Origin of the sequence: Streptomyces sp. NPDC002490 (assembly GCF_040296045.1) — a bacterium.
GTDB lineage: Bacteria > Actinomycetota > Actinomycetes > Streptomycetales > Streptomycetaceae > Streptomyces.
This window is the reverse complement of record NZ_JBEOWM010000011.1, coordinates 1-163,499: the sequence shown is the minus strand read 5'-3', so window position 1 is coordinate 163,499 and position 163,499 is coordinate 1. Positions and strand designations below refer to the sequence as shown.

Sequence of the window (163,499 nt, the reverse complement as noted above, 5' to 3'; positions counted from 1 at the left end):
AACCGCCCCGCAAACACCTCCGACTCACCCAACAACCCCGCAGCCATCCCCACCCACTGCGACCCCTGACCCGGAAACACCAACACCGTACGACCCGACACCACACCACCACCCGACACCAACTGAGGCACCACACCCCCCTCCGCCAACACCCGCAAGCCGTGCACCAGTTCACCCCGATCGGCACCCACCACCACCGCACGCTCCGCGAAACGCGAACGCCCCACCGCCAGCGAGTAACCGACATCCACCACGTCCAACGCCGGCTCCGCCGCCACCCGCCCCACCAACGCAGCCGCCTGACCCCGCAACCCCGCACCATCCCGAGCCGACAACGGCCACACCACCGACCGCGGAGGAACGACCCCGGCCGAAGCGACCAACTCGCCCGAAGCCACGACCGGCGCCGACTCCAGAACGACATGGGCATTGGTACCGCTCACCCCGAACGACGACACGCCCACCCGACGCGGCCGACCGGCGTCCTCCCACTCCCGGGCCTCCGTCAACAGGGCACCGGCCCCCGCCGACCAGTCCACCTCCGGCGTGGGACCGTCGACGTGCAGGGTCTTCGGCATGACCCCGTGCCGCATCGCCAGCACCGACTTGATCACACCGCCCACGCCCGCCGCGGCCTGGGTGTGCCCGATGTTGGACTTCAACGAGCCGATCCACAGCGGGCGTTCCGCCGGGCGGTCCTGACCGTAGGTCGCCAACAGCGCCTGCGCCTCGATCGGATCGCCCAATCGGGTGCCGGTGCCGTGCGCCTCCACCACGTCCACCTCGAACCCCGCAAGACCGGCATCCGCCAACGCCGCCCGGATCACCCGCTGCTGCGACGGACCGTTCGGCGCCGTCAACCCGTTCGACGCACCATCCTGATTCACCGCCGAACCCCGCACCACCGCCAACACCGGATGCCCCCTACGCACCGCATCCGACAACCGCTCCACCAACACCAGCCCCACGCCCTCGGCGAGGCCGAACCCGTCGGCCGCCGCCGCGAACGCCTTGCAGCGGCCGTCCGGAGCCAGGCCCCCCTGCCGGCTGAACTCCACGAGCATGCCGAGCGTGGGCATCACCGTGACCCCACCGGCGAGCGCCAGCGAGCACTCCCCCGACCGCAGTGCCCGCACCGCCAGGTGCAGGGCCACCAGCGAGGACGAGCACGCCGTGTCCACGGTGATCGCGGCGCCCTCCAACCCGAGGGTGTAGGCGAGCCGGCCGGACACGACGCTTCCGGTGTTGCCGGTCAGCAGGTGGCCGCCGAGGTCGGTGCCCTGTTCCAGGCGGGGCCCGTAGTCCATGGTCATCGCCCCGACGAAGACGCCCGTGCGGCTCCGCCGCAGGGTCGACGGATCGATCCCGGCCCGCTCCAGCACCTCCCAAGCGGTCTCCAGCAGCAGCCGCTGCTGGGGGTCCATCGCCAGCGCCTCGCGCGGCGAGATCCCGAAGAACTCCGCGTCGAACTCGGCGGCCCCGTCGAGGGTTCCGGCCTCGCGCTGGTAGTACCGCCCCGGCGTGCCCGGTGCGGGGTCGTACCGGCCTGCGGTGTCCCAGCCCCGGTTGGTGGGGAGCGCGGAGACGGCGTCGGCGCCCGCCGACACCAAGGTCCAGAGCTCCTCCGGACTGTTGACGCCGCCGGGGTAGCGGCATCCCATGCTGACGATCACCACGGGGTCCTCGTCCGCGGCCCTCGCCGACGCCACGGCCGGGTCCGCACCGCTGTCGGGCCGGTCACCGACGAGTTCGGTGCGGAGGCGTTCGGCCAGTTCCTCCGGGGTGGGGCAGTCGAACACCACCGTCGACGGAATCCGCAGCCCCGTGGCCGCGCTCAGCCGGTTGCGCAGTTCCACCGCCGTGACGGAGTCGAATCCCAGGTCGAGGAAGGTCAGGTTCCCCGGCACCACCGGATCGGTGCGCCCGGTCAGGGCCACGACCTCCCGTGCCACCAGACGCAGCAGGACGGCGCGTTGTCCGGGCTCGTCCGTCTCCGCCAGTTCCGCGCGGAGCGCCAGGCCGTCCCCTTCGCTGCCGGTGGCGTCGTCGGGCAGGGTCATGTCGGCCGGGGCGGGCTCCACGAAGGCCGCCAGCGGCAGGTCCAGCGGGCGGGGCTCCCGTCCGGCGGACGCCGTCCCCGCATCGGGCGTCACCCCCTGCACGTACAGCTCGCCGAGCGAGGCGAGGAAGCGGGCGGGGCCGCCCTGGTCGCGGCGGAGCGTCCCGAGGACGGCGGCCCGCGCGCCGCGTTCCTCCGCGCAGTGGGTGAGGGCGGAGGTCAGCACGGTGTGCGGGCTGACCTCCAACAGCACGTCGTGGCCGGCGTCCAGCAGGGACTCCGCCGCCTGCTGGAACCGGACGGTGCTGCGCAGGTTGCGGCACCAGTAGTCGGCGTCCAGCACGGGGGCGTCCAGGAGTCCCCCGGTTAGCCCGGAGTAGTACGGCAGGTGCGTGGTGAGCGGCTGGAGCGGGGCCAGGTCGGCACGGAGCCGGGGGACGATCTCGTCGATGTGCGGGGAGTGCGCGGCCAGCCCGACCGCGACCTTCCGTGCGTGCACTCCGGCCGCGGCCAGTTCGGCGAGGAGTTCGGCCGCGGCGTCGGAGTCTCCCGAGACGATCACGGACCGGGGCCCGTTCAGGGCGGCGACGACGAGGCGGCCTTCCCAGCGCCGCAGCCGTGGCTCCACCTCGCCGACCGGGGCCATGACGGAGACCATGTCCCCCCGGCCGGCGAGGGTCGCCTGGGCGCGGCTCCACAGGGCCACCACCCGCGCGGAGTCGTCCAGGGAGAGTGCGCCGCAGACCGCGGCGGCGGTGACCTCGCCGACGCTGTGCCCGAGCACCGCCTCGGGTTCGACCCCGTGGGAGCGCCACAGCGCTGCCAGGGACACCGTCACGGCGAAGAGCAGGGGTTGCACCACGTCGGCCCGGTCCGCCGCCGGCCCGTGCGGCGCTCCCGGGTCCCGCAGCGCGTCCGGCAACGACCAGTCGACGAACGGTTCCAGCGCCTGGACGCACTCGTCCATCCGGTTGCGGAACACCGTGGAGGCGTCCCACAGGTCCACCGCCATCCGGGGCCACTGGGCGCCCTGGCCGGGGAACACGAAGGCGACCCGGCGGTGCGAGCCGCCGGTGTTCCCCTCCAGCAGACCGGGGGCGCCCCGACCCGCGGCGAGTGCGTCCAGCCGGTCCAGGAAGCCTTCGCGGTCCTGCGCCACCAGCGCGGCACGTCGGCTCCCGTCGGCGGCGGTGCGTGCCAGGGCGAGTGCGATGTCCTCGGGGTTCCAGTCGTCACGACCGGCCAGGTGCGCGCGCAGGGCGCGCGCACCGGCCGCCAAGGATTCCCTGCCGCTGCCGGCCATGGTCCAGAGCAGCGGCGATCCCGTACCCGTTGAGTGCGCCATCGTGTTTCCGGACTCCTTCACGGCGAGCAGGACGCATCAGTCACCGGACCACCGGGGTGGGCCCGATTTCCCGGGTCGACCCCTGCCCGTTCGCTTGTCTTGACGTCCGGCGCGAACGACTGCCGGACCCGCGTGCCAGATCCTGCCGGAGCGGAATAGCGGCCTGATAGCGCGGGCCGCGACACCGGCGCGGATCCCGTTCCTTCGGGAAACGGCCGGGTCAGCCGGCCGTCGTCGTGGGGCGCTGTGCGCGCGGTAGGCCCAGTTCCCGCCAGATCCCGTCCAGTGCAGTGACCAACTTCCGCACCTCGGAGGGGTGGTGCACGGCGCCGGGTGCGGTCCGGAGGATCTCCTGCCCCGGACGCACGCTCGGCGAGTTGATGGCCTGGACGTAGGCGCCGTGGTGCTCCAGGAGGAGCGCGGAGACGCGTTTGGAGAGGGCGTCGTCCCCCACGAAGACGGAGACGATGTGGGATTCGTCGGAGACGAAGGGGATCTCGTGCTCCCGGAGCAGTCGGTGCATCAGCCGTGCGTTCTCGCTGAGCCTCTCGCGTTCCTCGTCCGAGGTGCGCAGGTGCCGGACCGCGGCGAGTGCGCCGGCCACGACCGCGGGGGGAAGCGCGGTGGTAAAGATGAAGGAGCGGGACAGGCCGCGCACCGCGTCGACCAGTTCGGCCGGGCCCGCGATGTACCCACCGGTGGTGCCGAACCCCTTGGCCAGGGTCCCCATGATGACGGTGAACTCGTCCGCGAGTCCCAGGCCGGCCGCGATGCCGGCTCCCTGGGGCCCGTACATCCCGACCGCGTGCACTTCGTCGAGGAAGGTCATGGCGCCGTGCTCCCGGGCGAGCCGGGCGATCTCGGCGAGCGGGGCGACGTCGCCGGCCATGGAGTAGACCGATTCCATGACGATCATCTTCGGGCGGGCGGGATCGGTGGCGGAGAGCAACTCCTCCAGGTGTGCGGTGTCGTTGTGGCGGAAGATCCGCTTCTCCGCGCCGCTGTGCCGGAGTCCGTCGATGATCGAGGCGTGGTTCATCTCGTCGGAGAAGACGACGCAGTCGCCCAGCACTCCGGCGAGCACCGAGAGGGCGCCGTCGTTGGCGGTGTACCCGGAGGTGAAGAGGAGGGCGTCGGCCTTGCCGTGCAGTTCGGCCAGTTCCTTCTCCAACAGCACGTGGTAGCGGTGGGTTCCGCCGATGTTCCGGGAGCCGCCCGCCCCGGCGCCGTACTCGTCGAGCGCTTCCCGGGTCGCGGCCAGCACGCTCGGGTGCTGACCCATTCCCAGGTAGTCGTTGCTGCACCAGACGGTGATCTCGGAGACGGTTCCGTCACGGTGGTTCTGCGCCGCCGGAAACTTTCCGGCGAGCCGCCCGATCTGGAGGAATTCCCGTTTTCCTTGCGGGGACGAGGATTCCTGCATGCGTCGCGAAAAGATCTCCAGGTAATGGTCCATGACGTCAACTCGTTTCTCTGAGAACTTCGTCGATGCGGGACTCGGACTGGCTGAGGGGATTGTCCCAGAGCGGCATATCATTTCGATGGCGCGGCCTGTTGCATTCCTACGGCCTGGCACATTCGTTCAAGAATCCCGACTCCTGACACATCCACCTACCGTGTTGTATGCTCCCGAAAATTCCTCGTAACGGCACAACGGGAGTTCTGCATGTCGCCGAACGAAACGTATGTCAGCACGATTCTCGAGGTGATCTCCGCCGAACCGGAGAAGGTGGTGCTGTCGTGGCACGGGAAGACCCTGACCGCAGCTGAATTGACGGCTCGGGTCCGGTCCGCGGCTCAGGCCCTGCGACGGCGCACCGAGGGGACGACCACCGGCAGCGTGGTCGCGATCCTCACCGTCACCAACACCGCCCCGACCCTGATCCTGCGGTACGCCGCGAACCTGATCGGGGCCACGGTGGTCCACCTGCACACCACCAACGCGGTGGATCCCGGCGACCACATCGCCGCCGAGGCCAGACTCAGGATCCTCCGGCAGACCGGCGCGACGCACCTGGCCGTCGACGCGGAGAACCTCGCCGCCGGCAGGGAACTCCGCGACCGGCTGTCGGCTCCCCCCGCCCTCGTCGGCCTCGGCGACCTCGGCCCCGACGTCCTCGACCTGACGACCGGCGACGCCGATGCGTTCGACCCCGCCGGCGTCGAGATCGACCTCGACCGTCCGGCGGTGGTGACGTACACCAGCGGTACGACCGGTCAGCCCAAGGGCATCGCCGTCGACTTCCGCGCCCGCAACGGCTTCATCTCCGCCGGGCTCCAGATGCGGTGGCGGTCGGTCTACCTGGCCACCCTGCCGCTGAGCCACTCCAGCGGCGCCACCACCGACGACTCGCTCGCCTCCGGCGGTTCGGTGGTGCTCCAGGACGGCTTCGACCCCGGTGACGTGCTGCGGGCCGTGCAACGGCAGCGGATCACCCGGCTGTTGGTCTCCCCTCCCCAGCTGTACATGCTCATGGACCATCCCGACGTGGGCTCGACCGACCTGTCGTCCCTCCAGATGGTCACCTACGTGGGGTCCCCCGCCTCCCCGGAGCGGTTGGCCGATGCCGTCAAGCTCTTCGGCCAGGTGCTCACCCAGGTCTATGCCACCAGCGAGGCCGGTCTGGTCAGCATGCTCGCGCCGGCCGAGCACCTCGATCCCCCGCTGCGGATCACGGTCGGACGGCCGATGCCCGGCTGGGTCCGGATCCGCGACCAGGACGACCACCACGACCTGCCGGACGGCGAGATCGGCGAGGTCTGCGTGCAGTCGCCGTTCACGATGCGCGCGTACGTGGGGGAACCCGAACTCACCGCCCGGACCGTGCGGGACGGCTGGGTGCACACCGGCGACCTCGGCTTCATCGACGGTGACGGGTACCTCCACCTGCGCGGCCGGATCGGCGAGGTGATGAAGACCAACGGCATCAAGATCCACGCGGTGACGGTCGAGAACGCCTTCCTGGCCCACCCCGAGGTCGCCCAGGCGTGCGTGTTCTGCGTTCGGGACGCGGACCGGATCGAGTACCTGCACGCCGCCGTGGTGCTGCACCGGGGAGGCACCGTCACCGTCGCCGAACTCGCGGACCACGTCCGCACGGCCATCTCCCCCAAGCACGTCCCGGCCGAGATCCGCATCCGCACCTCGCTGCCCCTCACCGGCGTCGGCAAGCCGGACAAGACCCGGCTGGCCGCGGAAGCGGGCGGGTGAGCGCCGCGTGCTCTCGGTGGCGGCCGTGCTCGCCGAGTCGGCACTGCGACGACCCGACCACCCGGCGGTCGTGTTCGCCGCGCGCCGGATCACCTACCGCGAACTGTGGGACGGAGCACGCCGCTACGCCGCGGCACTGCGCGAGCGGGGCATCGGTCCGGACGACAAGGTGGCGCTGCTCCTGCCCAACACCCCGCACTTCCCCCTGGCCTACTTCGGCGTGCTCGCCCTCGGCGCGGTCGCGGTCCCCGTCCACGCCCTGCTCCGGGCCGACGAGATCGCCTACGTCCTCGACGACTCCGGCGCCACGGCGCTGATCTGCGCCGCCCCCCTGCTCACCGAGGGCGGCGCAGCCGCAGCGGCGACCCGGACCCCCCTGCTCACCGTCATGGCGGACGAGGAGGACCCCCGGGCGCCGCGCCTGGACGCGCTCGCCGCCCGGAGCACCCCGATCGACCGCCACGTGCTGCGCGCCCCGGACGACATCGCCGTCGTCCTCTACACCTCCGGCACCACCGGCCGCCCCAAGGGCGCACTGCTCACCCACCTCAACGTGGTGATGAACGTCGACACCACCATGCTCTCCCCGTTCGAGGTCACGGCGGACGACGTCCTGCTCGGCTGTCTGCCGCTGTTCCACACCTTCGGCCAGATCTGCGGGATGAACACCTGCTTCCGGGCGGGAGCGACCCTGGTGCTCATGCCCAGGTTCGACGGACCGGGAGCGTTGGACCACATGGTGCGGGAGGACTGCACCCTGTTCATGGGAGTTCCCACGATGTACGTGGCCCTCCTCGACGCGGCCCGCACCGACCCGCGCCGGCCCCCGCTCACCCGGGCGTTCTCCGGCGGCTCCGCACTGCCGGTGGCGCTCCTCGACGCGTTCCGGGAGACCTTCGGCTGCCCGGTCTACGAGGGCTACGGACTGACCGAGACCTCTCCGGTGGTGGCCTACAACCAGAAGGCGTGGCCGCTCAAGCCGGGCACCGTGGGCAAACCGGTGTGGGGCGTCGAGGTCGAGATCGCCAGGGCCGAGGTGGCGGACCGCATCGAGTTGTTGGCCGCCGGCGAGGTGGGCGAGGTCGTCGTCCGGGGGCACAACGTCATGGCCGGCTACCTGAACCGGCCGGAGGCGACCGCCGAGGCGATCGTGGACGGCTGGTTCCGCTCCGGCGACCTCGGCGTCAAGGACGACGAGGGCTACCTGTCCATCGTCGACCGCAAGAAGGACGTGGTGCTGCGCGCCGGGTACAACGTCTACCCGCGCGAGGTGGAGGACGTGTTGGCCCGCCATCCGGCGATCGCCCAGGTGGCCGTCGTAGGACTGCCGCACGCCGTCCACGGCGAGGAGGTGTGCGCGGTGGTGCGGACCTCGCCCGGCGCCACGCCCGGCCCGGGCCTCGGCGCCGAGATCGTGGCGTGGAGCCGGGCACGGATGGCCCCGTACAAGTACCCGCGGCTGGTGGAGTTCGTCGACGCCTTCCCCCTCGGCCCCAGCGGCAAGGTCCTCAAACGCGAGCTGGTCTCCCGGTTGGGCGGTGCCCGGGGCGGGGAGGCGGAGGAGGGAGCGCCGCCGGGGTGAGCCCGCCCCCGACTCCCGCGGGGCCGACGTGCCGGTACGTCACGCTCACCCGGTGCCCGCGCCCCCGGAGGGATGCGGGCACCACCGTGCGGGGCCGTCGATCGGGTCGGCAACGCCTACTTCTTGCGGGCGAGGGTGAGTCCGTCCGCGATGTGGATCATGGTGGCTTCGACGCGGTCGTCGGTGCGGACGCGTTCGTTGAGCTGCCGGACGGCCCGGGTGGTCCCGGCGGTGTCGTCCGGGTCGATGACGCGTCCGTGGTAAAGGACGTTGTCGACCAGGATCACGCCGCCGGACCGCACCCGCGGCACCACCTGCTCCCAGTAGGCGGGGTAGTTCTCGTAGTCGGCGTCGATGAAGGCCAGATCGTAGGTCGGCTGGTCGGGCAGGGCCCCGAGGGTGTCCAGGGCCGGCCCCAGACGGAGGTCGATGCGGTCCTGGACACCGGCGGCCTCCCAGTGGCGGCGGGCGATCCGGGTCCACTCCTCGCTGATGTCCAGACAGGTCAGACGGCCCCCTTCACCGAGTCCGCGGGCGATGGCCAAGGCGGAGTACCCGGTGAAGGTCCCGATCTCCAGGGCGGTGCGGGCTCCGGCCAATTCGGTCAGGAGGGTCAGGAAGGTGCCCTCGTCGGGAGAGACCTGCAGTCGGGCCTCGTGCCCGAGGGCGGCGGTCTCGGCGATCAGTCGCGACTGCACGGGGTCGGGCGGGGTCCCGTGGGCGCACAGGTAGTCGAACAACTCGTCCGACAGGGGCGTGGGGGTTCGCGTCATGCCAACGACCCTATCCACGGGGCCGGTCGGGCCCCGCGGATACGGCCGCCCAGGCCGTACGCGCTACTCCGGCGCCTGGAAGCCGCCGATCCTCTGCTCCAGCAGCTCGGCCAGCCTCAACGGCGTGCGATCCTCGAACATCGGACCGATGAGCTGCACTCCCACCGGCAGGCCCTCGGGCGACCGGCCCGCCGGGACGGCGGTGGCGGGCAGACCGGGCAAGGTGGCCAGACCGGCCCAGACGAGTTGGTCGAAGTAGGGGTACTCGACGCCGTCGATGTCGATCCGACGCTTCAGCAGGTCGGGGTCGTGGTCGTGCGGGTACGCGGGAGTGGGCGTGACGGGGCACACCACGACGTCGAACTCGGCGAAGACCTGCCGCCAGCCATGGCGGTGGAGCTCGCGAAGGCCGTTCGCCCCGATCCAGTCGCGGTGTCCGAGCACCATGCCGCGCAGCCGCGCCGCGTCGAGGCTCTCGTCGTCCCGGCTCAGTGCTGCGGCCCGGGCCTGTAGTCGCTCGTACGCTTCGACGGGAAAACGGGCAACGGAGCCCGAGAACAGGAACGTCATGTAGAGCACCGCGGCTTCGGCCAGATCGGGCAGCAGCGGGCTGTCCCGTTCGACGCGGGCCCCGCCGTCGACGAGTGCGTCGGCCACCCGGCCCACGCCCGCCCGCACCGCGGACCCGGTGGCGATGAGCGGATGCTCGTCGAGGACCAGGACCCGGAAGTCGCGGAGCCGTTCGTGGCGCGCGGCCGGCAGCCTCACCTCGTGCGCCACGCCGAGCGTCAGCGGGTCCGGTCCGGCCATGACGTCGAGCAGGAGCGTCAGGTCGCGAGCGGTGCGCGCCATCGGTCCGACGACGGCGAGGTCGTACTCGACCGGCAGGGCCGGCCCCGGCGGCGGGACCATGCCGCGGCTCGCCGCCAGCCCGAGCGTGGGCTTGTGCGCGTAGACGCCGCAGAAGTGCGCGGGGGTGCGCAAGGACCCGGCGAGGTCGGAGCCGATGGACAGGGCACCGAATCCGGACGCCAGCGCCGCCGCCGAGCCGCCGGAGGAGCCGCCCGGCGTACGACGGTGGTCCCACGGATTGTTGGTGGTGCCGTAGATCTCGTTGAAGCTCTGCAAGTCCTGTAGTCCCAGGGGCACGTTGGTCTTCCCGAGCACCACCGCGCCCGCGGCCTTGAGCCGCGACACCTGCACCGCGTCCTGGGCCGGCAGGTAGTCCCGGTGCAGCGGCATGCCCCAGGTCGTGGGCAGCCCGGCGACGTCGTAGGACTCCTTGACCGTCACCGGAACGCCCAGCAGCGGCCGGTCCTCGCCGCGGGCACGTGCCCGGTCGGCACGGCGCGCGGCGGCCCGCGCCCGGTCGAAGTCCGGCACGCAGATCGCGTTGATCGCCGCGTCGTCCCGCTCGATCCGGGCGATCGCCCCGTCGGTCAGTTCCGCCGAGGTCACTTCACCGGCGCGTATGGCGGTCACGAGCCGTTCCGCCGTCGAAAGGTTCCATTCCATGGATCCGACGGTACGGACCCGCGGAAGAGGCCACGGAATGCCCCTTCGCGCAACGGAGGGAACCCTCCCTTGCCTGGACGACTTCCTCCGTCGGCAATCCCAGCCGTCCGCCGGCCAGGCAGAGGGACGCCCCGGTCTGCCTCTTCAGCGATCGCCCCGTCACGGACACCGCTCCACGGCACCGCGTCGGCACCGACGAGGCCACCTTGCTCACCTCATCCCTCCTGACCCTCACCCGCGGATTCCTCCCGCGCGGCATTCCGGATCACCACGAGCGCTCGGATGCCTTCGTCCGTGCGTGCTCCGCCGCCGGCGAGCCGCCCACCGGGCGCTGACCGACACGGGAACGGTCTTCGAAGAAGTCGACGACCCGGGGCAGGGCCTCCCGCACCGAGGCGTTGTGGTCATGGGCGCCCACATCGACGACCGCGTGCCGCGCCCCGTTCTCCGTCAACTGGTCGGAACAGTGGTGGGCGTGGCTCGGCGGAACGTCCTCGTCCCGGTTGCCGTGGAAGATCCGCACGGGCACCCCGGGGCGCCAGTCGCAGGTGGTGTCCAGCGGGCGCAGCCTGGCCTTCAGCACACCGGTGGGCCTGCGGACCCGGTCGAGGAATTCCGCGGTGAACAGTTCCTTCGAGCTCGCGGGGAGTTCACGCAGGATGTCGGAGGCGGTGTGGTGGCCGTCGAAGAGCCTCTCGACCTTCTGGTCGTAGGGGGCGCGGAACGCCTCGGCGGGCGAGCCGTAGAGCCCGTACATCCTGTTCCAGGCCGTGGCGAAGTACGCGAGGTAGATCGCGGACCTGTTGATCCCGTCGTTCGCCGCGGCGGCTTCGAAGGTGCTCAAGTCGAAGGGCCCGCCGACCGGTGCGAGCGCGCCCGGCCGGAAGTACCGGTCGGCTCGCTCCTCGGCGAGGGCCCGGCCGACCATCATCGTCGCGGGCCCGCCCTGGGAGAAGCCGCTGATTCCGACCTCCGGCCGCAGTTTCCGTCCGCGTTCGCGGGCGAGCGTCCGGGCGGCGCGCAGCCCGTCGACCGCGGCGGCCACGGTGGCCGTCGGATCGCCGTAGGGATGGAGGCCGTCGCCCTTGCCGAGGCCCACGTAGTCGGGGGCGGAGACCGCCCTCCCGGCAGCGGCGAAGAGGAGGGCGGCGCGGCGGTCGGAGGAGTTCGGATTCACCGACGCCGCCTCGGCCTTGTGGACCGAGGTGCCGTGCAGCCAGGAGACGGCGGACAGGGAGTCTGCGCCGTTGTGCGGCAGCACCACGAGTTGGCTGGCGGTGGTGGGAGCGCCCGTGCTGTCGGTGGTGCGGTAGAGGACGCGGTACCGGGTCACGTCGTAACGGGCCCGGGAGGCGTCGATTCCCCCCTGTCGCAGGCTCTCGGCCACCTCGTCGGCGCTCATCCGGGTCTCGTCCTCGACCGCCACCACGGCACCGCCCCGCGCGGGCCGGTGCGGGGAGCGGGCGTCGGCGTCCGGGACGGGGCCGGCCAGGGGCACGACGGCACCGAGGACGACGGTTCCGAGGACCAGAGCGGTGGAACGCTTGTACCGGAGAGGGCTGTTCATGTGTTGATCATGCTTCGGCCGGGTCGGGGCAGGACATGGAGCGGACCCCCGCATGCGATGGGGGGGGGGACAGCACCCGGAACCCTCGGTGCGGTGCTCGCCCGTGGTCACGCGCCCGGCTGCCGAACACCGGGGAACGGCCCGCGGGGGTGGTCGGCCACCCCCGCGGGCCCCCTGTCACACCCGCCGACCCAGGAAGTTCAACAACCTGGTCTGGGCGTCCGCATCGACGGCCGAGGGAACCTTGGCGCCGAACGCCCTCGGCATCCGGATGTCCCCGTCCTCCGGCAACAGGATCTCCGTCGCCACGGCCACCGCTTCGGCGTCCAGCACCTCGTCCTGACCCGTCGCCCGGGCCAGGTCCCACCCGTGGATCAAGGTGTCGGCGCACGCCATCCGTCTCACGAATTCCTCGAACGGGATGGAGCCGAACTCCTCTCCGAGGCGGGCGTGCGCCTTCGCCGGGTCCCGCAGAGCGGCCTTGACCTCCACGGATGCCGCTTCCCATGCCCGAGACAGGTCCTCGCCCCGGCCGGGCCCGGAGTAGTCCGACCCCTCCAGTCCGGCGACGGCCCGCCGGTGATTCGTGACCACGTGGGCCACCACGTCCCACGCCGTCCATCCAGGGCACGGAGACGCGGCCTCCCATCCATCTCGTGGGCAATCACGGATCAACTCCCCGAATCGCTCCGCGATCCGCCCGTAGAGTTCTGGTACTGACGATGCCACTCGGCCCCTCCGCTCCGTCCGGGTGCCGGCCTTCCCGCGCCGGCCCCTCCATTGTCGATCAAGCCGGGCGAACAGTGAGCCGTACGCGGATCGCCCCCGGCCGTCACCGTTGCCGCGCCGTGGTGAGGGCTGGGATCTCAGGGCAGTTGTCGGGGTCCGCGGGGGGAGACGGCGGCTGCGCCGCGTCCGTTCCGGTGCCTTCGGCACGCGGGAACACGAGGCAAGGCCCCCGCCGGCTTCACACCGTCTGGACGCAGGTGCACTGGCAGACGGCGAGCGTGCCCTGTGCCGCCTCGGTCTCCTCCCGGACGGCGGGGTCACCGATGGTTCCGGCGGCCTCGGCCAGTTCCTCGCGCGGCCAGAGCGCCAGTGCGGCGACGGCTCCCAGCGCGGCGAGGACGGCGAGGATCGTCCAGGTGAACGTGAACCCCGATTCCGTGGCGATCCAGCCGGCGACGGGGTAGGTGACCAGCCACGCCAGATGGGACAGCGAGAACTGGGCGGCGAAGACCCCGGGCAGTCTGTTCGGCTCGGCCGAACGGCGCAGCACCCGCCCGGTCGGTGTGACGATCAGCGCCATTCCGCCCCCGATGACGGCCCAGACGGCCGCCGTCCCCGCCCACGTGGTGAAGCCGGACGCGCTCATCGTGACGGCGGCGGCGACGCCTGTCAGCAGGACCGCGGCGCCGGTCGTCATCACCGTGCGTTCACGGACACGGTCGAGGACGCGGGGCAGCAGGAGCGCGACCAGCAGGGTGCCGCCCCCGGAGGCGGCGAGCATCCAGGCGACGTCGGTCTGGGTTCCGTCGAGTTCGTCGCGGACGTAGTTCACGGTGTTGACCACGACGATCGAGCCCGCGGCGGCGACCACCAGGTTCAGCGCGATGATGCCGCGCAGCCTCGGAGTGGTGACGAAGGTCCGGATCCCCGAAGCGACGCGGTCCCACGCCCGGGTGTGCTCGCTGGGCCGGGCGTCGGGGATGCGTGTGGAGAGCACGAACAGGGCGGAGACGGCGAACCCGATGGACGTGCCGACGAAGAGCCAGTTGAAGCTCATGAAGGACAGCGCCACCGCCGCGAGGACCGGGCTCAGCAGGCTCTCCATGGTGTAGGCGACCTGAGAGGCCGACAGCGCCCGGGTGAAGTCCGCCTCATCGGTGACGATGTCGGGAATCACCGCCTGGAACGTGGGGGTGAACGCGGCGGACGCCGCCTGGAGGACACCGATCAGCACGTAGATCTGCCAGACCTCCGTGACGAACGGCAGCGCGATCACCACCACGGCCCGGACCACGTCGAGAGCGGTGAGGAGCTTCCTCCTCGGTAGACGATCCACATAGGCCGCAGCCAGCGGCGCGATGACGACGTACATGACCATCTTGATCGTCAAAGCGGTGGCGAGGACCGCGCCGGCGCTCGGGCCCGCGAGCTCGTAGGCGAGCAGCCCCAGTGCGACGGTGGCCAGCCCCGTGCCGAACAACGCGATGATCTGCGCACTGAACAGACGGCGGAAATCTCGCAGCGCGAACAATCCCATGGCTACCTTCCTCCCAGGCCATATACCCCGACAGGGTATTGCACGGCCTCCGCATGCATCGGTCGGGGGATCCTCGTGGCCTGCCTCAGGGCCGGCCTTCCGCGGGAGGACGACGCGCGCTCGGCCATGCGGAAGGCGGTGACGGCCCGTCAGGACCGGTGAGGTTCGGTTCTCCGAAGACTTCGACCAGCAGGGCCGCCACCTGCGCAGCGCTCCGGACGGTCCGGCGTCGGTCCACGCCGGTGCGGACGCTCGCCCTCGGGGCGTGGAAGATCCCGCGCACGTGTGGCGTCGGCAGGAGAGCCGCGAACCGGCCCCACAGGCACGGGTCCTCCGTGTGATCACTGAGCGTGGAGAACGCCGCGATCACGCGGAGCCCGCGCCTGTTCCCGCTTGCCGGGACCCCTCGCCCGCTCCCGGCCTCACCGTCCGCGGGCCGGTCAGCGTCCCGCGGTTGCAGGCGCCTTCCGTGGTGAGGCCGTGCAGCGCGCCCGACCCACCCGGGTCCGCCGGTCCCTCACCAGGCCGCACGGCTCACGACCCGCTCGCACCACGCTCCACACGTCGACGCGCGTCCCCGCCGACGTCGCCGGCCTCGCGTGGCACACCATCAGGCCGGGCGACGCGCCCGGACGGAGATCATGACCAGACTGACGTCGATCAAGGCCGGATCGTCGAAGCAGTTTCGATGCCCGTCTGGGTTTCTGCAGCTGCTGGCAGGTCATCGTTCGGTGCTCCTTGCGTGTCGTGGCAGTCGGGTACGGCCGTGGGGGCGTCTGACGTGGTGAGTCCGCGGTGGTGGATGAAGGTGCGGGCGCTGCTGGTGAAGGCGAGGAAGCGCTCGGTCTCGCGTCAGCTCCTGAGCGCGGAGAAGGCGAGCGCCGGCAAGCGCCTGGCCTGCGGTGCGGCGACGAAGTGGGTGAGTCGTTCCAGGGTCGCGCGCCCGGTGCGACTCGTGGCGAAGTGAGAGCGACGGAGAACCGACGAAGAAGCCCCCTGGCGCCGGTGCGACGGGTGCGCCGAGCACGGTCTTCTCGACCTCTCCCAGCATGAAGGCGTTGTGCACGAATCCGGTTGCCACTGCCGACTGCCCGGCGGGTGTGGCCGGGGTAGGCGTCCCAGGGCGTGTAGCCGAGGAGGAACCCCACCCCTGGCCAGGAGTTGACGCCCACGGTCCCGTAGCGCAGTGCGGCGATGGCGTCCCGAACGGTGGAGGGTGCCGCCTTCTCCGTCCGTGGGTGGACGAGGACCGTGGCGCTCAGCGTCCCGGGCAGGACGTCGTTGGCGAAGTCGACCGCGCGGCGGAGGAACTCGTGCGGACCGTCGCTGCGAAGCCTGACCATGCCGAGGGCGCCGGCGAAGACCTCGGTCGTGATGAGCGGATCGTCGTGGTCGTGCAGTTCCGGTACCAGGACGAGGCCCGTGGTGCCGAGGATCTCGGCCTCCGGGTGGCGGGCCAGGACTTCGGCCGGCCGATTCTCGGTGCCGGGGTAGTAGCCGGCGCGTGGCGGAAGCGCACGCGCGAGAAGGCGGATCTCGTCCAGCAGTCGCCGGGATCCGGTCCAGCCGGCCGGCAGAACGAGCACCTGACTGGCGACACAGTTGTGGCCCGAGTTGTTCAGCTTGCTGGTCACGATGTGCTCGGCCTGGAAACGGAAGCCCCTGTCGCTCCAGTCCCCGGGGAGGACGATGGCGGGGCTGACTCCGCCCAGTTCGCTGGTGAAAGGCTTGGTGACCAGGGGAGCGTCTTCGCGGCGCCGCCGCTCGGCCAGAGCGTCGGTGCCCCACGCTATGGCGTCGTGAGTGCGGTCGCTCCCCGTCGCGTCCAGGGAGTCCAAGCTCGGGTGTGCGGTGAGGTACGCGCCCTCCGCCTCGCCCCCGTCGACGAACCGCAGCCAGTCGCGCCTGACGAACTCGCCGAACACCCAGTCGAGGTGGGGACGAAGGTAGGCGTTGACCGGGTGGGTCTTCGCCACGACGACCTGACCGTCGGCGTAGAGCTTGTGGAGGACGTCGAGCGGGGTGACAGAGGCGACGTTGCCGCCCCCGAGCACCAGTGCGACGCCAGGTGGGCTCGCACCGCCACGGTATTCCTCCGCCGCACCGGCCAGGACGCTCTCGGGCGTGGCGCCCTCCTGCATCCGCACCTCGGCACGGTGTCCGTTGAGGACCACGCGGTCCCACCCCGTGACGGGGAAGACGTCGACCGCGAGGCGTCCGTCACGGATGCGCACCGCGTGGGATTCCACCGGGTCCCTTCCCGTTGCCACACGACGCAGCACCTCAAGACGGGGCCCAGGGGCCGCCGGCCCACCCAGTCCTCGGCCGCCCACGGGGAGTCCGGAGCGTAGCCCTTCGCGCGGGCGGCCGCGGTGACCATATCCGAGGCCACGTCGAGGATCCTCGGTACGACTCGTTCGAGCAGGGCGATGCGTTCCGTGATCGGAGTGGCAGCCCAGGAAGGGGCGTTTCGCTGCAGTGCGTGCACGGCCTCGTCCATCGCTACCGTGCAGGAAACGATCCTATCCACGACAGGTCGCCTCCCGGTCACGCACCCGTTTTCCCAAGCGCCCGTTCCCCGACTGATTCCACACCGGGAGCCGTATCATTTCCTCTCCTCGTGAAACGTGTAGAGCGCCAGAGCCCGAGGAATTACCCTCCGCGGAGTGAACCGGACCGGCAACGTCCGTAGCCCGACGGAATCACCCGCCCACAGACCCGCCGTCCACCGGCACCAAAACCAGCCCCGCCGCGATCCACCCAGCAGAGCACGGGCATCACCCGCGCCTGCGCGCTACTCCGCGATCCGCACTCCAGTGCCAGCGTTCATCTGTGATCTTGCGATCACTCAACTCAGGAGAAATCATGGAAGACGATCCAGTACTCACTATCTTCTTCCGTAACAGCACACAGAGACTGCCCGTCGAATGACATTGCCATGAAATCTACGTTTTCCTTTTGATGGCTCAACCGGGATGAAATCCCGACTCCATCCACCCATTTAACGCAAATCCAGCCGGCGCCGACCGCCCCCGGTCCGGGAAGAGCGATGAGGAACTTCCCGTCCTCAGTGAAAAGTGAATGACTCCTTGCCGTGGCAAGCCACTGGCGATCAGCTTCATCCAGTGCACCAGGGGAATCGGAGGGGATGACCTTGGCGGGCCGGACCTCCACGTTCGTCACGCTCAGCAGTGCCTGACTCACACTGGGGACGCCTTCCGGAGCGGACTCATCCAGGGTTGCGAGCCCCATATCGATCGCTCTGCCCAACCAGAACTCTCTGCTCGTCGGATCGTTCATCGCGCCTACTCCTCGTAGAAGAAGTGATGGTCCCCGCCCTCTTTGTTCATTTTGGCGTATCTTTCCATACCGCGATAGCCTCCGCTGTGATCCCATCCAAAGTTGACGAATGTTCTGGATTCATCGATCTTCGGCTTTCCGGCATGGAAGTGCGGACCTGCTGGATCGTGCGTGTGCTCGACGACAACTCTTGATCCCTGAGGGGTTTCGTACTGTCGAAAATTCCCCCAATGCGATGCCTCAGAAGAGTAGACGTAGCCGTCCATGTTACTCATTCTCACATCGCCGACCACCTGCCACTCAGCCCAGAATTCTGCCTCGCCGAGGCGGATTCCCGCCAGTTCATAGGCCGCCTCCTTCGCTTCAGCGCGCGAACCGAACGGGTTTGACTTCTCCCCCTTGGGGTAGGAAGGCGCAAGGCCCAGGGGGTCGGTCCAGCTGTAGGGGTTGTGGACGTAGGTGTGTGGGTTGGGCGCAGGGACCAGGCCGAGGGGGTCAGGGGTCGTGTAGCGGGCGGTTTCGGGGTCGTAGTAGCGGAAGTAGTTGTAGTGGAGGCCGGTTTCGGGATCGTGGTACTGGCCTGGGAAGCGGAGTGGGGTGTAGGCGGTGGCGGTGGTGTTCCAGGTGGTGGTTCCCCAGAGGGTGGTGCGGGTGTGCCAGGCGATCTCGCCGTCCTCTGCCACGAGTTCGCGTGGGGTGCCGACGAGGTCGGTGACGATGGCGAAGAAGCGGGAGTCGATCTCCGTCTGGGGGGCGGCGTCGGCGGCAGTGATGCGTTCGGTCTGGGTGATCGGTTGCAGGCCGCGGTGTTCCCAGGTGAGGGTGACCGGGTTCGGGGCATCGGGTGTCGATGTGGTCTGTTCGCAGAGGGCGGTGCCGTCCCAGGTGAACGTGATCCGTTCTGTCACCGTCGTGTCGTCTGCCGATAAGCGTTGTTTTGATGTGCGGCGGCCGAGTGGGTCGTAGGTGTAGCGCCATACGGTGCCGTCGGGGGTGGTGACCTGGGTGAGGCGGTCCTCCGGGTCCCACTGGTAGTGCCAAGTGTCCGGTTTGCGGGAGAGGCGGGTTTTCTGGCGGAGGGTGACGCGGCCGAGGGCGTCGTGTTCGTAGCGGACTCCGCCGGCTCGGGTGATGCGGGTGCCGGTGTAGGTGCGGGCGCCGGTGGCTTCGTAGCCCGGGTGGGTGGCCGGCCAGGAGGCTGCTGCCTGATTGCCTGCCGCGTCGTAAGCGTAGGTCTCGGTCCAGTTGGTGGCGTGGACGGCGGTGACGCGGCCTACGGGGTCGAGGGTGAAGGTGCGGGGGCCGTCGAGGTGGTCGTCGAGGGCGGTGAGGTTGCCGTCGGCCCGGTAGGCGTAGGACCGTCGTTGCAGGGTCTCGCCGTCCGTGGTAGCGGTCTGGGTGGCCAGGCGGCCCATCGGGTCGTAGGTGTTGGCGAGGGTGAGGAAGCCGCCAACTCCGCGGGTGAGTTCGCGGCCCGCAGCGTCGTAGGTGATGTCGACGGGGCGGCCGGAGACGATCAGGTTCGTTCGGCGGCCTGCGGCATCGTACGACCAGGTGGTGCGGGCTCCGGTGGGGGTGGTGCGGCCGGTGCGGCGGCCTAGTTCGTCGTGGTCGTACGTGAGGGTGCGCCCGTCGACGGTTTCCGTGCGGACACGGCCGTACCGGTCACGCAGGATGCTCAGCCGGGTGCCGTTGGGGCTTGTCGCCTCGGCGAGCCGGTCCGAGAGGTCGTAAGCGAAGGTACTCACTCGGCCTGCCGCGTCCTTGCGGATGGTGCGCCCCAGCGCGTCGCGCTCGAACGCCGTCGTCTCGTCGAGTGCGTTCGTCCGGGAGACGAGATGGCCCGCCGGGTCGAAGACGTACGCGAGGGTGCGGTCGTCGAAGTCGGTCTCGGATACGAGGCGTCCGGCCGGGTCGTAGGCATAGTCCCAGGTCAGGCCCTGGGGGTTGGTGACGCGGGTGAGGCGGAGTTCGGCGTCGTGGGTGAACTCGTAGCGGGTGCCGTCGGGGGTGGTGCGGGCGGTGAGGAGGTCGAAGTGGGTGTATTCGAAGTGGGTGGTGCCGCCGAGGGGGTCGGTGTGGGTGGTGCAGTTGCCCTCGCCGTCATAGGTCCAGGTCTCGCTGGTTCCGTCGGGTGTGGTGCGGCGGGCCAGTTGGCCTTCGACGGTCCATGCGAGGCGGGTGGTGAGGCCGGTGGGGTCGGTCATGGTGATCGGGCGGCCGAACGTGTCGCGCGCGTAGCGGGTGACGGCGCCGAGGGGGTCGGTGATCTCGACCGGGAGGCCGGCGCGGTCGCAGTGGACGGTCGTGACATGGCCGAGGGGGTCGGTGACGGAGGTGAGGCGGCCTGCGTCGTCGTGGGTGAAGCGGGTGGTGTGGCCTGCCGGGGTGGTGCTGGTGAGGCGGTTGCCGCGGACGTCGTAGGTGTGGCGGGTGGTGTTGCCGTCTGTGCCGCGGATACGGGTGAGGCGGTTGAAGTCGCCGTACTCGGCTGTGACCTTGCGGCCGTCTGCGCGGGTCACCGAGACGACGTTGCCCGTGGCGTCGTACCCGCACGTGGTGATGTGCCCCAGCGGATCGGTTCGCGTGAGCACCCGTCCGAACCGGTCCCGTGTGAACCGTGTGACGTGTCCCAGCGGGTCCGTCTCGGCGACCACATGCCGGTGCTCGTCGATGTAGTAGCGGCGGGTGTGACCCTCGCCCGTGGTCGCCGTCGTGATGCGGTGGCCAGTCGCCGGGTCCCGTTCGTCGTAGGTGAGGCGGAGCTTCATGTGGCCGGCTTCGCCGCCTTCGGCGGTGCAGCGGTCCTGGTCGTCGTACTCGTAGGTGTACGAGCGGTCGTTGCTGTCGGTCCAGGAGGTGACCCGGCCTCGGTCGTCGTAGGTGAACGTCAGCGGTAGGCCGGAGGAGTTGAAGACCTGGGTCAGGTCACCGGACACGGAGTAGGCGTAGCGCTTGAGCTGTTGGTCGGTGCCATCGGGGGCCGCGCCGGCCAGGGACAGGGTCGTAACGCGGTCGTCTTCGACGGTGAGGGTGAGGCGGTAGCCGCCGGAGGAGGTGACGGCGAGGGGGGTTCCTTCGGAGGTGTGCTCGAAGGTGATCCAGTTGCCGTTGCGGTCGTCGATCTGTTCCAGGACGGACCGGTCGGCGGTCTGGTCGGTGAAGTGCCAGGTGCGGCCCGTGTGCGGGTCGTTGATCGTGTAGCCCTGGTCGGTCCGGTCCAAGGGCCAGCGGTGGGGGCTGGTGGTGGGGAGAGTGGGGGCGCCGGGGGCGGGGTGGGGGTAGGTGAGGAGGAGGCCGTCTTCGGTGACGAAGATGACGCCTTCGGCGTCGATTTCCAGGCGTTGGTCGAGGGTCGAGGTCCAGGAGGGGCCGAACCAGTGGCCGAGGCGTGAGCCGGATTCCAGGCGGCGGGTGAAGATGAGGGGGAGTGTGCCGGGCAGGGTGACGTCGGTCTGTGGCAGGTACATCGTGCCGGTGACCAGGTCGACCGGGTCGCTGGGATCGTTCTCGACCTTCTTGCGTGGGTTCTCCGGGCGCGGTTCCTTCGTCGCCGTCTCGCGTGCGGCGTTCCCGCCCTTTGCAGTCGCCGCCCGCATCCCGCCTCGCGCGAGCCCCGCGCCCTTCGTCCCGATCAGCTCGGGGATGAGGCGCCCGGTGAACTCGGAAGGGTCCTTCTTGAAGCCGTCGGCGACAGCGGTGGCGATGCGTTCGGGGTGGGCAGCGGTGGAGACGAGGCCGGAGAGCGTCATGGAGACGTTCTGCATGTAGGCGGCGGGGTGGGTGAGGTTGTAGGGGTCGGTGGGGTTGAGGCCGCGGGCGAAGTTCACCAAGCCCGCGGTGCCCTTCAGCGCGCCGCCGACCACATGGGTGAGTTCGGTGTTGTACGCCTGGTAGCCGTCGAGGATGTTGCTGCCGAGGCGGTCGAGCGGCGGGGGCTCGGCGGGGGCGTGCGCGAGGGCGGCCTTCACCTTGGCCCGGGCGTCACCGGCCGCGGTGTTGCGCTGCCCACGGGCCTCGGCGAGCGTTTCGTGGGCCTTCTCGATGTCGGCCTTGCCGGGGTCTTGGAAGGGCTCGGGCCGGGGGCCGGGGTCCTCGGCCGCCTTGATCTTCGCGTTGTAGGCGTCGACCCTCTTGTTGTACGCGTCGACCGCCTCCTCCGAGGCCTTCCTGCCCTTCTTGTAGAGCTCGACCGCCTCCTTCGCCTTGCCCTGCGCCCACGTCACCGTGTCGGCGTACGCCTCCAGGGCGCCGCTCGCCTTCTCACAAGCAGCAGCAGCCTGCGCCCACTTGGTGGGATGCACACCGAACTTCTTGCGGAACGCATCACCCCCCTCACCGGCCCAACCCGAGGAGTCGACCTTGCGCATGCCGACACTGACCTGGTCGAACGCCGTGTGGAAGTCCTTGAGGTGCTTCGCGGACGCACGGATCTTGTCGGGCTTGCCGTGGACGAGCTCGTTCGCCTCCTCGGTCTGGCCGAGCTGCTGTTCACCGGGCGTGGCACCGAGGTCGGAGGCGACGCTGTCGCCCCAGTCCTCGACCGCGTCGGCGGCGCCGTGCGCACCGACGTAGTCGAGGCCGTCACCGACCCTGTCCGTGGTCCAGTCGACTCCCTCGCCGACCAGCTTCTTGCCCGCGTCGACGCCGTCCTCAAGCTTGCCGAGCCCGTCGTTGACCAGATCACCGAAGCCCATCAGCCCGCGCCCCCGCCCTGCTGCTGTTCGGCGGCCTTCGCCCGCTCCTCGGGGGAAGGGCCGAAGGTGGAGTCGAGCCACCGCTCGTACTCGGCGTCGGACATACCGGCGGCGCCGTGCAGGTTCTGCGGGTTCAGCCCCATCGGGCCGACGGTGGAGGAGGTCATCACGTCCCGGCCCGCGTCCTTCCACCCCTGCCCGCTGTTGGCCAGCGCCTGGTCGAAGGACTCCCTGCTGTAGTCCACACCGCCTAGGGCACCGGACGTGGCGATGTCACCCCAACCCTGCCGGACGACCTCGTCCTCGGACGCGTACGGATTGCCGATCAGCGAGTTCGTCACCACCTTCAAACTGCCCTCGACGTACCGCTCGGTCTCGTAGTACGTGCCCGCCGACAGGCCCGTCTTCGACGCGAAGGCGTTCCCCTCGTTCACCAGCGAGCGCACCCCCCACTCCCAGCGCTCACAGAACGACGTGAAGTCGTCCGTCAGCCCCTGATGGCCCAACTCCAAACCCGACAACGCAATGTCCCCGAAACCCCGCCCCGCACCGGCCTCCCCCACCATGCCCAGCTCCTTCAGCTCGGCCAGCGCCTCGGTCAGCCCCTTGGCGATCAACGCGAGACCATCGGCCTTCAGGTCCTTGCCACCGCCGCTCATCGCCCCGCCCCCTCACCGTCGGCCACATCACGATCGACCGCCACCTCGTCCGACACAATGCCCCTCACCGGCGGGAACACCGTCCCGTCCGTCCCGTCCGCACAGTCCAACGCCACCCCGCAGGGCACACCCGCCGCAGGCACCGCGACATCAAGCAACCGCGCGCCCAGAATCGTGCGGTACACCCACTCACGAGCGAACTCACCGCGAGCCCGGGCGTACCGGGCCAGGGCCTGTTCGTCGGAGAACGCCAGGATGAACCTGATGCCGTTGAAGTCCGCCGTCAGCAGCCCCCGTTCCTCCTCCGGGCCCGGCTCATCACCCAACGGCACCAGCACCGCCGTCCGCCGGAACTCACCAAGAAGCCGGGCGAACTCCCGCTTCCGAGCCAGCACCTCGGGGGCGTCGAGTAAGGCGCCGGGATCATCCGCCGCCGCACCGAATCCTCCAGACACGGGCAACGCCGGTTGACTGACTCCGCCCTCGACCTCCCCCACCACGTCGGAGGACGACGCCGACCGAACCGGACCACTCATCTCCACGTAGTCGGCGAGGCGAGACCTCGGCGATTCCCGCGGCTGATCCGCCGCACCCCCGTGCTCAGTCATGCCAGACATCATGGCGCACACAGCCTCGCGAACCACAACGCGCCTACGCCACAACCCTGTCACTCCCCTTCGATCCCGGTGCGCCGGCACGCGGTTGGCTGCACGGATCACCGCTGTGCCGGTCGACGGTGAGGTGGCGCCGCAACCGGAGGTGGGGTGGGCCAAGAGTCGGGTGTCCCGGCCGCGAGTGCGAGATCAGTGATCCCCTGAACCGCCCCGACGTCGCCGCCGCAGGGGGTGGAACCCCGGTCCGGTCTCGTCGGTTTGGACGGCTGCCAGACGGTCAGGGCGGTGGTGAGACCGGACCCCGGCGGGAATCAGCGAATGGTCGCGAGCCGGTATCACCTCGACGGTTTGGGGACATGTCGCTCGGTCGGCGCATGCCACGAACCCGACCTTCCGCCGTACGGCAGCGCTACTGACGGGAGCGTGCAGCAGGACTCCACCCCCGTCAAGAACCCTGACGCCCGTCCGGCAGACCATCGTTCCGCGAGGGACGTCGCACGGCCCGCACCGCAGCCGGGCCTGAGCGCCGGCCGGCACATGCGAGAACACATCGGCGCCCCGTTGAGCAGCTGGGTGCCGCTACCCCCATGTGCCTAGGCGAACCCGGGGAAGCCGGCCGTCACGGCGCGGCCCGGCCTGCTGCCGCCACCTGCTTCTCCGCCAGGGACGGAGCATCGAACGCCGTGCGGGCGAGCCGAGGGCACCGCCACCAAGCGCCATTGACCTTTGCGTCGATGTTTTGACGTATATGTTGACACGATGAGGTCCCGGGCTCATCGTGGACGCGTTGCTCATGGGTGGTCGAGGTTGGACTCGCTCATCCAGTGCACCCACCACGGCCCTGAGCCGCACGGCACCCGGCCCGGCGCATCCACGCCGTGACGACGGCGCGTGCGGGGAACCGACGGCGACCCGCAGCTCACGCAGCTCAGAGAAGGGCACACACCGATGACCAGGTCGGCACCGAGCCACACCTCGGAGAGCACCGCGCCAGCGCCGAAGGATCGCGTGGAGCCCAGCAGAATCGCTTCGTCCCGATCTCCTCCGAGACCAGTCTTCGGACGAACGAGTCGCCCGGTCCGACAGCAGAGACGAGGACGCCTTCGCCGAGGTCCGCCCAGTACTCGACGTTCTCGGATCCGTCGCCGCCTGGGCGGGTTCGACTCGGGCGAGCAGATGAAGTCCGTCGCCGCGCATATCCCGATCGCCGACGACGCGCCCATGCCGGTCGGCATCGCGGCGGCCATCCATGTCCTGGACTCCGGGGCGTTCAAGGTCACCGCCAACAGCTCCGGCCGCACTGATACGTCCGGCTGCGACCTACCGCCCCCGAAGGCGGGCGGTCGACGCGGGGCGACCTGCCACCCGGCGGGCCGCTCGTCGTGACCGCCCACGAGGTCACCGCCGCGGAGAACCCGAAGATCGCCACCGCCCCCTCGACGGCAAGGCCGTGCAGAAGGGACACGCCTCACGCCTCGTCACCAACGCCCCTAACCCGTCGAGCAGTTGTCGAAGCGTGCCGGCTTCGAACCCCGCGTAGGCACCGGCCGCAAGCACCCGGTGCTCATCCGCGCGGGCGACGAGGTCCGGTGCAGCGTCGAGGGCATCGGTGACCTCGTGGCACACCTGACCGGACCCCGACATCGACACCCCACGCACGAGCCGCCATGCCGCCGGATTGGCCCTGGCATCAAGGAAGAAGAGAGATCGTCATGAAATTCACGTCAACGAGCCGCGCTCCTCTCGCGCTTGCCCTGAGTATCGGAGTGTGTCTAGCGCTCACCGCCTGTTCCTCCGGGGACGGGTCCGCGGGAGCGGGTGCGGAGTCGGCCGGGTCAACGTCGGAGGCGGCCGCCTTCTACCGCGACTTCACCGGCGCCGGCGAGGGCAAGGCGCAAGGCGAACCGATCACCGTCGGTTGGGTGAACCTGGAGGGTGGGGACGTCAGCTTTCCCGAGGTGACCGAGTCCGCTGAGGCTGCAGTGGCTCTCGTCAACGAAGAACTCGGAGGTGTTGGCGGCCGGCCGATCGAGTTGAGGAAGTGCGCCATCGTCACCTCGGAGGAGCAGGGTCAGGCATGCGCCCAGGAGATGCTCAACGATGACGAGATCGACCTGGTCATCGAGGGTGTGGCCCCGATAGGCACCGGTGCCTTCCATCAGACGATGGCCGGCAGGAAGCCCGTCATCGTGACCAATCCGACCACGGTCGCCGACACCGTGGCCGCCAACAGCTACGGGATCTCCGCCGGGGCCTTCACGAGTGAGACCTACTCCTCCTACGTCACCGAGACCGTGCGGGCCAAGACCGTGGGACTCCTGAACAGGAACGACGACCCGGCAGCCGTGGCTCAGGGCAAGCGAATCCGGGGACTGCTGGAGACAGCCGGCGTGAAGGTCAACCAGTCCACCTACTCGGGTACGACGAGTGACTTCACCGCGCCGCTCACCGCCACTGGGGGAAACAGCAACGACGCGCTCATCGTCGTGGCCGTGTCCCCTCCGGCCTGCATCGGGGTGGCCAAGGCGGTGAAGCAGATGGCCATCAGCAAGCCGGTCATCGGCGGCTTCACGTGCGTGTCGGAGGCAGTACGTGACGGCCTGGGCGACTTCGCGCCGTGGACCTACATCTACACCTACGAGAACACCGCGCTCCCCGAGGCGAGTCCCGCGGTCTCGGCGTATCGCACCACCATGGAGAAGCATGACAAGGAGCAGCTGGGCGGCCTTGCGCCTGCCGGATTCGCCGGCGTGATGACGGCGGTGCGCACTCTGGTCGAGGCCGGTTCCGATCGGACGCCGGAGAAGCTCTCGGAGCTGTTGACCGCTACCAAGTCCGGCGCGCCCATGTTCTCCCCGGTCCTGGCGTTCGGTGCGTTCCCTGAGGAAGGCGCGTTGGGCACCAAGTCCGCGCGCGCCTACACCTACGAGGGCAACGGCACGTGGGAGGACGCCACAGACGGCAAGTGGATCAACGAGGTGAAGAGCTCTTGAGCCGGAGCGAGGTGCAGCGATGAGCGAAGTACTTCTGTTCGCCGTTCTCGGACTCGGGCCAGGGGCGTTGATCGCGAGCCTGGCCGTCGGGATCGTGCTCAACTACCGCGGAGCGGGGGCGGTCAACCTCGGCATGGGAGCCGTAGCGATGTTCGCGGCCTTCGTCTTCTTCGGCCTGCGAACCGGCGGCTTCTTCGTACTTGAGGAACTCGACATGGGCGGACCCATGCCGACGCTACCGGCGTTCGCCGTGACGATGCTGTTCTGCGTTCTCCTCGGAGTGCTGTGGGACGCCGGGGTGCTCCGGGCGCTCAGGAAGTCGCCCCCACTGGCGAAGCTGGTGGCCTCGGTAGGGCTCCTGCTGGTACTCCAGGCGGTCATCAAACTGGAGTACGGCAGCGCGGGACAGTCGGCGGTGCCCGTCTTCGACGACCTCGGGTTCGTCAGCGTCTTCGGCCAGCAGGTCCCGAAGGACCCGTTCGTCCTGACGGGCATCATCCTGACTGTCACGGCACTGTTGGCGGCGGGATACCGCTGGACGCGTCTCGGGCTGGCCACGCAGGCGGCGGCGGAGAACGAGAACGCGGCAGAGCTGTACGGTCTGTCACCGAGCCGGCTCTCGATGGCCAACACGGTTCTGGCCTTCGCTCTGGCGGGCGGTCTCGGGGTCCTGGTCGCGCCCTTGACGCTGCTGAATCCGGTCTCGATCACCATCACAGTGATCCCCGCGCTAGGAGCGGCGCTGATCGCACGGTTCTCCTCGCTCTTCGTCGGGGCGGTCGCCGGTCTCGCCTTGGGAGTCATCGGATCGTTGATCACCTTGGCGCAGGCGCAGACCTGGTTCCCGACGGTGGACGGCACGCCCCTGCCGGGAGTCACCGAGTTGACCTACTTCCTGATCGTCGTGATTGCCATGTTCCTTCGGGGCGGCTCTCTTCCGCAACGCGGTGTCATCGTCGAGCCGAGGCTCCCGCAGGCGCCTGCAGCACGAAGGACACTCGTGCCCACAGCGGGGTTCGTCGCGGTGGTGGCAGTTCTCCTGGTGATCCTGCCGTTCGATGTTCGCCAGGCAACGATCACGTCCCTGATCGGCATGATCGTTTGCCTCTCGCTCGTGGTGATCACGGGTTTCGTGGGCCAGGTGTCACTCGCTCAGGTGGCACTCGCCGGGGCATCGGGGTTCGTCGTGTCCAAGCTGTCGCTCCACGTAGGGATCGGCTTCCCGTTCGCTCCCGTTCTGGGCGCTCTGGTCGCCATGCTGCTCGGCACGTTGGTCGCCTCGTCAGCGCTGCGCGTGCGAGGCGTGAACCTGGCCATCGTCACCCTCGCCGGAGCGGTGGCCATCGAGGCGTTCGGGTTCGCCAACTCGACGTGGGGTGCGGGCGGCGGTGGGTCGCAAGTGGGCACCCCGACTCTCGGCGGTGTCGACTTGGGACCGGGAGGCAGCTTCTTCCTCGGCGATGACACGCTGCCGAGCCCGCTGTTCGGCATGGTCTGCCTCGTGGTGGCGGCTGCTACCGGTCTGCTGGTGGCGCAAACCCGGCGCACCCTGCTCGGGCAACGAATGCTCGCGGTACGTTCCAACGAACGTGCGGCGGCGTCGGTCGGGATCGGTGTGCGGAACGTGAAGTTGGCCGCCTTTGCCCTCTCGTCGGGGATCGCGGGCGTCGCCGGCTCGTTGTACGCGTACTCGTTCGGGTCGGTCACCGCCGGACGGTTCGGCGTCATGACGGCCCTGGCGTTCGTTGCGTTCGCCTACATGGGCGGCATCACCACCGTGAGCGGCGCCGCGGTCGGCGGCCTGCTGGTCTCCGGCGGCCTCGTGATCACCTTGGTGCAGAACCTCACCGGACTGCCGACGGCGTGGGAGCTGCTCTTCGGAGGCGTCGCCCTGATCCTCACCGTGACCACATCACCCGCAGGCATCGTCGGTACGCGACTGCCCGGATTGAAGGCGCGGAAACAGCCCGGCGACGAGGTGGTCGCCACGCACGAAAGGACTCACGCGCCATGAACGCCCTCAGGGCAACGGGCATGACGGTCCGGTACGGCGGCGTCCAGGCCGTGGCCGATGTCGATCTCGAACTGCACCCGCACAAGCTCGTCGGGCTCATCGGACCCAACGGCGCCGGCAAGACCTCGTTGATCGACGCCATCACCGGCTTCACCTCGGCGTCGGGACGGGTGTTCCTCGGGGACCGGGACATCACCCGGTCCAGACCGGACCAGCGGGCGAGGGCCGGCCTGATGCGCACCTGGCAGTCGGCCGATCTGTTCGAAGACCTCACCGTCAGAGAGAACCTGTTGGTCAGTGCCCATCACCCGTCCGTGTGGCAGGCGCTCGTCGAGTTCGCCAGTGGCCGGCCACCACGACACTCCGGCATCGACCGGGCTCTTGAGTTGATGGACCTGCGCGATCTCGCCGAGCGCCGTGCCGATGAACTCACCGAAGGTCAACGGAAGCTGGTCGCCGTGGCCCGATCGCTGGCGCCGGTGCCGTCGGTACTGTGTCTGGACGAGCCGGCGGCAGGTCTGGACGCGGTGGAGAGCCGGGAACTGGGGAAGCGCCTGCGTCGCGTGCTCGACACCGGGATCGCGCTTCTGCTGATCGACCATGACATGGATCTCGTCATGTCCGTCTGCGACGAACTCGTGGTCCTGGACTTCGGCCGGGTGATCGCACGGGGCACGCCGGAGGCGATCCGGAACGATCCCGACGTGCTGAGCGCCTACCTCGGCGCCTCCTCGGCCGCCGCCACCGCAACGCCGCAGGACGGGGTCGAGGACGACGGAGGGCTGAACGGATGAGCAAGCCCGTGCTGAGCGTCCGGCGGATGTCCGTGGGATACGGCGGCGCTCCCGTCGTACGTGCCCTCGATCTGGAGGTCCGCGCCGGTCAGGTGGTCGCCCTGCTCGGCCCCAACGGCGCCGGCAAGTCGACGACCCTGCGTGCGGTGTCCCGTGTGCTCAAGACGGTCGCGGGATCGGTCCGCTTCAACGGCGAGGACGTCGCCGGACTGAGCGCGAGTGCCCTGGCCCGACGGGGCACCGCGCATGTGCCGGAGGGAGGGGGGACCTTCGCCGGACTGACCGTCGGAGAGCACTTCAAGCTGTCGCACCGCGGTGAACGGCTGGACGTCCCTACGGCATTCACGTATTTTCCGGCCCTTGAGGCCCTGCGGGATCGTCGCGCGGGTCTGCTCAGCGGGGGCGAGCGCCAGATGCTCGCCGTCGCCCGCGCACTCGCCCGACGCCCGAAGCTGCTACTCGTCGACGAGTTGAGTCTCGGGCTCGCGCCTCTGATCATCAAACAACTGCTGCCCATCGTGCGACGGTTCGCCGACGACACGGGTGCGGGAGTCCTGCTGGTCGAACAGCACGTGCACCTGGCTCTTGAGGTTGCCGACCACGGCTACGTGCTCTCCCACGGCGAGCTCGTCACCCACGCAGGAGCGGCGGCCCTTCTGGAGGACCGGCAGCTTCTCGTGGCCGGCTACCTTGGAGGGTCGGCCACGACCTCGCCATCGTGACAAACACCCTTTCGACCTGCCGGGTACGCGGGAGGAGCATGGAGGTGAGTGACCGGGGCGGGTCCTGAACCGGTACCCGGTCCGGTGCGTGCGCAGGTGGGCGACCTTGTGCACACGGCCGGACCGGCCGGGGACGTGGCATGAACAACATCCGGCTGTTCCTCCCGGAAGACGTCACGGCCCTGATCCGTCCGGCCGCGGGTCGTGCGGGCTGTCTCCGCGAAGGCCCCCGAGCAGCCCTCGGCGTCAAGACTGCCTCGTCCTCCAAGCGGTCGTCCACGGATGCTCCCCGAGGGGTCCACGGAGGACGGCGATCCGAACGAGGACGGGGTACGGGCGAGAACTCGTCCAGGGCGTCCGGGTCGTGTGCCAGGTAGGCGATGAGGCCGTCATGGCCGTAGGTCAGCAGCAGTTTGCCGGTGTCCCGCATCATGTAGCCGGTGTTCAGGCAGTCCACGAGGTTACGGCCCAGCCGGTCCACGACCGCGCCGGCGATGCCGTCGTACGGCCCCCGCTCGTCCCGGAGCCACGGGCCGAGCTTCGGGCGGGTCATCGGGTCGGTGGCTCCCGAGACCTCCCAGTCGTCGGCCCAGGCCATGACGGGCCCGTCGACGGACTCGACCGCGGCGAGCACGTCGTCACGCTGGCGCTCCGGGGAGCTGGTGGCTGCGGACATCTGGGAGAGGTGGGGGAATCCGACGAGGCATCGACCACAACCGTCAAAGGGACGTTCGATCATGTTTCGAGCCATGCCATGCATACCGCAGCCTCCGCCGGTGTGCGCTCAACCCCGGTACGCCTCCAGCAGCCGCAGCCACACCTCGCTGATCGTCGGGTACGAGGGGACGGCGTGCCACAGGCGTTCCAGCGGGACCTCGCCGGCGACGGCGATGGTGGCCGAGTGGATCAGTTCGCCCACTCCGGGGCCGACGAAGGTGACGCCGAGGAGGACCTCCCGGTCCAGGTCCACGACCATCCGGGCGCGTCCGCGGTAGTCGTCTGCGTAGAGGTAGGCGCCGGCGACGGAGGAGAGGTCGTAGTCCACCGCGCGGACGCGGTGACCGGCGGCTTCGGCTTCGGCGAGGCTCAGGCCGACCGCGGCGACCTCCGGGTCGGTGAAGACGACCTGGGGGACGGCGGTGTGGTCGGCGGTGGCGGCGTGGGCGCCCCAGCGGTCGGTTTCCAGGAGCGGTACGCCCTGGGCCCGTGCGGTGATCGCCGCGCCCGCGATCCGCGCCTGGTACTTGCCCTGGTGGGTGAGGAGCGCGCGGTGGTTGACGTCGCCGACGGCGTAGAGCCAGGGGTGGTCCGGCACCCGGAGGGTGTCGTCCACGGTGAGCCAGTCGCCCGGTGTCAGGCCGATGGTGTCCAGGCCGATGTCGTCGGTGCGGGGGGCGCGACCGGTGGCGACGAGGACCTCGTCCGCGGTGACCCGCTCGCCGTCGCCGAGTTCCACCGTGACGGCGTCCGCCTCCCGGGTCACCGACCGCACCGAGGTGCCCGTGCGGACCTCGGCGCCGGCTCCGCGCAGCGCTTCGGCGACGAGGTCTCCGGCGAAGGGCTCCATCCGGGGCAGCACCCGGTCACCGCGCACCAGGAGCGTCACCCGGGAGCCCAGGCGCTGCCAGGCGGTCGCCATCTCCACGCCGACCACTCCCCCGCCGATGACGACGAGCCGTCGGGGGGCCCGTTCGGCGCTGGTGGCCTCGCGGCTGGTCCACGGGTGGGCTTCGGCCAGGCCGGGCAGGTCCGGGAGCCGGGCGCGGCTGCCGGTGCAGACGGCCACGGCGTGCCGCGCGGTGAGGTGGTGGGTCCGCCCGTCGGGTGCGGTGACGGTGACCCGGCGGGGGCCGTCCAGACGGCCGTGGCCGCGGTGGAGCCGGGCACCCGTCGACTCCAACCAGGTGACCTGTCCGTCGTCGCGGTGGTGGGCGGTGACCTCGTCCCGGTGGGCGAGTACCGCCGCGGTGTCGAGGGGCCCCTGGACGGCGTCGGCCAGTCCGGGGGTCCGGCGGGCGTCGGCGCGGGTGATCACGGGGCGCAGCAGGGCCTTGCTGGGCATGCACGCCCAGTAGGAACACTCGCCGCCGACGAGTTCGGCCTCGACCACCGCCGTGCTCAGGCCGGCCGCGCGGGTGCGGTCGGCCACGTTCTCCCCCACCGGTCCGGCGCCCAGCACCACCACGTCGTACTCGGTCGTCTCCGTCATGGGCACCAGTCTGGAGGCAGGTGTGTCGCCGGGCCACACGGGTACGCGTTCGACGGGCGCGCCCGCCCGTGGGCTCGGGTGGAATATCCCCCGGGCCGTGATCGTTGTGCGGAACGGTGCCGGCCGTTCGGCCGAAGGCCCGCCGGTGCCGCCGGGATCCCGGGGCCCGAGGTCGCGGGCCCGGAGCAGGGTCACCCGTCACGACCAGGAAGCAGGCAGCGGACATGAGCAAGACCGTGGAACTGACCAAGGAGAACTTCGACCAGACGGTCACGGACAACGAGTTCGTCCTGATCGACTTCTGGGCGGCCTGGTGCGGGCCGTGTCGTCAGTTCGCCCCGGTCTACGAGCAGGCCGCGGAGGCCAATCCGGACCTGGTGTTCGCGAAGGTCGACACGGAGGCGCAGCCGGAGTTGGCGCAGGCGTTCGAGATCCAGTCGATTCCGACGTTGATGATCGTGCGGGACCAGGTGGCGGTGTTCTCGCAGCCGGGCGCCCTGCCGCAGGCGGTGCTCGACGACGTGATCAGCCAGGCGCGGGGCCTGGACATGGACGAGGTGCGCAAGTCGATCGCCGCGGAGCAGCAGGGCGGGAGCTGATCGAGCGTTTCCTCGCGCGCTGCGCCCGGTGGCCCTCGACGGCCACCGGGCGTTGTCGTGGACGGGGATGGACGGGGTGTTCGCTGAGGTCAGAAGGGGTGTGCGGGGACGTCCGCGTCGACGGTGATCCAGCGCAGTTCGGTGAAGGCGTCGGCGTTGGCGTCGCCGCCGAACCGGGTGCCGGTGCCGGACACGCCCGTTCCGCCGAAGGGGGCGAGGGCCTCGTCCCCGACCGTCTGGTCGTTGATGTGGGCGATGCCGGTGGGTATGCGTTCGGCGAGCTCCCGGCCCCGGGCGGCGTCCCGGGTGATGATGCCGAGGGAAAGCCCGTACGGACCGGCGGCGGCCAGGGCGGCGGCTTCGTCGAGGGTGGTGAAGGGGCGTACGGGGGCGACCGGCCCGAAGACCTCCTGGGCGTAGGCGGGGGTGTCGTCGTCGACGCCGGTCAGTACGGTGGGCCGGTAGTAGGGGCCGTCGTGGGTGCCGCCCGCGCGGATCACGGCGCCGGCGGCGACGCTGGCCTTGACCAGGTCGTGCACGGTGCGCGTCTGTTCCCGGTCGATGAGCGGCCCGAGGTGGACCTTGTCCCGGTGGGGGTCCCCGACGATCAGGGCGTCGGCCTTGGCGGCGAGCCGTTCGACGTACTCCTCGTAGTGCGAGGCGTGGACGAGGTGGCGGCCGGTGGTCATGCAGATCTGGCCCTGGTGGAAGAAGGCCCCCCAGGCTCCGGCGGACAGTGCGGCCTCCAGGTCGGCGTCCTCCAGGACGATCAGGGCGGAGTTCCCGCCGAGTTCCAGGTGGGTCCGCTTCAGGTGCCGTCCGGCGGTTTCGGCGACCGAGCGGCCCGTTCGGGTGGAGCCGGTGAAGGAGATGACGGGGACGTGGGGGTCGGCGAGGAGTTGCCGTCCGGGGTCGGGGCCGCCGGGAAGCACGTGCAGGAGGTCCGCGGGCAAGCCCGCGGCGTGGAAGAGGGCGCCGAGGGCGAGCCCGCCGGAGACCGCCGTGCGGGGGTCCGGCTTGAGGACGACGGCGTTGCCGAGCGCCAGCGCCGGGGCGACCGAGCGCAGGGACAGCACGAGCGGGGCGTTGAACGGCGCGATGACCCCCACCACGCCCACGGGCACCCGCTGGGTGTACGCGAGGCGGGGGGCCGTGCTGCTGAGCACCTGGCCGGTGGGGCGGGTGGCGAGGGCGGCGGCCTCGTAGCACTCCTGGGTGGCCACCGAGAGTTCGAAGTGGGCCTTGCCCGGCACCGAGCCGGATTCGCGCACCAGCCACTCCCGCAGTTCGTCGCCGTGGGCGACGAGCAGGTCCCCCGCGCGGCGCAGCACGGCCGCGCGTTCGGCGGCGGGGCGCCCGGCCCAGGACCGCTGGGCGACGGCGGCCCGGGCGACGGAGGCCGTGACGTCGCTGGGCCCGGCGCTGCGCACCCGGGTGAGCACGGCGTCCGTGGCCGGTTCGACCACGTCGTACCACGGGCCCGTCACGACGGGCGACTGCCAGGTCATGGGGTGGAGCGGGGTCATCGCGGGTTTCCCTTCGCCGAGGTCGGGCCGGGTCGGTCGTGGTGGGCCCGGGGCCGCCGCCTCCGGCGGGCCACCGGGTGGTGCGAGGGGTACGCGGTCGCCGGGATCGCCGCGCGGACGTACGGGGCCGGGCGGCCGGCGGGCTGTGGCACCGCGCGGGCCGCCCGGCCGGTGCCGGACGTTCCCGGTCGAACCGCGGTGCGCGGTCCGACCGGGCGGGGTCAACCGCTTTCGCGCTCCACGAGGACCGCGCCGAGGAGTTGCCGGGTGAGGGGCTCCACCGCCGGCTCGTGGACGACCCGGTCGACCAGTGCGGCGAGTTCCTGACCGGAGGGCAGTTCGGTGCGCACCGTGGTGAGCCGGGGGCGCAGCAACCGGCCGAGCATGAGGTCGTCGGCGCCGACGAGCCCGGTGTCGTCGGGTACCCGGATGCCTTCGTCCTGGAGGGCGCGCATCAGGAGCATCGCGTACTCGTCGTTGTGGGCGAAGACCCCGTCGAGTCCGAGGTCGCGCCAGCGGGCGGCGAGTCGGGCGGCGGAGGTCTCGTCGTAGCGGAGGGGGACCTCGACCACTTCGGCCCCGGATTCGTCGGCGCTCTCCCGGACGCCGTCGGTGCGCGGCCGGGAGAGGGCTTCGAATCCCTTCTCCTCGGGGACGATCACTCCGATGCGCCGTCGCCCGCGGTCGACCAGGTGGGCACCGGCCGTGCGCCCGACCGCGTGCTGGTCCATCAGCAGGGCGTGGGCTCCGGTGACCTGTCGGGGGCCGAAGGTGATGACCGCTCGGGCCCCGGACCGTTTGAGCAGGGACACGCTGCGCGGTCCGAGGTCGTGCACCCCGGGGGCGAGGACGGCGACGGGCCGTAGTTCCGCCCAGGCCCGGGCGGCTTCCTCCCCGCTCAGGCCCACCCGCCCGTACTGGACGACCGTGTAGTCCAAACGGCCGAGGGCCCATTGGAGTTCGCCGAGGAACCGGCTGTAGAGCGGGCTGACCGGTACGGCCGGGGTGGGCATGAGGACCATGCGGCTGTGCCCTGCCCTCAGGCTGCGGGCGGCGGCGTGCGGGACGTAGCCGAGTTCCTTGGCGGCTTCGTGCACCCGGCGCCGGGTGGGTTCGCTGATCCGCACGGCGCTGGTGTTGTTGAGGACGTAGGAGACGGTCGCTCGGGAGACTCCGGCGAGCCGGGCGACGTCGGCGCTGGTGGGCACCGCGCGGGTGAGGGGTCTGGGGGAGGAACGGGACGGAGTGGGACTGGCGTTGTGTGCGGGCTTGGTGGACGGGGAGTCCGTCAGGCGTGGGGCACGCCGCGGTACGGGCTCCCGCTCGGCTGACTGATCGGATACGCGCACGACGGGCTGCTCGGGTATCTGCACCATGACGCTCCGCATCCTTCCATGGGACCGAGCGGTATTTTCAGCCTACCTGGAATCGGCCAACTTCCTTTCAGACAGCCTTTGTTGACTATTGTTCAGACCAGAGGGAGGCCGTCCGACGTCACGGACGAACCCCGGCCCCCTCACCCGCCTGCGGTTCCCCACCCGGCGAAGGCGGCGGGGTGCTCCTACCGTGGCGCCCATGACCGACTTCCCCGAAGGCCCCGACGCCCCCGGTCGCTCCGGCCCGCACGCCACCCGGCAGGTCGCGGCGCACACCGCCGTACGGGTCCGCACCGAGTACGCCCCCGATCCGGACGGGGACCCCGATCCGGGCGAGATCGTCTGGACCTGGGTGCCCTTCGAGGAGGGCGACGGCCGCGGCAAGGACCGGCCGGTGCTGGTCGTGGCCCGCGAGGCGACCGGCACCCTGCTGGCCGTGCCGTTGTCGAGCAAGCCGCACGAGGACCGCACCTGGGTGCCGATCGGCAGCGGCCCCTGGGACCGCGAGGGCCGTGACTCCTGGGTGGACCTGGGCCGGCTCCTGCGCGTCCACGAGGACGGCATGCGCCGGGAGGCGTGTGCGCTGGACCGGCCCCGGTTCGAGGCCGTGGTCGCACGGTTGCGCACGCTCCACGGCTGGCCCTGAGCCGCCGCGGGGGTCGGCCCCCTCCCTCCGCGGCGAGCACGATGGGTACCCGAATCAGCTCAGTGCGGGAGGCGGACGTCGGGCGTTGTCCGTAGGGGCGGCGCGACGGAGGTAGACGCCGTACGGCGTGGGGTACCACCCTGTGGGCCGCAGGGTGGTAGGGCAGGGTGCCGCACCCCGTCGCACCCGGGCCCGACGGGACACGCCGGTCCGACGACCGGAAGGGGCCCGGGGCGGGCGTACGGGCGGACGGTGGCGCGGGCACGCCCCCGGGGCGTCGACCCGGGTCGCGCGCGCACTCCCGCTGTCCCATGCTGTGCTCAGGGCCGAGCACCGCGTGCGCCCCGGGGCACCTCCGCCGGGGCGCGCCGTCGAAGCATCCGGCCGCATCGTCCGATCGAGGGTCGCGGGCACCCTTGTGCGGACGGTGCCGACCGTCTTGGGTGGACGAGTACCACCGAACCGGGCCATCCCGGCCCGGTCGGTTCCAGGAACTCCACCTGAGGATTTGGAGGGTCCCGGCCATGTCAGAGAGTGACTGTACTCACTCCACCACCCTGCTCTCGGACGCGGACACGGAAGCGCTGGTCCGCGGCATCTGCTTCAAGACCGGCCCGCCCCGCACCCTCGGCGTCGAACTCGAATGGCTGGTCCGCGCCGTCGACCGGCCCCACGAGCAGGTGTCCCGAGCCCGTCTGGACGAGTTGTACGCCCTGCTGCGCACGCTGCCGCTGCACTCGGCGCTCACCGTGGAACCCGGGGGGCAGTTGGAGCTCAGCTCCGCGCCCGCGCCCGCGCTCACCGCGTGCGTCACGGACGTGGCGAGCGACCTGGCGACCGTACGGGCGGCCCTGCGTCCGCTGGGGCTCGCCCTCGTGGGGGTCGGCACGGACCCGTGGTGCGGTCCGGTGCGCTGGCTCCGGGCGCCCCGGTACGCGGCCATGGAGACCTACCTCGACCGCGCCGGGCCCGCCGGACGCATGATGATGTGCTCGTCCGCCTCGGTCCAGGTGTGCGTGGACGCGGGGTACGAGGAGCCCGGGCCGCTGGGCCTGGGGCGCCGCTGGCGACTGGCCCACCTGTTGGGGCCGGTGCTGGTGGCCGCGTTCGCCAACTCTCCGCTGGCCCGGGGCCGCCTGACGGGATGGCGCTCCACCCGGCAGGCGCTGTGGGCGGACATCGAGCCCGGCCGCTCCGCCGCCCCGCCGCTGGGGGCCGAGCCCCGCGCCGGGTGGGCCCGCCGGGTGCTGGACGCCCCGGTGATGTGCGTGCGCACCGAGGAAGGGCCCTGGCTGGTGCCGGACGGACTGACCTTCCGCTCCTGGATACGCGGCGGGCTGCCCCGCCCGCCGACCCGCTCCGACCTCGACTACCACATCAGCACCCTGTTCCCGCCGGTCCGTCCGCGCGGACACCTGGAGCTGCGGATGATCGACGCCCAGCCCGGGGAGGACGGATGGATCGTGCCGCTGGCCGTGACGGCCGCCCTCTTCGACGACACGGAGGCCGCCGAGACCGCCTACCGGTGCGTGAAGTCGCTCTCCGAACGGGACGACGCACCGGCTCCCGGTAGCGAGCTGTGGCTGACGGCCGCCCGGGAGGCGCTCGGCGACCCGGAACTGCGGGAGGCCGCCGGGGTCTGCTTCGACGCCGCCCTGTCCGCGCTGCCCCGCCTCGGTGCGTCCGCCGGCGTCACCTCCGCCGTGGCGGCCTACGCGGACCGCTTCGTGCACCGCGGACGCTGCCCGGCCGACGAGTCGATCGAGGGCTTCGCCCCCCGTGGGAAGGACCCCAGCTCATGACCGAGTCCGCCGACACCACGCCGAGGGACCCCGATGCGGTGCGGGAACGGGCCCGGGAGGCCCTGCTCGGCGCCCGTGAACGCACCGCCCTGTTGACGGAGTGCGTCACGGACGGGGAGTTGACCTCGCAGGTCTCGCCGTTGATGTCACCGCTGGTGTGGGACCTCGCGCACATCGGCAACCAGGAGGAGCAGTGGCTGCTGCGGGCGGTGGCCGGGCAGGGGGCGATGCGCCCGGAGATCGACCCGCTGTACGACGCGTTCGAGCACCCGCGCGCCGAGCGGCCCTCGCTGCCGCTGCTGGCCCCCGCCGAGGCCCGCGCCTACGCGGCGGAGGTGCGCGGTCGGGCCCTGGACGTCCTGGACGCCGCCCCCGTGCACGGCTCACCGCTGCACGACGCCGGCTTCGCCTTCGGGATGATCGCCCAGCACGAGCAGCAGCACGACGAGACGATGCTCATCACCCACCAGTTGCGCACCGGGCCGACCGTGCTGACCGCGCCGGCCCCCCGGCCGGCGACCGCGTTCACCGGCCCCCACGAGGTCCTGGTGCCCGGTGGAGCGTTCACCATGGGCACCTCGGCGGAGCCGTGGGCACTGGACAACGAACGTCCCGCGCACCGGCGCACGGTGCCCCCGTTCTTCCTGGACACCGTCCCCGTGACCAACGCGGCGTACCAGCGGTTCGTCGAGGACGGCGGCTACGACGAACCGCGCTGGTGGGAGCCGCGCGGTTGGGAGCACATCCGCGCGCACGGGATCCACGCCCCCCTGTACTGGCGCCGCGAGGGCGGGGTGTGGCTGCGGCGCTCCTTCGGGGTCACCGAACCGGTGGTGCCCGACGAGCCGGTGCTGCACGTGGGCTGGTTCGAGGCGGACGCCTACGCCCGGTGGGCGGGGCGCCGGCTGCCGACCGAGGCGGAGTGGGAGAAGGCGGCCCGCTTCGACCCGGCGACCGGCAGGTCCGCCCGCTACCCCTGGGGGGACGCCGACCCCGGCCCCGACCACGCCAACCTGGGGCAGCGGCACCTACGGCCCGCGCCGGCGGGCAGTTACCCGGCCGGGGAATCGTTCCTGGGTGTCCGACAGTTGATCGGTGACGTGTGGGAGTGGACGGCGAGCGGCTTCGAGCCGTACCCCGGTTTCACCGCCTTCCCGTACCGGGAGTACTCGGAGGTCTTCTTCGGGGGCGACTACAAGGTGCTGCGGGGCGGTTCGTTCGCCGTGGGCCCGGTGGCCTGTCGGGGCACCTTCCGCAACTGGGACCACCCCGTGCGGCGGCAGATCTTCTCGGGCTTCCGCACCGCCCGTGACGCCGCCCCGGACCGAGGCGGTGCCCGGGAGGTGGTGCGCTGATGTGCCGCCACCTGGCCTACGTGGGCGCGGAGACGACGCTCGGGGCGCTGCTGACCGCACCGCCGCACGCCCTGCACCGCCAGGCGTGGGCGCCCCGCCGCCAACGGCACGGCACGGTCAACGCGGACGGCTTCGGGGTCGGTTGGTACGCCGACGGGGACCCGGTACCGGCCCGGTACCGGCGCGCCGGGCCGATCTGGGCCGACCTGTCCTTCGCCGACCTCGCCCGGGTGGTGCGCACCCGGGCCCTGCTGGGCGCGGTGCGGGACGCCACCGTGGCGGACGCCGACGGGGAGGCCGCGGCGGCCCCCTTCGCCTTCGGCCCGTGGCTGTTCAGCCACAACGGGGCGGTGCGGGGCTGGCCGCACACGGTGGTGTCGCTCGCCGCGGAGCTGCCGCCCGTCGACCTGCTGTCGCTCGCGGCCCGTTGCGACGCGGCGCTGGTGTGGGCCCTGGTGCTGCGGCGGCTCACCGACGGGGTCGCGCCGGGGCGGGCCCTCGCGGACACCGTCGCGCAGGTGGCCGAGGCGGCTCCGGACTCCCGGCTGAACCTCCTGCTCGCCGACGGGTCCGCCGTCGCCGCGACCGCGTGGGGCGATTCCCTGTTCGTGCTCTCCGATCCGTCCGGGCGGCCCGGCACCGGCACGGTGGTCGCCTCGGAGCCCTACGACGACGACCCCCGGTGGCGACAGGTGCCCGACCGGACCCTGTTGACCGCCACCGCCACCGAAGTCCATCTGACCCCGCTCGAGGAGCCCGTCCCGTGAGCCCGTTCCGCCTCACCCGCACCCTGCCCGAGGACGCCGCGGGCGCGGCGCTGCGCGCCGATGTGCGCGCGGGTCTGATCCGCACCCCGAAGACCCTGCCGCCCAAGTGGTTCTACGACGCGCGGGGCAGCGCCCTGTTCGACCGGATCACGACCCTGCCGGAGTACTACCCGACGCGGGCCGAACGGGAGATCCTGCTCGCCCGCTCGCCCGAGATCGCCGCGGCGACCGGGGCCCGGACCCTGGTCGAACTGGGGTCGGGGTCCTCCGACAAGACCCGCCACCTGCTGGACGCCCTGGTCGGACTGCGGACCTACGTTCCGGTGGACGTCAGCGCGAGCGCGCTGGAGCAGGCCGGGGCGGCGCTGCTCGCCCAGCGGCCCGCGCTGGACGTCCACGCCCTGATCGCGGACTTCACCACGGCCGTCGAGCTGCCCGTCGACGCCCCCGGTCCGCGGCTGGTCGCGTTCCTCGGCGGCACGATCGGCAATCTGCTGCCCGCGGAGCGGGCCGCGTTCCTGCGCTCGGTGCGCTCCCTGGCGGCTCCCGGGGACGCGCTGCTGTTGGGGACCGACCTGGTGAAGGACGAGGCGACGCTGGTCGCGGCGTACGACGATGCCGCCGGGGTCACGGCCGCGTTCAACAAGAACGTCCTCACCGTGATCAACCGCGAGCTGGGGGCCGACTTCGACCTCGACGACTTCGCGCACGTCGCCCGGTGGGACGCCGAGCGGGAGTGGATCGAGATGCGGCTGCGCGCCCGCACCGCGGTGACCGTGAAGGTGCCTGCGGTGAACCTGGCCGTCGACTTCGAGGCCGGGGAGGAATTGCGCACGGAGGTGTCGGCAAAGTTCCGCGAGGCGGGCGTCCGCGCCGAGTTGGCCGCGGCCCGGTGGGAGGTCACCCGCTGGTGGACGGACCGGGCGGGGCGGTTCGCGCTCTCGCTGAGCACGGCCCGCTGAGCGGACCGGCGCCGGTGCCCGAGGGGGCACCGGCGCACGGGGTCAGCCCAGGGCCCGTGTGATCAGCATCGACGCCTTCTTGGCCTCGCTCGCGGGGTCGCTGCCGGTGAGCACCGCCGTCATGTACTTCTTGATGGGGTTGTCCAGCTCGACCTTGCCCCAGTTCGGGGAGTTGGGGGTGGCCCGGCCGCGCACGGACCCCTCGGCCATCGCGGCGACGCCGGGCTCGCCGGCGACGACCCGGGCGAGGGTGGTCTTGTTGGGCACGTAGCCCATGGTCCGGGCCAGCTCGGTCTGCCACTTCTCGCCCGTCAACGCCTGGATCAGGGCGACCGCCCCCCGGCGGTCCGTGGTGTTCTCGGGGACGACGAGGACGGAGCCGCCGATGAAGACGGAGCCCTTGCGGTTCGCCGTCTTCCCCGGGATGGGGAAGTAGCCCAGCTTCTCCGCCACCTCCGCGTTGGTTTCCTTGATCTTGGCGGCGGCGCTCGGCAGGCTGACGATCTGGGCGATGTTGCCGCGGGCGAACTCCACGGCCTGGTCGGGGTTCTTCTCGTCCGACCGCTTCGGCCCCTTGCCCAGGGCCTGCAACTCGGCGTAGAAGTCCATGGCCCGTCGGGCTTCCTCGGTGTCGAGGGCGCCCTCCCAGTTGCCGGAGCGGTCGGACGCCAGGTCCCCGCCCTCGTCCCAGATGAAACCGGCCAGCGTGTACCACTCCTGGCCGGGCAGGTAGATGCCCTGGACGTTGCCGCTGTTGAGGGTCTTGGTGATGGCCAGCCACTCGTCACGGGTCTGCGGCACCTTCTTGATGCCGGCCCGCTCCCACAGCTCCTTGTTGTAGATCACCACGCGGTTGGCGGCGAACCAGGGGATGCCGTACTGGCGGTTGTTGAACTGTCCCGGCTCCGAGAGGCCGGTGACCCAGTCCTCCATGCCGAAGTCACGCGCCGACTCCAGCGTGAGTTCCAGCAGCCCGCCCTCGTCGACGTACTGGGCGACCTGGGTGTTCCCGACCTCGATCACGTCCGGGCCGCCGCTCTTGGAGTCGAGCGCCTCCCTGATCTTCTGACCGATGCCTTCCCACTCGAAGATCTCGACCTTCAACTCGACGTCGCCGTGTTCCTTGCCGAACCAGTCCTTGAACTCGTCGAGGAACGCATCGGAAGCGCTGTCCTTCATCAGCCACATGGTGATCGTGCGGCCTCCCGAACCCCCACCCGGCAGGATGCTGCACCCGGTGGCGAGGGCTGCGGTGGCGCCCAGGGCTAGCGAGAGGACGGTCCGGCGGCGGGGCATCACATGGGTCGCTTTCTTCCAACAGCAAGGGGAACGTCAACCCGATGTGGGGGAAGAGCGTCGGCTCCATACGGGTGGGCTCGAAGTCTGGTACGCGTCAAGGACGCAGGTCAAGAGGCTGAGTGAGCTCTGTGAGTTTACCGTGAAGGGGGACGCCAACATGAGGCGGAGAGGAGAGCGCTCATGTCCGACCACACCTACCGGGTGACCGAGATCGTCGGCACCTCCACCGAGGGCCTGGACCAGGCCGTACGGAACGGAATCGCCCGGGCCTCACGCACCCTCCGCAACCTCGATTGGTTCGAGGTCACGCAGGTCCGGGGCCAGATCGAGAACGGCGAGGTGCAGCACTTCCAAGTCGGTCTGAAAGTCGGTTTCCGCATCGAGGACTGACCGCGCGGCCCCGCAGCAGGGGCCGCGCCCCTCTTCCGGCGCCGCCGTGACGGGCCCCCACCGGGTCGGACGATGGCCGAAAATGAGGGAAGTCTCACGTCCGCACAACCCCATGCGCCCCTTGGATTCCCTCGTTCCCCGGGCGAAGCACGGATGGCGGGAATCATCCCCGGGCCCCCGCCCGGGAACGACGACTCGGCCTCCGCCAGGGGCCGCTCGACGCCAGGGGCACCGGCCCGGGCCGCTCAGGCGCGGCACCCCACGGCCCTCGCGGCCTCCTCGGTCCGTCTCGGGAGTCCCGCCCGGACCGTGGTCGAGGCGGCGGAGGGAGCCGTACTCCTGGTGGTCGGGCGACGGGCCCTCCCCGCCGGTACGGCCCGGGCGGGCCTCCACCACGCCCTCTGCCCGGTGACCGTCGTTCCCCGCGCAGGAGACGGGTCCACCGTGCACCGGCAGTTGCACCCCCGGGGACGACGGCTCAGCGGGTGCGCAGATCGCGTCCGGTGACCTCTCTCGGCACCACTCTGATCCAGCGGGTCCGCCTTCCTTCGGCCCAGGGCCGCGAGCCCGTGCGACGGGTGAGTGCGGACAAGGTCTCGACGTCGGTCACGGACTCGGCCACTCCCGTCACCAGGATGCTCCAGCCACGGCTCCTCGCGTCGTCCAGGTGGTCGGCTTCGAAGGAGAGCGGGGCGCCCGACTCGACCGCCGCGGGACTCCCCGGCTCCGTGCGGTAGACGATGCTCCTGCCGTCGACGAGGAAGTTGACCGGCAGGATCACGGGCGTCTGGTCTCCCCGCAGCCCCAGGCGCCCCACGCCGTGGGTGCCGAGCCGTTCCCAGCACTCCCGTTCCGAGAGCCGTGCGAGGTAGGTGTGTCCTGTGGCCTCCCCCAGCCCCGGCGGAGGGTCGGCACGACCGTGGAGCAGCTCGTCGTACGTCGTGCCCAGGGCGGCGGCGACCCGGGCCAGTCCGTCCGGGTCGAAGCTTCCGTCCTCGACGAGACGGCGCAGGTAGGGCGGGGACATCCGCGCATGGTGCGCGAGCTCGGCCGTGGAGAGTCCCTGTTGCACCCGACGCAACTCGACCCGTTCGGCCACGGTTGGCGTCGGGGGCCCGCCCTCCGCGTCACGGTCCGGCCTGCCTGGGGTGCCCATGCCCCGCCTCCCTCACTCGTGGCGCCCGCGCTTCCGCGAGCGCCACCGTGGACCCGGAACGACATCTCCAGCATCCCGCCTCGGGCGGCCGTAGGCACGCCCGGGCGGGCGGGATCGGCGGAGTGGAGCGACCCCGACCACCGTCTGCCATGGGCCTCTCACTCGCGGAGCACCACGGCCACGGGTGCCGCGGCCAGGTGCAGGACGGTCCGGGTCACCGAACCGATGCCCTGGCGCGGACCGGCCCTGCGTCCCGCCCGGCTGGCCAACCTCTGCGCCCCTTCCCCACGATCGGCCACGACGGCTACCTGCGCTCACCGGGGGTCAGGAGCCGGTCCGTCGGCCCGGGGGTGTGCCGCCGAGGCTCCCGGTGGGGGCACTCGCCGGAGAGCGTGAGGGTGCGGGTCTCCCCCGGTGCCACCGAGACCGTGCGGTCGGGGAGCTCGATGCGGACGGGCGCCAGGTCGGAGTCGGGTACCGACACCTGTAGTCGGCCGGCGCTCAGCCGGAGCCGGATTCCCCAGTGCCCCCGGTAGCGGATCGCGAAGCCGTACGCGTCGGATCCGGCGTACAGGACGGACAGGGGGTCGAGCCGTAGGGCTTCCGGGCGGGGTTCGAGGCCGGTGAGGCAGCGCTGGACGAGGTCGAGGGTGCCGGCCATGGCCCCGAGGTGGATGCCCTCGCCGGTGGTGCCGCCCTGGAGGTCGGCGATGTCGCCCATCAGGGCCTCCCGGGCGAACGCCCATGCCTCGGTGCGCCGCGCACGGGCCAGTGTCCAGGCGTGGACGAGGCTGCTGAGGGTGGAGCCGTGGCTGGTGCGGCGTAGGTAGTAGTCCACGGTGCGTTGCCAGGAGGCGTCGTCGAGGTCGTACCCCAAGTGGTGGAGGACTTCCCGCAGTCCGGACGGGGTGAACAGGTATCCGAGCATCAGGACGTCCGCCTGTTTGGACGCCTGGTAGCGATTGGCGGTGTCCCCTTCGGCCTCCAGGATGCGGTCGAGCCTTCGGATGTCCCCGTAGCGGTGGCGGTAGTCGTCCCAGTCGAGTTCGGCCAGGTCGCCGTAGCCTTCGAACTGACTGATGACCCCCTGGTGGTGGGGGACGTACAGCTTCCGTGAGACGTCCTCCCAGTGCTCGGTCCCGCCGGTGTCGAGGCCGGTGCGCCCGAGGAGTTCGTCCTTCAGCGGCGCCGGAAGGGTGCGCAGCACGTCGAGGGCGCGGGTGAGCACCCAGGACGCGGTGACGTTGGTGTAGGCGTTGTCATCGATGCCCGGCGCGTCGCTGTCGGGATAGGCGTCGTGGTACTCGTCGGGGCCGACCACGCCCCGGATGCGGTATCGGCCCAGCCCGGTGTCGTACACCGCGGTGTCCGCCCAGAAGCGGGCGATCTGGAGGATCGTCTCCGCTCCCCGTGCGTGGAGGAAGTCGGTGTCCTGCGTGGCCTGCCAGTACGTCCACACGTTGTACGCGACGGCCGAACCGACGTGGTGTTGGAGACGGGAGTGGTCGGGCAGCCAGCGGCCGGAGCGTGGATTGAGGTGGATCTGCTGCGTCTCCTCCCGGCCGTCGCTACCGCTCTGCCAGGGGTAGCGGGCGCCCGTGCGGCCGGTGTCGCGGGCGGCGTCGCACGCCCGTTCCAGCCGTCGGTGGCGGTAGGTGAGCAGGGCGCGGGACACCTCGGGGAAGTGGAGGTTGAGGTAGGGCAGGACGAACAGTTCGTCCCAGAAGACGTGCCCCCGGTACGCCTCTCCGTGCAGCCCCCGGGCGGGGACGCCGGCGTCCAGGTCGACCGTGTGCGGGGAGAGGGTCTGTAGGACGTGGAAGAGGTGGAGCCGCAGGATCGAGCCCGCTTCGCCCGGCACGTCGAACTCGGCGTTGCGCCACAGTCGGTCCCAGGCGGCCCGGTGGGATTCCAGGAGCGCGTCCGCGTCCGGAGCCCGCGCCACCCGGTCGAGCGCTGCGTGCAGGGGATCGCTGATGGCCCGGTCGCACGAGGTGTGCAGGGCGACGGTCTTGTCCACGGTGATCCGCCGCCCGTCGGTCAGCGGCACGCGGAAGGCGAGCACGGCCCGTCCGTCCGTGGACGCTCCGGCGTTCGGAACGGCGCTGCCCTCCACGGTGGTCCGCGCGGCCAGTGCGACGCGGATGCCGGAGGTGGCCGTGCGGCAACTCAGCCACACCGTGCCCGGCGCCGGGGCGCCGGCCCGGACGTCCGCGAGGTGGTGTCCGGCGAGTTGCCGGTAGCGTTCGACACCGCTGTTGGTGACCGTCCCGTCGATCGCGGATTCCACCTCGATCTCGCCGGACCAGCCTTCGGCGGTGAGTTCGGTGCGCAACAGGGCGAGGTGGGGGTGGGCCATGTGCACGAGCCGTACTTGCCGCACGGCGAGTCGACGGCCGTCGACCTCGTAGCACAGGGTGCGTTCCAGGATGCCGGAACGCAGGTCGAGCCTCAGGCGCTGGCCGTGGACGGGATGCGTGTCCGGTGTGAGCCAGGAGGTGTCCGCACCGTTCGGGAGGCGGAAGCGCAGGGGAAGCCAGTTGGGCAGGTTCACCATGTCCTCGTTCTCCACCCGCTGTCCTGCCACGTTCGAGACCAGCCGGTCGTAGCAGCCCGCGGCGTAGGTGCCCGGGTAGTGGACGGCGTCCGCGGCGCACTCGGGGGCCGCGCCGCGGGTGGCGAAGACGCCGTTGCCGAGCGCGCACAAGGATTCCCGGACCCTCTCGTGATCCGGCTCGTACCCCTCGTACTCCCAGATCCACGCGGCCACGGGTCAGCCCCTCGTCAGCGGGGGCGTCGGGCGGGGGCCGGCAGCGGGCGGGGCGTCCCTCGTCGCGTCGTCGGAGGCCGCTGCGATCACGGTGCTCATGCGGGTGGGGGAACCACGGCCGCGGGGCACCGGGCGTGGTGGAGGGGGGTGGGGGCGACGGGACCGCGTTGCAGCCCGAACCGGCCGCCCCGGCGCAGTGCACCGAGCACCAGCAGACCGGCGGTTGCCGAGGCGTCCCGCAGGACGTTCCGGGCGGATCCCTCGGCCGTGCCGGTGCACCGGCACGGGCAACCTCATCGCTCTGGTCCTTCCGTCTCGCACGGAACAGTCTGGTCACAGCAGGGCCCCGGTCGCGACTTTGGAGGGGGTGAACCGGGCGGACGAGGAGACCCCGGCGCCGCCCCCTCCGCAGTCGCGACCGGGCGATGCCGGTGCGAACACCGGAACCGACGACCGCGGGGCGCTCCTCGACTCCTACCGGAGACCGGCCCGGGTGGCGGGACCGCACCGCACCGGAGAAGGTGGGGGTGTGCCGTCCCGGTGGCCCTCGGGCACCGCCCGGGGCGGACGTCCCGCCCGCACCGGAGTGGAGCCGTGTCCCCAGCGTTCCCCGAACCCGACCCCTACGTCCGGGTCCGAGGTGCGCGCGAGCACAACCTGCGGGGCGTCGACGTGGACGTCCCCCGCGACGCGCTGGTGGCGTTCACCGGGGTGTCCGGCTCGGGCAAGTCCTCGCTGGCGTTCGGCACCGTCTACGCGGAGGCGCAGCGGCGGTACTTCGAGTCGGTCGCCCCCTACGCACGGCGGTTGATCCACCAGGTCGGGGCGCCTCAGGTGGCGCGGATCACGGGGCTGCCGCCGGCGGTCAGCCTCCAGCAGCAGCGTTCGACGCCGACCGCGCGCTCCTCGGTGGGCACGGTGACGACCTTGTCCAACTCGTTGCGCATGCTGTTCTCCCGGGCCGGCACGTACCCTCCGGGGGCGCCCCGGCTGGACTCGGACTCCTTCTCCCCCAACACCGCGGCCGGGGCGTGTCCCGGATGCCACGGACTGGGCCGGGTGCACCGGACCACCGAGGAGCTCATGGTGCCCGACCCGTCGCTGTCGATCCGGGAGGGCGCCATCGCCGCCTGGCCGGGCGCGTGGCAGGGCAAGAACCTGCGGGACGTGCTCGACGCCCTCGGCCACGACGTCGACCGCCCGTGGCGGGAGCTCCCGCCGGCCGAGCGCGAGTGGATCCTCTTCACCGACGAGCAGCCCGTGGTGACCGTGCACCCGGTGCGGGAGGCGGACCGGATCCAACGGCCGTACCAGGGCACGTACACCAGCGCCCGGCGGTACGTGCTGAAGACGTTCGCCGACTCGAAGAGCCCCGCCCTGCGGGCCCGGGCGGAGCGGTTCCTGGACAGCGCCCCGTGCCCGGTGTGCGACGGTCGACGGCTGCGGGCCGAGGCGTTGGCGGTGCGGTTCGCCGGCCGGGACGTCGCCGGGCTCGCGGCACTGCCGCTCGACGCGTTGGCGCGGGTGCTGCGGGAGCACCGGGACGTTTCGCCGACCGCCCGGGTCCTCGTCGACGACCTGCTGTCCCGGATCGAACCCGTGCAGGAGCTGGGCCTCGGCTATCTGAGCCTGGACCGGTCGGCGCCGGGGCTGTCGGCGGGGGAACTCCAGCGGCTGCGGTTGGCGACCCAGTTGCGGTCCGGACTGTTCGGCGTGGTGTACGTCCTCGACGAGCCGTCCGCCGGGCTCCACCCGGCGGACGTCCGAGCGCTGCTCGCGGTCCTCGATCGGCTGCGCCGGGCCGGGAACTCGGTGTTCGTGGTGGAGCACCACCTCGACGTGATCCGGCACGCGGACTGGGTGGTGGAGGTGGGGCCCGGTGCGGGCGAGCACGGCGGGCGGGTGCTGCACAGCGGGCCGGTGGCGGACCTGGCGGGGGTGCCGGACTCGGCGACCGCCCGTTTCCTGTTCGGGCAGCGCCCCGCCGCGCCGCCGGGGACGGGGGACCGACCGGGCGGTGCGGACCGGGGTCGGCTGCGCATCGGGCCGGTCACCCGGCACAACCTGCGCGGGGTGAGCGCCGAGGTGCCGTGGGGCGCCCTGACCGCGGTGACCGGCGTGTCGGGGTCGGGGAAGTCGACGTTCGTGGGCGCGATCACCGAGGAACTCGACGGGGTGGGACGGTTGGTGAGCGTCGACCAGCGGCCGATCGGCCGGACCCCGCGCTCCAACCTGGCCACGTACACGGGGTTGTTCGACGCGGTCCGCAAGGCGTTCGCGGGCACGGACGCGGCCCGGGAACGGGGATACGGGGTGGGCCGGTTCTCGTTCAACGTCGCGGGCGGGCGGTGCGCGACCTGCCAGGGCGAGGGGTTCGTCTCGGTGGAGCTGCTGTTCCTGCCGAGCACCTACGCACCCTGCCCGGAGTGCGGGGGCGCGCGCTACAACGCCGAGACCCTCCGGGTGCGGTACCGCGGTCGTAGCGTCGCCGAGGTGCTGGACCTCACCGTGGAGTCCGCGGCGGCGTTCTTCGCCGACGTGCCGGCCGCGGCCCGCAGCCTCGACGCGCTGCTCGACGTGGGGCTCGGGTACCTGCGGCTCGGGCAGCCCGCGACGGAGTTGTCCGGGGGCGAGGCGCAGCGGATCAAGCTCGCCACGGAGCTCCAGCGGGCGCGGCGCGGGCCGGCGGTGTACGTGCTGGACGAGCCGACGACCGGGCTGCATCCCGCGGACGTGGCGGTGTTGATGCGGCAGTTGCGGAAGTTGGTCGGGGCGGGGCACACGGTGGTCGTGGTGGAGCACGACATGTCGGTGGTGGCGGACGCGGACTGGGTGGTGGACCTGGGGCCGGGCGGCGGGGACGAGGGCGGTCGGGTGGTGGCCGCCGGGCCGCCGCGGGAGGTGGCCCGGGCTGCGGGGAGCCGCACCGCCCCCTACCTCGCGCGGGAGGTGGCGGGCCGTTGAGAAGGTGGGGCTGACGGGGCCGGGGATGAGCACCACCTCCCGGCCCCGTCCGTTCGCGGTGGGTGGCGAACGGTCCCGGGGCCGGCGGTTACCGCTCGCCGGCGGAGCGGGTGGCGCGCAGCCACTCGCGGTTCATGCGGGTGATGGAGACCAGCGGGATGCCCTTGGGGCAGGCGGTGGCGCACTCCCCGGCGAGGGTGCAGCCGCCGAAGCCCTCCGCGTCCATCTGGGTGACCATGTCGAGGACCCGGGTCTCCCGTTCCGGTGCGCCCTGGGGCAGCACGCCGAGGTGGTTGACCTTGGCGGAGGTGAACAGCATCGCCGCGCCGTTGGGGCAGGCGGCCACGCAGGCGCCGCAGCCGATGCACTCCGCGTGTTCGAAGGCGAAGTCGGCGTCGGGCTTGGGCACCGGGGTGGCGTGGGCCTCGGGCGCGGAGCCGGTGGGCACGCTGATGTAGCCGCCGGCCTGGATGATCCGGTCGAAGGCGGAGCGGTCGACGACGAGGTCCTTGACCACCGGGAAGGCGGCGGCGCGCCAGGGCTCGATGTCGATGGTGTCGCCGTCCCGGAAGGACCGCATGTGCAGTTGGCAGGTGGTGGTGCGCTCGGGGCCGTGGGCGTCGCCGTTGATGACGAGGCTGCACGCGCCGCAGATGCCCTCGCGGCAGTCGTGGTCGAAGGCGACGGGGTCCTCGCCCTTGAGGATGAGTTCCTCGTTGAGGGTGTCGAGCATCTCCAGGAAGGACATGTCGGGCGAGATGCGGTCCACCTCGTACGTGGACATGGCGCCGTCGGACTCGGCGTTCTGTTGGCGCCAGACGCGCAGGGTGAGCTTCATGCGTAGCTCCGCTGGGTGGGGTGGACGTACTCGAAGACCAGGTCTTCCTTGTGCAGGACGGGTGCGGTACCGGTGGAGGTGAACTCCCAGGCCGCGGCGTAGGAGAAGGAGTCGTCGTCGCGCTTCGCCTCGCCGTCGGCGGTCTGGGACTCCTCCCGGAAGTGTCCGCCGCAGGACTCCTCGCGGTGCAGTGCGTCGAGGCACATCAGCTCGGCGAGTTCGAGGTAGTCGACGATGCGGTTGGCCTTCTCCAGCGACTGGTTGAACTCCTCGCCGGTGCCGGGGACCTTGAGGCGGCGCCAGAACTCCTCGCGGATCCGGGGGATGCGTTCCAGCGCCTTGCGCAGCCCGGCCTCGTTGCGGGCCATGCCGCAGTACTCCCACATGAGTTCACCGAGTTCGCGGTGGAAGGAGTCGGGGGTGCGGTCGCCGTCGACGGAGAGCAGCCGTCGCAACCGGTCCTCGGTCTCGGCGAGGACCTCCCGCACCGCCGGATGGTCGACGCCGAGGTCTTCGTCGGCGGGGCGGGGGTGGCGGGCGAGGTAGTCGTTGATGGTGGACGGCAGCACGAAGTAGCCGTCGGCGAGGCCCTGCATCAGCGCGGAGGCGCCGAGCCGGTTGGCGCCGTGGTCGGAGAAGTTGGCCTCGCCGACCGCGAAGAGGCCGGGGATCGTGGTCTCCAGGTCGTAGTCGACCCAGAGTCCGCCCATCGTGTAGTGCACGGCGGGGTAGATCCGCATGGGGGTCTCGTACGGGTTCTCCGCGGTGATCCGCGCGTACATGTCGAAGAGGTTGCCGTACTTCTCCTCGACCTTGTCCCGGCCCATGCGTCGGATGGCGTCGGCGAAGTCGAGGTAGACGCCCTGGCCGCCGGGGCCGACGCCGCGGCCCTCGTCGCAGACGTTCTTCGCGGCGCGGGAGGCGATGTCGCGGGGGACGAGGTTGCCGAAGGAGGGGTAGATGCGCTCCAGGTAGTAGTCGCGCTCGTCCTCGGGGATCTCGGCGGCCGGGCGGGTGTCGCCCTGGGCCTTGGGCACCCAGATCCGGCCGTCGTTGCGTAGCGACTCGCTCATCAGGGTGAGCTTGGACTGGTGGTCGCCGGTGCGGGGGATGCAGGTGGGGTGGATCTGGGTGAAGCAGGGGTTGGCGAAGTGGGCGCCGCGGCGGTGGGCCCGCCAGATCGCGGTGGCGTTGGAGTTCATGGCGTTGGTCGACAGGTAGAAGACGTTGCCGTAGCCGCCGGAGGCGAGGACCACGGCGTCGGCGAAGTACGTGTCGATGCGGCCGGTGACCAGGTCCCGGGCGACGATGCCGCGGGCGCGGCCGTCGATGACGACGAGGTCGAGCATCTCCGTGCGGGCGTGCAGTTCGATGGTGCCGGCGGCGATCTGCCGCGACATGGCCTGGTAGGCGCCGATGAGGAGTTGCTGACCCGTCTGGCCGCGGGCGTAGAAGGTGCGGGAGACCTGGACGCCGCCGAAGGAGCGGGTGTCGAGGAGTCCGCCGTACTCGCGGGCGAAGGGGACGCCCTGGGCGACGCACTGGTCGATGATCTCCACGGAGACTTGGGCGAGCCGGTGGACGTTGGACTCCCGGGCGCGGAAGTCGCCGCCCTTGACGGTGTCGTAGAAGAGGCGGTGGATCGAGTCACCGTCGTTGCGGTAGTTCTTGGCGGCGTTGATGCCGCCCTGGGCGGCGATCGAGTGGGCGCGGCGCGGCGAGTCCTGGTAGCAGAACTGGATGACGTGGTAGCCCTGCTCGGCGAGGGTGGCGCCGGCGGAGCCGCCGGCGAGGCCGGTGCCGACCACGATCACCGTCTGCTTGCGCCGGTTGGCGGGGTTGACGAGCTTGGCCTCGAACCGTCGGGTGTCCCAGCGCTCGTTGATGGGTCCGCCGGGGGCCTTGGCGTCCGCGAGGGGCTCGCCGGTGGCGTAGTCGGCGTACGGGGGGAAGGCGTCCTGGGAGGCCATGGTCAGCTCACCAATCCGGTCATGACGCCGACGGGGACGGAGACGAAGCCGACCGTCAGCAGTAGTGCGAGCGCGTTCGCGGAGGTCTTGAGGAAGCGGTCCCGGGACCTGCTGCCCGCGCCGAGGGTCTGGGCCGCGCTCCAGAATCCGTGGCGGACGTGGAGGCCGAGGGCGAGGACGGCGGTGATGTAGACGACGTTGCCGTACCAGGTGGAGAAGGTGTCGACCACGTTCTGGTACGGGCGGCCCTTCTCGAAGCCCCCGGGGTGGGCGTGGCCGGTCGTGAGGTCGAGGATGTGCCAGACGAGGAACAGGACCAGGATGATCCCGCCCCAGCGCATGGTGCGGGTGGCGTAGCTGGCCCGGGCCTTCTTGTGGACGTAGCGGGCGGGGCGCGCCTTGATGTCCCGGCGGCTGAGCTGGTAGGCGCAGACGCCGTGCGCGACCACCGCGACGACCAGGACGACGCGCAGCATCCACAGCGCCCACTCGTAGTGCAGGATCGGCTCGCCCAGGGTGCGCAGCCAGTGGGCGTACTCGTTGAAGGAACTCGTACCGAAGAAGATCTTCAGGTTGCCGATCATGTGGGCGACGAGGTATCCCAGCATGATCAGACCGCTCACCGCCATCACGGTCTTCTTGCCGACGGTGGAGTCCCAGATCGTGCGCGTCATGGACGGCCGTCGATCCGTCCGTGTTGCCAGAGCCATGCCACAGCACGCTACGGGGCCGATTCCGATCGGTCCAAGACATGGGTTAGCTCATTTTCATAGCCATCCACTATGACACCCGTACACTGGTCCCATGCAGTTGCAGCAGCTCCGCTACTTCGTCACCGTTGCCGAGACCCGGCACTTCACGCGCGCGGCCGAAGTGGTGCACGTCGCCCAGCCCTCGCTGTCCCAACAGATCAGGGCACTGGAGCGGGAGCTGGGCGCCGACCTGTTCCTGCGGGCCCGCGGCAACATCACCCTGACCGACGCCGGCGAGGCCCTGCTCCCGTTGGCCCGGCGCATCCTCGCCGACGCCGACACCGCCCGGCACGAGGTGCAGGAACTGGCCCAGCTGCGGCGCGGACGGGTGCGGCTCGGCGCCACGCCGAGCCTGTGCACGGGCCTGCTGCCGGAGGTGCTGCGGGCCTTCCACGACCGCTACCCGGGCATCCGGCTGCACATCGAGGAGGGCGGCTCGCACGACCTGGTGCGCGAGCTGGCCCGGGGAGCGCTGGACCTGGCGCTGGTGGTGCTGCCGCTGCCCTCCCCCTCGCCGGCGCTGACCACGGTGGAGATCCTGCGGGAGGAGCTGGTCGTGGTCTCCTCCCCGGAACTGCCCGCCCCCGGGCAGGGCGGTGAGGTGCGCGTCACGGACCTCTCGGGCGAACCCATGGTGATGTTCCGGCACGGCTACGACCTGCGGGAACTCACCGTCGGCGCCTGCCGCGCCCAGGGCTTCGAGCCGGAGTTCGCGGTCGAGGGCGGAGAGTTGGACGCGGTCCTCGGCTTCGTCCGGGCCGGGCTCGGCGTCGCAGTGGTCCCCCGGATGGTGGCCACCCGTCCCGGACTGGGCCTACGGGTCAGTCGGCTCTCCCACCCCGGGCTGCACCGGACGATCGCCCTGGCGCACCGCAGCGACGTGGCCCCGCCCCGGGCGGCCCGCGAACTCCAGCGGCTGTTGCTGGAGCGGAAGGCCACCGCCGGACGCTGAGCGGGTCGCCGAGGGCGGGCGGACGCACCCCCGAGGGCCTCCGCGTCCGGCGGCCGCGGAGAGCCGCCTCCCCCGTTCCGGACCGGGGCACCGCCCGGTGTCCCTCGGGGCCGCGCGGTCCGCTCGTCCAGGAGCCCCTCGGGCACGTCCGCGGCGTGGGGGAGGGCATTGCGCCGTGCCTCGTCGGGCGAGCGCACGGCGATCACGCTGCCCGCGACGGCAGGGTGCCGCCGGGGACACCACGGCGGCCCGGGGGACGAGGAGCCTGCCGACCTCGGTCGAGGGGGTGTGCTCAGCCGGTGGCGTCCGCCAGGGCGAGTTCGTGCAGTCGGTCCGGTGGACCGGGGCGGGCGTAGTACCAGCCCTGCGCGGTGTCGCAGCCCAGCTCCCGCAGCTGCTCGGCCTGGGCCCCGGTCTCGACGCCCTCCACGGTCACCGCGAGGTTCAGGCTGTGGGCGAGCGAGACGATGCCTTCGACGATCTTGAGGTCCACCGGATCGGCGGGGAACTGCTGCATGCCCTGGGTGAAGGAGCGGTCCAGCTTGAGGACGCTGACGGGCAGTCGACGCAAGTTGGCGAGATTCGAGTAGCCGGTGCCGAAGTCGTCCAGGGCGATGTCCACGCCCATCTCGGCCAGGCGCCGCAAGGGCTTGAGGAGGTCGTCGTCCGCGCCGATCAGGGCCGACTCGGTGACCTCCAGGCAGAGTGCCGCGGGGGCGAGGCCCGCCCGTTCCAGGATCTCCACCGTGTCGGAGACCAGTCCCGGGTGGGTGAGTTGACACGGGGAGAGGTTGACGTTGACGCGCAGCGGACCGGCCGGGGCGCCGTGCCGGGCCTGCCAGCGGCACGCCTGGCGCACCGATTCCTCCAGCACCCAGCGGCCGAGCGGGACGATCAGTCCGGTGCGTTCGGCGAGCGGGATGAAGCGGTCGGGACCGAGCACCCCGTGCTGCGGGTGCGACCAGCGCACCAGGGCTTCCGCACCGCTGACGCTGCCGTCGCCCAGCTGGACCAGGGGCTGGTACTCGATGAAGAACTCGCCGCGCTCCAGGGCGGTGGGCAGTGCGGTGGTCAGACCGTGCCGGGTGATGGCCCGGGCGTCGGCCTCCTCATCGGCCATCTCGTAGCGGTTGCCGCCCGCCGACTTGGCCCGGTACATGGTGATGTCGGCGCTGCGCAGCACTTCGGCGGCGCCCCGCTCGCCCGCCGGGCCCTCCACGATGCCGATGCTGCCGCGCACGGACAGTTCGCGGCCGTCGACCAGGATGGGGGTGGCCAGCGCGGTGAGGATGCGGCCGGCGAGCTCGTCCACCGCGTCCTGGGTGTCCGGGCCGGTGGTGAGGGCCACGAACTCGTCCCCGCCGAGCCGGGCGACCATCTCGCCGGGGGCGGTGGCGCACGCCTGGAGCCGGTCGGCGACCTCCACCAGCAACCGGTCCCCGGCCGCGTGCCCGAGGCTGTCGTTGATGATCTTGAATCCGTCCAAGTCGAGGTAGCAGAGCCCGAAGCGCTGCCCCTCCCCCGCGGAGAGCGCCTTCTCCAGCCGCTCGAAGAACAGGGTGCGGTTGGGCAGCCCGGTGAGGGCGTCGTGGGTGGCCTCGTAGCGCAACCGGAGGTTGAGCAGACGGCGCTCGGTGGTGTCCTCGATCAGCGCGAGCTGGTACTGCGGCTGCCCGTCGGCGTCCCTCAGCAGGGAGACCGTGAGGTTGGTCCACAGGGCGGTGCCGTCGGGACGCTGGAACGCCTTCTCCACCCGGTAGTGCTCCCGCTCGCCGCGGATCAGTTCCGCGTACAGCTGCCAGACGTGCGGGGGGTCGTCCGGATGGGTCCACTCCACGAGCGGCCGACCGCGCAGTTGCCGCTCCCCGCTGCCGAACATGCGGACCAGGGCGTCGTTGACCTCCAGGACCACGCCGTCGAGGTCGGCGATGCAGATCCCTATGGCCGCGCCCTCGAAGACCGCGCGGAACCTGGCCTCGCTGGCGTGCAGGGCCTCGGCGACCATGCTCCGCGCGGCGAGCGCGGCCCGGGAGATGGCCTCCTGCTCGACCAGCGTGCGCTCGCGCAGGGCGTGCGCGAACCCGGCCGCCGCGGCGTGCTGGAGCCGTGCCGAGCGGGCCCGGAGCCCGTCCGGGGGGCCGTCGCCGCCGCAGTACAGCACCAGGTACGCCTCCACCACGTCGAGGGTGCGGCTCAGCGCCTCCGGGTCGGTGCAGTGGGCCTCGACGAGGGCCGCGCCCACCGCCCTGCCCTCCGCGGCGTCGAAGGTGCGCGCGTGCAGGGCGTCCCGCAGCCGCCGGGCGAGCGGCAGCAGCGCCCGCTCGAACTCGACGCGGGTCCAGGACGTCGCGGTCACCGGGTAGAGGGTGCGGCTCCAGATGGTGGCGAATCTGCGCGCTCTGTCCTCCGGCCCGTCCGGCTCGGCGCTCACGCTTTGCGTCCCACCCCGACGAATCCGCCGAACAGCGACGGGTCCGCCTCGTTCGGATCGGTTTCGGGCCGCCAGTGGGGCAACGGCACGAGCCCGGGTTCCAACATGTCGTATCCCTCGAAGAACCGCGCGATCTCGTCGCGAGAACGCATGACCAGTGGATTGCGGGTGCTCTTGTAGACGTCCACGGTCCCCTCCGCCCGTTCCGCGGCGATCCTCATCCCTTCGTATGAACCGTGGGTGACGGCCAGCAGGCTTCCCGGGGCGAGTGCGTCCCCCAACTGCGCGACCGCGGCGTGCGGGTCGTCGGCGTCCTGCACGAAGTGCAGCACGGAAACGAGGAGCAGCGCCACGGGCCGGTCGAGGTCGAGCAGCTTCCCCACGGGCTCGGAGGTGAGGATCTCACGGGGACGGCGCAGGTCCGCACCGACCACATCGGCCTGTTCATTCTCGGCCAAGACCGCTTTGCTGTGGGCGACGGCCACCGGGTCGTGGTCGACGTAGACGACCCGGGCCGCGGGGTCCGCGGTCTGTGCGACCTCGTGGACGTTTCCGAAGGTGGGAATGCCGGAACCGATGTCGAGGAACTGCGTCACCCCGTCCGCAACGGCCAGTTCGATGGCCCGGCGCATGAACGCCCGGTTCGCCTGAGCCACCTTGGGGATGGCGGGAATGAACTGCATGGCTTGACGGGCAGCTTCCCGGTCCACCTCGAAGTTGTGCGAACCTCCGAGGTAGAAGTCATAGATCCGGGACACGCTCGGCACCGTGATGTCAATGCCCTGGGGGGCCCACGAAGGGCGGTCCATCGCAGTCTCCTACGCGTCGTCGTCCGGCCGGTGTTCGAGCCGAGGCTACTGATCGGCGGCCAAGGGGGCGAGCCGATGAGGAAATTCGCGATCCGTTCTCGGTCATTGCCAGCGGCACGTGCCGCTGGCGGGGGGTCGATCGTCCACCACCTCGGGGACGGGGGTCGGTCCCACCGCCCCCGGGGCGGTCTCGCAGCCTTTCGTTCGCCGGGCCCGGGCACACCCCGCGCACGGACCTCACCTGCGTCTGCGTCCGCGAGCGGCCGGACGTTACTGGGCGACGGGTCGACCGTCCGGCCTGACGGCGTACCAGGTCCCGCCGACGCCCTGCCCCTTGACGTCACCGGCCTTCGCGTCCTGGGCGAACCGGTACATCGGCCAGCCGGCGAGGGTGAGCTGCCGGGTCCCGTCCGCCCGGGTGAGCGTGCCGAGCAGGCTCGCGTCCATACCGCTCGCGGCGCTGGTGTTCTCCGCGAGGACCGGCGGCCAGGCGGTGACGCAGGCGTGGACGCAGGTCGACTTCGGCGGCTCCGCGCTGTCCTCGTCGTAGCGGTAGAGGGTGAACCCGGCGTCGTCGGTCACGATGTCGCCCAGCGACGCGTCCGCACGGACGGAGAGTTGCCCCGCGGCCTTCGCGCCGCCCTGCCCCGAGCCGCCCGAGCCTTCGGCCCCGCCGGGTGATCCGTTCGCTCTGAGGGGCTCGTGTCCCTCCGCCCCGCCGGCGGTCACCGACACGCCGGAGTTCCCTCCGTCCGCGACCCCCTCGACCCCGCCCTGGCCGCACGCCGCGATCAGGGTCAGCGTGGCTGCCACCGCGCCGACCAGTACGGCGCTCCGGCAGGTTCTCATAGCCAACTCCCCTTTTTTGTTTGGGTGTTGAGCAGTTCCTCAGTCCCGCTCTCGACTTATGTACGTCCTGGTGAGGAGGCGGCGTTCAACACCGTGCGAAAAAAGTCACGCCATCGGTAGGGGGTGAACCATGCGCGAGGGCGTTCGTCAACCGAACTGACCTTCATACCACCCGTTCGAAGTATTCATGTTCTCGCGAAGCCCCAGGTCGGGACCGTCCCTCCATGATCAGAGGGGTGTACGGATACCGACGGACCTGGTCCGCCCTGCTGATACGGGTGTTGGCCCCCCTCGCACTCGCCGGAGTCACCACCGCACCCGCCGCGGCGCTGACTCCGCTGACCGCGTGCGCCTCCGCATCCACCGGTGAGGGGAGCGCGATGGCGGTCGCGGGGACCGCGTCCTCCTGTTCGCCGCACCCCACCCCGCCCGCGCCCAGCCCCACGCCGACGCCGGCTCCCAGCCGGACGCCCGCGCCCAGCCCCACGCCGCCCCCCGCGCCCACTCCCCCGCCCGTTCCCCCTCGACAGGAGCCACGACCGTCCTCCCCGCCCGCTCCCCCGGCACCCGTGTCCCGGGCGCCCGCCGCCCCGGTGCCGGCGCCCGCGCCACCGCCCAGTCCCCGGCCCGCCGCGAAGCCGGCCCCCGACCCCGTCCGGCCGGCCCCGCCGCCCGCCGCGCCCGCGCAACGGATCGCGCCACCGCGCCCCGGACCCACCCCCGCGGCGCGGCCTGCTCCCCCGCAGGTGGCGTACCCCGAGTACCGGCCCACGGCCCGGCGTGCGCCGGTCCGCCACGGCCCCTCGCTCGTCTCGTTGACCCTGCTCATCACCGCACCCGCGGTCCTCGCCGTCGCCGCACTGCGTCCACGTTGACCCCCGGAGGAATATCCGATGCCGGAATGGCTTGTTCTCGCTCTCGCCATGGTCGCCGTGTGCACGGTGATCGTCCTCGTCACCTTCGTCCAGCACCGTCGGATCGGGGTCGATGACGATCCTTCGGAGACCCCCGACGTGATCGAGTACATCACCATGATGATCGGCGTGGTGTACGCCATCGTCCTGGGCCTGGCCATGGCGGGGGTGTGGGAGGCCCGCAGCGCCGCGGAGGAGCACGTGCACGCCGAGGCCCGGGCGCTGCACGAGGTCCACGAGCGGGTGCGGGTCTACCCCGCCGAGGTGCGCGACCGCATCCGGGCCGACGTCAACGCCTACGTCGGTCACGTGATCGACGTCGAGTGGAAGAAGATGGTGGACACCGGCGGGCTCACCGAACGGGGCGACGCCCTGATGGAGCGCATCCGGCACGACGTCACCGACTACCAGCCGCGGACCGACTTCGAGGCGCAGGCGTACCAGCCGCTCATGGACCAGGTGACCATCGCCGACCAGGCGCGCACCGGACGCGGCGAGGCGGCCCAGCCCACGATGCCCGGGGTCGTGTGGTTCGGGTTGATCGTCGGGGCGGTGGTGACCCTCGGGATGATGTTCGCGCTCCAGATCCGACGTACCGCCCGCGAACTGGTCCTCGCCGGACTGTTCTCGGTGCTGATCGCCTTCCTGTTGTTCCTGGTGTGGGACTTCGACACGCCGTACGGTCGCAGCGTGACCAGCGGCGGGGAGCCGTTCCTGAGCCTGTTCCCCAAGCTCGGCCCCTGATCGGTGCGGACTCCCGCCCCCGGCACGGCCGGGGCGGGGGCCCGGGCGGCGCGCCCGTTCGGTCCCCCGCACGAGTGAGGCGAACGGGCCGTGGTTCCCCCGTGCGGCCCACGGCCGTGCCCCATTCGCCCGACACCGATCGCGGCCCGGGAGGGGCGTCCCTAGCGTGGCGGGCAACGAGGCGCACGACCGACACCAGCGGAACAGGTCCGCGGCTGCCCCTCGGGACCGGAGGTCATCATGCGCGCGATACGCCTCGCCTCGGCCACCGCGCTGGCGGGCACCGCACTGGTCGCCAGTGCCCTCGCCCTCGCCGCTCCCCATGCGACCGCGGAGGACCGGGGCTCCGGGGAGGACCGCGACGCCGAGCACGGTCGGTTCGAGGCGAGTGCCGCCCCGACGACGATCGCGGCGGGCGGGCAACTCACGCTGCGGGCCTCCGGCTGCACGGGCGAGACCCGGGTGACCGCAGGGGTCTTCGACGCGGTGCGGCTGCGCGAGGGCGAGCGCTCCCGGTCGGTGACGGTGGACGGGGACGCCCGCGCGGGCGCCTCCTACGCCCTGACGTTCAGCTGCGAGAACGGCACCAGCCGGACCGTGCACCTGACCATCGCGGGGCACTCCCCGGTGGAGCACCCCGCGCAGTCGGAGCACCAGCAGTACGGGGTGCGGGCCGGCACCGGGGGCACCGTGGCCGGCTTCGACCTGGGCGAGATCGGGCTCGGCGCGGCGCTGGTGGCCGGCGCGGTGGGTTCGGCCTGGTACGCCTCCCGACGTCGGGCCGACGAGGGGTCCTCCTGAGGGGCGGGCCCGTGCCCCGGCGGGCGGCCGGCCGGTGGGACCGCCACGGTCCCGGCCGGCGGACCGGGACCGTGGCGGCGGGGCCCGGTGGGGCGTCTCAGGTGCGGTTCTCGGCCCGGCGTCGCATCCAGAAGAAGCCGCCGCCGATCGCCGCCACCCCGACGAGGCCGCCGCCGATCGCCATGTCGGTGCGGGTGGCGCCGCTCTCGCTGCTGCCGCCGAGTCCCCCGCGCACGCCGCCGATCACGGTGAACGCGTGCGGGCGGGTGTGCCGACGTCCGTCGCACTCCGCGGTGATCCCGTGGGAGCCGGCCGAGGCGAACCGGTGGACCGTGACGGTGGCGGTGGCGGTGCCCCGTCCGTCCCGGTCGTCGCGGCCCAGGCCGGTCAGCCGGGTGCGTTCGAAGACGGGCGACTCGATGAATCCGTTGCCGCACGAGCGCCCGTCCACCGTGACCGTGAGCCGTCCGCCCGCCGCGATCACGCTCGGATGGGCGGTGATGTCACCGATCTGGTCGTTGTCGTCATGGCTGTTGTGGCCGTTGTTGTTCTGGTCGTTCCCGGCGGTCGCGGTGGGGGCGGCGCCCCCGAGTGCGGCCACCACGGCGGCCGAGACCACCAGGGCACGGAAGCTACGCATGGACATCCTCCGCGGGGCGCCCCGGGGTGACGGTCCCCGGTCGGTCGACGCGAGCGCCTCCGCAACCGACCCTCACGGGGCGTGCGCGGGCGCGCATGTCGACGCTCCGCCGTCCCGGTGAGCGGGCCGATCGGGAGACGGCGCACGATCCGCCATCACCGCAGGTCACAGAGCGTCAGAAATTTCCGCGCGGTGGCGACTCGGATGGCGCACGCCTCGGGCGGTCCACCACCCGTTCGCCGTCGTCGCGTCGCAGGTGGTGTCCCCCGCGCTTAGTTTTCTCGTACGCATCGACGGGCGACCGGTCGCGAGCGGATCACGTCGAGAGGGGAAGGGCCATGTCTGCGTCCCAGCCGTTCGAACCGGAGCGGCCGAAGAAGCGCGCACCGTGGGGCGTGATGGCACTGGTGCTGTTGACCGGTCTCGCCTTGATGCGGAACGGGTCGGGCGAGTTCGACACGGGTCCGCCGCAGCCGGCCACCGCCGCGGCGACGGACCGTCGCGGACCCGCGCCCACTCCGGTCGCCGGGAGGGACGTGACGGCGCTGCCCTTCGCCAGACCGGAGCGGGTGGCGATCCCCGCGATCCGGGTGGACGCCCCGATGATGCCGGTGGCGCTGGACGCGGAGGGCTGGGTGGACGCACCGCCGCCGGAGGATCCGAACCTCGCGGGCTGGTTCTCGGGATCGGTCACCCCCGGCGAGAAGGGAACCGCGGTGGTGGTGGGCCATGTGGACAACACCCGGGGCCCGGCGGTCTTCTACGGCCTGGGGGCCCTGAACAAGGGCAACAAGGTGGAGGTGCGGCGCTCGGACGGCAAGACCGCCGTGTTCGAGGTCTACGGGATCGAGGTCTTCCAGAAGCACGACTTCCCCGGCGAGGTGGTGTACGGGGACACCGGGTACCCGGAGGTGCGGGTCATCACCTGTGGCGGCGGGTTCTCGAAGCAGGACGGGTACGACGGGAACGTCGTGGTGTTCGCCCGCATGGTCGACGTCCGCTGAGGCGATGCGGTCCGGGGCCGGTGGCTCCGGCCCGGGACCGCAGCTCAGAGCGCGGCCCGGTCCGGAAGCACCATCTCGTAGCCCCCGGCGAGCAGTTCGGGCAGCCAGACGCGCAGCGCCCGGACGGTCTGGGAGCGGTCACCGCCCGCGTCGTGGGAGAGCACCACCGCCCCGGGCTCCGCGCCCTCGCGGACCGCCCGGGTGATGGCGGCGGTGCCGGGGGTGTCCCAGTCGACGGTGTCGACGGTCCAGGCGAAGGGCTCCATGCCGAGGTCGGCGCCGATCTCGAAGACGGCGCGGTTCCAGGCGCCGTAGGGGGCACGGAACCACAGCGGGGGTGCTCCCACCGTGCGCTCGACGATGTCGCTGGTGCGGGCGATCTCGGAGCGGACCGCGTTCCGGCCGAGCGAGGGCAGCAGGGGGTGGCTCCAGGTGTGGTTGCCGATGACGTGGCCCTCGTCGGCCATCCGCCGGGTCAGGCCCTTGTTCCACCGGACCTGTTCGCCGCAGACGAAGAACACCGCGGGAACCTCGTGTTCGCGCAGCACCCGCAGGATGTCGGGGGTGTAGGCGGGGTCGGGGCCGTCGTCGAAGGTGAGGACCATGCTCCGTCGTCCCCCGTCGTCCCAGCTCAGGATGGGGGCCCGGCGCACCGCGGGCTTGGCGAGGGGGCGGGTGCGGGGCGGGGGCCCGTACCCGGTGAGGGGTTGGAGCCGGTACGCCGAGGGCTTCAGGGGGGCAATGGCCGGGGGTCCCGGGGCCGGGGCCGCCGTCGCGGTCGCCGCGGTGCCACCGGGGGTGCGCGCCCGGTCCACCGAGAAGCAGCCCGCCGTGGCGGCCGCTCCGAGTGCCGCGGCGGCACGGAGCAGTGTTCGGCGCACAGGAGTCGTCCGATCATCTTTCATGACTAATCCGTCGCATGACGCACCCCACGGGGGGATCACCGCCCCCGGAGCGCCGTCCGAATGCACCCGATGGGAGCAAGCGGGGCGGGACGGACCGGTCCGCGGTGCGCAGTCTGCCACGCGCACGGGCCCGGACCGCGGGCGACGCGCGGAATCCCCGGGTGACGGCGCTCCCGTCGGAGCGGGCCGGGAGCCGACTCACGGTGCGACGAGGGCGCACAACCACAGGACGTGCGCCCCGGTGCGGGCGTGCACTCCCGAAAGCGCCGGCATGCGGGTCACACGGACGGGGCGCCGGGTGCGCCTGCTTCCCGCGTCCGGGAACGCTCGCCACAGTGGCGTCGTCCGCCCGGAGGTCGGGTGCCGCGTCGCCGCCCCCGCCGGGGCGGCAGGACCGCGGTGCGCGGCCGGTGCGCACGGCCGTCCGCCGCCCGACCGGATCCGAAGGGGCGAGACCGTGGCCGTACCGCGGAGGGGCGAGGGCGTTCTGCGCCGCAAGCCCATCGAGCACGTCGAGGAGACCGAGGAGGGGGCCGGCCCCGGGCTGGCGCGCTCGCTGGGCCTGTGGCAGCTCACCGCCATCGGGGTGGGCGGCATCATCGGCGCCGGCATCTTCACCCTGGCCGGTACCGTCGCCAACGGCACGGCGGGACCGGCCGTGTTGCTGTCCTTCCTGATCGCCGGGGTGGCGAGTGCCTGCGCCGCGCTCTCGTACGCGGAGTTCGCCGGCCTGATCCCCAAGGCGGGCTCGGCGTACACCTACGGGTACGCGGTGCTCGGGGAGTTGGCGGGGTGGTTCATCGGCTGGGACCTGCTGCTGGAGTACACGGCGATCGTGGCGGTCGTCGCCATCGGCGTCTCCGGGTACTTCGGCTTCCTGGTCGAACAGACCGGTGCGGAGCTGCCCGCCTGGGCCTTGGGGGCACCGGGAACGGGCGCGGGTCACCGGATGGACCTGTTCGCGGCGGTGTTGTGCCTGCTGATCGCCTGGCTGCTGAACCGCGGCATCCGCAGCGCGGCCCGCTTCGAAACCGTCGTGGTGGTGTTGAAGGTCCTGGTGGTGCTCCTGGTGATCGGGGTGGGGGTCTTCCACATCGACACGGCGAACTACCACCCCTTCTTCCCCTACGGGGTGAGCGGGGCGTTCACCGGGGCGGCGACGGTGTTCTTCGCGGTGTTCGGCTACGACGCGATGAGCACCGCGGCCGAGGAGTCCAAGGACGCCCGGCGCCACATGCCCAGGGCGATCCTGTACTCGCTGGCCATCGCGATGGTGCTGTACGTCGCGGCGTGCCTGGTGCTGACGGGCATGCAGGACTACCGGGACATCGACCAGGAGAGCGGGTTCTCGACGGCGTTCGCGTCGGTGGGGCTGGACGGGCTCGCGAACGTGATCGCGGTGGGCGCGATCATCGGCATCCTCACTGTCATGTTCACGTTCATGTTGGGAGTGACCCGGGTGTTCTACAGCATGTCCCGCGACGGCCTGTTGCCGAAGTGGTTCGCCGCGACGCATCCGACCCGGCACGTGCCCACCCGGGTGACCTGGATCGTGGGGGCGGCCTCGGCCGGCATCGCCGGCTTCCTCCCGATCGGCGAGGCCGCCGAGCTGACCAACATCGGCATCCTGCTGGCCTTCGTGGTGGTCTGCGTGGCGGTGATCGTGCTGCGCTACCGCCGCCCGGACCTGCCCCGCACCTTCCGCACCCCGGGGATGCCGGTGGTCCCGGCGCTCGGCGTGGTCTTCTCGCTCTGGTTGATCACGTTCCTGCGGTGGGAGACCTGGGTCCGGTTCGCCGTGTGGTTCGCGGTCGGGATGGTCGTCTACTTCGGCTACTCCTACCGACGCTCGGAGCTGGCCGACCGCCCGCCGGAGTGAGCCCGCCCCCGCCTCAGCGCCCCATGGTGAGGCCGTCCCCGGCGGCACCCCGGCTGAGCACGACCTCCCGGACCCGTTCGCGCACCGCGGCGGCGCGCGAGCCCTCCTCGATCCCGGCGGAGGTCAGGTCCACCACCCGACCCCGGGCGGTGTCGAACCACTGGGGGAGGAACTCGGCCTTGGCGACCTCCCAGCGGGCTCCCGGGCGGGCGGGGGGCGCGAACGTGAAGCGGGCGATGCTGCCCTCGTTGCCCCGGGCGTCCCACTCCCCGTCGTAGTTCATCATGTCGCCCGCGACCTGGTCCCCCATGCCGTAGACGATCCACGTCCCGTTGACCTTCTCGTACGCCTGGGGGACGTGGGCGTGGGTGCCCACGATCACGTCGATGTCCGGGCGCCCGTCGGTGCGCAGGGCGGTCAACTGCTCCCCCAGGGCGAGTTGGTCCTCGTCGGGCTCCTGCTGCCACTCGGTGCCCCAGTGCAGGGACACCACGACCACGTCGGCACCGGCCGCCCGGGCCGCCCGGGCGTCCGAGGTGATCAGTTCGGGTTCCATCGGGTTCACCGCCCACTGCTGGTCGTCCGGCAGCGGATTGACGTTGGTCCCGAAGGTGTAGGCGAGGTGGGCGACCTTGGCCGTCCCCCCGGACAACCACGCCGGGGTGCGGGCCTCGCGCTCGGTGCGGGCCGAGCCGGCGTGCTTGACGCCCGCCCGGTCCAGCGCGTCCAGGGTCCGGGCGATCCCCTCGGCACCGTCGTCGAGGGTGTGGTTGGAGGCGGTCGAGCACGAGTCGTAGCCGGTGGCCCGGAGGCCGGCGGCCACCTCGGGCGGGGACTTGAACGCCGGATAGCCGGTGTAGTCGCCGTCCGCACCGTAGATCGTCTCCATGTGGCAGAGGGCGACGTCCGCTGCGGCGATCACCGGCCGGACCCCGGCCAGCATGGGCGCGAAGTCATGGCCCTCGCCCGTCGCGTCGGCCCTGGCTCGACGGATGATCGAGTCGTGCGGCAGGACGTCACCGGTGGCCACCAGGGTGAAGCCGCGCTCGGCGACGGCGGTCGGCGGAGCGGGCGCCGGCGAACGGGCCGGGGCGGAACGTCGGGGCGCATCGCGCCCGTCCGACGGACCGGGGTCGGCGCACGCGGTGGCGGCGGCGCCGAGCAACAGCGTGACGCCGACCGCGAACGCGCACCGGACGCGGGGGGCGGTCAGGGGGTGGAGGGGTTGGCGCGAGGTCATGGAACCGCTTCCCGTCACTACGCGGGTCGGCCGGGTGCGCGGACCGCGGAGTGCGCGCGGGGCTGGTGGCACGGCCCCCGTACCGACTTGTCATATTTTCCGACTTTCAGACTCCACAAGGGATGGTTCGCCGGGGCAAGGAGCCACACGGGGCCGCCCCGCCGGAGCCACCCGAACGGACGTCGGCCTCCACCCGACGAGCACCACGGAGGCGCATGTGACGCATCTCACGTTTCACCCATCGCCCTTTCGGTGCGTGACGATGGTCCACCGTTCAACCCCCGCACGTGCCCGGACTGCAACGCTGTGTAGCGGAATTCGGCGTTCCGGTGGGCCTGTTGCGACGGGAAGGCCCGTCTGCGGCCCTCGGGACGGTTGCGGACCGACAGCGAGCCCCTCGCCCGCTCCCTTCGCGCCGTCCGTCAGCCGGTTCCTCACCGACTCGGTTCACGATTCACCATCACATTCCGCCGGGGACGGCCGTAATGTGAGGGCTCGGCCGACCGAACGCCCGGGGTTCCCCACCCCGGTGCGTCCACACCTGTGGCCTGCCGTTCGGGGCCCCGCGAACCCCGGCAGGCCCACCACGAAGCACAGCGTCAACGTGAGTGAGCCGGACCCGACCGTGCGTCTCACCCCGTGGTGCCCGCCCGGCAATCGGCGCGGAGACCAGGGGGTGCCGAGGTCCGAGAGAAGGTGGAACGGTGCTGCCCGACAAAACGAACGGCACGAGTGGCGACGAACTCGTGATCCCCATGGCCTGGTTGTACGCCGAGTACATCGCGGACGAAGTGCTCCGCACCGGCGATCTCGTCCCCTCCAGCACACTCGAATTCCGCGCCGGGCGTCAGACCCTCGCCCTCACCGTCTATCTGTCCGACCTCAACGACGAGCTGTCCGGCATCCGCGTCGTCTCCCAACTCGACGAGTGGCTGTCCCTCACCGCCTACGGACACCCCTGGCAGGAATGGGTCCGCGAACGGTTCGTGGGCCTCGCCGCCGAAGAGCGCGCCCGCGGCCGCACCAATCCCGACCTACGACTCGCCGAAGCCGCCTGGCGGTGGCTGGAGCACACCGAACTCCTCGCCCCGGACCTCGACACGGGCCTGGTCTGGCGGCCGAACGGGCCCGCCGTCGACGAGAGCGAACAGGTGTGGACCCCTGCCTGGCGGCTCGGGGTCCCGCTCGGACACCTGGCCATCCACCTGTTCTGACCACCGGGATTCCGAGGGGCCTTGAGCGGAAGCGGAAGCCGCTGCGTATTCGATGACGGCATCCCCGCCCCCTCCCCACCGTGTCCCGAGGACCCCCACGTGAGCCCCTCCCCGCGGCACCGGGACGTCGCCGCCTATGCGCTCGGCGTCCTGGAACCGGCCGACGCCCTGCACTTCCAGGAACACCTCCCGGGCTGCCCGCCCTGCCGGGTCCAACTCGGCGACCTCGCCCCCACCATCGTCTCCCTCACGCCCCTCGCCCACCCCGGGGCGGCCGGCCCGCCACCCCTGCCGGCACGCCCCTCCGAGGCCCTCCTCGACCGTCTCCTGACCGAGGTCGCGGAGCGGACCGTCCGCACCCGCCTCCGCAGCCGCCGCCTCGCGCTCCTGGGCCTGGCGCTCGTCGCCGCCGCCCCCGTCACCGCCCGCGCGCTCGCCCACCGCCCGCGGCCCGCCCCCACCGCACGACACCTGAGCAGCACCGACCCGGTCACCGGGGCCCGCGCCGAGCTGACGCTCACCGACCGCGACTGGGGCACCGCGGTGGCGCTCTCCCTCACCCGGGTCCCCGGACCGTGCACCTGCGTCCTGCTCGCCGTGGGCCGCGACGGCACCGAGCAGGCCGTCCTGACCTGGACGGTGCCCGACGGCTCCGCGCCGACCGCCGGCCGCACGGCGGACCCCGTCGTCCGGGGCGGAACCGCGCTGCGGGCGACCGGGATCGCCCGGTTCGAGGTCCGCACCCGCGACGGCGACCGGCTGGCCACCGTGGTCATCTGACGGCCCGTCCGGGAATGCTCCGTCCGGGATCCCCCGTCACGCCGTGAGCTGCGTGAAGACCCTCCTCAGGTCCAGCGCCTCGCCCCCGCTGACCCACGCCAGCGGCGCGTAGTGGTGGACGACCCCCGCCGGGCGTTCCAGCAAGGGCCGTCCCACGGCGTCCGTGGGCCACTCGACCGCACCGGTGAGGGTGCGGGCCGCGAAGCTCCAGTGGTCACCGGAGGCGTACCGCCCGCCGGGCCCGAAGTGGATCTGGACCCCGTCCTCCAGGTCGAGCCACTGACCCTCGACCAACTGCACCGCACCGCCCTCCATCCCGGGCGCACCGCGCCGGCGGCGCTCCAGTTGGTCCCAGCGCCGCAGGTAGGGGTGGTGCGCGGGCTGCCGCCCGACCGTCGGGTCCGGTTCCGCCGACAGCCGGACCCGCCGCCCGGGCAGGTCGACCTCGACCACCTGCGGCAGGTCGAAGACCTCACCGCGCCCGACGGAGGCGTCGTCACCGACCTCCACGAAGTCACCGACGTCCACGGTGAGCCCGTCGTCGCGCCCCATCGCCTCCAGGGTGACCCACGCGCCGTCCACGGCGGTCAGCGGCAGCACCACCGACCCGTTCTCGCGCGACCACTTGTACGTGGCTTCGCCCGCCACGCCCCCGCGGTGGACCTCCACCCGGTACAACTGGTTCTCCGGCCCCCGGTACCGTGCGTCCGGCGCGACCAGGCACGGATCGTCCTCGGCGCGCGCCGGCCGCTCGGCACGCGCGGCGAGCCGACAGGTGCGGTCCTGCTGCTCGGCGACCCACTCGGCGAACGCCGCCGCGGGGTCCCGCTGCTGCTCTTCCGCCAGCTCCAGCGGCAGCACCTGCCAGTCGGCCCGCACCCGAGCCGTGGTGTCCGGCAGTGCGGAGCCGAGCGCGGTCTCCCGCAGCCGCGGGTCCTGCACCGCCGTCACCAGTCGGTCGTGCACCCGCAGGTAGGCCAGGAACGGGCCGGACGGCAGCTCGTCGGCGTCCCGTTCGAGATCCCGATGGGCATGGGGCTGGTCCCAGTAGGTCCACGGGCCGGCTCCGGTGCCCTCCCTGGTGTCCGCCGGCGGCGGGCCCTCGACCGCGCCCACCGCCGGCGGCGCCTCGGGGCGGGTGGCATCGACCGCGATGCCGTCCACGTAGTACCGACCTGCCGCGATCGTGAGCGACGCCTTCTCGCCCTCGGACTCCGCCCGGTACGCGACCTTGAAGCCGTCGCCGGGCCCGCCGTGTCGGCCGATCAGGTCGGCGGCCAGCGACCGGTCGGCCGCCAGCCGGAGATCGGCCTGCTCGTTGGACTCGGCGTCCAACAGCACCCGTCCCTGCTGGCTGACGACCGCGAGGTAGTGGTCCTCCGGTCGGTGCGTGCGGCGCGAGAAGTCGCCGTGCATCTTTCCCTCCCGAGCAAACGATTGACGTGGTGTCAGTTGACCTTGGTGATGCCGGCGTCCATGCCGGCAGGCGTGAACTCCGCGAGCCGCGCCCACAGGTTGTCCTCCCGCTGGGGCTGGAACAGGTCGTGCAGCACCCCGAGTTCCGAGCCGTCGTCCGCGCCCCGCTCGATCTCGACCGCGCACGACGGTGCGAGCTGGAGGTAGGCCGGCGTCCCGTACCGCCGGCTGGTGAACCGCGGCCGCACCCGTGCGGCCTCCAGCGCACGCAACCGCGGCAGGTCCGCCTCGTCCACGTCACCGGACTCGACGAGCCGCCGCAGGCCCTCGGCGACCAGGTCCGGTTGGCAGTGGTACCGGCGGGGCGTCCGCGACCCCACCGGCAGGTAGCAGAACCGCAGGCAGCCGACGCCCCTCCGCGCGACGTGCACCAGGCCGTCGAAGACGGCGTTCTCGCCCAGCCGGATCGCGTGCGTGCGCACCGCGCCGATCACCGTCGACCGCCGCACCGTCAGCTCCGCGTGCGCGTGCCGGCACTCCGGCGCCGACACCGCCTCGCGGTCCGCACCGGTCGCGTCCAGCACGGAGTCCGTGACGCACACCCGCACGGGGTCGGTCCCGGCCTCGTCGTTCGTCACCAGGACCGACCCCACGACGCTGTGGGAGATCTCCACGCACGCCGTGGTGTCCTCCAGCACCAGGCTGGGCTCCTGCGGGTGGGTGGGACGGCAGTGCGGCTCCAACGACCACCCGGGCACCAGCGTCGAGTGCCGTACGACGACCCCGCCCATCGGCCCGGTCACGCTGACCCCGCGGCCGGTGACCAGCAGTCCGTCGAGCACGAACCGCGGCGGCGGCCGGTCGTCGCCCTCCTGCGCGCCGAGCGCCCGGATCTGCAACGAGTCCGGCCGGTTGCTGTACCAGTCCAACAGCCGCAGCACCGGCCGCTTCCGGTCCGCGGCGCGCACCTCCAGCCGGTCCCCCGGCGACAGCACGAACTCCAGTTGCTCCTGGTAGGCCCCGCCGTCCGCGATCTCGATCACCGCCTCCGGCTGGGCACCGCCGCAGTTGTCGCGCTGCCACGCCGCGTAGGCCCGCTGGATCCGCTCGAACCGCTCCCCCGGTCCCACCCGGTACACCTTCGCCGCACCCGGCGTGGTCACGCCCCGCGGGTACTCCCCGCCGCCGAGTTCGGACGGCTGGAGGAAGTGGTAGTCCACCCACACCCCGCGCCGCGGCGCCGACCGCGCCCCGAACACGATCCGCCCGAGCTCCGGGTCCACGACCACCTCGGTGCGCCGCGCCCGGTAGAACCAGCCGGACAGGTCGGCCACCACGATGTCACCGGGCGGCACCGGTTCCGGGTGCCCGTCACGCCAGATCGCGAAGCTCTTGTCCCGGCCGTAGAAGTCCGGCAGCCGGTCGGCGAGTTCGCGCCGGGTGATCGGAGCCGGCACGTGCTCCCGTCGCGCGAGGTGCTCCGGCGAGGGCTCGGGCACCGGCTCCGTCGCCAGTGGCACGTCGTTGCCGAGGATCGAGAACGTGTACCGGTTGCGCGCCCGGTCGATGCAGTAGGCCGGCGCACGGGTCAGTGACTGCGGCCGCAGCCGCCACGCGTACACCCCGACGTTCGACGGACCGTACCGTCCCCGTCGCCGCGAAGAGCCGATGCGCGCGGCCTCGGCGAGGTGGCCCTGCGTCTCGAACGGCCCGCCGATCCCCACCAGTTCCGCGGCACGGCGCACGTCGAGCAACCCGGGGGCCGCCCCGACCCGGCGCACCGCCGCCGCATCGGAGGACGGAAGGAGTCCGACGGGCTGGTGGCGCAGCAGCAGCCGGTGGAACTCGACCGCCCGCGACGGCCAGTCGGCCACCGAGGACGCCAGCTCCTCCAGCATCGGCAGCGTCCCCTTGCGCCGTCTGGACCCCACCGTCGCGGCGACGTCCCGGCGCGGCGCCAGCCGGGCCACCAACCCGTCCGCGGCCGCCGTCGCGAGCGCCTCCTCGTGGCCCGGCGGCAACCGGTAGCCCACCAGATCGCCCAGGTAGGGGACCGCCCAGCGCTCGGCGGTCTCGACGAACCAGTTGTCGTACAGGCGCTCCAGGTCGCTCTGCACCAGGTCGACCTGCTCGCCGATCACCGCGAGCAGCGCCCGCAGCGCGGACCCGTTCTCGGCGTCGGTCCTGCGGATGTGGAGCGCGAGCAGTTCGCTCAGCCGGTCCGGCTTGCGGCTCATCGGCGTACCTCCTTCAGGATCAACGTGTTCGGGACGGCGGGCGACAGCAGCACCAGCTGCGCCGGCCGGACGCCGGCGAACACCACCACCCGGGTGCCCGCCGACAAGGGCTCGGCCGGTGGCAGCCCGGGGTTCAACCGGAGCAGTTCGGCCACCGTGATGCCGCCCCGCGCGGCGACCGACGTCAGGGACTCGCGGTACTCCGCGGAGTCGTCGGACCCGGGCGGCCGGACCTCGTGGTACTCGACCGCGTAGGACGCCTGCCGGGCCGGCACCACCGGGTTCGGCGTGGTCAGTGCGGAGGCCAGCTCCTGCAACCCGGCCGGTGTCATGCTGCCCGGGACGCCCGCGAACACGTCCACGTCGACGTACTCGACGCCCGGCACCGCCTGGGCCGCGGCGATCGCCTCGGACAGGTACGCCGGCTGCCCCAGTTCCCGTCGGTCGAACCCGAGCCGTTCCAGCAGTGCGCGCCGTACCCTCGGTTCCACCAGGTCGTAGGAGTGGTCCGGCGCGATCTTCAGTCCGGCGGACATCACCAGCAGCACCAGTTCGCGCACGTCCACCCGGACCGGTAGCTGCGGGTCGCCGTACCGGGCGAGCGCGGAGCGCAAGGACCGGACGATCTCGCCGTCCTCGTCGAGGGTGATGTCGTCGACGCCCGCGACGGTGACGTGGACGAGTTGGCGTCCGCCGAGGACGCGGCGTGCCGCGGCCCGGCCGATCCCGGCCCGCGACCTGGTGAAGTCCTCGTAGTCGGTGATCCCGACCAGGCGGTCCAGTGCCGCGACCGCGAGCGGGATCTGTCGCCGGGTCTGCCGCAGCCCGTCCGGGTCGGCGCCGCCGCCGGCCGGCAGCGGGTTGGTGACGCCGGTGACCCCGAGCGGGCGGGTAAGCGGGGTGGTCACGGTGTCGGCGGCGACGTTGCCCGCGGCGCCGGTCCCGACCCGGTAGCGGGCCCGGACGTTCTCGTAGCCGGTGGGCAGCCGGGCGCCGTGCACCCCGTCGCCGAAGCCGACCGTGGTGCGGCCGTCCTCGGCGGCGCCGGTGACGTAGACCTTCGCGGTCGGCGCCTGCCCGGCGAGGCTGTCCACCTCCTGCCACAGCACCCCGTCGACCCGTACCTGGAGCGTGTTGCGCGCGCCGCGCGGGGTGTCGGCCGGGAGCCAGGTCAGCGGAGCGGCGAACAGCGTGAACGTCTGCCCGGCGAGGCTGGCGTCGCCGCTGCCGATCGGCTCGTCCCGGGTCGTGCCGGCATCGGCCCGCACGACGTTGCCGTGGATCGTCACCGTCGTGCGGCGGTAGGCGTACGCCAGTGCTCCCGCGAAGGTGAGCGTGGTGTGCACGGCCTCCCCGGGCCTGGCCGGGTCGACGTCCTGCGAGACGCCGGCGATCATGGCGAGCTCGGCGGCCCTCACCCCCGGCGTGTCCGGGATGTCGGTGCGCTCTCCGGCGACGACGACCCAGCGGCCCGGCTCCAGCCCGTCGTACAGCTCGGCCAGCTCGACGGCGCTGCCGGCCACGTCGTCGGGGATCGGCTCGGTGGCGACGGTGAGCGGCTCGCCGCCGGCGTACACCGTGGTCCTGCGGATCTGGGACAGCTGCGTGTCCTCCGGGCCGAGCCAGGCGTCCGCCAGGGTCAGTTCGGTGACCTTGCCGGTGATCCCGAAGTCGGACTGCGAGATGACCCGGGCGGTCTCGACCCGGGTGATCAGTTTCTGCAACGACGGTACGGCGCCCGGCCGCTCGACCACGACCCAGCTGTCCGGTCCGATCCCCGGGTACACGGCGTCCAGCACGAGCACCTTCGGCGACACCGTGCTGGTGGTGGTCAGGGCGACCGTGACCCGGTCCGGGTCGTCGGCCCGCTCGGCCCGCCCCAGGACGACGTTGACGCCGCCGTGGGTGGTGGTCTCCTCGTCGCCGGGTTCGAGGTCCTTGCCGACCGGCGCCGGATCGGTCCCGAACGAGGGGGCGACCTCGACCGTGATCGTGCCGTCCGGGGTGCCGGCGTCCGGCTTCGGGCCGGTGAACGTGACCTTGCGCGCGACGTCGTTGCCCCAGCACAGCACGGTCACCGTCGCCGGTGCGTCGGCCGGTGTCGTGGTGGTGACCCAGACCCCCAACGGCCCCACCTGGAGGACGCCTTCGAACGGCAGCGCCGTCGGCTCGCCGACCGGGCTGCCCGATTCGATCCACTGCGAGACGAGCGTCTTCGGCTCGCCTTCGTCGTACTCGACGGTGAAGGTCAGTGACGTCGATCCGGTCAGCGGCCAGTCGACGTGCCCGACGATCCGGCCGTCCGCCGCGTACTGCGGTTGCAGCGGTGCGGTGGCGCCGAACGGGGTGGCCACCGTGCGCAGCACCTGCAACCCGGCGAGCGGCGGTGGCTTGGTGAGGTCGACGTTGCGCCACGCCTCGTACAGCGAGGCGAGCCGCGGGTCGAGCGCGGTCAGCAGCCGGACACCGGCGTCGGAGCCGGTGCCGAAGACGTCCGCCGGGTCCAGCGGCAGGGCGCGGGAGGACGCCGGCTGCGGTGTGCGCGGCTTGCGCAGCGCCCCGAGGAGCGCGGCCAGTCCGAGCAGGGCCGGGTCGTCCCCGGGGGGCCGTGCGCCGCCGGACCCGTCGTCGGTGGCGACGGAGCGTGCGAGGGCCAACTCGTGGAACAGTCCCTCGCCCTCTTCCGGGGGCCGGTCCTGTTCCGGCTCCAGTCGCCCGACCTGCACGCGGATCACGGTCAGGTCAGCCCGTAGGTCGGCGAGGAAGGCGTGCACGTTCGGGTACGGCGCCGCTGCCGCCGAGGACTCCTCCAGCAAGCGCAGCGCGTCGTCGAGCGCCCGCCCGAACTCGGTCGGCGTGGTGATCGTGTCCGGGTCGGTGCCGCCCTCCTCGCGGTCGACCGCGGTGACCGGAACGGGTGGCCCGGCGACGGGCTCCTCCGCCGGCAGCCGGTCGCGCAGCGGGACGAGGACGGTGTCGACGTACCGCCTGACGATCCGGCTGCCGCGGTACCCGTCGTCCTCCGACAGCGCGGCGACCCTGTCCCGGAACCGCGTGCACAGCTCGGCGAACGTCGGTGGCTTCGCACCCGGCATGAGTACCGTGGTGATCCCCTCGACCTCGTCGACGGTGCACTTCTGCACCACGTCGAGCGCCTGCCGACCCGGTTCGGTGCCGAACACGAACAGCAGCCGGTCGCCGGTCTGGAGCCGCGTTCCCGCGCCGGCCAGGTGCACCTCGCGCCGGTCGACCGTGCGGTCGGCCCGCAGCCGCACCGGATAGGGCCGCCGCAGCCGCACCGCGAGGTCGTTCCACGCCGTCCGTGCGACGAGGTCCTCGACGGTTTCGAAGGACTGCGGTTCCTGGCCCGTCCCCGGCACGCTCTGGGACCGTGCCCCGGCCGGGATCGTCACCGCCCGGTCCCGGTCCACCCGGTGGGCGAGGTACACGCCGGCGCCGACCCCGGGCCGCGGTGCGTGCCCCACCAGCCGGCCGAACAACAGCAGGGAGTCCGCCCGGGTCGCGGTGCGCAGGTAGCCCTCGTTCGCCACCCTCTCGGTGTGGAAGCCGAGCAGGTCGCCCAGGACCGCCCACGCGTCCAGCCAGGACAGCGCCGGGTCGTCCGGGGTGCGCACCAGCAGGTCGCGCAGCTCCGGGTACGCCGGGCTGGACAGCCTCGCGCGCATCGACGACCAGAACGCGTGGTGGTCGCCGGTCCGGTACGCGATCTGCGGCAACCCCGGCGGGTTGGCCCTGCCGAACGGCGTCTTGAGTTCGGTTCCGGTGCAGCAGTCCCCGCCCGCACCGCACCGGCAGTCCCCGGTCATCGGCCTCCTCCGATCTCGATGTGCAGCCGGCCGTTCTCCGGCCGGTCCGGGTCGTCGTCCAACTGCGCGACCTCCAGCGGGCCGATCCGCAGCAGCCCGTCGTCCAGTTCGCCGGCCTCGGGCGCGAACAGCCTCCGCAGCCGGGTCACCAGCACGCTCGTGACGCCCGGTGCGGCGGCCACCGCCGCGACCACCCGACTGATCCGCACCGGGTCGCCGAAGGTCACCGCGTCCGGGGCGAACAGCGCGAGCACCGTCTGCCGCACCGCGTCGTGCACATGGCCGCGCTGGTGGCCGGCTGCGGCGCAGACCTGCAGTTCCAGGTCCACCGGCACCGGCGTCGCCGGCCGGGCGACCACGTCGTGCCCGATCCGTCGCACGCCGTCCAGCGCGTGCTCGACCCGGGCCAGCAGCCCGGCGTCCGGCTCCGCGGTGCCCAGCGCGTCGACCGCGACGTGCACCTCCTGGCCGGTTCCGGTCCAGCGGAGGACGGCCGCCGCACGTTGCACGCCCGGCACGACCGAGGCCAGTTCGGCGTAGTCGTCCGCGGTCACCGCGCGGAGTCTCACCCGGTGCGGCTGGAGCGGCGCCAGCCGCCGTACGTCGTCCAGGGCCTCCGGCTCGGTCCCGCCGTGCGCCGGCAGCGGGTTGCGCACCAGGGTGACGGCGTCGTCGCCGCCGTCGCACAGCACCAGGTGTCCGATCGCCTCGGCACCGACGTTGCCCGCGGCACCGTTGCCCACCCGGTACCGGACCGCGATCCGTCCGCCCGCCGGCAGCGCCTCGCCGTTCACCCCGTCGCCGAACCGCAGGGCCAGCCGGCCGCCCTGTTCGCTCTCGCCGACGAACGCCTTGGTGTCGGGCGCGGCAGTCAGCAGGTCGCGGCGCGGGAGCCACTCCCCCGCCCGGGTGCCGTCGGCCGTGCGGGCCGTCACGGTCACCGCGGGCAGCGCGGCCCGGGGGTCCTGGGCGAGTGCGGCCGCGGCCGGCCCCGCCAGCCGCGGGTCCTCGGCCCGCAGCCCCTCGGCGTACGGCGGGCCCCAGGTCTGCGCGAGCTCGTCCACCAGCCAGCCGCCGAGCACCTCGCCCTCGCGGGCCCGGCGGGACAACCGGGCCAGCCGCCGGATCTTCGCCCCCAGCAGCGATGCGTAGCGCAGCAGCAGGGCGTGCAGCGCCCGCGCCTCGTCGTCCGCCAAGCCGAGCCGGTCCAGCACGGCCTGGCCGAACAGGAGCCGCAGTTCGGCGATCTCCCTCCCGGTCAGCGGCCGGGCAGCGCGCCACAACGCGGTCACCCGCGCCCTGGCCCGCGTCGGGATGCCGTCGAGGAGGTCCGCCTGCCCGGACGAGACGAGCGCCGGGACGGGGTAGGGGGTCCGTTGCGTCACCGGTGCGTCGGTCAGCTCGGGACGGAAGGGCTCCGTCGTTCCCGGGTGGCTCAGCTGGGCCAGCAGCGCGACCAGGCTCGCGGCCTGGTCGGCCGCGGGGGCAGCGGCGTCCAGCCCGGCCCGGTCCAACGCCGCCCGGCCGACCAGTCCGCTGAGGGCCAGGACCTCGTCCTCGGTGAGTTGCCCGCCGTTGCGCGCCTTCGTCAGCAGTCCCACGATCGCCTCCCCGGCGGGCCCCTGCCGGGGCCGGTCGGGGCAGCAACCGGGCTCGCACACCAGGGGCAGCACCGGCGCCGGCGGGACGTCGTGCTCCTCCGGGTTCCCGCCGCAGGCCGTCAGGTCCCGCCCGTGGTCGACCAGGACGACGTTGCCCCGTGCGACGGTCACCTCGGAGAGCCGCTCGCACGCCGGGCCGCCCTCCGTCGTCAGACAGGCGCTGAAGGTCAGCGCGTCCCCGGCCGCCCAGGTCACCTCCACGACCGCCCGGTCGTAGAGCGCGTCGCACGCCGGGGTCACCGAAGTGAGGCGCACCACCTGCCGGTGCGTCGGGTCGGCGTCGGCCGGTGAGCCGGTGCGCGGGCCGAGCACCTCTTCGATCACCAGCAGGTCGCCGGGCACCAGGTGCAGTCCCTCGTCGACGAGGGTCGCCGAGGTCGTGCCCTCGGGCAGGCAGCACTCCTCGTCGCCCCAGGTGTGGAACCTGATCCGGTTGTGCGTGGGCCACAGTTCGGTCTCCCCGCTCGCGACCGGTTCGAAGACCTCGGTCCGGACGGCGGGCGGCAGCGCGGCCAGCGCCGTCTCGGTGACGACCGCCTTCAGGTCCGGCCGGGCCACCGGGTCCACCCGGCTGACGTCGATCGCCGCGAACCGGAAGGCGCCGGGCCGCAGTGTCACCTCCTCGTCCACGCGCAGCGTCACCGCGGCCCGTGCGTTGCACCCGTCGTGCATCGGGTAGTCGACCAGCCGGGCGTGCCGCCGCACCGAGGTCCGCCGCCGTGCGGTGTGCAGGTACGCCTCGGTGGCCACCGCGTCGAGTTGGTACTCCAGTTGGTCACCGACGTACGCGAGCAGTTCGACCACGGTCGTGCCGAGGTCCGGCACGTGCCGCTCCACCCAGGAGGGTGCGACCAGGGTCATCCGGTCCAGCAGTTGTCGGCGCAGCGTCGAGTAGTCCCGTGCCGTGTAGTCGATCACCGGTGCCGGAGGGGTTTCGGAGGCTTTGGCACCGCCTCCGCAAGCGCAGTCGGACCGTGCCGGGCACTGCGGGTGGAACACGAAGTCGGCGCGGGAGTAGCGCGGGTCGAACCCGGCCAGCGGCTCGGTGCCCGGCCGCCCGTAGGCGTCCGGTTCCACCACGGAGAGCGTGTACGGGGAGGTGTCGCCGGTGCGGTCGACCACGACGAACGCCCGGTCGTCCAGGTCGGCGTCCTCCTCGCGTTCGATCGTCACCTCGACGACGTGCACCGCGGTGATCCGGCGGCCGCCGTCGATCCGGACGTTGCCCGGGGCGAGTCGCTTCGGCGCCTTGCCGAGGAACGTCACCAGCAGGGTCAGTCCGTCGTCGTGCGCCTCGACGGCATCGATGCCGTTCAGCTCCGCGGCCCTGAGGTCGCCGCGCCGGTGCCCGGTGCGGCACTCCGTCGTCGGTCCGGTGGTCATGCCGTCCTCCCCTCGAAGGTCTCGGTACGGCGGTCGCCGGTCGCTCGCAGGACGTAGGCCACCCGGACCCGCAGCACGTTGTCATCGCTCTCGACGACCACCGCCTCGATCTGGATCACGTCGCCCAGCCAGCGTTCCAACTGTGCGTGGACGGCCAGTTGCAGGGTGGCCGCCAGCTCCGGACTGTTCGGCTCGAACACCAGGTCCATCAGGCCGCAGCCGAAGTCCGGCCGCATCACGCGTTCGCCGGGGCTGGTGAACAGCACCGATTCGATCATGTCCCGGACGTGGCCGTCGTAGCCGACGTCCGCGGTCCGTCCCCGCCGGTCCACCCGGAACGGGACGTCGATGTCGATCCGCTCGGTCACCTGCTCAGACCCCCTTGGTCCGTTGCTGTACGACGGTCACCAACGGCGGCCCCTGCGGGACCTGCTCCGCGCTGACGCAGAGCCCGGTCGACGCCTGCGTCACCACCGGCGCGCCCGCCAGCGTCACGCGGGCCGCGGGCGTCACCCAGCGGATCGTCACGCACGGCTGCGGCTTGGTCCCGACGGTGAACGGGCAGCCCACGACCTGCCAGGCGCCGGCCACGGTGGCGGCGGGTTGGCCGGAGAGGTTCGCCCGTCCGGACGCCGGGCGGTACGAGGCCCGCCCTCCGTGGGGACAGCTCACGGTCGCGTTCACATGCAGCACATTGGTCATGGTCAGGTCACCGTGAGTCCACCGGTGTTGACGTCCACCACGTTGCCGACCAGCGAGATCGTGGCGCCCTTGCCGTTGCTGATCAGGATGCCGGTGTCGTTGACCGTGATCACGGCACCGGCCGGCGAGCGCAGGGTGATGCCCGGGCCGCCGGGCAGGTCGGACATGAGGATGCCGTACTGGCCACGGGTCTGGAGCAGGATGTTCGGCTGCCCCGGTGGTCCGGCCAGCGCGGTCGGCGGCACCTCGGCCACCGAACCGAACCAACAGCCCGTCCAGATCGGGTAGCTGGGATCGCCCTGCTCGAACTCCATCCACACCCCGGCGCCGACCACCGGGACGACGTACACCCCGTTCTGCGGCCCGGCCAGCGGAAGGCACGGCAGCGCGAAGGTGCACGGGGTGTCGCCGAGCACGTCCGGCACGGTCGCCTGGATCCGGCCCTGCTGCATCGGGTCGACGTTGTTCACCACGGTGCCGCGGTACTTGCCGAGGTACTTCGTTGGTTCTGGCATTCTTCGTCCTCACGGGAGCACGGCCGGGGTCAGGGACACCAGGCCCTCGCGGGCCAGCGTGAAGTTCTGGGTGTACGAGCCGCGCTGAAGGTTGTGGGTCACGGACTTCACGTAGTAGAGGCCGTCGTAGGTCAGCCCCGCCCCGCGCACGCCCACCAGTTCGCGCGGCCTCAGCACGTGTCCGTACCGGGTGACGTCCAACTGGCCGGAGCCGCTGACCGCGTCGGAGGACTCGACCGCTCTGGCCAGCGCCTCGGCGACCGCCTGCGCCGAGTCCTTCTTCGCCGTGTCCGCGATCACCTTCTTCTTCAGCGCCGGCGCGGGCCGGGCGGCGAGCGGCGGCCGCAGCACGCTGACCTCGGGCACCGGCAGCAGCAGCGCCACCTTGGTGGCGGGGATCTGGATCCGGGCGACCGGTTGCTCCCGGGCCGAGCCGTCGAACCCGAAGGTCATCTGGTCCACGTTCGACACGTGGTCGGAGTTCACGGTCAGCGCGTGCTGCGGAACGCCGAGCCGGATCTCCGGCCCCCAGTAGCCCTTGCTGATCCCCGGCACCGGACCGGGGTCGAGGTAGAACACGTAACCGTTCGCCTTGGCCAACTCGTTCAGGTACCCGAGGTCGGTGCCCTTCTGGAAGTCCACCCGCTGCGTCGGCAGCGGCGTCTGCGGCACCAGTTCGGGGACGACCAGCGGCACGATCCCGTACTGGGCGTACTGGGCGATGAGCGTCGCCACCCGGACCGCCGGTCCCATCGCCGGGTAGGGCACGCCCTCGCGCTCCTCCAGGTCCATCAGCACCGTCAGGTCCTCGCCGGTCAGCGTCAGCGTCGACTGTCCCGGCACCCCGCTCACCCCGACCTCGTGGCGCAGGACGATCCCGTCCATCAGCACCGTGGGCGTCCCCCGCACGATCGCCGTCAGCACCAGCCGGGTCGGCGGGTCGAAGAACCCGGAGGGCAACAGCGTCCGCCCGATCACCCCGCTCTTCGACAAGTCGAACGCCAGTTGGAACCCGCTGCGCTGCCCCGCACTGACCGTGATCTGCGCCGACAGCAACGCCTCGGTCACCGCCTCCGGGGCAGGCACCGCGATCTGCCGCCCCATCATGAGCAACAGCCGAACGGGCGTCTGCGCCATCGGTTCCTCCTCCCTCTCCGTTCACCGGCCCCGCGAGCCGGTGCGCCGCCACGCGCCGGCCCCGACGACCGCCGCTCCGTCAACCGGTCTGGTCCGGCAGCGTGATCCGCAGCACCCGGCCCGGGGTGCGGGTCAGTTCGGCCGGGTCCAGGACGGGGTTGGCGTCCGCGATCCGCCACCACTGCTCCGCGTCGCCCAGGTACCGGTTCGCCAGGTTGTCGGCGCGGTCCCCCTCGACCACCACGTGCTCGTCGATCTGCACCAGCCGCTCCGGCGGCGGCAGGATCCGCCGCGGGGTGTACGGGACCTCCTGCCCGTCCGCCGTCGTGTGCACCACCTGCCCGATGCCGTGGTACCTGCTGGTCCGCGGGTACGGATCGGGCGCCGGGATGCCGTCGAGCAGCCCTGCCATGTCCTCTTCCCTTCCTCGGGCGACGCTCGGAGGAACGACCGGTCAGATGCCGGTCAGTCCGAGCTGGGCGAGTCGGCCGGCGGCGAGCTGTCCCGCCAGGCGTTCCTTCTGGGCGAGGTGCGCGAGGTACAGTTCCGCGCCCCGGTGCCCGGCGGGCAGGTCGCTGACCGTCAGCAGGCGCAACCCGACCGCGAGCGTGGCCCGGACGGGTTGCAGCTGCTGGTCGAACGCCTCCTCGGTGACCGACAGCTCGGTCAGCCGGACCGGCACGACGCGCCGCGGACCCCAGACGAACAGGGTCAGCGGCTGCTCGACGGGCGTGATCTCCAGCATCCCGCGGCCGGCCAGTCGGCTGTTCTCGCGCACCTGCGCGGTCGGCGGCTGGAGCAGCATCTCCAGCGCCGCGAGGTGCGGGTGGATGCCGAGCGGGGACGGCACGGCCGGCTGGTCGGTGGCGTCCAGTTCGGCGGTGAACTTCCACGACTCGACCGCCGGGCCCTTCAGCCGCAGCGCCTCGGTCCGGTCGCCCTGCTGTTCCCCGCCGCCCGCCTGCGGCGCGATGCTGCGCTCCAACGAGTCCGGGTTGAACTGCAACACGATCACCCGCTGCGGCGTGCCCCGCTCGGGGTCCACGATCACGAGGCCGGACTGGAGCGGCTTGGGGAGGTCCGCGTACCGGGTCATGAGCCGACCTCGAACTCGTCGAACGCCCGCAGGGTGGCCCGCGCGAGGTCCCTGTTCTCCGGCTCGTCGTCGTTCCGGGCGATGCCCTCCAGCACCGGCCGGTACTCCGCAACGGGCGAGTACGCGCAGGCACGCATGCCGATCGCGCGCATCACCGGCTCGTCGGCGCGCATCGCTCGGGTGATCAGGTCGTAGAACTCGGGGTCGAACTCCTGCGGAGCCCCCAGACCGGCACGCAGGATCGCGCGGCCCCGCTCGGGGCCCCCGTCGTGGCGGGCGACCCCGCTCAGCAGCGCTTGCCTGGACCAGATGTCGAGGGAAGCGGTCAGGTCCGCCTCGTGGCGCGCCACCCGGGCCGTGTCCCGGCCCGCGAGGTAGACGTATCCCTCGTTGAGGACGTGGTCCTCGCGGAAGTGGAAGGTCACCGGCCCCTCCGTCACCCAGACCGCCTCGTACTCCACACCGCGATCGGGATCGGTGGTATCACGTGCGACCAGATCCCAATCGTGCTCGGCGGCGAACCACTCGGCGACGGGCTCCGCGTCATGCGCGTGGAGCACGTACCGTGGCGTGGCTCTCGGACCGAAGATTGTCATCGCGAGCCCATTTCCCTTCGAACGGATCTTCTCTCGGCCGGGGTCAGAGCGTAGATATCGAACAAGCGCTCATCGATGGCCTTCTCAAGACGCTTCTGGACGTCCTTCCTCGATGCGTCGTCGTCGGTGAGGACGTTGAGCGTCTCGACCCAGAGCTTGACGACGTTGATCTCGGCCTGCGCGAGCTCACGGGCCCCCTTGGGTGCCTTGTCGAGGCTCTTGTCGGGGGCGTCGAGCACGTTCCCGAGGTTGCTGGCGTTCTTCTGGGCGCCCTGCGGTGACATCGGGAGGTCACGGATCACCCGTTCCAGGTTCGGCGCGCCCTTGCCCGGTGGGGCGTTGGCCACGGTGTCCAGCGCGAGTGCGGACGTCGCCAACGCCGCCGGGTTCCTGCGCCCTTCGGCGTGCACGATCCAGGTGGTCAACTCGTCGGAGAACCCGGCATCGGGCCCGGCCGGTGTCATGCCCCCCAGCCTGGCCAGGGCACCCACCGCGATGCGCCGCTGCTCACGCGGATCGGTTCCGGCGATCTTGTCCGAGAGTTCGGAGTAGCTCAGCGCACGCAGTCGGCCGGACTTCGGGTCCTCCATGAGGACCAGTTGGTTGTGCTCGTCCGCACCGACCTGAACGCGCTTCTTCGGGGGCCCCGGAACGGTGATCCACCGTCCGCCCTGCTTCCGCTTCACGTCGTGGCTGTAACTGCGGCCTTCGTCCAGGTAGCGGATGATGCTCTGGGTGGCCGGGTTCGCCTTGGGATCGCGTTCGATCACGGCGTGCACGTCGTGCCCGCGAGCGCCCGGCCGCACTTCGATGAGCTCGCGCTGCTTCTTGATCGGCACATCCTGCTCCTCCGGGGTCAGGCGCCGTTTGGTCCTGCTGTGCGCCTTGGCCCGTTCCACCTGTGCCGATGCCGCGCGGCGGCCCACCTCGATGATGGCCTTGGAGACCCGGTGCAGATGGCTGACCAGCGCCTTCGGATCGAACTCGATGCCCGCGATCACCGCGGCCACCGGGTTGAGCCAGGCCCTGATGTCGAAGTGCCGTCCGGTTGACGCGACCAGCTTCGAGAGCCGGTACCACGCACGCAGCCCGAGGAGGACGCCGCTCATGACCTTCCGCCCGACACCGCGATCGAGCAATCGCTTCATCGCGGGACGGATCCGGGCGACGATCCTCGCCAGCCTGGCTTCCTTGGACTCCCCCGCCCCCTTCTTGTCCCGGCGGTTCTGCCTGCTGCGGTCGGTGACCTTCTTGCGCCAGTCCCTGAACTTCTGCCTGCCCCGGGCCACCAAGCCCTTCAGTTTGCCGGCGCTCGTCCTCAGCGCGCGGCCGAGCCTGCTGTTCGCGAGCCGGCCGCCCAGCCGCTTGACCGTCCGGTTGACCGCCCTCAGTGCGGGCGCCACCACCCGGCCGACCGCGCCGGCCGCACGCCGTGCCCCCCGGGCCGCCCCGCGCAGGCCGCTCCCGGCGGCTGCGCCCACCCGGCGGGCACCCGAACGGATGGCCCGCGCACCCGTGGTGACGCCGCGCCTGACCGCGCCGGCGGTGGCGACGGCCCCGCGCCTGACCGCCGCGACCCCGCGCCGTAGCTGTTGGCGGGCGGCGTTGACCGCCCGGCCGGCGGCCTTCCTGACCCCGCGGGCACCCCGACCGAGCCCCTTCATGATCTTCTCGGCGATGCCCTTGAGCTTCGCGCCGACGCCCTTCAGCGCACCCGCGATCCGCGCCATCAGGAAGTTGGCGATGAAGTCCAACAGTGCCACCGCGCCGCTCGCGACCGCCTTCGCGAACAGGCACGCGGCGGCGACGCCGCCCGTCTTCACCGCTTTGGCGAAGGTCAGGAACGCACTGAGCGCGGAAATGATCCGGCTCGCGCTCTGGTAGGCGGCCATCACCCCCTGCGCGATCGCGATGATGCCCCCGAGGGCCGGGACGAGGAGACCGACGAGTTTCTCGATGACGATCGAGACGATCATCGCGGGCAGTGACTTCACGATGGCCTGCCACGCCATCCGGCCGATCTGCGCGACCGACATGCAGCCCTTCACCAGCACGTTCCACAGCAGCTTGCCGACGCCGACCACGGACTCGACCTTGGCGTTGAACCACTCCTTGACCGCGGTCTTGACAGCGCCCCAGAGGAAGGTGCGGACGCCCTCCTTGGCCGCGGTGCCGAAGTTGCGGACCCAGCCGACCGGGTTGGGGGCGATGTCCTTCACCAGTGCGGCGAGTTCGCCCAGGACCTTGATCGCCGACTCGACGAAGGCGATCGCCGCCGTCACCGCGCCGCGGACCGCCTCGACCGCGGCGAGCAGCAGCTTCTCGTACAGTCGCAGGACCGCGACCAAGGCGCCGGCCAAGGCGTCGACGAGTGCGTTGACCGCCTTCTTCAGCCGGTCGGCGAACCGCTGCACGGTGGCGATCGCCGCGTCACGCAGGGAGACGATCGCCCTGCGCATCCTCTCCGCGATGCCGGGGAAGACCGTGCCGATCACGCTCACCACGGCCAACAGGGCGTTCGCGAGGGCCTTGATGATGCCGGTGATCGCCCGTGCGGCCAGGTCGATCAGGCCGTTGACCGCCTTCTTGAAGCCTTCCTTGATCGCGTTGATCGCCTTGACCGCCAGGTCGAACAGACCCCTGATCGCCGAGACGAGTGCGTCGAACGCGGCCTTGACCTTGGACTTGACCCAGCCCCACCAACCGGAGGACTCCTCCTTCGCGGCCTCGCGCTCCTTGCGGGCCTTCTCCTCGGCGGCCTTGCGCTCCCCCTCGATCCGTTCGTCGTCGGCGTTCTTGCGCTTCTCAATCTCGGCGTCGGTGTCGGTCTTCTTCGCGCTGGTGTCCTCGCGGGCCTTCCCGTGCGCCTCGGTGGCGGTCCTGGTGTTGTCCTCGACCGCCTCGTCCTGCTCGTCACGCCACTCGCCGCGCTTGCCAGCGGCGTCCTCGCGGGCCTCCTGACGCACGGCGGCCTGCTGGTCGCCGTTCTCCGCGATCGCCTGCCGGACCCGGGCCCGGTTGTCCTCCTCCGCCCGGTCGGACCGGGTCTGCTTGTCCTGCCGGGCCTGGCCCATCCGGCCCTGGCCGTCGGCGAACCCGGCCCGGATCTGCGGGCCGCGTTCCTGGACGGCGACCGCCGACACGGTGTCCGGATCCGTTCCGCCCGAGCCCTGGCCGCCGGCCGTGGTGGGCGCGCCGCCGGCGGACGCGCGATCGGGCACCGAGGCGGTGAGCGTCTCACCGGGCACGTCCGGATGGATCTGGTCCTCGCCGAGCCCGACCGCCGCGTCCTGCCGGCCGAGCGCATGCGTCCGGTGGATGCGGTCCTCGGTCTGTCGACGCTGCTCGTCGGCGAGGGCCGGATCGGTGGGACCCGCGAGCGTGACCGTGGGGGCGGCGCCGACGGTGGTGTGGAGCCGGTCGTCGCTGGTGGGTACGCCGTTGACCGCGCCCTGCAGTTGCTGGATCTCCGCGGCACCGGCCTTCTCCTCGTTGCCGCCGGCCACGAGGGGGGCCTTGACCCGGGTCGCGGGGTTCGGGGTGTCGGCGGTCGGCGGCGGGTCGGCCCTGCGCTGCTCGGCCAGCGTCCGCGGGGTCACCTCCGTCATCGGTTCGACCGCGGTGGACACCGGCGCACCGGTCGACGGGGCACCCGCCCGGGTCCGAGGTGCGCCGCTCGGACGTCGAAGCGCGGGCGGAGCATCCCGGAGGTCCCGGTGCTCCCTGCCGACCGTGCTGCTCACTGCCCGGTCGACGCCGCCGAGCGCCTGGGGGATCCGCGCCGGTGGCTGGGACGAGATCGTCGCGAGCGCCGCCGTCGGCTCCCGGTCGGTGACGTCCGGCGGGGCGTCCGCCTTCTTCTCCGCGGGGGCCGCCGGGGCCGCCGGCGCACCGCCCCCGCAACCGCCTCCGCCGTCACCGCCTGGGGCATCGGCCTCCGTCGTGGCGGTCGGCGCTCCGGCGCATCCGCCGCCGCCGGTCTCCAGCGACCCTTCGGGGCCGACGCCGGGTGCGGCTCCGCCGGGTCCCGGCTGCCCGGGCGTCGACTGCGCTGCCCCCGGGCCCGCGCCGGGTGCGGCTGCCGCATCCGCGAGCGGGGGATCGCCCGGCATCGGTTCGGCGAGTCGTGGTTCCACCGGGACGGGCGTCGCCGGGCCGGGCCCCGAGTCCCCCGCTCCGGCCGGCGCGCCGAGCGGGGCCGGGGCGACGCCGTCCGCTTCCCCGCCGGTCGGCTGCGGTTCCGTCACCGGGTCGACGGGTTTCCCGGCGGTTGCGGGTTCGGCCGGAGCCGGGGCGACCGACGCCGGTGGAGCCGGGTCCGCGGCGGCCGGCCCTTCGGGTGCACCCGGGGGCGCGGTGGCCTCGACCGCGGACGCCGTCGTCGGCGGGTCGGACGCGGTCCGTTCGCCTTCGGCCTCGACCGCCCGGTCCTCCGGGGCCTGCGCGTCGGCGCGTTCCCACTCCGGCTCGGCGGCCCGCTCGGCCTTCTCCGTGCGGTCCGGGTCCTGTGGTTCGGCCTCGACCGGTGGCGGTGCGGGCAGACTCGGGAGCTCCCGCGGCTTCGGCGGCGCACTTCCCTGGGCGGCCGTCAGCTCCTCGTCCACGGCGGGCACCGCGGACAGGTCAGGGTCGGTCTTGGGCACCGGGTCCGGTGCCGGCCCGTCCGCCCCCGCCGCCTGCTCGGCGCCCTCGACGACCCGCTGCGGCGGTTCGGGTTCGGCGGCTACGTCCGGCGCCGACACCTCAGACTCTGCACCGGCCTCGGTGTGCAGGGGTTGCTCCTGCTCCGGTGGCTCGTCCCGTCCGTCCGGCTCCTTCGCCAGCCCGTGCTTGGCCAACGGGCCCTGCGGGTCGTTCGCGACCGCCTCCGCGCGGTCCTCGCGCACCGGGTCCGCTCCGCCACCGCCGACGGAGGCGGCCGTGGCGACCTGGGCCCCGACGACCGGCTCCGGCCCGGCCCCGTCCGCTCCCGCTGCGGCCGGGGCCGCCGGCGGCACGGCCGCGCCGCTCGTCGGCGCCTCCGTCCGAGCGGACGCGCCCTCGGCAGCGGGCTGTTCCCCGTCTTCCGTTTCTGCCCGCTCGTCCTCGGCGGCGGCCCGGCGGTGTTCCTCGTCCTCGCCGCCCCGCTCGTCCTCCCGGGCCGCGGCGGCCTCCCCGCGCCGGTGGTCGAGCGCCGCCTCCTTCTCGCGTTCGACGTCCTGCTGCTTACGCTCGTCCTCGTCGGCCGCGCCCTCGTCGGTCCGCTCCCGGTCCCGGTCCTGCGCGTGCTGCCGCTGCTCCTCCTCGACGTCGCGTTCCCGGTCCGCCCGGCCCCGTTCGTCGCCCGCCTCCCGCTCCGTCAGGTCGCGCCGTTCGGTCCGCTCCCGCTCGGCCGGCTCCACCACGGGTTCCGGTACGGTGGCGGCGCCGACCGGCGTGCCCGCGGGCGTCTCGGCTTCGGCCACCAGGCGCTCGACCCGGAGGCACTCGGGCGAGGGCAGCCGCTGCCGCAGCCGGGTCAGCACGGCGGAGCGCAGTTCCGGCGCCAGCCGTACCAGTTGCTGCCGCACCCGCCCCGCGGCGTCCGCCGGATCGCCGTGCAGGGTGCGCACCACACCGGCGACGATCCGGTCCACCAGGGTCGCCGGATCCAGTTGCTCGGCCCGCATCTGGGAGACGTCGACGCTGATGAACCGCAGCCAGGACACCGGCTGCGCGCCCCGCCCCCGTGCCTCCCGTTCGCCGACCCCGGCCCCGGCCGCCCGGTCGTCCGCAGCGCGGTTCACCCGCTCCTCGGCCTCGCGCTCGACCCCGTCCAGGGGCCGGCTGAGCACGCCGTCCTGCCGGCCGAGCCGCAGCCGGCCGGGCGCGTCCGGCACCTGCACCGTGTGCAGGAGCTCGTGCGCGAGCAGCCGCAAGCCCTGAGCGGTCTCCGGGCGGTACGCGCCCGCGGCGAAGAAGATGTCCCGGCCCACCGCCACCGCGTCCGCGCCGACCGTCTCGGCCAGCACCGCCGCGTCCCGGTCGCTGTGGATGCGGACCGCGCTGAAGTCGTGGCCCAGCCACTCCTCCATCAGCCGTCCGACTCCGGGTTCCAGGGGCTTGCCCGCCCGCGCGAGCACCTCCTGCGGCGCCGGCGGCGTGCGTCGCGCCCAGGCGTCCCGCAGCGGTACCGACCGCTTCGCGCGCGTGCGGCGCGGTGGCTCCGGCTGCTGCTGCCGCACCCGCGTGACGCCGCTCATCGCACCAGCTCCCGGTGCACCGCACGCGCCAACTCCCGCCCGAGACGGCGTGCGGAGGTGGTCGCGGGCAGCGGTCGCAGACCGCTCACCACCTCGTACGACACGGCCTCCGCGACCGGCGGCTGCTCGGTCAGCAGCCGGGTGAGCTCGCGGGTGAAGGCACGCTCGATCCGCTCGGCATCGACGGGTCGCACGCCCTCGACGCCGCGGATCACCAGCTCGTCCACGTGCAGGCTCACACCCACCCGGCCACCTCCGTCGGCGTCACCGAGCGCTCGAACTTGACGTACTCGGTGTGCGCGGCGGCGAGCAGGTGCCGCATCCGCAGCTCGGTCCCCTCGTCGGCGGCCAGGAAGGCGGCCGACAGCGCGATGTTCCGGATGCTGCCGCCCGCCACCGTCAGTTGGGCCAGCCGCTCGACCTCGACCCCGTCGACCGGGGCCCGGGGCGGGATCACCCGCCGCCAGATCTCGGCCCGCTCGGCCTGGTTCGGGAACGGGAAGTCCACCACGAACCGCAGTCGCCGCAGGAACGCCTGGTCCAGGGACTTCTTCTGGTTCGTGGTCAGGATCGCCAGGCCCCGGTACGACTCCATCCGCATCAGCAGATAGCTGACCTCAAGGTTCGCGTACCGGTCGTGCGAGTCCTTCACCTCGCTGCGCTTGCCGAAGAGTGCGTCCGCCTCGTCGAACAGCAGCACCGCGCCCCCGCGCTCGGCCGCGTCGAAGACCCGGCGCAGGTTCTTCTCGGTCTCGCCGATGTACTTGCTGACCACCTGGGAGAGGTCGATGACGAACAGGTCCAGCCCGAGTTCGCCCGCCACCACCTCGGCGGCCAGCGTCTTGCCGGTGCCGCTGCCGCCGGCGAACAGGGCGGTGACGCCGAGCCCGCGCCGCAACACGTCCTCGAAGCCCCAGTCCTGGTAGACGGTCGCGCGCTGCCGCACGTGCGCGACGATCTCGTGGAGGATGCCGCGCTGCCGTTCCGGCACCACCAGGTCGTCCCAGCCGGCCCGGGACGCCACTCGGCGGCCGAGTTCGTCGAGCGCGATCCGCGCGTGCGCCAGGCCCGCGCGCCAGGCCGCCGCCCGGAGATCGCCGCCCACCTCGCGGGCGAGGGCGCCGGCGGCCCGGATCACGTGTCCGGGCAGGCTGAACTGCGCCACCAGGGCCGCCACATCGGCGTCGCCGCCGCGGCCGTCCAGCGCGTCGCGCCACAACCCGCGCTGCTCGGCCTGGTCCAGCGGCGCGACGACCAGGTGCACGCGCTGCGTCGTGGGGGCGGGGAGCGGATCCTGGCTGGACAGCACCACCGGGACCCCGAGCATCGCCACGAACGCCTCTGCCGCCGGCGCCTTCGCCGGGTCGGACACCTCGACCAGCAGGGCTGCGGGCAGCAGCACCGCCTCGCGTTCCCACAGCCGGGCCAGCGCCACGCGGTCCGCGGGTTCGGTCGGCAGGTCGGCGGCCGACAGCGCGAACGTCCCGAATCCGGCCGCGCGCGCCGCGGTGACGACCACTTCGCGCCGGGTCTGCGGATCGCCGCCGGACAGCGCCGCCACGCCGTCGGCGCTGACCGCCTCCGCCAACTCCCCGGCCAGTCGCGCCTGCGACTCCGGCAACCGGCCGGGCGCGGCGGTGCGCGCGACCAGGCCCTGCACCTGCGGCTCGATCTGGGGCACGCCCAGCAGGAAGTGCAGCACCCGCTCGTCGATCCGCAGCCGCGCGGTGGTCAACACTCCGTCGTCGGCGACCTCGACGAGCCGGTACCGGCGCAGCGGCGCGTCCGGTGTCAGCGCGCTCCAGTGCGGCTCGGCCAGCGCGGCCAGGGCCAGGGAGAAGGTCGGGAACTCCCGTCCGCTCGCCGCCGCGCAGCGCGCCGCCGCCGTCGGTCCCAGTTCCATCGCCGCGCACAGCACCAGCAGGTCCCGTTCGAACGGGGTCAGTCCGAAGCAGGCGACCAGTGTCGCCAGGGAGCCTTCGCCGTGCGCCGCCCCGGCGGGGTAGTCCTTCCGGTCCCCGTCGTCGCTCGGGTGGACGGCGGCCCGCCGGGACTCCCCCGCCGGGTGCCGGGACCGCCGCCGCGACCGTCCGTCAGCGACGCCCGCGGCGGCGTCGGTCGCGATGGCCCTCGCATGGGCGTCGAGGCGCGCGAGGACCTCGGCTGTGGCCGTGGACATGGCCGCCGCGTCGGTCTGGTGCCCGGCGTCCATCAGAACTCCACCGCCGGCGTGCGCAGGTCCTCGCCGACCACCGTGTCGACCCCGTCGATCCGGATCCGGAGCAGATAGGCACCGGCGGCGACGCCCTCTGTCGCGACCTCGACCTCCCTCGGGTCCCGTGGTCCGGGCAGGGGGTACGGCGCGTCGAACCGATGGCCGACGGATCCGTCCAACTCGTCCAGCAGCACCGACACCCGTTGCCGGTCGCCGACCGCGACGTCCAGGGTGGCCGCCACCTCTCCGTTGGTGACCCGGGCGGCGGTCACGGTCGCCTGCCGCGCCATGGCGACCCTGTTCGAGTCGAGGATCCGGACCGTGTCGCCGAGCGCGATCCGGTGCAGCACCCGTACCGGGTGCGCTCCCGGGGCCAGGCCGACCGGCGGGGTGAACACCACCCGACCGTCGTCGACCACGGACGGTTCCACCAGCGCGCCGCCGACGTCGACCGTGACCCCCTCGCCGTTCAGGTCGTGCCCGGTCAGCACCACTTCGTGGCCCACCGGTACCGGGCCGGAGCGCGGTTCGGTGTCCGAGGCGGCCGGGCGGCTGCGCAGCTCCTCGACCACCGGCCGCCGTCCCGGGACCACCCGGACCCGGTGCTCCCGGACCGGGCGGCCGACGGCCGGTGTCCGCCGGCTCTCCAGCAGGACCAAGGACGCGTCGAACGCGATCGACGGTGTGTAGGGCGTCTGGATCAGCATCGACCACAGCTTCGACAGGTCGTCGAGGTCCATCTTCGACGGCGTCAGCCGGACCGCCTGCGGGGAGGCGGCCAGGTCCGCACCGGCCAGGAAGACCTGCCCGGCGGCGGCCTCCAGGTCCCGTGCGGAGAGCGCCGGCTGTTCGTGCAGCGTGCGCGCCACCGAGCCCAGCAGGGCCTGCGGCACCAGCTGGGCTTCGTTGCCGTAACAGCTGATCAGGTAGTGCAGGTCGTACGCCGCCGTGGGGGTCCGCAGCAGTCGTCCGTCGCCGTCCCGGGTGGGCGTGTCGGTGTTGCGCCGGGACGCGTTGGGCGTGATCCGGTAGCAGAAGACCGTGATGACCGGCTCGGTCATCGGCTCGCTCGGCGGCTTGCGCGCCTCCACCTGCACGGCGTAGGGCACGTCGGACTGCACCGAGCGGGCCAGCAGGCCGCGCAGCGCCTCGGTGGCCTGGGCGATCGCCAGGTAGTTGCTCACGTCGCCTCCTGCCGGTTGAGGAAGGCGTCCAGTGCGACGACCGGCTCGGGCCGGCCGCTCCGGTCGCGCCCTTGCGGCCTCGGTTCCCGCGTCGCCGTCGTCACTTCGAGCCGGCCGATGCTGACCCGGACCGGGGGCGGGGCGGGTGGGGTCCGCGCCTCGTGCCGCCGGGCGGAGCCGGCGGCCAGGGGGACCGGTGCACGTGCCGCGGCCGCCGTCCGGGCGGCGGCCGGGGGGCGGGCGGACGACGGCCACGGCTGCGTGACCAGCCGCGGGGAGGCGGACCGTTCGACGGGCGCCGTCGCCACGGCCGGCGCCGGCGCCACCCGCTCCACGACGCTCCGCAGGACCACGGGTGCGACCGCCCCCGCCACGGCCGGCGCTCCGGGGGGTGCCGTGCGCACCGTCTCGATCGACCGCACGGTCCGCTCGATCCGGTGCAGCACCGACGCCGGCTCCAGCTGCGCCTCCCGCGGACCGGACCGCGCCGTCGCCCGCGGTGCCTGCGATGTCTCCGGTACCGGCCGCGACGGGGCGGCGTCGATCTCGGCCTCGGTCTCGGTCGGTGCAGCGGGCGGCAGCCGCTCGAACGGCATCGCCGTGCGCGGTCGTGCCAGTGGCACCGCCTCGTCCGGCCGACCGGGCCTTGCCGTGCGGGTGAGCAGCCGGTCGAACAGGTCCGGTGTCCGTGTCTCAGCCATGTCCGGCCAGCTCCAGGTAGTAGCGGCGGCGCAGCGGTGACAGCGCCAGCACGTCGGGTTCGGTCCACCCGTAGCTCGACGCCAGTGCGTGCACGTCGGCGAGCGTCGTGCGGGCCCATGAGTCGAGCTCGTCCCACAGGTAGGTCGCGGCGTCGAGCGGGGTCCGCATCCGTGCGGCGCAGTCCGGGCACTCCAGGGAGAACGAGATGTCGGCCGCGGGATCCGCCGTCGCCACCGCCTCGGCGAGCAGGTGCACGATGCGCTCCGGCAGCCGGTCCCCGCGCACCGCTCGGCCACCGCGCCGTGCATCGAGCACCAGCCGGGCCGCGAGTTCCCGTCGTCGGTCCCCGGCGGCCCCATCCCGCACCGCGAGCAGGTCGGCCGAGGTGACCAGCCGGAACCGAACGGTCCAGTCGCCGTCGGTCAGCGGTTCCGGTTCGGTCCGGGGCGCGGGGGCTGCCAGGCCGGTCGCGTCGACGTCGAACTCCAATTCCGCCCCGCACTCGGGGCAGTCGATCCGAACCGACAGGACTTCGCCGAAGAGCGCGATGCGCAGGTCCAGCAGTTCGGCGTCGCGGGTGCCGACCGGGACGCCGAGGAGTTCCTCGGCCTCCTGACCGGGCCTGGCGAGTGCGTGCAGCAGCACCGTCCGCTGGATCGAGGAGGCGGGCAGCGCGAGCCCGATCTCCCAGGCGGCGAGCATGTCCGTCGGGGAAGCCACCGCGCGCCTTACGGAACCTGGTAGGACGGCTCGTCCGGCTCGGCGACTTCCAGGTCCCGTTCCCAGCCCTCGCACTCCAGCTTCAGGTGCTGGATCGCCACCGCGTTCGCGTTGGCGTCCATCTCGCCGAGCACCTGGTACTCCGAGGGGAACGCCCGGTACACCTTGTACGCGAGCGCCACCTGGCCGGCCTCGTTGAGGACCTGGATCACGATGTCCTTGCGGAAGTCCTTGAGCGAGGACTCGTTCCCGAGGCCCTGGCCGACCATCCAGACCTTGTTCGCCCAGCGGTCGAACTCCGGGTCGTGGGTCACGCCGCGTTCGATGGTGATCGCCTCGAACTCGGTGCGGCCGGCGGATTTCCGCGGTGAGTTGGGATCGCCGCCGTTGCGGTGCTTGACGACTTCGGTGGTCCTCTTCAGCGGGCTGATCTTGCTGCATCCGGCGACGGTCTTGCCGTCCCAGAGCACCAGGAACTTGAAGTTCTTGTAGGGGTCGAACCGCTGCGCGTTCACGGTGAACTCAGCCATGGTGATTCCTCATGCCTCGATCCGGCCCGCCATCTGTTCGATCTTCACCACGACGAACTCGGCCGGCTTCAGCGGTGCGAAACCGACGATCACGTTGACGATGCCGCGGTTGACGTCGTCCTGGGTCGTGGTCTCCTTGTCGCACTTCACGAAGTAGGCTTCGCGCGACGCCGTGCCCTGGAACGCGCCTTGAGTGAACAGGTTGTGCATGAAGGCGCCCACGTTCAGTCGGATCTGGCCCCACAACGGTTCGTCGTTCGGTTCGAACACCACCCACTTCAGGCCCCGGTACAGGCTCTCCTCAAGCATGAACGCCAGCCGTCGGACCGGGACGTACTTCCACTCCGAGGCGAGCACGTCCGCGCCGAGGAGGGTGCGTGCGCCCCAGATCACCGGGCCGACGACGGGGAAGGTTCGTAGGCAGTTCACCCCGAGCGGGTTGAGCAGTCCGTTCTCGGCATCGGACATCCTGACGCTCATCGAGCGGACGCCGGTCAGCCGCACGTCGGTGCCGGCGGGCGCCTTCCACACGCCGCGTTCCGCGTCGGTCCTGGCCATCAACCCGGCGACCGCTCCCGACGGCGGGAACGTGCGCAGTCGTCCGGTGAGCGGGTCGGTCAGCGTGATGTGCGGGAAGTACAGCGCCGCGTGGTCGCTGCGGACCGCGTCGTAGGTCGCCAGTCCGGCACGGGCCTGCTCGATGCCGGTCCACTCCGGCGGGCTGTCGACGATCAGGAGCATCCGCTTGTCCTCGCAGAGCTCCTCCGCAGTGGTGATCACGCTGATCGGATCGCCGGTGTAGTCGGGTCCGGCCAGGTCGGGGAGACAGAGCAGGTTGACGTCCTGCACCTCCCGCAGCGCGTGCACTCCCGTCTTGTCCGCCTCGCTGCCGCGGAACTCCGCGTCGGTCGGCGGGACGCCGTCGTTTCCGCCCGTCAACGGGTAGGCGGTCGGGCGCGCGGCGGTCAGGCCGAGCAGGTTCGCCACCTCGCCGGTGAGCGTCATCGTGGCGCCCGCCGTGCCGGCCAGCACCTGGAGCCGCCGGCCGGTCACGTCGACGTCGGCCCGGGTGAAGGCCCGGTCGGGCGACGCGCCCCGTAGGGTGCGCTCCAGCAGGAGGCCGAGCGCGGTCAGGGACGCGGGTGGGGCGTCGGCGGCGGTGTAGAGCGTGATCTCGACCGGCTCGACGCCGTCGACGGTGGCGGTGAGCTTCTTGTCCGCCAGGTCCGGCAGCGTGTCCACCGGTCCCGAGACGGTGCCGGAGAAGTCCGGCACCGCGTCGCCGGTCGCCTCGGTGTTGATGAAGGACGACTCGTTGACGACCGCCTCGACGAAGCGCGGCGCGGTGGGGTCCATGGACAGGTCGCGGTACCGCTCCAGCACCGTTCCGGAGGCGTCCAGCACGCGCACGGTGAAGGTGTCGTCGGACGTTCCCGGGTCGATCGCGACCCGTAGCCCGTTGCCCCAGGCGCTGGCGTCCCGCGAGGTCACCGTCAGCGCGTTCGGCTCACCGCCCGCCGCGAGGTCCCGCGATGCCGGCTCGGCACCCTTGGCGACCCGGACGATGACCGCGACCGAACCGCCGACCAGGAAGAACTGTTGCACCGCGTAGCTCAACAGGCTCTTCGCGTCCAGGCCGCCGTACTGCCGCTCGAAGTCGGCGAAGCTGGTGATCGTCACCGCCTCGTCGAGGGGTCCGCGTCGGGTCGCCCCCACGAACGCCGTCACCGACGTGGTCACCGCGGTGATCGTGCGCACCGCGCTCGGTAGCTCCTCGATGTAAACTCCGGGATACGAGACAGACGTCGCCATATCCCCTCCATTCCCTTGGGAACTGCCCTTGTGTCATATGGACATGGAGGCAGTGGCAACGCCTCCAGGAAATGCATGGAAACCGCACGCACGGACAGGGAAAAGCGGTGCGGGCAATGCGCGCTCGACAGCGCGAAGAAGCAAGGAAAGCGGCTCCCGGAAGAGGGGTTTCCCCTGCCCGGCACCCCTCCCCCAGAGATGTGGCGGCTTTGGCCGACCGACATCATAGGTAACACGCACGCAGCGTCACGGTCAACCATTCGCCGCAATTCCATGATTGGCCGTACAAGAACATCAATAACCATCGGACAATCCGACTTTATGATGCATCGCCATCTCGATCAGAATTAGCAGCGAAACGGATCCGGATTCTGAATCGTCGATCCACCGCGTGCACTTTCGATCACAGGAGCCGGTCAGTTCCGGAAGGCCCTTCGGAGCCGCCGAAGACGCGTTGCACGCCCCCCGACGATCCTCGCTACCCGACGATCCTCACTACCGCAGGAGACGGGACATCCGGCGGTCGGCCAGGGGCTTCCCACCGGTCTGGCACGTCGGACAGTACTGGAGGGAGGAGTCGCGGAAGGAGACCTCGCGGATGGTGTCCCCGCACACCGGGCAGGGCTCGCCGGTGCGGCCGTGCACCCGCAGCGCGCTCTTCTTCTCCGCCTTCAACTTGCCCGCCGCGATTCCGTGCGAGCGGGCGACCGCCGCGGTGAGCGTGTCGCGCAGGGCGCTGTAGAGGGTGGCGGTCTCCTCGGGGGTGAGGGAGGAGGCCAGCTTGAAGGGGGACATCTTCGCGGCGTGCAGGATCTCGTCGCTGTAGGCGTTGCCGACGCCCGCGATGAGGCTCTGGTCGCGCAGGGCGCCCTTGAGCTGGCGGCGTTCACCAAAGAGCAGGGCGGCGAAGGCGGCCTCGTCGAAGGCGTCGGCGAGGGGGTCGGGGCCGAGCCGGGCGATGCCGGGCACCTGCTGCGGATCGTCCACCACGTACACGGCGAGCCGCTTCTGGGTGCCGGCCTCGGTAAGGTCGAACCCCGCGCCGGTCTCCAGGGCGACCCGCAGCGCGAGGGGGCCCTTGCCCGGGCGGGGCGGCCCGTCGGGAAGGCGCTCGCGCCAGTGCAGCCAACCGGCGCGCGCCAGGTGGGTCACCAGGTGGGGGCCGCCCTCGGTGGCGAGGTCGAGGAACTTCCCGTGCCGTTCGACCCCGTTGACGGTGTGGCCTTCCAGGGCGGACAAGGGCGGGTCGTAGGTCTTCAGGACGCTCACCGCGACGGGCAGCACCCGGACGACCTCGTGACCGACCAGGTGGTCGGTCAGGAAGCCCTTGAGGGCTTCGACCTCGGGCAGCTCCGGCATGACCCCAGCCTCACACGGAGCCCGCCGCCGCGCCCGGGGAGGGCGGTGGGGTGCGGCCGGGCACGGCGAACTCGGTCCACACCGACTTGCCGCCGCCCCGGGACTCCACGCCCCACACGTCGGCGAGCCGGTCGACCAGCAGCAGGCCCCGGCCGGAGGCGTCCTCCGCCCCGGCGTCCCGGCGTCGGGGCAGGGCGCTGGAGGGGTCGTCGACCTCGATCCGGAAGCGGCGTTCCGCCCCGGACAGGACGCGGAGGGTGACCGTGGTGGGGCCCTCGGTGTGGATCAGCGCGTTGGTGATCAGTTCGTCGGCGACGAGCTCGATCTCGTCGGCCCGGTCCGCGGCGCCCCAGGCCGCGACCGCGGAGCGGATCATCCGGCGCGCCTCGCGCAGGGCACCGGGGTCGCCGGGCGGCACCCGCTGCTGGAGGCGGCCCCCGGACTGGGCGGCGCCGACGCCGAGCCGGCGCAGCAGGAGCAGGGCCACGTCGTCGTCGCCGCCCCGGTCGTCCGCGGTGGCGCACAGGCGGTCGGCGAGGAGTTGCAGGTCGCGTGGGCCGTCCTCGACGAGGCCGGTGAGCGCCATCAGCCCGTCGTCCAGGTCGGCGCCGGGGGTCTCCACCAGCCCGTCGGTGCACAGGATCAGGGTCTGTCCCGGGTCGAGTTCCACGGTGGTCACCGCGTAGGCGAGGCGCCCGAACTCGGCGGAGAGCCCGAGCGGCAGTCCGCCTTCGACGGGGAGCCGTCGGCAGGTGCCGTCGGTGGACCGCAGCAGCGGGTCGAGGTGGCCCGCCCGGACGAGTTGGACGACTCCGGTGGACAGGTCGGCCTCGGCGTACAGACAGGTGGCGAAGCGTTCGGTGTCGAGTTCGTGGAGGAAGACGGAGGCCCGGGCCATCACGGTGGCGGGGTTGTGTCCCTCGGCCGCGTAGGCGCGCAGCACGATCCGCAGTTGGCCCATGACGGCGGCGGCGTGGGTGTCGTGCCCCTGGACGTCGCCGATGACCGCCCCGACCCGCCCGCCGGGCAGCGGGATCACGTCGTACCAGTCGCCGCCGACGTCCCGCCCCAGGGAGGCGGAGCGGTAGCGGACCGCGAGGTCGGCGCCGGGGACCGCCGGGATGGTGCGGGGCAGCATGGCGCGCTGGAGGCCGGTGGCGAGGTCCTTCTCCTGTTCGTAGAACATCGCCCGCCGCAGGCCCTGGGCGATGCTGCTGCTGAGCGCGACGAGGATGTCGCGTTCCTCCTCGGTGAACCCGTACCGGTCGTGGTAGAGCAGGCCGAGCGCGCCGATGGGCCGGGCCTGGGCGATCAGCGGCAGATAGGCGGCCGAGGTGATCTCCAGGTCGGTGAGGTGCGGCCACAGCACGGGGTACGAGGCGGCGAACTCCTCCGCGGACTCGATGAACCGGGGAGTGAGGGTGCGGACCACTTCGCTCATCGGGTAGGGCTCGTCGACCCGGGTGACCCGGGTGGCGGGCACGAAGCTGCCGGCGGGGCCGTCGGCGACCAGGCGGATGCGGCCGGCTTCCACCAGTCCGAGGACCAGGCTGGTCGCACCGAGGTGGGTGAGGCCCCGGGTGTCCTTGAGGACGTCGATGACGTCCTGGACGGTACGGGCGTGGGCCAGCGCGTCGGTGGCGACCTGCACGATGCTGGTCCGGCGGTTCGCGGGGCCGTCCCCGGTTTCGGGGGCGTCGCGGAGGATCCCGACGATCCGGCGGGGGCGGCCGGTCGGGTCGCGCAGGAAGCGGGCGTGGGTGCGGACCCAGTGCAGCAGGCCGTCGCGGTGGCGGATGCGGAAGGCGGCGGCGTAGCCGGCGCTGCCGTCCTTCATGGCCTGGGCGACCCGTGAGTCCAGGCGCTGTGCGTCGATCGGGGGAATGCGTCCGGACAGCGAGGCGGGCCGGCCGTCGAAGGTGTCGGGGTCGAGGTCGAGCAGTTGGTGGGCCGTGCGGTCCAGGTGCATCAGCCCGCGGTCGAGGTCCCAGTCGAAGCTGCCCACGCGGTTGAACGACAGGATTGCTGCCGGCCCGGCGGGCCAGTCGTCCGGGAGTGACGGGTCTCTCGCTGCCCGCTCCACCATGGGGCCACTCTGCCACCACCCCTGCGATTGTTCGACTCGTCCGGCCGCGCTCACCGAGGGTGACGGACGCCACAATGGAGGGGTGCGGTGGTTCACGGAGCCGGACTACGAACTGGCGCGGCTGCTCTTCCAGCGCGGGTTGGCCGTCGTGTACCTGTGCGCCTTCCTCGGAGCGGCCCGGCAGTTCCGGGCGCTCCTCGGCGACCGGGGCATGCTCCCGATCCGGGCCCATGTGGCGCGCACCCGTGCCCGCGCCGCACCCAGCGTGTTCCGGTGGCACTACTCGGACCGGTTCTTCGCCGGCTGGGCGTGGACCGGCTGTGCGGTGTCGGCGGGCCTGCTGGTCGGGGTGGACCGGGTGGTGCCGTTGTGGGCGGCGATGCTGCTGTGGGCGGTGCCCTGGGCGATGTACCTGTCCGTGGTGAACGTGGGGCAGACCTGGTACGGGTTCGGCTGGGAGTCGCTGTTGCTGGAGGTGGGGTTCCTCGCGGTCTTCCTGGGCAATGAGGAGGTGGCGCCACCGGTGCTGGTGTTGCTGTTGTTGCGCTGGGTGCTCTTCCGGGTGGAGTTCGGCGCCGGTCTGATCAAGATGCGGGGGGACGCCTGCTGGCGGCGGTTGACCTGTCTGTACTACCACCACGAGACCCAGCCGATGCCGGGCCCGCTCAGTTGGTTCTTCCACCGGTTGCCCCGCCCCCTGCACCGGGTGGAGGCGGCGGCGAACCACGTGACCCAGCTCGTGGTGCCGGTGTTCCTGTTCGCTCCGCAGCCGGTGGCGGGTGCGGCCGCGGCGCTGATGATCGTCTCCCAGCTGTGGCTGGTCCTGTCGGGGAACTTCGCCTGGCTCAACTGGCTGACGATCGTGCTGGCGGTGTCGGTGCTCGACCTCTCGGCGGTGTCCGGCCCGCGGCCGGCCGCCGCCGCTCCCCCGGTCTGGTACGCGGTCGTGGTGTGTGCGGTGACGGCGCTGGTGGTGGTGCTGAGCTTCCGGCCGGCCCGGAACCTGGTGTCGCGCCGGCAGGTCATGAACCGCTCGTTCGATCCCCTGCACCTGGTGAACAGCTACGGGGCCTTCGGCAGCGTGAGCCGGGTGCGGTACGAGATCGTCATCGAGGGCACCGCCGACCCGGTGCCCCGCGAGGACGGCACCTGGCTGGCGTACGAGTTCCGCGGCAAGCCCGGCGACCTGCGCCGGTGGCCGCGTCAGTTCGCGCCGTACCATCTGCGGCTGGACTGGCTGATGTGGTTCGCCGCGCTCTCCCCCGCCTATGCCCACCCCTGGTTCGGTGCGCTGGTGGAGCGGCTGCTGGCCGGCGACCGGGACACCCTGCGGCTGTTGTGGCACTCGCCGTTCCCCCCGGACGCACCGCCCCGGTACGTCCGGGCCAGGCTGTTCCGCTACGCCTTCAGCACGGGGCGCGAACTGCGGGAGACGGGGGCCTGTTGGACCCGTGGCTACGTCCGGGACTTCCTCCCGCCGACCCGGGCTGCGGGAGGGGTCGCAGCGCCCGGCACCTGAGGTGCAGCCCGACCGGTCCCAGGTGTACGTCTCAACCCGCCGCGACGATCTCGTGCCAGAACGGCCAGATCCGCGGCCAGTCGCCCGGGTCGTCGGTTCCGGCGGCCGACCGCCGCGCCTCCCTGATCGACGTGCCGGCGGGTCCGGCACGTCGGTGGCGCCGGGGGGGCGGCGGGTCCGGGGTCAGTCGACGCTGGGCAGGATGTGCGGCTCGGCGAGGTCGTCCTCGTACCCGGCGAGCCTGATCGGCGCCGAGCGGGACCAGACCTCCAGGCTGCCGAGCGTCTCCGGGCCGCGACGGACGGGCCGTTCCGGGGGCTCCGTGGTCTGTTCGTCGGTGGTCTTCTCCGATGTCACCGCGCACTCCTTCTGTGTCGGGTCGCCCTCCGGGCAAGGAACCCGCACCCTGTCGGTGGGCGCCCGGCGCCGGCTCGGGCTTGGCTAGAGGGCAGTTCGGACGCGGTGGCGCCGGCAACTCGCCGGGGCGGATCGTGTGAGGGGTCGCCCCGGGCGGGCGGTGTCGAAGGGGGGCTCGGGTGCGAACCCCTCGGTACCGTCCGTTCGGTACAGAGTAACCATTTGAGCGGACGTCCGCTCTATAGCGTGGATAACAAATGCGGGCGTCCCGGCCCCGATGTATGTCATCTGGCCATGATCCGAGGCGCGGCGCACAACGGAATGGGTCCATCCGGGTGACGGCGGCCGGTGCCGGACGGAAGGAACGCCCGCACCGGCCCCCGCCGGGTCACCACTTGCCGGGCGCGTAGTCCTTCATGAAGACGCCGTAGAGGTCCTCGCCGGCCTCGCCGCGCACGATCGGGTCGTACACCCGGGCCGCGCCGTCGATCAGGTCCAGCGGGGCGTGGAACCCGGCGTCGGCGAGCCGGATCTTGTCCGGATGTGGACGCTCGTCGGTGATCCATCCCGTGTCGACGGCCGTCATCAGGATGCGGTCCTTCTCGAACATCTCCTGGGCGCTGGTGCGGGTCAGCATGTTCAGCGCGGCCTTGGCCATGTTGGTGTGCGGGTGCCCGGCGCCCTTGTAACCGCGGTCGAAGACGCCCTCCATCGCGGAGACGTTGACGACGTAGGCCCGGCGCGCCCCGGCCTCGACGGCGGCGGCCATCGCCGGGCGGAGCCGGCTGATGAGGATGAACGGCGCGGTGGAGTTGCAGAGCTGCACCTCCAGCAGCTCCACCGGGTCCACCTCCTCGACGGTCTGCACCCAGCTGTTGCTGGCGTGCAGGTCGGGCACGAGACCGCCGGCGTCGATCGCGGTGCCCGCGGCGATCCGTGCCAGGGAGGCCGAACCGGAGACCAGGGCCAGCTCCGTGACGTCCTGCGCGGAGAGTCCCCCCGCACGGGCGGCGGGCAGCGCGGCGACGGCTCCGGAGCCGAACCCCCCGATGATCTCGGAGGCCGGCAGCTCGCCCGCGGGCAGCGGCGCGGACTCCGCGGCGAGCAGCTCGCCGTACGCCTGCGGGGAGCGGCGGACGGTCTGGGCGGCGTTGTTGATCAGGATGTCGAGGGGTCCCGCGGCGCTCACCGAGTCGGTGAGCGCGACCACCTGGGCGGGGTCCCGCAGGTCGATGCCGACGATCTTGAGCCGGTGCATCCAGTCGGCGCTGTCGGGCATCGCCGCGAAGCGTCGGATCGCGTCGTTGGGGAACCGGGTGGTGATCGTGGTGTGGGCGCCGTCGCGCAGCAGCCGCAGCGCGATGTACATGCCGATCTTGGCGCGGCCCCCGGTGAGCAGCGCCCGCTTGCCGCTCAGATCGGTCCCGGCCTCGCGCTTGGCCCGGTTGGCGGCGGCGCACGCGCGGCACAGCTGGTGGTAGAAGGCGTCGACCTCGACGTACCGCGCCTTGCAGGTGTAGCAGGAGCGCGGACGCTGGAGTATCCCCGCGAGTTCGCCGGTGGCGGTCCCGGAGGGCAGGATGCCCTGGGTCTCGTCGTCGATGCGTTCGGCGGAGCCGGTGGCGGTGGCCTCGGTGACGGCCCGGTCGTGCGCGGTCTTGGCCGCCCTGCGGTCCTGGCGGCGGCGCTGCTTGACCGTGCGGTAGATGCCGGCGGTGGCACGTCGGACGGTGATCGCGTCGGGGTGGTCGACGTCCAGTTCGTCGAGCTCCTCCAGCACGCTCAGGCACACGGCGAGCCGTTCCGGGTCGATGCCCGGACCGTAGGTGGGCAGGTCATCTGTCGCCGTCATGCCGTTCCTCGTGCCGCTCGCGCCGCCGCGCCCCGGGACGCCCCGGGGGCGGGGGGTGGTTGGGTGTCCGAAAGCGGAACTTTACGTGAGGGGCGCGTCCGGGCGCCAAACAGCGGCGCGGAGCCGGTGGTGCGGGCCGGCGGTGTGCGGACCGGTCAGGGCCCCGTCGCGCCGGTGGCCGGGAGGACGGCGGCCCGGTCGGTGCCCCAGGCGGACGGGGTGGTGCCCACGGTGTAGGAGAGGGTGCCCAGCCCGCGCAGGGTGTCGGTGGTGAGGTGGGTGCGCGGGTGGTCGACCCCGTCGAGCCGGGCCGACCGGATGTAGCGCCTCTCGGGCGAGACGTCCGGCGCCAGCACGCGGAATCCGCCCCGGGGGAAGAAGCGGCGGTCGAGCGAGAGGTCCACCCGGGGGAAGACGGGGGTGGACAGGCCCCAGACGTCGGTGCCCGGGCGCACGGGGTAGAGGCCGAGGGCGGACAGGACGTGCCAGGCCGACATGGTGCCGAGGTCGTCGTTGCCGGTCATTCCGGTGGGGGCGTCGGTGTACAGGCTGAGGGCCGCGTGCACCACGTCGGTGGTCTGCCAGGGCCGACCGGTGGCGAGGTAGGTGTACGGGGCGAGGAGGTCGGGCTCGTTGTGCGGGTTGTAGGTGGCGGCCCCGTAGTAGGCGTAGGGCTTGTTCACCCATGCCTCGCGGGCGGTGCGGGCCGGGTCCGCCACCAGCCGGTCGTAGGCGAAGAAGGCGTCGAGCCGGGCGTTGGTCCGCTCCGCGCCGCCGAGCAGGTCGATCAGGCCCGGCAGGTCCTGGGGCACCAGCCACTGGTACTGCCAGGAGGTGCCCTCGTGGAAGCCGACGCCGTGCGCGGGGTCGGCGGGTCCGGTGAAGGCACCGGTCTCGTCACGGGCGCGGAAGAAGCCGGTGGCGGGGTCGAGGAGGGCCCGGTAGGCACGTGAGCGCGCGGTGTAGCGGCGGGCGTCGTCGTGGTGGCCGAGGTCGCGGGCCATCTCGGCGAGGGCCGCGTCGGCGAGGGCGTACTCCAGGGTGGCGGACGCCCCGTGGTCGAAGTCCGAGTCCCCCGGTTTGGCGTGCGGGCGCTTCAGGTACGGGACGTACCCGCGTTCCAGGTAGGAGGCGTTGCCCTCGCGGCCGACCGCCGGGGAGTCCGCGGGCGGCACCCCGTCCGCGTTGCGGGTGAGCGCCCGGTAGGTCTCCTCCTCATGGCCCTCCAGCAACCCCTGCTGGTAGGCGTTGGTGAGGAACGGGGTGACGGGGTCGCCGGTCATGATGTTGGTCTCGACGGGGCCGTAGCCCCACTTGGGCAGCCAGCCGCCGTCCTCGCCGATCCGCAGGACCGACAGGGCCATGTCGCGGGACTCGCCGGGCGCGAGCAGCGCCAGCAGTTGGGCCTGGGTGCGGTAGGTGTCCCACAGGGACCAGTTCTGGTAGTAGGTGAAGCCCCGGGCGTGGTGCACCCGCTGGTCCCAGCCGCGGTAGCGGCCGTCCGCGTCGCTGCCGACGTTGGGCGCGAGGAAGGACCGGTACAGCGAGGAGTAGAACGTCCGCCGCAGTTCGGTGCTCCCCCCGTGGGCCCGTACGTCGGCGAGGCGGTCGTGCCAGGCCGCCCTGGCCTCCCGGTGCACCCGGTCGAAGGAGCGTCCGCCCTCGGCGCGCAGGTTGCCGGCGGCTCCCGGGGCGTCGACGTAGGAGAGCGCGGTGGTGGCCTCCACGGTGCGGTTCCCGCGGGTGTCGAACCGGACCCAGGCGCCGCTGCGGCCGGTGGTCGCGGTGGCCCGGGTGGTGCCTTCGGTGACGGTGGCGCCGCGCCAGGTGCCGAAGGCCGTGAAGGGCCGGTCGAAGCGGGTGAGGGTGTGCACCGTGTACGGCTCGGTGGCCTGGCAGAAGCCACTGCCGGTGATGCTGGTGCGGATGGTGCGGTCGTCGAGGACCTCGACCTCGCTGGCGCGGTTGCGGTGCAGCGCCTGCCCCGCGTTGAGCAGGACGTTGGCCTGCTGGGTCGCGGGGAAGGTGTAGCGCTGGACGCCGGTGCGGGTGCTCGCGGTGAGTTCGGCGCGGACGCCGTTGGCGAGGTCGACCCGGTAGTGGCCGGGGCTGGCGCTCTCGTCCGCGTGGTCGAAGGGCACCGCGTACGCGGCGTTGTCGGTCTCGGTGACCTCCCCGACGGTCGGCAGGACGGGCAGGTCGCCGCCGATCCGGCAGCCCACCCCGGACAGGTGCACGGCGGAGAAACCGCGGATGCGGTCGTCGGCGTGGTCGTAGCCGGTGTTGTGTCCGGTGTCCGGAGAGAGTTGGACCATGCCGAAGGGCACGGCGGCCCCCGGGTAGGTGTTGCCCTCGTTGGCGGTTCCGATGAACGGGTTCACCAGGTCGACCGGTTGCGACGGGGGCGGGGCCGGGGCGGCGACCGCCGCTCCGGGCGCCGCGGCCGAGGCCCCGACGAGCAGGGCGAACGCCATCGCGGCGGCGCGGCGCGGGCGGTGGGGGCGCCTGGTCCGTGGCATGGGGAGGACCTCCGAGGGGGTGTCGCCGTCGACCGCGCCGTCCCTCGTGTCGGGGCGTCAGGAGGGCGCCCCGGTGCGTCGTGACGGCTGCCCGGGGTGGGGGTGGGAAGGGGTGCGGCGGGGGCTCATTCTCGGTAGTGCTCCGGGGCCGGTCAAGGCGCCGTGCCGCGGCCGGGAGGGAGCCGTCGCGCCGTCACCCGGACGGCCGGCCGGGGAGCACGGTCGTTCCGCTCCGACCCCTCCCGGGAACCGCACGGGTCCCTCCCCGGGACTACGGAGGAGCGCTGCCCCCAGGGGCCTACTCCATCGGCAGTAGGACGGATTGCGTGCTCAGGTACGACGACAGGGGCGCTCCGGGCGACGAAGCTTGGGTCATGACATGCCACCCATCGGCGCAGCGGGCGCGCCGCAGTCCCCGACCCGTTCGTTCCACGGAGGTCCGGGCATGAGCGGCTTCGCGCTCGCGGTGGTGCTGTGCCTGGTGTCGGCCGTGGCGTACGCCGGCGGCGCCATCGTCCAGGAGCGCGTGGCGGCCGGCGGCCGGGGCCGGGCTCCGGTGCGGCGACCGGCGTGGTGGGGCGCGGTGGGACTCAACGGCGTGGGGGCGCTGCTGCACGTGATCGCCCTGGCCTACGGGCCGCTCAGCCTGGTGCAGCCGCTCGGCGGACTCACCATCGTGTTCGCACTGCCGATGGCGGCCCTGTTCGTGGGGCGGAAGGCGGGGGGTGCGGCCTGGCGCGGTGCGGTGATGGCAGGGGCCGGTCTGGCCGGGATGCTGGCCCTCACGGGGGCGGGCACCGACCGGGCGATGACGGACGGGGAGCAGGGGGCGCTGGCCCTGGCGACGGTGGGCGTGTTGGGGGCGCTGACCGCGGCGGGGCGGGCGACACGGCACCAGCCGGCGGTGCGCGCCCTGTTGCTCGCCGGTGCGGCCGGAGTGGCGTTCGGCATCGGGTCGGTGTTCACCAAGGCGCTGGCCGTGGAGTGGACCTCGGGTTCCCGGGCGTGGAACCTGCCGGTGCTGGCGGGGGTCGCGGTGATGGCGACGGCGGGCATGTTCCTGTCCCAGGCCGCCTACCGGGGTGCCGGTTTGGCGGCGCCGCTGGCGACGGTGACCGTGGCGAACCCGGCGGTGGCCGCGGCCGTGGGATTGACCCTGCTCGGCGAGTCGTTCCGGTACGGGACCGCGGGCACCCTCCTCGCCCTGGGGTGCGGGGTGGTCACGGCGGGTGGTCTGATCCTGCTGACGACCGGGCGGCTCGCCGGTGGGGCGTCCGCGCCGGACGGGGCAGCGCCGACGGACGGCCTCGACGCCCGGCGGACCGACCGGACCGCCGCCGACCGGGCCACGCCGGTGGTGCCGTCCCCCGCCGGCCGGGAGTCTCCCGTCCCGCCCCACGGATCGACGACGGTGTTCGAGGCCCGGCGGAAGGCCGGCGTCCTGCTGCCGACCGTCCCCTTCGGGGCGTTGGCGGTTCCGGTGCAGCACCGGAACCGTCCCGCGGGCCGGCCCGGCGTCCTGGTGCCGCGCGATGCGGCCCCTCCGGCGGGCGACCGGGTGCGGGCCTGACGCCCCGGACGGGGCGTCGGACGGTCCTTCAGAGGCGGACGCCGCCCGCACGGAGGTAGGCCACCGGGTCGATGTCGGTGCCGAAGCCGGGGCCGGTGCGGACCTCGAAGTGCAGGTGCGGGCCGGTGCTGTTGCCGGTGGAACCCGAGCGGCCGATGCGCTGTCCGCTCACCACGTCCTGCCCGGCCCGTACCGAGATCGCCGACAGGTGGGCGTACTGGCTGTACCGGCCGTCGGTGTGCCGGACGACGACCTGGTAGCCGTACGATCCGGCCCATCCGGCGGACACCACCTCGCCGTTGGCGACCGACATGACCGAGGTGCCGGTGGGGACGGGGAAGTCCACGCCCGTGTGGTAGCCCTTCGACCAGTGCTGTCCGGAGACCCGGTAGCCGGTGCCGGTGGCTCCGGCGACGGGGGCGGAGAGCCCACCGGTGGAGCGGCGCTCGTCACTGCGGGTGGCCGGAGCCGTCCGCTGCCTCGGCTTGGAAATGGCCGGATCTCGACGGGGTTTTGCCGGGGCCGCTGCCGGTTTCCGCTTCGCGGGCTTCTTTGCGGTCGGCTTCTTCGCCGGCTGCTCGACCGCCGGGCGTCCGGGGGACGTGCCGGTCCGGGAGTCCAGGGACAACCGCTGGCCGGGGACGATGTGGTGGGGATCGCTCCCTATCGTGGCGCGGTTGCGCTGGTAGAGGCGCTGCCAGCCGCCGGCGACCCGCCGCTCGTCGGCGATCTGCGAGAGGCTGTCCCCGCTGACGACCTTGTACATCCGCGCCTTGCCCGCCCGGGACTGCGGAGTGGTCTCCGGTTTGGCGTCCGGCACCCGGCTGCGGGCGATCGCGTTCGGAACGGCCTGCTCCCGGCCGGCGGTCGGGGCGATGTCGGGGGCGTCGCCCCCGCGCGTGAGACCGGCGCGGACCGAGCAGGTGGGCCAGGCGCCCGGGCCCTGTCCCTTGAGCACCCGCTCGGCGACGGCGACCTGCTGGTCCCGGGTGGCGAGGTCCGCACGCGGGGCGTAGGCCCGACCGCCGTACTCCTCCCAGGTGGACTGGGTGAACTGGAGGCCGCCGAAGTAGCCGTTGCCGGTGTTGGCGTTCCAGTCGTTGGTGGACTCGCAGGCGGCGACCTTGTTCCAGGTGCTGAGGTCCGCCCCGTGGGCGAGGTCCGCGGCGATGAGCGGCATGGCGATGCCGGCGCCGCCGACGGTGAGGGTCAGCGAGGTTCGGTTGATCCGCTTCGGCTGGACCCTGCGGTGTCGGCCGCGCACGGTCATGGTGTGTGCCCCCTCGTCGTCCTGTGGGGGCGCCCCCCAAGGCATCAGGATTCTGCAAGCTAACGGGGTGCGCACCGGCCCGACAAGAGGGTAATCAGTCGCCCCTCCGGCGCCGGCGCTGCGTCTGACGCCCCCTCACCACACCTACGGTCCGCAACCCGTGGGAACGGACGGTGGGCAGGGAAGTTCCCGGAACCCCGGTGTCGGCGCCGTCGCCCGCCACGGGGGCGTGGTAGGGACGACCGCAACCGGCACTTCCGACGTCAGGAGCCACCAGATGGCCACCACCGCTCAGATCGGGGTCACGGGCCTCGCCGTGATGGGACGCAACCTCGCCCGCAACTTCGCCCGCAAGGGATATTCGGTCGCCCTGCACAACCGCACCGCCGCCCGCACCCGCGAACTCGTCGCGCAGTACGGCGAGGAGGGGGCCTTCGTGCCGACCGGGACCCCGGCGGAGTTCGTCGCCGCCCTGGAACGCCCCCGCCGACTGGTGGTCATGGTGAAGGCGGGCGGACCGACGGACTCGGTGATCCGGGAGTTCGCCCCCTTGCTGGAACCGGGGGACATGATCGTCGACGGCGGCAACGCCCACTTCGCGGACACCCGACGCCGGGAGCGCGAACTGCGGGGGCGGGGCATCCACTTCGTCGGCACCGGGATCTCCGGCGGCGAGGAGGGCGCCCTGCACGGACCCAGCATCATGCCCGGCGGCTCCGTGGAGTCCTATGCCGCACTGGGCCCGATGCTGGAGGAGGTGGCGGCGAAGGCCGCGGACGGCAGCCCGTGCGTCACCCACATCGGGCCGGACGGCTCCGGACACTTCGTGAAGACGGTGCACAACGGCATCGAGTACGCCGACATGCAACTCATCGGCGAGGCCTACCAGTTGCTGCGCGATGTCGCCGGCTACTCCCCCGCGCGGATCGCGGACGTCTTCCGCGAGTGGAACACCGGCCGCCTGGACTCCTACCTCGTCCAGATCACCGCCGACGTGCTCTCCCACCGGGACGCGGCGACCGGGAAGCCGTTCGTGGACGTGGTCGAGGACCGCGCCGAGCAGAAGGGCACGGGCCGCTGGACCGTCCAGATCGCCCTCGACCTCGGGGTTCCGGTGTCGAGCATCGCCGAGGCGGTGTTCGCACGGTCCCTGTCCGGCCACGCCGACCTGCGCGCGGCCTCCCGCGCCCTGCCGGGGCCGGACGCCCGACCGCTCGACGAGGCCGGTGCGGCGGCGTTCGCCCGGCAGGTGGAACAGGCGCTGTACGCGTCCAAGATCGTGTCGTACGCCCAGGGCTTCCACGAGATCGCCACCGGCAGCGCCGAGTACGGCTGGGACGTCGACCTGGGGGCGGTGGCCGCGATCTGGCGGAACGGCTGCATCATCCGCGCGGCCTTCCTCGACCGCGTCCGCGCCGCGTACGACGCCCGCCCCGATCTGCCGAGCCTGCTCGGCGACGAGCGCTTCGCCGGGGAGATCGGGGCGGCCCAGGACGACTGGCGGGCGGTGCTGGTGGCCGCGACCCGGCAGGGCGTGCCGGTGCCCGGCTTCGCGGCGGCCCTGGCCCACTACGACGCGCTGCGCGCCGAACGGCTGCCCGCCGCGCTGACGCAGGGGCAGCGGGACTACTTCGGGGCGCACACCTACCGGCGCGTCGACCGGTCGGGCTCGTTCCACACCGTGTGGGGCGGCGACCGCTCCGAGGTGGACGCCTGAGCAGCCCCTGCGGCCCCGGGCTCCCGACCGGGGCCGCACACCGGCGCGTCAGCCGGCCGGCCCCGGCTGGGGCACCGGTTCCGGACCGGGCGGTTCGGGGATCGGCGAGGGCGGGGGCACCGGTTCGGGGGTGGGCGGGGACGGCGGACGGGGAGCGGGCGGCGTGGGCACCGGATCGGGCTGCGGGGGGCGCGGCCGGTCCGGGCCCGGTAGCGGCCCCGGCGTGGGACCGGGTGGTACAGGCTCGGGGTAGGGGTGGGTCATCGTGTCCTCCCGTGGGGTGGATGACTCTGGATTCCTCCCCCGCCTGCCCGACCCGGCGCCCTTCACTCACCCCTCTGGCGGGTCGGCCCGCCACGGGTCAGGTGAGCAGCCGCAGCAGATGGGCGCACGCCCCCGCCTCGGTGGGATGGTGCGCGATCACCTCGTGGTGGCCGCGTTCGTAGACGCCGGTCTCCCAGCCGCCGTCCGGCGACCGGCGCAGGAACAGGAAGTCGGGGGGCGTGGGCACCGGCTCGTGGGCGCCCTCGATGCGGTAGTGGCCATCGGGGACGCCCGCGGCGACGAGCGCCCGGTGCAACCCGGAGCGGTTCACCCGCTCACCGGTCCGCGCCCGGCGCAGTGCGGGAACCCCGGGTCAACGGGCGACCCGGGTGAGGAATCCGTGGTCGAGGAGCCACTTGACGTTGAGCCGCTGGCCCTGGCCGGGGTCGAGGAAGACCGGGTCCAGCTTGATCTGCCGGCCGCCGCCGGGCTGCTCGAACCAGGGGGCTATCCGGCCCTGCCACACCCAGAACGGCTTGGCGACCCGGTAGACGCGGTAGTCGCAGGGGACGGCGGCATCGCGGGTGTTGAGGCTCTGCGGGGGCAGCGCCCGCTTGGCGTAGGCGTCCCCGGCGGGGGCCAGGTAGGACCCGTACTCGGAGCCGAAACGGTCCAGGCGCGATCCCTTGCGGAGCTTGGCCGGCTCCTTGTCGAGCTGGCCGTTGACCTCGGCGAACCCGTCGTTGGGCGGGTACTTCCAGCCCCCGGTGTCGGCCGGCCCCTCCCAGTACTTCTCCAGGAAGTCCCGGGACCCGAGGTGCCCGGTGCGCTGCCACCCCTTGAGCAGCGGCCCCACCGGCCTGTCCCGCTTGGCCGGCAGGTGCGCGGAGCCGAGCCTCGGGTCCCCTTCGTGCGCGCCGCTGCACGGGGCGGGGGCGGGGGCCGTTCGGGCACTCGCCCCGGCGGGTGCGGGGGCCGCGGCCTGGGCGGCGGGGGCCGTGGCCACCACCACCGTGGTGCCGAGCGCGGCCAGGACGGTACGGGTGCGGTTCACTCGGGCAGCTCCTCCAGTGTGATCATCCGAGTGCGCAGCCTACGCACCGCAGCCACGCGGACGCGATCCGTGCACCCGCCCGGTTGGACGGGCGGTGGCCGGATCCCGTCGTCGAGGGTGCGCGTCGGTCACGGCGGAGACCCCTGGACCGGGTAGGTGTGGACCCTGCGTGACGGGATATGAGCAGGGTGACCCCAAGGAGGTCCCCATCGTGCAGACGCCCTCGCCCACAGCCCTCCGCGAGCTCCTCACCCGGTACGCGACGCTCCGCATCGCCCTCGCCGAACGGGAGGACCCGGCCGTGCGCACGGCCCTGCGGGCCGTAACCCGCGCCCTGTGCGAAGCGACCCGGACCGACGACCCGCGGGACGCGGTCGTGGCCGCCGACGAGATGCTCGCCCGCGGCTGTTGCGGTGCGCACCCGGCCGCGCCCGCCGCCGCGTGAGCCGTGGGCGCGGCGGCTGACGGGCGGTCGGGGTCAGCGGCGGCTCACCACTGCTCGGGGTGCGCCGCGACGTGCCGCTTCGCGGCCTTCAGCAACTCCGGGTCGGCGGCGGGGGCCTCCTCGGGGTGACGGGCGGCCCACTTCACGACGTACGGGCACAACGGAGCGACCGGCAGCCCCTCCCGCGCGGCGATGGCGTACAGCTCCCGGGCGAGGGACCCCGCGATGCCCTGGCCCTCGAACTCCGGACGCACCACGGTGTGCACCGGAACCAGTGCGCGGCCCGGCTCCTCCAGCACGAAGTAGGCGATGTGGCCGGCCAGGTCCCCGCCCTCGGTGCGCGCCTCCAGGCGGCCCGCGGCGCGATCGTCGTGGATCTTCGTGTCGGTCATGGCTGCCGTCCGTTCTCTGGGGCGGGTCGGGTTCCGGGCCGCACGGTCCGCTGCCCGGATGATCATCACGACCGGTGCAACCACCGGCGGATGCCGAACCTTCCCGCACGTTCCGGGGGCACCGACGGTACGCGTCCCCCGCCGCCCCGCGGGTCAGGCACGCCCCGGAGGAATCAGGCCGGACCCGCCACCGCGTGCGGGCCCCGGCGGGCGTCGCCACCGGGCACCGGTTCCGAGGGGTCACCGCCGAGCGCGACGATCCGGTTGTCCCCGTCCACGTGGACCACGCGCGGGCGCAGCGCCCGGGCCTCGGCGTCCTCCACCTGGGCGTAGCTGATGAGGATGACCAGGTCACCGGGGTGCACCAGGTGCGCGGCGGCCCCGTTGATCCCGATGACGCCGGAACCCCGTTCGCCTTCGATGACGTAGGTCTCCAGGCGCGCGCCGTTGGTGATGTCGACGATGTGGACCAACTCGCCGGGCAGCAGGTCGGCGGCGTCCAGCAGATCGGCGTCGATGGTCACCGAACCGACGTAGTGCAGGTCGGCCTGGGTGACGGTGGCTCGGTGGATCTTGGACTTGAACATGGTGCGCAACATCGCGGTACTCCTGGGCATCGGCTCCCTGCCTGCGTTTTTGCAGGTCAAGTGCTGTTTCCACACCTTACAACGAGTCTTGTGTCCGGACGTCTTCCGCCAGGTCGCTCAGGACTCGTGCGGCGAGCTCGCCGCACTGCGGGCCTACGGTCTCATCCCCCCGGCGGACGTTCGCCTTCCGGGTCGTCCGATGCCTGGTGCGCGGCTGGGGCGGGGTCGGGCTCATCGCCCCAGGCCAGCCGACGGAGGGAGGCGAGCAGCCCGGTGTCGCGCATCCTCGCGAGCTGCCACGCCCAGGCCATCCCACAGATCAAGTCGGCGACGACCACATAGCACAGGACGCGTACGGCGCCGAGGTCCGACGGAGCGAGCAGGAGGCGGACTCCGGCCCAGATTTCGAAGACCACGATGCACAGCAGTCCGGCGACCAGCCCGTACGGTCGTCGCCCCGCGCCCTCCCGGACCCGCAGCGCGGCGAGCGAGAAGGCAAGCACGCAGACTCCCCCGACGGCGGACCACCAGCCCAGGTCGACCTCGGGCACCAGGGCGGCCAGGGAGATCACCAGGGCGTCGGTGAAGACCAGCAGCGCGGCCGAGGCCAAGGTGCGGAAGTCCGCGTTGCCCACCGCCCTGGCCACCTGATGCGGAGGCAGCGAGAGGGCGACGAAGAGCAACCCGGCCAAGGCACCCGTGGCCCCGGCCGCCGCGGCGAAGAAGTCGCGGTACTCCTCCGGCATCATGCGCGCACGCTATCGCCCGCCTTCCCGACCCGCTGGGCGCCGCGCCAAACGGGCGATCCCGCCCGGCGCCGGGCCCGACGGCCAACAGAACCGAACGGCGGGCCGCCGGGTCGGTGCTCAGCGCCCGGCGGCGGCCGGGACGGTCGTGCGGGCTTGCGCAGCAGCCGGAGCTGGTGGGAGCAGGCGGAGGCTTCCATGCCGACCCTCCGCTCATAGCTGCCCCCAGGCGGCTTCCGACTCCGGTCTCCCCATCGGAGGACCACCGACCTGCAACTGCGAGGGCGGCTCGCGGTCCATGCGCCTATGCGTCATATGACGTGCCCCGAGGCGCAGTTTCCGTCGCAGGAGCCGCGGCGGCAGTGCCGAGGAGGCCAGGGGCCGTCCGTCACGTGCGCCCTTGCGCAGGCGGGCCGCCTGTCTCTCGGTCTCCTCCGGAATGGCGGGGCGGATCCCCCGCCGCAGGTACTCGCGGATGAGGCCGCGGCCCCCGGGACCGGTGGGCCCGTACGGTGAGGTGTCGCGTGTTCCTCGGTGAAACCGGGCGTGGTGTCACTGGGGGTGGTCGAGGAAGGAACCCCCGGTCTGCTGGGCGCACTACCCCGGTCGTCCGCTGGCTGCGCGCCGTTCCGTAGCATCCACTGGTGATGTCCCGCCTTCTTTCCACCCCGCGTCGCCGATTCACAGCCGTGCTCACGGTGATCGCCGCCGTCGCGTTCGGGTCGTGGGCGCTGTGGCCGGTCCGCGACCCGTCGTGCGTCGTCATCGCGGGGGCCTACCTCCCCATGGATGCCACGGAGGCCGAAATCGACGCCGCCGTGCAGCGGGATTTCGACCGGGCTCTCGCCGACGGCGCGTGCGGTCCCCAGCGGGCGCGCTTCCACGGCTGGAAGTGGTGAGCCTTCTTCACATCCGGCTTCGAGCCGTTCGGTTGAAGGTCGTGCTGCCCACCGCTCGTGCGGGGGCGGGCCGGCCGCCCCACTACCGCCAGTAGAGTTCGGGGCGTGCGGTGTCACCGCAGTCGGCGAGCGTCAGCCGGGGGCTGGTCTCGTTCGTGGCGTCGGGGCCGTGGGGGAGGTGCCGGTCGTCCTGGAAGAGGCAGCGGTGCTCCGTCGTCGCGAAGCGCCAGGCGGTGCGCTTCCAGGTGGTGCTGGTCCAGGGTTGGCGGTTCCAGGACTGTTCGGGGCGCCCGTGGCCGCATGCCGTCAGGGCGACGTCGGAGGTGCGGGCCGTGAGGCAGAGGGTCCGGTCGCTGCGGGGTCTGACCGTGCGGTCGCGGCCGACGTCCCACTGTTGGGCGCCCGTCCCGTTGCAGCCCGTGATCCGGACCGCGGGGGGCGAGAGGGCCGCGTCGAGGCACTGGGCCGGGTCGCGGCCGGTGGCGCGGGTGGTCCGTCCGACGTCACCGAGGATCTCCCCGTGGCGCGGCTCGTCGTGGACCTGGGGGTACTGGCGGTGCACCCAGGCGTGCCAGTCCTTCGCCAGGGGGCCCCGGTAGGGGGTGGGCATGGTGCAGCCCTCGGTGCCGTGGCACTCCCTGTTGGCGATGTACCAGCGCACCGTCTCCTCCTTCTCGGCCGCCTGTGCGGCGTCGAGGTTCGCCTTCAGGGGCGTCATCGTGTATCCGAGGTAGGAGGTGACGGGCACACCGAGCGCGTAGCCCGCGCGGCGGACGTAGCGGGCGCCGATGCCGTGGTCGCTGTGGTCGACCCCGCCCCCGAGCGCGAAGGCGAAGGAAGCCTGGTCGTGGTCGAGGGTGAGGATGCGTTCGGCGCGGCTCCGTTCCACCAACGCGGTGATGGCCGACAGGAGTTGGCCCTCGGTGTACGAGCCTCCGCCGCGGAACGCGTCGACGCTCCGCCGCTGCCCCGTGAACAGGCGCAGCATGCTGTTCTCCTGGCTGCCGCGGGGTAGGCCGTCGTGGAGGTCCAGGAAGGTGAGTCGGACGTCAGCGGTGCGGGCCCGGTCGTCCAGCAGGTACGAGCGCACCCGCCGGCTCCCGGCGTCCACGTCGGCCCGCCGCCACTCGTCGGCGGCTTCCGCCATCTCCGCGTAGGCGGCACGCACGCCGTACTCGCGCCGGTCCGCGTAGGCGACCGCCGCCCGCCGGTCCGCCTTCCCCCCGTCGCCCGCGGTCAGGTACACGGTGTCGACCGGGCAGCCGGCCCGGATCGTCCGCCGGATCTCGGGGTTGACGAAGAACACGTCGTCGTCGGGGTGGGCGACCCCGACCAGGGTCCGTCGGCAGTCGGGCCCGGCCGGGGGGTTCGTCGGCGGGGCGGGCAGCACCCCCGGGGAGCAGCCGGTGCCGAGGAGCACGCCCGCGACGAGGAGGACCACGGTCCAGGGGCGCGTCCTCAGGCTTCGACGGCGACCTTCCGTACGGCGACCCACTGCGGACCTCCCGGGCCGGCACCCACGACCCGCACATGATCGCTACCCGGAACCCGGTGGGCAACCGACACGCCGCAGCCGGCGCGGATCGTCTCCGGCGTCCGGGGACCGGGCGCAGCACGCCGGCGTTCACTCGCGCAGGCCCGTGGAACGGCCGACTCCCCGGGGGAGTGATATCCATCGGATAGGCCCTACCGGATCACCGGGAACGGACACCCCGTCGCCTGAAGGAGACGGTTCCGTCCCGGCCGTTCCCGTAGGAGCTCGACCGCTTCCCCCCATCCGACGAGGGGGGCTCCTCGGAAGGTTGGCGATGGCCGGTCGGTACGCCGCGGAGGGCTCGTCTCCGGTGGCCGCTCCGCGCGTTTCCGTCGTGGTGCCCTGTTTCAACGAGTCCGAGGTGATCGAGAGCTTCCACACCGCCCTGCTCTCCGCCGTCGAACCCACCCGGGAGTCGTTCGAGGTCTGCTACGTGGACGACGGCAGCAGCGACGGCACCCGGTCCCTGCTGCGGGCGATCGCCACCACCGACCCGCGGGTGCGCTACACGGCCTTCAGCCGCAACTTCGGCAAGGAGGCGGCCCTGCTCGCCGGTCTGCGCATGGCGAGGGGGCGGGCGGTCGTCATGATGGACGCCGACCTCCAGCACCCTCCGGAACTCCTCCCGCGGATGTTCGCCCTGCACCGGCAGGGCTTCGACCAGGTGGTGGCCCAGCGCGACCGCGTGGGCGAGGGCCGGGTGCGGTCCACGCTCAGCCACGCCTACTACCGGCTGGTGCGGCACTGCATGGACGTCGACGTGGTCGACGGGTCGGGGGACTTCCGGCTGCTGTCGCGCAGGGCGGTGGAGAGCGTGCTGTCGCTGCCCGAGAACAACCGCTTCTCCAAGGGCATCTTCTCCTGGATCGGCTTCGACACCGTCCACTTCACCTACCAGAACTGCGAGCGGGCCGCGGGGACCTCGAAGTGGGGCAGCAGACGACTGCTCAACTACGGCATCGACGGACTGATCTCCTTCAACAGCCGGCCGCTGCGCCTGGCCATCTACACCGGCCTCTGGGTCGTCCTCTGTGCCGTCGCCTTCGCCCTGTGGACCGTGGCGAAGGTCGCCCTGTACGGGGCTTCTGTCCCCGGCTACGCCACCTTGTTGACGGTGGTCGTCGCCCTCAGCGGCATCCAGTTGGTGACGCTCGGCATCATCGGCGAGTACGTGGGGCGCATCTACCACGAGGCCAAGAAGCGCCCGCACTACGTGGTGCGCGAGACCGAGGCCTCCACCGCGGTCCCACCGGCCGGGGAACCACCGACGGGGCCGGTCGGCGCGGGCCCCGAGGTCCCGGTGCGGGCGCACCGGGCGGTACGCCAGTTCCTGACCTTCGTGGCGATCGGCTTCGTCAACACCGCCGTCTACTTGATGGTGTACGTGTCGTTGAACCCGTGGGCCCCCTACGTGGCGGCCCATGTGCTCGGATACGTGGTCAGCGTGGTGGGATCGTTCCTCCTCAACACCTACCTCACCCTTCGCACCAGACCGACCTGGCAGGCGTTCGTCCGCTATCCGCTGTCGAGCGTCACCGGCCTGGTGGCGGCCGGCGGGCTGCTCTACCTCGCCGTCGACCACCTGGGCATGGACGAGAACCTCGCCGCGCTGGCCGCAGGGGTCCTCGTCACCCCGTTGTCCTTCCTGCTCGCCCGTTGGGCCATCACCTCGGGGGCCCGAGCATCGCGGGAACGGGGCCGGGACGGCGTCGGACGGACGGTGGACGAGTCGGATCCCCTCTGACGGCCCACCACCGGAGACCGACGCAGGAGAATCGACGGAAGGCGGCACGACCCATGGTCGTCGACGGGCCCGGAACGGCCGATCCGCAGCGGTCGGCGAGGACGGCAGGCGAACCGCGCCGGAAGCAGGGCGCGCCGTCCCCCCGGTCGTGGACGGAGCACTGGGCCGCCATCTGTTCACTGGTGCCCCTGGGGCTGCTCGCCGCCGCCATGTGGTTCGGACGCTGGGTGCGACCCAGCGGCGACGACTGGTGCTTCCTGCCGGTGGTGCGCGACGGCGGCCTCGTCGCCATGCTCGACAAGTTCTACGTCCACGACAACGGACGGGTGGCGAACGCCCTGCTCGTCTGGGCCTACGCACGGTTCGGCGTTCCCGGACACCAGTGGTTCGCCCTGGTCAGCGGGCTGGTGGTGCTCGGCGTGCTGTGGGCTCTGGTCCTCGCGGCGGTGCGCCGGGCCGGGGCGACCGTCCCGCCGGGGGTGCCGCTGCTGGTGGCGTCCATGGTGACGGTCCTGTTCCTGTTCGCCTCCCCCAACACCTACAAGACGTTCTACTGGCCCGCGGCCTCCGTCTCGCACACCCTCGCCCCCGTCCTGGCCGCCGCCGCGGTGATCCCGCTGCTCCGAGCGCGGACGCGGGCCGCGGAGGTCGTCTCCCTCGTCGTCGTCCTCCTGGTCGGCGTCTTCGTCGGCACCCTCTCGGAGGAGACCACCGTCGCCGCCCTGGTCCTGCTGGTCGGGGTGTTGCTGCTCAGCCGCTGGATCGTCCCGCTCCCCCGGCGGCGCCACGTGCGGATCTGGTGCCTCACGGGAACCGCCGGAGCGGTGATCGGCAGCCTCGTGCTCGCCACGTCACCGGGCTCCCGCAACCGACGTGACGGACGCGACGCGGGACTGGCGTCCATGCTCGGCCCGGAATCCCTGCGTGGAGCCGCCAAGAGCTTCGCGCACATCCTGGAGGCGCTCCTCACCAGTTGGCCGTACCTGGGAGCGGTGGCGGCCGGAATCCTGTTGGGTGCGCTCGCCACCCGACCCGGCGGTGGCACCACGCCGCCGGTGAAGCACCTGCTGCTGGTGGGCGCCGGCTTCCTGGCCTTCCTGGTCTCCGGCTACCTGTGCACCCTCGCCGCCTATCCGGTCTTCGGCCCCGGAGTGGTGGCGTCCACCCGCCTGTGGAACGACTTCCTGTTCGTGTACATCGGGCTGCTCCTCGGCGCCGGCGTGCTCCTCGGGCACCATCTGCGCCGGCGCATGCACAGCGCCGTGGTGCCCGCGGTGGCCGGCACCGCCGTCTGCGGCCTGGTGTGCCTGTCCCTCGCGCTCTCCCTCGCCCCGTTGGAGGACACCATGCGGGTGCGGGCCCGCCAATGGGACCGACAGGACCAGTGGCTCCGTGCCGGGGCAGCGGGCGGAGCCCGGGAACTCCCCTACCGACCGACCTCGATCAGCAAGATGACGGAACCCTTCGGCCGCGGCGGTCAGCGCACCTGGCCCAGCGGCTGCGTGGCGAGGTACTACCACCTGGAGCGGATCACCCACACCCGGACCTTCCCCTGGCAGTGACGGCCACCCGACATCACCCGGATGCCTCACTCGGCCCCACGCGCGAAGGGCGGGCCGCCCCGGGACGGGGGTAGCGTCGACGGAGGAAGCACGGGCGCGGCCGGGCGCCCGGCCGCGCAGGAGGTGCGCCGACATGGACGAGGAACGCGCCCGCCGGATGGTGGAGTCCCTGCGGGCCCGCGAAGTGATGGCCCACCTCGTGGAGGCGGGCGTCTACGAGTTCGGCATCCGCGTGGTCCTCGACACGGACGTCGAAGCGCTCTGGGACGTCGACGGAGCGGCGGGGCTGGACGCGGAGGTCGTCGACGAGGGGGTCCTCGTCGGCTTCGTCCCCCACGTCCCCGGCTCCGAGGAGTACACCGAACAGCAGCTCGTGGACGCCATCGCGGGCACGGACTACTCGACGGAAGGGCTCCACCCCCCGGAGGACGCACCGCCCCCGCCCGAGCCGGTCAACCCCTCGGCCGGTGGTGATCCCGCACCACCCGAGGCCCCGCCGCCGGGCCGCCGTCAACGCAGGGCCCACTGGGTGCGACGGGGCCGACGATGAGCGCGTCCGGCGCCTTCGCCGCAAGGAGGCCCGGGCAGTGGGTCGCCGGCTGGTGCGGAGGCCCCGACCCGGCCGTCGCCGGGCTGCCGGTGGTCGCCTCACGCGAAAGGACCTCAGGAAGTCCCGTGCTGTCGCGGTCACGGACGTGGGACGTGGGGTCTAACCGGGCGAACCGTGCCCACCTGTCGTCGAGCCACGGCGATTTCATCCGTTCACCGCACTCCGCGGAAGATCTCCCAGGGATGCGGAGCCTCTAGGGTCGCCCTCATGGAGCCCGTCCGACGGAGTCCGCAGCCGGGTACGGACCGCAGCAAGTGGTCACGGCGCGGATACGTCACGACGGTCTGGTATCTGCGAGTCATCGCCTTCTTCAACTTCCTCGGCGCTCTGTGGGTGTCCTTCGGGAACGACATCCGGCGGCACGACAATGCTGAGTTCTTCACGCCTTATCTGCTGACCCCCGGATTCTTCTCCGGTGTGCTCTCGGTGTTTCTGGCGGTCACCATGAGGCGGCGCAAACGCGCCGCATGGATCCTCAATCTCGCCCTGTCCGGGCTGACGCTGGTGCTGACGGTCCTGGCCCTGGGGTCGACGGCGTACCGGCAGCACTCCCAGAACTGGATCGCGGTCGTGGTGACCGCGTTCTTCGTCGCGGCGCTGCTCGCCGGGCGGCGGGAGTTCTACGCGAAGGGCGACCGTGCCAACCCGGGCCTGGCAGCAGCGGTCGGCGGGGTCGGGCTGGTGGTAGGGTCGTTGCTCGCCGCCACGACGGTCACCGTGAGCAACACCGATCCGGAACCCGGGCGCTCCGACTTCCTGGAACGCTGGCACTACGGTGTGCTCCGCATGTTCTCGCTCGCCGACAACGACATCCGCTTCGAGGGCATCACCACACCCGGCTGGGCCAAGGTGCTCATCAACTTGATGAGCACGGCACTGATCCTGCTGGTCCTGTACGCGGCCTTCAGGTCCCGCCGCGCCGTCGACCCGCAGACCGAGGAGGACCGGCGGAGGATGCGCGTGCTGCTGGAGCGGCACGGCGGCAGAGACTCCCTCGGCTACTTCGCACTGCGCCGGGACAAGAGCGTCATCTGGTCGCCGTCGGGCAAGTCGGCAGTCACGTACCGTGTCGTCGGCGGGGTCTCGCTCGCGTCCGGCGATCCGATCGGCGACCCGGAGGCGTGGCCCGGAGCGATCGACCGCTGGCTGCTCCAGGCCCGTGAGCACGGCTGGACCCCCTCGGTGATCGGTGCGAGCGAAGAGGGCGGCACCGTCTACGCCCGGCACGGACTGAGCGCCCTGGAACTGGGCGACGAGGCAATCGTGGACATCAGCGGGTTCACGACCGAAGGCCGCGCCATGCGCAGCGTCCGCCAGGCGCACCACCGCATCGAGCGTGGCGGGTACACCGCCCGTGTGAGCCGCCACGAGGACGTACCGCCGGACGAGATGGACGAGATGGTCGGGTGGGCCGACGACTGGCGTGACGGAGCGACGGAACGCGGATTCTCCATGGCGCTGGGCCGTCTCGGCGATCCGCAGGACGGTCGGTGCGTCATGGTGGTCTGCCGTGATGCGGCCGGACGGCCGCGCGCCCTGCTGAGTTTCGTTCCCTGGGGCGAGGACGGGCTCTCCCTGGATCTGATGCGGCGCGACCGGAACGCGGACAACGGCGTGTTCGAGTTCATGGTTCTGGAACTGATCCGGCGCGCGGGCGACCTCGGGGTCGCCCGGCTCTCGCTGAACTTCGCGATGTTCCGCGCGGTCTTCGCACGCGGCTCCCGGCTCGGTGCCGGCCCGGTCCTGAGGCTCTGGCGCTCGCTGCTCACCTTCTTCTCGCGCTGGTGGCAGATCGAGTCGCTCTACCTCGCCAACGCCAAGTACCGGCCCGTCTGGGAACCCCGCTTCCTGCTCTACGCCCAGAGCACCGACCTGTTGCGCATCGCCCTCGCGAGCGCCCGCGCCGAGGGCTTCCTGGAAGCGCCCGGACTGCCGAAGTGGCTGTACCGCAGACGCCTGGGGAGCCGCCCTTGAACCCAGGCGGTGCGGGCACGAGGTGGTCCTGAAACCCAGGCCGCCTACGCCTCACGGTCGCAGGGAGGGAGCAAAGGGTAGGCACAGACCGCACCGCGCGGGCTCGCGCCCCTGTTGCATCGAGTAGATCGTCGTGATGACGTGAGGACCGTCACCAACTACGCCCAGAACGACAGGCGCGGTCAGGGCGGGGGCGAGCGAATGCCGGGCCACCCCGGCGCGAAGGCTCGGGAGTTCGACAAACGTCGAGGGAGGGGACAGTGGATCGAAGCAGGTGCGAAACGCTTGAACACATCTACATCGGATATCTCATCGATCGGGGCGTGACAGAACAGCGCGTCGGGTGGCGCGAGGTGTTGCGGGACGGGTGGATCGGCGTGACCCTCTGGACGCTTTCATGCGTTCTGATTCTTCTTCTCCAGGGAATCTGGTTCGTTGTGCCGATGGGGATCTACCTTGTTCTTCTGATTTCGGTCGGGGTCATTCGACTTCTGTCCCGGCATTCGCTTCGGTGCGCGCCAAAATATGCAACACATTGGCCTCTCCAGCTGCTTGAGGCCGTCTGAATTCTCATTTCGTCCGGCATGACCCCGACTCCGAAGGGCCGAGCAGGGCCTGGCGACGGCGGAGGTCGGGCCTACGCGGTGCGCGGCGGAGGCCGAGCCGCGCTCTCGGACCGCCACCCGGCGCCCCGGACGGGTCGGTTCAGGGAACCGCCTCCTCCCGCGCGTCGAAGTCCTCGCGCGCCCGTGCGACGGCCGGCATGTTCTCCGCGGCCCACGCCAGCAGCACGTCAACGGGGGGCCGGAGGGTCTTGCCGAGTGGGGTGATCCGATAGCTGACCGCTACCGGGCGGGTGGAGACGACCTCCCGCTCGACCACGCCGTTCCGTTCGAGCCTGCGCAACGTCGCGGTCAGCGACTTCTGCGTGATCCGGGGGATCGCCCGACGTAGCTCGTTGAAGCGGCACGGGCGTTCGCACAGCTCGTTGAGGATGCTGAGGGACCACTTGTCGAGGATCTGGTCGAGCAACTCGCGGTGCGGGGCAGCGATGTGGAACTCGTCGGTGTCCATCACGAAACCTGGTCTCCTTGAAGTGTCCTTCTTCCACTAAGTAGCTTATAGATACCTACTTCGGAGGAGAGAACCAGCCATGCCCGTCCAGCACTTCACCCCGCACGGCATGCCGCAGCCGGTCCCCTACCACCACGTCGCGGTGGGCACCGGAACACGGCACGTCCACGTCAGCGGTCAGGTCGCACGCCGGGCCGACGGGGCTCCCGTCGCACCGGGCGACCTGGCCGGACAGGTCTCCCAGGCACTGCGCAACACCTCCGTCGCTCTGGCGGGCGCGGGTGCGTCGTGTGCGGACGTGCTGCGTCTCACGTTCTACGTGACCCGGTGGAGCCCGGAGAAGATGGGCGACCTCATGGCCGGGGTGGAAGCCGTCGCCGACGAGATAGGACTCCGACTCCCGATGCCACCGGCCTCCCTCGTCGGTGTCGAGCACCTCTTCGAGCCGGACGTCCTCGTGGAGGTCGAAGCGACCGCGCTGACCGACTGATCACCGTGAAGCCCCGGCCCCCGGCGGGCAGCGGAGCGGACCGCCCTCGGTGCGCCGTGGGGTCGACGGTCCGGACCCGGTCGTCTTCGACGAGTCGCCCGCCGCGGTGGCGGTGCGGCAAGAACGGGTCCCGAATCCCCGGCTGCCCACCTCACCGGCCGTCGGGAGGGGGTACACGAGGTGCTCACGGTGTGGGAGGCGGCCCGGCCCGCCCGGTGGCCTTGCGGGCGTGCAGCACGCTGGCGCCCAGGGGCAACGGCGCGTGGCCGAGGAGTCGGAGTCCGGCCTCTTCGAGCAAGCGCGCGTAGTGGTCGGCGCGGCGTTCGCGTCCGCCGACGTTGCACATCATGTGGAGGTCCCAGGCCGTCGCCAGGGAGGGCGAGCCGTCGGTCGGCAGCAGGCGCTCGACGACGAGCAGGTCGGCGTGGGCGGGCATCGCGCGGGCGCAGTGGCGCAGGATCTGCCGGCAGCGCTCGTCGTCCCAGTCGTGCAGGACGCGGGAGAGGAAGTAGACGTCGTGGCCCGGAGGCACGTCCGCGAAGTCGCCCGCCCGGTAGTCACAGCGCGCGCCGACTCCGTGGGCGTCGAGCCGGCGGCGGGCGGTCTCGACGACGTGCGGACGTTCCAGCAGGACGCCGCGCAGGCCCGGGTGGGCGGTGAGGAGGCGGCCGAGGAGGTCACCGGTGCCCCCCGCGACGTCGACGACGGTCCGGGGACCGGGGCCCGCGGCGGCGGCGAGGAGGACCGGATGCGAGGGGAGCGGTTCGAACATGGGGGAACCCGCGGCCATGGACCGGTCGAAGAGCCCGGCCAGTTCGGGGTCCCGTGCGAAGTGGTCGAAGTGGTTCTCGCCGAAGTGCTCCTCGAAGCCGGTCCGTCCGGTGCGCACGGCGTGGGGGAGGTGGGCGAACGACTGGTAGAACGGGCCGCCGTACAGCAGCGCCAGCGCCCGCATCGAACCGGGGGTTCCCTCACGCAGCAGGGTGCCGAGTTCGGTGAGCCGGAATCCGTCCGGTTCCTCCGCCGTGACGCCCAGCATGGCGAGGTAGCGCAGCAGCGTCGCGAGGCTCGACGGGCGGGCGTCCACCGTTCCCGCGAGTGCGGTGACGCGGGTGGGGGTGCGGGTGTCCATGGCCTCGGGCAGGCGGAGTCGGGCGCAGGTCGCCAGGGCCTGGGTGGTCCAGGCGCCGGTCAGCAGGCGCAGGAGTGTTTCCGCCGGCTGGTGTGCTCGGTGGTGGCCGAGGTGGGCGGCGAGCACGTCCTGGTGGTCCCCGGCCGCGTGGAGCTCCATGCGCCGGTAGCCGGCGTTCGCCTCGGCGGGGGCGGTGAAGTAGAACACCGTGCCGTCCTCGTGCGGGTTGTACCCGCCGCCGTCGGGTACCGCGCCGTGCCGTGCGAGGCTCGCGCACAGGCCGCGCAGGACCACGGGGTCCGGTCGCTCGACCTCGAAGGCCAGGTGGGCCTCGTGCTCCCGGGCCCGCTCCCGTGCGGCGATCCCGGCCAGTTCGGAGCCCGGTGGGACGGTCAGCGCGAACACCTCGACCGTCCGGTGGTCGCCGTCGGTGCCCCGCACGGCGGGACGGAAGATCCACACGTCGAGTTCCCCGACCGCACGCCGGTATCGGGCGGCCAGCCGTTCGCGGACGACGACGCTGGGCCGGGGCGGTGCGGCGGCGGTCAGCCCGCACGCGCCCAACTCGTCGTGGAGCGCCTTGAGGTCCGGCGGGAAGACCAGCAGCGCGGCGTGCGCGAAGCGGCAGCGGTCCACCAGTGCACGCAGCTCCGGGCCGTCGAGACCGGGCAGGAGGAGCGGGAGCAGGGCGTCGGTGCTCTGGACCCTGACGAAGTCGGCCGCAGCCCGCAAGCGGGACGCGTCCTTGGGAGCGTTCGTCGTCATCGCGGAGCCGCCCCCGTCCCCTTCGGTGCCGGAGGACGCCGGCTTCTCCCGCCGGGCGGGGCGCAACGGCCCGGGTGCGGGGCGGGCGAGGCCGTCGCGGCGGACCGGGCGGGGTGCCCGTGCGGCTGGCCCTCCGCCTGGTGCGCGGCCACCGGGTGCCCGTGGCGGAGTACCATGGAGTGCTGACTTTCCCTCACACATGCGGATCGTATGCACGGAGGAAATCCACGGGTCATCGAGGATCGAGAATCACCCGATCGAGCGGACGGCGCGGAGAACGGCCACCGGCCCCGCCGTCACCGTCGGTTCCTCCCCCGACCTGCGTGCGGTCAGATCCACTCCGTCTCGTCGGTGTAGCCGAGGCGGTCGGCCAGGGCCCGGTCCGCGGGGCCGACCGCGGCCGAGATCCGGGCGGCCCGGGCGCGCCAACGGCCCGCGCGGGGCTCGGCGGTCGCGACCACCGGCCCGATTCCCTCGTGGGCGGCCCGCCGGAACGCGCCCTCGAAGGGGACCCCGAGCCAGTCGGCCAGGCGCTCGAAGCAGTCGATGCGTCCGGCCGCTCCGCCGATCAGGTCCTCGAAGCGCAGGGTCAGCCGCTCGACCTCGCCTCCGGCGAGTTCGTCGAGCACCGCCTGATGGGCGCTGCGCCACTGGAAGGCGCAGACGTCGAGCAGTGGTGCGCTGGTGAACTCCTGCCAGCCGGGGGCCAGGTCGAACTTCCACCACCACCGGTTGTCCGGGGCCCGTTCCACGTATCCGCCGATGCCGAGCGGTCGGGTCATGCGGTGGGCGTGGAATCCGTGGTGCAGCCACCCGTCCCAGAGTCCGTTGACGGCGGCGGCGGGGTTGCGGGTGAGGTGGACGACGCGGAACCGTGCGTGGGGGAAGAGCGCCCGGAGGAAGCCGAACCGGTAGGCGTTGCTGGGGGTCTTCACCACCAGCGGCTTGGTCCGGGCGTCCTGCGGACTCGCCGGGCACCAGGGACGGGGCAGGATGAACGGGGGCTCCTCGACGAGGAACCCGCCGGGAGGGCCGGCCGGGCCGGAACCCGGCGTCTCGGGACGTAGCAGCCCGCGCGGCAGGTCGTAGTAGCCGGGCTCGACCGGCAGGCCCCGGTCCGCCAACTCGGCGAAGAACGCCGGGAAGAAGCGGTGGGCGTCGAAGGGCGGGTCCTGGGGCCCGCGCAGGCCGGCGCGCTGGGCGGCCAGTACGCGTTCGGCGGTCTCCGCCACGCGCCCCGGTTCCACCGGCAGTTCGGGCCACTGCATGACGAGCCGGGCGGCCAGGTCGGCCGCGTACCGCCGGTCGTCGACGGCGTGGGCGGGGTCTGCGGCGGATCCGATGTCGTGCGCGAGTTCGGTGTCGAGGACCTCGCGCAGGGCCGGGTCGAGCCCGGCCAGGTGCTCGGCGTCGAGCCGGTCGCAGTCCCCGCTGTCGGGGTGTGCCAGGCCCGTGATGCGCAGGAACGGGTTGATCTCGCCCTGGAGGTGCAGCAGGTCCCTCGACGCGCGCAGCGTCTCCGCGACCATGCTGGAGCCGCCGCGCGAGCTGGAGGCCAACACCACGACGTCCCGTATCTCGCCCGTCAGGTCCGCCGTCGCCCGGGGGCACAGCCCCCGGGCGACGGCCAGCCGCTCGGTCAGGTCGGGTCGCAACCCCGTGGCGGCGGGCGCGTGCAGGGTCATCCGAGGTCACCGGGCTTCTTGAGCGAGTAGACGCACCAGCGCCACTGGTCGCGGATCGATCCGTCGGGGAGCACTTCGAAGGGGTGGATCTCGCGGACCTCCTTGGGCGCCTGGTGGAACAGGCGCTGGATCTCCCGGCGGTGGGACGGTGAGGTCTCGTGGGTGTCGATCCACCGGTCGATGGACTCCCACAGCAGGTACTCCTCCATCACCAGGCCGCCGAACCCGGCGCCCAGCAGCAGCTCCCTGAACTCCCGTTCGCTGAACATCTGGTGCAGCAGGGGCTGTTTCTTCTTGAAGACCCGGTACATCCAGTAGGCGTCCTCGTCGGCGTACGGGACGATCTGGCCGACGATGAACTGCCCGCCGGGTCGCAGCACCCGGAAGATCTCGGAGAGCGGTCGCTCCGGCCGGGGCAGCAGGTGCAGCACCTCCCGGGTGACCACCAGGTCGAAGCTGGCGTCCGGGTAGGGCAGGTCGTAGACCGTGCCCTGGTCGACCCGGTCGAGCCGGGTGGAGGCGAGCTCCACCATCTCCGGCGTGAGGTCGAGTCCGATGCTCTCGCCGACCCTGCCCCGGAAGGCCCCGCCGACGACCCCGCTGCCGCAGCACACGTCGAGCATCCTGGCGTCCTTCGGCACGTCGCACAGGGCGGCGTGCCGGGCCAGCAGCCCGTCGTCGGTGAGCCAGGTGCAGGAGTCGTGCCAGTCGCGCGAGCGGGTCCCGAACTGCCGTTGGTAGACGCCGTAGTCGATGGCCAGTTCGCGCTGCTGGAACCGGCTCGTGCGGCTGGCCGTGCGCGCCGCCGTCCGGGCCCTGGTCGCGTCGAGGGCGCGGGTCACGATGCGTCTGCCGAGTTCGTCGTCGGCCGCCAGCAGCCGGCCGAACTCGCGCTCGACGGCCTCCCGGACGAGTCGGCCCACCTCGGGGCTCTGGAGGCGCTTCTTCGTCTGGCCGTCGAACTTGGGGTCGGCCATGCGCAGGGAGACGATCGAGGTGAGCCCTTCGAGGATGTCGACCGTGGTGATCCGCTCGACGCGGGCGTCGAGCAGCCCCCGGTCGCCGGCGTACCGGTTCACGGCGTTCGCGAGCGCCGTGCGCAGCGCGTCCACGTGCGCGCCGCCCTGTTCGGTGCGGACGCCGTTGACGAAGCCGCGGATCTCCTCCGCGTACCCTTCCGTCCACTGGAAGGCGAGTTCGAAGCCGAGCCGGCCGTCTCCCCCGGTGACGATCACCGGTTCGGGGTGCACGGCGACGGCGTCCCGGTTGTGGTGGTGCAGGAAGGCGCGGATGCCGCCGTCGAAGCGGAGGTCCACCCGTTCGCCGCTGACCTCGTCGGAGAAGTGGACGGCGAGGCCGGGGTGGAGGAAGGCGACCTCCTCCAGCCGGGTGGTGATCGTCCGTGCCGAGAACCCGGCGGTGCCGAAGATCTCCGGATCGGGCAGGAAGGTGACCGCGGTGCCGCGCCGGCCGTCGTACCCGCCGTCGGGTGCCGCGGAGGCCAGGTCGGCGTCCGGCTCGCCCCGGGAGAACTCCTGCCAGTGGTGGGCGCCCCCGCGCCAGACGTCCAGTCGCAGCCGTGCGGAGAGCGCGTTGACGCAGGACAGGCCGACGCCGTGCAGGCCCGCCGAGTGCGTGTAGGTGGTGCCGGTGAACTTGCCGCCCGCGTGGAGCGTGGTCAGCACCACCTCGCAGGCGGGGCGTCCGGACTCCGGGTGCGGGTCCACCGGGATGCCCCGGCCGTCGTCGTGGACCGAACAGCTGCCGTCCGCCTGGAGGCTGACCGTGACCGCGGTGCAGTGACCGGCCTCCGCCTCGTCGACGGCGTTGTCGAGCACCTCGTAGAGCAGGTGGTGCAGACCGTCCGCAGCGGTCGATCCGATGTACATCGAGGGCGTGCGCCGGACGGCCTGGAGGCCCGTGAACACCACTATGGACGAGGCGTCGTAGGCGGTCGCCGGCTCGGCCGTCAGCACCGGTCGGTCAGACATCGGCACCTCCGTCGGTGGCCAGGGCCCCCGGGGACGGGGGGACGAGGGGTTGGTCCAGGGCGGTCAGCAGGGCGTCGAGCTTGGCGAGGTGGGCTCGTTTGAGGCTCGCGAGGGTGGTGAGCCAGCTGGCCACGTCGGCGTGGCCCTCCTCGTGGGCGTGGGCCGTGAGCCCGGGGTAGACCTCGTTCGCCTCGTGCAGTGCTTCGGCCGCGGACGAGGCGAGGTTGAGGCGGGTGCCCCCGACCGAGCCGCGGGTGTGCGGGTCGGCGACGTCCCGGAGGGCGTCGATGTGCCCGTGCGCGACGCACGCGACGCTCTCCGCGAGATCGGTGAAGAGCCGGGCGATCTCGCCGTGGCCCTCGATCTCGGCGACCTGGGCGAAGTAGGTGTAGCGCTGCACGGACGCCGCCTCGGCGGCGAACACCGACCGCAGGTCGCCGGTGAGGCCCTCACCCAGCTGTGGCATGTGACTCCTCGGTGTCCGAAGGGGTGTGCCCCGCGTCGGCGGGGAGGGGACGGGTCACGGCTTCCGTCCCGCGGCGGCGACGAACAGCATCTGGTCCACGAAGCCGCCGTCCGTCTCCTTGACCGCGTGCAGCGACAGGAAGTCCGCCGAGGCGTTGCGGTAGACCTCGCGGATCGCCTCCCGGCGGGACTCCTCGATGGCCCCGTTGTCGGACCAGACGTCGACGTCCTCGGCCGAGACGAACCGGTGCAGCTCCACCTCCTCGCACCCGGCGGCCCGCAGCAGGGCCTCCAGGTCCTGCGGCAGGAAGAAGTGCCGTCGGACGGGGTTGCGCAGCCTGAGCACCTCGAAGTACTCCGCCCGGTCCGCGGTGCCGTACGCGCACAGGTTGACCAGGACGATCCGACCGCCCGGCCGGAGCACCCGGACCATTTCGGCCGCGGCGTCGGGCAGCGTCATGAACTGCACGCCCTGCCGGCACACGACCACGTCGAAGGAGTCGTCGGGGAAGGGCAGCGACTCGGCAGGTGCGATGACCAGCCGGTCGAGGTGGGGCCGCGCCCGGTCGGCCATCTCGGGGGTGATGTCGACGCCGGTCACCTCGGCGACCCGGCCGCCGAACAGGCGGGAGACCAGACCGGTTCCGCAGGCGACGTCCAGCACCCGGTGCTCGGGACGGGGTCGGGTGAGTTCGATGACGAGACGGCCGAGTTCCGCGTCGGTGCACCAGGAACTGGACCGGTCGTACGTGGCGGACCGCGCGGCGAAGTGGCCGGTCACGTCCTCTTGGCTCGTGGTCACGGGCAATCCGTTCCGTGTCGTGGGGACGGACGCCCTCGGGGTCGGCTCCGTCCGGCGGGCGAGGGACTTCAGCCGCAGCCACCGGACGTAGGCGTCCCGGGCGAGCCGCAGGCGGTGGTTCTCGTCCTGCCGCATCGAGCGGTACTCGACGCGGGAGCGCAGGAGGGCCGACCGGAGGGCGACCGCGGACGGGGAGGGGTCCGGTGCGTAGGGGGAGCGCGGGTCGACCGGGTACCCCAGCCGTTCCTTCAGCGGTGCCGTCACCTTGTCCACGAGCAACCGCTCCCGCGGCGACAGCCCGGTCCGGTGGGCTCCGACCCGACCCGTGCCGATGGGGTCGCCGGCCCGGCGCCAGGACTCGGAGAGGCTCGCGGTCCGCCGGGCCGCGGGCGAGGTGTGGTGGGCGAGCATCGAGGGTTCGAACCCCTCCCCGAGGAAGGCGCACAGCGTGCGCAGTTCCTCCTCGGGGCGCGCCACCAGGTCCTCGTAGCGCAACCGGTGCACCGCGTCCGGGCCCCGGCGGGCGAGGGCGGCCAGGGCCCGTTCCTGCTCGGCCCGCCACAGCCGGGCCATCCGGTAGGGGTGGCAGGGGCCGAAGACCGCCCGCTTGGCCGAACTGGCCACGTCCTGCGGGTCCCTGACCAGCCAGACGAACCGGGCGTCGGGGAACACCCTCGCCACCTCGTCGACGTGCTCCACCATGAAGGTGCTCTTGCACCCCCAGCGCGCCTTGCCCTCGGCCGTGCGGTACTGGTCGTACACGGCGGCGACCACCTCGAAGAGCGAGGGTCCCACCGTGGCGACCACCCGCTCGGCGTCGATGGGGTGGGGCCACGGGTGGATGTGTCGGGCGAGCAGCCCCAAGGCGTCGTCGACGAGTGCACGACGGTTGCGCTCGACCGTGAGGTCTCCGTACGAGGCGGCCAGGGGCTCCAGGAACCGCATGAAGTGCGGGGGGTGCGGCACCGTGATCCGCGAGTGGGCGTTCAGGATCAGGCGCAGCAGGTTGGAGCCGGACCGTTCCGTACCGATGATGAAGATCGGCGCCTCGGGGCCAGGGCTCATGCAGTGCCCTCGGGCGCCTGGTCCGTCATGCGTTTGGCTCCGCAGTCCATGAGGCTGCTGCCGGCGGCGGCCACCTCGGGGTTCGCGCACTTGTCCAGGGTGAACCGGTCGGAGTTCGGGACCAGCGGGCCGGCCGCGGAACTCCATGCGGTGCGCCACCGGGACCCGGCGTAGGAGGTGGAGCGCATCTGGCCGTCGTCGGACTGGGGGTGGAAGTACTGGAAGTTCTCCGGGTAGTGCCGGAAGTCCATCACCGGGCCCGGCTGGTAGGCGTCGTAGATCCGCTTGTAGGCGTCCCGGCACACCTGCTCGGGCAGGCCGCTGACGTTGAGGAACTCGTCTTCGTGGAGGGCCTGTTCGACGGACAGCCAGTTCAGGTGGTCTATCTCGGAGCGGATCGCCTTGGAGGCGACGGCCTGCTGGTAGACGGTGGTGCCGGGCATCGCCGAGAGGTACTTCACCCGGGTGACGTGGTTGTACGTCTCGGCGAACTCCACCATGTGGCCGAGGGACTCCTCGCTCTCGTTGGGCAGCCCCACGATCAGCAGCGAGCCGAACCGGACGCCGGCCTCGAAGGTGGTGTTCATGGCGCGGATGGTCAGGTTCTCGCTGCTGCCCTTCCTCGCCTCGCGCAGCACGTCCTTGCCCAGCGACTCGACGCCGTACAGGACGATGTCGCACCCGGAGTCGCGCATGGCGTTGATCCTCGGCACGTCCATGTCCGCGCACCGGGTCAGACAGGTCCACCGGATGTCGTGGTCCTTGATGACGTCGCAGATCTCCAGGGTCTGCCCGCGGTGCGAGCTGAAGGTGAGATCGACGAAGAAGCTGAAGTCGATGTTGTACTGGCTCTTCAGCCAGGCCATGTCGCGGTCCATCTTCTCCGGTGACTTGGCCCTGACCTGGGGCGTGGTGCGGTAGCAGAAGGAGCAGTCCATCTTGCAGCCGCGGCTGTACGAGGAGATGATCTGCGGCTGGAGGCCCATGGGGCTCTGTGCCTGCGGCCACAGGTCCAGTCGCATGCGGGGCAGCGCGTCCAGGTCCATCATCTGGCCGCGGGCGGGGGTGCGTTTCGCCTTGCCCTCCGGGTCCGTGTAGCAGATGCCCTTGATCTTCGGCAGGTCCAGGTCCCAGCGGCCGGCGGCGTAGCTCTCCATCAGTTCCAGGATGGTGAGTTCGCCCTCGCTGATCACCGCGACGTCGCACGCGGTCTCCGTCATGAAGATGTGCGGGACCGAGGTGACCAGCGAGCCGCCGCAGATGATCGGGACGTCCGGCTCGGCCTCCTTGACCTTCGCCATCAGCTCGCGGCAGAAGGGGAAGTTGTCCTCGAAGGTGCACACCCCCAGCACGTCGGTCTGCCCGACGATCTGCTCGTACGCCGTGGTGATCGGGTCCAGGTCGTAGCGGACGTCGACGATGCGGACCGGGTAGCCGGCGTTGTGCAGCACCGTCGATATGTAGGTGGCTCCCTCGTACGGGGAGGTGAGGAAGAACTCCCAGCCGCGGGGCATGGTGAAGGGCGAGGGGCCGACCAGCAGGGTGAAGCGGGGCAGGGACGGGTCGGTGGCGACCGGCGTGCTGTCCTGCTCACGCATCTGGTTGATGTACCGCTGATCAACCGACTCGTCCGCGTTCACGTAGAGTTCCAACGCCAGGGATTTGCGCGCCATCAACAATCCCCCTCGGGATCAACACATCAGGCAGGCTTCTCCTGCCACTCGTTGTGATTCGCGCACCGGAACGTCATGCAGTGGAGGTCGGCGCGCAATGTTTTCCACCATGGCATAGGCCGCAGGGGCCGTAAAGGACCCTCCCCGCGCACCTGATACGGCTAAAGCGGGTCACCGATCCGGCTGCGTAGCCGTACGGCAAATTCATGCCAGGCCCTGGCGAATTCCAACGCCAACGCGGCGACGGCATCGACCCGGTGCGGCGGAACGTTGTCGATCAGCTTGGTCACATTCTCCTTGTCCAAGGTCTGCGCACCCAGAAGGCGGAGCAGCAGACGGCCGGTGCCGGAGAACCTCAGGGACGGGTCCTGCCGCAACTTCCGCAGGGTCGCGTCCCGGTCGGGATGGGGGGTCAGGTCCCCGAGCGGGCAGGGGCCCGCCGGGCGGTAGGGGGTCGCGTGCCCGGCACGACCCCCGCCGGTACACCCCTGGCGACCGTGGGCGGGTACCGGGTCCCGGCCGCTGCGCAGCCGCTCCCGCACGTCGTGGGCGGTGCCCAGGGAGATGCCGGCGGCCTTGGCCACGTCACGCAGGGGGGTGTCCGGGTCCTCCTCGATGAGTCGGGCGGCTCGCCGGCGTCCGTCCCCGGAGTCCACCGGGCGGACCCGGCCGTCCCGGCCGACTCGGGCGTTCAACTGCGGACGGTCGGGGTTTGTACGCCGGCGGACGGCCGCTACCGTCTTCGGGGAGAGCCCGGCGAAGGAGGCGATCGACCGGTCCGACAGGTGCGGACTGTGCGTCACGATGCGTTCGGCGGCGGCGGTGCGGTCGGCGAGGCTGAGCGGCAGTCCGTGGGCGACGTTGGCGCTGACGGCGAGGATGAACGCATCGGTGTCGCCGCCGTCGAAGAAGCGGGCCGGGATGGCGGGTTCCCCCCGCAGGACCGCGACCCGCAACCGGTGCATCCCGTCTATGACCCGCATGGTCTGGCGATGGACGAGGATGGGCGGTAATGCGGCGTCCGAGGTGAGGAGCAACTCGATGTGCTCGCGGCTTTCGCCCCCGAGACGGGGGGAATCGGCCTCGACAAGGGTACTCACCGGAATCAGGTGAACGTCCTCCTGCTGCTCAAGGGACCGCTTTTCACCACTCACCACAAGATCTCCAGACTCTAGATTTCGCAGGAATGCTTCGTCCGCCTCCGAGCAATCACCGGGATCCGCCGCAGCAGGGAAGCGCGGGGTGGACGGTACGAGGAACGTGGCGTACGGAATCGGTGCCTGTACGTCAGTGCGAGCCGGGTGCGTCAGATGAGCTGACATGCTGGAAGGCGCAACCATCAGCTTCCTATCATCTCCTTGTTCTGTCCACCATCCCGGCCGCGAGCCAATTCCTCCGCACGCCGTTTTCATTTCCGCCGCGACCGCCCCCGCGCCGCGGCCGCCTCCCTCCCCGGCGGCGGGGCGGTGCCGACCACCGCACGGCCGTCCGTCGGCCGGGAAGGAAGCCATGCGCAACGTGCTGCTCGTCTCCCTGGACACCGTGCGTGCCGATGTCGCCTACTCCGGGAAGATGGCCGGAATCGAGGCCCTGCGCGCCCGCGGGGTGACCTTCCGGCAGGCGATCTCCTCGTCCCCGCTCACCCCGATCAGTCACGCCAGCGTGTTCACCGGCCGGCAGCCCGCCGGACACGGCATCCGCCACCTGTTGCGCGAGCGCCTCGCCCCCGGCGTCACCACGCTCGCCGAGCGGCTGCGCGCGGCCGGCTACGCCACCGGCGCCGTGGTCTCCTGCCCGGGGCTGAACCGCTGGTACGGCCTGGACCGGGGGTTCGACTTCTACGACGACGAGATACCGCGGCTCCCCGACGGCACCGACCCGCTGACGGTCCCGGACGTGAAGATGCGCGGACTGGCGCTCAAGCGGGCGCCGTTGGTCGCCGATCGCGCCGCGGACTGGGTGGCCTCCCGGTCCCGGGAACAGCGGCCGTTCTTCCTCTTCGCGCACTTCTTCGACGCCCACTGGCCCTACGAGCCGCCGGAGGACGTGGGTGCGGACGTCGCGAACCCCTACGAGGGCGAGGTGGCCTACAGCGACCACTACCTGCAACGGCTCCTCTCCCGGATCGAGGAGTCGGGGCACCCCCTCGACGAGACCCTGGTGGTGCTCTTCTCCGACCACGGCGAGGACCTGGCCGGCTGGTACCCCAACGACCACTCGGGGGAGCTCGGCCACCCCTACGAGGAGGGCCACGGCTGCCTGTTGTTCGACACCACCCAGCACGTGCCCCTGGTGGTGTGCGGCCCCGGGCTCCCGGCGGGGAGCGAAGTGACCGGTCAGGTGCGGCTGGTGGACATCGCCCCCACCGTGCTCGACCTGCTCGGGCTGCCCGGCATCGAGGCGGACGGCGCCTCCCTGGTCGAGCACCTCACCACCGGGGCGGGGACGTCGCGGCCGGCCTACTGCGAGACGTACTACCCGGAGGAGCGGCGCCAGTCGGGCGAGTACCCGGACCTGCTGCCCCTCAAGGCGGTGCGGCTCAGCCCGGACGGGGACCGGCGGAAGGTGATCTGGCAGGTCGGCGGGGAGGCGGTCGAGGTGTACGACCTCCTCGCCGATCCCCACGAACTGCGGGGCCGACCGCTGGTGGACGGGTCCGGCGCGGGCTGAGCGGACCGGCCCGACGCCGTCCGCGTCCGGTGCGGCCGGGCGTGGCCGGCCGGCGGGTCGGAGCCGGGCCGAGGCCGCCGTCATCGGCCCTTGGTGCTTCCGGTGCCCTCGGTGGTCCCGGTGGCCCATTCCTCGTCCGTGGCGCGGTGCAGGATGCCCGTGAGGCAGCCGAGGGCGCCGGCGGCCTTCACGTACTCGTCGACCTCGGCCTCCGCCACCTCGATGCCCGCCGCCTCCAGCCGGCGACGGGTGTGCGGACACCCGGCGGGCATCAGCACCCGCCCCGGGGCGAGCGTCACCAGGTTCAGGCTCCTGCGCTGCACGACCTCCTCGTCGGGTCCGAACTCCAGCACCTCGTACCCCCGCGCCCTCAGCACCTCGCCCAACCGGTCGCCGGCCGCGGGCGCGTAGACCAGGGCCCGCCGGTGGTCGACCGGGACGAAGGCTCCCAGCAGGTGCTGGACGCCGGGTCCCAGGGGTACCGGCACCACCTCCGCCCCCTGTTCGCGCAGCACCTCCCGGACCGCGCGCACCCCGGCCCCGTTGGTGCGGAAGCCCGAACCCACCAGCAGGGTGCGGTCGTCGACCCAGAGGGCGTCGGCGCCCTCGAAGGTGGCCCCGCCCCGGACCGTGTGCAGGATCGGGATGCCGGCCCCGGCCAGGGCGACCGCGGCGTACCGCTCCTCCCCCGCGCGTTGCGCCGAAGCCGTACGGCCGAGCACCGCCCCCTCCGGCGTGACGAGGAAGAGGTCGCGCTGGAAGACCGCGTTGGGTGGGCAGTGCGCCGGCGGCTCCGCGAGCCGCACCGTCACGCCGTGCGCCCGGTAGGTCGCGACCAGGGCGTCCGTCTGGGCCCGCAGGCGGCCGAGGTCGACCGCGGCGTCCATCAGGTGGGCCTGCGGATCGGTGACCGCGGCGAAGCTCTCCGGGGGCCGGGCGAGCGACACCGCGCGCAGGGGGGCCACTTCGGAGCGGTAGCCGCACCGGGACCAGATCCGGCCGGCCGTGACCTCGGCCCGGTGGTCGTACCCGCGGGGCACCCAGCCGCGGCCGCCGAGGGTGCTGGGCGGCTCGCGCCGCGCGGGGGCGTCCATCGTCTCCCTTCCGCTCACACCGAATAGCCGAGGGAGCGCAGTTGGGCGCGCATCTCCTCGGTGAAGGGCACCTGTTCCGGTTCGCGCAGCGCGCTGCGGTAGTCCTCCAGCATGGCGAGCAGGTCAGCGCCGTCGTCCCGGGCGTCCGGGTGGGGCACCCGGGAGCCGTCGAACCGCTCCACCCAGGTGTGGTCCTGCCGTGCCGCCCGCTGGAACGCCTCGGAGTAGTGCCGGACCATCCGGACCACCCTCCGGTCGCCAAGGTAGGCGGCGTGCCCGACCAGGAAGTGGCGCAGCGGCTGCGGCGTGCCCCCGCTCAACTGTTCCTCCTGGAAGGCGATGAAGTCGTTGAGTTCGGCGTTGTAGGACTCGGCGAGGGCGGGGGCGTCGCCGACGAGGGTCTCCTCGCCCCGGACCACGCCGGCCCGTGAGGTGCCGTCGAAGACGCCGGTGGCGGGGGCGGGAACGCCCGCCAGTTCCAGGACCGTGGGGGCGATGTCGACGGTGCGGATGCGCTGTTCGTGCGTTCCCGGGACCACTCCGTCGCCGAAGACGATCAGCGGGACCCGCAGCACTCCCTCGGACATCGAGTTGAAGTGGCCGTTGGTCTGGTCGTCGAACTCCTCGCCGTGGTCGGCGAAGAGCACCAGCAGCATGCGCTTCCCGGTGGCGGCGACCCGCTCGCGCAGACGTTCCAGGAAGGAGGTGAGACGGGTGGCCAGGAAGTGCTCGACCCCGTCCAGGTAGAGCTGGAAGAGCCGGTCGTACTGCTTCTCGGCGTGCAGATGCGTGGCCGCGCGCTTGTAGCGCATCAACAGGTCGGTGTCCTCGGGGCCGCGGTGGCTCTCCACCAGCCGGTCCACGAAGGGCAGCGAAGGGGGCGTGTCCGCTTCCAGCTCGGCGACCTTCTCCCGGTACGCGTCCCCGCCCAGGGCCAGGTTGTGGAAGCCGTAGGGAAGGTGCACCGACCCGAAGTGGGCGCAGGCCAGGGTGGCCGGGGCGCCGGCCACCGCCTCGACGAAGGCGTCGTCGTCCTCGACGAGATAGGTGTCGACGTCCCGGGTGAAGCCGAGTTCGGGACCGAGGATGATGGGGAAGTCCACCTTCATCACCGTGCGACGGCCGGCCCGGCGTCCGTAGGTGAACACCGAGGGTGCGCGCAGGGTGCCGTTGTAGAATTCGTGCAGCCCGTTGTGCAGCGGATACTGGCCCGTGAAGATGGCGCCGTGCGAGGCGGCCGTGTACGGCGCGGCGCTGATGACGTTGGGGAAGTAGGCCCCTTGGCGGGCGAGGTCGTCCAGGAGCGCCGTTCGTACGGCGTGGGCGCCGGGGTACTTGTGGGGCCAGAGCGGATGCGGGTGGACGGACAGCGCATCGCTGCGCAGCGTGTCGATCGAGATGAGGACGACATGGTCGTAGTGGCTGGAATCGTGCACGATGGCCTCCGCCTCCAGTAGGGGTCTGCGCTCGTGCAGGGGCGTCGAGCGGTCCCGCGTCCGCCGCGGGACGGGCGCCGTTCAACCGGGGAGAGGGCCCGGTCGAACATCGGTTCCGGGCGCGGTCGGGCTCAGTCAGGCCCTCGCCGGTCCTGCTCCCGGTCCTCCGCCTGCGGCGGGTAGACGGTCGGGTCGTCCAGGGGCAGCTTGAGCCAGGCCAGCATCTGCCGGAGCTGGTGATAGGCGCGCAACCGCTGCTCGTCGCTGTCCGCGCGCTCCGCCTCCGCCACCGGGGCCCACAGCCGGTGCACCATCACCGGTCCCAGTTCCAGGAGTCCGCCGCTGCCTCCGGTGGCCCATTTCGCCAGCACGTACCGGGCGATCGCGCCGATCGGGAGGGACAGGTTGCGGGACATGCCCCGCACCGTCTCCAGGGGGTCGAGGAGCCCGTATCCCACCACGTCGGACTTGAAGTTGGCGTGCGGGTCGTCCGCGTCCCAGGTCCCCTTCCAGCGGCGGAGACGGATGACGTCGTGCCCGTCCGGGTCCGTCCACACGTCGCCCGTGGGCTGTTCGTCCGCCACCCTGAGCTCCCTTCCGGATTCCGTCAGGAAGCACGAGTTCTACGCTCAACCAGCAGGGTGCGCAAGGCACTTCGGTTCCGCTCGGGTGCTTGCTGGACAAAGGGATTCGAGGCCGGTAGACCAGAAAGAACGTGGCTCCGCCCGCTGGTCGCCCCGCTGACCGCCTCGCGCTCCTTCCCGCTCCCACCCCGGCTTCGGCACGCCCTCCTCGCGTTTCGCCTCCCGACAGATTGGACAGGGCGCAGTGAGCATTCCCCCGCCGCGTCGCGCACCACGGCACCCCGTGCCCGGACGGTGCGCGTGACGTCCACCCGGGAGGCACCCGCGGGCGTCGGCGGACCCCGCGGGGCGATGACCCGGCGGGTGCTCGTCGCCAGCACCATCGGCAGCGTCATCGAGTGGTACGACTTCTACCTCTACTCCACCGCCTCGGTGCTGCTGTTGGGACCGCTGTTCTTTCCCGAGCAGTCCACGACGGCGGCCACCCTCGCCGGCTTCGCGACCTACGCCGCGGGGTTCGTGGCCAGGCCCCTGGGGGGCGTGGTCATCGGCCACTTCGGGGACCGGGTCGGCCGCAAGTCGATGCTGGTGCTGACCTTGATGATCATGGGGGTGGCCACCTTGCTGGTGGGGGTGCTCCCCACCTACGAACAGGCGGGCGTCTGGGCACCGGCCATGCTCGTCACCCTCCGGGTGATGCAGGGCATCGGGATCGGCGGTGAGTGGGGCGGCGGGGTGCTCATGACCACCGAGTACGCCCCGGCCCACCGGCGCGGGCTGTACAGCAGTTTCGCGGCGGCCGGGTTCCCGCTCGGCCTGGCCGGTAGCACGGCGATGGTCGCGTTGGTCACCCAACTGCCCGAGGAGGACCTGTTCTCCTGGGGCTGGCGACTGCCCTTCCTCGCCTCGGGCCTGCTCGTGGTCGTCGGCGTGTTCGTGCGGCGCGGAGTGGCCGAGAGCCCCGAGTTCCTGCGGGACCGGCGGGACGGTCCGGCGCCCCGGGTGCCGGTCGTCGAGGTGGTGCGGGAACGGCCCGGCGCGGTGGCGCGGGGGGCGCTCGCCTCACTGGGCCTGGCGATGATCGTCAGCGCCTTCTCGGTGTACCTGCCGGCCCACGCCGCAGCCCGGGGGGCCGACCGGGACCAGCTGCTCACCGGCCTGATCGTCGGCGCGCTGGTGGAAGCCGCCCTGCTACCGGTGTTCGGTGCGCTGTCCGACCGGTTCGGCCGTCGGCGGATCATCGTCCTCGGCTACGCGCTGTGCGCCCTGGTGGCGCTTCCGGCGCCGCTCTGGCTGACCTCGGGCAGCACGCCGCTGGTCGTGCTCACCTTCACGCTGGCCATGGGCGTCGGTCACGCGGCCGTGTACGGGGGCATCGCGGCCTTCCTGGTGGAGCGGTTCCCGACCCGACACCGCTACTCCGCACTGGCCGTCACCTACCAGCTCGGGGCGACCGTGGCCAGCTTCGGGCCGCTGGTCGCGGGTGCGCTCGCCAGCCCGGAGCGCACGGCCTCGCCCGGAACCTCGATCCTGCTCGGCACGCTCACGGTTGCCGGCCTCGCCGTGCTCACCACCCGGGTACACGGCGCGAAAGGGAGTGACCATGCTGTCCATCACGAAGGAATTCCACTTCTCCGCGAGCCATCGGCTGGACCACCTGACCGCTGACCACCCCTGTTCGAGGCTGCACGGGCACAACTACGTCCTGATGGTGGAACTGTCCTTGCCCTCCTCGCAGTTGTCGCGGTCCGGGTTCGTCCGTGACTACCGTGACCTCGACGTGCTCAAGAAGTGGATCGACGAACTCCTGGACCACCGCCACCTCAACGACGTCATGACGGACCGCAACCCCTCGGCCGAGAACATCGCGATGTGGATCTACGAGAACTGGCGGGAGGAGATCCCCGAGATGACCGCGGTCCGGGTCTCGGAGACGCCCAAGACCTGGGCCACCTACCGGCCCGCCGGCTGATCGCGAGGTCCACCGCGACCTCGCAGAACGGGAAAGGGGTGAGGCACATGGAACGGTCGAAGCTCGTCGTCAACGAGATCTTCGGCCCCACCTGATCCGTCCAGGGCGAGGGGCCGTCCACCGGGAGGTCGTGTGCCTTCCTCAGGCTCGGCGGGTGCAACCTGACCTGCCACTGGTGCGACACCCCGTACACCTGGGACTGGAAGGGGGTCTCACAGAGCCGGACCGCCTTCCGGCCGGCGGAGGAACTGCACGCGATGGCCGTCACCGAGGTCGTCCGGCGGCTCCTCGGCTTCGGCACCGGTCTGGTCGTCGTCTCCGGGGGCGAGCCGCTGAGTCAGCAGGACCGGTTGCTCCCCGTGGTCGAGGAGATCCGTGCGCACGGCATCGACATCGAGATCGAAACCAACGGCACCGTGGTGCCCGCCGCGGCGCTGGTCAAGGCGGGGGTCCGGTTCAACGTCTCGCCCAAGCTCGCCCACTCCAGGGTGGCGGCGGACCGAAGGATCGTTCCTGCGGCGCTCCGGGCCTTCGCGGGGATCGAGGGGACCTGCTTCAAGTTCGTCTGCACCGGCCCCGTCGACCTGGCGGAGGTGGAGGCGCTGACGGAGCGGTTCTCCTTGGACAACGTCTGGATCATGCCCTGCGGCCAGGAACCCGAGGAGATCGCCGGGGTGCTCCGGCTGCTGGCGGAACCGGTGGCCGAACGCAAGTGGAACCTGACCGGAAGGCTGCACGTGACGCTCTGGGGAAATCGACGGGGAGTGTGAATGTCACCGGATCCTCTGGAACGCATCGCGCGGGAGCTCCTCGTCGCCATCGGCGAAGACCCCGAGCGCGAAGGACTGCGCGACACACCGGCGCGCTACGCCCGCTGGTGGCGGGAGTTCACCGAGTACGACCCGGGCACCCTCAACACCGCCTTCGAGTGCACCACCAGCGCCGAGACCGTCTCCGTATCGGGAATCCGCCTCTGGTCGCTGTGCGAGCACCACCTCCTGCCGTTCTCGTGCGAGGTGACGATCGGCTACCTCCCCCGGGGGCGGGTGCTGGGCCTGAGCAAGTTCGCCAGGATCGCCCACCAGCACGCCCACCGACTCCAGTTGCAGGAGCAGTTGACGACCGACATCGCCGACTCCGTCGAGAAGCTCACCAGTTCGCCGGACGTCGCCGTGGTGTGCCACGGGGAGCACCTCTGCATGGCGATGCGGGGCATCCGCACCCCCGCGACCATGACCACGGCCGTCTGGCGGGGCAGCTTCGCCCCCGCCGCCGCACGGACCGAGTTCCTCGCGCTCCAGCCCGCCCGCGCCCCGGGCGGCGGGCGATGACCACGGACGCCGCACAGGAAGGAACCGAACACCAGGTGCGCACCTCCCATCCCCTGCGAACCGGTCTGAGCTTCGACGACGTGCTCCTCGTCCCGCAGCGGACCGCCCTGCGCAGCCGTCGGCACGCCGACCTCACCACCGAACTCCTGCCCGGAGTCCGACTGGCGGTTCCCGTCCTGTCGGCCAACACCCAGTGGTGCACCGGTGACCGGATGGCCGCCGCCATGGCCCGCTGCGGTGGGCTGGGCGTGCTCCACCGGATGCAGACCGTCGACCAGCAGACCGGACAACTGGACGCGGTCAAGGCCGCACCGCCCGACCCCGGGGCGACCCGGTCCGGGGACGGGCGGCTGTTCGTCGGAGCCGCGGTGGGCGTGACCGGCGACTGGCGGGAGCGGGCCGCCCGCCTCGTCGACCACGGGGCCGACCTGCTCGTGGTCGACGTCGCCCACGGCCACAGCGACCAGGTGCTCGCCGCGGTCACGACCCTGCGCACGGCGTACCCGCGCCTGCCGCTGGTGGCGGGCAACGTCGCGACCGCCGCCGGTACCCGCGACCTCGTCGAGGCCGGAGCCGACCTGGTCAAGGTGGGCATCGGACCGGGCGGGGTGTGCACCACCCGGCTGGTCGCCGGCACCGGAGTCCCGCAGCTCACCGCGATCCTCGACTGCGCCGCCGAGGCGGCCCGGCACGGCGTGGGGGTGATCGCCGACGGCGGGATCCGGCACGCCGGGGAGATCGCCAAGGCCCTGGCGGCCGGCGCCCGCGCGGTCATGCTCGGCAGCCTCCTCGCGGGGGCCGAGGAGAGCGAGGCGCAGGCGGTCGAACGGGACGGCCGTCACTACAGGACCAGCAACGGATTCGTCTCGCTCGGCATGGACCTGACCCTGCGGCGGGCCGCCGGACTGCCGATCACCCGGGCCGAGGTCGACGACTACGTTCCCGAAGGCGTGGAGGCCACCTTCCCCCACACCGGCCCCCTCACCACGACCCTGCGCCAGTTGACCGGGGGCGTGCAGTCCGCGCTGAGCTACTCGGGCGCCACCTGCCTCGACGAGTTCCGCGAGCGGGCCGAGTTCATCCGGATCACCGACGCGGGGCGCGGCGAGAACGGACCGCACGCCCGCAACCGCACGGAGCACATCGCGATCGACCACGTGGCCAGGGCGGTGGGGGAATGAGCCGACACCGACCGGCACCGGACCCGGGCGGCGCCGTCCCCGGGGAGGTGCCCGGCATGTGGACCCGACAGGGTCCCTACGAACTGGGCTGGGAGGACCTCGGCACCCTGCTCGCCCGGATCGCCGACGGCATCCGGAGGGAGGGGTTCGTGCCCGACGTGGTGATCGGCGTGGCGCGCGGCGGCCTGCCCGCCGCGAGCCATCTGACCTGCGTCCTGGACGTGCCCGTCCTCCACACGGTGCGCGTGCGCCGGACCGAGAGCGACGCCCGGTACGCGGCGAAGCTGGCGCCGCGTCTGGAGTCCGCCGAACTGCCCGGCGTCGGCCCGGGCACGAAGGTCCTCGTGGTGGACGACGTCGTCGGTACGGGCGCCACCGCGGACCTGGTCCGCGACCATCTGCTCGGACTCGGGGTGGACCCCTCGGACCTGCGCTTCGCCGCCCTGGTCCGCAACCACCGCTCGGGATACCGTCCCGACCACTGCCCGGCGGTCATCGACGACTGGATCGTGTTCCCGTGGGAACGGGGCTGGGGCCGCACGGCCGACGTCCGTCCCCTCGTCCTCCGGCAGGAAGAGGGGTGAGCGTGCGCCCCTCCCCCGCCGGGCCCGACCCGCAGGAGCTCGCCCGCAGCGGGCTGCGTCCCGTGGTGCCGGCCGAGGTCGGGCTCCCCCCGTGCTACGGGGCCACCGACCTGTACGCCTGCGACGCGCCCCGCAGTTCGGTGATCGAGGTGGCCCGGACGCTCGCCGAGCTGGAACGCCGCTGGGGGACGCGGCCCACCACGGTCTTCACGGACATCACGGACCGTCCCGGCAGCCGCGTCCTGGGCCATCCCTACCCCCGGGCCGTCCTGTTGGCCGCGTTGGGCGCGGACGAGGGCGGTCACCTGACCGAGTTGGCCGCCCGTCTCTCCGGCGCACCGCACCGGGTGACGGTCGATCCGGGCGGGGACACCACCCGTCGGGAGCTCGACGGCTTCGACGACCTGCCCGTGCTCCACCACCGACCCGGCGACGGCGGTCGGTACGTCACGGCCGGCATCGGAGTCACGACCCGGCCCGACGGCTCCGCCGTCAACCTGGGGTTCTACTGCGTTCAGGTGGTGTCCGCGCACCGTGCCCGGATCTTCCTGGACCGGCGCACCGACGCCCACCGCAACCTGGACGCGTGGGAGGCCGCGGGTCGCCCCATGCCGATCTCGGTCTTCCTCGGGGCAGACCCGCTGTACGCCGTGGTGGCGGCGACGCGACTGCCCGCGACGGGCGACGACTACCAGATCGCCTCGCGCCTGCTGCGCGCCGACGTCCGGGTGGGCGGTTCGCCCCCGGTGCCGGTGGAGGCCACCCACGTCATCACCGGCCTGGTCCACCACCGGGTCGAACCCGAAGGCCCGTTCGGCGAGTTCAAGGGCTACTACGTGGAGGAGCGCCGGGGCAACGTCCTGGAGGTCACCGGGGTCACCGCTCGGCCCGGCGCCCCGTTCCCGAGCATCGTGGCCGGCGCCGAATCCGGGCTCACCCTGATGGGCTTCCAGAACGAGTACCTCATGTACGCCCATCTGCGTGCCCGCGGGCTTCCCGTCACGGACGTCCGGTACTCGCTGGCGGCGCGCGGGGAGTTCCTCGCCCTCATCGAGTCCGAGCACCCCAGCCTCGAACTCGTGCGCGAGGCGATGCAGTTCGACGTCCGCTCCAAGCTGGTCATCTGCGGGCCCGCACTCCACGACGTGGCGCAGGCACTGGCGACGCACGGATTCGTCACCCACCGCGAGCCCTACTACCGTAAGGGCAGGGTCGAGGGCGAGCGGGTCGGCCTCGCACTCGTCATCCCGCCCACGGGCCGCCCCGTCGAGTACTGATGCCGAGATCCCGAAGGACACCGCACCGTGACCGATCGCTTCTCCCGGATCCTGCCCGTGGCGCTCATGGTCCTCCCCGGGCCGGACGGCACCATGACCTTCGTCCACCAGTTGAAGGGGCCCTACGCGGGCAACTGGTTGCTTCCGGGCGGCGGCATCGATCCGGGCGAGAGCGCCGGAGCGGCGGCCATCCGCGAGACGGCCGAGGAGACCGGCTGCCGGGTGGCCGCCTGCTCCCCCTTCGCCGTCTACGAGTTCACCGGGACCTGGGCGCACGGCAGCTACCACCTGATGCTGTTCGGGTTCCTCGCCGACCGCCCGTACCGGGTGCCCACCGGATTCGACGGTCACAACGTCGGAGCGGTCCGACAGGTCAGGATCGGGGAACTCCCCCTGCACTCCACGGACTTGCAGATCCTCACCGATGCCGGAGTGGCCTCGTACCGCGACACCGAGATCGCCCGGGCGCTGTCCGTCGACGGCATCTCCATGACCGCCCACCGGGTGGACCGCAGCATCAGCGTCCCGGGCGGGTCCGCAAGCGCGACCGTCCCCGCCCGGAACCGGACGCCGACGTTCCCGTGACCCCCCGCCCGTGAAGGAGCCGCCCACCGGCCGGCCGTCGCCGGCTGCCGGCTGCGGCGTTGAGCCACCGCGACGCCCGGTGCAGCCGCGGTGGCCGGGTCCGGGCCCCATCCGCAATCGACAGGAGGTCGGACCATGACGGGCCAACGGCCGGCGCCACCGCACCGGACGGTCGCCGTGGTCGGAGCGGGCGCGGCCGGCGCCATGGTCACGATCCAGCTCTGCGAGGAGGCGGTGCGCCGCCGGGGCGCCCCCGGCGCCCCGGCGGCCTTCGACGTCGTGCTGGTCGATCCGGCGCCGGAAGCCGGCCGCGGCACGGCCTACGCCACCGCCGACCCCCGGCACCTGCTCCATCTGCCCGCCGACGCCATGAGCTGCCGTCCGGACGACCCCGGGCACTTCGTGCGCTGGTTGTGCCGGCACGGCTCCCCGCAGGGCGGGGCCGGGGAGTTCGTCGAACGGTACCGGTACGGCGCCTACCTGGCCGAGGTCCTCGGCCGGGCCGTGATCGCGGCGCACGGCACGGTCGGGGTCCGCAGGCTCCGCACCCGGGCCACCGGCTGTCACTGGCCGGGGCGCAGCGCCCGGCTGGAGTTGGCGGAGGGTCCCCCGGTGGACGCCGACTGCGTGGTGCTGGCGACGGGTCCGGGTCCGGCCTCCGCCGACTGGGCCCGCACCGTACTGCGCGGAAGCGACCGCCTGGTGCTCTCCCCCTGGTCGCCCGGTGCGCTGGACGCGGCACTGGGCGCGGGGCGCACGGACGACGTGCTGCTGGTCGGCACCGGTCCGGTCGCCGTCGACCTCGCCCTGCGGCTGGACCGCCGGGGCCGCACCGTGCACGCGCTCTCGCCCCACGGTCGTCTGCCGCGGCCCCGCCCCGAGGACCGGGCCGCGGAGCGGAGCGACCCGCCGTGGGACCCGCACCCGTACCGGCTGCCACCGGCCACCGCGCGGGACCTCTCCCGGATGCGCCGGTTGCGGCGCCTGCGGACCCACGCGGGGCGGCTCGCGGGCGCCCGCGACCGTCCGGGCGGCTCGCTCACCGTTGCCGTGGACCTGACCGACGGGGGTGGGACACGGCAGCTCACCGTCGGATGGGTGGTGGACTGCACCGATCCGGAGGCACTGCGGCGGGACACCGCCGATCCGCTGTGGCGCGGGTTGCTCGACGCGGGAGGCGCGGTGCCCGGTCCGCTCGGCACCGGCGTGTCCACCGACCGGGGGCGGTTGCGCGATGCGGAAGGACGCTCCGTGCGACCGCTGTGGACGCTCGGCGCGCCGCGCCTCGGCGAGTTGCCCGGGAGCACCGCCGTCCCGGAGATCCGGGAGCAGGCCGCGGCCGTCGCCGAGGCGGTCGTCGGCGAACTGACCGGCCCCCGCGGCCCCTCCCCCCGCACCTCCTCGCACGCCGGTGGGGCGGCGGGGAACGTCTCCGACCCCCTTCCGGAGGACCAGTGGTGACCCCGCTCCCGTTGCTCATCGACACGGACACCGGTTCCGACGACGCCGTGGCCCTGCTCCTCGCGGCGGCCGGCGGCCTCGCCGAGGTGCGCGCCGTGACGACCGTCGCCGGGAACGTGCCGTTGGCCGTCGGCACGCGCAACGCGCTGATCTCCCTGGAGACGGCCGGGGCCCGGGACGTCCCGGTCTACCCGGGGTGCGAGCGTCCCCTGACGCGTGCGCTGTCGACCGCCCAGCACGTGCACGGCGCGGACGGAATGGGCGACATCGGTCTGCCGGACCCCCGTCGGGCCCCCGAGCGGGGGCACGCCGTCGACGCCCTGTCCTCCTATCCGCGGCAGTGCCCCGGTGAGTTGACACTGGTCACCCTGGCCCCCCTCACCAACGTGGCCGCCGCGCTCGTGCGCGACCGCGACCTGTTCCGGCTCTACCGGCACGTCTACTGCATGGCCGGAGCACCGGACGGGTGCGGCAACATCTCGGCCACCGCGGAGTTCAACGTCTGGGCGGACCCCGAGGCCGCCCGCGTCGTGTTGCAGTCCGCCACGCCGGACAAGGTCACCTGGATCGGCTGGGACGTGTCGCGCAAGGACGCCGTCATGACCCCGAAGGACCAACTGCGCCTCGAACGCGCCGGCACCCCCATGGCGACCTTCGCCCACCGGATCAACCGCACCGCGGCCGCGTGGGCCCGGGACGTCACCGGGCTCGCCGGCTACGACCTGCCGGACCCGGTCGCCATGGCGGTCGCCCTGCGGCCCGACCTCGTCACCGAAGCGGAGCGGGTGCACGTCGACGTCGCCGTCGGCGACGAGACCCGCGGGCAGCTGATCGTGGACCGGCGCCGTTCGGCTCCGGCGCCCAACGTCACCCTGGTGCGCCGGGTCAGCGAGACCGGGTTCAAACAGTTCCTCTTCGACGTGTGCGCGCCCGCACCGCGCGCATGACCCCTACCGACCGCCCCGGGAAGAACGCCATGAACCCCGCAATCCGCACACCGCCGGGTCCCCGCTACGAGTTGCACTGCCACCTGGACGGTTCGGTCCGCCCGGCGACCCTCCGCGCACTCGCCGAGGAGCAGGGCCTCGCGCTCACCGGGTCGGTGGAGGAACTGGCCGTCGCCCCCGCCAGGTGCGGGAGCCTGACCCGCTTCCTCACCCACCTGGAGCTGCCGCTGAAGGTCCTCCAGACGCCCGACGCGCTCGCCCGTGCTGCCCGTGAACTCGTCGAGGACTGGGCCCTCGACGGTGTGGTCCACGGCGAGGTCCGCTTCGCCCCGCAGTTGCACGGGCGGCACGGGATGGGGCTGGACGACGCGGTGCGGGCGGTGGCCCGCGGCCTGGCGGACGGCCGGAGGGCCACCGGCGTCCGCACCGCCCTGCTGCTGAGCTGTCTGCGCCACCAGAGCCCCGAGGAGAGCGAGGCCGTCGCCGAGGCGGCCCTGCGTCACCGCGACGCCGTGGCCGGGCTGGACCTCGCCGGGGACGAGCGGCTCCACCCCGGTGCACCGCACCGCCCCGCCTTCGACCTCATGCACCGGGCCGGGATCCCCTGCACCGTGCACGCCGGTGAGGCGGCCGGTGCCGAGAGCGTCTGGGAGGCGATCGACGTCCTCGGCGCCCGGCGCATCGGGCACGGTGTGCGCTGCACGGGCGACCCCTCGCTGCTGCGCCGCCTGCGGAGCGAGCGCATCGCGCTGGAGATGTGCCCGACGAGCAACGTCCAGACCGGGGCCGCCCCCGACCTCGCCGGGCACCCCGCGGCCGGCCTCCTGGCCCGAGGGGTTCCGGTGACCATCAGCACGGACGCCCGCACCACCTGCGCGACCACCCTGGGCCGCGAATTCCGGGTCCTGCGCGAGGTGTCGGGCTGGACCGCGCAGGACGAGGAGCGCGTCCAGCGGCACGCCCTCGCCGCGGCCTTCGCTCCGAAGGCTCCGCCGGAGCGTGCGGTGGGGGCGGCGCGGACGCAGGGGTGACGGCGCGGAGGACCGGCGCGACCCGGTCCTCCGCGCCATCCCGGTCTCAGAGTCCGTCGATGACTTCGTGGAGGTAGCGCAGGCTGAGGTCCTCGGCCTGGTGGCGACGTGCCACGACCGCTCCATCGGCGTCGGACCACCGGCGGTACAGGTCGACCGTGGCGAGGAGGGCCCGGGCCGCCTCGTGCCGGTCGTACCCGCACAGGGTCGCCCGGAGGGCGCGCGCCTCCTCGGGGGCGACGGCTTCGAGGTGGCGCACGTTGCGGGGGGGCGCTCCCGCGCGCCGGGCGGCCAGGGGGCCGAGCACGGTCTCGCGCAGGTAGGTGAGGAAGCCGATGGCTTCGAACAGTTCGCCGCGGCCGAGCTTGGTCGCACCGTAGTGCACCCAGATCCAGAACCGGTCCTCGAACCACTGGAGGTCGAGGGAGGGGGGCGCGGGGGGCTTGCCGGCGAGGGCCTCGGCCAGGCTGCCGTCCCGGTCCCACAGGACCTCCGGGTCCTCCGTGCGCTCGGCGAAGTCGGACACCCGCACGAACTTGAAGTCGACGTGCAGCAGGGGCGGCCCGACGAGGGTGACGATCAGTCGGGGCTCGCCGACGTGTTCCCCGGTGAAGCCGGCCACCAGCGCGGACCAGGAGCCGATCAGCGCGAGCCGTTCCTTCATGACCGCGTCGTACGCCTCGTCGTCCACGGCCAGGACCAGGTCGACGTCCGAGTAGACGTCGGGGCGGCCCCCCACGAGCGACCCGGTGATCGCGACGCCGGCCACCCGGGCGTCCTGTCGGATCCGGGGAAGCACGTCGTCGAGGAACTCGCTGTGCAGGGCGGGGGCTTCCATCGCTTTCCTTCCGGTCGGAGCAAAGCAGACCAACGTAACAGGCCGTCAGGCGGGAACCACAACTCGGATTCTCCCGAACGGCCCTCCGCCCGGCCGGGAACGAGCCGCGGTCCGGCCGGCAGCGGGTGCTGCCGGCCGGACCGTGATCGGGGCGCCGTGCGGCTCAGGCGGCCTTGGTCAGCGCGGACCGGTCCCGCGTCGCGGAGCCGTACCGGTCGGTGGTCACCGGGGCCGTGGTCGCCGGGCCCTCGTGGCGCGGCCACAGGAGGAGGGCGGCGACGGCTCCCGCGCCGGCGAGGGCCGTGAGGACGGACCAGGCGGGGGCGAGGCCGGCCGTGGTGCCGAGCCACCCCGCGACGGGGTAGGTGATCAGCCAGGCCAGGTGGGAGAGGGAGAACTGGGCCGCGAACGCCCCGGGGATCGCGGTCCGTGCCACGGAGGAGCGCAGCACCTTCCCGGTCGGTGTGATCACCAGCGCCGTGCCGATGCCGACGAGGGCCCAGACGACCGCCGTACCGGTCCATCCGAGGGCGCCGGCCGCGCGCAGCGTCACGGCGGCGGCGGTGGCGACGACGAGGACCCCGGCGCCGGTCAGCATGACGGTGCGGGCGGCGATCCGGTCGAGCACCCGGGGCAGGGCGAGGGCGGCCAGCAGGGTTCCGGTGCCGGAGGCGGCGAGCAACCAGGCGACGTCGGACTGCGAGCCGCCGAGCTCGTCGCGGACGTGGTTGACGGTGTTGACGACGACGATCGCGCCGGCCGAGGCGACCACCAGGTTGAGGGCCATGACGCCGCGCAGCCGCGGTGTCCGGAAGAAGGTCCTGATGCCTCCCGTCACCCTGTCCCGGGCCCCGGTGCGGGTGTCCGGTCGGGCGTTCGGGATGCGCGTCGCCAGGACCAGCAGGGCGGAGACGAGGAAACCGACGGAGGTGCCCAGGAACAGCCGGTCGAAGCTCAGGAAGGTCAGGGCGACGGCGGCCAGGACGGGGCTGAGCAGGCTCTCCATGGTGGAGGCGACCTGGGAGGCGGACAGGGCCCGGGTGTAGTCGGCCTCGTCGGGGACGATGTCGGGGATGACGGCCTGGAAGGTGGGGGTGAACGCCGCGGAGGCCGCCTGGAGCAGGCCGATCAGGACGTAGACCTGCCAGACCTCGGTGACCAGCGGCAGGGCCAGGACCACCGCGCCGCGGATGACGTCGAGGAGGACCAGGAGGGTCCTGCGGGAGATGCGGTCGACGTACGCGGCGGCCAGCGGGGCTATGACCACGTACATGACCATCTTGATGGTCAGGGCGGTGCCGAGGACCATGCCGGCGCGGGGGCCGGCGAGGTCGTAGGCGAGCAGTCCGAGGGCCACGGTGGTCAGTCCGGTGCCGAACAGGGCGATGACCTGGGCGCCGAAGAGGTGGCGGTAGTCGCGGACGGCGAACAGACGCATGGCGGGTTCCTTCCGTGTCCATGCGGCGGGGCACGGCCCCGGGGCGGGGTCCGTGCCCCGCGGGTGCGGGCGGCGGGGGTGTCCCTACGCACCGGTGCGGCTCTCCGGTGTGAGACCGGCGAGCAGGTTGAAGGCGCCGGTGAGGACGTTGAGTGCGACGACGCCGACGACATCGGCTATGGCGCGGTCGCTGTAGCCGTGCGCACGCAGCGCGTCGACCTGTTCGTCGGTGATGGACGTCGGCTCGCGGTGGACCCGGAGGGCGAGGGCGATGATCGCGGCGATCGCGGGATCGGCCGAGGTGCCCCTGCGGGCCCGCTCGATCTCGTCCTCGTCCACTCCCCGGGCGCGGGCGGCGTCGACGTGCGCGTCGAGGCAGAGTCGACAGCCCTGTCGGGCCTGGACGGCGATGGAGATCCGTTCGCTGGTCCCGCGGTCGAGTTTGGCCCGTCCCATGGCCCGGCTGAGCTGGAGGTATCCGCCCAGGACCGCCGGGGAGTGCGCCATGGTGGCGACCATGTCACCGGTGTGGCCGTGCCGGGCCGTCAGGTCGGCGAGGAGGTCGCGCGAGGTGCCGACCGCCGTGTCGGGCGTGAGTCGGGTCAGACGGGGCACGAGGGCCCTCCTTCCGTGGCGTCCACGCCGTCAGTGGTGCGCGTGGCCGTGGTGGTGGCCGTCGTGTCCCGACGCCGTCCGGGCGGCCGGGGTCGGGTGGGGGGCCGCCGTGCCGGTCGGCACCGTGAACTCGGCCGTCCGGACGACGCCCTCGTGCTGGAAGTCCAGGAACAGGCGGTAGGTGCCGGCCGAGGGCGCGACCGCCACGAAGGCGATCTCCGGGCCCGGTGCGGTGGTGCCGTCGCCGGGCGCGCCCTCCGGGTGGACGTGGAGGTAGCCCAGGTCTCCGACGCGCAGGGCCACCAGGTGCCCGTACGCGGCCAGGTAGGGCTGGAGGTCGGTGACCGGGCGGTTGTCGCGACGGACGGTGAGGGTCAGTGCGCGGGCTTCGCCGGGCAGCAGCTCGCCGTCGAGGGTGACGGTGTACTCCCCGATCCGCGCGGTGCGGACGGCCTCGGGCAGCGGTCGCGGGTCGTACGGTCCGGCGACCGCGAGGTCGGCCCCCAGGGTGAGGGTCCCGTCGTGTCCGGCCGGGTGGATGTCGGCGAAGATCCTCCAGTCCCCCGGTTCCAGGGCCAGCTCGACGCTCCAGGTGCCCTCCCCGTCCCGCACCGGGTGCACGTGCTGGAAGCCGGCCGTGTCCCGGCGGACGGCGATGAGGTGCAGTTCCTTCTCGTGCTCGGCCACGAACGAGGTCACCGGGCGGGCGTCGGGGCCGAGCACCCGGAAGGCGATCCGCTGCACACCGGCGGTCCGGATCGTCGCGTCGAGCTCCAGGGTGTACCCGTGTTCGGAGACCGACAGTCCGCCCGGTCGTGCCCCGCCGTGACCGTGGTGGCCGCCGTGGTGGGCCTGGGCGTGTCCGGAGTGGTTCTCCATGATGTCTCCTCGGTGTGCTGCGCCGGTCGGCGTCTTCCGTTCGGAACGATCACCACTATATACCCCCCAGGGGTATGCAGGAAGGGTTTCGGCGCCGAAGATCCGAAGAGGGCGCCCCGCGGCGCGGCGCCCCTCAGCGGGGTGCCGCCGCGGTGGGCCTCGTGGGGACGGTGTGCGAGCCGGCCAGGGGGCCGCCCCGGGTGGTGCGGGGTTCGTTCGCCATGCAGGTCCTCCAGGAGGGGGCGGCTCTCCGGCGAGCGGGGAACGTGCTCGCCGGACAGCTTCCGGACCACCCTGTCCGCTGTCACGGCAACGCGAGCCGGACAGCCGGAACACCACCCGCCGGGAGGCGGAAGACCCGGCCAACCGGGGCCCGCACCGAGGACCGCCCTCCCGCACCCGGTCGACCCGCACCCGGCCCGGGCGGGCACCGCCGCGGGCGGGCCCGGAGCGGGGGAGAACCAACGGCCCGTCGGGGGAACGGGAACCGTCGCCGCCCCCTCCTCCCTCGTGGCGGGCTCCGACCACGGACCCGTCCACCGGGAGACCACGGGCTCCCCAGGCACGAGAGGCATCATGCAGCGACGAACCTTCCTCACCGGCACCCTGCTCGGCGCGGCCTTCGCCACCGGCTCCGTCACCGCCCTGACCACCGGCGCCTCAGCCGCCACGGTGACCGTCAGTTCCCTCGCCGACCTCCAGCGGGAGATCGACCGCGCCGCACCCGGCGACCGGATCGTCCTGGCCAACGGCACCTACGACGTGCCCGCCGGAGGCATCCGGATCTCGGGCAAGCGGGGTGCCGGCACGCACCTCACCATCGTCTCCCAGAGCCGGGGCGGGGCCCTGCTCCAGGGCGACCGGAGCTTCGTCCTTGGCAACTCCGACTCCGTCACCATCAGCGGCTTCGCCTTCCGTCAGCGCCAGACGCTGGTGATCCCGGCGGACTGCTCCGACATCCGGCTCACCCGCAACGACTTCAAGTTCGCCGACCTCGCCGGCGTCGACTGGGTCGTGGTGAAGGCGAACGGGGTCAAGGTCGACCGCAACCACTTCCACGACCGCACCACCCAGGGCGTGTTCCTCGTCGCGGACGGCCCCGACGCCCCCACCGACCCGAACCGGGAGACGATGGCCCGGGGCCTCACCGTGCTCCGCAACCACTTCGCCCGCCACACCTACCCCGGAACCAACGGCGGCGAGGCGATCCGGCTGGGCGTCAGCCACCGGGCGCTCGACGACGCCGGGGCCGTGGTGGAGTACAACCTCTTCGAACAGTGCAACGGGGACCCCGAGGCCATCTCGGTGAAGTCCTCCCGGAACACCGTCCGTCACAACACCCTCCGCGACTGCGCCGGGGGCATCGTGCTGCGCCACGGCAACGGCACCCTCGTGCACGGCAACCACCTCGTGGGCGGCGTCGAGGGCATCCGCCTCTACGGGAACGACCACAAGGTCTTCAACAACCACCTGACCGGGCTGTCCGGGCGCGCCCTGGTGATCGGCAGCGGCACGGTCCGCGACCACGTCCCCGGCGAGCCCCCGGCGCAGCAACGGGGCAATGACGCCTGCGACCGGGCGCTGATCACCCACAACAGCCTGGTCCGCAACGCCCGCACCCTGGTGGGCGAGGACCGCGCCCACGAGCCCCGGGACGTGGTCCTCAGCAACAACATCCTGGTCGCCGACGCGGGCAGCCTGGTGGCGCTGCGGCAGAACACCGGCTTCACCTGGCAGGGCAACCTGCTGTGGGGCGGGGCGGCCGACGGCACCGTCCCCCCGGGCGGGTTCGTCCGCACCGACCCCCGCCTCCAGCAGGGGGCCGACGGGGTGCACCGCCTGTCGTCGGGCAGCCCGGCCATCGGCGCCGCCGTGCCGACGACCCACCCGGTGACCGACGACCTCGACGGCCATCCGCGGGGCAGCAGCCGTGACATCGGCTCGGACCAGTACACGACGTCGGCGCCGCTCCGCTCCCCGCTGACCGCCGCCGACGTGGGCCCCCACGCCGCCTGAGCGGTCGAGCCCGTTCAGCGGGCCGTTTCGCCCCGGGCGCCGCCGCCCGGGGCGAACGCCGGGCGGCAGCACGCGTACGGCTCGCGCGCTGGGTGCGGACCGGCCGCAGCCCGGGGACGGCCACCAGGGTCGGCACCCCCCGATTCGGGCTCGGTCCGGTAGATCACCCCGTAGTCACGGGCGAAGTGGTGGGCCTCGGACGCCGAGCCGCGGAGGCCGCGGAGGCCGCGGAGGCCGCGGAGGCCGCGGAGGGAGAACGCGTAGGCCACCGCGTTGATGTGACGTCTCATCAGATACATGCACCAGCGGTTGGTCACGGGGTCGAAGTCCGCGGTGCGCACCCGCCAGCGGATGCCGTCAGCTCTCCCCCGGACGAGGGTGCTCTCCGGGCACGTCACCGCGGGCCGGTCCCCGCCCGCGGTCCGCTCCGCGCGGTTCATCGGCTCCGGAAGCGTGACTCCGTGCGGCCCGCGGCGTTCTCCAGGTCGAGGTCATCGATCCGGTGAACGGAAACGACCCCGACCACCGTGCACCCCGGGCGGGTGCCCGGCACGGGGCGGAACCGGAGGACGGGGAGCACACATGGGCATCGACACCGGACCGGGGCCCCGTGCCCGAAGCCGTGGGGCCCGGGCCTGCGGCCCCCTCGCCCTCGCCGCCGTGCTCCTCCTCCCCGCGTGCTCGGGACCCGGTGCCGACGACGACCGCTCCCCTGCGCGCCCGTCGCTGGCGGCGGTCGGCGCCGTCGTCGCAGGGGCGGCGGCCCTCGACTGGTCGGGGTCGTGGCGGCAGTACCACCGCAACCCGGACGGCACGACGGCCGACGACCCGTGGAGCACCGTCACGGCCGAACTCCGTTCCCTCGGCAACGGCGACGTGTTCGGCACGATGTCCGCCAACGGACGTACCGCTCAGGTGATGCTGGTCTCGGGCACCACGCTGTTCACCAAGGCCGACCGGGCGATGCTGCACACGATGGGCGTCGAGAACCCCGCTGCGGACGCCGGACGTTGGCGGGAGGTCCGCCGGCCGGACGGGTCGCATGAGGTGCTCGGGCTGCGACTGGACCGACTCGCACCCGCGGCACTCGGCGCGGCCCTGGCCCCCTCGAAGGCGAGCGGCACCGGGAAGGACACCACCGGTCCGTCGCCGATGCCCTCCTCGGCGACGGGGCGGTTCCGACGCCCGGCCGGGGTTCCCACCGACGCGGTGGCGGTGCCCGTCCGCGGCGACGGCACCACCAGGGGCGGCACCTACTGGCTCTCGGCGGACACCCCGCACCGGCTGCTCGGTTACTCGGGGCTCGGCTTCCGGCACGACAGCCAGGCGGGGCCCCACGAGACGATGTCGGACGCGGCTGCCGCGGCTCTGACGGTGCGCGCCGAGGACACGGCGAGCGCGCGGGCCGGCTACGCGGACATGCGCTCCGCGCTCCGCGCCCTCCCGGCCACGGTGCCGGTCAGCACCACTCCGACCGCCGCGCAACTGTCGGACACCACCGACGAGGAGTGCGGCGTGCGCTGCCACACCGTCGTCGTGGCCGTCGCCCTGACGAACCGCATGCCCAAGGAGTCGGTGACCGCCTCGTACCGGCTCGCGTTGACCGGTGCGAAGCGGATGGACGGCGGTCGCCTCCTGCTGGACAACCTCGTCCACGAGGAACTCGGTTCGTGCACCGTCCGGTTGCCGGCCGCCCGCCCCGGTGCCACCGTCCGCGGCGCCTGCACGGTGTCGGGGGCCGCACTGCGCAAGGCCGTCGACGCGGCCTTGGACCGGCACGGCTTCCTGCACCTGGACTTCACGACCGAGGCGACACGGCGGATCGACCGGATCACCGGCCCGAGCCGCGCCGAGGACCTGCTGGAAGGGCTCGTCTCCGGGGCGGCGGACGTCCTGGGCGCGGGCTGAGCCGGCACCAGGCCGGCCCCCCGCGCCGGGGCCGACGGCACCACACACCGACGTCGAAGGGCGACCATGACAGCTGCCGCAGAACGGAACGGCTCGGCCGACCGGCCGGCGAACGACGAACGGGCGCGGGAGCACGCGCCCCCGGAGGAGACCCCTGTGCCGCTGATGGCCGCCGTGGGAGCGGTCGGGGTCGCGGCCGCCGCCGTGGCGGTCGCCCTCGGGCTCTCCGGAACCCCGGCGTTGCCGTTCCCCACCGACGTTCCGCCCCTCCCCACCGAGGCGGTCCTGCCGGGCGCGCCGCCGACCGGGCGCCCCGACGCCCCCCGGCCCGCCCCGCTGCCGACCGGGGTGCCGAACCTGCCCACCTCCTTCCCCGGTCCGTCCGACTTCCCGAACATCGGCGGTGCGCCGTGACCACCACGTCCGAAGCCCGTTCTCCGTCTCCGGCGCACGGCGAACGACCCCCGCGCCCCGCCCGGGACGGGCTGTCCGCGGCGATCGCCGTGGCCCTGGGGCTGTCCCTGGTGTACGCGGCCGGGCAGGTCCTCTTCTGGGCCGCGCCCGAACCCACCGCGCACTCACCCTGGTTGAAGCTGTTCCTCCTGCCCGAGCCCCTGCCGTTCCGGCTGACCCGAGTGCTGGTACCGGCCGGCTGGGGCCTTGCCGTCCTGCTCGGTCTCGGTCTGCTGCTCGCCCGGTCCCACGCCGCCCCGCTCCCCGAACGGGCCTTCAGGGCCTGCGGGTTCGGCATCCTCGGCGCCCTGCTGCTGCCCTTCTCGATCATGCCGTTGGCCGCGGTGGCCGACCGACTGCCGCAGGTGCTGCTCTGCCTGCCCGGCACCGCGGCGGCACTGTTCCTCGTCCACCGCGTCCAGCTCTACCGGCGGATGCCCGGCCGGCTGCTGCTGGCAGGGTTCGGATGGGGCGCGCTGGTCGGGGGCGGCTTCGGCCTGGTGATGATCACATGGCTCCAGCGCACCGTGCCGGGCCACTTCACGTCCACCGTCCCGGAGCACCCCCTGGACGGCGTGCGCACGCTCTACACCCTGTTCCCCCTCGGCACGGCCGTGATGACGGAACTGGGCAAGGCGGCGGGTGTGGCCGTCCTCTTCCTGCTCTTCCGTCGTCACATCGACGGCGTGGTCTCCGGAGCGGTCCTCGGAGCGGCGGTCGGGCTGGGGTTCAACCTCACGGAGACGGTCCACTACCTGGGCCTCATCTCGCCGGACCACCACCCCACCCAGTTCTGGGACCGTCAGGTGGTCGGGCTGCTGACGGTGCACGCGGCGTTCACCGCGCTCGCGGGCGCCGGGATCGGGGCGGCGCGCTGGCTGGCGGGCCGCCGGGACCGGCTGCTGGCAGTCGGCGGCGGGCTGGCCGCCGCGGTCGGCGGGCACGCCGAGACGGACGTGGTGCTGATGCACCTCGACGGACTCCGGGCGGACTGGTACCCGAACGACGTCCTCGGGCTGCTGATCGGCGTTCCGGTGATGACGGTCATCACCTCGGGGGCGTTCGTGGCCGCGTGCGTGCTGGTCCTGCACCGCGGTCTGCGGGCCCAGGCCGCGGGAACCGCCCGTGCCCTGGCGGCCGAGGCCGCCGGCGGCCACGGCGCCGTGACCGGACCGGAGGTGGCGCTGTTGCTCTCCCCGCGCCGTCGCCTCCTCCTGGAGTTGCGGGTGTGGCGCCGTGACGGCATCGCCGGGCTGCGCCACCTCCAGGGGTTCCAACAGGCGCAACTCGACCTCGCGGTCCAGCGCTGGCACCGTCAGCGCCCGGGCGTCGACTCCGCCGTCCCGTCCGAAGAACGCCTCCGCGCCCGGGTCCACGCGTTCAAGGGCTCTCCCGACCCCGCACCCACCGCCCGGAAGGCGTTGTCATGACCGGTTCCCGTGCCGTACGGCTGTCCGTCCTGGCCCTCGCCACCGCGGCCCAGGTGCTCGGCGCGCCCGCGGCCGCCTCGGCGATGTGCGCGGCCCCCACGTACCACGGCGGCATGCCCCTGTGGATCGGCGAGTGCTCCGAGGCGGTCGCCGGTGGGGCCTGCGCGGCGGTGTGGGGGGCGGTCGTGATCGCCGTCGGGCTCCGGGTCGCCCGCGCCCTGGTCGGGTCGGACTCCCGGTCCGCGGACCTCCGGTTGATCGACCGCGTCTTCGACCCGGAGACGTCGGACGAGGCCGGGGACGAACGGTGAGCCGCGCCGGGGCCGCTCTGCCGGGGTTGCTGACCGTCCTCCTGCTCGCGCTCCTGACGGCGCCGCCCTCGCCCGCCCTGTCCCGGGAGGCGGCGCCGGGCGGGGCGGATTGGTCCCGGATCGAGGACCTGTACCGGAACCCGATCGGACGGATGGCCCATGTCGCCCGGTGGGCCAGGAACCTGTCCGGTTCCCAGCACTCGGGAAGGGTGATGGCCCTCGGGTTCGTGGACATCACGGGTCGGGACGACCTGCGGACGTCCGGGCACCAGGTGGTCGACGTCGCCGAGCTCAAGGAGGGCGACCCGGAACTCCACCGTCAACTCCGCATGGACGAGCGGCCCGGGATCGAACGCTTCCTGGTCGTCAAGCGCAGCAACGACCGGTCCGTCTTCCGCGGCGACGAGATCGTCTTCCAGGGAGACCACGCGGAGCAACGCGTGCTGAAGGACATGTTGGAGCTCCGGGTCCCGACCTCCCGCCTCTTCGCCCTCTACGCCGACCTCTCGCCGTGCAAGGGCAAGTGCACTCCCGCGGTGCCTCCGCACACCGACGTGTTCCACGGGCCGGTGTACCGGGAGAAGGGGTACCGGCAACGGTTCAAGAACCTCCTCGACGAGGCGTCGAACGCCGCGACCCGGGACCCGACCTTCCAGCGGGAGGTGGCCGGGGAGAAGGATCAGCTGGCCGCCCTCAAGAAGGCCAACCGCAAGCGGAAGTACGCGAAGGCCCGGCGGGCGAACGCGACGGTCAAGAAGGCGAAGCACCTGCTCCGGGTGAGCGGAGGCGGCTCCTGCGGCAAGCGGAGCCTCGGTCTGCGACTGGTGCTCACCGCACGCCCCGGTTCCCGGGGGGACGGCTGCGGTACGGACTCCGGAGCGACCGAAAGCGGTCTGGTCAAGGCCCTGACGGAACCGGTTTCGAAAACGGGCGGAATCGACTTCTCCAGCGTCGAACTGCGCTATCTGTCGGACCCCGGAGACGGCAGCGGGCTCCAGTACGCGTTCCGCACCGACCGCGACCCCGTCCACGGCGACCTGCGTCCGGACACCGGGATGGACGCGGCCCAACAGTCCTCGGACGCCTTCTTCGTCTGGCTCTCCCTCCCCCGGCAGGACCTCTGGGTGAACCTCCACCCGCATCAACCGGACCGCATCGTGGAGGAGCAACTGGGCCGCACGGACGCCGGGCGCGTCCTGTTGGAGGCCGACCTGCGGATGAAGCGGACGGTGGGCGAAATCATCCATCCGCGCACCGCGCTCGGCAAGCGGTACTGGCAGGGCGTCCAGGAGGGTTGCGTGTCGTCCCGCAACTGGATCGTTCCCGGGCCGGCCTCGATCCACCAGGACGGCGAAGCCCTGTACATCCTGGACGCCCCCCTCGACGTGAAGATGGAGACGGAGCAGGTGACGTCCGCCGGGAGGACCGCGGGCGTTCCCGACTGCCCCGGGCAGGACCCGGCCGCCGAGGCCCGCCACGAGCACCTGGAACGCACCCTGGTCCTCCCCGGGCTCAGGAAGGCCGTCAACACCGCCCCCGAGTACGCGGCCCTGCGCCGGGTCCACCTCGCCCGGGTGGCCGCGGAGTGGTACCGCGAGCTGAGCACGGGCGAGGACACCACGTACGGCGCGCTGGTGGACTCCGGAGACGTCACCGAGTGGCGCCTGACGGACGGTTGGGAGCCGCGCGAGGTCTTCGACGAGTTCGTGGTCTCGTACACGGAGGGCGAGTACGAGGTCACCGACCGGACCACCAGCGGTGGTACCACCCGTGTCCAGCGGTACACCTACGGCGGGGTGGACCTCACCAGCGTGCCCCTCCGCAGGCTCTCCGGCGACGCGTTCGACGCGGACTTCGACGCCCTGCCCGCGCGGGTGGCCGGCTCCCTGCACGCCCCCTCCCCCGGCGGTCCGGACGAGGCGGTCTGGCTCGGCGCCCCCACCCCCCGGCAGGCGGCGGACGGGTCCGGCGCGGCGCGGGGCGCCGTGTCGCCGGGGGCCTGGGCGATCCGTCTGTTCCCGGTGCCGCTGGTCGCCCTGGCCCTGTGGTGGTGGCGACGGCGACGGGTGCGCTCCGCACCGGCCAGCCCCCTGCGCCGGGCCGCCACCGGCGGGCCTCGGAGACGGACGGGAAGGACGGCGGCGGACGCGGAGGACGGGTGCCGGGGCTTCGGGAACCCGTGATCGTCAGCGGACAGGAACGGGTGACGCGGTACGTCCGGTCGCCTCGGGGAACCACGGGGGCCGGGCGGGCCGTCCCGGGTCGGCTTGGCGGACCCGGGTGCGTCGCACCACCGAACGTCCTCCGAAAGGCCCGAGCATGACCGCATCCACTCCCACCGGCTTCCGCCGCACCGCACTCGTCCTCGGCACGGCCGTGGCCGTGGTGGCGGCGGCCACGGCGGCGTACGCCGTCCCGCCGTCGTCGCCCTCCGACCCCCGGGCGCGCGGGGCGTGGACGACGTCGGAGGTGACCGGGGCGGGGTCCGACGCGCACGCCTTCGCCGTCACCCGTCCCGCGCCCCACACCACCTGGGCGGCGGGCATCCGCTTCGAGCGCGGGAGCGAGGGGTTCTTCCGCACCGTCCCGACGCTCTGGGAGCGCGACGCCCGCGAGGGGGGCGAGTGGAAGGCGCTGCCGACCGCCGCGCTGCCCGCGTCGTACGACGTCCGCTTCAACGACGTCGACGCCTCCTCGCCGCGCAATGCGCTGGTCGTCGGCGACTACGCGGAACAGGCCCGCGGGATCGTCACCCAACGGTGGGACGGCAGGAGCTGGCGGACCGCGACGGCGCCCGTGCCGGCGCAGACCATGACCGCCGGGTTCCTCTCCGTCGACGTCCGGGGCGCCGGGGACGCCTGGGCCGCGGGCTGGTCCGCCGTGCCCGACCCGGAGTACATGGTCAAGGCCGTGGGCGAGCTCCAGCACTGGGACGGGCGGCGGTGGACGCCCGCCGCGCTGCCGGACGTCGGTGAGGGTCCGGGCGGCAACTGGAGCCTGTCGGGCGTGGCCGCGCTCGCCCACGACGACGTGTGGGCCGTGGGCGAGGCGTTCAACGACGCCTGGTCCAAGCCCGTCCTGTTGCACTACGACGGCACCGGGTGGCGCAAGGCCCCCGCACCCGACCTCGGTACGGAGCGGGTCCGGCTGAACGGGGTGGCGGCCGGGCCGGACGGGCGGGTGTGGGCGGTCGGCCGGGCCAAGGCCGCGGGGGCGCCGGCGCGCGGTCTGGTGTGCGAACTGCGCGGCGGGAAGTGGCGGGAGGTGCCGCTGCCGCAGGGGGTGACCCCGCTGCGGTCGGTGGCCGTCAGCGGCGGCGCACCGGTGGTCCTGGCCGAGGGCGGGGGCGCGGTGGCTCCGGTGGTGTGGCAGCGCACCGGTTCGTCGTGGACGTCGCTGGACCTGCACGTGGCCGGGGGCGCAAAGTTCGCGGCGGTGGACATCACCGCGCGCGGGCGGAACCTCGACGTGGCGGGCAAGCTCCCGGGCCCGGACGCCGATCCGGCCGGTCCGGCGGTCGTGGTCAGCTCGCGGCGTTGAGCCGGTGCCGCCGGGCCGACCGGGTGCGGCCGTCGTGCCGGCGCGGGCGGGGCCGGGGGGGGCACGCCCGGCCCCATGCGCGGCGTCAGCCAGCACCGGGGGGGCGCC

The 163,499-nt window shown here is 72.4% G+C and carries 127 protein-coding genes and 1 pseudogene; 52 read left to right on the top strand and 76 right to left on the bottom strand.

The window, feature by feature from the left end; all coding sequences use genetic code 11:
* Both ABT092_RS10070 and hemA read right to left on the bottom strand, forming a co-directional pair.
* A partial coding sequence (locus ABT092_RS10070; RefSeq protein ID WP_351241840.1) for an acyltransferase domain-containing protein occupies positions 1-3,404 on the bottom strand: 3,404 nt, incomplete at its 3' end.
* Positions 3,405-3,624: 220 nt separating this feature from the next.
* Positions 3,625-4,860: a 5-aminolevulinate synthase gene (gene hemA / locus ABT092_RS10065; protein WP_351241838.1), complete on the bottom strand. Its 1,236-nt coding sequence runs from the start codon at positions 4,858-4,860 to the stop codon at positions 3,625-3,627.
* A 210-nt stretch (positions 4,861-5,070) separates the two neighbouring features.
* Here hemA and ABT092_RS10060 point away from each other — a divergent pair, with 210 nt between their 5' ends.
* Positions 5,071-6,615 carry an AMP-binding protein gene (locus tag ABT092_RS10060; RefSeq protein ID WP_351241836.1) on the top strand — a complete coding sequence of 515 codons (1,545 nt, stop codon included), beginning with the start codon at positions 5,071-5,073 and terminating at the stop codon, positions 6,613-6,615.
* A 7-nt stretch (positions 6,616-6,622) separates the two neighbouring features.
* Positions 6,623-8,197 carry a long-chain-fatty-acid--CoA ligase gene (locus tag ABT092_RS10055; RefSeq protein WP_351241834.1) on the top strand — a complete coding sequence of 525 codons (1,575 nt, stop codon included), beginning with the start codon at positions 6,623-6,625 and terminating at the stop codon, positions 8,195-8,197.
* A gap of 116 nt (positions 8,198-8,313) precedes the next feature.
* Here the strand turns inward: ABT092_RS10055 and ABT092_RS10050 are convergent, their stop codons facing one another.
* From ABT092_RS10050 to ABT092_RS10005, 10 genes are all read right to left on the bottom strand, one after another.
* A complete protein-coding gene (locus ABT092_RS10050) occupies positions 8,314-8,970 on the bottom strand; it encodes an O-methyltransferase (RefSeq protein WP_351241832.1) in 657 nt (218 codons plus the stop codon).
* 63 nt (positions 8,971-9,033) lie between these two features.
* On the bottom strand, positions 9,034-10,485 hold the full coding sequence (locus ABT092_RS10045) for an amidase (protein ID WP_351241830.1): 1,452 nt from the start codon (positions 10,483-10,485) through the stop codon (positions 9,034-9,036).
* A 265-nt stretch (positions 10,486-10,750) separates the two neighbouring features.
* Entirely contained in the window at positions 10,751-12,052 is a 1,302-nt protein-coding gene (locus ABT092_RS10040) for an alpha/beta hydrolase family protein (protein ID WP_351241828.1), read from the bottom strand.
* A gap of 177 nt (positions 12,053-12,229) precedes the next feature.
* A complete protein-coding gene (locus tag ABT092_RS10035; RefSeq protein WP_351241826.1) occupies positions 12,230-12,781 on the bottom strand; it encodes a TIGR03086 family metal-binding protein in 552 nt (183 codons plus the stop codon).
* Between the two features lie 238 nt (positions 12,782-13,019).
* Positions 13,020-14,318: an MFS transporter gene (locus ABT092_RS10030; protein WP_351241824.1), complete on the bottom strand. Its 1,299-nt coding sequence runs from the start codon at positions 14,316-14,318 to the stop codon at positions 13,020-13,022.
* A 440-nt stretch (positions 14,319-14,758) separates the two neighbouring features.
* Positions 14,759-16,567, bottom strand: a complete 1,809-nt coding sequence (locus ABT092_RS10025; protein WP_351241822.1) for an aldehyde dehydrogenase family protein — start codon at positions 16,565-16,567, stop codon at positions 14,759-14,761.
* A 604-nt stretch (positions 16,568-17,171) separates the two neighbouring features.
* Positions 17,172-17,618: a hypothetical protein gene (locus tag ABT092_RS10020; protein WP_351241820.1), complete on the bottom strand. Its 447-nt coding sequence runs from the start codon at positions 17,616-17,618 to the stop codon at positions 17,172-17,174.
* 5 nt (positions 17,619-17,623) lie between these two features.
* Positions 17,624-22,315 carry a putative T7SS-secreted protein gene (locus ABT092_RS10015; protein ID WP_351241819.1) on the bottom strand — a complete coding sequence of 1,564 codons (4,692 nt, stop codon included), beginning with the start codon at positions 22,313-22,315 and terminating at the stop codon, positions 17,624-17,626.
* Entirely contained in the window at positions 22,315-22,974 is a 660-nt protein-coding gene (locus ABT092_RS10010) for a hypothetical protein (RefSeq protein ID WP_351241818.1), read from the bottom strand. The genes ABT092_RS10015 and ABT092_RS10010 overlap by 1 nt, the downstream gene beginning before the upstream one ends.
* Positions 22,971-23,582 carry a hypothetical protein gene (locus tag ABT092_RS10005; RefSeq protein ID WP_351241817.1) on the bottom strand — a complete coding sequence of 204 codons (612 nt, stop codon included), beginning with the start codon at positions 23,580-23,582 and terminating at the stop codon, positions 22,971-22,973. Before ABT092_RS10005 ends, ABT092_RS10010 begins: the two co-directional genes overlap by 4 nt.
* 1,182 nt (positions 23,583-24,764) lie before the next feature.
* Between ABT092_RS10005 and ABT092_RS10000 the strand changes: the two genes are divergently transcribed.
* The 5 genes from ABT092_RS10000 to ABT092_RS09980 all read left to right on the top strand — a co-directional run bounded on the left by ABT092_RS10000 (position 24,765) and on the right by ABT092_RS09980 (position 30,111).
* A complete protein-coding gene (locus ABT092_RS10000; protein WP_351241815.1) occupies positions 24,765-24,974 on the top strand; it encodes a hypothetical protein in 210 nt (69 codons plus the stop codon).
* 326 nt (positions 24,975-25,300) lie between these two features.
* A complete protein-coding gene (locus tag ABT092_RS09995; RefSeq protein WP_351241813.1) occupies positions 25,301-26,581 on the top strand; it encodes an ABC transporter substrate-binding protein in 1,281 nt (426 codons plus the stop codon).
* Between the two features lie 19 nt (positions 26,582-26,600).
* A complete protein-coding gene (locus ABT092_RS09990) occupies positions 26,601-28,595 on the top strand; it encodes an ABC transporter permease (protein WP_351241811.1) in 1,995 nt (664 codons plus the stop codon).
* Entirely contained in the window at positions 28,592-29,389 is a 798-nt protein-coding gene (locus ABT092_RS09985) for an ABC transporter ATP-binding protein (protein WP_351241809.1), read from the top strand. Before ABT092_RS09990 ends, ABT092_RS09985 begins: the two co-directional genes overlap by 4 nt.
* Positions 29,386-30,111 (top strand): ABC transporter ATP-binding protein, encoded by a 726-nt coding sequence (locus ABT092_RS09980; RefSeq protein WP_351241807.1) that lies wholly within the window; start codon positions 29,386-29,388, stop codon positions 30,109-30,111. Before ABT092_RS09985 ends, ABT092_RS09980 begins: the two co-directional genes overlap by 4 nt.
* Here ABT092_RS09980 and ABT092_RS09975 read toward each other — a convergent pair.
* The gene (locus tag ABT092_RS09975; RefSeq protein WP_351241805.1) at positions 30,020-30,787 is read right to left on the bottom strand and encodes a recombinase family protein; all 768 of its coding nucleotides are present in this window, start codon (positions 30,785-30,787) and stop codon (positions 30,020-30,022) included. The two genes, ABT092_RS09980 and ABT092_RS09975, sit on opposite strands and share 92 nt — an antisense overlap.
* Positions 30,788-30,895: 108 nt before the next feature.
* A complete protein-coding gene (locus tag ABT092_RS09970) occupies positions 30,896-32,320 on the bottom strand; it encodes a dihydrolipoyl dehydrogenase family protein (protein ID WP_351241803.1) in 1,425 nt (474 codons plus the stop codon).
* Positions 32,321-32,436: 116 nt separating this feature from the next.
* Here ABT092_RS09970 and trxA point away from each other — a divergent pair, with 116 nt between their 5' ends.
* Positions 32,437-32,919: a thioredoxin gene (gene trxA, locus ABT092_RS09965; RefSeq protein ID WP_351241801.1), complete on the top strand. Its 483-nt coding sequence runs from the start codon at positions 32,437-32,439 to the stop codon at positions 32,917-32,919.
* An 89-nt stretch (positions 32,920-33,008) separates the two neighbouring features.
* Here trxA and ABT092_RS09960 read toward each other — a convergent pair whose 3' ends face one another.
* Together ABT092_RS09960 and ABT092_RS09955 are read right to left on the bottom strand one after the other, a co-directional pair.
* On the bottom strand, positions 33,009-34,445 hold the full coding sequence (locus ABT092_RS09960) for an aldehyde dehydrogenase family protein (protein WP_351241799.1): 1,437 nt from the start codon (positions 34,443-34,445) through the stop codon (positions 33,009-33,011).
* A 221-nt stretch (positions 34,446-34,666) separates the two neighbouring features.
* Positions 34,667-35,653 (bottom strand): LacI family DNA-binding transcriptional regulator, encoded by a 987-nt coding sequence (locus ABT092_RS09955; RefSeq protein ID WP_351241797.1) that lies wholly within the window; start codon positions 35,651-35,653, stop codon positions 34,667-34,669.
* Between the two features lie 367 nt (positions 35,654-36,020).
* Here ABT092_RS09955 and ABT092_RS09950 point away from each other — a divergent pair, with 367 nt between their 5' ends.
* From ABT092_RS09950 to egtD, 5 genes are all read left to right on the top strand, one after another.
* Positions 36,021-36,467: a type II toxin-antitoxin system PemK/MazF family toxin gene (locus ABT092_RS09950; RefSeq protein ID WP_351241795.1), complete on the top strand. Its 447-nt coding sequence runs from the start codon at positions 36,021-36,023 to the stop codon at positions 36,465-36,467.
* 524 nt (positions 36,468-36,991) lie between these two features.
* Positions 36,992-38,269 carry an ergothioneine biosynthesis glutamate--cysteine ligase EgtA gene (egtA, locus tag ABT092_RS09945; RefSeq protein WP_351241793.1) on the top strand — a complete coding sequence of 426 codons (1,278 nt, stop codon included), beginning with the start codon at positions 36,992-36,994 and terminating at the stop codon, positions 38,267-38,269.
* Positions 38,266-39,624 (top strand): ergothioneine biosynthesis protein EgtB, encoded by a 1,359-nt coding sequence (egtB, locus tag ABT092_RS09940; RefSeq protein WP_351241791.1) that lies wholly within the window; start codon positions 38,266-38,268, stop codon positions 39,622-39,624. Before egtA ends, egtB begins: the two co-directional genes overlap by 4 nt.
* On the top strand, positions 39,624-40,391 hold the full coding sequence (gene egtC / locus ABT092_RS09935; RefSeq protein WP_351241789.1) for an ergothioneine biosynthesis protein EgtC: 768 nt from the start codon (positions 39,624-39,626) through the stop codon (positions 40,389-40,391). The genes egtB and egtC overlap by 1 nt, the downstream gene beginning before the upstream one ends.
* Positions 40,388-41,353, top strand: a complete 966-nt coding sequence (gene egtD, locus ABT092_RS09930) for an L-histidine N(alpha)-methyltransferase (protein ID WP_351241787.1) — start codon at positions 40,388-40,390, stop codon at positions 41,351-41,353. The genes egtC and egtD overlap by 4 nt, the downstream gene beginning before the upstream one ends.
* A 42-nt stretch (positions 41,354-41,395) precedes the next feature.
* Here egtD and ABT092_RS09925 read toward each other — a convergent pair whose 3' ends face one another.
* On the bottom strand, positions 41,396-42,649 hold the full coding sequence (locus ABT092_RS09925; RefSeq protein WP_351241785.1) for an extracellular solute-binding protein: 1,254 nt from the start codon (positions 42,647-42,649) through the stop codon (positions 41,396-41,398).
* A gap of 183 nt (positions 42,650-42,832) precedes the next feature.
* Here ABT092_RS09925 and ABT092_RS09920 point away from each other — a divergent pair, with 183 nt between their 5' ends.
* Entirely contained in the window at positions 42,833-43,042 is a 210-nt protein-coding gene (locus tag ABT092_RS09920) for a dodecin (RefSeq protein WP_351241783.1), read from the top strand.
* 478 nt (positions 43,043-43,520) lie between these two features.
* Here the strand turns inward: ABT092_RS09920 and ABT092_RS09915 are convergent, their stop codons facing one another.
* The 3 genes from ABT092_RS09915 to ABT092_RS09905 all read right to left on the bottom strand — a co-directional run bounded on the left by ABT092_RS09915 (position 43,521) and on the right by ABT092_RS09905 (position 46,968).
* Positions 43,521-44,198 carry a helix-turn-helix domain-containing protein gene (locus ABT092_RS09915; protein ID WP_351241781.1) on the bottom strand — a complete coding sequence of 226 codons (678 nt, stop codon included), beginning with the start codon at positions 44,196-44,198 and terminating at the stop codon, positions 43,521-43,523.
* A gap of 158 nt (positions 44,199-44,356) precedes the next feature.
* Complete coding sequence (locus tag ABT092_RS09910) at positions 44,357-44,497, bottom strand: hypothetical protein (protein ID WP_351241779.1); 141 nt, start codon at positions 44,495-44,497, stop codon at positions 44,357-44,359.
* Positions 44,498-44,502: 5 nt separating this feature from the next.
* Positions 44,503-46,968, bottom strand: coding sequence for a glycoside hydrolase family 65 protein (locus ABT092_RS09905; RefSeq protein ID WP_351241777.1), 2,466 nt, complete (start codon positions 46,966-46,968; stop codon positions 44,503-44,505).
* 594 nt (positions 46,969-47,562) lie between these two features.
* Here ABT092_RS09905 and ABT092_RS09900 point away from each other — a divergent pair.
* The gene (locus tag ABT092_RS09900; RefSeq protein WP_351241776.1) at positions 47,563-49,932 is read left to right on the top strand and encodes an ATP-binding cassette domain-containing protein; all 2,370 of its coding nucleotides are present in this window, start codon (positions 47,563-47,565) and stop codon (positions 49,930-49,932) included.
* Between the two features lie 88 nt (positions 49,933-50,020).
* On the opposite strand, the gene ABT092_RS09895 is transcribed toward ABT092_RS09900, so the two are convergent.
* Genes ABT092_RS09895 through ABT092_RS09885 form a run of 3 tightly spaced genes read right to left on the bottom strand, consistent with a single transcriptional unit; the run spans position 50,021 to position 53,450 of the window.
* On the bottom strand, positions 50,021-50,770 hold the full coding sequence (locus ABT092_RS09895) for a succinate dehydrogenase/fumarate reductase iron-sulfur subunit (protein ID WP_351241775.1): 750 nt from the start codon (positions 50,768-50,770) through the stop codon (positions 50,021-50,023).
* Entirely contained in the window at positions 50,767-52,740 is a 1,974-nt protein-coding gene (locus ABT092_RS09890; protein WP_351241774.1) for a fumarate reductase/succinate dehydrogenase flavoprotein subunit, read from the bottom strand. The genes ABT092_RS09895 and ABT092_RS09890 overlap by 4 nt, the downstream gene beginning before the upstream one ends.
* Positions 52,741-52,742: 2 nt before the next feature.
* Positions 52,743-53,450 (bottom strand): succinate dehydrogenase, encoded by a 708-nt coding sequence (locus ABT092_RS09885; RefSeq protein WP_351241773.1) that lies wholly within the window; start codon positions 53,448-53,450, stop codon positions 52,743-52,745.
* Between the two features lie 94 nt (positions 53,451-53,544).
* Here ABT092_RS09885 and ABT092_RS09880 point away from each other — a divergent pair, with 94 nt between their 5' ends.
* The gene (locus ABT092_RS09880; RefSeq protein ID WP_351241772.1) at positions 53,545-54,444 is read left to right on the top strand and encodes a LysR family transcriptional regulator; all 900 of its coding nucleotides are present in this window, start codon (positions 53,545-53,547) and stop codon (positions 54,442-54,444) included.
* Between the two features lie 292 nt (positions 54,445-54,736).
* On the opposite strand, the gene ABT092_RS09875 is transcribed toward ABT092_RS09880, so the two are convergent.
* The 3 genes from ABT092_RS09875 to ABT092_RS09865 all read right to left on the bottom strand — a co-directional run bounded on the left by ABT092_RS09875 (position 54,737) and on the right by ABT092_RS09865 (position 58,533).
* On the bottom strand, positions 54,737-56,875 hold the full coding sequence (locus ABT092_RS09875) for a putative bifunctional diguanylate cyclase/phosphodiesterase (protein ID WP_351241771.1): 2,139 nt from the start codon (positions 56,873-56,875) through the stop codon (positions 54,737-54,739).
* The gene (locus ABT092_RS09870) at positions 56,872-57,684 is read right to left on the bottom strand and encodes an SAM-dependent methyltransferase (protein ID WP_351241769.1); all 813 of its coding nucleotides are present in this window, start codon (positions 57,682-57,684) and stop codon (positions 56,872-56,874) included. The genes ABT092_RS09875 and ABT092_RS09870 overlap by 4 nt, the downstream gene beginning before the upstream one ends.
* Positions 57,685-57,954: 270 nt before the next feature.
* Complete coding sequence (locus ABT092_RS09865; RefSeq protein ID WP_351241767.1) at positions 57,955-58,533, bottom strand: hypothetical protein; 579 nt, start codon at positions 58,531-58,533, stop codon at positions 57,955-57,957.
* Between the two features lie 746 nt (positions 58,534-59,279).
* Here ABT092_RS09865 and ABT092_RS09860 point away from each other — a divergent pair.
* The 3 genes from ABT092_RS09860 to ABT092_RS09850 all read left to right on the top strand — a co-directional run bounded on the left by ABT092_RS09860 (position 59,280) and on the right by ABT092_RS09850 (position 60,992).
* Positions 59,280-59,408 carry a hypothetical protein gene (locus ABT092_RS09860; RefSeq protein ID WP_351241765.1) on the top strand — a complete coding sequence of 43 codons (129 nt, stop codon included), beginning with the start codon at positions 59,280-59,282 and terminating at the stop codon, positions 59,406-59,408.
* A gap of 18 nt (positions 59,409-59,426) precedes the next feature.
* A complete protein-coding gene (locus ABT092_RS09855; protein ID WP_351241763.1) occupies positions 59,427-60,191 on the top strand; it encodes a bestrophin-like domain in 765 nt (254 codons plus the stop codon).
* A 240-nt stretch (positions 60,192-60,431) separates the two neighbouring features.
* Positions 60,432-60,992 carry a hypothetical protein gene (locus tag ABT092_RS09850; protein WP_351241761.1) on the top strand — a complete coding sequence of 187 codons (561 nt, stop codon included), beginning with the start codon at positions 60,432-60,434 and terminating at the stop codon, positions 60,990-60,992.
* Between the two features lie 97 nt (positions 60,993-61,089).
* Here ABT092_RS09850 and ABT092_RS09845 read toward each other — a convergent pair whose 3' ends face one another.
* Entirely contained in the window at positions 61,090-61,632 is a 543-nt protein-coding gene (locus ABT092_RS09845) for a hypothetical protein (protein WP_351241759.1), read from the bottom strand.
* A gap of 338 nt (positions 61,633-61,970) precedes the next feature.
* Between ABT092_RS09845 and ABT092_RS09840 the strand changes: the two genes are divergently transcribed.
* A complete protein-coding gene (locus ABT092_RS09840) occupies positions 61,971-62,636 on the top strand; it encodes a class F sortase (protein ID WP_351241757.1) in 666 nt (221 codons plus the stop codon).
* 44 nt (positions 62,637-62,680) lie between these two features.
* Here the strand turns inward: ABT092_RS09840 and ABT092_RS09835 are convergent, their stop codons facing one another.
* Positions 62,681-63,541, bottom strand: coding sequence for a polysaccharide deacetylase family protein (locus ABT092_RS09835; RefSeq protein WP_351241755.1), 861 nt, complete (start codon positions 63,539-63,541; stop codon positions 62,681-62,683).
* A gap of 457 nt (positions 63,542-63,998) precedes the next feature.
* Here ABT092_RS09835 and ABT092_RS09830 point away from each other — a divergent pair, with 457 nt between their 5' ends.
* Complete coding sequence (locus ABT092_RS09830; protein WP_351241753.1) at positions 63,999-65,420, top strand: amino acid permease; 1,422 nt, start codon at positions 63,999-64,001, stop codon at positions 65,418-65,420.
* 13 nt (positions 65,421-65,433) lie between these two features.
* Here ABT092_RS09830 and ABT092_RS09825 read toward each other — a convergent pair whose 3' ends face one another.
* Positions 65,434-66,660, bottom strand: a complete 1,227-nt coding sequence (locus tag ABT092_RS09825) for a CapA family protein (protein WP_351241751.1) — start codon at positions 66,658-66,660, stop codon at positions 65,434-65,436.
* Between the two features lie 755 nt (positions 66,661-67,415).
* Between ABT092_RS09825 and ABT092_RS09820 the strand changes: the two genes are divergently transcribed.
* Together ABT092_RS09820 and ABT092_RS09815 are read left to right on the top strand one after the other, a co-directional pair.
* Positions 67,416-67,874: a hypothetical protein gene (locus ABT092_RS09820; protein ID WP_351241848.1), complete on the top strand. Its 459-nt coding sequence runs from the start codon at positions 67,416-67,418 to the stop codon at positions 67,872-67,874.
* A gap of 99 nt (positions 67,875-67,973) precedes the next feature.
* Positions 67,974-68,654 carry a zf-HC2 domain-containing protein gene (locus ABT092_RS09815; protein WP_351241749.1) on the top strand — a complete coding sequence of 227 codons (681 nt, stop codon included), beginning with the start codon at positions 67,974-67,976 and terminating at the stop codon, positions 68,652-68,654.
* Positions 68,655-68,690: 36 nt separating this feature from the next.
* Here the strand turns inward: ABT092_RS09815 and ABT092_RS09810 are convergent, their stop codons facing one another.
* The 21 genes from ABT092_RS09810 to ABT092_RS09710 form a co-directional block, all read right to left on the bottom strand.
* Entirely contained in the window at positions 68,691-70,070 is a 1,380-nt protein-coding gene (locus tag ABT092_RS09810; RefSeq protein ID WP_351241747.1) for a DUF6519 domain-containing protein, read from the bottom strand.
* Between the two features lie 32 nt (positions 70,071-70,102).
* Entirely contained in the window at positions 70,103-72,307 is a 2,205-nt protein-coding gene (locus ABT092_RS09805) for a hypothetical protein (protein ID WP_351241745.1), read from the bottom strand.
* Positions 72,304-76,134 (bottom strand): putative baseplate assembly protein, encoded by a 3,831-nt coding sequence (locus ABT092_RS09800; protein ID WP_351241743.1) that lies wholly within the window; start codon positions 76,132-76,134, stop codon positions 72,304-72,306. Before ABT092_RS09800 ends, ABT092_RS09805 begins: the two co-directional genes overlap by 4 nt.
* Positions 76,131-79,178 carry a putative baseplate assembly protein gene (locus ABT092_RS09795; protein WP_351241741.1) on the bottom strand — a complete coding sequence of 1,016 codons (3,048 nt, stop codon included), beginning with the start codon at positions 79,176-79,178 and terminating at the stop codon, positions 76,131-76,133. The genes ABT092_RS09800 and ABT092_RS09795 overlap by 4 nt, the downstream gene beginning before the upstream one ends.
* Entirely contained in the window at positions 79,175-79,546 is a 372-nt protein-coding gene (locus ABT092_RS09790) for a GPW/gp25 family protein (protein ID WP_351241739.1), read from the bottom strand. The genes ABT092_RS09795 and ABT092_RS09790 overlap by 4 nt, the downstream gene beginning before the upstream one ends.
* A gap of 4 nt (positions 79,547-79,550) precedes the next feature.
* Positions 79,551-79,880: a hypothetical protein gene (locus ABT092_RS09785; protein ID WP_351241737.1), complete on the bottom strand. Its 330-nt coding sequence runs from the start codon at positions 79,878-79,880 to the stop codon at positions 79,551-79,553.
* A 2-nt stretch (positions 79,881-79,882) separates the two neighbouring features.
* Positions 79,883-80,395 carry a phage baseplate assembly protein V gene (locus tag ABT092_RS09780; protein WP_351241735.1) on the bottom strand — a complete coding sequence of 171 codons (513 nt, stop codon included), beginning with the start codon at positions 80,393-80,395 and terminating at the stop codon, positions 79,883-79,885.
* Between the two features lie 9 nt (positions 80,396-80,404).
* Entirely contained in the window at positions 80,405-81,532 is a 1,128-nt protein-coding gene (locus ABT092_RS09775) for a hypothetical protein (RefSeq protein WP_351241733.1), read from the bottom strand.
* A gap of 79 nt (positions 81,533-81,611) precedes the next feature.
* The gene (locus ABT092_RS09770; protein WP_351241731.1) at positions 81,612-81,944 is read right to left on the bottom strand and encodes a LysM peptidoglycan-binding domain-containing protein; all 333 of its coding nucleotides are present in this window, start codon (positions 81,942-81,944) and stop codon (positions 81,612-81,614) included.
* Between the two features lie 42 nt (positions 81,945-81,986).
* Complete coding sequence (locus tag ABT092_RS09765) at positions 81,987-82,628, bottom strand: hypothetical protein (RefSeq protein ID WP_351241729.1); 642 nt, start codon at positions 82,626-82,628, stop codon at positions 81,987-81,989.
* The gene (locus ABT092_RS09760; RefSeq protein ID WP_351241727.1) at positions 82,625-83,188 is read right to left on the bottom strand and encodes a hypothetical protein; all 564 of its coding nucleotides are present in this window, start codon (positions 83,186-83,188) and stop codon (positions 82,625-82,627) included. Before ABT092_RS09760 ends, ABT092_RS09765 begins: the two co-directional genes overlap by 4 nt.
* A gap of 32 nt (positions 83,189-83,220) precedes the next feature.
* Positions 83,221-89,445, bottom strand: a complete 6,225-nt coding sequence (locus ABT092_RS09755) for an eCIS core domain-containing protein (RefSeq protein ID WP_351241725.1) — start codon at positions 89,443-89,445, stop codon at positions 83,221-83,223.
* Positions 89,442-89,684 carry a hypothetical protein gene (locus ABT092_RS09750; protein WP_351241723.1) on the bottom strand — a complete coding sequence of 81 codons (243 nt, stop codon included), beginning with the start codon at positions 89,682-89,684 and terminating at the stop codon, positions 89,442-89,444. Before ABT092_RS09750 ends, ABT092_RS09755 begins: the two co-directional genes overlap by 4 nt.
* A complete protein-coding gene (locus ABT092_RS09745; RefSeq protein WP_351241721.1) occupies positions 89,681-91,657 on the bottom strand; it encodes an ATP-binding protein in 1,977 nt (658 codons plus the stop codon). The genes ABT092_RS09750 and ABT092_RS09745 overlap by 4 nt, the downstream gene beginning before the upstream one ends.
* A complete protein-coding gene (locus tag ABT092_RS09740) occupies positions 91,657-92,844 on the bottom strand; it encodes a Pvc16 family protein (RefSeq protein WP_351241719.1) in 1,188 nt (395 codons plus the stop codon). Before ABT092_RS09740 ends, ABT092_RS09745 begins: the two co-directional genes overlap by 1 nt.
* Complete coding sequence (locus ABT092_RS09735; RefSeq protein ID WP_351241717.1) at positions 92,841-93,545, bottom strand: hypothetical protein; 705 nt, start codon at positions 93,543-93,545, stop codon at positions 92,841-92,843. The genes ABT092_RS09740 and ABT092_RS09735 overlap by 4 nt, the downstream gene beginning before the upstream one ends.
* Positions 93,538-94,266 carry a T4 family baseplate hub assembly chaperone gene (locus tag ABT092_RS09730; protein ID WP_351241715.1) on the bottom strand — a complete coding sequence of 243 codons (729 nt, stop codon included), beginning with the start codon at positions 94,264-94,266 and terminating at the stop codon, positions 93,538-93,540. Before ABT092_RS09730 ends, ABT092_RS09735 begins: the two co-directional genes overlap by 8 nt.
* A gap of 8 nt (positions 94,267-94,274) precedes the next feature.
* Positions 94,275-94,796, bottom strand: coding sequence for a phage tail protein (locus ABT092_RS09725; RefSeq protein ID WP_351241713.1), 522 nt, complete (start codon positions 94,794-94,796; stop codon positions 94,275-94,277).
* Positions 94,797-94,805: 9 nt separating this feature from the next.
* Positions 94,806-96,608: a phage tail sheath subtilisin-like domain-containing protein gene (locus tag ABT092_RS09720; protein WP_351241711.1), complete on the bottom strand. Its 1,803-nt coding sequence runs from the start codon at positions 96,606-96,608 to the stop codon at positions 94,806-94,808.
* A 495-nt stretch (positions 96,609-97,103) separates the two neighbouring features.
* Positions 97,104-97,967, bottom strand: a complete 864-nt coding sequence (locus ABT092_RS09715; RefSeq protein ID WP_351241709.1) for an Fpg/Nei family DNA glycosylase — start codon at positions 97,965-97,967, stop codon at positions 97,104-97,106.
* A gap of 10 nt (positions 97,968-97,977) precedes the next feature.
* The gene (locus tag ABT092_RS09710) at positions 97,978-100,053 is read right to left on the bottom strand and encodes a SpoIIE family protein phosphatase (RefSeq protein ID WP_351241707.1); all 2,076 of its coding nucleotides are present in this window, start codon (positions 100,051-100,053) and stop codon (positions 97,978-97,980) included.
* 82 nt (positions 100,054-100,135) lie between these two features.
* Between ABT092_RS09710 and ABT092_RS09705 the strand changes: the two genes are divergently transcribed.
* Positions 100,136-101,572, top strand: coding sequence for a lipase maturation factor family protein (locus ABT092_RS09705; protein ID WP_351241705.1), 1,437 nt, complete (start codon positions 100,136-100,138; stop codon positions 101,570-101,572).
* Between the two features lie 183 nt (positions 101,573-101,755).
* Here the strand turns inward: ABT092_RS09705 and ABT092_RS09700 are convergent, their stop codons facing one another.
* From ABT092_RS09700 to ABT092_RS09690, 3 genes are all read right to left on the bottom strand, one after another.
* Complete coding sequence (locus ABT092_RS09700) at positions 101,756-101,929, bottom strand: hypothetical protein (RefSeq protein ID WP_351241703.1); 174 nt, start codon at positions 101,927-101,929, stop codon at positions 101,756-101,758.
* A 388-nt stretch (positions 101,930-102,317) separates the two neighbouring features.
* Positions 102,318-103,781, bottom strand: a complete 1,464-nt coding sequence (locus tag ABT092_RS09695) for an SDR family NAD(P)-dependent oxidoreductase (protein ID WP_351241701.1) — start codon at positions 103,779-103,781, stop codon at positions 102,318-102,320.
* A 155-nt stretch (positions 103,782-103,936) separates the two neighbouring features.
* Positions 103,937-106,300 carry a GH92 family glycosyl hydrolase gene (locus tag ABT092_RS09690; protein ID WP_351241699.1) on the bottom strand — a complete coding sequence of 788 codons (2,364 nt, stop codon included), beginning with the start codon at positions 106,298-106,300 and terminating at the stop codon, positions 103,937-103,939.
* 445 nt (positions 106,301-106,745) lie between these two features.
* Here ABT092_RS09690 and ABT092_RS09685 point away from each other — a divergent pair, with 445 nt between their 5' ends.
* Entirely contained in the window at positions 106,746-107,870 is a 1,125-nt protein-coding gene (locus ABT092_RS09685) for a DMT family transporter (RefSeq protein ID WP_351241697.1), read from the top strand.
* Positions 107,871-107,898: 28 nt separating this feature from the next.
* Here ABT092_RS09685 and ABT092_RS09680 read toward each other — a convergent pair whose 3' ends face one another.
* Positions 107,899-109,140: a transglycosylase family protein gene (locus ABT092_RS09680; protein WP_351241695.1), complete on the bottom strand. Its 1,242-nt coding sequence runs from the start codon at positions 109,138-109,140 to the stop codon at positions 107,899-107,901.
* Positions 109,141-109,417: 277 nt separating this feature from the next.
* On the opposite strand from ABT092_RS09680, the gene gnd reads away from it, so the two are divergent.
* Positions 109,418-110,857, top strand: a complete 1,440-nt coding sequence (gene gnd, locus ABT092_RS09675) for an NADP-dependent phosphogluconate dehydrogenase (RefSeq protein ID WP_351241693.1) — start codon at positions 109,418-109,420, stop codon at positions 110,855-110,857.
* A gap of 361 nt (positions 110,858-111,218) precedes the next feature.
* Here the strand turns inward: gnd and ABT092_RS09670 are convergent, their stop codons facing one another.
* Both ABT092_RS09670 and ABT092_RS09665 read right to left on the bottom strand, forming a co-directional pair.
* Positions 111,219-111,452, bottom strand: a complete 234-nt coding sequence (locus ABT092_RS09670) for a hypothetical protein (RefSeq protein WP_351241691.1) — start codon at positions 111,450-111,452, stop codon at positions 111,219-111,221.
* A 42-nt stretch (positions 111,453-111,494) separates the two neighbouring features.
* Entirely contained in the window at positions 111,495-112,175 is a 681-nt protein-coding gene (locus ABT092_RS09665; RefSeq protein ID WP_351241689.1) for a TNT domain-containing protein, read from the bottom strand.
* 169 nt (positions 112,176-112,344) lie between these two features.
* Here ABT092_RS09665 and ABT092_RS09660 point away from each other — a divergent pair, with 169 nt between their 5' ends.
* Positions 112,345-112,620, top strand: a complete 276-nt coding sequence (locus ABT092_RS09660) for a DUF5133 domain-containing protein (protein WP_351241687.1) — start codon at positions 112,345-112,347, stop codon at positions 112,618-112,620.
* Positions 112,621-112,664: 44 nt separating this feature from the next.
* Here ABT092_RS09660 and ABT092_RS09655 read toward each other — a convergent pair whose 3' ends face one another.
* The 3 genes from ABT092_RS09655 to ABT092_RS09645 form a co-directional block, all read right to left on the bottom strand.
* Positions 112,665-113,012 carry a GNAT family N-acetyltransferase gene (locus ABT092_RS09655; RefSeq protein ID WP_351241685.1) on the bottom strand — a complete coding sequence of 116 codons (348 nt, stop codon included), beginning with the start codon at positions 113,010-113,012 and terminating at the stop codon, positions 112,665-112,667.
* Between the two features lie 173 nt (positions 113,013-113,185).
* Positions 113,186-113,611, bottom strand: a complete 426-nt coding sequence (gene panD / locus ABT092_RS09650) for an aspartate 1-decarboxylase (RefSeq protein ID WP_351241846.1) — start codon at positions 113,609-113,611, stop codon at positions 113,186-113,188.
* Between the two features lie 149 nt (positions 113,612-113,760).
* Complete coding sequence (locus tag ABT092_RS09645; RefSeq protein ID WP_351241683.1) at positions 113,761-114,348, bottom strand: hypothetical protein; 588 nt, start codon at positions 114,346-114,348, stop codon at positions 113,761-113,763.
* 641 nt (positions 114,349-114,989) lie between these two features.
* On the opposite strand from ABT092_RS09645, the gene ABT092_RS09635 reads away from it, so the two are divergent.
* Positions 114,990-115,244: a hypothetical protein gene (locus ABT092_RS09635; protein WP_351241681.1), complete on the top strand. Its 255-nt coding sequence runs from the start codon at positions 114,990-114,992 to the stop codon at positions 115,242-115,244.
* Positions 115,245-115,326: 82 nt separating this feature from the next.
* On the opposite strand, the gene ABT092_RS09630 is transcribed toward ABT092_RS09635, so the two are convergent.
* The gene (locus ABT092_RS09630) at positions 115,327-116,685 is read right to left on the bottom strand and encodes a PIG-L family deacetylase (protein ID WP_351241679.1); all 1,359 of its coding nucleotides are present in this window, start codon (positions 116,683-116,685) and stop codon (positions 115,327-115,329) included.
* Positions 116,686-117,052: 367 nt separating this feature from the next.
* Here ABT092_RS09630 and ABT092_RS09625 point away from each other — a divergent pair, with 367 nt between their 5' ends.
* From ABT092_RS09625 to ABT092_RS09610, 4 genes are all read left to right on the top strand, one after another.
* Complete coding sequence (locus tag ABT092_RS09625; protein WP_502968414.1) at positions 117,053-118,522, top strand: glycosyltransferase; 1,470 nt, start codon at positions 117,053-117,055, stop codon at positions 118,520-118,522.
* Between the two features lie 53 nt (positions 118,523-118,575).
* Positions 118,576-120,084 carry a DUF6056 family protein gene (locus ABT092_RS09620; RefSeq protein WP_351241677.1) on the top strand — a complete coding sequence of 503 codons (1,509 nt, stop codon included), beginning with the start codon at positions 118,576-118,578 and terminating at the stop codon, positions 120,082-120,084.
* Positions 120,085-120,217: 133 nt separating this feature from the next.
* Positions 120,218-120,634, top strand: a complete 417-nt coding sequence (locus tag ABT092_RS09615; RefSeq protein ID WP_351241675.1) for a hypothetical protein — start codon at positions 120,218-120,220, stop codon at positions 120,632-120,634.
* Positions 120,635-120,901: 267 nt separating this feature from the next.
* Positions 120,902-122,668 carry a phosphatidylglycerol lysyltransferase domain-containing protein gene (locus tag ABT092_RS09610; protein WP_351241673.1) on the top strand — a complete coding sequence of 589 codons (1,767 nt, stop codon included), beginning with the start codon at positions 120,902-120,904 and terminating at the stop codon, positions 122,666-122,668.
* Positions 122,669-123,373: 705 nt separating this feature from the next.
* Here the strand turns inward: ABT092_RS09610 and ABT092_RS09605 are convergent.
* Positions 123,374-123,742 (bottom strand): winged helix-turn-helix transcriptional regulator, encoded by a 369-nt coding sequence (locus ABT092_RS09605; protein ID WP_351241842.1) that lies wholly within the window; start codon positions 123,740-123,742, stop codon positions 123,374-123,376.
* A gap of 79 nt (positions 123,743-123,821) precedes the next feature.
* Between ABT092_RS09605 and ABT092_RS09600 the strand changes: the two genes are divergently transcribed.
* Positions 123,822-124,232: a RidA family protein gene (locus ABT092_RS09600; RefSeq protein ID WP_351241671.1), complete on the top strand. Its 411-nt coding sequence runs from the start codon at positions 123,822-123,824 to the stop codon at positions 124,230-124,232.
* Positions 124,233-124,416: 184 nt separating this feature from the next.
* On the opposite strand, the gene ABT092_RS09595 is transcribed toward ABT092_RS09600, so the two are convergent.
* From ABT092_RS09595 to ABT092_RS09565, 7 genes are all read right to left on the bottom strand, one after another.
* Entirely contained in the window at positions 124,417-126,129 is a 1,713-nt protein-coding gene (locus ABT092_RS09595; RefSeq protein ID WP_351241669.1) for a methyltransferase, read from the bottom strand.
* 329 nt (positions 126,130-126,458) lie between these two features.
* On the bottom strand, positions 126,459-127,814 hold the full coding sequence (locus tag ABT092_RS09590) for a sulfotransferase family protein (RefSeq protein ID WP_351241667.1): 1,356 nt from the start codon (positions 127,812-127,814) through the stop codon (positions 126,459-126,461).
* Positions 127,811-129,805, bottom strand: a complete 1,995-nt coding sequence (locus tag ABT092_RS09585; RefSeq protein WP_351241665.1) for a methyltransferase domain-containing protein — start codon at positions 129,803-129,805, stop codon at positions 127,811-127,813. Before ABT092_RS09585 ends, ABT092_RS09590 begins: the two co-directional genes overlap by 4 nt.
* Positions 129,798-130,271 carry a rubrerythrin family protein gene (locus tag ABT092_RS09580; RefSeq protein WP_351241663.1) on the bottom strand — a complete coding sequence of 158 codons (474 nt, stop codon included), beginning with the start codon at positions 130,269-130,271 and terminating at the stop codon, positions 129,798-129,800. Before ABT092_RS09580 ends, ABT092_RS09585 begins: the two co-directional genes overlap by 8 nt.
* Before the next feature lie 54 nt (positions 130,272-130,325).
* Entirely contained in the window at positions 130,326-132,137 is a 1,812-nt protein-coding gene (locus ABT092_RS09575; RefSeq protein WP_351241661.1) for a sulfotransferase, read from the bottom strand.
* Positions 132,134-133,810: a B12-binding domain-containing radical SAM protein gene (locus ABT092_RS09570; protein ID WP_351241659.1), complete on the bottom strand. Its 1,677-nt coding sequence runs from the start codon at positions 133,808-133,810 to the stop codon at positions 132,134-132,136. The genes ABT092_RS09575 and ABT092_RS09570 overlap by 4 nt, the downstream gene beginning before the upstream one ends.
* 161 nt (positions 133,811-133,971) lie before the next feature.
* Positions 133,972-134,910 (bottom strand): ParB/RepB/Spo0J family partition protein, encoded by a 939-nt coding sequence (locus ABT092_RS09565; protein WP_351241657.1) that lies wholly within the window; start codon positions 134,908-134,910, stop codon positions 133,972-133,974.
* A gap of 409 nt (positions 134,911-135,319) precedes the next feature.
* On the opposite strand from ABT092_RS09565, the gene ABT092_RS09560 reads away from it, so the two are divergent.
* Entirely contained in the window at positions 135,320-136,480 is a 1,161-nt protein-coding gene (locus ABT092_RS09560; protein ID WP_351241655.1) for a sulfatase, read from the top strand.
* Between the two features lie 80 nt (positions 136,481-136,560).
* Here ABT092_RS09560 and ABT092_RS09555 read toward each other — a convergent pair whose 3' ends face one another.
* The 3 genes from ABT092_RS09555 to ABT092_RS09545 all read right to left on the bottom strand — a co-directional run bounded on the left by ABT092_RS09555 (position 136,561) and on the right by ABT092_RS09545 (position 139,594).
* On the bottom strand, positions 136,561-137,592 hold the full coding sequence (locus tag ABT092_RS09555; RefSeq protein WP_351241653.1) for a dimethylarginine dimethylaminohydrolase family protein: 1,032 nt from the start codon (positions 137,590-137,592) through the stop codon (positions 136,561-136,563).
* Positions 137,589-139,010 (bottom strand): sulfatase-like hydrolase/transferase, encoded by a 1,422-nt coding sequence (locus tag ABT092_RS09550; protein ID WP_351241651.1) that lies wholly within the window; start codon positions 139,008-139,010, stop codon positions 137,589-137,591. The genes ABT092_RS09555 and ABT092_RS09550 overlap by 4 nt, the downstream gene beginning before the upstream one ends.
* Positions 139,011-139,141: 131 nt before the next feature.
* Complete coding sequence (locus ABT092_RS09545; protein ID WP_351241649.1) at positions 139,142-139,594, bottom strand: DUF6027 family protein; 453 nt, start codon at positions 139,592-139,594, stop codon at positions 139,142-139,144.
* 300 nt (positions 139,595-139,894) lie between these two features.
* Here ABT092_RS09545 and ABT092_RS09540 point away from each other — a divergent pair, with 300 nt between their 5' ends.
* From ABT092_RS09540 to add, 11 genes and pseudogenes are all read left to right on the top strand, one after another.
* Positions 139,895-141,262 carry an MFS transporter gene (locus ABT092_RS09540; RefSeq protein WP_351241647.1) on the top strand — a complete coding sequence of 456 codons (1,368 nt, stop codon included), beginning with the start codon at positions 139,895-139,897 and terminating at the stop codon, positions 141,260-141,262.
* Positions 141,198-141,566 (top strand): 6-pyruvoyl trahydropterin synthase family protein, encoded by a 369-nt coding sequence (locus ABT092_RS09535; protein WP_351241645.1) that lies wholly within the window; start codon positions 141,198-141,200, stop codon positions 141,564-141,566. Before ABT092_RS09540 ends, ABT092_RS09535 begins: the two co-directional genes overlap by 65 nt.
* A gap of 110 nt (positions 141,567-141,676) precedes the next feature.
* Positions 141,677-142,336: pseudogene (locus tag ABT092_RS09530) on the top strand (7-carboxy-7-deazaguanine synthase QueE); the annotation flags it as partial.
* The gene (gene folE, locus ABT092_RS09525) at positions 142,337-142,897 is read left to right on the top strand and encodes a GTP cyclohydrolase I (protein ID WP_351241643.1); all 561 of its coding nucleotides are present in this window, start codon (positions 142,337-142,339) and stop codon (positions 142,895-142,897) included.
* Complete coding sequence (guaB, locus tag ABT092_RS09520) at positions 142,894-144,078, top strand: IMP dehydrogenase (protein ID WP_351241641.1); 1,185 nt, start codon at positions 142,894-142,896, stop codon at positions 144,076-144,078. Before folE ends, guaB begins: the two co-directional genes overlap by 4 nt.
* 56 nt (positions 144,079-144,134) lie before the next feature.
* Complete coding sequence (locus tag ABT092_RS09515; RefSeq protein ID WP_351241639.1) at positions 144,135-144,662, top strand: phosphoribosyltransferase; 528 nt, start codon at positions 144,135-144,137, stop codon at positions 144,660-144,662.
* Positions 144,659-145,939 carry a UbiD family decarboxylase gene (locus tag ABT092_RS09510; protein ID WP_351241637.1) on the top strand — a complete coding sequence of 427 codons (1,281 nt, stop codon included), beginning with the start codon at positions 144,659-144,661 and terminating at the stop codon, positions 145,937-145,939. The genes ABT092_RS09515 and ABT092_RS09510 overlap by 4 nt, the downstream gene beginning before the upstream one ends.
* Positions 145,940-145,966: 27 nt before the next feature.
* Positions 145,967-146,524, top strand: coding sequence for an NUDIX hydrolase (locus ABT092_RS09505; protein WP_351241635.1), 558 nt, complete (start codon positions 145,967-145,969; stop codon positions 146,522-146,524).
* A 135-nt stretch (positions 146,525-146,659) separates the two neighbouring features.
* Positions 146,660-147,985, top strand: a complete 1,326-nt coding sequence (locus ABT092_RS09500) for an FAD/NAD(P)-binding protein (RefSeq protein ID WP_351241633.1) — start codon at positions 146,660-146,662, stop codon at positions 147,983-147,985.
* Complete coding sequence (locus ABT092_RS09495) at positions 147,982-148,932, top strand: nucleoside hydrolase (protein ID WP_351241631.1); 951 nt, start codon at positions 147,982-147,984, stop codon at positions 148,930-148,932. Before ABT092_RS09500 ends, ABT092_RS09495 begins: the two co-directional genes overlap by 4 nt.
* Before the next feature lie 29 nt (positions 148,933-148,961).
* Positions 148,962-149,963, top strand: coding sequence for an adenosine deaminase (gene add / locus ABT092_RS09490; protein WP_351241629.1), 1,002 nt, complete (start codon positions 148,962-148,964; stop codon positions 149,961-149,963).
* A gap of 46 nt (positions 149,964-150,009) precedes the next feature.
* On the opposite strand, the gene ABT092_RS09485 is transcribed toward add, so the two are convergent.
* From ABT092_RS09485 to ABT092_RS09470, 4 genes are all read right to left on the bottom strand, one after another.
* Positions 150,010-150,801: a nucleotidyltransferase domain-containing protein gene (locus tag ABT092_RS09485; RefSeq protein ID WP_351241627.1), complete on the bottom strand. Its 792-nt coding sequence runs from the start codon at positions 150,799-150,801 to the stop codon at positions 150,010-150,012.
* A 163-nt stretch (positions 150,802-150,964) separates the two neighbouring features.
* Positions 150,965-152,239 (bottom strand): MFS transporter, encoded by a 1,275-nt coding sequence (locus tag ABT092_RS09480; protein ID WP_351241625.1) that lies wholly within the window; start codon positions 152,237-152,239, stop codon positions 150,965-150,967.
* 84 nt (positions 152,240-152,323) lie between these two features.
* Positions 152,324-152,854 carry a carboxymuconolactone decarboxylase family protein gene (locus ABT092_RS09475; protein ID WP_351241623.1) on the bottom strand — a complete coding sequence of 177 codons (531 nt, stop codon included), beginning with the start codon at positions 152,852-152,854 and terminating at the stop codon, positions 152,324-152,326.
* 30 nt (positions 152,855-152,884) lie between these two features.
* A complete protein-coding gene (locus tag ABT092_RS09470) occupies positions 152,885-153,733 on the bottom strand; it encodes a DUF8832 domain-containing protein (RefSeq protein ID WP_351241621.1) in 849 nt (282 codons plus the stop codon).
* Positions 153,734-154,309: 576 nt separating this feature from the next.
* Between ABT092_RS09470 and ABT092_RS09465 the strand changes: the two genes are divergently transcribed.
* Entirely contained in the window at positions 154,310-155,749 is a 1,440-nt protein-coding gene (locus tag ABT092_RS09465) for a chondroitinase-B domain-containing protein (protein WP_351241619.1), read from the top strand.
* Positions 155,750-155,763: 14 nt separating this feature from the next.
* On the opposite strand, the gene ABT092_RS09460 is transcribed toward ABT092_RS09465, so the two are convergent.
* Entirely contained in the window at positions 155,764-156,189 is a 426-nt protein-coding gene (locus ABT092_RS09460) for a DUF6417 family protein (RefSeq protein ID WP_351241617.1), read from the bottom strand.
* A 142-nt stretch (positions 156,190-156,331) separates the two neighbouring features.
* Here ABT092_RS09460 and ABT092_RS09455 point away from each other — a divergent pair, with 142 nt between their 5' ends.
* The 6 genes from ABT092_RS09455 (at position 156,332) to ABT092_RS09430 (ending at position 163,391) form a co-directional block, all read left to right on the top strand.
* The gene (locus ABT092_RS09455) at positions 156,332-157,657 is read left to right on the top strand and encodes a hypothetical protein (RefSeq protein WP_351241615.1); all 1,326 of its coding nucleotides are present in this window, start codon (positions 156,332-156,334) and stop codon (positions 157,655-157,657) included.
* Positions 157,658-157,723: 66 nt separating this feature from the next.
* Positions 157,724-158,071, top strand: coding sequence for a hypothetical protein (locus ABT092_RS09450; protein WP_351241613.1), 348 nt, complete (start codon positions 157,724-157,726; stop codon positions 158,069-158,071).
* Positions 158,068-159,540 carry a PrsW family glutamic-type intramembrane protease gene (locus ABT092_RS09445; RefSeq protein ID WP_351241611.1) on the top strand — a complete coding sequence of 491 codons (1,473 nt, stop codon included), beginning with the start codon at positions 158,068-158,070 and terminating at the stop codon, positions 159,538-159,540. Before ABT092_RS09450 ends, ABT092_RS09445 begins: the two co-directional genes overlap by 4 nt.
* Positions 159,537-159,851, top strand: coding sequence for a hypothetical protein (locus ABT092_RS09440; protein ID WP_351241609.1), 315 nt, complete (start codon positions 159,537-159,539; stop codon positions 159,849-159,851). Before ABT092_RS09445 ends, ABT092_RS09440 begins: the two co-directional genes overlap by 4 nt.
* On the top strand, positions 159,848-162,034 hold the full coding sequence (locus tag ABT092_RS09435) for a hypothetical protein (RefSeq protein WP_351241607.1): 2,187 nt from the start codon (positions 159,848-159,850) through the stop codon (positions 162,032-162,034). The genes ABT092_RS09440 and ABT092_RS09435 overlap by 4 nt, the downstream gene beginning before the upstream one ends.
* A 136-nt stretch (positions 162,035-162,170) precedes the next feature.
* Complete coding sequence (locus ABT092_RS09430) at positions 162,171-163,391, top strand: hypothetical protein (protein WP_351241605.1); 1,221 nt, start codon at positions 162,171-162,173, stop codon at positions 163,389-163,391.
* Positions 163,392-163,499: the final 108 nt, after the last annotated feature.

What these genes read in the sequence shown, in the direction of transcription:
- hemA (WP_351241838.1), bottom strand. Translation starts at nt 4,860, where the DNA reads ATGGACCATTACCTGGAGATCTTTTCGCGACGCATGCAGGAATCCTCG.
- ABT092_RS10060 (WP_351241836.1), top strand. Translation starts at nt 5,071, where the DNA reads ATGTCGCCGAACGAAACGTATGTCAGCACGATTCTCGAGGTGATCTCC.
- ABT092_RS10050 (WP_351241832.1), bottom strand. Translation starts at nt 8,970, where the DNA reads ATGACGCGAACCCCCACGCCCCTGTCGGACGAGTTGTTCGACTACCTG.
- ABT092_RS10045 (WP_351241830.1), bottom strand. Translation starts at nt 10,485, where the DNA reads ATGGAATGGAACCTTTCGACGGCGGAACGGCTCGTGACCGCCATACGC.
- ABT092_RS10040 (WP_351241828.1), bottom strand. Translation starts at nt 12,052, where the DNA reads ATGAACAGCCCTCTCCGGTACAAGCGTTCCACCGCTCTGGTCCTCGGA.
- ABT092_RS10030 (WP_351241824.1), bottom strand. Translation starts at nt 14,318, where the DNA reads ATGGGATTGTTCGCGCTGCGAGATTTCCGCCGTCTGTTCAGTGCGCAG.
- ABT092_RS10020 (WP_351241820.1), bottom strand. Translation starts at nt 17,618, where the DNA reads ATGAACGATCCGACGAGCAGAGAGTTCTGGTTGGGCAGAGCGATCGAT.
- ABT092_RS10015 (WP_351241819.1), bottom strand. Translation starts at nt 22,315, where the DNA reads ATGGGCTTCGGTGATCTGGTCAACGACGGGCTCGGCAAGCTTGAGGAC.
- ABT092_RS10010 (WP_351241818.1), bottom strand. Translation starts at nt 22,974, where the DNA reads ATGAGCGGCGGTGGCAAGGACCTGAAGGCCGATGGTCTCGCGTTGATC.
- ABT092_RS10005 (WP_351241817.1), bottom strand. Translation starts at nt 23,582, where the DNA reads ATGACTGAGCACGGGGGTGCGGCGGATCAGCCGCGGGAATCGCCGAGG.
- ABT092_RS10000 (WP_351241815.1), top strand. Translation starts at nt 24,765, where the DNA reads ATGAAGTCCGTCGCCGCGCATATCCCGATCGCCGACGACGCGCCCATG.
- ABT092_RS09995 (WP_351241813.1), top strand. Translation starts at nt 25,301, where the DNA reads ATGAAATTCACGTCAACGAGCCGCGCTCCTCTCGCGCTTGCCCTGAGT.
- ABT092_RS09990 (WP_351241811.1), top strand. Translation starts at nt 26,601, where the DNA reads ATGAGCGAAGTACTTCTGTTCGCCGTTCTCGGACTCGGGCCAGGGGCG.
- ABT092_RS09985 (WP_351241809.1), top strand. Translation starts at nt 28,592, where the DNA reads ATGAACGCCCTCAGGGCAACGGGCATGACGGTCCGGTACGGCGGCGTC.
- ABT092_RS09980 (WP_351241807.1), top strand. Translation starts at nt 29,386, where the DNA reads ATGAGCAAGCCCGTGCTGAGCGTCCGGCGGATGTCCGTGGGATACGGC.
- ABT092_RS09975 (WP_351241805.1), bottom strand. Translation starts at nt 30,787, where the DNA reads ATGTCCGCAGCCACCAGCTCCCCGGAGCGCCAGCGTGACGACGTGCTC.
- ABT092_RS09970 (WP_351241803.1), bottom strand. Translation starts at nt 32,320, where the DNA reads ATGACGGAGACGACCGAGTACGACGTGGTGGTGCTGGGCGCCGGACCG.
- ABT092_RS09960 (WP_351241799.1), bottom strand. Translation starts at nt 34,445, where the DNA reads ATGACCCCGCTCCACCCCATGACCTGGCAGTCGCCCGTCGTGACGGGC.
- ABT092_RS09950 (WP_351241795.1), top strand. Translation starts at nt 36,021, where the DNA reads ATGACCGACTTCCCCGAAGGCCCCGACGCCCCCGGTCGCTCCGGCCCG.
- egtA (WP_351241793.1), top strand. Translation starts at nt 36,992, where the DNA reads ATGTCAGAGAGTGACTGTACTCACTCCACCACCCTGCTCTCGGACGCG.
- egtB (WP_351241791.1), top strand. Translation starts at nt 38,266, where the DNA reads ATGACCGAGTCCGCCGACACCACGCCGAGGGACCCCGATGCGGTGCGG.
- egtC (WP_351241789.1), top strand. Translation starts at nt 39,624, where the DNA reads ATGTGCCGCCACCTGGCCTACGTGGGCGCGGAGACGACGCTCGGGGCG.
- ABT092_RS09925 (WP_351241785.1), bottom strand. Translation starts at nt 42,649, where the DNA reads ATGCCCCGCCGCCGGACCGTCCTCTCGCTAGCCCTGGGCGCCACCGCA.
- ABT092_RS09920 (WP_351241783.1), top strand. Translation starts at nt 42,833, where the DNA reads ATGTCCGACCACACCTACCGGGTGACCGAGATCGTCGGCACCTCCACC.
- ABT092_RS09915 (WP_351241781.1), bottom strand. Translation starts at nt 44,198, where the DNA reads ATGGGCACCCCAGGCAGGCCGGACCGTGACGCGGAGGGCGGGCCCCCG.
- ABT092_RS09895 (WP_351241775.1), bottom strand. Translation starts at nt 50,770, where the DNA reads ATGAAGCTCACCCTGCGCGTCTGGCGCCAACAGAACGCCGAGTCCGAC.
- ABT092_RS09890 (WP_351241774.1), bottom strand. Translation starts at nt 52,740, where the DNA reads ATGGCCTCCCAGGACGCCTTCCCCCCGTACGCCGACTACGCCACCGGC.
- ABT092_RS09885 (WP_351241773.1), bottom strand. Translation starts at nt 53,450, where the DNA reads ATGGCTCTGGCAACACGGACGGATCGACGGCCGTCCATGACGCGCACG.
- ABT092_RS09880 (WP_351241772.1), top strand. Translation starts at nt 53,545, where the DNA reads ATGCAGTTGCAGCAGCTCCGCTACTTCGTCACCGTTGCCGAGACCCGG.
- ABT092_RS09870 (WP_351241769.1), bottom strand. Translation starts at nt 57,684, where the DNA reads ATGGACCGCCCTTCGTGGGCCCCCCAGGGCATTGACATCACGGTGCCG.
- ABT092_RS09865 (WP_351241767.1), bottom strand. Translation starts at nt 58,533, where the DNA reads ATGAGAACCTGCCGGAGCGCCGTACTGGTCGGCGCGGTGGCAGCCACG.
- ABT092_RS09855 (WP_351241763.1), top strand. Translation starts at nt 59,427, where the DNA reads ATGCCGGAATGGCTTGTTCTCGCTCTCGCCATGGTCGCCGTGTGCACG.
- ABT092_RS09850 (WP_351241761.1), top strand. Translation starts at nt 60,432, where the DNA reads ATGCGCGCGATACGCCTCGCCTCGGCCACCGCGCTGGCGGGCACCGCA.
- ABT092_RS09845 (WP_351241759.1), bottom strand. Translation starts at nt 61,632, where the DNA reads ATGCGTAGCTTCCGTGCCCTGGTGGTCTCGGCCGCCGTGGTGGCCGCA.
- ABT092_RS09840 (WP_351241757.1), top strand. Translation starts at nt 61,971, where the DNA reads ATGTCTGCGTCCCAGCCGTTCGAACCGGAGCGGCCGAAGAAGCGCGCA.
- ABT092_RS09835 (WP_351241755.1), bottom strand. Translation starts at nt 63,541, where the DNA reads ATGAAAGATGATCGGACGACTCCTGTGCGCCGAACACTGCTCCGTGCC.
- ABT092_RS09825 (WP_351241751.1), bottom strand. Translation starts at nt 66,660, where the DNA reads ATGACCTCGCGCCAACCCCTCCACCCCCTGACCGCCCCCCGCGTCCGG.
- ABT092_RS09820 (WP_351241848.1), top strand. Translation starts at nt 67,416, where the DNA reads ATGGCCTGGTTGTACGCCGAGTACATCGCGGACGAAGTGCTCCGCACC.
- ABT092_RS09810 (WP_351241747.1), bottom strand. Translation starts at nt 70,070, where the DNA reads ATGCACGGCGACTTCTCGCGCCGCACGCACCGACCGGAGGACCACTAC.
- ABT092_RS09805 (WP_351241745.1), bottom strand. Translation starts at nt 72,307, where the DNA reads ATGAGCCGCAAGCCGGACCGGCTGAGCGAACTGCTCGCGCTCCACATC.
- ABT092_RS09800 (WP_351241743.1), bottom strand. Translation starts at nt 76,134, where the DNA reads ATGACCGGGGACTGCCGGTGCGGTGCGGGCGGGGACTGCTGCACCGGA.
- ABT092_RS09795 (WP_351241741.1), bottom strand. Translation starts at nt 79,178, where the DNA reads ATGACCACCGGACCGACGACGGAGTGCCGCACCGGGCACCGGCGCGGC.
- ABT092_RS09785 (WP_351241737.1), bottom strand. Translation starts at nt 79,880, where the DNA reads ATGACCAATGTGCTGCATGTGAACGCGACCGTGAGCTGTCCCCACGGA.
- ABT092_RS09780 (WP_351241735.1), bottom strand. Translation starts at nt 80,395, where the DNA reads ATGCCAGAACCAACGAAGTACCTCGGCAAGTACCGCGGCACCGTGGTG.
- ABT092_RS09775 (WP_351241733.1), bottom strand. Translation starts at nt 81,532, where the DNA reads ATGGCGCAGACGCCCGTTCGGCTGTTGCTCATGATGGGGCGGCAGATC.
- ABT092_RS09770 (WP_351241731.1), bottom strand. Translation starts at nt 81,944, where the DNA reads ATGGCAGGGCTGCTCGACGGCATCCCGGCGCCCGATCCGTACCCGCGG.
- ABT092_RS09765 (WP_351241729.1), bottom strand. Translation starts at nt 82,628, where the DNA reads ATGACCCGGTACGCGGACCTCCCCAAGCCGCTCCAGTCCGGCCTCGTG.
- ABT092_RS09755 (WP_351241725.1), bottom strand. Translation starts at nt 89,445, where the DNA reads ATGAGCGGCGTCACGCGGGTGCGGCAGCAGCAGCCGGAGCCACCGCGC.
- ABT092_RS09745 (WP_351241721.1), bottom strand. Translation starts at nt 91,657, where the DNA reads ATGGACGCCGGGCACCAGACCGACGCGGCGGCCATGTCCACGGCCACA.
- ABT092_RS09735 (WP_351241717.1), bottom strand. Translation starts at nt 93,545, where the DNA reads ATGGCTGAGACACGGACACCGGACCTGTTCGACCGGCTGCTCACCCGC.
- ABT092_RS09725 (WP_351241713.1), bottom strand. Translation starts at nt 94,796, where the DNA reads ATGGCTGAGTTCACCGTGAACGCGCAGCGGTTCGACCCCTACAAGAAC.
- ABT092_RS09720 (WP_351241711.1), bottom strand. Translation starts at nt 96,608, where the DNA reads ATGGCGACGTCTGTCTCGTATCCCGGAGTTTACATCGAGGAGCTACCG.
- ABT092_RS09715 (WP_351241709.1), bottom strand. Translation starts at nt 97,967, where the DNA reads ATGCCGGAGCTGCCCGAGGTCGAAGCCCTCAAGGGCTTCCTGACCGAC.
- ABT092_RS09710 (WP_351241707.1), bottom strand. Translation starts at nt 100,053, where the DNA reads ATGGTGGAGCGGGCAGCGAGAGACCCGTCACTCCCGGACGACTGGCCC.
- ABT092_RS09695 (WP_351241701.1), bottom strand. Translation starts at nt 103,781, where the DNA reads ATGACGGCGACAGATGACCTGCCCACCTACGGTCCGGGCATCGACCCG.
- ABT092_RS09690 (WP_351241699.1), bottom strand. Translation starts at nt 106,300, where the DNA reads ATGCCACGGACCAGGCGCCCCCACCGCCCGCGCCGCGCCGCCGCGATG.
- ABT092_RS09685 (WP_351241697.1), top strand. Translation starts at nt 106,746, where the DNA reads ATGAGCGGCTTCGCGCTCGCGGTGGTGCTGTGCCTGGTGTCGGCCGTG.
- ABT092_RS09680 (WP_351241695.1), bottom strand. Translation starts at nt 109,140, where the DNA reads ATGACCGTGCGCGGCCGACACCGCAGGGTCCAGCCGAAGCGGATCAAC.
- gnd (WP_351241693.1), top strand. Translation starts at nt 109,418, where the DNA reads ATGGCCACCACCGCTCAGATCGGGGTCACGGGCCTCGCCGTGATGGGA.
- ABT092_RS09655 (WP_351241685.1), bottom strand. Translation starts at nt 113,012, where the DNA reads ATGACCGACACGAAGATCCACGACGATCGCGCCGCGGGCCGCCTGGAG.
- panD (WP_351241846.1), bottom strand. Translation starts at nt 113,611, where the DNA reads ATGTTGCGCACCATGTTCAAGTCCAAGATCCACCGAGCCACCGTCACC.
- ABT092_RS09645 (WP_351241683.1), bottom strand. Translation starts at nt 114,348, where the DNA reads ATGATGCCGGAGGAGTACCGCGACTTCTTCGCCGCGGCGGCCGGGGCC.
- ABT092_RS09625 (WP_502968414.1), top strand. Translation starts at nt 117,053, where the DNA reads ATGGCCGGTCGGTACGCCGCGGAGGGCTCGTCTCCGGTGGCCGCTCCG.
- ABT092_RS09620 (WP_351241677.1), top strand. Translation starts at nt 118,576, where the DNA reads ATGGTCGTCGACGGGCCCGGAACGGCCGATCCGCAGCGGTCGGCGAGG.
- ABT092_RS09615 (WP_351241675.1), top strand. Translation starts at nt 120,218, where the DNA reads ATGGACGAGGAACGCGCCCGCCGGATGGTGGAGTCCCTGCGGGCCCGC.
- ABT092_RS09610 (WP_351241673.1), top strand. Translation starts at nt 120,902, where the DNA reads ATGGAGCCCGTCCGACGGAGTCCGCAGCCGGGTACGGACCGCAGCAAG.
- ABT092_RS09605 (WP_351241842.1), bottom strand. Translation starts at nt 123,742, where the DNA reads ATGGACACCGACGAGTTCCACATCGCTGCCCCGCACCGCGAGTTGCTC.
- ABT092_RS09600 (WP_351241671.1), top strand. Translation starts at nt 123,822, where the DNA reads ATGCCCGTCCAGCACTTCACCCCGCACGGCATGCCGCAGCCGGTCCCC.
- ABT092_RS09595 (WP_351241669.1), bottom strand. Translation starts at nt 126,129, where the DNA reads ATGACGACGAACGCTCCCAAGGACGCGTCCCGCTTGCGGGCTGCGGCC.
- ABT092_RS09590 (WP_351241667.1), bottom strand. Translation starts at nt 127,814, where the DNA reads ATGACCCTGCACGCGCCCGCCGCCACGGGGTTGCGACCCGACCTGACC.
- ABT092_RS09585 (WP_351241665.1), bottom strand. Translation starts at nt 129,805, where the DNA reads ATGTCTGACCGACCGGTGCTGACGGCCGAGCCGGCGACCGCCTACGAC.
- ABT092_RS09580 (WP_351241663.1), bottom strand. Translation starts at nt 130,271, where the DNA reads ATGCCACAGCTGGGTGAGGGCCTCACCGGCGACCTGCGGTCGGTGTTC.
- ABT092_RS09575 (WP_351241661.1), bottom strand. Translation starts at nt 132,137, where the DNA reads ATGAGCCCTGGCCCCGAGGCGCCGATCTTCATCATCGGTACGGAACGG.
- ABT092_RS09570 (WP_351241659.1), bottom strand. Translation starts at nt 133,810, where the DNA reads ATGGCGCGCAAATCCCTGGCGTTGGAACTCTACGTGAACGCGGACGAG.
- ABT092_RS09560 (WP_351241655.1), top strand. Translation starts at nt 135,320, where the DNA reads ATGCGCAACGTGCTGCTCGTCTCCCTGGACACCGTGCGTGCCGATGTC.
- ABT092_RS09535 (WP_351241645.1), top strand. Translation starts at nt 141,198, where the DNA reads ATGCTGTCCATCACGAAGGAATTCCACTTCTCCGCGAGCCATCGGCTG.
- folE (WP_351241643.1), top strand. Translation starts at nt 142,337, where the DNA reads ATGTCACCGGATCCTCTGGAACGCATCGCGCGGGAGCTCCTCGTCGCC.
- guaB (WP_351241641.1), top strand. Translation starts at nt 142,894, where the DNA reads ATGACCACGGACGCCGCACAGGAAGGAACCGAACACCAGGTGCGCACC.
- ABT092_RS09515 (WP_351241639.1), top strand. Translation starts at nt 144,135, where the DNA reads ATGTGGACCCGACAGGGTCCCTACGAACTGGGCTGGGAGGACCTCGGC.
- ABT092_RS09500 (WP_351241633.1), top strand. Translation starts at nt 146,660, where the DNA reads ATGACGGGCCAACGGCCGGCGCCACCGCACCGGACGGTCGCCGTGGTC.
- add (WP_351241629.1), top strand. Translation starts at nt 148,962, where the DNA reads ATGAACCCCGCAATCCGCACACCGCCGGGTCCCCGCTACGAGTTGCAC.
- ABT092_RS09485 (WP_351241627.1), bottom strand. Translation starts at nt 150,801, where the DNA reads ATGGAAGCCCCCGCCCTGCACAGCGAGTTCCTCGACGACGTGCTTCCC.
- ABT092_RS09480 (WP_351241625.1), bottom strand. Translation starts at nt 152,239, where the DNA reads ATGCGTCTGTTCGCCGTCCGCGACTACCGCCACCTCTTCGGCGCCCAG.
- ABT092_RS09470 (WP_351241621.1), bottom strand. Translation starts at nt 153,733, where the DNA reads ATGGAGAACCACTCCGGACACGCCCAGGCCCACCACGGCGGCCACCAC.
- ABT092_RS09465 (WP_351241619.1), top strand. Translation starts at nt 154,310, where the DNA reads ATGCAGCGACGAACCTTCCTCACCGGCACCCTGCTCGGCGCGGCCTTC.
- ABT092_RS09460 (WP_351241617.1), bottom strand. Translation starts at nt 156,189, where the DNA reads ATGAACCGCGCGGAGCGGACCGCGGGCGGGGACCGGCCCGCGGTGACG.
- ABT092_RS09455 (WP_351241615.1), top strand. Translation starts at nt 156,332, where the DNA reads ATGGGCATCGACACCGGACCGGGGCCCCGTGCCCGAAGCCGTGGGGCC.
- ABT092_RS09450 (WP_351241613.1), top strand. Translation starts at nt 157,724, where the DNA reads ATGACAGCTGCCGCAGAACGGAACGGCTCGGCCGACCGGCCGGCGAAC.
- ABT092_RS09440 (WP_351241609.1), top strand. Translation starts at nt 159,537, where the DNA reads ATGACCGGTTCCCGTGCCGTACGGCTGTCCGTCCTGGCCCTCGCCACC.
- ABT092_RS09430 (WP_351241605.1), top strand. Translation starts at nt 162,171, where the DNA reads ATGACCGCATCCACTCCCACCGGCTTCCGCCGCACCGCACTCGTCCTC.